Raw genomic sequence first — 186,706 nt, forward strand, 5'->3', positions numbered from 1 at the left:
AGAGGCCTCCCGGTCCGCCCGAAAGGGGCATCGGCGGTCCGGGAGGCGGTCCAGTGCTGCGACCGGCAGGTTCCCCGGCCGCAGCACTAGGCTTCGAGCATGGACGACACCCAGGAAACGCCGCTGGCCACGGGACCGTTGGGGATGAGTCTGCTGTCCTTCCGGCGCGGTCCGGAGGAGAACCGGCCCGACGACCACCCGCTCGGCTACGCACTGGTCGCGCTGTGGCAGGGCGACCGTGTGCTGCTCGTACTCGAACGGGAGCGGCGCTGCTGGGAGTTGCCCGGAGGCGGAATAGAGCCCGGAGAGACCGCGCGCGAAGCCGCGGTGCGGGAGCTGCAGGAGGAGGCGGGGCAGCATCTGCACGCCTCCGACCTGCACTTCGCCGGGTTCGCCCGTACGCGACTGTTCGGGCGCGGCCAGATGTACGGCGCCGTCTTCACCGCGCGGACCGACGCCCCTGAACCGTTCACCCCCAACGAGGAGATCGCCGCCGTCCACTGGCACCGCCGGAACGAGCCCCTTCCGGACGGCGGCATGCTGCAGACCGTCGACACCTACCTGGCCTTCGACTGCCGGCCCTGACCCCGCGTGCCCCAGCCGCCTGAGCAGCGGTCAGACCGCCGGGGAGGGGGCTGCCTCCTCGCCCGCGTAGACACGCCACAGCTCGGCGTACGCACCGCCGCTCGCGAGGAGTTCCGCGTGCGTGCCGGTCTCCGCGATGCGGCCGTGGTCGAGGACGACGATCCGGTCCGCCCGGGCCGCCGTGGCCAACCGGTGAGCGACGACCAGTGTCGTCCGGCGCCGGGCGAGGCGGTCCGTGGCGCGGTTGACCAACGACTCGGTCGCCAGGTCCAGCGCCGCCGTCGCCTCGTCGAGCAGCAGCACGTCCGGATCCACCAGTTCGGCGCGGGCCAGGGCGATCAGCTGCCGCTGGCCCGCGGAGAGATTCCGGCCGCGCTCGGAGACCGGGTAGAGATAGCCGCCCGGAAGAGAGGCGACCATGTCGTGCGCGCCGACCGCCCGTGCCGCCGCCTCGACCTCGGCGTCCGTGGCGTCCTGACGGCCGTACGCGATCGCGTCCCGGACGGTGCCGGGGAAGAGGTACGGCTCCTGCGGCACCACCCCGAGCCGGTGCCGGTAGCCCGCGAGATCCAGGTCCCGCAGGTCCGTGCCGTCGACGCGCACCGCCCCCCGCGTCGGGTCGTAGAACCGCGCGACCAACTTGACCAGCGTCGACTTGCCCGCGCCGGTCTCGCCCACGAACGCCACCGTGCTGCCCGCCTCCACGGTCAGGTCGATGCCGGAGAGGGCCGGCTCGTCCGGTTCCGCGATCTCGCCCTCCTGAGGGACGTGTGCGGAGTTGTAGTGGAAGTGCACATCCTCGAAGGTGATCTCCCCGCGCAGCTCCCCGACCCGGCGAGGGGACGGCGCAGCCGGAGTCGTGGTCTCCTCCCGCAGCAACTGCTGGATGCGCCCCAGTGCGACCGACGCCTGCTGGTAGCCGTCGAAGACCTGCGACATCTGCTGCACGGGCGCGAAGAACAGCTCGATGTAGAGCAGATAGGCCACCAGGGCTCCCGCTGTCAGGGTGCCGTCGTCGACCCGCCCCGAGCCGACGACCAGCACCGCCGCCGTGGCCAGCCCGGCCAGCAGCTGCACGAACGGGAAGTAGACCGAGATCAGCCACTGCCCGCGGACCCGCGCCCGACGGTAGGCGCCGCTGCGCTCCGCGAAGCGCTCTGCGCCACCCGCCTCTCGCCGGAACGCCTGCACCATCCGCAGCCCGGCGACGCTCTCCTGCAGGTCGGCGTTGACCGCACTCACCCGTTCCCGGGCCAGTTCGTACGCCTTCACGCTCTGCCGCCGGAAGACGAACGTCCCCACGATCAGCACCGGGAGAACCGCGAACACGACCAGGGCGAGCTGGAGGTCGATCACCAGCAGGGCGACGAGGATGCCGAAGAAGGTGAGCATCGACACGAGCGCGGTGACCAGGCCCGTCTGCAGGAAGGTCGACAGAGCGTCGACGTCCGTGGTCATCCGGGTCATGAGCGAACCGGCCAGGTGGCGTTCGTAGTAGTCCAGGCCGAGGCGCTGGAGCTGGGCGAAGATCTTCACCCGCAGCGTGTAGAGCACGCGCTCGCCGGTGCGCCCCGTGAGCCGCATCGCCCCGAACTGGGCGGCCCACTGCCCCAGGACCACAACGAGCCCCAGGGCGGAGGCGAGCCACACCGCGTCCAGGGCCGCGCGCGACACGCCGTCGTCGATCCCTTGCCGGATGAGCACCGGCAGCAGCAGCGCCGCGACCGCGTCCACGGCGACGAGGCCGAAAGCGACCGCCAGCGGCTTCCCGAAGCCGCGCAGCAGCCGCCGCAGCCCGTAGTCCTCCTCCGGCTGCTCCGCGTGCCGCTCGTCGACGGCCGGGACGTCGTCGGCGGGTGGCAGCGCCTCGACGCGGGCGAGCAGTTCGGGACTGCCTGGCATCGCGGCCAGTTCGGCCGCGAACGCACCGGGCCGCCCTGTCTGCGCGTGGGCGGCGGCGGGGCGGGCCCCGTCGGAGTCGCCCGCCGCAACCGCTCCGCCGTCCGGCCGGACCCACAGTTCCGGGGTCACGCCGTCCACCACGCGGTGCCCGTCGTGCCCGGCCAGGCCGGCCGGGTCCCGCTGCACGTCGCCGAGTTCGTCGGGATCGGTGAGCAGCCTGCGGTAGAGGGAGCACCGGCCGGTGAGTTCGTCGTGGGTGCCGACGTCGACCAGGCTCCCGCCGTCGAGAACGGCGATGCGGTCGGCCAGCGCGAGCGTGGAGAGCCGGTGGGCGATGAGCAGCGTGGTCCGGCCCGCCATCACGCCGCGCAGCGCCTCGTGGATCTCCTGCTCGACACGGGCGTCCACGGCCGAGGTCGCGTCGTCGAGCACCAGCAGCCGGGGATCGGTGAGGATGGCACGGGCGAGCGCGACACGCTGCCGCTGGCCTCCGGAGAGCGTGAGGCCCTGCTCGCCGACGACCGTGTCGTAGCCGTCGGGCATCGCGGAGATGAAGCCGTCGGCCTGCGCGGCCCGCGCGGCGGCGCGCACCTGCTCGTCGGTGGCGTCCGGGGCGCCGTAGGCGATGTTGTCCCGCAGCGAGTCGGAGAACAGGAAGCTGTTCTCCGGCACCAGGCCGATCGCCGCCCGCAGCGAGCCGACGGTGAGGTCGCGCACATCGTGGCCGCCGACTCTGACGGCACCGCCGGTGACGTCGTAGTAGCGGGGAAGCAGCAGGGAGACGGTGGACTTGCCGGAACCGCTGGTGCCGACCACAGCGACGGTCTCACCGGGCTCGATGCGCAGGTTCAGGCCGTCCAGGACCGGGGGGCCTTCGCCGTACCCGAAGGAGACGTCGTCGAACTCGACCGAGGCGTCCGCGTCCGCGGGGAGCTCGTGGGCGTCGGGGCGCTCGGTCATGGCGGGCTCGGTGTCGATCAGATCGAAGACGCGTTCCGCTCCGGCCCGGGCCTGCTGGCCCACCATCAGCACCATGGCGAGCATGCGGACGGGGCCCACGAGCTGGGCGAGGTAGGTGGAGAAGGCGACGAAGGTGCCGAGGGTGATCCTTCCCTCGGTGGCCAGCCAGCCGCCCAGGGCCAGCATGGCCACCTGCCCCAGCGAAGGCACGGCCTGGAGGGCGGGCGTGTAGCGGGCGTTGAGCTTCACGGTGCGCAGCCGGGCGGCGAAGAGGCTCCGGCTGACGGCACGGAGTTTGCCGGTCTCCTGCTGCTCCTGTCCGAAGCCCTTCACCACGCGGACACCGGCGACGGCGCCGTCGACCACGGAGGCGACCGCGCCGGCCTGCTGCTGCGCGTACCAGGTGGAGGGGAACAACCGGATCCGGCTGCGGTTCGCGATGAACCAGAGCAGGGGCGCCACCGCGAGCGAGACGAGGGTGAGCAGCGGCGACAGCACGAGCATCACGACCAGCGCGACGACGAACAGCAGCACGTTGCCGATCATCATCGGGAGCATGAACAGCAGGCTCTGGACGAGCTGCAGGTCGCTGGTGCCGCGGCCGACGACCTGGCCGGTGCTCAGTTCGTCCTGGCGGTGGCCGTCGAGGCGGACGACGGCGTCGTACATGTCGGTGCGCAGGTCGTGCTGGACGTCCAGCGCGAGGCGGCCGCCCTGGAAGCGGCGCACGTAGGTGAGACCGTAGACGGCGACCGCGGTGGCGACGAGGAGCCCGATCCACAGCCCGAGACCGCCGGAGTCACCGATCACGACATCGTCGACGATCACCTTGACGAGCAGCGGCACGAGCGCCATCAGGCCCATTCCGGCCAGCGACGAGCCGAGCGCCAGGAGCACGGTGCGCCGGTAGCGCCAGCAGTACGCGGCCAGCCGGCGCGACCAGCCGGCACCGCCCTGCTGCTGCCGTGTGCCGTCCCCGGTTTCCTTCTCCCCCACGTTCACGCTCCCACCTGGTCCTCGTACCGTCCGTGACCGCGTCGGGGCGTCCTCGGCGATCACTGCCGGAAGAGTGCAACGTCCCGGAGGTGGGATTTCATCCCTGCTGCTCGGCGGGGCGGGGTTGGCAGGGGGCGGGAACGGCGACCGGACCCCGGAGGAGCCGCATACCTCTCCGGGGTCGCGCCGGCTGCGAGCAGCCGTCCCGGTGGCCTTCGTCGAGCACGGCACCCCCCACAGGGCCGGACTCTTCGCCCGTCGGACGGCGCCCCCGTCCCACGGGGCAGCACCAGGGATTCTGTCGCAAATCTTCACGACGTGCACGGGTGTCGCACAGAACCGGTAGCGGTACGTAGGAGGACGCCCCTGGGAACGTGACACCTACGGAAGGTTTCCTCCTCCTCCCGGCACTGCTCCGGCCTGGGGGTTTGCGCGTATCGGGCCGGGCGGACCCGGCACTGCGGCGGGGCACGACGCCGCAGGCGGCCACCTTTTCACGCCGCGAAGATGGCCGAGAATCGCCGTTTCCGCCGCCGTTCTGCCCGGTACGGCCGGCTCGGCCGGAGTCCGGGGACGTCAGGCACCCCCGGTGCGGGAGGCCGCGATCTGCCGGGCCATGAGCGTGGTCAGTTCGTACGCCGTGTGGGACGCGGCGACCGACGTCATCTCGGCATGGTCGTAGGCGGGCGCCACCTCGACGAGGTCGGCGGAGACGAGACGGCAGTCCGCGAGGCCGCGCAGGATCTCCAGCAGCTCCCGCGAGGTCAGACCGCCGGCCTCGGGCGTACCGGTGCCGGGAGCATGGGCGGGGTCGAGCACGTCGATGTCCACGGAGACGTAGAGGGGCCGGTCCCCGATCCGCTCGCGCAGCTGCTGGGCCACCTCGTCGACCCCGCGCCGCATGACGTCGGCCGAGGTGACGATCCCGAAGCCCATCTTCTCGTCGTCGGTGAGGTCCTTCCGGCCGTACAGCGGCCCCCGGGTCCCGACGTGGCTGAGCGCCGAGGTGTCGAGGATGCCCTCCTCCACCGCGCGGCGGAACGGGGTGCCGTGGGTGTAGGCGGCCCCGAAGTAGGTGTCCCAGGTGTCCAGGTGCGCGTCGAAGTGCAGCAGCGCGACCGGACCGTGCTTGCGTGCCGCCGCGCGGAGGAGGGGCAGCGCGATGGTGTGGTCGCCGCCCAGGGTCATCATCCGCGCGCCCGAGTCGAGGATCTCGTCCGCCGCGGCCTGCACCGTCTCGACCGCCTCGCCGATGTCGAAGGGGTTGGCCGCGATGTCGCCTGCGTCCGCCACCTGCGCCAGCGCGAACGGCGAGGCGTCCTGTGCCGGGTTGTACGGCCGGAGCAGGCGGGAGGCCTCGCGGACGGCGTTGCCGCCGAACCGGGCGCCGGGCCGGTAGGAGACGCCGGTGTCGAAGGGCACTCCGACGACCGCGACATCCGTGCGTCCGCCCACCTCGTCCAGGCGGGGAAGCCGTGCGAAGGTCGCCGGCCCGGCGTACCGCGGGACGCGGGAGGAGTCGACGGGACCGCGGGGCCGGTCGTTGTGCTGCTCGGAGGAGGTGCTCATGCCTGTGAGGGTAGGCAGCGCCCCGCGGTCGGCCACATGGACGGATGTGAGGGTCCCGGGCAGCGGTTTTGGACACTCCGTCCATCGACCGGCGGCACGGGGGACAATGGCGCCATGTCTTCGCCCTGGCCGCTGCCGGCCCCCACCAGCCACGCCGGACTCGTCGAACACCTGGTGCACACCCGGATCGCCGGCAATGTGGCGACCCCGCGGGAGAACAACCTCGCCCACTACCGCGAACTGGCCAACGGCAACCGCCACTACTGGCTGGGGCTGGAGTTCGGCGACCGCTGGACGGACGAGCAGGACGTGCTCGCGGTGATGGCCGAGCGGGTGGGAGTCAGCGACGATCCGGACCACCGGCAGGGCCAGGACACCATCGACCCGGAACTCACCGTCGCGGCGCTGGACCGGGCCGCCGCCGAGTTGCGGAAGGCGGCAGCGGGCCGGCTGCGCGTCCTCTTCGCCACCGGCCACCCCGGTGGCCTGCTGGACGTCCACGGGGCCGTGGCGGCGGCGCTGCACGCGGCGGGCTGCGAGATCGTCCGGGTCCCGACGGGTGTGTACGCCGACGAGGGCGTGGTCGTGCAGTTCTCCGGGGTCGCGGTGCACGAGCGGGGAGCGAGCCTGTGGCACACGCACTCGCCGGAGCCGATGCGGCAGGTACTCGACGCGCTGGAACGCGTCGGCGAGCCGATACCCGACCTGGTGGTCGCGGACCACGGATGGGCCGGATGCGCGGCCCAGCGGGGGATCGACACCGTGGGCTTCGCGGACTGCAACGACCCGGCGCTCTTCGTCGGCGAGGCGGAGGACACCCTGGCCGTGGCGGTGCCGCTGGACGACCATGTGGCCGACCCGCGCTTCTACGAGCCGATGACGGCCCGTCTGCTCGCCACGGCGGGTCTGGCCCGGGCCTGACCGCTGCGGGGCGCGACGCCCCTCAGCGGGGCACGCGGACGACGCCCTCCTGGATGACGGACACGGCGAGGCGGCCGTCCCGGGTGAAGATCCTTCCCTTGCCGAGCCCGCGGCCGCCCTGGGCGGTGGGCGACTCCTGGTCGTAGAGGAGCCACTCGTCGGCGCGGAACGGGCGGTGGAACCACATGGCGTGGTCGAGGCTGGCACCCACCACGTCGCCGACCGCCCAGCCGCCGCGTCCGTGGGCGAGCAGCACCGAGTCCAGCAAGGTCATGTCGGAGACGTAGGTCGCCAGGCAGATGTGCAGCGTGGGGTCGTCCAGTGTGCCGTGGAGCTTGCCGTTGGTGCGGAACCACACCTGCGACCGGGCTTCGCGCGGTTCGCCGGCGCTGGCGAACGGCGGCGCCTCGACGTAGCGCAGGTCCACGGCGGCCCGGGCCGCGAGCAACCGCCTCGGGGTGTCCGGGTCGCGGAACAGATGGGCGTAGCGCGGCATCAGATCCTCGGCCGGAGGCAGCGTCTCCGGGTCGGGCGCGGCCGGCATCGGCTCCTGGTGCTCCATTCCTTCCTCGTGGGCCTGACAGGAGGCGGACAGGTGGAAGATGGGCTGGCCGTGCTGGACGGCCACCACGCGCCGCGTGGTGAACGAGCGGCCGTCGCGGATGCGGTCCACGGTGTACACGATGGGCGCCCCGGGGTCGCCGGGGCGCAGGAAGTAGGCGTGCAGCGAGTGGGGCAGCCGGCCTTCCGGGACCGTGCGGCAGGCGGCCACCAGCGCCTGCGCGGCAACCTGCCCGCCGAACACGCGGGGGATCAGGGAGGGGCGGCTGGTGCCGCGGAAGATGTCCTGCTCGACGCGCTCGAGGTCGAGCAGGTCGAGCAGGTCGGCGAGTTCCGCCTCGGGGTCGTTCACGTGCTTCACATTCCCATGGACTTGGCGATGATCGAGCGCATGACCTCGCTCGTTCCGCCGTAGATGCGGGTGACCCGGGTGTCCGCGTAGAGCCGGGAGATGGGGTATTCGGTCATGTACCCGTAGCCGCCGTGCAGCTGGAGGCACTTGTCGATGACGCGGGCGGCGGTCTCGGTGGTGAAGAGTTTCGCGGAGGCGGCGTCCGCCGCGGTCAGCTCGTGGGCGTCGTGCGCCTCCAGCGCGCGGTCGACGACCGCCTGCATGGCGTCGACGTCGGCCTTGCAGTCGGCGAGCACGAACTTGGTGTTCTGGAAGGAGGCGACCTCTTTGCCGAAGACCGTGCGCTCCTTGACGTACTCGCGGGCGAAGCGGACGGCCGCGGCCGCCTGCGCGTAGGCGCCGACGGCGATGCCGAGGCGCTCCTGGGGCAGGTTGTGGGTGAGGTAGCCGAAGGCCTCGCCCTCCTCGCCCAGCAGGTCCTCGACGGGCACGCGGACATCGGTGAAGGAGAGTTCGGCCGTGTCGGAGGACTTCAGGCCGAGCTTGTCGAGCGTGCGCCCCACCGCGTACCCCTCGGAGGCGGCGTCCACGACCAGGATGGAGATGCCGCCGCGGCGGTTGGCGGGGTCCGGCGGCGAGGTGCGGCAGCAGACCAGGACCCGGTCGGCCTGGACGCCGCCGGTGATGAAGGTCTTGGCGCCGTTGAGTATGTAGTGGGTGCCGTCCTCGGAGAGCGTGGCGGTGGTGCGCATGCCCGCCAGGTCGGACCCGGTACCGGGCTCGGTCATGGCGATGGCCGTCATCATCCCGCCGGAGACGAAGGGCGGCAGCCAGCGCTGCTTCTGCTCCTCGGTGCCGTAGGCGAGCAGGTAGGGCAGGCAGAGTGCGGTGTGCACGCTGGACCCGCCGAAGCTGACTCCGGCGCGGGCGCACTCCTCGCTGATCACCGCGTTGAACTTGAAGCTGGTCTCGCCGGCGCCGCCGTATTCCTCGGGCACCTCGATGCCGAAGACACCCAGCTCGCCGAGCTTCTTGTAGAAGTCGCGCGGGACGTACCCCTGCTCGGCCCACTCCGGGTAGAACGGGACGACCTCGGCCTCGATGAAGGCGCGGATGGTCTGCCGGAACGCTTCGTGGTCCTCGCCGAAAACCGTACGCCGCACGGAGCACCTCCCAGTGTCTAAGCGCTTGCTCAGATCAAGTTACCGGTCGGTCACCAGGACTGTCCAGGGGCACTCTCCCGCGGCGCCGCGGCCAGCGCCCCGCGGGCCAGGCGGTGCAGCAGGGCAGCCGTGGTGTCCCGGTCCGGCAGGGAGGACGGACCGGAGAGGTGGGGCGTGGAGTTGAGCAGCCCGAAGACCGTGTGCACCGAGACCCGTGCCTCCAGCCGTGTCAGCCCGGGGTAGACCGCCCGCACCGCGTCCACCCACAGCTCCACGTACTGCCGCTGGAGCTTGCGGACCTGCTTGCGGTCGTCCTCCCGCAGCCGGTCCAGCTCACGGTCGTGGAGCGTGATGAGGGCGCGGTCGTCGAGCGCGAAGTCGATGTGGCCCGCGATCAGCGCGTCCAGCGCGGCGTCCGGGGAGAGCCCGTCCGCGGCGGACTCCGCCACCCGAGCCGCGCCGCCGTCGTGCAGCCGCCGGCTGATGCCGACCAGGAGTTCGGCGAGCATGGCGTCCTTCCCGGCGAAGTGCCGGTAGAGACCGGGCCCGCTGATGCCGACGGCGGCACCTATCTCGTCGACCCCCACCCCGTGGAAGCCGCGCTCGGCGAAGAGGCGTGCCGCCTCCCGCAGGATCTGCTCGCGCCGGGTGGGCGGGGCGGCCCCCCGGTCGGCGGTCGTGCCTTCCGCGCTGGTGGTCATGCGGTCCATTCTAGACAGTCGCGTTAATGGGCGTTAACCTGAGCCGCAAGGGTTAACGCCCATTAACGCGTGCGAGGAGCAAGGGGGCTCAGCGGCATGGAGCAGGCAACGGCGCTGGTCAGCGGCGTCGACCCGACATCCGAGAACTGCCGGGCGAACGAGGCCGCACACCGCGAGCTGGCGGCGCAGCTGCGGGAGAAGCTCGCCACGGCCCGGCTCGGCGGCGGCGAGAAGGCCCGCGCGCGGCACACCGCCCGCGGCAAGCTGCTGCCCCGGGAGCGGGTGGACGCGCTGCTCGACCCCGGATCCCCGTTCCTGGAGATCGCGCCGCTGGCCGCCGACGGCATGTACGGCGGCGCGGCGCCCGCGGCAGGAGTCATCGCCGGTATCGGCCGGGTGTCCGGGCGCGAGGCCGTGATCGTGGCGAACGACGCCACCGTCAAGGGCGGCACCTACTACCCGATGACCGTCAAGAAGCATCTCCGGGCGCAGGAGATCGCCCTGGAGAACCACCTGCCCTGCATCTACCTGGTCGACTCCGGCGGAGCCTTCCTGCCCATGCAGGACGAGGTGTTCCCGGACCGCGAGCACTTCGGCAGGATCTTCTACAACCAGGCGAGGATGTCCGGAGCCGGTATCCCGCAGATCGCCGCGGTGCTCGGTTCCTGCACCGCCGGGGGCGCCTACGTGCCCGCGATGAGCGACGAGGCGGTGATCGTCCGCAACCAGGGCACGATCTTCCTCGGCGGTCCGCCGCTGGTGAAGGCGGCGACCGGAGCGGTCGTCACGGCCGAGGAGCTGGGCGGCGGCGAGGTCCACTCCCGCACCTCCGGCGTCACCGACCACCTCGCGGAGGACGACCCGCACGCACTGCGCATCGTGCGGAACATCGTCGGCACGCTGCCCGCGCGCGCGAGCCTGCCCTGGACCGTCACCGCTCCCCAGGAGCCGGCGGTCGACCCGGCCGGGCTCTACTCGGCCGTGCCCGTCGACTCGCGCACCCCGTACGACGTGCGCGAGGTCATCGCCCGCGTGGTCGACGGCTCGCGCTTCCAGGAGTTCAAGGCGGAGTACGGCACCACGCTGGTGACAGGCTTCGCCCACATCCACGGCCACCCCGTCGGCATCGTCGCCAACAACGGCATCCTGTTCGCCGAGTCCGCCCAGAAGGGCGCCCACTTCATCGAACTCTGCGACCAGCGCGGCATCCCGCTGCTGTTCCTGCAGAACATCTCCGGCTTCATGGTCGGCAAGGACTACGAGGCGGGCGGCATCGCCAAGCACGGTGCCAAGATGGTCACGGCGGTGGCGTGCACCCGCGTGCCCAAGCTCACCGTCGTCGTCGGCGGCTCCTACGGGGCGGGCAACTACTCCATGTGCGGCCGCGCGTACGGCCCCCGCTTCCTGTGGATGTGGCCCAACGCGAAGATCTCCGTGATGGGCGGCGAGCAGGCCGCTTCGGTGCTGGCCACGGTCAAGCGGGACCAGATCGAGGCCCGCGGCGAGGAGTGGAGCGAGGAGGAGGAAGAGGCCTTCCGCGGACCGGTCCGCGCCCAGTACGAGGAGCAGGGCAACGCCTACTACGCCACCGCACGGCTGTGGGACGACGGCGTGATCGACCCGCTGGAGACCCGCCAGGTGCTCGGGCTCGCACTCACCGCCTGCGCCAACGGACCACTGCCCGAGAGGGATCCGCACGCGCCCGCCTTCGGCGTGTTCCGGATGTGAGGGGAAGAACGACGATGACGATGTTCGACACGGTACTGGTGGCCAACCGCGGCGAGATCGCGGTGCGGGTCATCCGCACCCTGCGCGCGGAGGGCGTGCGCTCGGTCGCCGTCCACAGCGACGCCGACGCCGACGCCCGGCACGTGCGGGAGGCCGACACCGCCGTACGCATCGGCCCGGCGGCCGCCTCCGAGAGCTATCTGTCGGTGGAACGGCTGCTGGACGCCGCACGCCGGACCGGGGCCCAGGCCGTCCACCCGGGATACGGGTTCCTCGCGGAGAACGCCGCGTTCGCCGCTGCCTGCACCGAGGCGGGGCTGGTGTTCATCGGGCCGCCCGCCACAGCCATCGAGCTGATGGGCGACAAGATCCGCGCGAAGGAGACCGTCCGGGCGGCCGGAGTACCGGTGGTGCCCGGCTCGTCCGGATCGGGCCTGACGGACGAGGAACTGGCGACCGCCGCCCGGAGGATCGGCATGCCCGTCCTCCTCAAGCCCTCGGCCGGCGGCGGCGGCAAGGGTATGCGGCTGGTGCGCGAGGAGTCCCGCCTCGCCGACGAGATCGCCTCCGCGCGCCGTGAGGCGCGGGGCTCCTTCGGCGACGACACCCTGCTCGTGGAGCGGTGGATCGACCGGCCGCGCCACATCGAGATCCAGGTCCTGGCCGACTCCCACGGGAACGTCGTGCACCTCGGCGAGCGCGAGTGCTCGCTCCAGCGGCGCCATCAGAAGATCATCGAGGAGGCCCCCAGCCCCCTGCTCGACGAGGCGACCCGCGCCGCCATGGGCGAGGCAGCGGTCGACGCGGCCCGGTCCTGCGGCTACCGCGGCGCCGGCACGGTCGAGTTCATCGTCCCCGGCGGCCCGGCGCCCGAGGACGGCCCGCGGGACTACTTCTTCATGGAGATGAACACCCGCCTCCAGGTGGAGCACCCGGTCACCGAACTGGTCACCGGCCTCGACCTGGTGGCGTGGCAGCTGCGGGTCGCCGCGGGCGAGGCCCTGCCGTTCGGCCAGGCGGAGGTCTCCCTGAACGGCCACGCCGTCGAGGCCCGGGTCTGCGCCGAAACCGCACGCGTCTCCGGGAACCGGGTCGACTTCCTCCCCTCGGCCGGCACCGTACGCCTGCTCGAGGAGCCCGAGGGCCAGGGAGTGCGCACGGACTCCGGGCTCGGCGAGGGCACCGAAGTGGGCACCTCCTACGACCCGATGCTCTCCAAGGTGATCGCCCACGGCCCTGACCGCGCCTCCGCACTCCGTACGCTGCGGGCCGCGCTCGGCAGGACGGCCGTACTCGGCGTGGACACCAACATCGGCTTCCTCCGGGCCCTGCTCGCCCATCCGGAGGTCGTCTCCGGCGACCTCGACACCGGCCTCGTCGACCGTGACGCGGCCGGTCTGGTGGCGACCGGCGTGCCCGACGAGGTCCACGCCGCCGCAGCCCTGCTGCGCCAGGCGGCGCTCGAACCGGACGCCACGCCCACCGGGTGGGTGGACCCGTTCTCCGTGCCCTCCGGGTTCCGCACCGGCGCGGACCCGGCCTGGACGGCGCACCCGCTGCGCGTCCCCGGGCACGAGCCGGTCACGGTGCATGTGCGCGGCCGCGCCCACGACGCACAGGTCCGCATCGGCGACGCGGATCCGGTGCGGGCGCGCCTGCTGCACGGCACGGCCGCGAACACCGCCGTCCTGGAGTGGGCGGGCATCACCCTGCACTTCGTGCACACCGCCGGCCCGGAAGGGCGCTGGCTGGGCCGGGAGGGGCAGGCGTGGCACGTCACGGACCACGACCCGGTCGAGGCAGCGCTGCGCGGCGGAGCCGGCGCGCACGGCGCGGACGCGCTCACCGCTCCCATGCCGGGCACGGTCACGGTCGTGAAGGCGCAGCTCGGCGAGGAGGTCGTCGCCGGGCAGAGCCTGCTGGTCGTCGAGGCGATGAAGATGGAACACGTCATCGCCTCCCCGTACGACGGCGTGGTCACCGAACTGGACGTCTCCGCGGGCACGGCGGTCGCGATGGACCAGGTCCTCGCCGTTGTGGAGCCCAAGGAGGCCGGGAGTCCCGAGGAGGGTGCCGCATGAACGCACCGACCGCCCCGGGCGGCAGCACCGGGCCTCTGCCCATGACCGTGCCCGCGGAAGGCCTTCCCGGCCGGGTACGCATCCACGAGGTCGGGCCCCGTGACGGCCTGCAGAACGAGCAGGCGACGGTACCGGTCGAGGTGAAGGCGGAGTTCATCCTGCGGCTGGTCGAGGCCGGACTGGACACGGTGGAGGCCACCAGCTTCGTGCACCCGCGCTGGGTACCGCAGCTCGCCGACGCCGAGGAACTGTATCCGCGCCTCTCCGGTCTGGGGGCCCGGGCACGGCTGCCCGTCCTGGTGCCCAACTCCCGCGGACTGGAGCGCGCGCTGGCGCTGGACGCCCACGAGGTGGCGGTGTTCGCCAGCGCCACGGAGTCCTTCGCCAAGGCCAACCTCAACCGCACGGTCGACGAGGCCCTCACGATGTTCGAGCCGGTCGTCTCCCGGGCCCGGGAGGCCGGCGCCAAGGTCCGCGGCTACCTGTCGATGTGCTTCGGCGACCCCTGGGAGGGCGCCGTGCCGGTCGAGCAGGTGGTGCGGGTCTGCCGCCGCCTGGTGGACATGGGCTGCGGCGAACTCAGCCTCGGCGACACCATCGGGGTCGCGACCCCGGGCCATGTCGCGGCGCTGCTCACCGCGCTCGCGGCGGAGGGGATCGGCGCCGACCGCGTCGCCGTCCACTTCCACGACACCTACGGCCAGGCACTGGCCAACACCTTCGCCGCGCTGCAGCACGGCGTGACCACGGTGGACGCCTCCGCCGGCGGCCTCGGCGGCTGCCCGTACGCGAAGAGCGCCACCGGCAACCTCGCCACCGAAGACCTCGTGTGGATGTTGCACGGCCTCGGCATCGAGACCGGGGTCGATCTCGGCCGACTCACCGCCACCAGCGGCTGGATGGCCGAACAGCTGGGTCGCCCCAGCCCCTCCCGTACCGTCCGAGCGCTCTCCCACAAGGATCCGTCATGACACTCGATCACCGTCTCGCACCGGAGCACGAGGAACTGCGCCGCACCGTCGAGGAGTTCGCGCACGACGTGGTGGCTCCCAAGATCGGCGAGTTCTACGAGAACCACGAGTTCCCCTACGACATCGTCCGCCAGATGGGAGAGATGGGCCTGTTCGGCCTGCCGTTCCCGGAGGAGTACGGCGGGATGGGCGGCGACTACCTCACCCTCGGCATCGCCCTGGAGGAGCTGGCCCGCGTCGACTCCTCGGTGGCGATCACCCTGGAGGCAGGCGTCTCGCTCGGCGCGATGCCGATCCACCGCTTCGGTACCGAGGAGCAGAAGCGGACCTGGCTGCCGAAGCTCTGCTCCGGCGAGACGCTCGGCGCGTTCGGGCTGACCGAACCGGAGTGCGGCTCCGACGCCGGCGGCACCCGGACCACGGCGGTCCGCGACGAGAAGACCGGCGAGTGGGTCATCAACGGCTCGAAGTGCTTCATCACCAACTCCGGCACCGACATCACCGGTCTGGTCACCGTCACGGCCGTGACGGGGCGCAAGGAGGACGGCTCGCCGCTGATCTCCAGCATCCTCGTCCCCTCCGGCACGCCGGGGTTCACCGTGGCCGCGCCCTACTCGAAGGTCGGCTGGAACGCCTCGGACACCCGCGAACTGTCGTTCAGCGACGTGCGGGTGCCGGGCGAGAACCTGGTGGGCGAGGAGGGCCGGGGCTACGCCCAGTTCCTGCGGATCCTCGACGAGGGCCGCATCGCCATCGCGGCGCTGGCCACCGGCCTGGCACAGGGCTGCGTGGACGAGTCCGTGGCCTACGCGAAGACCCGGAAGGCGTTCGGCAAGCCGATCGGGAGCAACCAGGCCATCCAGTTCAAGCTGGCGGACATGGAGATGCGGGCCTACACCGCCCGTCTTGCCTGGCGCGACGCCGCCTCCCGCATGCTGGCCGGGGAACGCTTCAAGAAGGAGGCCGCCCTGGCGAAGCTCTACTCCTCGGAGATCGCGGTCACCAACGCCCGGGAAGCCACCCAGATCCACGGCGGGTACGGCTTCATGAACGAGTACCCGGTGGCCCGCATGTGGCGCGACGCGAAGATCCTGGAGATCGGCGAGGGCACCAGCGAGGTGCAGCGCATGCTGATCGCCCGCGAGCTCGGCTTCTGACGGCTTCCGCACCTCTGCGACGGGGCGTCCCGGCCCTCCGGTCCGGGACGCCCCGTCCGTCGTCCGAGCGGTTGATCGACGGCGACACTCCCTCCCATCCGCCATTCCGGGCACTTCCTGCCCGATTCCGGGCAGAAAATTTGCGGAACCGGGTTCTGCGCCGCACCATCGTCGAATGCTGGAGCGCCGGAACCCGGTCCACGAGGACCTCGTCGACCACCTGGCCCGCACCACCGCGCTGCCGCGCGGCGAGGCGGCCCGGGTGGTCCTCGACGTGCTGGCGTACTTCGACGAGACCACCGAGGAGTTCGTGCGCCGCCGCCACCGGGAGCTGAAGGCCCGCGGCCTCCGCAACGACGCCGTCTTCGCACGGATCGCGGACGAACTGCCCCACCGGGCCGTCGCACCGCCCACGCTCTCGCACCGGCAACTGCGGCGGATCGTCTACGGCTGAGCAGCACCCGGCCCGGGCCGCCCCGGCCCGTGGGACCACACCCGAAGGACTGGCGAAGGAGAGGCACCGTGTGCGGAATCGTGGGATACATCGGTAAGCGGGACGTCGCCCCGCTGCTGCTGGAAGGCCTGCAGCGCCTGGAGTACCGCGGCTACGACTCCGCGGGCATCGCCGTCCAGTCGCGCAGTTCCGGCCTCCGGGCGGCCAAGGCCCAGGGGCGGGTGCGCGACCTGGAGTCCCGCCTCCCCAAGCGCTTCTCCGGCACCGCCGGCATCGCCCACACCCGCTGGGCCACCCACGGTGCGCCGAACGACGCCAACGCCCACCCGCACCTGGACGCCGGCGGAAGGGTCGCCGTCGTCCACAACGGCATCATCGACAACGCCGCCGAACTGCGGGCCAAACTCGCCGCCGACGGCGTGGAACTGGCCTCCGAGACCGACACCGAGGTCCTCGCCCACCTGGTGGCGCAGGCGCAGTCCGACACCCTGGAGGGGAAGGTCAGAGAGGCGCTGCGCCGCGTGGAGGGCACCTACGGGATCGCGGTGCTGCACGCCGACTTCCCGGACCGCATCGTGGTCGCCCGCAACGGGTCCCCGGTCGTCCTGGGGGTCGGCGAACGCGAGATGTTCGTCGCCTCCGACGTGGCCGCCCTGGTGTCCCACACGCGCCAGGTCGTCACGCTGAACGACGGCGAGATGGCGACGGTCAAGGCCGACGACTACCGCACCTGCACCACCGAGGGCTCCCGCACCTCGACCTCGCCCGAGACCGTCGAATGGGCCGCCGAGTCCTACGACATGGGCGACCACGAAACCTACATGCGCAAGGAGATCGCCGAGCAGGCCGACGCGGTGGACCGGGTGCTGCGCGGCCGGATCGACGACCGCTTCGCCACCGTCCACCTCGGCGGCCTGAACCTGGACGCCCGGGAGGCGCGCGGAGTGCGCCGCGTGAAGGTCCTCGGCTGCGGTTCCGCCTACCACGCAGGCATGATCGGCGCACAGCTCGTCGAAGAGCTGGCCCGCATCCCGGCCGACGCGGAACCCGCCAGCGAGTTCCGGTACCGCAACGCCGTGGTCGACCCGGACACCCTCTACATCGCCGTCAGTCAGTCCGGGGAGACCTACGACACCCTGGCAGCGGTGCAGGAGCTGAAACGCAAGGGGGCACGCGTACTCGGCGTCGTCAACGTCGTCGGCTCCGCGATCGCCCGGGAGACGGACGGGGGCGTGTACGTGCACGCCGGCCCGGAGGTCTGCGTGGTGTCCACGAAGTGCTTCACCAACACCGCCGTGGCCTTCGCCCTGCTCGCACTGCACCTGGGCCGGATCCGGGACCTCTCCGTCGCCGACGGCAAGCGCCTCATCGCGGGGCTGCGCAGGCTCCCCCACCAGATCCAGCAGATCCTGGACGGCGAGGAGCGGATCGCGGAACTCGCGACCGAGTACGCCCGGGCCCGCAGCATGATGTTCGTCGGCCGGGTGCGCGGCTACCCCGTCGCCCGCGAGGCCTCGCTGAAGCTCAAGGAAGTGTCGTACATCCACGCGGAGGCATATCCGGCGTCCGAGCTGAAGCACGGGCCGCTGGCCCTCATCGAGCCCGCGGTGCCGACCGTGGCCGTGGTTCCCGACGACGATCTGCTGGAGAAGAACCGGGCCACCCTCGAGGAGGTCAAGGCCCGCAGCGGCCCGATCCTGGCCGTCTCCCACCAGCAGCAGGAAAAGGCGGACCACACGATTCTGGTGCCGAGGAACGAACCCGAGCTCGACCCGATCCTGCTGGGAATCCCGCTGCAACTGCTCGCCTACCACACGGCTCTGTGCCTGGAGCGGGACATCGACAAGCCCCGCAACCTCGCCAAGTCGGTCACCGTCGAGTAGGCCCGACGGGGCGGCGACGTGGGGCGGGGCAGGCTTCCGCGTGGGCCACCAACCGCGCGGAAACCCGCCCCGCGATCGCCGGCGTCGCCCAATACGCCGGCGGGATGCCGCCACTGCCGGGGACCGTCACCCCCGGGCGGCGGCTCGCTGCTCTGTGTATGCCCCGCACAAAAGCACAATCCACCTCCGAAGCCGGACGGATTCCGCGAGAGGGGACGAGTGGGGCTCCGTCAGACCCTGCCGGACGGGGCGCCGTTCAGGGAATGACCACGACGGGACGCTGCGCCCGCCGGGCGAGCCGCCCGGAGACCGATCCGAAGAGACGCCCCGCGAGCCCGTGCGTCGAGCCCACCACGATGGCGTCGGCTTCGTACTCCCGCCCGACCTCCTCCAGTTCGTGGCAGATGTCGCCGCCCCGCTCCACGAGCACCCAGGGCACCTGGGTGAGGTGGTCGGCGCAGGCGAGTTCGAAGCCCAGGACCTCGGTGCGGTGGTCGGGGACGTCTACGAAGACGGGTGGCTCGCAACCGGCCCACACCGCGGAGGGCAACCGGTTGGCCACGTGCACGATCACGAGGCCGGAACCGGAGCGGTGCGCCATGCCGATCGCGTAGGCCAGGGCACGTTCGCTGGAGGTCGAACCGTCGAAGCCGACCACGACGCCGTGCCGGAACGCCGGGTCGCAGGGGTGGCGCCGGGGCTCCTCCATGTCGGAGACCGCGGGCACCGTGTCGGGCGCCACCTGGGAATCGGCGACCCGTCTGCGGTCCGCGGGATCGGGGATCTCGTGTCCAGCCATGGATGTCTCGGCGTGTGAGCCCTCTGCGGAGGGAACGGTCTGTCGGACGGTGCTCGGTTGCAACAGCGGGGCCGGGGCCGGGACTACGACCGGGACCGTCTGTCCCTACCCCTACCCCAAGAGTACGACCGCACTCCCCCCGCACCCAGCGCCTGCGAGGGCGGGTCGCGGGCGACGCGCGTGACCCCGGAGCATGCACCAACCGGACACTTCGCGCAACGTGCCGCTGCGCCCCTTACACCCTGGTTACCTGCACGTATGCGCCCCCGTGCGCCCCCTCACTTTTCAGCCAACTTGATCCACACTGTGGGAGAAGGCTTTCCGTCCCCTCCCGCAGCCCCTCCCACCAGGGCAGAAAGGGGTTCGACCGGGGTGTGGGAGCGGCAGCGGACGGGCAGTGAGGTTATGCGTACTACCCAACGGGCCCGGTCAGTGGAACGCTTCGTGGCCGCAGGCTTCACGCCACGTGGCCAAGTCGATATGGCGTCACCTGCTGAACTTGGCTCGCCGAACTCGTGCGAGACAGTAGATTCGATCTTGGCTATCGCCGCGGGGGAGATAAGTGAAGGATCTTGAAGACGCGCGACGATGAGGGGGGCTTACAGTCCGATGAGCGTTCCCACCAGCCAGGAGGAGTCCCGGGAGGGTCAGACGACGGCCACCCGCAGGCCGGCGACCCGCCGTCGGCGCGAGGTCGTCGCCGTGCTGCTGTTCAGCGGCGGACCCATATTCGAGAGCTCCATCCCGCTCTCGGTGTTCGGGATCGACCGGCAGGACGCCGGCGTCCCGCGCTACCGCCTCCTTGCCTGCGCGGGTGAGGACGGCCCGCTCCGCACCACCGGCGGCCTCCAGTTGGCCGCACCGCACGGCCTCGAGGCGCTGTCCCGCGCCGGCACCGTGGTCGTCCCCGCCTGGCGCTCCATCACGCAACCGCCGCCCGCACCGGCCCTGCAGGCGCTCCGCCAGGCCCACGAGGAAGGTGCCCGGGTGCTGGGGCTGTGCACCGGCGCCTTCGTCCTCGCCGCGGCGGGGCTGCTGGACGGACGTCCGGCGACGACGCACTGGATGTACGCCCCGACGCTCGCCAAGCGCTACCCGGCCGTGCATGTCGACCCGCGCGAACTGTTCGTCGACGACGGCGACATCCTGACCTCCGCCGGCACCGCTGCCGGCATCGACCTCTGCCTCCACGTGGTGCGTTCGGACCACGGAACGGATGCCGCCGGAGCCCTCGCCCGGAGGCTCGTGGTGCCCCCGCGGAGAGCATCGGCGACGGACGGGGGCCACCCCCGGCACCTGGACAGGTCATTACCGGAGGAGATCGGCGCCGACCCGCTGGCCGAGGTCGTCGCCTGGGCGCTGGAGCACCTCCACGAGCAGTTCGACGTGGAGGCCCTCGCCGCGCGCGCCTACATGAGCCGACGCACCTTCGACCGGCGCTTCCGCACCCTCACCGGGAGTGCGCCGCTGCAGTGGCTGATCACCCAGCGTGTACTCCAGGCACAACGCCTGCTCGAGACCACCGACTACTCCGTGGACGAAGTGGCGGCGCGCTGCGGCTTCCGGTCGCCCGTCGCACTGCGGGGTCACTTCCGGCGCCAGCTGGGCGCCTCGCCGGCGTCCTACCGCGCCGCCTACCGCGCTCGGCGCCCGGAGGCGGGCTCCGCCGCACAGGGACTGCACCTCCCGGCGCAGGACGGCAGCAGCACCGTCACGGACGGTCGCCGGGCGCATCGCACCGAGCCCCGCGACGAGAGCGCGGCGGCGGGCACCGCCGGCGGCCCGGAACCCGGGAAGCCGCAGTCGGACGCCTGGTCGCACCGGCTGCCCAGGCAGCGCGGCGGGGACCGTGGACAGGCGACGTAGGGTGAGCGCATGAATGATCGCATGGTGTGGATCGACTGCGAGATGACCGGCCTCTCGCTGACGGACGACGCGCTGGTGGAGGTGGCCGCTCTGGTCACGGACTCCGAGCTGAACGTCCTCGGCGAGGGCGTGGACGTCGTCATCCGCCCCCCGGCCGAGGCGCTGGAGAACATGCCGGAGGTCGTGCGGGAGATGCACACCGCCTCGGGGCTGCTCGAGGAGCTCGACGCCGGAACGACGCTCGCCGAGGCGGAGAAGCTGGTACTCGACTACATCCGTGCGCACGTCCCGGATGTCCGGCGCGCGCCGCTGTGCGGCAACTCGGTGGGCACCGACCGCGGCTTCCTCGCCAGGGACATGCCCACGCTGGAGGGGTATCTCCACTACCGGATCGTCGACGTCTCCTCGGTGAAGGAGCTGGCCCGCCGCTGGTACCCCCGCGCCTACTTCAACAGCCCCGAGAAGAGCGGCAACCACCGCGCCCTCGCGGACATCCGGGAGTCCATCGCCGAGCTGCGCTACTACCGCGAGGCGGTCTTCGTGCCGCAGCCCGGACCCGACTCCGAGACGGCCAAGGACATCGCCTCCCGGCACGTCGTCGGCGGCGCCTCGGCGGAGGCCCCCGGGAAGCCCTCGGAGGGCTCCGGAACAGAAACCGTGCACGAGCACCCCTGAAAACCCTGTACACTCTTTCTCGGCCGGTACGGGAAACGCGCCGGTTGTGGTGGATGTAGCTCAGTTGGTAGAGCACCTGGTTGTGGTCCAGGAAGTCGCGGGTTCAAGTCCCGTCATTCACCCTGAACGATGAAGGGCTGATCTGCTTCCGCAGGTCAGCCCTTCATCGCGTTCCGACGGTGGACATGCCGCTCCCCATCCGTCCTCGCCGCCCCCGCCCGCATCCCCCCGGACTGCGACGGGGGCAATCTGGTCAGGTTCTTGACAAGAACGGCGAACCGCGACTACCAAGAGTCACGCCATGCTCACCGAGAAGCGAGGAGTTCCCGTGCGTCGCCTCCTGCTCCTGCTCGTCTCCTGCCTGGGACTGACCGTGCCTGCCGCGGTCGCCGCACCCACGGCCCTGGCCGCCCCGCCGACAGAGGCAGCGGCCGCACCGGACTCCGGCAATGCCCTGACCGACGTCTGCGACCCCGGGTGGGTCTGCGTCTACGAAGGCGACGTCTGGGACGGGGGCACCAACCACCCGCTCGTGTACAGCTGGTACTCCTACGGCATCTACAACGTGCACGGCCTGGTCGGCGAGTACACGGTCTTCAACTGCCAGACGGACGGCGCAGGCGTTCGGGGGTACACGGGGTGGGACGGCACGGGAAGCGTGGCCTGGAACCTTGACATCAACAACTGCTCGGCCGGCTACTGGAGAAACCTCACCTCGACCTACTCCGTTCAGCTGTACCCCTGACTCCCACCGCGGAGGTGAACAGGCAGTCGCCGCAGGGGCCGTCCACGGCCTCTGCGCTTCCCCGACCGGCACGGTCGGTGTCGGACCGTGCCACAGGGGTACGCCCGGAGACAGCGCCCCTCCTCCGGCGCAACCAGGTGGCGCGGGGCAGGAGGAACGCCGACACTGAGCGGAGCGACAGTCGAGGACGGACCGGCGATGCACACCATCGAGGAGACGGTCGACGTCGGGGTCCCCCTGCGTACGGCCTACAACCAGTGGACGCAGTTCACGAGCTTTCCGCGCTTCATGCCGTCGGTGCGCGGCGTGGAGCAGGTGACGCCCACCCTCACCCGCTGGCACGTGGGGCTGGGCCCACTGCGCACCGAGTTCCTGGCGGAGATCGTGGAGCAGCGACCGGACTCCTTCCTCACCTGGCGCAGCCCCCAGCGGTTCCCCCGCCACGAGGGTGAGGTGTCCTTCCGCGCCACGGCGGCGGACCGCACCGAGGTGACCGTGCGGCTGCGGATCGACCGCGGGCAGGGCCCCGGGGCGCGGCGCGCGGCCGCGCTGACGGGCCGCGTCGTGCGGCGTGAACTCGGTCACTTCCGCGACTTCGTCGAGGGGCTGGGCGAAGAGGTGGGAGGCTGGCGGGGAACCGTTCACCACGGACATGTGCAGCCGACCGGCCGGGAGCCCTCCGGGACCCACGTTCCCCACTGGCCCGTCGGCTGACGCACCCGCACACCACGGACGGAGGCGGCCCGATGGCCAGGACACCGGAAGAAGAGCAGGACGAGGGACCGACGGTGTCCCCGCCCCAGGACTGGGCGGCGGGTGCGCCCGCCGTGGCGCACGCGATGGACTACTCGCTGCGGCAGACGTCGGTGCCCCGGGTGGGCAGGACGCTGCTGACGATGAACCAGGTGGGCGGCATCGACTGTCCGGGCTGTGCTTGGCCGGACCCTCCGGCGGGGAAGCGGCACCGCAACGAGTACTGCGAGAACGGCGCCAAGCACATCAACGACGAGGCGACGACGCGCCGGATCGGGGCGGACTTCTTCCGCGAGCACTCCGTGTCGGAACTGGGCAGGCGTTCCGACCGGTGGCTGAATCAGCAGGGGCGGCTCACCGAACCCGTGGTCAAGCGGCCGGACTCGGACCACTACGAGCCCATCAGCTGGCACGACGCCCTCGGGCTGGTCGCCGCGGAGCTGAGGTCCCTGGACTCGCCCGACGAAGCGGTCTTCTACACCTCGGGCCGCGTCAGCAACGAGGCGGCGTTCGTCCTGCAGCTCTTCGCCAGGGCCTTCGGCACCAACAACCTGCCCGACTGCAGCAACATGTGCCACGAGTCGAGCGGGGCCGCGCTGCACGAGACCCTGGGCACGGGGAAGGGCACCGTCAGCCTGCACGACATCCACCACGCGGACCTGATCTTCCTGGTGGGGCAGAACCCGGGCACCAACCACCCCCGCCAGCTGTCGGCGCTGGAGGAGGCGAAACGCAACGGCGCCCGTATCGTGGCGGTCAACCCACTGCCGGAAGCCGGGCTGCTGCGGTTCAAGAACCCGCAGAAGGCGCGCGGCCTCGTCGGGCGGGGCACCGGCATCGCCGACCGGTTCCTCCACATCCGCGGCGGCGGCGACCTCGCCCTGTTCCAGGGGCTGAACCGGCTGCTGCTGGAGGCGGAGGACGCGCGGCCGGGCACCGTCCTGGACCGCACCTTCATCGACTCGCGGACCAGTGGCTTCGAGGAGTTCGCGCAGCACGCGCGCACCATCGGCTGGGACGACATCCTCACCGCGACCGGGCTGACGCGCGACGAGATCGAGCAGGTCCGGGACGAAGTCCTGGGCAGCAAGCGCGTCATCGTCTGCTGGGCCATGGGCATCACGCAGCACAAGCACGCCGTCCCCACCATCAGGGAGATCGTGAACTTCCTGATGCTGCGCGGGAACCTCGGCAGGCCGGGCACCGGCGCCTGCCCGGTGAGGGGCCACAGCAACGTGCAGGGCGACCGCACGATGGGCATCTGGGAGAAGATGCCGGACTCCTTCCTGGACGCACTGCAGGAGGAGTTCGGCTTCGATCCGCCCCGGGCGCACGGCGTGGACTCGGTGGGCGCGATCCGCGCCATGCGCGAGGGCCGCATCAGGACCTTCCTCGGTGTCGCGGGCAACTTCGTCCGGGCCGCTCCGGACAGTGCGGCCACCGAGGACGCGCTCCGCGGGTGCCGCCTCACCGCGCACGTCTCGACCAAGCTCAACCGCTCCCACACGGTGTGCGGACGGACCGCGCTCATCCTCCCGACACTGGGCCGCACCGAGCGCGACGTGCAGGCGGGCGGCGAGCAGTGCGTGACCGTGGAGGACTCCATGAGCGAGGTGCACGCCTCGTGGGGGCGTCTGGAACCGGCCTCTCCGGTGCTGCTGAGCGAGGTCGCCATCCTGTGCCGCCTCGCCGCCCGCACTCTCGACGGCGGAAAGGGCATTCCCTGGAAGGAGTTCGAGGCCGACTACGGCGCGATCCGGGACCGCATCTCCCGAATCGTCCCCGGGCTGCACGACTTCAACCGGCGGGTGGCGCGCCCGGAGGGCATCCGGCTGCCGAATCCGGTCAACGAGGGCGTCTTCCCCACGTCCGTCGGCGCGGCCCGTTTCACCCGCAACGACTGGGAGATGCCGGAAACACCCGAAGGTCACCTGCTGCTGCAGACGCTGCGCTCCCACGACCAGTGGAACACCATCCCCTACTCGGACAACGACCGCTACCGGGGCATCCACGGCAGCCGCCACGTGGTGCTGGTCAACCCGGCGGACCTGGCGGATCTCGGCCTCGCGGAAGGCGACCGCGTGGATCTGGTGAGCGTCTGGGCGGGCGGTGAGGAGCGCCGGGCGGCGGGCTTCGTCGCGGTGCCGTATCCGACGGTGCGCGGCTGCGCCGCCGCGTACTACCCGGAGACCAACGTCCTGGTGCCGCTGGACAGCGTCTCCGGGACCAGCAACCAGCCGACGTCGAAGGCGATCGTGGTGCGGCTGGAACCGGCCGGCGAGCGGGCGGAGGCCGTCACCGGCTCCTCGGACTGACGTTCCCGGTGGAGGGGCGCCGGGCGCGGCTCCGCGTCGCCCCTCCACCGCGACAGTTCCGTGCGGGCGCGACGAAGGACCGCACCCGGGGGTCCGACATCCGACGGGTGCGTTCCCGGAATCCCGATACTGGCCCCATGTTGCACCTCAGAGTGATTTGCCCGGCGGACGAGAGTGCGTCCGTGGTCGGGTTCCTCGGCACGGAGCCGGGAGTCGCGCACGTCGTGGTCGCGGAGGGCGTGAGCAGGCAGCCCGTCGGAGACGTCGTCGAGGCCGTGGTCGCCCGCAAGGCGGCCGAGGACGTGGTGCGGCGGCTGGCGGAGCAGGGCGTGAGCCGGAGGGGCCAGATCAGTCTGCAGTCCGTCGACGTGCTGCTCTCCGAGTCCGCCGCGGCCGCCGAGCGGAACGCACCGGGTGAGGACGCCGACGCGGTCATCTGGGAGGAACTGGTCGCCACCACCGGCGAGGAGAGCCGGATCAATCCGGTGTACCTGGGGTTTCTGACCATCGCCTGCCTCCTCGCCGCGGCGGGGGTCATCACCGATTCGGCGATCACACTGGTGGGGGCGATGGTGGTGAGTCCCGACTTCGGGCCGCTGGCCGCCCTGGCGGTGGCCGCCGTCGGCAGGCGGCACGAACTGGCGGCCCGTGCCGCGCTGGCGCTCTGCGTCGGCTACCCCGTGGCGATGCTGGTCACCGCGGCGCTCACGCTGGTCGCCCATCTCGGCGGACTGTTCGAGGCCGGGGATCTGGCGAACCTGCACGAGGCCTCGTTCGTCTACGAGGTGGGCCCGTTCTCCGTGATCGTCGCGCTGCTCGCCGGGGTCGCGGGCATGATCGCCCTCACCTCGGCGAAGCCGAGCACGCTGGTCGGTGTCTTCATCTCCGTGACGACGGTGCCGGCCGCGGGCTTCGCCGTCCTGGCCGCGGTGGCGGGCGACTGGGGACGCTGCGGCGAGGCCGCGCTCCAGCTCCTCATCAACCTCAGCGGCGTCTCCGTGGCCGCGACCCTGACCCTGCTGGTCCGGCGCAAGCACGTCGGCCCCGGGCCGGCTCCGGGGCGCGGGGCCCCGGAGCCGGCCCGATGACCTGCGGGTCCGGAGGCCGCGGTCCGCGGAGGGTCACGGGAAGCGGACGCCGCGCTGCGCGAGGTAGGCGACGGGGTTGATGTCGGAGCCGTAGCCGCGCTCCGCCCGCACCTCGAAGTGGAGGTGGGGGCCGGTGCTCCGGCCGGTGTTGCCGGAAGCACCGAGGACCGTGCCGGCCCGGACCCGCTCACCCCGGTGCACGTCGATCCTGGACAGGTGGGCGAACAGCGTGTAGTTGCCGTCGTCCATGCGGACGGTCACCGCTTTGCCGTAGTCGCCGGAACGGCCCGCGCGGACGACCGTTCCGGTGCCGACGGAACGGACCGGGGTGCCGACGGGGACGGCGAGGTCGATGCCGGTGTGGTGCCCGGCGGCCCAGTCGCCGCGGATGCCGTACCGGGCGGATATCGGCACCCTGCGGACCGGCCGGGTCCAGGACCCGGGCGACCCGTTGCTCCAGTCGCGATACACGTCGGGCAGGGTTGGCAGGGCTGCGTACCAGGAGCCGGGGGCTGCCGAGTACCAGTCGGTCTCCGTGAGGTCGTCCTGGGCGTCGGCGGGGAGCGCGGCGGCCGGAGAAGCGGCTCCCCAGGAACCACCGACGAGCAGCGCGGCCGTCAGCGAGCCGCAGACCGCACGGCGGAGTACTGCTTTCGGGCGTGGTTGTGCTGCATCCATGGGTGCGAGCAAAGACGAGCCGCCCTCGGGCCGCACGCAGGAGGTGTCCACCGGAGTGACGCCGCGCCCTGCCGAGTTGGTCCCGTCGCAGGTGAAGTCCGGTCCGGGGCCATGGCTTCGCAGCGGGTCATTCCCGACCTTCCTCCTGCCGTCCGCGCGTACGCAGGGCGGGGACGTACCGGGCGGTCTCAGGTCGCGAAGGCGTCCGCGGGCGGGCGCGGCGACGGCACCGCAGTCGCGTCGGTCACCGGCCGCGCCTGAGCCGCGAACCCGGCCAGCGCGACGCCGTGTTCGACGCGTCCGGGGTGCGGGTCGCACGCGGTCAGCCGCGTGAGGTCCTCGACGGGGAGTTCCGCGTCGGAGGCGACCAGCACCGCGTTCCCGAACCGCCGTCCCCGCAGCACGGCGGGGTCGGCGAGCACACAGGCCTCGGCGAACACGCTCCGCGCCGTGGCAACCTGACTGCGCAGATGGGTCGGCGGGCCGGCGGCGCCGGTCGGGGAACCGTCGGCGAGGTTCGCCGCCCACAGGCCTCCGGGCCGCATCACCCGCCGTGCGTCCGCGAGGAACTCGGCGCTCGTGAGATGAGCCGGAACGCGTGCGTGACGGAAGACGTCGAGCGTCACGACGTCCGCCCAGTCGTCCGGCATCCGGCCGAGCACCTCGCGCGCGTCGCCGGCGCGCACCCGGATGCGGGCACCGCTCGGCAGCGGCAGCTCCCGCCGCACGAAAGCGGTCAGGGCGACGTCGAGTTCGACCACCTGCTGGGTGGAGCGGGGCCGCCGGGCGGCCACGTACCGGGCGAGGGTCAACGCGCCGCCGCCGAGGTGCATTACCCGCAGCGGCTGCCCCGGCGGAGCGGCGAGGTCGAGGACGTGCCCGATGCGGCGCTGGTACTCGAAGTCCAGGTGGGACGGATCGTCCAGGTCGACGTGGGACTGCGGTGCTCCGTCCAGGGTGAGCGTCCAGCCGTGCGGCCGGTCCGGGTCGGGCACCAGTTCGGCCGTGCCACCGCCCACCTGCTCGGTCGGCCGGTCGCGCACCTGTCGCGTCCGCCGCTCGGCGCCGCCGCGTCTCTTCCTCGCCACACTCCGAGTATCGCGTCCGGCTCGGGGCCGCCGTACGGCGGCCCGGCCGCGGCATGGTGCGCCGGCGCGTCAGCGGCAGCGGTCGGCGGCCTCGATCGTCCGGGCGGCCTGCCCCAGCGCGGCACGCAGGCGCGCCGGCTCGGTGGTACGGGGAGCCTCGCCCTCCGGCGGGAACAGCCAGCCGGTGCCGGTGACAGGCGGTTCGTCCGTGGCGCGCGGATCGCGGCGGCAGGTCTGCGTACAGGCGCTCCCGGGGAGGTCCCAGGCGGCGGCGGTACCCGGTGGGACGAGGAACCCCAGGGTGTGGCCCGGTGCGTCGTGCAGGACCTGGCCGACTCCTTCCCGCAACCGCAGGATGTCGACGGCTTCCAGGCCCTGGCGGGAGGGCACCGTGACGAGGTCGCACGGCTCCTCGGCACGGCGGGCCCGCGCCGCGCCGACGAGCTGCCCGCTCGTGCTGACACCCGGATTCCGCACCTCGACCTCCCGATGACCCGTCGTCGTGTCCGGACCAACGCGCGCGGGCGTCAACGGGCTACGGCGCGGAACCCTCCGAAGAATGGCAGTTCATGGCAGATCGCGGAGAGCATTTCCGGTTTGTCACGGAACACGGGGTAACCGCGGAGTGACTGCCGGTACCGTCCCGTCATGGCGTCGTCACCGTTCGCGGCCGCGGGCTCCGTACGCAGGCCCAACTCCGCCTTCCGGGAACTGCGCGGCCCCCTCTCCCCCGGCGAGTTCGCGGCAGCCGTGCGCAGGTCGGCACGGGAGATCGGTGAGCACGTGTCCTGCGACGCCCGGTACGTCGGCCGCGTGGAAGCGGGCGAGATCCGCTGCCCCAACTACGCCTACGAGCGGGTGTTCCTCCACATGTTCCCGGGGCGCACGCTCACCGACCTGGGCTTCCAGCCGCGGGAGTCGGTACGGGGACGTGCCGCGCCGCGCGGAGGCCCGTCGTCCGTGGTCGTCCTGCCGCGGGCGCCGGGTGACGGGGACGCCGACGCAGGACGACCGCGGGCCGGCCGCGGCAGCCGCCCGCACCCCGCGGCACGGGCGGAGCCGTTCCGGCCGGCCGCGACCGACGAGAGCGACGAGGAGACCGATGTGCTGCGTCGCGCGTTCATGACCGGCGGGCCCGCCGCACTGGCCGTGGGCCTGGCGGGCGACCTCCCGGGCGCCGGGGCCGGGCACCGGCCCGGCACGCCGGAGGCCGCAGCCGTGGAGGACGCGGTCCGCCGCATCCGCCTGCTGGACGACCGCCACGGCGCCGACCGCCTCTATCCCCGCGCCGCGGAGGCATTGCGCACCGCGTACACCTTCCTCGACGCCGGAGCGGAGCGGCGGGCCGTGACCGACCGGCTGACCGCGGGCGCGGGCGAGCTGGCGCTGTCGGTGGGGTGGCTCGCGCACGACTCGGGGCGGACGGCGGACGCCCGTTCGCACTACGCGGAGGCGCTGGCCACGGCCAGGGTGTCCGGCGACGCCGCCCTCGAGGCCCACGCCTTCTGCAACATGGCGTTCCTCGCCCGGGACGCGGCGCGGCCCCGGGAGGCGGTGCGTGCCGCACAGGCCGGGCTCCGGGCGGCGCGGGGGCTCGGCTCGCCGCGGCTCCTCTCCCTGCTGATGCTGCGGGAGGCGGGAGGCTGGGCGGGCCTGGGAGACCGCTCGGCGTGCGAGGAGGCGCTCGCCCGGGCGCACACGCTGTTCGAGCGGGGCTGCGGAGACGCGGACCCGCCCTGGATGACCTTCTTCGGCGAGGCCGAGCCGGCGGGGCTGGAGTCGCAGTGCTGGTCGACGCTGGGCGTCTGGCGGAGGGCCGCGGACTGCGCGCGCCGGGCGGTCGCCCTGCAGGAACCGCACTTCCTGCGCAACCGCGCGTTGTTCACCGCGGAACTCGCCGGGGACCTGGCGGCGGACGGCCGCCCGGAGGAGGCCGCTGCGGCCGCTTCCCACGCCCTGTGCCTGCTCGGGCACCCGGTCCGCTCGGCCCGCATCCGCGGCATGCTGGCGACCGCGGCGCGACGTCTGGAGCCCCACCGCCGCGAGGCGCACGTGGCGGAGGTGCTGAGCAGGCTGCCGCGTCCCGCGTGACCCGGCGGTCTCAGCCGAGGTGGCCGGTGTCGTTCCAGCGCACCAGCGCGGGAGCTCCGTAGGCCCATCCGAGCACCGAGAGTCCGACGGGGCCGAGCACGAGGCGTCCGCCGTGGCCGACCGGCTCGCCGAGCCAACGCGCCCCCACGGCGCGGAGCAGGTGGCCGTGCGCGAAGACGAGGACGTCGCGGTCCGAGGCACGCACCCGGTCGACGACTTCGTCGGCACGCCGGGCCAGCGCCGCCAACGACTCGCCGTCGACGACGCCGTCGCGCCAGATCTGCCAGTCCTCCCCAGCGGTGCGCCGGATATCGGGCGTGGTGAGCCCCTCGTAGGCGCCGTAGTCCCACTCCCGGAGGGCGTCCCACTCCCGGGCGCGCTCGCCGAACCCGGCGAGTCCGCAGGTCTCGCGGGCGCGGGCCAGAGGGCTTGTCAGCACCTCCACGCCCGGCAGGCCGTACCACGGGGCACGGTGCAGGCGTTCTCCGAGCAGCCCGGCCGTCCGGCGCCCCTCCTCCAGCAGCGGAATGTCGGTGCGGCCGGTGTGCCGGCCGCTGCGGGACCACTCGGTCTCGCCGTGTCGTACCAGCAGCATCCGCGGGTGTGCCATCGTCGCTCCGCCTCTCCCCGTGGGGTCCTCCCCATCATGGGTCAGTGCGCGTTCCTCCGCCCGCGGTGTCGGTGCGGGATGTCAGACTGCCGCGGGTAGGAAGCAACGCGAGACGACGCCCGGGGCGAGCGCCGATGACGACCACTCCCGGCACCTCCGCCGTGCCGGAACAGCAGAACGCGCAGCGGCCCGCCGCTGCACCGCACAGCACGCTGCGGCGGCGGCTCGCCGAGTTGCGGGGCGGTCCGGGGGTGCCGCCCCGTCCGCTGGACGCGCGGGCACTCGCCGCGCTCGCGTCGAACCCCGGGTGCCGGCGGCGGGCCCTGCTCGACGGTGCCGGGGTGGACAAGAACGCACTGGCCTCGGCCCTGGGCGCGCCGACCGCGTTCGGGCAGTCGCAGTTCGCCTTCGTCCGGGGGAACGCGTTCGAGGCGCGGGTGAAGGCGGACGGCGGCGCGGAACTCGTCCGGCTGCTGTGCGGACGCAGTGGCGACGCCGCTCCCGAGTCCTCCGACGAGGTCGCGGTGCCCGACCTGGCGGCGGACGGTCCGGCGGGGCGGGCGGCCCGTACCGGACTCGCGCTGGAGGAGGCATCGGCCGCCGGGCGTTGGACGGTGCTGGACCACCCGATGCTGACCCTCGATGTCGCGGGCTCCGCCGTGTACCTGGAACCGGATGCCGTCGCCGTGCACCCCGACGGCGGTCTGACGGTCGTCGAGATCAAGTCCTTCCCGATCCTGGACGGTTCGGCGGATCCGGCGAAGGTGGGCGCCGCCGCCCGGCAGGCGGCCGTCTACGCGCTCGCGCTGGAGCGCGCGGCCGGCGTCCGGCGTGGCCATGGCGCACCGCCCGCCCCGGAGGACTCCTCCGGGGTGCGGCCGGAGGCACTCCTGGTGTGCCCGAAGGACTTCTCCAACCTCCCGGCGGCCGCGCTGGTCGACGTGCGGCGGCAGGTGGCAAGCACGCGCCGTCAACTCACCCGGCTCGCACGTCTGGACGAGATCGCCGGGGCCGTGCCGGAGGGCACGACCTTCGCTCTCTCGCTGCCCGCGGACGCGCTGCGGGACGCCGTGGCCTCGGTGCCGGCCTCCTACGCCCCCGAGTGCCTCGCCGGCTGCGAACTGGCGTTCCACTGCCGGTCCGCTGCCCGCGAGCAGGGGGCGGTGACGGCGCTGGGCCGGGGCGCACGGGCCGAACTCGGCAGCCTGGCCACCGTGGAGTCCGTGCTCGCCGCCGCCGGGGGTCCGCAGGGGAACGGCCGGGGCGGCGGGGCTCCCGACGAGCCCGCGGCCGTCGCGCTGCGCCGGGCGGCCCGGCTGCGTGCCGAGGCCGCGGACGAGGAGGCCGGAACGTGTCGCTGATCGAGGTGCTCGCCCGGGCGGAGGCCGTCGCGGCGGGCAGAGCACAGCCGGCAGCGACCGTGCGCCACCGGCATCTATCCGAACGTCCCCTGATTCTGGTGCCGTTGACGACAGCGGGCGAGGCCGGTGCTCCCCTGGGGGCTCTGGTCGGCACGGAGCGGGACAGCCCGACGCTGCTCACGGTGCCGCAGCCGCGCGACCGGGATCTGCGGTTCGCGTTCCTGGCCGAACTGGCGCGCGTCGTGCTGCCGCACCTGGAGTCCGCGCAGGACGCGGTTGAGCGGGAGGAGCGCGGCGGCGAGGAGATCGAACTGTGCACCGACGCTCCGCAGTTGATCCTGCCGAACGGGCCGGGAGTGGAGTTCGTCCGCCTGCTGGGCCGGTCGACACGCTTCCGCCGGACCGCCGAGCAGGACCCCGAGACCCCGTTCCCGGCGCCGGCGCAGGTTCCGCTGCTCGGCCGCTGGCTGACGCACTACGGCGAGCGGGCGCGGGTGCCCGGTTCCTGCCTGCTCGTGGCCATGACCGAGCTGCTCGCCCGGCACTGGACCACCGGCCAGAGCGCCGTGGAGGACCGGCACCTGGGTGCACTGCTGGCCTGGATCGAGGCCGCGCAGCATCGCGGGAGCGACGGCGCGCGGGAAGCACTGCGCGCCGAGACGGACCGGGACGCCGACGGGCTGCTGCGGACCCCGCCCGCCGGACCCGCCACCGACCCGGCGTTCGACAACACCCTGCTCGCCCCGGCCGTGGAGCGCTACGACGCCGGGGTCCCCGGCGCCGAACGGGAGATCGCCGGTCTGATCCGCTCCCAGCTGCTGCCGACCTGGCAGGCGGTGTGGCGGGGCCTCGACCTGCTGCGCGGACTGCCCGAGGCGGCGGGCGTGCCGGACCGGTGGCGCCGCGACCGGTTCTCCTACACCCACCACCGCGACCGGGTCCGGGCGGGAGAACCGCCGCAGCCGCGGCGGGACGACGCGGTGACGGCGGCGAACAAACTGGCGTCGCGGGAACAGGCCCAGGCCCGGCTGGACGCGCAGGAGGCCCTGGACGATCCGCTGGTGATGGCGGCGAGGAGGCTCGCGGGCGAGGCCTTCGCGTCGGTGGTCGTCGAGGTGCGGCCGGCGTACACCGAGGGGCCGAGGCCCCGGCCCCGCCCGCTGGTGACGGTGCGCACCGAGGACGATCCGCACCTGGCCGAGGGCGGCACCGTGCACCGGGCGACGCCCGGGGGCGGGCCGAAACAGACCGCGGAACTCGCCGACGTGCCGAGCGACGGCCTGTTCACGCTGCGGCTGACCGGCGGGATGGGCCGTGGGAAGGAGCCCGCTCCCGGTTCGGTGCCGCAGGTGGGCGAGCAGGTGCTGTGGACGCTGTTCGAGCACGCACCGCGCGGCGGCCCCGCACTGCCGGAGCCGGAGGACACACCGTGGACCCACGGCGGCCCCCCGGACGGCACGGTCCTCCCGGCGCCGCACCCGCCTTCCCGTGAGGCATCCGGTGGGTCCGGCTCCACCACCCGCGTCACCGCCGATCCGCCCGACCCCGAGACCCCGGAGGACTTCCTGTGAGCAGCGGCGCGGCGCAGAACACCCGTCTCGCACGCGTGGCGCCCGGGGAGGCCGCAGCACGCGCCACGGCGGCGATCCTGCGGGACACGCTCCACGGTGAGGGGCCGGGAGTGGTCGTGGACTCCCCGCCGGGAGCCGGCAAGTCGACCCTGGTGGTCCGTGCGGCCCGCGAGCTGGCGGCGGCGGGCAGACGCCTGATGATTGTGGCGCAGACGAATGCGCAGGTCGACGACCTGGTGGACCGGATCGCACGGGAGGATCCGCAACTTCCCGTCGGGCGGCTGCACAGCAGCGACCCCGAACCCTACGACCGGATCCTCGACGCGCATCCGTCGGTGCGTCCCTCCTCCCGCATCGCGGATCTCGCCGAGGTGGAGATCGTGGTCTCGACCGCGGCCAAGTGGGCGTGGGTGAGGACCGACACCCCGTGGGAGCACGCCATCGTCGACGAGGCGTACCAGATGCGTTCGGACGCCCTGCTGGCCGTGGCCGGATTGTTCGAACGGGCCCTCTTCGTGGGGGACCCGGGCCAGCTGGATCCGTTCAGCCAGGTGGGCGCGGAGCAGTGGGCCGGACTCTCCTACGACCCTTCCGCCAGCACCGTGGCCACGCTGCTCGCGCACAACCCGGATCTGCCGCAGCACCGGCTGCCGGTGTCGTGGCGGCTCCCGGCCTCGGCGGCGCCGCTGGTCTCCTCGGCGTTCTACCCGTTCACGCCCTTCACCAGCGGGACGTCGGAGGCCGACCGCTCACTGGCCTTCGCCGTGCGGGGGAACGGCTCCGCCGCGGACCGGGTGATCGACGAGGCGGCCGCCTCGGGCTGGGGGCTGCTGGAGCTGCCCGCGCGGCACACGCCGCGGACCGATCCGGAGGCGGTGGAGGCCGTCGCAGAGGTGGTGGAACGGCTGCTGGCCCGGCGCGGGGCGAGCACCAGCGAACGTACGGACGGTGCGGCGGCAGCACTCGGGCCCGACCGGATCGCGGTGGGCACCGCTCACCGCGACCAGGCGGCGGCCGTCCGCTCGGCGCTGGTCGCGCGCGGCGGTTCCGCCTCCGCGCCGGAGGTGGTCGTCGACACCGCCAACCGGCTGCAGGGCCGGGAGTTCGACGTGACGGTGGTGCTGCATCCGCTGTCCGGACGTCCGGACGCCACAGCCTTCCACATGGAGACGGGACGGCTGTGCGTGCTCGCCTCCCGCCACCGCCACGCGTGCATCGTGGTGTGCCGGGCGGGCGTGCCGGAGCTCCTCGACGAGCACCCCGTCACCGAACCGGTGCAGCTGGGGGTGCCCGTCAGGTTCCCCGACGGGTGGGAGGCGCACCAGGCGGTCCTGGCGCGTCTCTCGGACCATCGCGTGCGCGCCTGACGTCGCGCGGGGGCCGGGCGCGCGCCCTCCGTCCGCTCCGGCCGCTGCCCGCAGCACGGTGTCCCGGCGGGTTGGGCGGGGAAGTCCGATTCCCGGGCGGGCGCGCGCAGGAGGGACAATGGCAGGTGGCAGTCGAGTTGGAGGTGTCCCATGTCCGAGCCGCACGCGGCCGGCGAGCCGGGAGGCGGTCCCCGCTTCCGCCGCCCCGCTCCGCTGCTCTTCGAGCCCGCGGAGGCCGCCGGGGACGAGGAGCGGTTCTTCGACCTGGAATCCATGGAGGATCCGCGGGAACTGCTCGACCGGGCGACGGAACTCACTCTGGCGTTCCGCTCCGCCGCGGACCGGGCGATGGAGTTCCAGGCGATGGCGGCCGCGCAGCTGGCCGACCCTCGACGGTTCGACCGCCTGCCCGCCGCGGCCGTGGCGGAACGCGGGGGCTGGACCGAGGACTACGCCCACAAGATGATCGAGTTCGGCCGCGAACTGCTGGCCGAGAAGTCCTCCGACTGAGGCCCGCGGGCGCGAGCGGCGGTGCTCCGGCGTACTCCACCGCGCCGCGCTCCTCGCACGCAGCGGGCGTGCGGAATGTACCCGATTCCCCATTCCCACGTGCCGGTTTCCCGTAATTCACCGATTCGCTCCGGTGGCATCGATAGATGTGGGGACATGAGCAACCCCGCTGAACCGGCCCTGTCGTCGGCTGCCCGTCTCACTGCCGCGGGAGCCGAGTGGCTCGCGTCCGCCAGTCGTTTCCCGCGGAGCGTGCACGCCCTGTGGGAGCACCGCCCCGCCTCGCCCCGCCTCCTGCCCTGCGGCACCGCCTTCGACGTGGTCAGCGTGGCGCAGGTCGAGGGCCGGCGGCTGTTGGGAAGGCTGTGGGAGGACGGCCCCGGCAGCGGACCGGTCGCCGTGCACCGGGGGCGCCTGCTGCTGTTCTGCGCTCCGGGCACCGCCGACCGGCTGCCGGCGCTCCTCGACTGGGAGGAGTGGGGCGGCCGGGAACGGCGGAGGCCGGCCGAGCGGGAGCACCTGCTCTGCCACGGCGCGGGCGACACGGTGACCGTCCCGCCCGTGTGTCCGACCACCGAGGTGCCCGACTCCTGCCGCTGGCTGGTGGCACCGGACGTCCGCCACCCCTGGCTGCCCGGTCCCGAGGTGCTGCTGTGGGCGTACCTGCACCGGGCGCGCCCGGGTCCGCGCCGGAGCCGCAGGTCGCGGGGCCGGGAGTGCCCGGCAACCGATTTTCACTCCGCCGGATCGTGATGCTAAGGTCTACGACGTCAGCAGGCGCCGCTAGCTCAGTTGGTTAGAGCAGCTGACTCTTAATCAGCGGGTCCGGGGTTCGAGTCCCTGGCGGCGCACAGACGATCGAGGGCCTCTCCGTTCCGGCGGAGGGGCCCTCGGTGTGTTCCTGGCTCTCCGCGGGCCGGCGCCGCTCGACCGGACCGCCCGCGCCACCGGTCAGCCGTGCGCGTCCGGGCCCCGCGTGATCCGCACGGACCAGCCCCCGTCGGGCGCACTCCGGGAGCCCACGCGTATCCGCACGCCGCCACCGTCCGGCAGCGCCATCTCCTCGCCCATGCCGAGCGGCGCATCCGCCAGCGGCGGGTAGACCGAGCTCCGTCGGCAGGCCCCGGTCCGCGGGTGGCCGTCGACCACCTCGACGGGCCCCTCCGCCGACTCCGCGTCCGAGCGCACCCGGTAGACCAGGACACCGCTCCTGCAGACACCCGTGTCGTTGCCGACGGGGGCCCGCGCCTCGACGGCGAGCGCCTCGTGGAGCCCGGTACGCACCACCAGGAGCCGGGTGTCGGACCGGCTGTCGACAGCTCCGGGCGCGGCGTCGAGCGGTGCGCCCAGCGCCCGCAGCGTGTACGTGCTGGTTCCCGCGGCCCCGCGCACGCAGGCGACGTGCCGGTCGTCGAGCCAGCCGAGCCGCCACTTGTGCCAGGCGAACGGGTCCGGGCCGAGGCCGAACTGGGAACCCATCACGTCCCAGTCGCCGACATAGGTGTCCCAGTCGGCGCGGCCTTCCACCGGACGGTGGTAGAGGTCGGGCAGGTCGAAGAGGTGGCCGGTCTCGTGCGCCAGGACGTAGCGGTCGGGCGGATGGCGCTCGAAAACGGTGACCACGCGGTCCATCTCGCGGCCGTCGTACTCCACCGGCTCCTCGAAGTTGACCACCTTCGTGGCGTCGGAGTTCACACCGGGGGCCTCGGGGTCGGCGACCAGATACACGATGTCGTACGCGGAGAAGTCCACCTGCCGGTCCGCGGCCGCCAGGGCGTCCTGCAGGTAGGCGCCGCGCTGCGCGGGGTCCCAGTCACGGCGTATGCCGTACGACCCGGACCGCTCGGGCATGGGTGTCCAGGACAGGTGCGGGTGGACCTGGAGCCGGAACCGGCCGTACGAGGCACGGTCGAAGAAGTCCGAGGTGGTCGGGAAGTGGTCCCGCAGCAGCACGCCGGGCGGGACCATCGGCTTCCAGTCGGGGAAGGAGAGGAAGAGCATCAGCGCATCGAGCCGCCGGTACGGCCGGGGGTAGGAGTCGTCCCAGGAGTCGAGGCCCTCGGAGTGGTGGACGTCGGTGCGCTCCAGCATGCATGCGCCGGGGTCGGCGCCCGCCGTGGCCGGTCCGGCGACGAGGGCCGTCCCGACGATCGCCGTCAACGAGGTGCACACGGAGGCCGCGCGGCGCAGCACCGGTCGCCGCCCCCTCCCGCCGTACGCCTTCGCTGTCGCCACTCGCCGACCTCCTGGACCAGCCATTTCGGTCCCGTCCAGGATGTCCGGGTTCGCCGGTCGCGTCGCCCAGCGTTAGCCCGATCGAGTTATCTCCGTGTCGGTCACCCGGAGTGACACTCCGACGCGGCCGGGTGGTGCGGGAGCCGTGACCCGCGTGGCGGCGTGCACGCGGCCGCCGGGGCGCCGGACAGCGGCGGGGCGGAGGCCGCACCACGCGGGGCCGTCACTGGCTCGGCCGACCGAACAGCCTCTATGATCGGCACATTTCCAGCGGACCGGACTCCAGGTGGGCTACGGCGGTCACCCGACCGGTTCCGCACGCGACGAGCCCGCTGGGGAGCGATCGGTGAACGGACCCATCGGCGGACCGGGCGAGGACCCGGGCGACGCCTCGACCACCCCACCGCACCGCCTCACGCACGGTGACCGCCGTTCCACCCGGGACAGCGACTTCCGCGCCGCCTTCAACGCGGCACAGTTCGCCATGGCCGTCGTGGACCGCGAGGGGCGCATCCGCTCGGCCAACCGGGCGATGGGGGCGCTGCTGGGGACCGACCCCGACCGCCTGGAGGCCGCCCCGATCGCCGACCTGACCGGCATCGGCTCCGACGCGCGCACCCGAACCGCCTACCGCGAGGCCCTGTGCGGGCGCACCGACCGGATGTCGTGCACCCGCAGACTCAAGCGCGCCGACGGGCATGCCCTGTGGGCGGAGATCACGGTGACCCCGACCACGCGGGGCGGGGACGGTGGCAACGGCGAGGCCCTGCTGTCCGTGGTGGACATCAGCGAGCGCCGCGCCCTGCAGAAGCGGCTGCGCCATCTGCAGATGCACGACCCGGTGACGCGCCTGCCCAACCGCACCCTCTTCTTCGAACGGCTCTCGGCAGCCATCGGCGAGAGCGCCGGCGGCCGGGTCGGGCTGTGCTACCTGGACCTCGACGGGTTCAAAGCGGTCAACGACACCCTGGGGCACCGTGTCGGCGACCGGCTCCTGGAGGCGGTCGCGCGGCGCCTCGCCGCCTGCACCGAGGAGGAGGGCCACCTCGTCGCCCGCCTGGGAGGCGACGAGTTCGCGGTGCTGGTGGACGACTCCACGGGAACCTCGCAGCTGACCGGGCTGGCGCAGGCGCTGCAGCGGGCGCTGCAGCAGCCCTTCGACCTGGCCGGCCAGCGCATCGCGGTGTCCGCCAGCATCGGAGTGGTGGAGCGGGAGGCCGCCGGCACCACCGCGACGGGGCTGATGCAGGCGGCGGACACGACCCTGTACTGGGCGAAGGCCGACGGCAAGGCGCGGTGGACGCTGTTCGACCCGGAGCGCAACGCGCACCGCGTGACGCGTCAGGCGCTGTCCAGCACGCTGCGGCCGGCGCTGGAGCGCGGGGAGTTCGCGCTGGAGTACCAGCCGATCGTGGGCCTCGACGACGACGCGCTGCACGGTGCCGAGGCACTCGTCCGCTGGCGGCACCCGCAGTTCGGCACGCTCGGGCCGGACCGGTTCATCGGTCTCGCGGAGGAGAACGGCGCGATCGTGCCGCTGGGACGCTGGGTGCTGGCCGAGTCCTGCCGGCAGGCCAGGAGGTGGCTGGACGAGAGGCCGGGGACCCCGGTCTTCGTCAGCGTCAACGTGGCGGTGCGGCAGGTCTGGGACTCCGACCTGGTCTCCGACGTGGAACAGATTCTCGCCGAGACCGGGCTGCCGCCCGACCTGCTGCAACTCGAACTGACCGAATCGGCGGTCATGGGGTCCGCCGGACGTCCGCTGCAGGCCCTCCAGGCGCTGAGCGAGATGGGGGTCCGCATCGCCATCGACGACTTCGGCACCGGCTACTCGAACCTCGCCTACCTCAGCCGTCTCCCGGTGCGGGCGCTCAAGCTCGACGGCACGTTCGTGCGGGGCTTCCGCACGGCACGCCACGAGAACCCGGCGGACGAGACGATCGTCACCGCGCTGGTGCGGCTCGCGCACCAGCTGGGGCTGACCGTGACGGCCGAGTGCGTCGAGGGGCAGGAGCAGGCGGAACGGCTCCGGGGCATCGGCTGCGACACCGGCCAGGGCTGGTACTACGCCCGGCCGATGCCGCCCGGGGCGCTGGCCGCGTGGTCGGGGCGGGACGACACCGCGTCCGGCTCCGCCGGGGCCTGAGCCGGCCGCGTACCGCTGTCCGGCAGTCCGTAGGCGTCGGCGATCAGTGCGATGCTGTCGAGCCGGGCCGCGGGAGTGTGCACGTTGGCAGTGATCATCAACTCGTCGGCACCGGTGCGCGCTGCCAGCGCGTCGAGTCCCTCGCGCACCGCGTCCGGCGTGCCGTGCACGACGTTGCCCAGCCAGCGGTCGACGTACTCCCGCTCCACCGCGGTGAACGGGTGCTCCGCCGCCTCCTCCGGTGTCGGCACCAGACCGGGCCGTCCGGTGCGCAGCCGCAGCATGGCCAGTGCACCGGTGCACACCTGCCGCAGTGCCTCCTGCTCGTCGTCCGCCGCGAGTGCGGCCACGCCGATCAGGGCGTACGGTTCCGCGAGCGCCGCGGACGGACGGAAACTCTGCCGGTAGAGGTCCAGGGCGGGCAGCGTGTTGGCGGCGGAGAAGTGGTGGGCGAAGGCGAACGGCAGGCCCAGCTCTCCGGCGAGGCGGGCGCTGAACCCCGAGGAGCCGAGCAGCCAGATCGGGGGGCGCCCGCCGCCGCCTCCCTGCACCGGGCCGGGAACGGCGTGCACGCGGCGGTGGTAGCGGTGGCCGGAGGGGAAGTCGTCGTCGAGGAAACGGGTCAGTTCCGACAGCTGCTGCGGGAAGGCGTCCGCGTCCGCGTGGGGATCGCCGCCGCCACGGCGCAGCGCCGAGGCGGTCAGACCGTCGGTGCCGGGGGCCCGCCCCAGGCCGAGGTCGATGCGGCCCGGGGCGAGCGCCTCCAGCGTCCCGAACTGCTCGGCGACGGCCAGCGGCGCGTGGTTGGGGAGCATCACGCCACCGGAACCGAGGCGGATGCGGCCGGTGCGGGCGGCGAGGTGAGCGAGGATCACGGCCGGGGCCGCGCTGGCGATCCCGGGCATGGAGTGGTGCTCGGCCACCCAGTGCCGGGTGAAGCCGCGCCGTTCCGCCAGGCGTGCGAGGTCCACCGAGGTGCGCAGCGCGTCGGTGGCAGTGTGCCCGGTACCGACGGTGGCGAGGTCGAGCACCGACAGGGGGACGGGCGCCGTGCCCTGCCTCCGGCCCGGGGTCTCCTGCGTGTGCGCCGCGTCGGTCACGTGGACCCGCCTTCCGTTCGTGCTGTCGGACTGCCGAAGGAGCCAACAGCACGCGGGCCCACGTGATTCCCGCCGGTCAGGCCGCCGTGAACAGGCGGCCCAGCGGGGGGCAGACGACGGTGCGGTCGACCAGCCGCAGCCCCTCCCACACGGTGACCTGGTTCGCCGTGAGCACCGGCTTCCCGAGCGCGGCCTCCAGGTCGGGCAGCCACGCCGCGCTGTGGAGGGCGGTGTCGGGAAGCAGCACGGCCTCCGCGTCGGGATGGTCGCCGCTGCGGGCGAGGGCCAGCACCTCGTCCCGGCCCCAGGTGCCGACCTCGGCGGCCGTGATGATGCCGCTGCCGCGCATGGCGACCACCTCGGCGCCCGCCGCCTTCAGGAAAGCGGCGAACAGCTCGGCCACGTCCGCCGGATAGGTCGCCGCGACCGCGACCCGGCGGGCATCCAGCTCCTGCACGGCGTGCGCGAAGGCGAAGGAGGTGCTCGACGCGGGCAGCCCGGCCGTCGCGGACAGTTCCCGCACCTGCTGCTGCGCGCCCTCGCGACCGAACACGAAACTGGCGCTGGTGCAGGACCACACCACCGCCTCCGCGCCGTGCCCCGCGACCTCCTCGACCCGGTCGGCGAGCCGCCGCGCCGAGCCCATCTCCAGGAGCGCGTCCACCCGGTGCGCGTCCTCGCCGATGTCGGTGTGCACCAGGGGAAGGCGCACGTCGGCGCCTGCCTCGCGCAGCAGGTTCTCGAGCCTCGGGTAGTCGTCCTCGGCCGAGTGACCGGGGTAGAGGAACCCCACCACGTTCGCCATCCACGCCTCCTTCGACGGGTCGTCGGGGCCCGGTCCCTCCGGGCCGCCGTGCGCGTCACCCGTGTGCCGTCGGCACACGGTTGTGCCGGGCCCGGAGGGCCCGGCACCGTTCTCCGCACGCGCGGGTCACGCGGGCGGCTGCGGCCCTCTCCCCCACTCGTCGCACCAGGGGGTGCTGCGCGGTTCGAGCGGGTCCGCCGCGGGGTCGGGCACCTCGGCACCGGCGGCGGCGAGCGCCGCCTCGGGGGGTGCCGGATCCACCGCCTCCCGGACCGGCTGCGGGATCGCCCCACCCGGTGCTTCGACGGCCTCGCCCGGGCCCGCCGGCGCCGTACCGTTTCCGGGTTCGGTCTCCGCCTCCTCCGCCGTCGGCGCGGGAGCCGGCGGGCAGGGAGGCGGCACGGCCGCCGGTCCCCGCCGCGCGAGCGGGTTCAGCAGCGCCTGGCCGGTGCCGACGGCCTCCTCGCCGATCCTGCGCAGCGCCGACCACACGGTGACCTGGTTCGCCGAGACCACCGGCATCCCCAGCTCCGCCTCGAGTTGCGGAATCACGTCGTAGGTCGGGAGGTTGGTGCAGCTGATGAAGAGGACGTCGGGAGCCTCGTCCCCGACCGCCTCGCGGGCCATGCGCACCACGTCGCAGTAGGGCACCCGCCAGATCTCGCGGGTGAGTCCGAGGTAGCTGCGGCCCGTGACGGCGATGCCCGCCTCTCCCAGGTAGTCCTCCAGCGAGTCGGTCACCGACTTGGTGTACGGGGTCACCACCGCGACCCGGGCGGCGTCCAGTTCGAGGAGCGCCTCGAGCAGCGCTCCCGACGTGGTGAGTGCGGGCGCCTCGCCCGCGGTCTCCATCGCCGCGCTCATGGCGCGTTCACCGGCATTGCCTCCGACGAAGCTGCCCGAGGTGCAGGCGTAGGCGAGGACCTCCGGACGCACCGCCGCCAGGGCGTTGACCGCTTCGCGCAGGGTTTCGTGCTCGCTCACGAGCCGTGCGAGGTCCAGGCTGACCTCGACCGGGACGAAGGGGGTCCGGGTCAGGTGGAGCGAGACCTCGTCGGGTACCCAGCGCCACAACTCCCGGTCGAGCGCGAAGTCGAACGGCGCCACGATTCCGACACCGCGCTGCGGCCGCGGTCCACCGAGGAAGGAGACATCCATGTTCACAAGCCCCAAACAGACGAAGGGGTGGCAGACCTGCCGTGCGGATTGCAGGGAGGATTGCCGGAGAATAAGAGAAAGACCGGCCAGGCCGGGACGCCGGGACAGATGCCTTCATTGACGAAGGTAGAGCGCTCTCCCTACCGTGGTCAATCCTCCCGAGGGCGCCGCATTGCGGCTCTTCCCGTGTCATGCTCCACGCACTGTCCGCGTTTCCCGCCGCTCTCCCACGGAAGAGGTTTCCCACCACATGCCCGAACCGTGTGTGCTCGTTCTCGACGCCGAACCGCTGCCGGACCTCTCGAGGATCGGCGACCGGGCCCGCGTGGTCCACGCGGACGAGAAGACCCTGGCAGAACGGCTGCCCGAGGCCGATGTGCTGCTCGTGTGGGACTTCCTCTCGGACGCCGTGAGAGAGGCCTGGCCGGGCGACGGGCCGCGCCCCGGCTGGGTGCACACACCGTCCGCCGGAGTCGACCGGCTCCTCCCGGAGCTGTCCGGTTCCGACACGGTCATCACGAATGCAAGAGGTGTGTTCGACCAGCCGATCGCCGAATATGTGACGGGACTCGTGCTGGCTTTGGCCAAAGATTTTCACGGCAGCTGGGAATTGCAACGGACGCGCACCTGGCGGCACCGTGAGACGTTCCGCGTCGGCGGAAGCCGCGCCGTGGTCGTGGGATCCGGTCCGATCGGCCGGAAAATCGGCCGCACTCTCATGGCACTCGGTGTCACCGTCGACCTCGTCGGCCGCACTGAACGGGAAGGCGATCCGGATTTCGGCCGGGTGCACGCGACGGACCACATGCCCACCCTTCTGGCCGGGGCCGACTGGGTGGTGTGCGTCGCTCCGCTGACCGACGCGTCACGCGGGATGTTCGACGCCCGGGCGTTCGCCCGCATGAAACCGGGTGCGCACTTCGTGAACGTGGGGCGCGGCCAGCACGTCGTGGAGGAGGACCTGCTGGAGGCGCTGCGCGCGGGCCGGATCGCGGGTGCCGCACTGGACGTCTTCCACAGCGAACCGCTGCCGGCCGACAGCCCGCTGTGGGACGCACCGGGCCTGCTGGTCTCGCCCCACATGAGCGGCGACACGCTCGGCTGGCGCGACGACCTCGCCGTGCAGTTCCTGGACAACTTCGACCGCTGGCACGCCGGCGAACCACTGCACAACGTCGTGGACAAGGGCCTCGGCTATGTCCCGGCGAACTGACCGGTCCGGCACTCCCGCCCCTCAGGAGGACGCGTTGTCCGATCTCACCGAACTGTCCGCGAGCCGGCTCGTCGCGGGCTATGCCGCGGGCGACTTCTCGCCCGTCGACGTGGCACGGGCCACGCTGGAACGCGCCGAGGCCGCGCAGCCACGGCTGAACGCGTTCGTCCGCCTGCTCGCCGACAGCGCGCTGGAGGAGGCGCGGGCCAGCGAGGAACGCTGGCAGCGCGGCGCGCCGGCCGGGCTGGTCGACGGCGTGCCGGTGACGGTGAAGGACATCCTGCTGCAGCGCGGGGTGCCGACGTACAAGGGCTCCTGGTCGGTCGACGAGCACGCGCGCCCCTGGGACGAGGACGCCCCGTCGGTGGCCCGGCTGCGGGAGAACGGTGCGGTGTTCCTGGCGCGCACGACGACGCCGGAGTTCGGCTGGAAGGGTGTCACGGACAGCCCCCGCCACGGGGCGACCGGAAATCCGTACGACCCGGAGCGGACGGCCGGCGGGTCGAGCGGGGGCAGCGCCGCGGCAGTGGCCTGCGGTGCCGGCCCGCTGAGCCTGGGAACCGACGCCGGCGGCTCGGTGCGCATCCCCGCCTCCTTCACCGGCACCTTCGCCCTCAAGCCGACCTACGGCCGGGTGCCGATGTATCCGGCGAGTGCGTTCGGGACGCTCGCCCACGTCGGCCCCATGACGCGCGACGCCCGGGACGCGGCCCTGCTGATGGATGTGATCAGCGCTCCGGACGCCCGGGACTGGTCCCAGCTGGCCCCACCCACCTCGACGTTCCGGGATGCGCTCGGGGGCGGTGTCGCCGGCCTGCGGATCGCGTACTCGCCGGATCTGGGCGGCCGGGTCGAGGTCGCCCCGGACGTCGCCGCGGCGGTGCGACGGGGCGTGGAGCTGCTGGCGGAGCTGGGGGCCCGGGTGGAGGAGACCGACCCGGGCTTCGCCGACCCCGTCGACTCCTTCCACGTGCTGTGGTTCTCCGGGGCGGCCCGGACCACGCAGTTCTTCACGGAGACCGAACGGGAGCGGATGGACCCGGGGCTGCGGGAGATCAGTGAGCAGGGGGCCCGCATGAGCGCCCTGGAGTACCTCGCGGCGGTCGACGAGCGGATGGCGCTGGGCCGTCGCATGGGCCGCTTCCACGAGGACTACGACCTGCTGGTGACGCCGACCATGCCGATCACGGCGTTCGGCAACGGCCTCGAGGTGCCGGCGGGGTCGGCCGAGCCCCGCTGGACCAGCTGGACCCCGTTCACCTACCCGTTCAACCTCACCCAGCAGGCGGCCTGTTCACTACCCTGCGGGGTGGACCGCGACGGCATGCCGGTGGGTCTGCAGATCGTGGGTCCCCGGCACGGGGACGCCCTGGTCCTCCGGGCGGCGCACGCGCTGTACGAGGCGGGAGTGGACTCCGAGGTGCCGTCGCCCGCGGAGTGAGGCGACGGGGCGCCGCATGCGGGCTGCCCCGCGCGCGGCGCCCCGTGCGGTCAGGCCCGCCGGAAGCTGAGGGTCTCCCCGAGCGCGCCGCCGCGCCAGAGGTCCTGGCAGGCGTCGGCCATGCGGTCGAGTCCGTCCACGACCGCTCCCCACACGATGCCGGGCACCCATCCGGCGTCGCCATTGATGAGCAGGTTGTTCCGCTCGTAGAACAGCGCCAGGTCGACCACGGTCTTGCGCCCCTGGTGGTCGGCCTCGGACTCGTAGCCGTAGGACGTGGTCGCCAGCTGTGTCTCGGTGAACGTGAAATAGCAGAGGTCGCCGGGGATGGGCGTGATCGTGGGGTTCTCCAGCGGCGGCTCCTGCGGGGCGAAGGTGGGGAGCAGCGCGTAGATCTCGTTGCGCGCGTATTTGGCGTGGTAGACGTCCCCGCCGAGCGGCAGGGCGTCCCACACGGCGCTGCAGGTGATCGGCGCCCGGTCGTCGAGGAGCTTGGCGGTGCAGCTCACCCCCCGCTTGTCCAGGGACACCTCGATGAAGCGGTCCGGCATCACGCCTCCCGTCGCGGTTGGGCCGGAGGGTCGCGGCGGAACGGGAATCCGAACGCCCTCCGGGAAGCTCGTACTGGTGTCAATACTGGCGCGCCGGTCAACCCCGCAACGGACGGATCAAGGGCTGGAAACGATCTGCATGGTTCGCGCGAGCCTGGGTAGCCGCGCGCCCATGGCTCCACCATTCAGGGCGAGAACGCCATTCGAAGGAAAAGGTATCGGTCGCCGCTCACTGCTTGCAGGAGCGGCGGCGTTCGGCGCGTTCGGCGCGGCCGGGTGCAGCGTCGCGCCGCCACAGGGACAGGTCGAGGGGGGCGACCTGCTCAAGCGCCTGCAGGACAGAGGCGTGGTCCGCCTCGGTATCGCGAACGAGAAACCGTACGCATACGTCAACGAGGACGGCACCGCGGTCGGCGAGGCACCCGCGATCGCCAAGTACATCTTCGAGAAACTCGGTGTACCGGAGACGAAGGCCATCCCGGTCGATTTCAGTGCGCTGATCCCGGGACTGAAGGCGCAGCAGTTCGACACGGTCGCCGCGGGGATGTACATCAACCCGGACCGCTGCGAGCAGGTGCTCTTCGCGGACCCGGAGTACATCATGCTCGACTCCTTCATCGTGCCGAAGGGCAATCCGAAGGGGATCAAGAGCTACAAGGACATCGTGGACCAGGGCCTCAAGCTGGCCACCGGCGAGGCCTACGCGGAGATCGACTACGCGCTGGGCAACGGTGTCAAGGACAGTCAGCTGCTGATCCTGCCCGACCCGGTGGCAGGCCTGAACGCGGTCGAGACCGGCCGCGTCGCCGCGTTCGCCGGTACCAACATCACGGTGACCAACGCGGTGAAGCGGTCCGACAAGGCCGAGACGACCGAGCCGTTCCAGCCCTACGTCGACGACGATCCGCAGTACGGCGCCGGTGGCTTCGCGTTCGAGCTCTCGGAGAAGAACCTCCGCGACGCGTTCAACAGGGAGCTGTTGAAGCTCAAGCAGAATGATTTCGCGGGCCTGCTGAAGCTGGTGAAGCCCTACGGGTTCGGCAGGGCCGAGATGACCGATCTGACCGCGAAGGAGCTGTGCTCCTGATGATGACCTCAGGCATGTTCACCTCCTGGTTCCTGCCGGGAATCTGGATCACGATTCAGGTGCTGGTCTTCAGCGCCGTACTGGCCGCAGCGGTCTCGTTCGTCGTCGGCATCCTGCGCACCTCGGACATCTGGATCGTCCGGTTCCTCTCGGGCACCTACTTCGAGATCTTCCGCGGCACCTCCGCGCTGGTCATGATGTTCTGGATGGTCTTCGCGCTGCCGATCCTGCTGGGATTGCAGTTCGTCCCGATGTACGCGGGTGTGCTGGCGCTCGGGCTGACCTACGGGGCGTACGGCTCGGAGATCGTGCGGGGCGCTCTCGCGGCGGTGGCACCGGCTCAGCGCGAGGCGGGGATCGCACTGAGCTTCACGAGGCTGCAGCGGCTCCGCCGGGTCGAGATCCCGCAGGCGTGGCCGGAGATGGTCCCGCCGTTCAACAACCTGCTGATCGAGCTGCTCAAGGGCACGGCGCTGGTCTCCACGATCACGGTCGCCGACATGCTCTTCGCGGCGAACCTGGTGCGCGCCGTCCAGCTGGACAGCGCACCGATCTACACGCTGATCCTGGTCCTGTACTTCCTGATCGCCTTCGTGCTGACGCGCGGCATGCGCGCCGTCGAGCGGAAGGCTCGGGCGGGCATCGGTCAGACGCCCGAGAAGAAGAGCGGCATGCTCGGCCGGCGGCTGAACCCCGCCGGGACGAGTTCGGAAGCCCCTAGCCACGGCGCAGGAGGTGCGGCATGAACGACGCATGGGACTGGAGTGTCGTCCAGGACTTCATGCCCCGCTTCTGGGACGGCGTGATCGTCACCTTCCAGGCGCTGGGCGTGGGCACGCTGATCGCGTTCACCCTCGGTCTGGTGTGGGCGATCGCGCAGCGCTCGGACAAGGTGTGGATCAGCTGGCCCGTCACGGCGGTCACGGAGTTCATCCGCAACACGCCGCTGCTGGTGCAGCTGTTCTTCCTGTTCTACGTGGTTCCTGAGTGGGGCCCCGCCATGTCGCCGTTCGTCACCGGCGCCATCGGCCTGGGTCTGCACTATTCGACGTACACCGCGGAGGTCTACCGCGCCGGCATCAACGGCGTGCCGGTCGGCCAGTGGGAGGCGGCCACGGCACTGAGTCTGCCCAAGGTCCGCACCTGGACGGCCGTGATCCTGCCGCAGGCCATCCGCCGGGTGGTGCCCGCGCTGGGCAACTACGTCGTCTCGATGCTGAAGGACTCGCCGCAGATCGCCGTGATCGGCGCGTTCGAGATGTTCGGCGAGGCATCGTCGTTCAGCAACGAGACCTTCACCACGGAGGCCATCACCGTCGTCGGCGTCGCGTTCATCGTCATCGCGTACCCGGCCTCTCTTCTTCTTCGAGCACTGGAGCGTCGCCTTGTCCGCTGACAGCACCCCTTCCAACGACACCACCAACCCGACCGTGGACGGCAGCGAGCTCATCCGGTTCGACGGCGTGACGAAGCGCTTCGGCAGCAACGTCGTGCTGGACAACCTCGACTTCACCGTCAACTCCGGCAAGCACGTCACCCTGATCGGGCCCTCCGGATCGGGCAAGACCACGATCCTGCGGCTGCTGATGACGCTGCTCAAGCCGGACGACGGCACGATCAAGGTCGCGGGTGACTACCTCACCCACGAGCGCAAGGGCGACGCCCTGGTGCCCGCGGGCGAGAAGCACATCCGCGAGGTGCGCAAGAAGATCGGCATGGTCTTCCAGCAGTTCAACCTGTTCCCCAACATGAAGGTGCTGCGGAACATCACCGAGGCGCCGGTGCACGTGCTCGGCCTGGGCAAGGACGAGGCGGAGCAGCGGGCGCGCGAGCTGCTCGAGCTGGTCGGTCTGACCGAGCACATCGACAAGTACCCGACGCAGCTCTCCGGCGGTCAGCAGCAGCGTGTGGCCATTGCCCGCGCCCTCGCGATGCGGCCGCAGGTGCTGCTGCTGGACGAGGTCACCTCCGCGCTGGACCCGGAGCTGGTGGCCGGTGTACTGGACGTGCTGCGGGACATCGCGCACACCACGGACATCACCATGCTCGTCGTCACCCACGAGATGAACTTCGCGCGGGACATCTCCGACGACGTCCTGATGTTCGACTCCGGCCGCGTGATCGAGTCCGGCGCCCCGGAGAAGATCTTCAGCGATCCGGAGCACGAGCGGACGCGTGAGTTCCTGAGCGCGGTGCTCTGACACGACCGGAACGTCACGCTCCACGGCGCAACGGCCGCGGCACTCCGGCCCCCGAGGGGGCCAGGGCGCCGCGGCCGTTGCGGGCTTCACCGATCGGTCACATTCCGCTTCCGCGCCGAAGGCATATGCCGAACGCAGCAACACCCGCCACGAGTAAGGGTGTTGGCAGCTATCGTGGAAGTCATGTCTCTCACCCCCCGCTCCGGTCAGGCAGCGGATGGTCACAACCTTCCAGGGGGTTCAGCGTGACACTCCGGCCCGAACCGACCGCACGCCTGGAATCGGTCCAACTGGCTCTGCGCGTGCTGGAGACCGTCGCTCAGCACCGGGGCGGCGTCGACGCCCCGCAACTCGCCCGGGAGACAGGACTGCCGCCGGCGAATCTCGACCACCTGCTGGCCATGCTGCGCCGGGAGGGCTACCTGGAGCAGGTCGGCGACGACGCCTACGTCGTGGGCGAGTCGCTCGTGCTGCTCAGCTCCGGCGGCGACCGGGAACGGGCCCTGGACGAGCGCATCGACGGCACGCTCTCCGAACTGCGCGACACCCTCGGCGCCGCGGTCTACCTGAGCCGCTACGCCGACGGCGAGGTGGAGATCGTGCGGTACGCGGACAGCGCCGAGGCCCCGGCCGCCACCGAGTGGGTCGACTTCCGCTCCGCGGGCCACGCCACCGCCATCGGCAAGTGCCTTCTGGGGCAGCTGGACCACGACCGGCGCCGCGACCACCTCTCCCGGCACCGCACCGCCCGGCTCACCTCCCGGACCATCACCGACGAGCAGTTCCTCCTCAACACGCTCGCCCGGCAGCCCGCGACGGTTCCGGTGCTCGACCTGCAGGAGTACGCGGTGGGGACGGTCTGCGCGGCGGTCCCGGTCACCGCGGGCACCTCGGTGGCCTGCCTGGCCCTCTCCCTCCCGGTCGACCAGACGCATCGTCTGCGCGCCGCCGCCGAGGCACTCAACGAACGCGCGGCACCCGTGATGCTCTCCCTGGCCCTCTGACTCTCCGCGAAACGGGACCGACCACCCGAAGCGGGCACGCGGTGCTGGTCGAGAGCACCCCCGGGGACCGGGTAGTATGTATCGCGTCGACGCGCGCCGTTAGCTCAGTTGGTTAGAGCAGCTGACTCTTAATCAGCGGGTCCGGGGTTCGAGTCCCTGACGGCGCACGGACAGTGAAGGCCCCCGCTCCGGCGGGGGCCTTCACTCATCCCCGAACCGTTCGCGGTCCGCGACCCCGGGAACGCCTCCGCCGCACCGGCCCCGTACCTCTCAGCCCGGACCCCACACCTCCATCGGCACCAGGCCCACCGCACTGCCGCCCGGACCGATCAGCCGGCCCATGAGCTTGGTCTGCCGCAGCGCGATGGCCCGGTCGACCAGCGTCAGCTGCGGAAGGGCCTCGGCCAGCTGCGCCTCCAATCGCTGCACGTCGGCGATGGAGCGGAGCCAGACCGTGAAGATCAGATTCTGCGGGCCGGTGACCGCCGTGCAGAGCCGCACCTCCGCCATCGAGAGCAGGCCGCGTGCCGTGACGTCCACCCGGTCCGCCGGCACCTGCGCCCACAGCGTCGCGGACACCGGCCACTCGGTGAGCTCCCGGGCCACCTCGCAGCGGAGCACGAGGTCCCGTGCGGCAATCATCCCGTTCAGGCGGCGGCGCACCGTCGCCGCGCCCACCCCGGAGATCCGGGCGAGCTCCGTCGCCGAGCGGCGGCCGTCCGCCGCGACGGCCGTGACCAGGGCACGTGTGGCGGCGTCGGGATACGGCGTGCTCCTGCGGCCCGTGGCCGCGGTGGCCGGCGCCGCGGTCCGCAGCCGGCGCTGCTGCGTCTCGCTCAGGGACCGCAGCCGCCACCGGCTGCCGTCGCCGAACACCTGGGTGGTCAGCTGGGCCCGCGAGGAGACCACACCGGGAAGCCGCGAGATGCGGTCCAGGATCAGCTGCGACATCCCCGTGAGCCCGGGGGCGAAGACGGTCACCAGGAGATCCCGGCCACCGGCCATGTGCTCGACCGTGACGATCTGGGGTTCCTGCGCGAGGGCCTCGGCGACGGCCTCGACCTGATCGGCCCTGCAGTCGACCTCCACCAGTGCCACTTCCAGGTTCCGGCGCAGCGACAGCCCCGGATAGGCGGTGATCCACGCCCTCCCGGAGGCGTGCAGCCGCTCCCAGCGGCGCGCGACGGTCACCGGATCGACGCCGAGCACCTGCCCGAGCAGGTTCCACGAGGCCCGCGGCGCGATCTGGAGTGCGTGGATCAGCGCCTCGTCCTGCGGGCCCAGCGGAGCCGGCGGTTCGCCGCCGAACGGGAGGACGGCATCGTGATCCTTCATCTGCGGCTCACTTCTGTGAGATTCCTGCGATCCGGAGCATAAACCTTCCCGCAACCGTCGACACCCCCCACCTTTTCCTGCAACCGCATTCCTGCAACCGAACGCGCCCCGTCCCGAGGTCCCGTCCGCGGTACCGGCGCGCGTACCCGCGACCACGAAGGGACGCACCATGGCCCCAACCGACTCGGTGTCCGTGCAGAAACCTGCCGGCACCACCGCGGAGGCGGCGAAACCGCAGGGCAACGGACGGCGCGAACTGCTGGCAGCGACGGTCGGCGGCGTCGTCGAGTCCTTCGACTGGACGATCTACGCCGTCCTCGCCCCGTACTTCGCCGCGCACATGTTCCCCGGTGACGACCCGCTCGCCAAGCTGCTGGGCGCCTATCTGGGCTTCGCGGTCGGGTTCGTGGTCCGTCCGTTCGGTTCCTACATCGTCGGCAGAATCAGCGACCGGCGGGGCCGCCGGTTCGGCCTGATGCTCTCGATGGGGCTGATCTCGGGGGCCTCGTTCCTGGTGGCGGCGCTTCCCACCACGGAGCAGATCGGTGTGGCCGCCCCGATCCTGCTGGTCGCACTGCGCCTGGTCCAGGGCCTGTCGATGGGCGGCGAGAACCCGAGCGCGGCGGCGTATGTCACCGAGACGGCTCCCAAGCGCCTGCGCTTCCTCTACAGCGGGATCAGCTACAGCGGCATCATCGTCGGCAACATCCTCTGCTTCGGCGTGCTCACCGCCATGCTGACCGTGCTCGGCGAGGACGGGGTCACCGACGGCGGCTGGCGCATCGGCTTCGTCATCGCGGGTCTCCTGGGCCTGCTCTCCCTCTGGGTGCGGCGTATGGCGCAGGAATCCGGCGAGTTCACCGCGGACTCCGGCAAGACCGCGGAGCCCGCCGCCGCCGCGGCGGAGCGGCGCCGGCTGTTCCGCTCCTCCTCGCGCAACATGGTCGCGGTGTTCCTCACCACCCTGGGCATCACGGTCAGCTACTACTTCGGGACCACCTACCTGCCGCAGTACGCGGAGCGCCTGGGCCTGATCTCGGGCGCGGACGGCACCGCGTCCATGCTGGCTCCGCTGACCCTGCTGATCGTGGCGATGGCCACGTCCGGACTCATCGCCGACCGCGTGGGGTCCGCCCGGACGGCCCGTGCCGGCCTCGCGCTGCTGGCGCTGTGCACCGTCCCGATCTTCGAGGCGATGGGGGCGGGCCTCCTTCCCGTGTGGCTGGCCACCATGCTGCACCTGCTCTGCCTGGCCGCGCCGCTCGCGCTCTTCAACGTCTTCTTCGCGCGGCTCTTCCCGGTCATGATCCGGGTGGTCGCCATGGGTCTGCCGTTCACGGTTGCCGTGGGCCTCTTCGGGGGCACCTTCCCGATGGTGGCCGAAGCGCTGGCCGGTGCCGGGCACATCGGTCTCGTGCCGTGGCTCGCCGCCGCCGCCTCCGCCATCTCGTTCGGGGCGACGTTCCTCGTGCGCGAACCGCGGTCCTGACCCCGCACCCTGCCGAAGGAGGCATTCCCTCAGATGAATCTGCTCGAGGACGCCCGGGCCCTCCAGGACGACCTGGTCCGGCTGCGGCGCACGCTGCACCGCCGCCCGGAGACCGGTCTCGACCTGCCCCGCACCCAGGAGACCGTGCTCTCCGAGATCGACGGTCTGGGGCTGGAGGTGACCACGGGCGAGCGGCTCAGTTCCGTCACGGCGGTGCTGCGCGGGGCCGCGCCCGGGCCGACGGTGCTGCTGCGCGGGGACATGGACGCCCTGCCGGTCACCGAACGCACCGGGCTGGACTTCGCCGCCGAGACGGGCACCATGCACGCCTGCGGACACGATCTCCACACCGCGATGCTCACCGGTGCGGCCCGCCTGCTGGCGCAGCACCGCGACCGCCTCGCCGGTGACGTGGTCTTCATGTTCCAGCCCGGCGAGGAGGGCTACGACGGCGCGCGCCTGATGGTCGAGGAGGGGGTGTTGGACGCATCGGGACGACGCGCCGAGGCGGCCTACGCCCTCCACGTGCTCTCCGCGGGGCACACGACCGGACGGTTCGCGACCCGGAGCGGTCCCGCCATGGCCGCGTCGAACGTGCTGACGGTGACGGTCCGGGGCGCGGGCGGGCACGGCTCGATGCCGCACCGGGCCAAGGATCCGATCCCCGCAGCCTGCGAGATGGTCACCGCGCTGCAGACCTGGATCAGCCGCTCCTTCGACGTGTTCGACCCGGTCGTCCTGACCGTGGGCACGTTCCACGCGGGCACCAAGCAGAACGTGATCCCGGACAGCGCCACCTTCGAGGCGACCGTCCGGTCCTTCTCCCCGGCCGCGCAGGCGCGGGTGAAGGACGGCACGGTGGAGGTGTGCCGGGGCATCGCCGCGGCACACGGCCTCCAGGTGGACGCGGAGTTCACCGAGACCTACCCCGTCACCGTGAACGACGTCGAGGAGGCGGACTTCGTCTCCCGTACCGTCGCGGAACTGCACGGGGAGGAGCGGTTCCAGCCGATGGCGCAGCCGCTGGCCGGTGCGGAGGACTTCTCGCGGGTGCTCGACGAGATTCCCGGGGCGATGACCATGCTCGGCTCGCCGCCTCCGGGTGCCGATCCGGAGACCTCACCGAACAACCACTCGCCGCTGGCCGTCTTCGACGACTCGGTGATGGCCGACGGTGCGGCGCTGTACGCGCGTCTCGCCCTGGACCGCACCGCGGCCGGAGCCTGACCACCGGTCGCGAGGGGGGAGGGCGGTGACTGTTCCGCCGCCCCTCCCCCCTCGCGCGCGGCGCCCGGTCCCGTCTGCGACGCGGCGGAACAGGACCGGTCGGATCGGTTCGGCACAGTGTGGGCCAGGACATACCGGAATACTCCACACGCGTGATAGTCGGTGGATTGTCGTACCGAAAGACCATCCGAAAGAGGTGCCCATGAGCACCCACGACCCCGCCGACCTCCACACCGTCGCCTTCGACCTGACCACGGACGAGGCCCGTCGGCGCGCCGCCGTGCTGGCGGCACTCGGCGACACCTGGGATCCGGTGGAGGTGCTGCGCAGTGAGCAGCAGGCCCACGACCTCCTCTACAGCGGTCTCGACGAGGAGCAGCAGCGCACCCTCGACATGCTGGTGGCAGCCGGTGTGCTGCCACCCCGGGAGAGTGGCCGTGCTGCCGATTGACCCGCAGGCGGACCGGGCCCGACGCGCCTGGGTGGACTGCCCGCGGTGCCGGGACAACCGCGACTGCGACACCTGTGCGGGGAGCGGCACCTGCACGGCCCACTGGCGCTACCTGCTGGCGCACAGCGGCCGCGTCCTGCACCTCCAGTGCCCCACCTGCACCCACCTCTGGGACCACGACAGCGGCTTCGGCAAGCGCTGAGAAATCCGCCTGCGCCGGGGCGGGTTGCGATAGCGTGACGCGCGACGTCATCCCACCCGCCGAGGAGGTGAGCCCGATCACTGCCGCAGCAGTCCGCAGGGCGCTGCCTCCCTGCCGCCGTCCGGGCGATCGCCGCCGCGGATGACACCGGGGAGAGCCTTCGCGTCCGACGCGTCCCGAAGGGCTCCCTCCCATGCCGACCCCGGCCTCATCCCTCTCCTTCACCTCCGTGACCGCCCGTCTCCGCACCGCCGGCTGCGTCTTCGCCGAGGAGGAGGCGCGGCTGCTGCTGAACGCGGCGCCTGATCCCGCCTCGCTGGAGCGGATGCTCCTCGACCGTGCCGACGGCCTGCCGCTGGAGCAGGTCCTCGGCCGGGCCGAGTTCCACGGCCTGAGCATCGCCGTCGCCCCCGGAGTGTTCGTGCCCCGGCGGCGTTCCGAGTTCCTCGTCGACGTGGCCCTCGCCCTCACCCCGCCGGGAGCGACGGTGGTGGACCTGTGCTGCGGCACGGGCGCGCTGGGGGCCGCGCTGGCCGCTGCCGCGGACGGCCCGGTCGACCTGCACGCGGCCGATCTCGCCCCGGCCGCCGTGGCGTGCGCCCGCCGCAACACCGCCGCGTTCGGCGGCCGGGTCCACGAGGGCGACCTCTGCGCCGCGCTCCCCTCCGCGCTCCGAGGACGCGTGGACCTGCTGCTGGCCAACGTGCCCTACGTGCCCACCGGCGAGATCGCTCTGCTCCCCGCCGAGGCTCGGCTGCACGAAGCACGCCTCGCCCTGGACGGCGGCACCGACGGGCTGGACGTACTGCGACGGGTCGCGGCCGAGGCGGGCTCCTGGCTGGCCCCGGGCGGATCGCTGCTCTTCGAGACCGGCGAGCACCAGGCGGCGGAGGCGAGCGCCCTCGTCACGGCGGCCGGACTCGCCGGACGGGTCGACACGTCCGCCTCGCACGGGGCGACGGTGGTCGTCGGCACGGCCGGAAAACCACTGGTGACCGGCGGGATGTCCGGACAGGATGGGTGACCGGCGACGATCGGAGCGAGAGATGTCATGGACGTGGTGACCACCGGGGCCCTGCTGGGCATCTCGGCCGTCGCACTCGGGCTGGTCCTCACCCCCGGGCCCAACATGATCTACCTGGTGTCCCGTTCCGTCATGCAGGGGCGCCGGGCCGGCCTGGTCTCGCTGCTGGGGGTCGCCACCGGCTTCCTGTTCTGGCTCGGCGCGGCCGTGGCGGGCATCACCACCCTGCTCACCCTCGTGCCCGGCGCCTACCTCGGGGTGAAACTCGCCGGAGCGGCGTACCTGGCCTACCTGGCGTGGAAGACCTTGCGCCCGGGAGGGGCGTCGGTGTTCGACCCGGAGCCGATGCCGGTGGACCGGCCGCGCAGGCTGTTCACGATGGGGCTGGTGACGAACCTGCTCAACCCGAAGATCGCCGTGCTGTACCTGTCGGTGCTGCCGCAGTTCGTCGACCCGGACCGCGGGTCGATCGCCGCACAGAGCCTCGTGCTGGGGCTCGCCCAGATCTGCATCGCGGTGACGGTGAACGCACTGATCGCGACGACCGCCGGTTCCCTCTCCGCCTTCCTGCGGCGCCGCCCGCACCGGCTGCGGGTGCAGCGGCGGATCATGAGCACGGTGCTCGCCGGTGTCTCCGTCCACGTCGCGGCGAGCTGACGCCCCTGGCGCCGCCCGCACCGGAGCAGGTCCCGGAGCGGTGAGCAGGCGTCGCGCTCCCGGGTGAACAGCACGTTCCGGCGTGCATACCGGCGGCCGCAGCGGACACACGCCGAACGGCACTGTCCGTCAGCACACGCAGAGGGAGACCATGTCGTCCGCACACCACGATGTCGTCGAGCTGATCCTTGAGGACCACCGCCGGATGGAGGAGCTGTTCCGGACCATGCGGAACGCCGAGGCCGACCGTGCCGGGGCGCTCGCGGAGTTCGCTGCGCTCCTCGTCGCGCACGGCGAGGCGGAGGAGGAAAAGGTCTATCCCGATCTCGCCCGGCGGCCCTCCGTCGACGACGAGGACGTGGAGCACGGCGTGCACGAGCACCAGGAGGGCAACGAGGCGCTGCTGGCCCTGCTGGAGGTGTCCGACGTCTCCTCCCCGGAGTGGGACGAGAAGCTCGAGGACCTCGTCGCCGCGGTGACCCACCACCTGGACGAGGAGGAGCGCACGCTCCTCAACGACGCGCGCGAGCACGTTCCGGACGCTCGGCGCGCCCAGTTGGCCGACGCCTTCCTGGCGGCGCGGAACACGCACCTGTCTGCCGGTTGCGGCACGACGGCGCACCTCCGGGAGATCATCGCCCGCGGCCGGCGGTGACCCCGCCGCCGGGACTCAGAGCAGGAACAGGCGCGCGGCGTTCTCCCAGCACACCCGGCGCAACCAGGCGTCGCCCAGGTCCAGGGTCTCCAGGGCCCGCAGCGCCTCGCCGTACCGATAGGGGATGTTGGGGAAGTCCGAGCCGAAGAGCACGCGGTCGCCGGCCGCAGCGAGACGCGGCCCCAGGGCGCGGGGGAAGGGTGCCTGCTCCTCACCGAACCGGGTGAAGGCCATGGTGGTGTCGAGGTGCACCCGCGGGTAGCGCTCCGCCAGGTCGAGGAAGGCGCCGTAGTCGGGCATGCCCATGTGGGCGACGACCAGCGGCAGCCGCGGGTGCCGGACGAGGAGCTCCGCGACGGCGCCCGGCCCCGTGTGCGGTCCGGGCGCCGGGGCGTGGCCGCAGTGGGTCACCACCGGAATCCCGGCGTCCGACAGGAGCCCCCACACCGGGTCGAGCAGCGGGTCACGGGGGTCGTACGCGCCCACCTGCACGTGGGCCTTGAACACCCGGGCGCCGGCGTCGACCGCCTCCGCCGCGTAGCGGGGCGCATCCGGCTCGGGGAAGAACGTCGCGGTCTGCAGGCAGTCGGGCGTGCGGGCGGCGAAGCCGGCGGCCCAGGAGTTCAGCCAGGCGGCCATGCCGGGCTTGTGCGGGTAGACGAGCGAGGTGAAGCGCCGTACGCCGAACCCGCGGAGCGTGGCGAGGCGTTCCTCCTCGCCGGTGCGGTAGGCGATGGGCCAGCGGCGGCCGGTGAGAGGTCCCGCGCGGTCGAAGTACGCCCACACCTTCGCCATGACGCGGTCCGGCATGAAGTGCGTGTGCACGTCGACGATTCCCGGCAGGCCGAGGGCCTGCCAGAAGGCGGGGACGCGTGCGTCGTCGTCGGTGTCCGTCACGCAGCCATGGTGGCGCAGGCGTCCCCGCACCCGGCCGGGCGCCTGGTGCGCGGCGGGGCGCCGGGCAGGCCGCAGCGACACGGCGTGCCCGGCAGCAGCCCCCGGGCCGCCCGATTCACTATCGTATGGACACCGCATGACCGAAATATGATGGTTGACACTCTTTCGAGGATGCCTGGATGCCGTACCGCCCGAGCCGCCGCACCCGCCGCCTGACGGTCGGAGCGACCGTCGCACTCATCCTGGCGGGGCTCAACGGACCGGTGCTGTACGACTTCGCCGCGAAGACGTACCACGAGTACCGCATCGACCGGCCCGGGTACCTCGCGGAGAACGGGCGCTGGCACGTCGTGGACATCCCGGAGCGGTACCGGATCAACACGATCCACGCGGCGCTCCTGCACACCGGCAAGGTGCTGCTCGTCGCCGGTTCGGGCAACGATGCGGCGATGTTCGACGCCCGCACCTTCCGCACCGTGCTCTGGGACCCGGCCGACAACACCTTCACCAACATCCCCACGCCCGCCGACCTGTTCTGCGCCGGCCACACCCAACTGCCCGACGGAAACCTGCTCGTCGCCGGCGGCACCCAGCGCTACGAGACGCTCGAGGGGGACGTCGAGAAGGCAGGCGGCCTCATGATCGTCTACAACGAGAACCCGGACCGCGCGAAGACCCTGGACCAGGGCACGCTGTTCACCGGGCGGCGCAACGGCAAGACCTTCGAGGCGCAGAGCAACCTCCTCGTCCCGCGGGCGAAGAAGACGGTGGACCCCGACACCGGCGAGGTGGACGTCAACCCCGGCAGTGCCCGGGTGTACGTCGAGGCGCGCGCCGAGGGGCGGGCGCATGCCACCGGCACACAGGACCAGTACCGCATCCACGGGCTGCGGGGGAAGGAGCGGCAGAACGTCTACGGCATCGCGCAGAAACTCTCCTTCGACAAGAAGGACTTCCAAGGGATCAAGGACGCCTACGAGTTCGACCCCGTGGCCGAGCGCTACATCACCGTCGACCCGATGGGCGAGGCACGCTGGTACCCGACGCTGACGACGCTCGAGGACGGCAGCGTGCTGTCCGTCTCCGGCCTCGACGAGATCGGCCAGGTGGTCCCCGGCAAGAACGAGGTGTACGACCCGCGGACGCAGTCCTGGGAGTACCTGCCGAAGACGCGGTTCTTCCCCACCTACCCCGCGCTGTTCCTCGCCCGGGACGGCAAGATCTTCTACACCGGCTCCACCGCCGGCTACGGTCCGGCCGACGTGGGCCGCACCCCCGGCCTGTGGGATCCGGAGAGCAACCGCTTCACCGAGGTGCCCGGCCTGCGGGACCCGGACCTGCTGGAGACCTCCATGTCCGTCCTGCTGCCGCCCGCCCAGAACCAGGAGTACATGGTGCTCGGCGGCGGCGGGGTCGGCGAGAGCCCCCGCTCCACCGACCGCACCGCACTGGTCGACCTCGACGCGGACAGCCCCCGTTTCACCCGGGGACCCGATCTCTACGCCCCGGTCCGCTACCCCACGAGTGTCGTGCTGCCCGACGACACGGTGCTCACCACGAACGGCTCCGGCCGCTACCGCGGCAAGTCCGACAGCAACGTGCTCCGGGCGGCCGTGTTCCACCCGGACACCGGACGCTTCGAGCAGGTCGCCGCACCGCTGGTCGGCCGCAACTACCACTCCGGAGGCCTGCTGCTGCCGGACGGGCGGGTGATGACCTTCGGCTCCGACTCCCTCTTCTCCGACGCCGACAACACCCGGCCGGGCGAGTTCGAGCAGCGCATCGAGATCTACGAACCTCCCTACCTGCACCGGGGCGGCACCCGGCCGGTGCTGCACGACACCCGCCGGGGCCGCGAGACGGCGGCCCCGGGCGACTCGCTCACCTACCCCACCCCCGACGCCCGCAGCATCGCCCGGATGCGGCTCATCCGGCCCGGCGCCTTCACGCACGTCACCAACGTCGAACAGCGCTCCGTCGCGCTGGAGTTCACCCGGCGGAAGAGCGGCGTGCGGGTCACACTGCCCGAGGAGCCCTGGCTGGTGCCGCCCGGCTGGTACATGCTGACGGCGGTCGACGACCGCGGCGTGCCGTCCGAAGCGGTCTGGCTGAAGGTCGCGGTGTCACCGTCCGCCCAGTCGCCCCGGACCGTCGCCGAAGGCCCCGACGCCGACCAGGCGTTCTGAGACGACTGCCTCCGCGGCGGGGCGCCCCTGCCGGCGAACGGGCCGGCCGGAGCGGGCGCCCGGCAGAGCTTCGGCCCCACCGTTCGAAGCGTCGACGGCTCACGGCCGGGCGTTGCGCGCCAGCGCCAGGGCGTAGCTCGGGTACCACTCCCCCGCCTCGGGGGCCCCGCCGCACGGACCATCGGACTCCCCCGGCCGCTTCACCCACAGGTAGGCGTCCACGCCGTGCTCGCCGGTCCGCACGGTCGGCGGGTCGCCGAGCGCCCGGCCCGGCGGATTGCACCAGGCCGCCTCTCCACGGCCACGGCCCGGCCCGTTGCCGTTCCGGCTGGTGTCGACGACGAAGTGAGCACCGTCCAGCATCGCCGAGAGCCGCTTCCCGTAGGCGAGGTTCGCCGCCGTCGTCCGGAAGTTCGACACGTTCAGCGCGAATCCGTCGGCGGCGTCGATTCCCGCGCGCCGCAGCGGCTCCACCAACGCCCCGGGGTCCTCGATCCAGCCGGGGTTCCCGGCGTCCAGGTACACCTCGGTGTCCGCGAGGCCCGCCAGACGCCGCACCGCCTCGTGCAGCAGGGCGTACCGCTCGGCGTGGAACTCCCGCGGAGTGCAGCCCTCCTGCAGCAGGTGCGGCAGCGCGTCCGGCTCCACGACCACGGTCGCGGGCCGCGGCCCGATGCCGGCCACCACCTCGTCCAGCCACGCACGGTAGGCGGCGGCGTCCGGTGCGCCCCCGCCCGAGTACTGGCCGCAGTCCCGGTGCGGAAGGTTGTACAGCACCAGCACCGCACGCTTGCCCGCCCGGTCTGCGGCCGCGGTGTAGCGGCGCGCCTGCCGTCCGGGCCGTTCCGCGCCCAGCCACTCCGCGACCGGGCGCTCGGCGATCAGCCGGAGCAGCTCCGCCTTGGCGTCCTCCCCCTCCTCCCGGTACGCCGCGACCTGCCGCTCCGCGCTGCCCGACGGGTTGTCCCAGAACGGGGAGTTCCCGAACCGTGCGGCGTCGTCCGGCGCGCCGTCCCCGGACGTCCCCTGCGAGGACGTCAGGCAGCCGGCGAGCAGCGCCGCCGCCGCAAGGGCGGCCGCCGCCCGGACCGTGAGGAGCGGGACGTGCCTAGGCGGACGCATGGGTGCCGGTGAGGTAGGCGGTGACGACGACGTTCGACGAGTAGGCACGGGTACCGCGGTCGTAGGTGCCGCCGCAGGTGAGGAGCTTCAGCTCGGCACGGCCGTCCTCGCGCTGCCCGTAGGCGCGTGCGGCGTCGAACCCGTCGCCGGGAACGACCTCGGTCGACTCGACGGTGAACTCCATGACCCTGCCGTCCGCGCCGGTGACCTGTACCCGGGTGCCGCGGACCACGGTGCTCAGCGGGTAGAAGACGGCGCGGCGGGTGTCGGTGTCGACGTGCCCGACCAGCAGCGCGGCACCGGCACCTCCCGGCCGGGGGCCGCGCCGGTACCAGCCGACCTCGCCCGCCCGGGCGTAGGACGGTGCCGCGACACCACCACGCGCGTCCAGACCGGTGCGCCGCACTTGTGCCCGGATGCCGAGTTCCGGGATGCGCAGGCGCACCGGCCGCGCCACGTCCTCGAGGGGCTCGTGCGCGGCAGGCAGCGGGACGGCGCTGCCGACGCCCTGCGCCGCGGCGGACGGGTCACCGGCCGCGGAGCCCTCCGCACCCGCCGTTGCCCGCCCCCAGATCCACAGCCCCACGATCAGCAGGGCCCAGAGCAAGCCGGTCACGACGCGGCCCCGTGCCGCGGACCGTCCGCCGTGCGGCACCTGCGGGTCCGCCCCACCTCCGGCTGCCACCCCGGTCACCCGCCCGCGCGGGCACGGGACCTCCGGCGGACGCCCCAGACGACGGCGCCGGCGGCCGCCGCGCCCCCGGCCATCGCGAGGCCGACGCGCTGGGCGGCGGCCGTGCCGTCGGCGTCGCCTCCCGCCGTGCCACCGCCGCCCGCGCGCACCGGGGCCACCGGGGACGCGTGCGGCGGCCGGGGCTCGTCACGGCCGTCGTGCCCCGGGTATCCGCCGTCGTGACCGTCGGGGTCCCGGTGGTCCTCCCGCCCGGCGTCCCACCGGTCGGCGCCGTCGTCCGGCCGCCCGCGCGGCTCCCGCACCCCCTCGCCGGGAACCACCCTGAAGGAACTCTGGTGCCCGGCCCGGGCGTCCACCCCGCACGCCACCGTCACCCCGTACGTACCCGGCTCGGCGTCGACGCTGATGCGCGCCGAGCCGTGGAACGAACCGTCGGCACCGCGCTCCAGCCGGACGTCGGCCTCGAACGCCACGGACGTCGCCAGCGCCCTGCGGTCGACCTCGCACACCTCGACGCGCACCCGGACGACCGTGCCCGGCTCCGCCCGGCGCGGCGACACCTCGACCAGGTCGACCGCAGGGTCCGGGCCGCGCACCGTCGCCGGACTGTCCGCCGCGGCCGCCACCGCCTGCGGCGCGGCACACGCGACGGCCGCGGTGGCGGCCGTCACCGAAACGACCCGTCCGACCGCGCGGAGCGCACGTCGACGGGCAGGAGCAGACTGTGCAGGGGCCATGGGTACCTCCGGGTCGCTGCCTCGAAGATCACCCGGCCCGCCGGTCCCCGCATCCCGGGACGGCGCAGCACTGCGCCGCGCGGGTGGCGGGCGCCCCCGCCCCGGTGAGGCGGGCAGGGACGGCAGGAACGCCCCGCCGGGAGGAGGTCAGACGCGCTCGACGAGGTCCGCGATGGAATCCACCACCGACGACGGGCGGTAGGGGAAGGTGTCGACCTCACCGGGCTGCGTCACACCGGTGAGGACGAGGAACGTCTCCAGACCCGCCTCCATGCCGGCGCGGACGTCGGTGTCCATCCGGTCCCCGATCATGGCGGTGGTCTCGGAGTGGGCGCCGATCGCGTTCAGGCCCGCCCGCATCATCAGCGGGTTCGGCTTGCCGACGAAGTACGGTTCCCGGCCGGTCGCCTTCGTGATCAGCGCCGCCACCGCGCCCGTCGCCGGCAGGGCGCCCTCCACGGACGGCCCGATCTCGTCGGGGTTGGTCGCGATGAAGCGGGCACCGGAGTCGATCAGCCGGATGGCCTTCGTCAGCGCCTCGAAGCTGTACGTCCGCGTCTCCCCCAGCACCACGTAGTCCGGCTCGTGGTCGGTGAGGACGTAGCCGATGTCGTGGAGCGCCGTCGTCAACCCGGCCTCCCCGATCACGTACGCGGTGCCGCCGGGACGCTGGTCGTCGAGGAACTGCGCGGTGGCCAGCGCCGACGTCCAGATGTTCCCGATGGGCACGTCGAGCCCGATCCGTGACAGCCGGGCGTGCAGATCCCTCGGCGTGTACATCGAGTTGTTCGTCAGCACCAGGAAGGGGCGCTCCGACTCCTTCAGACGCTTGATGAACGCGTCGGCGCCGGGCACCGGCACTCCCTCGTGCATCAGCACACCGTCCATGTCGGTGAGCCAGGACGCGATCGGCTGACGCTCTGCCACGGGGCGCTCCCTGCGAGGTGGGTCGGTGCGGTGACTTTCACCCTACCGGCGGCCCGGGCCGCCGCAGCCCGGCCGAGGACCGGCTACGGGAACCGCCTTGCGAGACTGGCCGGATGAACGCATCACCCCGGACACCGGACCTGCGGGTCGGCCTCGTCGGCTACGGCGTCGCCGGCGCCGCCTTCCACGCGCCGCTGATCACCACCACCGACGGCATGGTCCTGGACACCGTCGTCACCGCCGACCCCGGCCGCCGCGCCCGCGTCACCCGCGACCACGGCGCCCGGGTGCGGACGGTCGCCACGGCGGAGGAGCTCCTCGCACGGGCCGACGCCCTGGACCTGGTGGTGATCGCCTCGCCCAACCGGACGCACGTGCCGCTGGCGGAACAGGCGCTCACCGCGGGACTGGCGGTGGTCGTCGACAAGCCGCTCGCCGCCACCGCAGCCGAGGCCGAGCACCTCGCGGACCTCGCCGAGCAGCGCGGACTGCTGCTCTCCCCGTTCCAGAACCGGCGCTGGGACAGCGACTTCCTCACCCTCCGCTCACTGATCGCCGACGGGCGGCTCGGCACCGTGCGGCGCTTCGAGTCCCGCTTCGAACGCTGGCGGCCGCGCCCGAAGGGCGGCTGGCGCGAGTCCGGGGACCCGGCGGAGATCGGCGGACTCCTCTACGACCTCGGCAGCCACCTCGTCGACCAGGCACTGGCCCTGTTCGGCCCCGTCCGCACGGTCTACGCCGAGGCCGACGTGCGGCGGCCGGGCGCCGAGGCCGACGACGACACCTTCGTCGCCCTCACCCACACCGGCGGCGTGCGCTCCCACCTGTGGATGAGCGCCACCGCCGCCCAGCTCGGGCCGCGTTTCCGCGTCCTCGGCAGCACCGCCGCCTACGTCACCCACGGTCTCGACCCGCAGGAGGCGGATCTGCGCGCGGGCCGGACGCCCCGCACCACACAGCCCTGGGGCGTGGAACCGGAAGAGGCCTGGGGCACCCTCGGCGACCTGGAGACGGCCCGGCCCGTACCGAGCCTGCCGGGCGACTACCCCGCCTACTACCGGCAGATCGGGCAGGCCCTGCGCACCTCGGGCGCGCCACCCGTCACCGCGCGGGAAGCCGCCGAGGCACTCCGCGTCCTGGAGGCCGCCCGGGCGTCCGCCGCGTCCGGCACCACCGTCCAGCTCCCCGGAGCGGCCTGACGGGCGCGCCCGCCGTCACACGCCGAACGCGTGGACGACCGTGTGGAGGGCCAGCCCGGCGAGCGCACCGACCACTGTGCCGTTGATCCGGATGAACTGCAGGTCACGGCCGATGTGCGCCTCGATCTTGCGCGAGGTGTGCTCGGCGTCCCAGGCCGCGACCGTCTCCGTGATGAGCGAGGTGATCTCCGCCCGGTACGTGGTCACCACATGCGTCGCCGCGCCCTCCACCCACGCGTCGACCTTGCCGCGCAGCCCGTCGTCCTCCGACATCCGGCGGCCCAGCGACAGCAGCGAGGCCCGCGCCCGCACGCGCAGTTCGCTGCGCTCGTCCTCCGCCGCGGAGACCAGCATGGCCCGGACGGACGCCCACGCCGAGGCGATGAGCTCCTGCACCTCGTCCCGGCCGAGAACATCCCGCTTGAGTCCCTCCACACGTTCCCTCGCCCGGGAATCGTGCTGCAGGTCGCCCGCGAAATCGGTGAGGAACCGATCGATCGCACCGCGGGCCGGATGCTCCGGCGCGTCCCGCATCTCCGTGAGGAACCGCAGCAGCTCCCGGTAGACACGCTCCCCGACCTTGCGGTCCACGAACCGCGGCGTCCAGCCCGGCGCCCCGCCGCTGACCGCCTCCCGCACCGCATCGCCGTGCTCCTCCAGCCACCAGCAGGCGTGCGCACACACCAGGTCGACGACCCGCCGGTGCCCGCCGTCGGCGACGATCCCCTCCAGCATCCGCCCCAGGCCCGGCGCGACCTCCTGCACCTCGGCCCGGCGCGTGATCGCCTCCCCCACCACCGCCTGCACGTCGGCGTCGCGCAGCACGGTGAGCGCCCCGCGCAGCGCCGTCGCCGACTCCGCCGTCACCCGGTCCGCGTGCTCCGGCTCCGCGAGCCAACGCCCCAGCCGGGCAGCGATCCCCACCGCGCGCAGCCGTACCCGCACCACTTCCTCGGCGAGAAAATTCTCCCCCACGAAATCGCCCAGCGTCCGCCCCAGCTGGTCCTTCTTCGTCGGAATGATCGCCGTGTGCGGAATGGGCAACCCCAGGGGCCGCCGGAACAACGCGGTGACGGCGAACCAGTCGGCGAGCGCACCGACCATCCCCGCCTCCGCCGCGGCCGCGACGTACCCCGCCCACTCCCCGGCGCCCGAGGCCCCCGCCCAGCGGGCCGACCCGAACACCACGGCCATCACAGCAAGAGCGCCCGTCGCGATCGCCTTCATGCGGCGCACACCGCGCTGCCGCTCCTCGTCCGCCGCCGTGAACACGCCCATCCCCCGCGGAGCGGCGCCCCTCGCAGCGCCCCCCGCGGCGGAGGTCTCACCCGTTGTCGACTGGTTCATGGCCTCCACCCGTCCGGGCCACGACGTGCGGCCCGCCCGCCATTGTCCCCTCCGGCCCCCACGGCCGGAGGGCACGCCCACCGGGCCCACCTCCCCCTCGCACGTCCGTTCGGACGGGCCCGACCTGCCGTGGGAGCATGGAGATCCCCCGAACGGCGGACCCGCACCGACAGCCCCGAGGAGAGGCACCGCGCATGACCCCAGGCCCGGCCCGCGCGCTGCCCGCAGCCCTCGCCGCACTGCTGCTCCTGGTCACCGGCCTCCTCACCGGCTGCGACACGGCCGGGGAAGCCGGCGGCGGCACCGCGGCCGCACCCGGAGCCGGCGCGGCGCAGCCGACCGCCCCCGGTCGGTGGACCACCACCTGGGCCGCCGCCCCCGCCTCCGCCGAACCCGGCTCCCGCGGAACCTTCACCGACACCTCGGTGCGCAACGCCGTCCACACCTCCGTCGGAGGCAGCCGAGTCCGCATCCACCTCTCCAACCTCTTCGGCGACACACCCCTGACCATCAGCCACACCACCGTCGCCCTCGCCGCGGGCCCCGGCAGCCCCGCCACGCGACCCGGCACGACCCGGACCCTCACCTTCGACGGCGAACAGGCCGTGACCGTCCCGCCCGGCGAGCAGGCCGTCAGCGACGGCACGGCACTCCGCGTACCCGCCGCCGCGAACCTCCTGGTCACCACCCACACCGCCGAGGCGCCCGGCCCCGCCACACACCACCCCCACGCCCGGCAGACCAACTGGACCGGACCCGGCAACCTCACCCGCAACGTCACAGGAACCGCCTTCGCCCGACAGAGCCCGTCCTGGCACTGGCTGACCGCCGTCGACGTACACACCACCCGCGCCGACGGGACAGTCGCCGTCCTCGGCGACTCCCTCACCGACGGCCTCACCGCCACCCCCGACACCCACCACCGCTGGACCGACGTCCTCGCCCGGCGCCTCCTCACCGAACCGGGCGCGCCCCGCCTCGGCGTGGCCAACGCGGGCATCAGCGGCAACCGCATCCTCACCGACGGCGCAGACCACCACCCGCCCAACGGCCCCTCGGCGCTCCACCGCCTGCGACGCGACGCCCTCTCCCGGGCCGGCGTCGGCGTCCTCGTCGTCCAACTCGGCCTCAACGACATCCTCAAGGAACCGCCACAGCGCGACCCCGACCGCATCCTGGCCGGGCTCCGCGCACTCACCCGCCGGGCCCACACCCACGGCGTGCACGTCGTCGGCACCACCCTCACCCCCTGCGGCGGCCACCGCGGCCACCGGCCGGGGCAGGAGACCGTACGGCAGGCCGTCAACGCCCGCATACGCGCCGGCAGCGTCTTCGACGCCGTCGCCGACTTCGACGCCGCACTGCGCGACCCCTCCCACCCCGCGCGCCTCCGGCCCGACCTCGACTCCGGCGACCACCTGCACCCGAACGACGACGGATACCGCGCCATGGCCCACGCGCTGCCGCTCTCCACCCTGCGCACCGGATCCCCGCCCGCACCGCACCGGGACGCGGCCGCCCGCGCCGCACCCTGACACCCGCCGCGTCACCACGCCCCACGCCGCCCGCCGTGTCACCGCCCGCCGTACATCGCCGCGATGACCTCCTCGATGTCCGGCTCCCGCACCGACAGGTCCACCAGCGGATAGTCCTCGGCGATCCGCGCCACGACCGGCGCCGCGCTCGCCGACGCCGGAAACGCCAGCCACTGCCGCGGCCCCTGCGTCCGCACCGTCCGCGCGCCCGGCACCCCGCAGATCGGGGGCAGCTCCTCGGCCAGGTCCACCACGAGGGTCCGCTCGCTCTCCCCCACCTGCAGCAGCTGCGCCAACGCACCGTCGTACACCAGCCGGCCGTGATCGATCACCATCACGCGCTCGCAGAGCTGCTCGATGTCGGTGAGATCGTGCGTCGTCAACAGCACCGTCGTCCCCCGCTCCGCGTTCAGCTCCCGCAGGAAACGCCGCACCTGCGCCTTGCTCACCACGTCCAGGCCGATCGTCGGCTCGTCCAGATACAGCACCTGCGGATCGTGCAGCAGCGCCGCCGCAACGTCGCCCCGCATCCGCTGCCCCAACGACAGCTGCCGCACCGGCACGTCCAGCAGCGGGCCCAGACCCAGCAGCTCCACACACCGCTCCAGGTTGCTGCGGTACCGCTCCGGCGGAATCCGGTACAGACGCCGGATCAGCGCGTACGAATCCCGCAGCGGCAGATCCCACCACAGCGTCGTCCGCTGCCCGAACACCACACCGATGCGCCGGGCCAGCCGGGCACGCTGCCGCGACGGATCGACGCCCACCACCTCGAGACGGCCGCCGCTCGGCGTGAGGATGCCCGTCAGCATCTTGACCGTCGTCGACTTGCCCGCACCGTTCGGACCGATGAACCCGACCATCTCCCCGTACGGCACACGGAACGACAGCCCGTCCACCGCCCGCACCTCGCTCACCTCCCGGCGCAGCCGGCGCCCCCTGCGCCGCCGCACCCGGAAGACCTTCTCGAGCTCCTCCACCTCGATGCACGCGTCCACACCGCTCACCCCTCCGTCAGCTCCCCGTGCTCACGTAGCTCCGCACGCCAGCCCGCCACACCAGGGACGCCACCGCGCAGCACACGACCGCCACCGCGGGAGAAGCGAAATCCACCCAGTGCGGGAGGCCCATCGGATCCTCCCGCCCCAGCACGTACAGCGCCGGCAGCCAGTTCACGAACGCCAGCGGCACCACGAACGTGACGCCGCGGACGAGTTCCCTGCCGAACACCGTCGGCGGGTACTGCAGCATCGTCGTGCCCCCGTAGGTGAACGAGTTCTGCACCTCGGCGGCGTCCCGCACCCAGAACTGGAACGCCCCGCCGGCAACGAACACCGCACCGAAGATCGCCGCACCGCTCACCACCGCCACCGGCACGGTCAGCACCCGCCCCATCGTCCAGTCGACGTCCAGCCGCAGCAGAGCCCACCCCAGAAACACCCCCGCCTGAAGCCCCCGCGCCACGCGGTGCAGCGCGAACCGGTCGGCCGCGACCTGGGCGAGCACCGGCACGGGCCGCACCAGAAGCACGTCCATCGTGCCGTCCCGCACCCGCCTGCCCAGCCCGTCGAACGACCCCAGCAGCAGGTGCGCCAGACCGAAGGAGACGCCCGACGTGCCGTACAGGAACGCCACCTCCGGCAGCGAGAACCCGCCGAGCTCGTCGATGTGGGCGAACATGATCGCGATCGCCACGAAGTCCAGCGCCGTCATGGCCACACCCCCCACCACCATGGCCACGAACGACACCCGGTAGGTCAGCGCGGACCGCACCCACATGGCCACGATGACGCCGTAGGCCCGCACGCTCGGCAGCAGTCCCTCAGCCACCGTGGACGACCACCTTCCGCGTCGCGAGGGCCTGCAGGGCCCGCCCCGCCAGCAGCAGCACGGCCGCCCAGACGGCCTGGAAACCGAAAGCACCCACCACGCCCGGCACCCCCCGGTACCGCCCCAGCAGCACGTCGGCGGGCACCTGCAGCATCGCCGCCCACGGAAGCACCCGAACCACCTCCCCGAACGCGCCGGGGAACACGTGCAGCGGAATCAGCATCCCGGAGAAGAAGACGGCGAGCAGCGTGCCGAGCGTGTCGAGCCCGTGACCGTCCAGCAGCCAGAAGGCGCCCAGCGCCAGCAGATACCGGAACGCGAAACCGACCACCACCGCCCACCAGACCGACACCAGGAAGCACACCCAGACCAGCGGCGACCCCGGCAGCGCGAGATCGAACACCAGCGCCCCGACCAGCATCGGGACGATGCCGCGCCCCACCAGCTGGAACGCCGCCCGCCCGAGGTCCGCGGCCAGCCACCAGGCCTGCAGATCCACCGGCCGGTAGAGATCGACCACGATGTCGCCGCTGCGGATGCGCGCCTGGACCTCCTCCGCGGCCCCGCCGCCGAACAGCGCCACCGCGGCCAGCAGAGCCTGACCCGTCCACACGAAGGTCAACGCCTGCGACCGCACATATCCCCCCAGATGCGGGCGGGCATCCCACAGCGCGAGGAACGTGAAGGACAGAATGAAACCGAACACGGTGTTGGTGAAGACGCCCGCCAACGTCGCGACCCGATACGTGGCGAAGCGGCGGAACGTACCGGTGAGAACCGCGAAGAACAGGGCGAGCCGATGCATCCTTCCGGCCCCCTCCGCCGTCTCACACAGAAACCCCACCGACCGGCGACAACCCCGCCCGGCACAAGCCGAGCAGCCTATCCGCACCCACGAACGGGCTCAACGGGATTACCGCACCGCCGCGCCGGGGCACACGCCACGCCACGACCGCGGAACCGCCGAGCGTCCGGGCACGCCACACGGGATGCGACAGTGGGGTCCGGACCGACATGCGCGATCACTCGAACGAGGACGGGGAGCACCCCAGGACCATGACTCACGAGCCGTACGGCCCCGCGGAGGGGCCCGAGGACCGGACACCGCCGGAACCGGACACCCCCGGCGGCACGGCTGACGACGCCGGGGAACGCCGCCCCGGCAGGCGGCGCCGGTTCGTCCCCTCCTGGCGCGGCGTACTCGGCTCGGTGCTGCTGGTACTGCTCGTCCTGATCGGCGGCATGGTCGCCGGATACCTGCTCGTCGACGTGCCGGAGCCCAACCGGCACGCCGTCTCCCAGTCGAACGTCTACCTCTACTCCGACGGCAGCCGCATCGCCGTCGACGGCGACTTCAACCGGGAGAACGTGCCGCTCTCCCAGGTGGCCCGACCCGCCCAGCACGCCATGCTCGCCGCCGAGGACCGCAACTTCTACAACGAGCCCGCCGTCAACCTCCCCGCCATGGCCCGCGCCGCCTGGAACATGCTCACCGGCGGCGAACGACAGTCGGGCTCGACGATCACCCAGCAGTACGTGAAGAACTACTACCTCTCGCAGGAGCAGACCGTCACCCGCAAGGTGAAGGAGTTCTTCATCGCCATCAAGATCGACAACGAGGTCAGCAAGGACAAGATCCTCCAGGGCTACCTCAACACCAGCTACTTCGGACGCAACGCCTACGGCATCCAGTCGGCCGCCCAGGCCTACTACGGCAAGGACGCCACCGACCTCACCCCCACCGAGAGCGCCTACCTCGCCGCCCTCGTCAACGCACCCAGCGCCTACGACACCCGCGCACACCCGGAGAACCGGGAACGCGCCGTCGCGCGCTGGAACTACGTCCTGGACGGCATGGAGGAACAGGGCTGGCTCACCCGCGCCCGGCGGAACGCGGCCACCTTCCCCGAACCCGACCCCTTCCAGCCCTCCGCCAGCCTCTCCGGACAACGCGGCTACCTCGTCAACGCCGTGAACGACTACCTCGTCGACGCGGACATCCTCACCGAAGGACGCCTGAAATCCGGCGGCTTCACCATCCGCACCACCATCGACCGAAAGAAGCAGCAGGCCCTCGTCGACGCCGTCGACGCACAGCTGATGTCGAAACTGAGCAAGGACCGCACGGTCGACTCCTACGTACGCGCCGGCGGCACCTCCCTCGACCCGCAGACCGGCGAGGTCGTGGCCATGTACGGCGGCCGCAACTACGTCGAGCAGTTCATCAGCACCGCGACGCGCCACGACTACCAGGTGGGCTCCATCTTCAAACCGTTCGTCCTCACCTCCGCACTCCAGAACGACGCCACCACGCAGGACGGCACCCCCATCACCGCGGAAACCGTCTACGACGGGACGAGCGGACGCCCCGTCGTCGTCGACGGACGGACCACCGACTACGCCCCCGCCAACGAGGACCACGTCTCCTACGGCCGGGTCAGCGTCGGCGAAGCCATGGACAAGTCGATCAACGCCGTCTTCGCACAGATGGGCGTGGACGTCGGCGTCCGTGACGTGAAACGGACCGCGCTCTCCCTCGGGCTCCCCGAGAAGACCTCCGACATCCCCGAGGACGCCTCGATCTCGCTCGGCACCGCCAGCGCCTCCACCCTCGACATGGCCGAGGCCTACGGCACCCTCGCCAATCACGGCATGCACCGCGACCACACCCTGGTGCAGAAGATCATGCGAGGCGGGGAGACCGTCCCGCTGCCGGAACCCACCGACCGCCGCGCCGTTTCCCGGGAGGCCGCCGACACCACCACCGGCGTGCTCCGGAACGTCGTCGAGGCCGGCACCGGCACCGCCGCCCGCTCCGCCGGACGCCCGGCCGCCGGCAAGACCGGCACCGCCGAGGAGGACCGGGCCGCCTGGTTCGCCGGCTACACCCCGGAACTGGCAACAGTGATCACCGTCCTCGGCCAGGACCCCGAGACCGGAACGCAGGAATCGCTCTACGACGCCGCCGGTCTGCCCCGCGTCAACGGCGGCGGCCCACCCGCCCGCATCTGGGGCGCCTACACCGCCGCAGCGCTGAAGGGCGAACCCGTCCGCGACTTCGACCTCGACACCCGGGGCCCGACAACACCCACCAGCGCACCCCCCACCGAGAACCCCGACACCGACGCACCGCCGCAGACCGAGAACCCCACCGACGCACCGCCCACCGGAACCCCCACCTCGCCCGGCGCCCCCAGCACACCGGCCCCCACACCGACCGAGACCCAGCAGCCCTCCACACCCCCCGACCCCGACACCGGCGGTGGATGGAACGGCGGCAACACCACGGGCGGGGACACCACCGACGGGGGCACCACCACGGGAGGCGACCCCACCGGCTCGACCGGCGACACCGACGGACAGCCCAGCGGCACACCAGCCCCCAGCGACGGAGGCTGACCACGGCGCACGCCCCGGCGTCCTGCGGGACCTGCGGGATCGAAGGCCCTACAGGTACAGCCCCGTCGAATCCTCCGAACCCCGCAGCCGCTCCGCGGCCACCGCGTGCAGATCACGCTCCCGCATCAGCACGTACGCCACACCCCGCACCTCGACCTCGGCACGATCCTCCGGGTCGAACAGCACCCGGTCACCGGGCTCCACCGTGCGGACGTTCTGCCCGACCGCCACGACCTCCGCCCAGTCCAGCCGCCGGCCCACCGCGGCCGTCGCCGGGATCACGATGCCACCGGACGAACGACGCTCGCCTTCGACGGTGCCGGTGCGCACCAGCACACGATCGTGCAGCATCCGGATGGGAAGCTTGTCGGGGTGCTGCGGGGATGCGGGACTCTCGGCGCTCACGCCCCCGACCGTATCCCAGTCGCTCAGCGCCGCCGGCGCCGCACCGCCAGCGCGACCACGCCCCCGACGACCACCGCGGCCGCCAGCGCCACCGGAACCACCCGCTCCGGACGCAGCGCACCGTCCTCGTCCACCATCGACGCCCGGACGCCCGACACCTTCCGATCGACCGTCGCCGCGACCTTCGCCCGCGCGTCCCCCATGATCGTCTTCGGGTGCACCCGCACGGCGATCTCGTCGAGCGCGACGGCCAGCTCCTGCCGCCGGCGCTTGATGTCCGCCTCGATGTCCGCGGGGGTCCTGCCATCCGACACCGCGTCGCCTCCGTCGCTCGTCCCGTACTGGTTCCGGCACTGGTTGCCCGACAGTCTGTCAGCTGCGCCCCCGTCCCGCCCCGCGGCACCCCGTGCGCTCCCGGCGATTAGGCTCTCATCCGGCAGACCCGGCACCCGCCGGCACCGTCACCACCGGCCCGAGGAGCACAGATGAGCGAGCGACTGCAGCCCGGCGACCCCGCCCCCGCCTTCACCCTGCCCGACGCGGACGGCAACGAGGTGTCGCTGGCCGACCGCACAGGGCGCAAGGTCATCGTCTACTTCTACCCCGCGGCCCTCACCCCCGGGTGCACCAAGCAGGCGTGCGACTTCACCGACAACCTGGACCTGCTGGCCGGCGCCGGCTACGACGTCATCGGAGTCTCCCCCGACAAGCCGGAGAAGCTGGCGAAGTTCGCCGAGAAGGAGAACCTCCGGGTCACGCTCGTCGGCGACCCCTCCAAGGAGACGCTCGAGGCCTACGGCGCCTTCGGCGAGAAGAAGCTCTACGGCAAGACGGTCACGGGCGTCATCCGCTCCACGGTCGTGGTGGACGAGGACGGCAAGGTCGAGCGCGCCCTGTACAACGTCAAGGCCACCGGGCACGTCGCGAAGCTGATCAGGGACCTCGGGGTCTGAAACTGCAGCCGCCGTCGTACCCTTGCGTGACCCGGACGCCGTCGACTCGTTCTCCCGTACGAATCCGCCTCCACCCGACGAGGCGGAACGAGGGGAGCACGATGGCCGTCGTCTACACGGACGAGCGACTCGCGGAGGTGGTCGCGGAGTCGACGACGCTACGCGAAGTGGCCGTGAAGCTGGGGGCTCGTCCGGCTCCCGGAACACTGTCGCATCTGCGGCGCCGCATCTTCCGGGCCGGCATCGATGTCCGCCATTTCCCCGGACTGAACCGCAGGTCTGTCGCGTTGCAGTTCAGCAGGCAGCAACTTGTCGCAGCGGCGGAGCGATCGACCAGCGTGCGCGGAGCCGCCAGGTACCTGGGCGTCCCGGACGACGGCCGGTCCCGTGCGGCACTGCGGCGCCTGCTGACGGAACAGGGCGTGGACGTCTCCCACTTTTCACACCGGAGAGCGGACCTCTGCAACACCGCGGTGGCCCGAGCCGTACCGCATTCGAACAGCTACGCCGAGGTGCTGCGCCGGCTGGGCCTGCCCGCGGACGACGTGGGACGCCGCAGGCTTCAGCGCCGAGTCAGCGTACTGGGACTCGACACCACCCATTTCACACGCCGGTCACGCCCCGTTCCACGACCCGGACCGCGCAGGGATCCCACCACCGTTCTCCGTCGGCTGGCTCCGGACGCACCGCGCGTGAACCGTGAACGCCTGAAAGGGGCACTCGACGCGCTGGGGGTCGCCTACCGCTGCGCAGGTTGCGGCAACGAGGGCGAATGGCGCGGCAGGTCTGTCACCCTCCACATCGACCACATCGACGGGGACTGGAGGAACAACGGCCGGGAGAACCTGCGGTACCTCTGCCCCAACTGCCACGCGATCACGGACACATGGTGTCGCAAGGGACCAAGACACGAGTGAACCGCCCCTGTGCCGCTCAGACTGCCGGGATTCTTCCACCGGGGCGACCGCTACCATGGCAGCGCGCGGCCGTGGTGGAACTGGCAGACATGCCGGGTTTAGGTCCCGGTGGGAGCAATCCCGTGAGGGTTCGAGTCCCTCCGGCCGCACCGTGCGGGGCGGGAGTCAGTGCGTCGACCGGGCCCACCACCCCGCTCAGCGCAGGGCGTCCAGGACGTGGGGCGCCAGGGCGCGGAAGGCACGGCCGCGGTGGCTGATGGCGTTCTTCTCCTCGGGGGTGAGTTCCGCGCAGGTTCGGGTCTCGCCCTCGGGTTGGAGGATCGGGTCGTAGCCGAAGCCGCCCGTTCCGGCGGGCGTGTGGCGAAGGGTGCCGGACAGGCGTCCTTCCACGACGTGTTCGGTGCCGTCGGGCAGGGCCAGGGCCGCGGCGCAGGCGAAGTGCGCGCTGCGGTGCGCCTCGTCGATGTCGGTGAGCTGGGCGAGCAGCAGTGCGAGGTTGGCCCGGTCGTCTCCGTGGTGCCCGGACCAGCGTGCGGAGAAGATGCCGGGGGCGCCGCCGAGGACGTCCACGCAGAGACCGGAGTCGTCCGCGACGGCGGGCAGGCCGGTGGCCGCGGTGAGGGTGCGGGCCTTGAGCAGGGCGTTCTCCGCGAAGGTGACGCCGGTCTCCTTCACGTCGGGTACGCCCGGGTAGGCGTCCGCTCCGACGAGTTCGAGGCCGGTTCCGAGGCCGGACTCGGCGAGGATCGTGCGGAGTTCGGTGACCTTGTGGGCGTTGCGGGTGGCGAGGATCAGCCGCTGTTCACTGCTCATGCTGCGGATTATGCCTTCCCGGTGTGCCGGTCCCGGGGCGGTGCGTGTCAGCCGGGCGAGCAGACGTCGGTGAGGGTGCCGGCGGCGTCCTTGATGGCGCCCATGTCGGGCGTGCGGCCTTCGTCGACGGCGGTTCGGGCGTTGCCGACGGCCTTGTCGAGGTCGTCGACGGCGCCGCCGACGTCGGGGTCGCTGGTGGACTTGTCGATCTCGTCGAGGTTCCGGTCGATGCGGTCGAGGGCTTCCTTGGCCTGGGCGGGGTTCTCGCCGGCCGAGTTCACCGCGTTCTGCAGGTCCTGGACGCTGTCGGAGACGGTGACGGCGGTGTTCGCGCAGTCGAGGGCGGTGTCGAGGGCGCTGCAGCCGGCGGTGAGGCCTGCGGTGAGTGCCACGGCGACGGCGGCGGTGGCTGCGGTGGGGGTGCGGCGCACTGTGTTCCCTCCTGGAGGCGTGGGTGGGCCGTGCGGGTGCTCCGCACGGCCCGTACCCTGGCAGACGCGTAAAGCGCTCGCAAAGTTCCGTCCGGTCTGCGGCAGTCGGTGGACGGTCGCCGGGTGGACGGAGGGTCCCGGGCCGGTGGTCAGTCCGCTGCGAGGGCCTGCCGCTGGGCTCCGTCGAGCTGGGCGCAGCCGGCGACCGCCAGGTCGAGGAGGTTGTCGAGTTCGGTGCGGGCGAAGGGTACGCCCTCGGCGGTTCCCTGGACTTCGACGAAGCGGCCGTCGCCGGTGCAGACCACGTTCATGTCGGTCTCGGCGCGGACGTCCTCCTCGTAGCAGAGGTCGAGCATGGGGGTGCCGTCGATGATGCCGACGCTGACGGCGGAGACGGCGCCGGTGAGGGGCTGGGACTTGGTGCGGATGATCTTTTTCTCGCGGGCCCAGGTGATGGCGTCGGCGAGGGCGACGTAGGCGCCGGTGATGGCGGCGGTGCGGGTGCCGCCGTCGGCCTGGAGGACGTCGCAGTCGAGGACGACGGTGTTTTCGCCGAGTGCGGCGAAGTCGACGACGGCCCGCAGTGAGCGGCCGATGAGGCGGGAGATCTCGTGGGTGCGTCCGCCGATGCGTCCGCGGACGGCTTCGCGGTCGCCGCGGGTGTTGGTGGAGCGGGGGAGCATGGAGTACTCGGAGGTGACCCAGCCTTCGCCGCTTCCCTTGCGCCAGCGGGGTACGCCTTCGGTGAGGCTTGCGGTGCACAGCACCCGGGTGTCGCCGAAGGAGACGAGGACGGAGCCTTCGGCGTGCTTGCTCCAGCCTCGTTCGAGGGTGACGGGGCGGAGCTGGTCGGGTGTCCTCCCGTCGATGCGGTGGACGTCGGTGTCAGACATGGGGGCGAGCCTAGTCGCCGTACGGGGGTGGGGTGTCGCGGTGGTGTGTCCGCCCCCGGGCGGGTGGGGGTCAGATCTCGTGGAGGGCGCCGGGGCGGGCGAGTTCGACGGGGCCGTGAAAGGCCTGTTTGGCGTCGCGGAGGTTGGTCCGGGCGTCGGTCCAGGGCGGGATGTGGGTGAGGAGGAGGCGTCGGGCCTTGGCGCGTTCGGCGCATTCGCCGGCCTGGCGGCCGGTGAGGTGGAGGTCCGGGATGTCTTCCTTGCCGTGGGTGAAGGAGGCTTCGCAGAGGAAGAGGTCGGCTCCTGCGGCGAGGGCGTCGATCTCGTTGCAGGGGCCGGTGTCGCCGGAGTAGGTGAGGGTGCGTCCGGTGTCACGGTGGGTGAGGCGGAACCCGTAGGCTTCGACGGGGTGGCGGACGCGTTCGGCGCGGACGGTGAACGGGCCGATGTCGTGGGTGCCGCCGGGGTGCAGGGTGCGGAAGTCGAAGGCTTCGTGCATGGCGGCGGGGCTGGTGTCGCCGTAGGCGGCGGTGAGGCGTTGCGCGGTGCCGGCGGGGCCGTAGACGGGGAGTGCGGGGCAGCGGCCGCCGTCGTGGCGGTAGTAGCGGGCGACGAAGTAGCCGCACATGTCGATGCAGTGGTCGGCGTGGAGGTGGCTGAGGGCGATGGCGTCGAGGTCGTAGAGCCCGCAGTGGCGTTGGAGTTCGCCGAGTGCGCCGTTGCCGAGGTCGAGGAGCAGCCGGAAGCCGTCGGCTTCGAGGAGGTAGCTCGAACAGGGCGATTCCGCGGAGGGGAACGACCCGGAGCAGCCGACGACTGTGAGCTTCATGGAGCGGGAACCTCCGTGGCGGCCGGTCGGGGTTCCCCGAGCCGTGGCGGCCGCCGCGGCGTCGGGGTGGCGGTTTTTCGAGCGTAAGGCGCATCGGGCGCCGTGACTGCTCGGAGCGGCCGTGTGTGGGCGGAATCACCAGGGCGGGGTACGGTCGCCGGTGCGTGGTGTCGTCGGAGGGAGCGGTGATGGACGCGGTGTGGTTGCTGGCGCCGGGTGTGGTGGTGCTGGCGCTGGTGGTGGCGGTGGTGGACGGGGTGGGCCGGTTGCGTCGGCGGCGGCGTTCGGGGCGCGGGGGTGGTCGGGGGGCGGCATGAGTGGGGCCGGGCTGCTCGTGGGGAGCGTGCCCGGCCCGGTGTGCGGTGGTGGCCTGTGTGCGCTGGTGTGCGGGGATCAGGCCCAGAGCTGGCCCTGGAGGGTTTCGACGGCGTCGTCGGTGGTGGGGGCGGTGTAGACGCCGGTGGAGAGGTATTTCCAGCCGCCGTCGGCGACGAGGAAGACGATGTCGGCGCTTTTCCCGGCGCGTACGGCTTTGCGTGCGAGGCCGAGTGCGGCGTGGAGGACGGCGCCGGTGGAGATGCCGGCGAAGATCCCTTCCTGTCGGAGGAGCTCGCGGGTGCGGGACACGGCGTCCTCGGAGCCGACGGAGAAGCGGGTGGTGAGCACGCTTTCGTCGTACAGTTCGGGTACGAAGCCCTCGTCGAGGTTGCGGAGGCCGTAGACGAGGTCGTCGTAGCGGGGTTCGGCGGCGACGATCTCGACGTCGGGGCGCTGTTCGCGCAGGTAGCGGCCGACTCCCATGAGGGTGCCGGTGGTGCCGAGGCCGGCGACGAAGTGGGTGACGGAGGGCAGGTCGGCGAGGATCTCGGGGCCTGTGCCGGTGTAGTGGGCGGCGGCGTTGTCGGGGTTTCCGTACTGGTAGAGCATGACCCAGTCCGGGTGTTCCGCGGCGATCTCCTTGGCGACGCGGACGGCGGTGTTGGAGCCGCCGGCGGCCGGGGAGGAGATGATCTCGGCGCCCCACATGGCGAGGAGCTGGCGTCGTTCCTCGCTGGTGTTCTCGGGCATGACGCAGACGATGCGGTAGCCCTTGAGCGTGGCGGCCATCGCGAGGGAGATGCCGGTGTTGCCGGAGGTGGGTTCGAGGATGGTGCAGCCGGGGGTGAGGCGTCCGTCCTTCTCCGCCTGCTCGATCATGTGGAGGGCGGGGCGGTCCTTGACGGAGCCGGTGGGGTTGCGGTCCTCGAGTTTGGCCCAGAGCCGCACGTCGGGGGAGGGGGAGAGCCGCGGCAGCCGTACGAGCGGGGTGTTGCCGACGGCTGCCAGCGGGGAGTCGTAGCGCATCAGAGGGCGCCGCCGGCGACGGCGGGGAGGATCGTGACGCTGTCGCCGTCGGTGAGTTCGGTGTCGATGCCGTCGAGGAACCGGACGTCCTCGTCGTTGAGGTAGACGTTGACGAAGCGGCGGAGTGCGCCCGCGTCGACGACGCGTTCCCGGATTCCGCTGTGGCGGGTTTCGAGGTCGGCGAAGAGTTCGCCGAGGGTGGCGCCGTCTCCGGTGACCTTCTTCTCGCCGTCGGTGTGGGTGCGCAGGATGGTCGGGATGCGGACCTCGATGGCCATGGGTGTGCTCCTGGTGGGAGTAGGCAGGTTGGATGACGTTCGTGACGTGCGGTGCGTGGCTGTGCTGCCGTGGGGGACCGTGCGCGCGCCCGTGGGCGCGGCGGCGTCGGTGCCGTGGCTCAGTGCGAACAGATGGCGCTGGCGAGGCGGCACAGGTCGACGTGCAGCCGCGCGACGAGCGGCGGTGCGTCGGCCGCTTTCGCTGGGGGGCTCACGTCGTGGACAACCATGGCGGCATCGTATCGATTCCCGGCCGGATACCCGAGGGGGCATATCATCATGCGGACTCCCGCGTCTCGCATTCTGGGAAGCTGCTGGTGAAGGGGCCGGATCAGTCTGTGTAGGTCTCCACGACCTCGACGTTCTCCTCGGTCACCTCTCCGCCGACGATGCGGAAGGAGCGGAAGGAGTAGGGACCCTCGTCGTTGCCGCATTCGGCGGTGGAGACGAGGACGTAGTGGGCTGCGGGTTCGTTGGCGTAGGAGATGTCGGTGCGCGAGGGGTAGGCCTCGGTGGCGGTGTGCGAGTGGTAGATCACGACGGGCTCCTCGTCGCGGTCGTCCATCTCGCGGTAGAGCTTGAGCAGGTCGGTGGAGTCGAACTCGTAGAACGTGGGCGAGCGGGCGGCGTTCAGCATGGGGACGAACCGCTCGGGGCGGCCGGAGCCCTCCGGGCCGGCGATGACGCCGCAGGCCTCGTCGGGGTGGTCGGCTCGGGCGTGGGCGAGGATCCGGTCGCGGAGTTCCCGGGTGATGGTCAGCATGGGCAGCAGGATATGCATCGGCCCGGCAGGTCCCCGCGGGGGTGCCTGCCGGGCCGATGGGCGTGACGGGCCGGGCGGGTCGGCTCAGACCGCGCCGGAGGCGGAGACGCCGCTCTTCTCGGCCGCGGCCTCGGAGGCCTCGATCTGCTCCTCGGTCTCGCCCGCGTCGCGGCGGCGGACGAAGTCGAGGACCTTCCGCAGCTCCCGCTTGACGACGGGGGCCAGCAGGTAGAGGCCGATGATGTTGAACACGGCCGCCAGGAACAGGAAGGAGTCGGCCATCGTGACCAGGGAGCCCAGGGTCATCAGGGCACCGGAGATCACGATGAGGCAGAAGCAGATCTTGTAGAGCGTCTCGCTGGTCCTGCTGCGGCCGAAGAGGTAGGTCCACGCCTTCATGCCGTAGTAGCTCCACGTGATGATCGTGGAGATCGCGAACAGCAGCACCGCGACGGTGAGCAGGTACGGGAACCAGGGCAGCACCGTCTCGAAGGCGTCCGAGGTGAGCGCGACGCCGGACTCCGGGGCGGCACCGCCGGCGGCCTTGTCGCGGGCGTCCAGGAAGCTCTGCGGGGAGGCGATGACGATGGTCAGGGCCGTCATGGTGCAGATGAAGACGGTGTCCAGGAAGGGCTCGATCATCGCGACGAGGCCCTCGGTGGCGGGGCGCTTGGTCTTGACCGCGGAGTGGGCGGTCGGGGCGGAACCGATGCCGGCCTCGTTGGAGAAGGCCGCACGGCGGAAGCCCTGGATGATCGCACCGACGACACCGCCGACGACACCCTCGGGACTGAAGGCCCCCTGGAAGATCGCGCCGATGGCGGCGGGGACCTCGCCGGCGTTGGCGCCGACCACGATCAGGCAGGCGAGCACGTACATGATCGCCATGGAGGGGACGAGCTTGCTGGTGACGGCTCCGATGGAGCGCATGCCGCCGAGGAGGACGAGTGCGACGACCGCGGCGATCAGGATGCCGAAGACGAGGGCGCCCTCGGAGCTGCTGAAGACGCTGTCACCCTTGCCCGTGACGGACTGGAGCTGCTCGAGGCTCTGGTTGACCTGGAAGAGGTTGCCGCCGAAGAAGGTGAAGAACAGCAGGGAGATCGCGGAGCCGACGGCCAGCACCCTGCCGAAGCCGGCCATGCCGCGTTCCGCGAGGCCCTTGCGGAGGTAGTGCATCGGCCCGCCGGAGACGGTGCCGTCCGCGTGGATCTCGCGGTACTTCACGCCGAGGGTGCACTCGACGAACTTGGTCGCCATGCCGAGGAGACCGCAGACGATCATCCAGAAGATCGCGCCGGGGCCACCGATGGTGATCGCGATGGCGACACCGGCGATGTTGCCGAGACCCACGGTGCCGGAGACGGCGGAGGTGAGCGCCTGGAAGTGGGTGACCTCGCCGGGGGCGTCCTTCTGGTCGTACTTGCCGCGCACGAGTTTGAGGGCGACGTTCAGGTGCCGCAGCTGGGCGAACCCGAAGTACGTGGTGAAGACAAGACCGGCGACGACGAGCCAGCCGACGATCCAGGGGAAGTCGTAGCCGAAGAGGTGCACCTCGTAGAAGACGGCATTGGCCATCTTTTCGGCTACGGGCTCGGTGAATTCGCTGATCGCTTCGTCGACGGACTCGATGAACGAGGAGTCGGGAGTGGCCATGGAGTGTTCCTCTGGCGTGACGGCGGCGTTTGGCTAACCGGGCAGCGTTCTCGCGGAGTTCACCGGAGACAGGCGAAGCCCTCGCGCTGGGTTGGGAGAGTTCCTATCACGCAGAGCAACCCTGGAAGGGTGATGCATCTCACTTTTGCAAGTTCCGTGTAAAGACGGCGCCTTCACATACGGACAAAACGGGACAGTGATTCGCATACGCGTGTATCCGGCACGATTATCGAGCACGGCATGCTACGCACGGTGAAAACAGCGGCCCTCGGACGGATTCCGGGCCGGTTCAGTCGAGGAGTGTCCCGACCAGGGTCTCCTGGAGGGCGCCGAGCCAGAGGTAGGCCATGACCATCGGCTTTCGCGGATCGGAGTCCGGCAGGGTGTAGAGGCCTCCGCCGTCCTCCTCGTCGGTCACCTCGAGGCGCGTGCCGATGGCGAGGCGGAGGTCGTTCAGCGTCCCCAGCCAGACCCGCGACTCCTCGGCACCGAGCCGCAGCACCGCACCGCCCTCCCCGTGGGGGTCGAGCGCGTCGAGGGAGCGCACCACCTTCAGCGCGTCCTCCCGCTTGCGGGCCCGGAGGTCGGTTTCGGTGTACCGGCGGAACTCAGCCGAGGCGTCACGGAGTTCGGTGGCCTCCTGCGCGCTCGCGGGCTCGGCGGAGGGGCCCCCGTACGCGTCGGGGAAGAGCCGGGCGAGCACCGGGTCCTTCGGAGGGGCGCTCGGGCCCTCCGCGAACAGGGCGGCGAGCGGATCGGACGAGGCGTCAGGTTCGTCGCCGGGGCCGAGCAGTTCCATGAACTGCACAGCGAGGCTGCGGAGGATCGAGACCTCGACCTCGTCGAGCGCCACGGCGGCACCGCCGTCGCCGGTAGGGGTGAACTCTGCTGCCATCAGCGGTCCTGAGTTAGGGTCGCCCACAGGCCGTACCCGTGCATCGCCTGCACGTCGCGCTCCATCTCCTCGCGGCTGCCCGTCGAGACCACGGCACGGCCCTTGCGGTGGACGTCCAGCATGAGCTTCTTCGCCTTGTCCTTCGGGTATCCGAAGTAGCTCTGGAAGACGTAGGTGACGTAGCTCATGAGGTTGACCGGGTCGTTGTGCACGAGCGTCGCCCAGGGCACGTCCGGCTCGGGAACCTCGACGGGTTCCTCGCGCGACTCCGGGCGTTCGATCTCCGTGGGGGCGATACTCACGTGTCCCATGCTGCCACCGACCGGGGCCCGCGGCGCAATCACCTCCCCGACGACAGGAGCGACATCTCACGGAACCTCATATCGTCACTCTGACGAGATGTGAGGTAGCATCGTCGTATGGACACAGGGGATCTGGGGCTGCCGGTGTCGGTGCCCTCGACGGCGCTCTTCACCGACCAGTACGAGTTCACCATGGTGCAGGCCGCGCTCCGCAGCGGCACCGCGGGCCGTCGCTCGGTCTTCGAGGTCTTCACCCGCAGACTGCCCGAGGGCCGCCGCTACGGCGTCGTGGCGGGCACCGGCCGGGTGCTGGACGCGATCGAGAACTTCCGCTTCGAGGAGGGCGTGCTCGACTTCCTCCGCACGCACGGCATCGTCGACGAGCCGACGCTCGACTGGCTCGCCGACTACCGCTTCCGCGGCGACGTTCACGGCTACCCCGAGGGGGAGGTCTACTTCCCTGGCTCGCCGATCATGCGGATCGAGGGCACCTTCGCGGAGTGCGTCCTGCTGGAGACGGTGATCCTCTCCATCCTCAACCACGACTCGGCGGTGGCGGCGGCGGCCTCCCGCATGGCCGTGGCCGCCGCGGGACGCGACCTGGTCGAGATGGGTGCACGCCGCACGCACGAACTGGCCGCCGTCGCCGCGTCCCGCGCCGCCTACCTGGGAGGCTTCTCGTCCACCTCCGACCTGGCGGCCGGGTTCCGGTACGGCATCCCCACGGTGGGTACCAGCGCCCACGCCTTCACCCTGCTCCACGACACCGAGCGGGACGCCTTCACCGCCCAGGTGAAGTCCCTCGGCGCCGGCACCACTCTGCTCGTGGACACCTACGACGTCGCCGAGGCGGTCCGGGCAGCGGTGGAGGTCGCCGGCCCGGACCTCGGAGCCGTGCGCATCGACTCCGGTGACCTGCTGCTGGTGGCACACCGCGTGCGGCAGCAGCTGGACGAGCTGGGCGCCACCGGCACCCGCATCGTGGTCACCAGCGACCTGGACGAGTACGCGATCGCCTCGCTGGCCGCGGCGCCGGTGGACGCGTACGGCGTCGGTACCCGCCTGGTGACGGGCAGCGGTCACCCGACCTGCTCCATGGTCTACAAGCTGGTCTCCCGCAGCGACAGCGACCGCCCCGATGCGCCGCTGCGCCCTGTCGCCAAGCGCTCCCTCGGCGGAAAGACGTCCGTCGGCGGCAGGAAGTGGACCGTGCGGGCACGGGACGCGGAGGGTGTGGCCGAGGCGGAGCGCATCGGCACCGGCGAGGTGCCGCCCGGGCTGGCCGACTCGGTGCTCCAGGTACCCCTGGTGCTGGGCGGCGAGACGGTCGGCCGCGAGCCGCTCGACGCGGCGCGGGAGCGGCACCGGCGGGCGCTGGCCTCGCTGCCGCTGTCGGCCACCCAGCTGTCCCGCGGGGAGCCCGTGCTCCCCACCGAATACGTCTGAGCCATCCCGAGCCACAAGGAGTGTTCCATGCAGCGGGCACTGATCGTCGTGGACGTGCAGAACGACTTCTGCGAGGGCGGCAGCCTCGGGGTCGCGGGCGGGGAGGACGTCGCCGCCGCGATCACCGAACTGGTCGGCGCCGCCTCCGCCGGGTATCGCCACGTCGTGGCCACCCGGGACCGGCACATCGATCCGGGCGACCACTTCTCCGACGACCCGGACTTCGCCCACTCCTGGCCGCAGCACTGCGTCGCGGGCACGGAGGGGGCTGCCTTCCATCCCCACTTCGCCCCCGTCGTCCGCGCGGGAGGAGTGGAGGCGGTCTTCGACAAGGGAGCCCGGACAGCGGCGTACAGCGGATTCGAGGCCGAGGACGAGGAGGGCACCTCGCTGGCCGACTGGCTGCGGCGGCACCGGGTCACGCAGGTCGACATCGTCGGCATCGCCACCGACCACTGCGTCCGCGCGACGGCACTGGACGCGCGGCGCGAGGGGTTCCGCACCCGGGTACTGCTGGACCTGACGGCCGGTGTCGCACCGGACTCGACGGAACGGGCGTTGCGGGAGATGCGGGACGCGGGCGTCGAACTGGCCGGCTCGCCCGTCGTGCGCCCCTGAGGGCGTGCGGCGCGGCGCCCGGTCCCGGGCGGCGCTCAGGCGGCCCGCAGCAGCGCCGCGATCGGCTGCCAGGAATCCGTGTCGTCACCCGGCCGCGCCCGCCAGACGAGCCCGTCCGGGTGGTGGAGCACCGCCGTCACCTCGTCGGGTGTGGGCGGCTCCGCGTTCCCCCGCAGGTAGACGGCCCGCAGGCCGAGGTTCCTGAGCCTGGTCAGGGCTCTGGAGCGGTTTCCGGCGTGCACGAGGACGCGGACCCGTTCGGCCGCTTCGCCTCCCGGGCGCCAGGTGGCGCCGCGCACCGTGTGCGGAGCGTCGGCGTGCGCGGACCAGCGACGCGGTGGGCGATCCAGTTCCTCCACGGGAGTGGGCCGCCCGCGCCACGGCCAGGCTCCCGGGTCCGCGGGGGCCGCGGTGGGCCGCGCGGCGCCGGAGGGCGTGTCCGGGCCCGTGCGGGGCCTTCTCGCCCGCTGCCCGGGGCGCGCCGTCGGGGCGGGCAGTGACAGGGCGACGATGACGCTGCCGTCGGGCAGCCGTACGAATCCTCCTCCGGCCATGGTCTTCGGTCTCCCCCGTAGTGGTCGTCGGGTCGGGTGGTCTCCGATAGGCATCTATAACGCGGATCGGCCGCTGCCCGCCAGGGGGCAGCGACCGATCATGTTTTGACCTGCAACTATGCAAATCAGCGCGTGGAGGGACCCACCCGGACCGTGAGCGTCTTGCCGTCGAACGGCTGGTTGACGATCTTGATGCGGGTGTTGGTGTCGCTCACCTTCACACCGGCCTGCGGGTTCGACTCGTCGTAGTAGTCACCCTTGTGGTCGTCGAAGACCGGCTTGCCCCACTTCGGCCACACGTAGGCGGCTTCGCCGTCCTTGTGCAGCTCCATACCCGCCGAGGGGTACCAGCTGAAGGGCGAGTCGTAGGACTGGATGCGCCCGCGCATCGCGGTGCCGTCGCTCCAGTGCTCCGCCTTGGCGTGCGCGTCGACGGGCAGGACGAGGCCCTCACCGGGGTGCTGGCCCACGTTGTTGTCCTTCTGGGAGGTGTCCCAGAGCCAGACCAGCATGCCCCGCTGGTACGGGAAGTGCTCCACGTAGTCCGGCTTGTCCGTCGCCCAGCCGAAGTTGTACGGGCCGGTCTCCAGCGACTTGTCGTAGGAGACGTAGCCCCGGTTCTCGACGACGTAGAACTGCGGGTACTCCTTGGTGAAGGACTCGCCGATCCGCGAGAAGCCGTCCGCGGTCCAGCCGTGCTCCGCGTCCTCGGCGTCGTCCTGGAACACCACACTGCCGTCGGCGGTGATGCTCAGGGCGTCGGCGGCGAAGCCGGTGAGGGCGACACCGCCGTCCGTCTGATAGCGGAAGCGAAGCTGGAACTCCTGGCCCGCGTAGGCGTCGAGCGGGTAGGCCAGGTCCCGGTAGGAACCGGACTGGCCGTGCAGCGCGGGGCGGTCGCCGCCGTCGCGCGGGATCTGCTCGCCGTCGACCGTGCCGTCCAGCGGAGTCCAGTGGGCGCCGCCGTCCGTCGACACCTCGGTGTAGAGGTAGTCGTAGTTGGCCTCGATGTCGTACCAGCCCTTGAGGTTCAGCGTGGCGCTGGACTTCCCGGTCAGGTCGACGGTGCGGGTGAGCGTGTTGCTCAGGTCGTCACCACTGCCGCTCCACCACTGGGTCGCGCCCTCGGCGGGTGTGGTGATGGTGGTGGTCTTCTCCTTGTCCGGCAGCTCCACCACCAGGGCCTGCGGGTCCTTGGTGTTGTAGTTGTGGACCCCCAGCGTGTGGCGGGACTTCGTGGCCGCCTCGGCGGTCTCGTAGTCCAGCCAGCCCAGCTGGAACTTGCCCCAGGCGCTGAGGTCGCCGGCGCCGTTGCCGATGGAGTCCTTGCCGTCACCGAGCCAGGAACCGGACGACATCAGGGACCAGAAGCCGGTGGAGTTCTCGCCGGTGCCGGAGGTGTCGTACAGGTCCGGCAGGCCGAGGTCGTGACCGTACTCGTGGGTGTAGACGCCCAGTCCGCCGTTCTCGGGCTGGACGGTGTAGTCGCCGACCCAGATGCCGGTGTCACCGATCTCGACGCCGCCGGCCTGGTTGTAGGCCGGTCCGGTCGAGCCGACGTCGTGACCGTAGGCGTACCAGCGGTGGGCCCAGATGGCGTTCTCACCCTGAGCGCCGCCGCCCGCGGACTCGTCCTCGCCGGCGTGGACCCACTGGAAGTGGTCGATGTAGCCGTCGCCCTCGTTGAAGTTGCCGTCGCCGTCGTAGTCGTAGCGGTCCCACTGGTCGAACTCGGAGACCATGTCGGCGATCTCGGCGTCGGACTTGCCGGCGGCCTTCTGCTCGTCGACCCACGCGGCGACACCGTGCTTCATGGCGTCCCACACGGTGGAGCAGGTGGTCGCGCCGCAGAAGTTCGAGCCGTAGCGGGCCTCGTTGTAGGGAACCGTCACCCAGTCGGAGACGTAGCCCTCGACCGAGTAGCGGCCCGAGGACTGCTTCTCGTAGTAGCCGCGGAGCGAGTCGGAGCCCTCGCCGAAGTAACGGTTCTGGTAGTGGGCGCGGTCGAAGTCCTCCTTCCACAGGGTGGTGTTGTTCTCCGACCGGTCCGGCTCGGCGATCCGGTTGTGCTGCGGGCCGGGGTTGCCGCCGTACTCAGGGTCGACCTGGTCGCCGAACTCGACGAGCACGGTGAAAATCTTGTCGGTCTTCTCCCGGGCGAGTTCGACGTACTTGCCCCGGTCGAGCTTCATGACCTTGGAGCCGTTGCGCCGGAAGGTACGGGCCTTCCCCTTGTTGCCTTCGCCGGCAGCGAGCTTCTCGAGGGCGGCCGTCTTCTCCTGACGCTGCTCCGCGCTGAACGGGCCGTCGAGGTTGTGGGCGTTCTGCCGCTCGTGGGCCTTCGAGTGCTGCTCGGGCTGGGCGTCGGACTGCGGGTCCGGCTGGGCCTGCGCCACGGTGGCAGGCACCATCACGGCCGCGCCGAGCGCGGCAGCCGCGGTGACCAGGGCAGCCGACCTGGATCTCATGGATCTCCGTCTGCTGTTCACTTGCTTGTGTCCTCCCCTGCAAGCGCGCTGACTTGTCAGCGGTATTCGACCGGAGTATCGCCGAAAAAGACAGCCCTTGATTCGCTCGCGACCGGGCAGTAGGTTGGTCTGCCCGTCTTTGGCATGAACGAAACAGGGAATTCCTGTGCTCCCGTGCGCCCCTCGTGCCCCGCGACTCCGTCACGATCGGGCTTACCGGGCACCGCGTCGGGCATCCCGCCCGTAGAGCCGTATCCGGACCCCCGATTCCCGGCAGCCCGGACGGACTTCCCGGCGCGACTTCCCCCGAGGACGGAACACACCATGCCCCGCCCCACCCCCGCACAGTTGGCGTACGGCACTCTCACCGTCGTTCCGACGGCACTGGCCCTGCTCGTGCTCTGGCCGACCCGTTCGGCGCCCGGCCTTGCGTCGATCGCCGTCGTCGCCCTGGCGTTCGGACTCGTGGCCGCCGTGAAAGCGGCCCCGTACCCGCCGGGTTCCTCCACGCACCGCACGACCTCCCATGTCCACGCACCGGCCGCCCGGTACGACCGGACGTCGGGGGCGAACCGGAAGGCGGCGCTCCACGGCCCGACCCCCTCCGCCCGCCAGTAGAACGCAGCATCGCCACCGCCGCGCTCCGGCCGGGGCAGGCGGGTGACGGGGCGACAGGTCCGGCCGAACCGCGGCGGCGCCGTCAGGAGGACCGTGCGGTACGCCACTCGGGCGCGAGCACGGACCAGACCTCCATGTCGAGCCGCACACCGCGGTGGAGGTAGTGCGCGCGCAGCACGCCCTCCCGCGTCATCCCCAGCCTCCGGGCCACCTCGATGCTGGGCGTGTTGCCCGCCGCGACCCACCAGTCGACCCGGTGGATGCCGCGCTCCACGATCGCCCAGTCGATGAGGACGCGAGCGGCGCGCGTGGCCAGGCCGCGGCCCGCGGCCGAGGGCTCGAGCCAGCAGCCCGCCTCGGCCGTGCCCTGCTCGACGTCCATCTTCGGCAGGAGCACCCCGCCGACGAGCTCGCCGCGGTCCCAGATCCCGTGCATGCACCCGGTGTCGGCGGCGGCCTTCTCCGCGTACCTGCGCAGGTGGGCCCGACTGGACTCCGGACCGGTGACGAGGTCCGGGAGTCCGACGAACTGCCCGATGAACTCGCGGCCCCGGTCGATGTGGGCGAGGAACCGGTCGGCCTGCCAGGGCTCGAGGGGGCGCAGTTCGGCGCCGTCGTCGCCCAGGGACATCGCGTACATGGTTCGCCCTTCGCCGTCGGTGCCGGACCGTCCGGCCCTCGGGATCCTGCCACGCCCCGGCGGACTGCGGGAAACGCGTCAGTCGGCGCGGACCACGACCGTTCGGGCCCCCTTGTCGTGCAGGCACTGCTGGAAGGGCTTGTCCCAGGTGCAGAACAGGACGTTGACGAGCCAGAACAGAAAGCCGATGCAGGGGATCAGGGTGGGGATGTGGTAGATCGCCGCCCGGACCCAGGCCGGCGAACCGCTGGGCACCGCTCCGTCACGGAGAATCGCCACCCGGATCCGCATCAGCCTCTTGCCCACGGTCTGACCCGAGTTGGAGAGCATCAGCCCCTCGTACACGAAGTAGACCAGGGTGAAGACCCCGCCGAGCCAGTACTGGGCGCTCGAGTCGTCGGCGGTGCCGTCGTACCCGTAGCCGAACCCGGTGACCAGGCCGGCGATCAGGTACACGGGAATGCCGACGATCAGGGCATCGATGATGCGGGCGAGCAGCCGCTTGCCCCGTGACCCGAGCGGTGGCATCCCCGCCAGCGGATCGGAGGCGGCGCTCCCGCCGTAGGGATCGCCGTAGGGGCTCCCGTACGGCCCGCCGTACGCCGGACCTCCCGGCGGCGGGGGCGGCGGGCCGTCGCCGGACGGCGGTCCTGCGTGCGGAGGTGTGCCGGACGGCGGTTCACCCGGCTGGGGCTTCTTGCGGAACGGGTCGTCGTCCCCGGGCTGGTCCGTGCTCATGGCACGAGTGGACCCCGCGCCGGCCGACTCCGCATCCGCTGCGTGGCCGCACGGGCGAACCCGCGCCACGGGCGGACCGGTGTGCCGCCCCGGAGAAGGGGCTGTCCGCGGCGGCCGCTACCGGTCCCCGGCCACGAACGTGCGGGCGGTCTTGTCGTGCCAGCACTGGCGCCAGGGCCGGTCGAAGAGGCACCACAGCGCGTCGAGGATCCCGAGCACGAGGAGGTTGAGCACGCTGTGCGTGAGCCAGCGGCGCAGTGCCTGCCCGAACCCCGGCACGTCCTGCCGCTCGACGTCGAGCACCGTGACGCCGAGCAGCTTCTTGCCCGGAGTGCGGCCCCACTTGGCGGTGGGGAGGACCTCGTAGAGCAGGCCGAAGAGGAGGAAGGCGCCGAGGACGGCGGCGAGGTAGACGCCGGTCGTGCCGTCGACGAGCCAGATCTGACGGGTCACCCCCGCCTGCCGGGTGGCTTCGATCTCCTGCTGGATGTGCGCGGTCCACTTCCCGACGAAGGGATAGGCGACCGCGCCGGTCACGACCGCGGTGAGAAGGCCGTCGACGGTCCGCGCGACGAGCCGCTTCCCGAGGGAGGCGGGCCGGGCCTCCCGGGCCGCGTCGGCGAACGGTGACGACACGGGGGGACGCCACGGTGCCGCGCTGTCGGTTCCGCCCTGCCCGCCGCCCGGGAACGGAGTGGGGGTGTTGGGGGGAGCCTGCGCCGGGCCGGGCTGGTGGGGAGCCTGTGCCGGGCCGGGCTGGTGGGGAGCCTGTGCCGGGCCGGGCTGGTGGGGAGCCTGTGCCGGGCCGGGCTGGTGCGGGACGTGCTGCTGCTGGGCCCAGGACGGTCGGTGGCCGGTCTCCGGCATCCCCGGGCCGCCGTCCGGCAGCGGGCCGCCGTGCCCCTGTCCGGCGTACGGGTCGTGCGGCGGCTGCGCGTAGCCCGTCGCGTGGTGGCCGTACGAGGGTGCCTGCTGCGGGGAGGGGGGCGGGACCGCGGCGTCCTGCTGGGCGAGGACATCCGAGCGGCGGAGGCCGACGGTGTAGTCCGGCTGCGGGCCCGCCTGCTGCTCCGGGAAGCCGGCCGGGTTCCGGTCGCCGTCCGCCGCGTCGGGGCGCTGCATCCGCATGGCGACGGTGTGGTCCGGTCCGGGGTTCTGCCCGGGGAACCCGGGGGTGCCGTCCTCGGGGTCGGGGAGGGGCGTCCGCATGGCCATGGTGTGGTCGGGCGGCGGCGCCTGGCCGCCCGGAGCCGCGTCGTTGCCGGCGGCGGGCTCCCAACCCGACCGGGGGTCGGTGGCCGGCGCGGGGTCCGGCGCGGCGGGCGGGGTGGGGGCCTCCTGCCGGGAGGCGCCCCACGCCATGCCCTGGTCCTGCCCGGCCCGGTGAGGAGCGCCCCAGGACAGGTCCGGGGCCTGGTCGGCGCCGGGCTGCCACGAAGGCGCGCCGCCGGGCAGGCGCCGGGGGTCGCCCCAGTCGGTCGGCGTTCCGGAGTCGGAGGCCGTGAGTTCGCCGCGACGGGGAACGTCGGGCAGCGACTTCGGGGCGGACTCCACCCGGCCGAGGTCGATCTCGTCCGGCTCGTCCTCCTCGTCGTCCGGTTCCGGGGAAGGGGCCTCGCCCGTGTGGCCGGCGCCGGTGGCTTCGGCGGGCGGGGCGGGCGGCGGTTCGCCGGGGCCCGGGGCGGGACGACTGGTGCCCGGAGTCCAGGCGGAGCCGTTCCAGTAGCGGATGTACCCGGGGATGGAGGGATCCGGGTAGTAGCCCGGTACCGGGCTTCCGTTGGGGGATCCTGCGGAAGGGGCACTCATCTGTCCGGCGTCCCGTATCTCTTCGACCGATGTGGCGGTAACGGCTTGGGGTCACGCGTCGCGCCCGTGCGCGAGGACGTCGGCGCGGAGTCCACATCTACCAGAACCCGGTGCCGGTGTGCCCCGGCCCTGCATCCGAGCGGCGGCTTCCGGCGGAAGTTCCTGGCGAAAGTCTTCCCGAGTCGCGTAACGATCTGCGTTCCGCACCCTCTCACCTGTGCGGGGCCCTGGTGGCCCGCGACGGAGGAACTGCCGGAACCGAGGGGAAGAGGGCCCGGGTGCAGAGCGACATGAAGATCGAACACGACATCGACGTGCAGTTGGTGCTGGCGCCGGACCACAGTGTGACCGTGCCGGCGCGGCTCGGCTATCGGACGTCCGATCCGTACGCCGCGCATGTGGCGTTCCACACGGGCTCCGAGAGCCCGGTGCACTGGACGTTCGCGCGGGACCTCCTGGTGGACGGGGTGTTCCGGCCGTGCGGCCGGGGGGACGTCCGGGTGTGGACGAGGCAGGTGGCGGGCCGGGAGACGATGTGCCTGGCGCTGTCCTCTCCCGACGGCGACGCGCTGCTGGAGGTGCCGATGGGGGCGGTCGCGTCGTGGCTGGAGCGCACCCTGCGTGCGGTGCCGCTCGGTGGTGAGGCGGAGTTGCTGGAGCTGGACGAGGGCCTGGACGCGCTGCTGTCGGCGGAGCGGGACTCCTGACGCCGGGCTGCGGGCCGTCAGTCGTCGGCGGTGGGCGGAGCGGTGCTGCTGCCGAACGCCGCCTGCCGCACGAGGGGGACGATGCGCGACGGCACCGGGTTCTCCATGACGATCGCGGTGGAGGCCCTGACGATGCCGTCGATCCCGACGACGCGGTCGATGACGCGCTGGAGGTCCGCGTTCGACTTGGCGACGAGGCGGCACAGCATGTCCCCGTGCCCGGTGGTGGTGTGCAGTTCCAGCACCTCGGGGACGGTCGCCAGGTGGGCCCGCACGTCGGCACCCTGTCCCTGGCGGATCTCCAGGGTGGCGAAGGCCGTCACGGGGTAGCCGAGCGCGGCGGGGTCGACGTCCGGTCCGAAGCCGCGGATCACCCCGGAGCTCTGCAGCCTGTCCAGCCGGGCCTGCACGGTGCCGCGGGCGACGCCGAGCCGCCGCGATGCCTCGAGCACCCCGATGCGGGGTTCGTCCGCGAGCAGTTGCAGCAGCCGCCCGTCGAGCGGGTCGATCGCCATGGAACCTCCACTCCTGAACATCCTGTACAGATGAGCCGCACTTGCGGGCTTCTCACTGTACAGATTGTTCAGTAATAGGCAGAACTATTGCGCACCTTGTGAATCGGCGAGACGCTTCGGCCATGACTGAGACCACGCATGCAACCCCGAGCACCGCCCGGCAGGCCGACCCCTTCCCGGTGAACGGAATGGACGCGGTCGTCTTCGCCGTCGGCAACGCCAAGCAGGCGGCGCACTACTACTCCTCGGCCTTCGGCATGAAGCTGGTTGCCTATGCGGGGCCGGAGAACGGCAACCGCGAGACGGCTTCCTACGTCCTGGAGTCCGGCGGCGCACGTTTCGTCATGACCTCGGTCATCAAGCCCGTCACCGACCACGGGCGCTTCCTCGCCGAGCACGTGGCCGAGCACGGCGACGGCGTCATCGACCTGGCGATCGAGGTGCCCGACGCGCGCGCCGCCTACCGCTACGCCACCGAGCACGGCGCCACCGGGCTGGAGGAGCCGCACGAGGTGGCGGACGAGTCGGGCACCGTCGTGCTGGCCTCGATCCGCACCTACGGCAGAACGCGGCACACCCTCGTCGAGCGCTCCGCCTACAAGGGCGCCTACCTGCCCGGCTACGTCGAGGCCGAGCCGATCGTCGCACCGCCGGAGAAGCGCACCTTCCAGGCAATCGACCACTGTGTCGGCAACGTCGAACTCGGCCGCATGAACGAGTGGGTCGAGTTCTACAACAAGGTCATGGGCTTCACGAACATGAAGGAGTTCGTGGGCGACGACATCGCCACCGAGTACTCGGCGCTCATGTCGAAGGTGGTCGCCGACGGCACCAAGAAGGTGAAGTTCCCGATCAACGAGCCGGCGGTCGCGAAGAAGAAGTCGCAGATCGACGAGTACCTGGAGTTCTACGGCGGCCCGGGCGTGCAGCACATCGCGCTGGCCACGAACGACATCGTCTCGACCGTCCGGACGATGCGTGCGGCCGGAGTCCAGTTCCTCAACGTGCCGGACTCCTACTACGACACGCTGGGCGAGTGGGTCGGCGACACCCGCGTGCCGCTCGACGAGCTGCGCGAGCTGAAGATCCTCGCGGACCGCGACGAGGACGGCTACCTGCTGCAGATCTTCACCAAGCCGGTCCAGGACCGGCCGACGGTCTTCTTCGAGATGATCGAGCGCCACGGCTCCATGGGCTTCGGCAAGGGCAACTTCAAGGCCCTGTTCGAGGCGATCGAGCGGGAGCAGGACAAGCGCGGCAACCTCTGACCGCTCCGCGCACCGGCGGACGGCCGGCACACGTGCGGCGGCGCCCGGGGGAGCCGCCGACGCGGGGGAGAGCAGGGCCCGGAACGGTCACCGTTCCGGGCCCTGCTCGTGGCGGTGCCCTCATTGCCGCCGGGTTCACCGGGTGCGACAGTGCCGGTATGAGTGCCCTTCACGAGCAGCTCCGGGACGGACTTCCCCCGGAAGCAGTGGTCACCGACCCGGACGTCACGCGCACCTACGCACACGACATGGCGAGCTTCTGCGACGCCGGATCCCCGGCGGTCGTGGTGCTGCCCCGCACCGTGGAGCAGGTGCAGCACGTGATGCGCACGGCCACCGCGTTGCGCGTCCCTGTGGTGCCGCAGGGAGCACGCACGGGGCTGTCCGGCGCGGCGAACGCGTCCGAGGGCTGCATCGTGCTGTCGCTGACGCGGATGGACCGCATCCTCCGGATCGACCCGGTCGAGCGCATCGCGGTCGTGGAACCGGGCGTCGTCAACGCCGTGCTGTCGCGCGCCGTGGGAGAGCACGGCCTCTACTATCCCCCGGATCCCTCGAGTTGGGAGCAGTGCACGATCGGCGGGAACATCGGCACGGGCTCCGGGGGGCTGTGCTGCGTCAAGTACGGCGTGACGGCCGAGTACGTGCTGGGCCTCGAAGTCGTCCTGCCCGACGGGCGCCTGATGACGACGGGTCGACGCACCGCCAAGGGTGTCGCGGGCTACGACCTCACGCGTCTCTTCGTCGGTTCCGAGGGCAGCCTGGGCGTCGTCGTCCGGGCGGTGCTGGCGCTGCGTCCGGAACCGCCGCAGCAGTTGGTCCTGGCCGCGGAGTTCCCGTCGATGACGGCGGCCGGTGACGCGGTGTGCCGGATCATGGAGCGGGGTCACGCCCCCTCCCTGCTGGAGATCATGGACCGCACCACGCTCCGCGCGGTCAACGCGATGGCGCACATGGGGCTTCCGGAGTCGACGGAGGCACTGCTGCTGGCCGGGTTCGACACCCCTGACCCGTCCCGCGACCTGGCCGCCGTGGGCGAACTGTGCTCGTCGGCCGGAGCGACGGAGGTGGTGCCGGCCGACACGGCGGCCGAGTCTGATCTGCTCCTGCAGGCCCGTCGGCTCGCGCTCGTGGCGCTCGAGAAGATCACCGGCACCACGCTGATCGACGATGTGTGCGTGCCGCGCGGCCAGTTGGCCGCCCTGCTCGACGGGGCACAGGAGATCGGGGACCGCTACGGCCTCACGGTGGGTTCGTGTGCGCACGCGGGCGACGGCAACACGCATCCGATCGTGTGCTTCGACCCCCGTGACGAGGAACAGGCCCGTCGCGCCAAGGAGTCCTTCGACGAGATCATGGACCTGGGGCTGAAGCTCGGCGGCACCATCACCGGTGAACACGGCGTCGGCGTCCTGAAGAAGGAATGGCTGGCACGGGAAATCGGCCCGGTGGGCCTGGAGATGCAGCGGGGCATCAAGGACGTCTTCGATCCGCTGGGGATTCTCAACCCGGGCAAGCTGTTCTAGCCCTACGTGCCGCGATAGGTGCCGAAGGTCCACAGGTTGCCCTCCGGATCACGCACCGTGCACACGTACGACGCGGCGCCCGACCCGAACCGGGTCTCGTGCGGTGGTTCGAGGACCTCGCCGCCGGCGTCGACCACGCGCCGGTGCACCGCGTCCACGTCGTCGCTCACCACGTAGACCGCGCCGGTTCCGGCCCGCATCCCGCCGTGCACGCTGTCGGTGTGCCGGGTCGAACCGAACACCAGCGCACCACCGCCGGGCCGGCGCAGCTCTGCGTGTGCGATGCCGCCGTGCTCGTCCGGCGCGACGACCGCCTCCTCGAAACCCAGCACGTCGACCAGAAAGCGCAGTGCGGCCCTCGTGTCGTCGTAGTGCAGGACCGGCCATACGGAGGACGGGGCAGCAGGCGACATGCCGATCATCGTAGGCGGCCCGGACCCGTCGCGCCCGGGAGCAGGTCGCCGACCGCCCGGGGCCCGCAGCAGCCCGGGCCGTCCTGCGGGGGAAGGAAGTGCGGCCGTGCCTCTCTCCTTCCGTGGAGGGGGACGGATTCGGCCTCCGGGCGGAGGCTCCGGCGGCGCGGCACTTCTATTCTGCGTGCATGACAACGCCCTCTTCCTCCGCGCCCGCCGCCGGGCCCCGGGCCGTCGCCCCACCCGGCCGGGGCGTGCTCACCGTCGCCACGCTGACGGTGGCCTGCTGCGTCGGGTTCGCGCTGGCCAACGTCGACCTGATGACCACCGGATTCCTGGCGAGCAGCGGCTACACCCGTCTCGCCGACGCCTACCCCACGGGCTTCGCCGTGATGAACGTGGGGGTTCTGCTGCTGAAGCTGCTCGGCGCGGCCGTCGCGCTGCTGTCGGTCGTGCGCGCTCCGCGGTGGCCGGGGCCGGCACTGGTGGGGGTGAGCGTCTGGGCCGCCTTCGCGACCCTCGGCGTCTACAGCCTGGGAAGCACGGCCCAGGGCCTCGGGATGGCCGCGGGCCTCGCCGACGACGACGGGCTGGGCGTGCGGTCCGTGGCGTACCTTCTCTTCTTCCTCGTGTTCGCGGGCGGCTTCGGAGTGCTGGCCGTGTCGTACCACCGGCGGGCCGGTCTGGGGGCACGCCACGTGGCACTCGGCGCGCTGGGGGGACCACTGGTCCTGGGGCTCGTCACGGTTGCCATCGCGGTGCTGACCGCGGTCGGGCTGGTGCCTTCGGGCTGAGGCCGACGGGCGCTGCCGCTCAGGCAGGGCACGCGGGAACGGAGCCGCCCTCGGAGAGGGCCTCCAGGGCGCTGAGCGCGCCGTCGAGGTCCGTCACCGGCACGAGGCGGAGGCCGTCCGGCAGGTCGGTGCGGGCGTCGGCGCACTCGGCCCGCGGCACGAGGAACACCGTGGCCCCGTCCCGGGCCGCCGCCCGGGTCTTGAGCGGCACCCCACCGACCGGACCGACGTTCCCCGCGGCGTCGATGGTGCCGGTGCCGGCGATGGTGCGGCCCCCGGTGAGGGCGCGCGGATCGTCCTCGAGTTCGGCGATCACCCCGAGCGTGAACAGCAGGCCCGCGCTGGGACCTCCCACGTCCTCCAGCCGCAGGTCGACGTCCACGTCGCCGCGCGGGACGCCCAACTCCCGCAGCGCCGCGGTGACCGCCGCCGTCTGCGACTTCCTCATCTGCGCCGTGCCGTGCTCCCTGATCTCGCGCGGCGTGTCCCCGACCGGGTACACGGAATCCCGGGGCATCACGGCACGGTCGGTCGCGAACCAGCCGCGCAGCACGTCCCCGAGGTGGATCGAGGCGTCGGGCCCGGTTGCGGCGATCGTGGTCATCAGCAGTTCGCCCTCGGGGCGGCTGGTTTCCGCGCCGCTCACCGTGATGACCTTCTCGCCCCGGTACCTTCCCAGCACGTCGGCGGTCAGCCCGGGTTGCGCGACGGAGAAGGGCAGCGGCGCGGCGGCCGCGACGGCCACGAGCGCCGCGACGGCGAGGCCGCACAGGGCGAGGACGCGGGAGCGGCTGCCTCCCGCGAGCAGTGACCCCCGGAGGGCGGACGGGACGGAGCGGAGCGAGGGCATGGGGGTGAATCTAGTTCACGCCGCCGCCCGCCCGTCGGCCGGCTGCCAGGCGCGGCGGCGCGGGCTACCGCAACGCGTCGGCCACGTCCTGTGCGGCACGCACCACCCGCTCCCCCACGTGCACCGGCACCGACTCGGAGAGCATGACGACGCCGACACTGCCCTCGATGCCCGTGACGCCGAGCATCGGTGCCGCCGCGCCGCTGGCGCCCGCCTCGAGCTCCCCGTGGGTGAGAACGTGGCCCGAGCCCAGTTCGCTGTCGGGGCCACGGCCCAGCAGGATGGCTCGCCCTGCCGCACCCCGGTCGAGGGGGTGACGGAATCCGGCGCGGTACGCCACGTGGTAGTCCGTCCAGCTCGGCTCGACAACGGCGACGGCAAGCGCGTCCGCCCCGTCGACGAGGGTCAGGTGGGCGGTGGCTCCGACGTCCTCGGCGAGCGAGCGGAGCGCGGGCAGCGCGGCCTCCCGCACCAGCGGGTGCACCTGCCGGCCGAGCCGCAGCACCCCGAGGCCGACCCGGGCGCGCCCGCCGAGGTCGCGGCGCACGAGTGCGTGCTGTTCGAGGGTGGCCAGCAGCCGGTACACGACGGTCCGGTTCACGCCCAGCTTGTTGGACAGTTCCGTGACGGTGAGGCCGTGGTCGGTGTCGGCGAGGAGTTTCAGCACCCTCAGCCCTCGGTCGAGCGTCTGCGAGGTCTCCGCGGTCACGACGCAACCCCCTTCTCTCTCCGGCACGACAGCCGGCTGCGGGGTGCAAGAGTGCCGTTGGTCGGCCGGCAGCCTCACTCGTCCACGCAGAGAGCCGCCGGCCGCGTGGACTCTGGTCGGTACACATCCCGGCTGCGCTCCGAGGCGGAGCTGCCACGGGGCGTGTGCGTAGCGGAAACTTAGCCATGGATACCCGCTCACCGGAAGGGTTCGTCCAGAATCCGGGCAGAGTCGGTCCGGTTTGCAGGTATTTGCCCGGGGGATGTGCCGGAGATGGCGAGGTGTCCGGACGACGGCTTTCTGCCAGAGCGGCGGAGCCGGACCGCACCGCGCGGGGTCACCGCATGCGGGTGGCCCACTCACGGACCTTGGCGATCCTCTGGTGCAGCTGGCTCGCCGTGGCCTCCGCCGCGGGCGGCCCGCCGCAGGCGCGGCGCAGCTCGGTGTGGACGACGCCGTGCGGCCTGCCGCTCTGGTGGGAGTAGGCGCCGACGAGGGAGTTGAGCTCCCGGCGCAGCTCCATCATCTCCTTGTGGGTGAGGACGGGGCGCCGGTCGGCGGGCACCTCCAACAAGTCCGCCTCCTGGTCGGGGCGTTTCCTGCTGTGGGAGATCTGCCGCGACTGCCGCTTCTGCAGCAGCATCTGGACCTGTTCCGGTTCGAGCAGGCCGGGGATGCCCAGGTAGTCCTGCTCCTCCTCGCTGCCCGGGTGGGCCTGCATGCCGAACTCGGCGCCGTCGTACATCACCCGGTCGAAGACCGCGTCGGACTCCAGCGCCTCGAAAGGCAGTTGGTCGCCGTCGCCGGTGTCCTCGTCCTGCTGCCGCTCGGCCTCCTCCAGGAGGTCGGCCTCCTCGGCGTACGGGTCCTCGGACTCGCCGTCCTTCTTCGGCTTGTCCAGGACGTGGTCGCGTTCGACCTCCATCTCGTGCGCGAACGTCATCAGCGTCGGCACGGTCGGCAGGAAGACGGAAGCGGTCTCGCCCCGGCGCCGGGAACGGACGAAGCGGCCCACCGCCTGGGCGAAGAACAGGGGGGTCGAGACGGTGGTCGCGTAGACGCCGACCGCCAGGCGCGGCACGTCGACCCCCTCGGAGACCATGCGCACGGCGACCATCCAGCGGTCCGTCCCGCCGCGGAAGTCCTCGATGCGCTGCGAGGCTCCGACATCGTCGGAGAGCACCACGGTCACCGCGCGGCCGGTGATCCCGCGGAGCAGTTTCGCGTACGCCCGTGCGGAGTCCTGGTCGCTGGCGATGACAAGACCGCCCGCGTCGGGGATGGCCTTGCGCACTTCGCTCAACCGGTGGTCCGCCGCCCGCAGCACCGACGGCATCCATTCGCCGCGCGGGTCGAGTGCGGTGCGCCAGGCCTGCGAGACGGCGTCCTTGGTCATCGGCTCGCCGAGCCGTGCGGCGACCTCGTCGCCCGCCTTCGTCCGCCAGCGCATGTTGCCGCTGTAGGAGAGGAAGATGACCGGCCTGACGACGCCGTCCCCGAGGGCGTCGCCGTAGCCGTAGGTGTAGTCGGCCGTGGAGCGCCGAATCCCGTCGGCGCCCTCGGTGTAGGTGACGAACGGGATGGGGTTGGTGTCCGAGCGGAACGGGGTGCCGGTGAGGGCGAGGCGGCGGGTGGCGGGCTCGAACGCCTCCATGCAGGCCTCACCCCAGGAACGGCTGTCCCCGGCGTGGTGGATCTCGTCGAGGATCACCAGGGTCTTGCGCTGCTCGACGCGGTTGCGGTGCAGCATGGGCCGCACGCCGACGCCCGCGTACGTCAGGGCGATGCCGTGGTACTCCTTGCCCAACGGGCCCGAGCTGTACTCGGGGTCGAGCTTGATGCCGATGCGGGCGGCCGCCTCCGCCCACTGCTTCTTCAGGTGCTCGGTGGGAGCGACGACGGTGACCTGCTGGACGACATGATGGTGCAGCAGCCAGGAGGCCAGCGTCAGGGCGAACGTCGTCTTGCCGGCGCCCGGCGTGGCGACGGCGAGGAAGTCCCGGGGCTGCGCCTGGAGATAGGCGTCCATGGCGCCCTGCTGCCAGGCACGGAGCTTGTTGGCCGTGCCCCAGGGAGCGCGGCCGGGGAAGGCCGGGGAGAGATGGCTGCTGGAAGTGGTAGTCACGGTCCTCGTCGTCTGCGTTCGCGGTACGGGCGACCGCGCCAGGGTACCGGCGCGGTCGCCGGAGTCGGGTGCGGACCTCGACGCGTCCCTCCGGGGTGGGACGCGCGTCACACGGCGTCCGCGTCCGCGGGCGGCGGCTACGCCGTGGTGAGCAGCACGCCGCCGTACGAGGCTCCGGCCACGACCACCCAGGCTCCCAGACCGAGTACGGCCGCTCGTGCACCGGTCCGGGCCAGGGAGGGCAGGTGCACCGCGCTGCCCAGCCCGAACAGCGCAGCGGCGAGGAGGAGTTCCTTCGCGGTGTCGGCGCCCTGCAGGACGGCGTCGGGCACCGCGCCGGTGGTGCGGACCAGGACCATCGCGAGGAAGCCGAGCACGAACAGCGGCACCAGCGGGGGGCGGGCACCGTCGTCCGACTCGGCCGCGTCGGGAGAGGCGGGCCGGGCGCCGGTGCGCTGCCGCAGTCGGCGTGCGGTGCTCACGGCGACGGCGGCGACGAGCGGGGCGAGCAGTGCCACCCGCAGCAGCTTCACCAGCACGGCCTCGCCGAGCGCCGCAGGTCCCGCGGTCTGTGCCGTGGCCACCACCTGCCCCACGTCGTGCACCCCTGCCCCGACCCATCGGCCGAACTGGACGGTGTCCAGACCCAACGGCCCCTGGAGCAGGGGGAGCACGCCGATCGCGAGGGTGCCGCAGAGGGTCACCAGGGTCACCGAGGCGGCCACGTCCCGTTCGTCGCTCCGGCGCACCTGGCTGACGGCGCCCACCGCCGAGGCGCCGCAGATGGCGTAGCCGGTGGCGATGAGGAGCGGCTGGTCCCCGGGCAGTCCGAGCCGGCGTCCCAACCACAGCGTTCCGCCGAAGGTGGCCGCGACGACGGCCGCCACCATGAGGGCGCTGGACCAGCCGAGCCCGAGCACGTCGTCCAGCCCGAGGCGGAGGCCGAGCAGCACGATGCCGAGGCGCATGAGGCGTTTGCCGGCGAGTACCAGTCCGGGGCGGGCGGCTCCGGCCACGAGGTCGCGCACCCGCGGCAGGTGGGCCGCGGCGACGCCGAGGACGAGTGCGGTCGTCAGCGCGGGTACGGCGGGGAGGAGGGTGTGCACGCCCTCGGCGAGCAGTACGCCGCCGGCGGCGAGCGCGAGCCCCGGCAGCGGGCCGCGGCGCCCTCGCCGTCGCGCGGCCGGGGCGGCAGACGCGGCCGGGGCGGCGCGGTCCGTGAGGGGGGAGGCCGCGGCGCGCGGACCCGGTCCGGGCATCAGCGGTCGGTCGGGAGGTCGTAGACGCGGCGGACGCTGGTGCCCAGGCGGGACAGGTCGGCGCCGTACACGTGGAGCGATATCGCGGTGCGGTCGCAGCCGTTGCGGACCGCGTGGATGTCACCGGGCGGCGCGAATCCGCACACCGCTCCCTGCGGGTTGACCACGTCCTCCGTGGCGACGAGCCGTGCGGGTTCGCCGTGCTCCCCGGCCGGCACGAGCCGGTAGCGGCGTTCGTGCTCCTCTCCCTGGTGGACGCCGGTCACGCACCACGCGACGTGGTCGTGCACGGCGGTGCGCTGCCCGGGGAGCCAGACGAGCGCGACGACGGAGAAGCTGCCGTCGGGCTCGGCGTGCAGGAGGTGCTGGCGGTAGTGCGCCGGGTCCCCCTCGCACTGCTGCGGGGTGAGGAGGTCGGACGCCCCGAGGTGGGGGGCGATCTTCTCTCCGACGAGGTACGCCGTGACGTCGGGGGGAAGTCCCCGGTCCACGGCCTCGCGCACGTCCGCCACGAGCGCGGTCGTGCGTGCCGTCGTCCGGGCGAGCGGGCCGGTCTCCGTGGAAGTCGCCATGGGACCAGCATGGCCGGAGGCTTTCCATCAGGTCCAATGATGAGATGTTGGGATTTCCCAAGGAGCGCTTATCGGGGGCGCCCGGTTCGCCCGCGTGTGTCAGCAGCCGACCCGGCGCCCGGCGACGGTCCGCAGTTCGTCGAGCACCATCGCCGTGGCCGGAATACGCAGGTGCTCGCGCAGCACGTAGGCCGAGACCTGCCGCCGCGACGCCGGGTCCAGCGGGCGGCCCGAGACCTTGCCGTGCATCAGGAACGACAGCACGAGACCGGGCATCATCGCGATGCCCAGCCCCTCGGCGACCAGCGACTGGACGACCAGGATGTCGTCGGTGGTGAAGACCACGTCCGGCGCGAAGCCGAGTTCGGCGCACTCGTGGAGGAAGTTGGTGCGGCAGCGGAGGCAGCCGGCGATCCACCGCTCCTCCGCCAGGTCCGCGAGCCTCACGGCCCGCCGCTGCGCCATGGGATGCCGGGACGGCATCACGACGGTGAGCTGGTCCTCCAGGAGCGGTACCTCGACCAGTTCCTCGGGCACCTGTTCGCGCAGGCCGGGGTAGGTGAACGCGAGGCTGATGTCGCACTCGCCGCGCACGACCCGCTCCAGCGATTCGGGCGGCTCGCTCTCCTGGAGTTCCACGCGCACGCCCGGATGGTCGGCGGCGAGGCGCGCGAGGGTCTCGGGGACGAGGGTCGCCCCCGCGCTCGGGAAGGAGCACACCCGCACCCGGCCGGCGTGCAGCCGTGTCAGGGCGGTCATCTGCTCCTGCGCGAGGGACATGTCCGCCAGGATGACCTCGGCGTGGCGGGAGAGCGCCTCGCCCGCCTCGGTGAGGCGCATGCGCCGTCCGGCGCGGACGAACAACGGGGTGCCCACGGATCGTTCGAGCGTCTTCATCTGCTGCGTGACCGCGGGTTGCGTGTACCCGAGGGCACGGGCCGCCGCGGAGTACGATCCGGCCCGCACGACCTCGTCGAAGGTCCTGAGCAGCCGCGAGTCGAACATGCTCCACACATAAGCAGATTTTGGGTTCCGAGGACAGCCGGGCCTCCGTCGCGGGACCGGTACCGGACGTGGACGTGGGCCTGCCGGGCAGCACGAGGCGCACGGTGCGCGCGGACCGTGCGGCACGGCGTCGTCAGGACGCCTCGCGCAACCGCCCCGCGACGACGACCCCCAGCGCCGCCGCGAGCGCCGCGAGGACATGGACGGCGACAAAGCCGGCAGCGGCGGGCGCGGCCCCCTCGGACACCCCGGACACAGACGCGTGGGCGACCGGAGCGCCGCCGCCCGCGGCGGCGAACACGGCACCCGCGGCGGCGAGCAGCACGATGCTCCACAGCCCGTCGGAGGTCTGCAGGGCGGCCGAGTTCCCGCCCGCGTGCTCCGGAGCGGACAGCCGCAGCAGCAGCACGCTGAGCGAGGAGAGCACCAGACCCATGCCGAAGCAGCCGGCGGCCATCACCACGACCAGCGTCCAGACCGGCACCGCCTCGACCAGCGCCACCGGCGGGTAGGCGACGGCCAACGCGATCAGCACCGTGCCGAGCCTCACCAGCCCGTGCCGGTACGGTTCCATACGGCTGCGGGACTGGAGGAACGACCCCAGGGCCCAGGTGGCACCACCCGCCGCGAGCACCAGACCGGCACGTGTCACCGTCAGGCCGCGCTGCGTCACCAGCATCAACGGCAGGAAGCTCTCCGCGGTGACGAACGCCCCGGCGGCGATCCCGCGGAGCAGCACCACGGCGGGCAGGCCGCGGGCCGCGCGGTGGATGCCCCGGGGCAGCAGCCGCAGTGCGGCGGGAAACAGCAGCGCCGCACCGGCGGCAGCCGGCAGCAGGGCGACGGCACGCAGGTCCTGGCCCGCGTACTGCAGGAGAGCGGCCCCGGCCGCGACGCACAGCGCCAGGCGCACCCGGCGCAGATCGGGCGGGGCATCGGTCGCCGCGCCCGGCGGCGCCCCCGCGGCCCGCCGACGCAGCGGCGGCAGCATCGCGGCCAACGGCAGTACGACGAGGAGCGGAAGTCCGAGGAACACCCAGCGCCAGCCGAACCGCTCGGTGACGGTGCCGGACACCAGGGGACCGACGATCGCGGGCACCACCCAGGACGCCGCGAACGCCGCCATCACCGCCGGGCGCAGGTGCTCCGGGTACACGCGGCCCACCGCGACGTACAGCGCCACGATGACGAGTCCGCCGCCGATCCCCTGCACGGCCCGGCCGAGCACCAGCACGAGCATGGTCGGGGCGGTGCCGGCGGTGAGCAGCCCCAACGCGAAGGCCGCGATGCCTGCGGCCAGCGCAGGCAGCGGTCCCCGCCGGTCGCACCACAGGCCCGAGACCGTGATACCGAACAGGCTGGTGGTGAAGAACGCCGAGAAGGCGAAGGCGTAGAGCGCCACACCGTGCAGTTCGGCGGCCGCCGCGGGCATCGCGGTCCCCACGGCAGTCGCCTCGAAGGCGATGAGCAGGACGACCGAGACGATGCCCGCGGTGAGCGCACGGTAGGAGGGGCCGAGCACGGACTCCCGCCGCGGCGGTGCGCCGCCGGGTGAGCCCGCCGGCTCCCCGGTTTCCGGCGCGGTCACCGTGCGCCACGCACGTCCCGCTGCGCCCATGCCGCTCCCCCTCCTCGGCGGGTCCGTGCCCGCGGTCCGGTGTGCGCGGCCACCGTACGGCGGCGGAGGACGCCGGCGGACCCGCCGCCGGGAGGAGACGGGACCCGTCCGCAGGTCCTACGCCTCCGCGCACGGCCGGGTCGCGGGCGTCAGTAGTCCTGCGAGGAATCCGTCCCGTCGAAGGCGCCGCCGCGCACCCGGCGGAGGTGGACCTGGCGGGTCAGCCGGATCGCGGGCCGCATCAGGAACTGGAGGCTGCCGAGCAGGAAGCACCAGGTGCCGGTCACCGCCCAGGAGTCGTAGAAGAACATCACGCTGCCCGCGACGAACCAGAGCGCGATTATGGCGTCGTTGAGGATGCTGGCGGCCTCGTAGCGGCGACGGATGACCAGTTCGTCGTGTCCGATGCGGATGGTCAGCGGATCCGGCCGGTGGTGGTCGCTCATGCCCGCCACGGTAGGGCGGGCCCGCCCCGCGGCGGGGTCAGGGGTCCCGGCGCCACTCCTCCACCACCCGTTCGACGTCGTACTGGGCGAAACTCACCGAGGGGCCCGGGAGACCGTCGAGCACCGCCCGGCGGAGCTTCTCGTTCAGGGCCGCGATCCTCCGCCGCACCTCCTCCTCGCTGCCGGAGCGCAGCGCGGCGGCGTAGTCGTCGTCGGCCTCCTTGCGGAGGGCGAGGGTCGGCGGCAGATACGAGACGCCCTCGCGGCGCATCTTCTCCTTGACCCACCACATCTCGTCGTACGGTGCCGTCTCGCCCCGGAGGGGCTTGCCGGCGCCGGGCAGGCCCTCGAACGCGCCGCGCTCGGTGGCCTCACGGATCTGACGATCGACCCACGACTCGAAGGGCAGTCCGGGTGGCTTGCGTTCGGTCACGGCGGCTGCTCCCGTCCCCTCGACAGGCGTACTCTTTACCCGATCTTGACACAACGGGCGGCTGCGGGACAGCGGTTTCCGGCCGGAGAGTCGGGGCACCCGCCGCGGAGGTGATTCGCGGGGCGGTCACGGCGCTGTGCGTTGCGCACGCGCCGCGCCGTGCGCTGTCCTGCCGGTGACGATCACGCCAGGGGGCCCGGCAGGCCGCGGGGTCCGGTACGAGGACGAGGGAGTGAGTGGTCATGGCCGCGTGCGAGGTCTGCGGGAACGACTACGCCATGGCGTTCGAGGTGCGTGCCGCCGGTGAGGTGCACGTCTTCGACTGCTTCGAGTGCGCCGCCCACAAGATGGCGCCGGTGTGCGAACACTGCGAGTGCCGCATCCTGGGGCACGGTCTGCAGGCGGACGGGCACTTCTACTGCTGTGCGCACTGCGCGCGGATGCAGGGGCACGCGGAACTCGTCGACCACTCCTGAAGCGACGGGCGGGCGACCGCCGGCGGCGTGGACGGCGAGGTGCGGTCACCCGCCGGTCGCGTCGGCCAGCACCTCGGCCTGGAACCGGCTCATCTCCATGCGCTGCTCCTCGGGAGGCAGCGTGAGGGGGTACTCCTTGCCGTACCCGCCGTACGTCATGGTCGTCTGCACCCCGTCGCGCCGGACGTCCCACTTCATCAGGCGCGGCGCGTCCGCGGCGAGGTGGTACACGTCCACGCTGCCGCCCTTCTCGACGGTCACGGCGCGCGAGGTGGAGCCGTCGATCACGGTGTCGCGCCGCGGGGCCCGCTCCACGGTCGTGGGGACCGTGAAGTACCCGTCGCAGCTGTCCGCCTCGACGGTGACGTAGCGGTCCGCGAAGTCGTCCGGCACGGTGATCGGCTGCTCCGGGCGGCTCAGCGTCTCGGCGAGCAGCGGGGCGCTGATGTAGGTGCGGCCGTCCCGGCAGTACACGTCGGTCTCGGTGCCGTCGTCGGCCCGCACCGTCATGTGGAACCCCTGGGCGGGATCCCAGGTGATCTCCTGCTGGGCGCCGCCGAACGCGCTGTTCGTGCCGGAGGCGGTGAAGCTGGTGCGGGACATGGCGCGATTGGTCCTCTCCACCAGTGCCACGGTCTGCTGCGACGGACCGCTCTGCCGGGTCTCCCGCGGTGCGGGCCGCTCGCCGGAGCCCCCGCCGCAGGCGGCGAGTGCGGTGGTCAGCAGGACCAGGGCGGATGCGGCCCGCATCCCGTCGGCGGCGCGGGTACGCCGCTGGTCGCGCTCGTGCATGCCCTGACTCCGTCCTCGCGGCCACGGTGGATGCGGGCCACCGTAACCGGCGGGGGCGGGGGCGGGGCTGCCGGGGTTGCGGGCCCGGCCGTCAGGTCTCCCGGGCGGGGAGGACGTTCTGGTTGGCGTGGAAGAGGTTGTACGGGTCGTAGCCGCGCTTGACCCGGGCCAGACGCTCGTAGTGGCCGCGGTAGGTGCTGCGGACCCGGTCGGCATCCTCGTCCGCGCCGACGAAGTTCACGTACGCGCCGCCCATCGAGTAGGGGTGCATCTCGCTCCAGTAGTCGGTGCACCACCGTTTGATCGTCGCGGCGTTCGCGGGGTCCGCGTCGATGCCGCCGAAGACGGCGGACCAGACGGCGTCGCGGTAGCTCCAGGCGGTCTCGTCCGCGCCGACGCGGGAGGCCGCACCGTCGACCGGGTACATGTGCATGGTGCACAGGTCGGTGGGAATGCCCTCGCCGTACCTGCGGTGGACCTCGGCGGCGGCGTCGGGGATGTCGTCGAAGAAGTCGCCCCGCCAGTACCACTGGAGTCCGGGCGGGATGAGGGCGTCGAAGTGGCTCTGCAGCGCCGCGTAGGGCATCGGGGCCGCGAAGTGGAAGGCGGGCGGGCCCGCCTCGTTCACCACGGAGAAGGTCTCCTCCAGGCGGTCGGCGTCGCCGGTCCAGCATCCGACCATCGCGCACATCTTCCGCCCGTGGAGTTCCTCGGGGAAGGGCGGCCCGGGCGGCACCACCAGTTCGGCGAAGAAGCCGTACACGTCCTCCGGGGCCTGCGGGAGGAACTCCCGGTACCAGGAGACGACGTCGGGAGTGCGGTCCACGGGCCACAGGGTGATCGCGACTCCGACCGTGTCGACCGGGTGCAGGCGGAAAGTGAAGGCGGTCACCACGCCGAAGTTGCCGCCGCCCCCGCGCAGGGCCCAGAAGAGGTCGGGGTGCTCGGTCGCGCTCGCGGTGACGAAGCTCCCGTCGGCCAGGACCACGTCCGCGGAGAGCAGGTTGTCGACGGTCAGGCCGTACTTCCGGGTCAGGTAGCCGTGGCCGCCCCCCAGGGTGAGTCCGCCGACTCCGGTGGTCGAGACGATGCCCGCGGGCACGGCGAGTCCGAAGGAGGCGGTGGCGTGGTCGAGGTCGCCGATCAGGCTCCCGCCGCCGACGTACGCCGTGCGCTGTTCCGGGTCCACCCGCACCCAGCGCATCGGTGACAGGTCGAGAGTGACTCCGCCGTCCACCAGGCAGAGGCCGGGACCGCTGTGACCGCCGCCCATCACCGCGAGTTCCAGTCCGTTGTCGCGGACGCGGTCGACCGCCGCCATGACGTCGCCGGCGTCGGCGCAGCGCACCAGCGCCGCCGGGTGCCGGTCGATCATGGCGTTGTAGATGGTGCGCGCCTCGTCGTACGTCGGGTCGTGCGGGGTGATGACCGGTCCGCGCAGCGCGTTGCGGAGGGATTCCACCGCGGGTGCGTCGAGGGTGGTGCTCATGATCGCTCCTTGCGGAACGGGGGCGTCGTCCGCCCGGTTCCGTCCGCGAGGTGCGCGTCCGGCGCCCGCTGGGTGAGCGCCGTGCCGTGTCGAGCCGGGTGAGGGGTCTCGGGCTCGGGCGGCGTCCATGACGTGTCGTGGATGCCTGGCCGCCGGCGGCGTGGTGGCCGGGTGGTGCTCGCCTCCCTTGCGGCAGCCGCCTCGGATCGTCACCGGCCCTGCCCCCGGCCCGGCCCCGCCGTTACCGCTGTGCGTCCGCGCGACCGACCGCCGTGAAGGCCGGTACTTCCAGCGTCACGCCGTGCCGCGGGTCGCGCAACACCGCCGGTGGCAGCCCGTGGTCAGCCGGCGGCGTCGGCGACGGCGGCCTGCGGGCGGATGGGCAGACGGTTCACCGGACGGCCGGTGGCGGCACGTACGGCGGAGGCGACCGCGGCGGGTGCGGCGACGACGGGCACCGCGGAGGCGGCCTTGGCGCCGAAGGGAGCGACGACGTCGCGCTCCTCGACCAGTTCGACGATCCGCACGTCGGGTGCGTCCAGCGAGGTGGGGAGTGCGTACGCGGTGAGGTCCGGGTGCCGCACCACGCCCTTCGCCACCCGGAGGTGCTCGGTGAGCGCCGCGCCGATCCCCTGGGTGACGCCGGCCTCGATGCGGGCCCGCAGTTGCTGCGGGTTGAGGACCCGGCCGACGTCCTGGGCGATGGCCGCCTCCACCACCCGGATCGAGCCGAGTTCGATGTCGACGTCGACGACGGCGCGCACCGCGGCGAAGGCGAGACCGACGAAGGCGTCGCCCTGTCCCGAGGCGTCGAGCGGTTCGGTGGGGTGGGGGCGGCACTGGGCCGTGGCCCACAGCTCCTTGCCCTCGAGCTCCTCGGCGACCGTGGTCGACAGCACCCCGTCGTAGGAGGTGATCCTGCCGTCGGAGACCGTCAGCAGTTCGGTGGACATGCCGAACTTCGCGGCCAGCGGCTGGAGCAGCTGGGCGCGCACCATCTTCGCGGCACGCTCGACGGCGCCGCCGGAGACCCAGGTGTGCCTGCTCCGCGCACCGGCGCCGGCCGGGGGCTGGTCGGTGTCGACGGAGGCCACGTGCACCTCGTCGATGCCGAGGGTCTCCTGCACGATCTGGCGGGCCAGGGTGGCGAACCCCTGACCGGTCTCGACGGCGGCGCAGAGCACGGTCGCGACCGTGCCCTCGACCTTCACCGTGGCGGTCGACACCTCGTCGGTGCCCTCGGCGCCCAGCATGTGCACCATGCCGACGCCGTAGCCGATGCCGCGGCGGACGGCGCCGGGCTCGCCCGCGCCCTCCGGGCCGCCGGGCAGCAGCCACTCGGACTCCGGGCTGTCCTTGGGCAGTTCGGGCAGCGGCGCGTCACGGACGGCGGTGAGGAGTTCGGCCACCGGCGCGGGGCAGGTGACGGTCTGCCCGGTGGGCAGCAGGTCGCCGGTGGCCAGCGCGTTGCGGAGCCGGAGCTCCGCGGGATCCATGCCCAGCTGTGCGGCGAGCTTGTCCATCTGCCCCTCGTACGCGGCGCACACCTGCATGGCGCCCTCGCCACGGAGGTGGCCGGACGGCGGGTTGTTCGTGCGCACGGCCCAGCCGTCGACGACGGCGTGCGGGACCGCGTACGGGCCGGCGGCGAACGCGACCGCTGCGGCGAGCGCCTCGGACGAGCCGTCGGCGTACGCACCGGCGTCCATCAGGATCTGCGCCTCGACCTTGCGGAGCTTCCCGTCGGCGTCGGCATGGTGCCGGTAGCGCAGCATCGTCGGATGCCGGTGCGCATGGGTGAGGAAGGATTCCTCCCGCGTCGCGGCGATCTTGACGGGGCAGCCGGTGCGCATGGCGAGCAGCCCGAGCGGGACCTGCAGGCCGGTGTCCTCGCGGTCGCCGAGCGCGCCGGGAACGCCGGTGACGACCAGTTTGACCTGCTCGCGGGGAAGGCCGAAGCAGGCGGCGACCTGCTCGCGGTCGGTGTGCGGGTCGGTCGAGGCGGTGTAGATCTCGACACCGCCGTCCGGGCGTGGCACGGCCAGCCCCGCCTCGGCGCCGATGGGTGCCGGGTCCTGGCGGCCGATGCGGTACAGCCCCTCCACGACGACCTCGCCGGTGGCCTCCGGATCGCCGTGGCGCAGCGGGATGTGCCGGACGAGGTTGCCGTGCGGGTGGATCGGCTCGGCCTCGAAGGCCTTCTCGGGGTCGGTGACCGGAGTCAGTACCTCGTACTCCACGGCGATCGCCGCGGCGGCGAGGCGTGCCGTGTCGGGGTGGTCGGCGGCGACGGCGGCGATCGCCTCGCCGTGGTGGCGGATCAGGTCGTGGGCGAAGACCGGCCGGTCGGCGGTGCGGCGCCCGTAGGACGTGTCACCGGGAAGATCGGCGTGGGTGACGACGGCCCTGACTCCCGGGAGCGCCTCGGCAGGCGCCGTGTCGATGCCCAGGATGCGTGCGTGCGGGTGCGGTGAGCGGAGGACGGCCGCCCAGAGCAGGCCCTCCGCCCAGAGGTCGGCGGCGAACGGAAAGCTCCCCTCCGTCTTGGCGGAAGCGTCGACCGACTCCAGCGACGCGCCGAGACCGCGGGTGGCGGCCCGTGCGGCGGACGGGTCGAGTGGGGTTCCGTGGGCGGGAGTTCCCGTGACCGCGCCGGGGTTCTCGGCCGTGCTGGTCATGCCGTTGCCTTTCGGGTGCGCGCGGACGCCGGTCGGGTTGCCGGGGCCGACGTCACCGGTCCGTCTCCTCTCCAGCCGCCCGCGCTTCCTCCGCGGCCCGAGCGGCCTGGGCCGCCTCGCGCTCGGCGACGACCGTGTCGACCGCTTCCAGCACACCGCGGTAGCCGGAACAGCGGCAGAGGTTCCCGGAGATGGCCTGCCGGGTCTCGAGCCCGGTCGGTGCGTGGTTCCCCTCGAGCAGTTCGTGCACGGCCATCGCCATGCCCGGCACGCAGAAGCCGCACTGGGCGGCGCCGCACCGGGCGAGGGCGCGCTGGACGTCCGAGGGGGTGCCGTCGGCGGCGAGCCCCTCGACGGTGCGGACCTCACTGCCGGCGGCGGTCGCTGCGGGCACCAGGCAGGCGGCGACGAGACGGCCGTCCACCTGCACGGAGCAGGCGCCGCATTCGCCCTGGGAGCAGCCGTCCTTGGCGCCGGCGAGGCCGAGGCGCTCGCGGAGGACGTACAGCAGCGACTCCCCGATCCACGCCTCGGAGACCGGCCGCTCGACGCCGTTGACCCGCAGCACGTAGGAGACGTGCGGATGGTCGCTGTACTCCGCGGCCCCGGCGGCGGGATCCGGTTGTTCGTCCCCGTGGGCGGGGACGGTCGCGTACTCGCCGGAATCGTCCGGCCCGGCGCCGGCGGCCGTCCGGTCCCAGGCCTGCGGGTCGGGAGCGGAGGCGTCCTCCGGCGAGCCGGCGGGCACGGACGGTTCGTGGTGGACGGGCGGCTGTCCGAACGCCTCGGGCAGCGGATCTCCCGGGCCGGGCGCGGGCGGCGGTGCTGCGGCGCCGGGGGCGGGCCAGGCGGTGTCGGGGACCTGGGGTTCTCCCGCTTCCACGGCGTCCGGCCCGGCGGTGGGCGGGGATTCCCCGCTGTCCGGAGGGGCCGCGGTGTCGTGCTGCGCGGGCTCGGACGGTCCGGCGGTGGATGCGCGTCCGGGTGTGGAGGGGACGAAGGGAATGCGGCTGGGCGGTGATCCCTCCGCGGGGCGGCTCGGGGCCGTGTGCTCCGCGGCCGGTGCTTCGGGCGCGTCCGGGGGGCCGTCGGTGCCTTCGGAGGGCGTCCCGGCCTCGGGGATCGCGCTGTCGGCGGTCGGCTCTTCCGGGGAGGCCGCGTCCGGCGGCGGCGCGCCGGGTCCGGGGGCGTGGGCGGCGCCGTTGTCGGGCTCCGGGACGCCGCGCACCGGTTCCCCGGGCACGGGGTCCGGCACGGCGGAGCGCGGGCCGGGAATGTCGACCTCCGGGGTGGCCGGCGGGTGTTCGGGGTCCCGCAGGTGCGGCCGGTTCCCGTGGTCGGGTTGCGCGGGCACCTCGGCGGAACCGGCCTCGGGCCAGTGCGCCGGTTCGGGGGCCGGGGCGCCGGTGAAAGGGATCCGGCGCCGCGCCATCGAGTCGGCGAGCCGGACCTCCGGATCGGCGGCCGCGTGGCCCGCGGCATGGTCGGCACCGGGTTCCGGGCCGTGGTCGGTGCCGTGCTCCGCCCCGTCGTGGGTGTCCGCCGGTGTCGTCGCGTCCCTGCCGGCTGCGCCGCCGGCGCCGAGCGGCCGGCGCTGCGTGCGTGCCTCGTGCGATCCCGCCAGGGCGGCCGCGGCACCCTGGCCCATGGCGGCGGCGCCCCCGTGGGTGTGGGTGGCGTCGGGGAAGGGACGGTCGGGCTCGGCGCCGGCGGTCGGGGCACCGTCGGCGGGAGCGTCCGCGTCCGGTCCGTCGGGGAGTGCCGCCTCCGGGGCTGCCCCGGTGAACGGCATGGTCCACTGCCCGGTCGCCGCCGGATCCGTGGCCGCCGCGGGAGTCATCGGGGCTTCGCCGTATCCGGCGCCGTAGGAGGGGTACGCCTCCCCGCCCGGCTGCGGGACGCCGCGGCGGTCCTCGAAGTCCGACAGGGACGGCGGCGTGTAGCCGCCCTGGCCGGTGCCGGGGGCGGCCAGTGGGTCGGCGCCGGCGGGCAGACCGGTGCCGGGGCCGGGGAGTTGGACGAAGGCCGTGGCGTCGGAGTCGTACTCTCCGCCCCAGTTGCCCGGTGCCGGGTGGTGTCCGCCGTCCTGCCAGGCGTCGTGTCCGGCGTCGTAGCCGGGTCCGGCGTCGTAGCCGGGTGCGGCGTCGTAGCCGGGTGCGGGGGCGGCCCCCGGGTATCCGGGCTGCTGGGCATGGCCCGGGTCCGTGTACAGGGAGGCCTGTCCGGGGTCGGTGTAGTCGGGCTGCGCGTACCCGGGGTCGGGGTAACCGGACTCGACGTACCCGGGGCCGACGTACCCGGACTCCGCGTACCCGGACTCCGCGTACCCGGGGTCGACGTACCCGGACTCCGCGTACCCGGGGCCGGGGTAGCCGTGGTCGGCGTCGCCCCGATCTCCCTCCGGCGCCCCGTGACCGGGATGCATGCCTCCGGCCTCCTGCTGCTCGTGCGGCTGTGGGGTCATCCGAGTGCCCTCCCGAGACCTCGCCGGGCCAGCGCCGCCACGGTGCGCCGCAGGTGCAGGGCGGCCGCCGGAAGCGCGGGTGGCTCCCCGCCGTCCTCCTGCGGCTCCGGGTCGGGGATGCAGGCCATCGCGACGTACTCCCCGAAGGCCGTGAGAGCCTCCGGGGCGAGGGTCCCGCGGTCGCCGTCCCAGTCGATGAGCGAGGCGACCCAGCGTTCGGCCTCCAGCGGCCGCAGGGGCATGGGCGCCACCGCGCCGATCGCGCAGCGCACTCCGCGGTGCGCGGGGTCGAGCACAACGGCGGCCGAGGCCAGGGCCCGGGCCGGCCCGGTGCGCCCCGTCGCCTTGAGGAAGGTCTGGGGGGCATGCAGCAGCGGTACCCGGACGAACCCGACCACCTCGCCGGGGCGGAGCATCTCCATGCCCGCGAGCAGGTGGCTGACGGGAATCTCACGCCGCGTCGTCCCCTCCCCCGTTTCTCCCGGGCCGGCCACGACGACCGTCGCCTCGAGCGCCGCGAGCACCGGGAGCGTGTCGCCCGTGGGGGCGGCGCTGACGATGTTGCCGCCGAGGGTGCCGACGTTGCGGATCTGAGGAGGTCCGGCGGCACGTGCGCTCGCGGCGAGAGCGGGGATCAGTGCGGCGAAGTCGGGCCGTCCCATCCGTGCGAGGGTGAGTCCGGAGCCCAGCAGGGCCTGTCCGTCCAGGTACTCCCAACCCCGGATCTCGCGGATGCGGCCGAGGGACACGAGGGCGGCGGGGCGGAGCCGACCGTCGTTGACGTCCGCCATCAGATCGGTGCCGCCCGCGACGGGTACCGCGGCGGGCAGGGCGGTGAGCGCGGCGACCGCTTCGTCGAGCGTGGCCGGCAGGGTGACCGGCGCGCCCGTCTGCGCGGCGGGCTGCGCCGCCGGTGGTGCATGCGGTGCGTGCGTGCTCAATCCAGCTGCCCCTTCCCCGGTCGTCCCGGCTGCCCAGCCGTACGGTACGTGCTCACAGCCCGGACGTGGCAACTCTGGCACATCTCACTCGACTGCAGTCGCGAGGGTCCGGTCGAGCGGGCCGGCATCCGGCCCCGCCGTACGTCGCCGAACGGGGTCCCTGCGAGGCGTGCGGCGGGCACGTGCGAGGTGTGCGGCCCCACGCTCGCACCGCCAGGGGGCGCGCGGGCACCGCTCGGACGCTCCTCACACGATCGGGGGGCGAAATTCGGTCAGGCGTCCGAAGAGCAGCGTTCCCACGCGGAGCGCGGCACGCCCCGCACTCCACCGGCGGGTGAGGAAGTGCGGGGCGTGCGTCCGAGCCCGGGCGGTCGACGGCGGCGCTCCGGCGCCGCGGGGGTCAGGCCGAGCCGCCGCCCTTGCCGTCGCCGCCCTTGCCGTCCTTGCCGTCCTTGCCCCCACCGGCGCTCATGGTCTCGTAGATCTCCTTGCACATGGGGCAGACGGGGTACTTCTTCGGGTCGCGCCCGGGGACCCAGACCTTGCCGCAGAGCGCGACGACGGGCGTGCCGTCGAGCGCGCTGGCCATGATCTTGTCCTTCTGGACGTAGTGGGCGTAGCGCTCGTGGTCGCCGTCGCCGTGCGAAGTCTGCGGGGTCGGCTCGACGAGGGTGCCGGTACCCGTCCCGCGCTCGGGCTCTGGAATGCTCATGTGCACCAAGCCTAATTCAGCGAGGCATCGTCCGGGTACGTCGCCACCATGGCCAGTTCGCTGCGCTGACGCCGCAGAACGGACCGCCACAGACGCTCCGGATCGGGCGAGGAGACGTCTCCCGGCTCGGACTCCACGACGTACCAGGCGCCTTCGGCGAGCTCGTCCTCCAACTGCCCGGCCCCCCATCCGGCGTACCCGGCGAAGATGCGCAGCGACCCCAGCTCGGCGGCGAGGAGTTCCGGCGGCGCCTCGAGGTCCACCAGGCCGATCGCCCCGTGGACGCGACGCCACCCCAACGGGCCCTCGGCTCCGTCGCCCGCAGGCCCGCCGCCCGAGGGAACGACGGCGACGCCGAGCGCGGCGTCGAGCGACACCGGTCCGCCCTGGAAAACGACGCCGGGGTCTCCCGCCAGGGCCGCCCAGGCGTCCAGGATGTCCCCGACACCGACAGGGGTCGGCCGGTTCAGGACCACCCCCAGCGACCCCTCCTCGTCGTGGTCGAGGAGAAGCACCACCGCACGGTCGAAGTTCGGATCGGACAGCACCGGGGAGGCGACCAGCAACCGCCCGGTGAGCGAGGACACCTCGGTCATGCCCCCATGATTCCACCGCGGGGGCCGTCCCGGATACCGGCGGGACGGACCGCCTGCGGCGCTCACCGTGCGGCGCCCGGCCCGCGACGCTGCGTCGCGCGCGGCCCCCGCACAGGCCCGGAACCCGACGCCCCGGCGGGCGGACCCCGGCACGGGCGTACGGAACGTCAGGCTGCGGCCATTACTCTGGGGGCCTGTCCCCCGTACACCCCCTTCGAAACGCGGAGCTCCATGTCCGGCACCGAAGATGTCCTCCTCGTCCACGGCGGTACTCCGCTGGAGGGCGAGATCCGTGTACGAGGCGCGAAGAACCTCGTCCCCAAGGCCATGGTCGCCGCGCTGCTCGGCAGCGGCCCGAGCAGGCTGCGCAACGTACCCGACATCCGTGACGTACGCGTGGTCCGGGGGCTGCTGCAGCTGCACGGGGTGACCGTGCGCACCGGCGACGAGCCGGGCGAGCTGGTGATGGACCCCTCGCACGTGGAGAGCGCGGACGTGGGCGACATCGACGCGCACGCGGGCTCGTCGCGCATCCCGATCCTGTTCTGCGGCCCGCTGCTGCACCGGCTGGGGCACGCGTTCATCCCGGGACTGGGAGGCTGCGACATCGGCGGACGGCCGGTGAACTTCCACTTCGACGTGCTGCGCGAGTTCGGCGCCACCATCGAGAAGCGGGCCGACGGCCAGATCCTGGAGGCACCGCAGCGGCTCCGCGGCTGCAAGATCCGCCTGCCCTACCCCTCGGTGGGCTCGACCGAGCAGGTGCTGCTCACCGCCGTACTGGCGGAGGGCGTCACGGAGCTGTCCAACGCGGCCGTGGAGCCGGAGATCGAGGACCTCATCTGCGTCCTGCAGAAGATGGGCGCCATCATCTCCGTCGACACCGACCGGACGATCCGCATCACGGGCGTCGACCGGCTCGACGGGTACACCCACCGCGCCGTACCGGACCGGCTGGAGGCCGCGTCCTGGGCGAGTGCGGCCCTGGCAACCCGGGGCAGCGTCTTCGTGCACGGTGCCCGGCAGCGCGAGATGATGACCTTCCTCAACACCTTCCGGAAGGTCGGCGGCGCCTTCGACATCGGGGACGACGGCATCCGCTTCTGGCACCCGGGCGGCCCGCTCAACGCCATCGCGCTGGAGACGGACGTCCACCCCGGATTCCAGACGGACTGGCAGCAGCCGCTGGTCGTGGCCCTCACGCAGGCCTCCGGGCTCTCGATCGTGCACGAGACGGTGTACGAGTCGCGGCTGGGATTCACCGACGCGCTGAACCAGATGGGTGCGCACATCCAGCTCTACCGGGAGTGCCTGGGCGGTACGCCCTGCCGTTTCGGGCAGCGGAACTTCCTGCACTCGGCCGTCGTCTCCGGCCCGACGAAGCTGGAGGGCGCCGACCTGGTGATCCCGGACCTGCGGGGCGGGTTCTCGTACCTGATCGCGGCACTCGCGGCTCAGGGCACGTCCCGGGTGCACGGCATCGACCTGATCAACCGCGGTTACGAGAACTTCATGGAGAAGCTCGCCGAGCTCGGCGCCAACGTCGAGCGCCCCTAGCGGCGCCGGCCGCCGGGTCCCGGAACACGCACAGGGGTGGTCACCCGTTCGGGTGACCACCCCTGTGGTCATGGGCGGGCCGAGGCCGTCAGCTGCCCTTGGCGGCTTCCTTGAGCTTGGAACCCGCCGAGACCTTCACGCTGTAGCCGGCCGGGATCTGGATCGGCTCGCCGGTCTGCGGGTTGCGGGCCTGGCGAGCGGCACGGTGGGTGCGCTCGAAGGTGAGGAAGCCGGGAATCGTGACCTTCTCGTCGCCCTTGGAGACGACCTCACCGGTCACCTCGGCGAGAGCGGCCAGCACGGCGTCGGCGTCCTTGCGGGTCACCTCGGCGCGGTCGGCCAGAGCGGCCACCAGCTCACTGCGGTTCATAGTTCGTTTACTCCCGTGTTCTTCTTGCCGATGAGGCGTGAGTCGAAGCCGATGCTGCCAGGGCCATCGGACAGTCCCCGGACCCGGGTCCGGAGTTCCAGACCCTCGCGCCCGAAGACGCATCCTGCCCCCACCTGCGGCGGGAACGCCAATCCGGCACCCTCCGGCGCCCTTCCGGTCCCTGCAACACTAAGGGCCGATCGGGTGCCGCCCACCCGCGACGCGCCGTACTACGGGGCTCCGCGGGCCCCTGATGAGAGGCGGATCACTCCGCCGCCGGTGCGGCCGCCGCCTCCGTCGCGGGCATCGTGGCGGACTCCCCCGCCGCCCGGACGGCTTCCCGCACGGCGTCGGCGACGGCTCCGGAGACCTTCTCGTTGAAGACGCTGGGGATGACGTAGTTGGCGTTGAGCTCGTCCTCGAGCACGACGTCCGCGAGGGCGCGGGCCGCCGCCAGCATCATCTCGGTGTTGACCGTACGCGACTGGGCGTCCAGCAGCCCGCGGAAGACGCCCGGGAAGACCAGCACGTTGTTGATCTGGTTGGGGAAGTCGGAGCGGCCGGTCGCGACCACGGCTGCGGTGCGGCGGGCTTCGGCGGGGTCGATCTCCGGGTCCGGGTTGGCCAGGGCGAAGACGATGGCGTCGTCCGCCATCGTCGCCACGTCCTCGCCGCCGAGCACGTTCGGCGCCGAGACGCCGATGAAGACGTCCGAACCCGCCACCGCGTCCTTGAGGGTGCCCGTGACGCCCTCCGGGTTGGTGTTGTCGGCGATCCAGCCCAGCGCCGACTCGGGCGAGGCGTCGACCAGATCCTCGCGCCCCGCGTGCACCACTCCGTGGATGTCGGCGACCACGGCATGCTTGACGCCGGCCGCGAGCAGCAGCTTGAGGATCGCCGTACCGGCGGCACCGGCGCCGGACATGACGACCCGTACCTCCTCGATGCGCTTCCCGACCACGCGCAGCGCGTTGTGCAGCGAGGCCAGGACGACGATCGCGGTACCGTGCTGGTCGTCGTGGAAGACCGGGATGTCGACCGCGTCCCGCAGCCGCGCCTCGATCTCGAAGCAGCGAGGAGCGGAGATGTCCTCGAGGTTGATGCCGGCGAACCCGGGTGCGATGGCCTTGACGATCTCGACGATCGCGTCGGCGTCCTGGGTGTCGAGGCAGATCGGCCAGGCGTCGATGCCCGCGAAGCGCTTGAAGAGGGCCGCCTTGCCCTCCATGACGGGAAGTGCGGCCTTGGGGCCGATGTTGCCGAGGCCCAGGACCGCCGAACCGTCCGTGACCACGGCGACGGAGTTGCGCTTGATGGTCAGGCGGCGGGCGTCCTCGGGGTTCTCCGCGATCTGGGTGCAGACCCGTGCGACCCCCGGGGTGTAGACCATCGAGAGGTCGTCGCGGTTGCGGATGGGGTGTTTGGACGACATCTCGATCTTGCCGCCCAAGTGCATCAGGAAGGTACGATCGGAGACCTTGCCGAGCGTGACGCCCTCGATGCCGCGGAGCTGCTGGACGATGGCGTCCGCGTGCGCGGTGGAGCTCGCGGCGATGGTGACGTCGATCCGCAGACGCTCGTGCCCCGAGGCGGTGACGTCCAGGCCGGTGACCGAACCGCCCGAGGACTCGACGGCCGTGGTGAGCTGACTGACCGCGGACCCGCCCGCGGGAACCTCCAGACGGACCGTCATCGAATACGAGACGCTGGGCGCCGTTGCCATGGCCGATTTCCTCTGCTTTCCCTGGGTCACCGTGCGCCGGCCCGGCCGGTCGGACCGGCATCCTCGGCGCGTCACCAGATCGTCCCACCTACCCGTTGGTACCGGGAAACCTGATCACTGGGACGGAATTCTTTTTCCATCATACGAGAGGCGAGCCCCACAGGGAGCGACATGACGCCCTCCTCGGTCCCAATCAGCTGAAAACCTCTCGAATCGTTCTAGGATCCGGAACGCACATGCTCATGCACGTACAGGAGACCGAGAACATGGCTCAGGGCACCGTCAAGTGGTTCAACGCCGAGAAGGGGTACGGCTTCATCGCCCAGGAGAGCGGCGGCCCGGACGTCTTCGTCCACTACAGCTCGATCGACGGCGAGGGATACCGGAGCCTGGAGGACGCCCAGCGGGTGGAGTTCGAGATCGCGCAGGGAAGAAAGGGCCCGCAGGCGGAACAGGTGCGCGTCGTCGGCTGACCGATCGCGCCGCCCGGGAACCCTCGGGCGGCGAAGAACTGGTGGCGTCGACCCGCCAGCTCGCCTCGCGGCAAGTGGTCGCTCGAAGCGACGATGGTTGGGCCCGGGGGCATGGTCGGGCCGACGCCACCCTCAGGCTAACAAACCGCCCCCGACAGGCGATTCATTCGCGCGGGTCGGAATCAGTCGCGGAGCAGATCGGGCACCCCGCCGGCATCGGGCCGGTCCCGCCCCGTGGAGACGACGGTGAGCCGCTGCGTGGCACGCGTCAGTGCGACGTACAGCACCCGCAGGCCCGCACTCGCGGCACCCGGGCCGCCGTCGGCAAACTCCTCCGGCGAGACGCCCTCGGCGATCTCGGCCGGGGACACGACCACCGTCGCGTCGTACTCCAGCCCCTTCGCCTCCAGACTGCCCAGCGCCACCGCGCGTCCGCCCAGGCCGCGCAGCCACTCCCGCGCCCGGTCGCGGCGGCCCATGGCCACCACCACGCCCACGGTGCCCTCGACCTCCCGGAGCAGCCGCTCCGTCTCGGCCCGCACGGCGGACGCCAGCAGCGCGTCGCCGCCCCGTCCGTCGGGGCCGCCCCGTCCGTCGGGGCCGTCAGGGCCGTCAGGGCCGCCGCACTCCACCGCCACGAACCGGGGCCCGACGCCGGTGCGCCGTACCGCCTCCGGCGGGACTCCACCCGGCGCGACCAGCGCGAGCACATGACCGGCGAGCTCGGCGATCTCGGCTGGATTGCGGTAGTTGACGGTCAGTTCGAACCGCCGGGCGGACCGGTCACCCAGGGCCCGTGCCCGGGCCGCCGCCGCCTCGTCGGTGTCCGGCCAGGAGCTCTGAGCCGGGTCGCCGACCACCGTCCACGTCGCATGCCGGCCGCGGCGTCCGAGCATCCGCCACTGCATGGGCGTCACGTCCTGCGCCTCGTCGACGATGACATGGGCGTAGTCGCGGCGCTCCTCCGCAGCCCTGTCCGCACGGTCGCGGCGCGGGGCGTCCCGGTCGGCGGCAGTGGTCAACTCCTCCAGCCCGGTGAGTTGTTCGAGGGGATCGATCTCGCGGACCCGGGGTGCCGCCGGCGGGCCGAGCAGTTGGTGCAGCTCGTCCAGCAGGGCGACGTCGTGCACCGTCAACGGGCCGGTCCCGTCCGGATCCAGCCGCTCCAGGGAACCCGCCAGCCGGCGCACCTCCTGCTTGCCGAGCACGCGGCGCGACCAGCGGCCCAGCCGCACGGCGTCGGCCAGCGAGGCCAGCACGCGACGGGGTGTCAACTCCGGCCACCACGCGTCGAGGAAGGCAGTGAACTCCGGCTCGTCGGACAGGTCCTCGTCGAACCCCTGACGCGCCTCGGCCGCGAGGTCGCGGTCGTGGGCGTACCGCCGGGCCGCGCCCGACCTCTCCCACAGGGCGTCGAGCAGCAACCGGCGGGCACGCGGCCGCATGAGATTGACCGGTGCGGTACCGCCGAGCACCTGCCGGCGCACGGCACGCAGCGCGTCCCCGTCCAGTTCGAGGCGCGTGCCGAACGCCACCACCCGCAGCCGCTGGGGCACGTCGCCGAGGTCGAGGGCTCCGCGTGCCGCCGTGCGCAGCACCTTCGCCATCCGGGCCGACCCCTTGATCCGCGCCACCGCGGGTTCGTCGTGCTCCCGCACCGACGCCTCCACCCCGTCCACGAGCGAACCCAGTGCCCGGACGGCGACCTGCCCCTCCTCGCCCAGCGAGGGCAGCACGCCCTCGGTGTAGGAGACGAGCAGCGGGGTCGGGCTGACGACCAGGATGCCGCCCGCGTAACGCCTGCGGTCCCGGTAGAGCAGGTACGCGGCCCGGTGCAGGGCGACCGCGGTCTTCCCGGTGCCGGGCCCTCCCGCGACCTCGGTGACGGAGGCGGCGGGAGCACGGATCACCTCGTCCTGCTCGGCCTGGATGGAGGCGACGATGTCCTGCATGGCGTGGCCGCGGGCACGCCCCAGAGCGGCCATGAGCGCTCCGTCGCCGACCGCGGGCAGCTCCGCTCCGTCGATCACGGCCCGGAGCCCGGGACGCAGCAGGTCGTCCTCCACTCCGAGCACCCGCCGCCCCTTGCTGCGGATCACCCGGCGCCGCACCACACGCCCGGGGTCGACCGGTGTCGCACGGTAGAACGGGGCCGCCGCCGGCGCCCGCCAGTCGATCACCAGCGGCGTGTAGTCGGCGTCCAGGACGCCCAGGCGACCGATGTGCAGGGTCTCGCCGATGTCGGCGGTGCCGTCCGGACGCACCGCGTCGTCGGCGGGCTCCACGGACGTGTGGGCACCGTCCGGCCCCCGCTCGCCGTCCTTCCCCTCCAGCAGATCGATGCGGCCGAACAGAAAATCCTCGAACTCGCTGTTCAGCCGGTTCAGGTGGACGCCCGCACGGAAGACCTGGGCGTCGCGTTCCGCGAGCGAACCTGGCGTACCGACCTGCGAGCGCTTGGCGGCGTCGTCCATGAGGAACTCCGCCTCGTGGATCTTCTCCTCCAGCCGGCGGTACACGGTGTCCAGGTGCGCCTGCTCGGCGCGCGTCTCGCGCTCACGCACGCCGTCCGCCTCCGGGGAGTGGGCGGAGTCCCGAGCGGCCGTGTTCTGCGCTCCCATTCGGCCGGCCTCACTTTCCTTTCACGGGGCAGCCGTCCACCGTACGCGACCGCAGGCGCACACGCGCGCCGCGCGCCGCGCCCCGGCGCACCGTACGGGTCAGAGCCGGATGGCGGCGAGTTTCTCGCCCCGCAGCGTGCGCACCTCGAAGTGGTCGATCCGCTCGGGGCGGAGGGCCGCTCCGCCTTCGACGTACAGCGGCTCGTCGTACGCCGTGCCGCGGATGCCGTACCCGTACCCCGGCACGGACCAGCTGGTCACCGTCTGCCGTGAACCGTTGTCACCGACGGCGACGAGCGCGCAGGCCCGGGGCCCGGTGAGATTGCCGATGCGCAGCGCCACGCGAGTCCCCCAGGGGCGCTCCCTGAGCGACACGGCCGCCCGGACGCCGGTGACCGGGTCACCGCCCCGGTGCTTCTCGCCCTGGCGGAAGGCCGCGCGGGCGGTCGCGGCGGGAGCGGGGTCGGCCGCCTCCCCGATCCGTGACTCCACCGTCACCACGACCGCGGCGAGCACGGCCGCCAGTGCCGCGGCAAGAAGCACTCCGCGGCGGCGGCGCTCCCTGCGGCGGGCCCGGGAGACCCGCGCCAGCAGCCGGTCGAGCGGCGGCGCCGGCGGGCCGTCGAAAGGCAGGCCGCCGTCCTCCGCGGCCTCCCGCAGCACGGTGCGGAGCTCCAGGTCGGCCTCGAGCTCGGCGGCGCAGCGCGGACAGTCGGCGAGGTGCTCCTCGAAACGGGCGGCCTCGGTGTCCGTGAGCAGGCCCAGCGCGTAGGCACCGACATCGGTGTGCGGGTCGGGCACGGCGCCGTCGCTCATGAGGTCACCCCCCGCTCCTCCAGTGCGAGCCGCAGCGCCCGCAACGCGTAGAACACCCTGGAGCGGACCGTGCCGGGCGGCACCCCCAGCGCCTCGGCGGCCTCCGTCGCGCTGCGTCCCCGCAGGTAGGTCTCCGTCAGCGCCTGCCGGTGGGCGGGGGTGAGGTCCGCCATGGCCTCGGAGACCAGCATGGCACGCAGGGCCCGGTCGATCTCGTCGACGGCCGGCACGGACTCCAGGGGCGCGGCGTCGACCTCCTGCGGCCGCGCCTGCCGGCTGCGGTGCGCGTCGATGACGATGCGGCGGGCGACCGTGATCAGCCACGGACGGACGGCGTGCGCGGCGTCGTCGAGCCTGTCGGCGTTGCGCCAGGCGCGGAGCAGGGTCTCCTGCACGACGTCCTCGGCGCGGTACCGGTCGCCGCCGACGAGGCGGAGCACGAAGGCGTACAGCGGGGCCGCGTGCGCCTCGTAGAGCGCCCGCATGAGCGTGTCGTCGTCCTGCGCCGCGCCGTCCCTCACGCAGGCATGGTCCCTCACGGTCGGCCTCCGGTCGATCACCGCGTCGTGCGGTCTGCCGGGAGGTACGGGGGCCGTCCGCACGGCGTTCACCGTCCGGGGCGTCCGGTCGCCTCGTGGGGGAGTTTCTCGCACAGCAACTGCACCAGGGGCCCCAGCCGGAAACGTTCGGGGCTGTGCGTGGGCACCCCGGCGGTCTCCAGCGGGCCCGCCGTCACCGGCCCGACGCAGGCCACCAACGGGCGCGGGCCGCGCAGCGTCTCCAGCAGCGCGGAGCGCAGGCCCCGCTGCTCCGCGCGTTCCAGCAGCGAGAGCGCGGCCGGGGCGCTGGTGAAGGTGAGGGCGTCGAGGCTCCCGGCGAGCAGCTCGTCGGTCAGCCCGTCGACGGGGCCGGGATCCTCTGGAGGCAGCCACCGGTACACCGGGACGCCCACCACCTCCGCCCCGGCCTCACGCAGCGCGGCGAGGAAGGCGGTGAGCGGATCGCCGTGCAGCTGCACCGCGATGCGGCGGCCCCGCACTCCTTCGGCGAGCAGGCGCTCCTGCACCTCGGCCACGGATTCGGAGTCGGGGGACCACACGTCCCGCAGCCCCGCGGCGCGGATCGCGCCGCGTGCCTTGGGGCCGCGGGCGACGATCCGGGCGCCGGCGAGGCGTTCCTGCAGCGTGTCGCCGAGTCCTCGTTGCGCGGCCGTTCCGAGCCACCCGCGGAAGCCGACGGCCGTGGTCGCCACGACGATGTCGGGAGGGGCGGCCACCAGCGCCTCGGTGGCGCGCAGCAGTTCGGTGTCGTCGGCGAGGGGCACGATGCGCAGGGCCGGGGCGTGGCGCACGGCCGCGCCGCGCCGTTCCAGGAGCGCACCGAACTCCGCCGCCCGCCGGGCGGCCGTCACTCCCACGGTGAAGCCGTGCAACGGCCTGGTCTCGTCCATGCGTTCCCTCGCCGGTGTGCGTCGTCCGTGGTCCAGTGTGCCGTCTCAGCGGGTCGGCACCGGCGGACGGGGGCGCACCGCGCGGTCAGCACGCAGTCGGCGAGTCGCACACATGCCGAGAAGCCCCTGACCCGGCAGCAGAGCTGCAGGTCAGGGGCTTCTCGCACAGGGTGATGGTGGAGATGGCGGGAATCGAACCCGCGTCCAACGGAGCAGAAGAAGGGCTTCTCCGAGCGCAGTCCGCTGCGATTTTCTCGGCCCCGGAGATCTCGCGGACAAGTCTCCGACGGGCCCAGTCACTGTGAAATGTCCCGGCAGGTCCCGTGACCGGACCTACGCGGTGAGTTCCCTGGCTGATGCCGGACACCGGGTCGGGAACACCCCCGGGCCGACACTTCGCAAATCGCTACTTAGGCAGCGAGGGCGAAGGAATCGCGCTTGGAATTGGCGATTATTTTTTTGCGGCACATGGTTGACGAGATCATTGCCGCGTTCCTCGGCTCGCTTCCCCTGCTTCGACTTCCGCTGTCGAAACCGATCATCCCCATGTTGAGTTGAGAAACTCCGCACCCGATGCGCGTCGGCGCCCGGGCACGGCTTCATCCTACGGGATCCGCACCGCACGGTGCCACCGCGTTACCGGCGGCCCACCCGCACGGCGCATCGCTGCACCCGGGTCAACACCGACGGTGCCGCGCGCATTCCCGCGGCCGGGCCTCAGCTGCGCTGCCGGCGCCGAACCGCGGAGATCACCCGCTCCGCCTCCCGGCGGTCCTGCTTCTCCCGCAGTGTCTGGCGCTTGTCGTACTCCTTCTTGCCCTTGGCCAGCGCCAGCTCGACCTTGGCCCTGCCCTGGGAGAAGTACAGCTGCAGGGGCACCAGGGTGTGCCCGGTCTCCTGGGTCTTGCCGATCAGCCGGTCGATCTCGTAGCGGTGCATCAGCAGCTTGCGCTTCCGCTTCGCGCTGTGGTTGGTCCAGGTGCCCTGGGCGTACTCGGGGATGTGCACGTTGTGCAGCCAGACCTCGCCGTCGTCCACCTGGCCGAAGCCGTCGACCAACGATGCCCTGCCCTGCCGGAGCGACTTCACCTCTGTGCCGGTCAGCACGATCCCGCACTCGTAGGTGTCCAGGATGAGGTAGTCGTGCCGGGCCTTCTTGTTCTGGGCGATCAACCGCCTGTCGGACGTGACCTTCTTGTTCTTCTTGTTGTCCCGCTGGGTCTTCATCTTCGCCATAGCCAGGCCATTCTTCTCTACGCCCCGGCCGCGAGGCCACTCAATACGGTGCGCGCCCGTTCCGCGGCCCGCTTCTCCGGACGCACCTCCAGGTCGGGCGCCAGTCCGGTGCCCTGCACCTCGCGGCCCCTGGGCGTGGTGTAGTGGCCGACGGTCAGCTCCGCGACCGAACCGTCGGACAGGTGGTGCGGCATCTGCACCGAGCCCTTGCCGAAGGTGGGCGTTCCGACGACCACGGCGCGCCCGCGGTCCTGGAGAGCGCCGGTCAGCAGTTCCGCGGCACTCATCGTGCCGCCGTCCACCAGAACCACCAGAGGTGCCTCGGTGTTCCCGCCCCGCTCGGCGTAGAGCGTGCGCCGTTCGCCGTCGAGGTCGTACGCGGCGACGAGCCCCCCGTCGAGGAAGGCGGAGGCGGTCTCGGTGGACTCGGCGACCAGCCCGCCCGGGTTGCCGCGGAGGTCGAGCAGGAAGCCCGCCCCCGCGGGCGCGTCGGCGACGGCCTGCCGGACGCGGGCTCCGACGCCTTCCGTGAAGCAGTCGATCGCGATGCGGACCGTGCCCCGATCGACCCGGTCGACCGTGACGGGCTGCGCGCGGAGCCGGGCACGCCGGACCGTCTCGGTCCACCGGTGGCCGTCCCGGCTCAGCGAGAGCCGCACCGCGGTCCCGGGCTCCCCTGCACGGTTGGGATCGTCCTCGGGCGCGCCCCGCAGTCGTGCGACGAGTTCCGTCATGGCCTCGGCGGCCACCGGCCGGCCGTCGACGGCGTGCAGCCGGTCGCCCTCGCGCACCCCGGCCCGCTCGGCCGGGCCGCCGGGCCGGACGTCGAAGACGCGTACCGCGCGTCGGCCGTGCGGGCCGTCCTCCGGTCTTACCGAGAGGCCGACGCCGACGTACGCACCGCCGAGCCGGCGCGCGAACTCCTCGTACTCCGGGGCGCTGTAGGCCGCCGACCAGCGGTCACCGCTGCGGCTGACGAGTTCCTCCGCAGCGATCTTGGACTCGGCGGCGGCAACCGCCTCCGGGTCCGCAGGGCCCTGTCCGGAGACCTTGGAGTCGCCGAACTCCTGCCGTGGCGCGGGCACCGCGCCCTCCGCCGTCACTCCGCCCCACGAGTTGGTGGCCGCACCGGTCGCCAAGGCGCTCGCGAAGACCAGTGTCAGGGCCGCCCCGCGCCGTACCCGGCGCGGACATGCGTTCCTCCACTTGCCCGACATGCTGCGGAGTCTAGGGCAGTTGTCCCGAGAAGAACCTGAGTTGTCATCAGGGTCACCCCGCGGCGTGTGTCACACCTTGAGGTACTTGCGCAATGCGAAGAAAGCTGCAAAGGAGGGCATCAGCGCGCCGACGGCCAGTATCAGCGGCAGCACCTTCGCCACCGCGCTCCAGCCCACGAAGTTGATCAGCACGATCTCCTGCTGGAGCCAGTTGTCGATCAGGAAGAACTTCCCGCCGATCAGCATCACGCAGGCGAAGCCGGCTCCGATGAGGCCGGCGATGGCCGCCTCCAGGATGAACGGCATCTGGATGTAGAAGCTCGACGCGCCGACCAGGCGCATGATCCCGGTCTCGCGCCGTCGGCTGAAGGCCGAGACCCGCACCGTGTTGACGATCAGCAGCAGGGCCACGACGAGCATCATCGCCATCACGCAGAGTGCCGCGATCTTCATGCCGTTGAGCAGGCCGAAGAGGTTCTCCAGCAGGTTCTTCTGGTCCTGCACCTCCTGGACACCCTGCCTGCCGGAGAACGCGGTGTTGATGACGTTGAACTTGGTCGGGTCCTCCAGCTTGACGCGGAAGGACTCCTGCATCTGCTCCGCGGTGAGGGAGTCCGCCAGTGGCGAGTCGCCGAACTGGTCCTGGTAGTGCTCGAAGGCCTGGTCGGCGGACTCGTAGTACACCTTGTCGACCACGCCGAGGTCGTTGAGGTCGGCCTTGAGGTCCTTCTTCTGCTGCTCGGTGACGGCGCCCTTGGAGCAGTTGGGGTCCGAGTCGGCATCGTTCTCGTTGCAGAGATAGATCGACACCTGGACCTTGTCGTACCAGTAGCCCTTCATCTGGTTCACCTGCTCCGTGGCGAGCAGCGAGCCTCCCAGCAGGGCCAGGGACAGGGCGACCGAGACGATCACGGCGAACGTCATGGTGAGGTTGCGGCGGAGACCGACATTGATCTCCGACAGTACGAACTGGGCGCGCATGGCGTCCTTCCTGCTTCCGTGGGGGCGGGCCGAACGGGCGGGCGGGTCAGTGCTGGTAGCCGTAGACCCCGCGCGACTGGTCGCGCACCAGAAGGCCCCGCTCCAACTCGATCACGCGCTTGCGCATCTGGTCGACGATCTGCTGATCGTGGGTCGCCATCACCACGGTGGTGCCTGTGCGGTTGATCCGGTCGAGCAGCTTCATGATGCCGACGGAGGTGTGGGGGTCGAGGTTGCCGGTCGGTTCGTCGGCGATCAGCAGCATCGGGCGATTGACGAAGGCCCGGGCGATGGCAACGCGCTGCTGCTCACCGCCGGAGAGTTCGGAGGGCATGCGATCCCCCTTGCCGCCCAGGCCGACCAGTTCGAGCACCTCCGGCACGGTCTTGCGGATCTGCCCGCGCGACTTGCCGATCACCTCCAGTGCGAAGGCGACGTTCTCCCCCACCGTCTTGTTGGGAAGCAGCCGGAAGTCCTGGAAGACGGTCCCGAGCTGGCGGCGCATCTGCGGCACCTTCCAGTTGGACAGCCGGGACAGGTCCTTCCCGAGGACGTGGACCTGACCATGACTGGCACGCTCCTCGCGCAGCAGCAACCGCAGGAAGGTCGACTTGCCGGAGCCGGAGGAACCCACCAGGAAGACGAACTCGCCCCGTTCGACCTCCAGCGAGACGTCGCGGAGCGCGGGCCGGTTCTGCTTCGGGTAGGACTTGGAGACGTTGTCGAATCGGATCACGGTTTTCGCACCACGTAGACCTGGGTAGGTGGAGGGGAAGCCCCATGCGGGCTCCCCCCAGGTTTGTGGCGACACTACGCGACCCGCTGCGCACTGCGCAGGGGCCCGTGTCCACGGGTGGGCTTCTTCACCGGGCGTATCCCCACATTGCAGACAGCTCGCCTGCAGGATTTCTGCACAGGTCGGCAACACCTGGCACAGTGGAGAGAGGAAGGTCCCCCGGGGAACGTGGACCCCGGATGCCGCGTTGGCGGACTGAGGAGGTGGCTCGCATGACGTGCGACCGACTGGTGTGCGCCAACTGCGCGGGCCCCGTCAGCGAGGGCCGGTGTGCGGTGTGCCGGGCGCACCGGGAACGGATGCACCAGGAGAAGGGTCCTTTCACGGCTCTGAGCCCCGCCCTCCTCGGCCTGCTTCTCGCGCTCGCTGCCCTGGTGGCCGTTCTGGCCCAGCGGACCGTGGTCGCGTGATGTTGCGCCCGTAGACCGGTCCGGGCGGACCGACGTGCGCGGGCCCGCGGACGACGACGCACGAGGGGCCGGGAACGCTTTCGCGTTCCCGGCCCCTTCGCGTGCGGAACGTCACCGGACGTCACGCACCGCTATGCCGTGGCGCTCAGGCGACACCGCCGCGGTTCAGCATGCGCGGCATCATGCGGAACCCGACACCACCGGCGATCATGGTCGCGGCGCCGACCAGGAGCAGAGCGGTCTCGCTCGAACCGGTGTCGGCCAGCTCTTCCTGCGGCTGCTGCTGTCCGGCCGGCATGGAGTCGCCGGTGGAACCGCCGGTGGAACCGCCGTCGGAGCTGCCGCCGACCGTGGCCGGCTCCTCGCCGCCGGAGCTGCCGCCGACCGTGGCCGGCTCCTCGCCGCCGCCGGAGTCGCCGCCGGTCGACCCACCGTTGCTGCCGGTACCGTTGCTGCCGGTCGACCCGCCATTGCTGGAGTCGCCGGTCGTGCTCGAGTCACCCGTGGTGCTCGAGTCGCCGGTCGTGCTCGAGTCACCCGTGGTGCTCGAGTCACCCGTGGCGCTCGAGTCGCCGGTCGTGCTCGAGTCGCCGGTCGTGCTGGAGTCACCCGTGGTGCTCGAGTCGCCCGTGGTGCTGGTGTCACCGGACGAGTTGCCGCCCGAGATGGACACGGAGCCACCGATCGAGGTGTCGCCGCCGTCGGTCGTGTCGCCACCACCGTCGGTGTCACCGCTTGCGCTGCTGGTGGTGGTCTCCTCACCGCTCTTGCCGCCACCGAGAAGGTTGACCTGGATACCGAGCCCCAGGTCGAGTGCGGACGCCGCACCGCTCGCGGTCAGCGACAGGCCGGCGGCGAACACCGAAGCGGCCGCCACCCGCGCGACGCGCACACGCGTCTTGGACTTGCTCATCTGCCAACTACCCCCAGTAGATGCCTCGTCGAAAAGGGGGCGAATGGTGAAGGGCTGTTATCAAGCCGGGCGTCACGTCGCTTGCGCTCTCTGCTCGTTCCCGCCCGGGCGCGCCCGATCACACGCCCGCCGAGTGAACAGCTTTCCCAGTTTTCACATTATCGTCAAGCGAATGTCGGCCCTCCCCGGGTGAAGAGAGTGTGAGGCTCCCATCACCCGGGTATAACGGCCTTTCTCAGTGCGCCCGGCGCACGTCGACATCCGCCGCCTTCACGTAGGCGACGCGCTGCCCCAACTGGATCTGGTAGTAGGTCTCCTCGCCTCGGACGACCTGGTGGTCGGCCGGGTCGAAGGTGGTGGAGTAGTAGTACTCCCCCTTGGTCCGCAGGCCCAGCACGTACTCCTGACCCGCCTTCAGCTCGTACGGGTTCGGGACGACACTCTGCACGGGGACGCCCTCGGGGTAGGCCGAGGCCTCCGGGTAGGCGCGGCCGTAGACGGGCACGGAGTCCCGGCCCTCCTTCGGCGTGACCACCGGGCCGCGGGCCGGGACGGCGGTGGGCCGGTCGGCCGGGTTGTGGAACCAGGCCTTCTGCCCCAGGTACCAGATCGCGGTCCACTCGCCCTGCCGGCCGGCCACGGCGTAGCGCTGACCGGTGGAGGCCCGGGCACCGGTGTCGTTGACGTCCGTGGTGGACGGCCCACCGTCCGGACGCAGACCGATGTCACGCACCAGCGGGGCATCCGCCTCCGGCGCGGTGTGCAGCCGCACCGCGCCGGAACCGTGCGGCGCGCACGGGTCGCCGGAGTCGTCGCAGCCCGTGTAGAGCGGCTGGTGCTCGGCGTACTCGGGAAGAATCGTGACGGCGTGCGGCCCGCCCCGCGACGGCTCGGCGTGGAACGGCGCCCCCAGCAGGCGGAAGTAGTGCGCCCAGTCCCAGTACGGCCCCGGATCGGTGTGCATACCCGGAATCAACGACGGCACCACACCGGGGACGTTGTCGTGGCCCAGAATGTGCTGCCGGTCCAGCGGAATGTCGTACTTCCCCGCCAGGTACCGCACCAGCCGCGCCGAGGACCGGTACATCGCCTCGGTGTACCAGGCGTCCGGATCCGCCAGGAAGCCCTCGTGCTCCAGCCCCACCGACTTGGCGTTGACGAACCAGTTCCCCGCGTGCCACCCCACGTCCTTCGTCCGCAGGTGCTGCGCCACGTGCCCGTCCGAGGACCGCAGCGAGTAGTGCCACGACACGTACTCCGGGTCCTGCACCAGATCCAGGGTGGTCTCGTAGGTGGCCTCGGTGTCGTGGACGACGATGTAGTCGATGTCCTGCGAATCCGGCCGGTTGCCGAGATCGTGGTTCCCGTAGTCCGTCGAGCCGTCCTCGTCGGTCCACTGCTCGTACGGGGCCGGGATCCATTCGCACGCGATGCCGGCCGGGCACTCCAGGTTCCTGTTGTGCCCGCCGGCCCGCAGCTCCAGCGTCCCGAGCTGGGAGACCTTCGGCTCCAGCCCCTTGTGGGCCGGCAGCCGGACCCGCTGCCCGGCGTCGTTGGTGCGGGCCGCGCCCTCACGGATGACGTCGAAGACGTCGTCGGCGAAGACCTCCGCCGTCTTCCGGTCCTCCGCGCCCGCGTACTCGGCGACGGCGCCGTACCAGTCGGCCGGCTCGTCGCTCAGCGGCCTCCCCGAGGTGCGCTGCGCATCGGCCAGCAGAGCCGCTCCGCCCGCGATGTTCGCCGCCGGGTCACCGCGCAGCCGCTCGGCCGGAATACCCGTCAGCCGCGCCGCCTCCGGGAGCGTCCGCAGCCGTGCGGGCACCACCCGCTTCCCGTCGGAGGCCTTCTCTGCCACGGCGCCCAACGCCGCCTCGTCCAGGGGCCGCGCCGCGTCGCCTCGCGGGTCCTCCGCACCGTGGTGGTGCTCGCCGGACCGGGCGAGCGCCCCCCGCAGGTCGGTCAGGTGCATGGGCCCGTAGCCGCCCGACACACTGGCCGCGCCCGCGTGACCGTCCCAGCGCGACTGCAGGTACGACACACCGAGCAGTACGCTCTGCGGCACGTCGTACTGCTGCGCGGCCTGCCGGAACGCGTCCTGGAGCGTACGGGGTCGGGTCTCGTCGGGCGATGCCGGTCCTGCGGCGACGAGCGGCGTGAGCAACGCCGCCACGGTCACACCTGTCAACGCGCGGGCGGAACGGCGGCGTCTGCCGCCTCGTCCGGGAATGGTCCCTGCCACGTGCAGCCTCCTCGAGGGGTTCCGAGCGAACCGCACCAGGCGAACCCAGCCGGGAGGCGGAGGTCAACAGTCCTGCAGTGCAGGTATGGCGCACGTCGGAGCGCCGCGGAGGTTTTCCCCGCGACACGTCCGGGGCCTGCCCGGCACCACTGGTCCAGACCGGAGACGCTGTTCCGGCCTCAGGAATCGTTACCGTGCGGAGACCTCCGGCGGCTCAGGCGGCCGTCTGCTCCTGCTGCTTGCGCCAGCGGATCCCGGCGTCGAGGAAACCGTCGATGTCGCCGTCCAGCACGGCCTGCGGATTGCCGACCTCGTGCTCGGTACGCAGGTCCTTGACCATCTGGTACGGGTGCAGCACGTACGACCGCATCTGGTTGCCCCAGGAGTTGCCGCCGTCGCCCTTGAGGGCGTCCATCTTGGCCTGCTCCTCCTCCCGGCGGTGGGCGAGCAGTCGGGCCTGCATGACGCGCATGGCGGCGGCGCGGTTCTGGATCTGCGACTTCTCGTTCTGGCAGGAGACGACGATCCCCGTCGGGATGTGCGTCATCCGCACCGCGGAGTCCGTGGTGTTGACGGACTGGCCACCGGGGCCGGAGGAACGGAACACGTCGATGCGCAGCTCGTTCTCCGGGATGTCGATGTGGTCGGTCTGCTCCACGACGGGCAGGACCTCCACGCCGGAGAAGGACGTCTGACGGCGCCCCTGGTTGTCGAACGGCGAGATGCGCACCATGCGGTGCGTGCCCTGCTCGACGGAGAGCGTGCCGTAGGCGTAGGGAGCCTTGACGGTGAAGGTGGCGGACTTGATGCCCGCCTCCTCCGCGTAGGAGATGTCGAAGACCTCCGTCGGGTAGCCGCGGCGCTCGGCCCAGCGCAGGTACATGCGCATGAGCTGCTCCGCGAAGTCGGCGGCGTCGACGCCGCCGGCCTCGGCGCGGATGCTCACGACGGCCTCGCGGGGGTCGTACTCGCCGGAGAGCAGCGTGCGGACCTCGAGCTCGTCGACGGCCTTCCGGAGGCCGGCGAGCTCCTGTTCGGCCTCGGCGCGGGCGTCGGCGTCGCCCTCGTCCTCGGCGAGCTCGAAGAGCACCCCGACGTCGTCGATACGCGACCGCAGGTCCTCGGCCCGGCGCAGCTGTCCCTGCAGATAGGACAGCTTGCTGGTGACCTGCTGGGCGTTGTCCACGTCGTCCCACAGGTCGGGTGCCGCTGCCTGCTCCTCGAGGGCGGCGATGTCGGACCTCATCCTGTCCAGGTCGAGGACCGCCTCGATCGACTCCATGGTGGAGGAGAGGGACTTCAGCTCTTCGGATACATCGACGACTGCCACGCCACCAGCCTAACGGCTGGCGCAGCCGGTACCGCCAAGCCGGGGGCATCAGCGCCCGGCGGCCCCTCCGGCGGCGCCCTCCGCGGAGCCGCCGGGGCCTCTCAGGGGCGTTGCACCGAGGGCGTGTCGGTGGGCGCCGCCTCGTCGCCGCCCGTGGCGAGCCACCCGCCCAGACCCACCGCTGCCGCGAGGGCCACCCCGGCGGCGACGGTCAGACGCCGTCGTCGCGGCGCCCGGTTGCGCGCCGAACCGGCTCGTCGTGCGCCCGGCACCCGGGGGGTCCGGGCCGTGCCGTGCGCCCCGCCGGCCAGTTCGTCCGCCCCCGGCACCCGCATCGAGGTGTGGGTGTCCCGGTTGGCGTCCGGGCTCTCGGTGGTACGCACCAGCGGCACCGCGGCCCGGCCGGCGGAGGGCAGCGGCGCCGCCCCGGCGGGAGGGGCGTCGGCGGGTTCGTCCAGGCCCTCGGCCGGGTGTTCGTCGATGGCGAGCGGCGGCAGGCCGCGCAGCAGCGGCTGGATCTCCCGGAGGCGCTGCGCCAGCTCGGGGGCGCGCAGGCGCGAGGCGGGGGCCTTGGCGAGGCATTGCAGGAGGACCTGCCACAGCTCCTCGGGGATGCCGGGCAGCGGGGCGACCGTCTCGGTGACGTGGCGGCGCAGCACGGCGCCCGGATGTCCGCCTCCGAAGGGGGTGAACCCGGCGAGCAGCTCGTAGAGGACGGTCGCGAGGGCGTAGACGTCGACGAACGCGCGGGGTGGGAGGCCCTCCACCAGTTCGGGGGCCAGGTAGTCCGGGGTGCCGATGACGCCGCGGGCCGCGCGGTCCTGCCCGGCCTGGGAGCCGCCCGAAGCTCCCCGGGAGGGGGCCGCCCTCCGCCGCCCCGGGGAGTCGATGAGTTTGGCCACGCCGAAGTCGGTGAGCAGCGCGGGAGGTGCACCGCCGGGGCCGGTGGGGCCGTGCGCGTCGAGCAGCACGTTCTCCGGCTTGACGTCCCGGTGCACGATGCCCGCCGCGTGCGCGGCGGCCAGTGCCTCGGCGACGTCCGTCACGAGGGAGACCGCGTAGGCGGGGGCGAGTCTCCGCTCGCGCTCGAGCCGGGTCCGCAGGTCCGTGCCGCGCACGAGGTCCATGACGAGCGCGAGGTCCGTACCGTCCACGACGAGGTCGCGGACGCCGACCACGTGGGGGTGGTCGAGGGAAAGGAGCGCCGTGCGTTCCGCCACGAACCGGTCGACCAGGTCCTGGTCGCAGGCCAGGTCGTCGCGGAGCAGTTTGACGGCCACGGGGCCGTCCGGGCCGTCCGCGAGCCAGACGGTGCCCGCGCTGCCGCGTCCGAGGATCTGCCGAGCGGTGTAGCGACTGCCGATCTTCCGTGCCACGTTCCGTCCCTCGCTGGAGCCGAGTGGGGGTGGGTCGAGTGACGAGGCCCTCGGTCGCGGGAGAGAGGGGCCTCACGGCGACAAAGTACGCGCCGCGGGCCCCTCGGGGTGAGGGATCACGGGTGACATGTCACGAATGCGAGGGTTTTGCCCTTACGAAGTCGACAAATCTCCCTCATGGTGTCGCCGGAGGGCACGGGTCGCGGCCCGGACCGGCTCAGGAACCGCCGGGCCCGTTCGGCGTGTCGGTGCTGCTGAAGAAGTCGCCGACTCCCCGGAAGAAGTCCTTCGTCGCGTCCCACCACTCCTGGCCCTGGGCCCACCACTCGGGCAGCGGCGTGAGGTTCCAGATCAGGACGCCGATGACGACCAGGACGAGGATCGAGAACAGGCACCCCTTCAGGCATCCCAGCCCGGGGATGTGCATCGGGTTGGCACTGCGCCGCCGCGGCTCCGGCGGCGCGGGGCGCGGCGCCGGGCGCCGCGGCTCGTAGCGGCGCGGCTCGGGCTGCGCCGGACGACGGGCCGGCGCGGCGGACCCCTGCGGGGCGCCCCCGTACTGCCGCCGCTGCCCCGGGTGCGGCGCGGCGGCCTGGTGCGAGGGCGGTGGCGCCGCGCGGCGCTGCGGACGCCGCCGCAGCGGGTCGAGGTTCGGATCGAGCGGCTGCACCTGCGTCTGCTCGTTGCGGTCGCGTGCGGCCCGCAACTGGCTCTCCCAGGGGTGTGGCCCCTCCGGCTGCCCTGGGCCGTCCGGGCCGGAGGACATGACGCGCGTCGCGTCGGACTCCCCCGGGCCGCCGTTCCCCCCGGGGCCCTGGCCCGGATAGCCGTAGCCGCCCTGGCCCCCCGCGGAGGGCATCACGCTGGTGGCGGCGTTCGGGTCGTAGCCGCCCGCTCCCTGTCCTGCCGGCGGGCCGTAGCCGTCGGGCGCGGCACTGCCGTGCGGCATGAACTGCGTGGCCGCCGAGTCGCCCGCCAGCGTCCCGTCCGGCGCCGCCGCGGGCCGGGGATCCGGGGCGAGCAGCGCGGCGACCCCCATCGCGGCGCCCGCCATCTCGGGCGTGGCCTGCGCCCCGACACCGGCAGCGACGGTGCGCAGGCCGTGCGCCAGCGCCTCGGCGCCGGGGCGCTCGGCGGGATTCTTGCGCAGGCAGTGCTCGATCACGGTCCACAGCGGGTCGGGCAGTCCGTGCGGCCGCTGCGGAGCATCCGAGAGGTGCCGCTGGAGCACCTGCAGGGTGCTTTCCCCGCTGAACGGCGGACGGCCGCTCACCAGCTCGTAGAGCAGGATGCCCGCACCGTAGACGTCCACGGCGGAGGTCTGCTCGCGCCCCTCCGCCGACTCGGGGGCGACGTAGGCGGGCGTGCCGACGAACTCCTGGGTCCGGGTCACGCCGGGCGAGTCCGCGAGACGTGCGATACCGAAGTCGGTGAGCATCGCCTGCATGCCCTCCGCACTGTCGGCGAGCAGGACGTTGGCCGGCTTGAGGTCGCGGTGCACCACGCCGTCGGCGTGGCTGGCGGCGAGGGCATCGGCGATCTGTGCGGTGAGCAGGGCCGCCCCCACCGGGCTGAACGGCCCGTTCTCCCGCAGGTAGCGGTGCAGGTCGGGACCCTGCACCAGGTCCATCACCAGGGCGAGCAGGTCACCCTCGACCACCAGGTCGCGGGTCCGGACGATGTTGCGGTGGGTCAGGCGCAGCAGCGCGGAGCGCTCCCGCAGGAAGCGCATGACCACGTCCGGGTCGTGGGCCAGTTCCTCGCGGAGGACCTTGATCGCCACGGTCTCGCCGGGGTGCCCCGCGACCGCCTCCTCGCCCGCCCCGGTTCCCGGACGGTCGGGGCCGCTGCCCTGGGGAGCCGTCACACGGCCCCGCCACACGGTGCCGGTGGCTCCGCGCCCGAGCTGCTCCTCGAGGAGATACTTGCTGCCTACCGGCCGCACGTCATGCGCTCCTAGGGTCTCGCACTGCTGTCCCGCCCAACTGTACGGCCGTCGCGCGCGGCGGCGGCAGGGCCGAGGTGATCGTACGCGGGCCCCCGACCTCGGAGGGACCGCTTCCCGGGAGGACGAGTGGGGTCGGTGCCCGGTTCCCGCGCGGCCCTCGGACCGGGAGCGTCCGCGCTGCTCCGCCTGCATGTCGAAGCGGTCGGTTCCGGTCGTGCGGGAGTCCTTCGCGATCACTGGCGGGTCAGGGAGAAACCCGTCCCGGAGACCTTGCGCACGACAGGTGCCAATCAAGATCATGAAGCGGTGCGGTCACGGCTCGCCGTCCGCCGGGGATGCGAAGATGCCCCGGGCGTCCTGGGGCGCGGGCCGTGCGGTGGGAACGGGAGAGTACCGATGCAGATCCGTCTGACTGTCCTCGCGGCGCGCGGCGGACGGACCACCGGTGCACCGCGTGACGTTCTGGTGGGCGCGCCGGCCGGGACCGTGCTGTCGGCGATCTCCGACGGTCTCGCCGCCGCGGTCGCCGGTACGGCCGGCGGCGGGAGCGGCACCGGGGAGCGGGAACGCGGCACCGAGCAGGTGTCGGTGTACGCCGGGACGGAGCGGCTCGACCCGCACCGGCAACTGGTCGGGTCCCCTCCGCTGATCGACGGGGCCGAGATCACGCTGTACGGCCCCTCGCCCACGGCACCGGCCGACCCGTACGGCCCCGCGCGGGCACGGCTGCACGTGATCGCCGGTCCCGACGCGGGCGGCGTCCACCTGCTGCACGGCGGCCGGGTGAGCCTCGGACGCTCCGCCGACGCCGACGTACCGCTCGACGACCCGGACGTGTCGCGGCTGCACTGCGCCGTCACGGTGACCGATACGGGCGAGACGGCGGTGACGGACCTGGACTCCACCAACGGCACGACGATCGACCTCACCACCGTTCCCGGCCGACGCCCCGTCGCGCTGCAGCCCGGAGCGATCGTCCGGCTGGGCGAGTCCGCCGTGCGCGTGGAGCGGGCGGACGGCGCGGCCCGCCCTCCCGCACTGGCCACGGTCCCCGACGAGGAGGGGTTCCTGCGGCTGGCTCCGCCCCCGCCGGCCGCAGCGCGGGAAGGTGCGGACTGCCCCACCGGCGGCGAAGGCCCCCCTGCCGACGCTCCCTCCCCGGAACCGGGCGCACCGGCACCGCCGGCCGGGCCCGGCCGGCACACCGTGCGCGGTTCCGGACCGATGCACGCGGCGGCGGCGAGCGGAGCGGCCCGGCAGGAGCCCGACCACGCGCGCGGGCTCGGCGGCTGGGCACGAAGACTGACCTCCCGTCGGGCCGACCCGCTGCAAGGCACTGGAGGCACGGACGACGGCACGCGGGGCACCCCGGCCGGCGCGGGGCGCCACAGCGCCGCCGACGACGTGCGCCACCCGGACCCGGCCACCGTGCTGCTCACCGCCCTGGGCCCGGGACCGCGGCTCTGGGAGCGCGGACCGGAGCATCCTCGGGCCCTGACCGTCCGGTTCGGTCTGGCCCACCGCAGCGACGGCCCGGGCGAGCCGGTCACGCTCGACCTCCGGGAGTGCGGATCCCTCGGGCTGGCCGGCCCGAGGGCACGGCTGGCGGCGCTGGCCCGCTCCGTCACGGCCCAGCTCACCGCGCTCCACGGGCCCAGCATGCTCGAGGTGGCCCTGATCGCCGCCGACGGATCGCGCCCTCCTCAGGAGCGGACCGCGGAGTGGGGCTGGCTCGGGCGGCTGCCCCACGTCCGCCCCGCACACGGTCAGGACTGCCGCCTGCTCCTCGCCTACGACCGCGAGCAGGCCGCGGCCCGCGCCGCGGAGCTGATCCGGCGGCTGGAGGAGGCTGTCCCGGACGCCTCCGGGACGTACACCGGGCTCCGAACGCTGCTCGTGGTCGACGGTGACCCGGGCCCGGGTCCGGTGCGGGACGCCGTCGCCCGGCTGGCCGCCACGGGCGGCGCCGCGGGCGTCCACGTGCTGTGCCTGGCGGAGACGCCTCCCGCCACGCCGGCTTCGCCGTTCGACGCCACGGTCGGGACGGCCCGTGCGGTCTGCCCGCCGTTCGGCTCCTGCGGCGCGACGGCACTGCTCAGCGGGGAGGTGGCGACAGCGGTGCGGATAGCACGTCCGCACCGTCACCACACCGACAGTCCGGTCGCGACGCTGGACGGCGTGTCCGCCGCCTGGGCGGAGCGCTTCTCCCGCGCGCTCGCTCCACTGCGGGAGGCCGGGGCCGCGCCCGGAACCGCACAGGTCGCGCCGCGGGCGGCCGTTCCCCTTCCCGCCGCGTCCCGGTTGCTCGACGAGCTGGGGCTCTCCCGCGCGACACCGTCGGCGCTCGCCTCCCGCTGGGCCTCCGCGGGCACGCATCCGGGGCGGGCGCCGCTGGTGCTCGGCACCGGGCCGCGGGGGCCGGTGGAGATCGCACTCACTCCCGAGCACGGCCACCTGCTGGTCACCGGCGGCGCGCGCGCCGGGAAGACCGAACTCCTCCGCACGGTCGCCGCCTCGCTCGCCGCCGGAACCTCCCCCGACCGCCTGGTGCTCCGCCTCGTCGACGGCGACGGCACGGCGTTCGCCGGACAGGCCGCGTCCGGAGGACTCGCCGGATGTGAGGACCTGCGGCATGTGGAGAGCCGTCTGATCGCCTCGGACCCCGGCCGCATGCGGGATTTCGCCCAGGCACTCACCTCCGAACTGAAACGCCGGACCGAACTGCGGAACCGGCCGCGCCGCTCGTCCCCGGCGTCCCCGTCGCAGTCCGGGGAGGCAGCCCGGGTGGTGTCCCCGCGACGCCCCGCGGACGGCGGGAGCCCCGGGTCCGACGCGCCACCGCCACGCCTGCCGCGCATGGTGGTGGTGGTCGACGATCTCGACGCCCTGGTGGACCCTGCTCTGGGCTCCCCCGGCCGACCGGCCGCGCCGTCGGTGGTGCGCGCCCTGGAGGGCGTCGCCCGCGACGGGGCCCGGCTGGGTGTGCACCTGGTGGCGGCGTCCGGCCACGCCGACCGCACCGCGGGCACCGACCTCGCCCGCCTGGCGGCGTACCACGTCCGCCTGGCGGGGCACGCGGGCGAGGACGCGGTGCCAGGCCGCGGCACGCTCCACCTGCCCGACGGCACCGCGACCCCGTTGCAGGCGGGTCGCGTGACCGGACGGATTCCGCGCACCGCCACGCTGCGTCCGACCGTCGTACCGCTGGACTGGACCCGCGCCGGGGACCCGCCCACGCGCCGCCAGGTCCGCGAACTGGGGAACGGTCCCACCGATCTCGCCCTGCTCGCCAGCGCCGTCGACCGGGCGGCGCGGGCCGCCCGGGGTGCCGGGGCGGAACGGCGTACCGCGGAGGCGGCGGACGGGTCCCGTCTCTCCACGACCTGAGTCGGGTGCCGCTGCCGCCGGGGCGGCAAGCCCGGCCCGGGGCCCGGACGACGGGTGGGCCGGAGGTCAGAGCGTCGCGCTGAGCGAGTCCGCGAGGCGGCGGCGGGTGATGCGCGCGGCCGGGAGGATCGAGGCGGCCACGGCGCCGAGGACGGCGGCCGCTCCCAGGGCGGCGAGGGTGCAGAACGACGGCGGCTCGGCGATGCCCGCGCCGATGCCGCTGAGCTCTCCCTGCAGGTCGATGAGCCAGTCGCTGAGCAGCACGCCCAGGGTGGTGCCCAGTACCGCCGCCGCGGTCGCGGTGAAACCGGCGGAGGCCACGATCACCCCGCTGATCTGGCGGGGTGTGAGTCCGATGGCGCGCAGCGCGAGCAGGTCGCGGGTCCGGTCGCGGACGAAGGAGCCGACGGAGGTGAGCAGTTCGGTCAGTCCGATGAGGGCCAGCACGGCCACCATTCCCGCGATCCCCCACAGCGCGGGCGCCAGGCCGTCCGCGGGGTTGGGGACCTCCCAGATCTCCAGGCCCCCGGACACGTGCCCGGCCAGCCGCGCACTCACCTCCCTGGGGTCCGCGCCCGGCTCCAGGAGCAGCAGGGAGAACTCCGGCCGCAGCCGCGGGTTGCCTTCGCGGAGCGTGTCCAGGGAGGTGGAGACGACCTTCCCGCCGTCCTCCGGCTCGAGGCTGCGGCCGACGATGTGCAGGATCTGCGGCTGCCCTTCGGCGGTCATCCGGACCCAGTCCCCGACCTCGATCTGCAGCAGGTCCAGCAGTCCCTGGCCGGCTACCGCCTCGTCGGGTCCGTCCGGGTAGTGGCCCTCGGCGAGGGTGAAGGGGTAGGGGTGGGACTTCGTCCCGAGCCCCCGCAGGGTGATGGTGCCGGTCTGCCCGGGGACCAGGGCGGCCACTTCCGCCCCGGGGTGGACGGCGGCGACCTCCGGGTGGCGGGCGAGGAGCTCCCGGCTCCGGTCCGGGCCGAGTTCGCCGCCCTGGGCCGACCGTGCGGTGAGCGCGCCCGGAAGTCCGACGGTGCCGGGGTTGTCGCGGAACTGGTCGATGGTCGTCCACACACTGAGGGCGACGGTGATGAGGACGACGGGGACGGTGAGGCGGACCACGGCGGTGACGGCCCTGGCCCGGCGGGGGAAGGCGCCGCGCCAGCCCAGGAGCACGGTGGAGGAGAGGCTGCCGCAGAACGGGCGGCCCAGGAAGCGCCGGGTGAGCGGGGTGACGGGTGCGGCGGACGGGAGTGCGGCGCGTGAGGCCGGGACGGGCGGCACGCGTCCGGCGCGCCAGGCGGCGAGTCCGCTGGCTGCTCCGATAACGATCACGGCCCCCGCGGGGATGCCGAGGAGCAGCGTGAGGTGGCCGGGGAGTTGGCGCCACACGGCCATGGCCTCGCCGACCCGGCCCGGGATGTGCTGACCGAGTGCCAGGGTCAGCCCGGTTCCGCAGGCCACTGCGAGGAGGGCCATGACCAGGTGCTGGGCGAGGAAGACGCGGACGACCTGTCCGGGGGTGAAGCCGATCGCCTTCAGCACGGAGATGTCCCGCAGTTGCCCGCGGATCCGGGTGCTGATGGCCCCGGAGGCGACGAGGGCGCCGGCGAGCAGGGCGCCCACGCCGAAGACGCCGAAGACCAGGCCCAGCAGTCGGTAGCCGTCCTCGGCGTCGGCGCGTGCCTCCTGCCATTTGACGACCTGGGTCACCTGGCCCGCGCCGAGCATGGTCACGGCGCGCTGGACCACGAAGTCGATGTCGCGGGGCTGTTCCAGCCGCAGCCCGATCGCTCTCCCCGTGCCGGACGCGGCGGCGGACGCGGCGGCCGGGGGCAGGACCCAGGCGATGCCGGGCTGTTCGCCGGGCCGGTAGTGGCGTTCGGCGGTCTCGGCGATGCCGAGGACCCGGAGTGTGCCGCCGGCACCCCCGTCGGCGCCGGCGCCGTCCTCGCCGGGTGCGGAGCTCTCGTCGGGCAGCTCCACCGTGTCACCGGGTTCCGCCCACAGCGCCTCGGCGAGCGAGCGTTCCAGCACGACGCCGTGGGGCCGGGCCGCGTCCAGCCAGGTGCCCTCGACGAGTTGGGGCCGTGCGATCGCCGGTTCCCGTACCTCGGCGGACCGGAGCTCGACCGCGGCCCGCACTCCCCGGTACTCGGCGGTGGTGCGGGCGGTGTCGAACGGGCCGGAGGCGGCGGCGACTCCGTCCAGCGCGGCGAGTGCGCCGGCGGAGGCGTCGCCGGTGGTGTGCACCCACACGTGCGCGCCGCGGGTCTGGGTGAAGACGCGCTCCCAGGGGTTGGTGGCGTAGCTGAACATCGCGGCGGCCAGCAGCAGCGAGGCGATGACACCTGCCGTGGTGAGCACCGTGACCACTGTCTGGCCGCGGTGGGCGCGCAGGTCCGCGTGCGCCCAGCGCAGCGTGGCGCGGATCGTCATGGGCCCAGTTCCAGTACGCCGGTGACGCCGCCCGCGGCTCGGGCGGGGCGGCGTGCGCTGTCGTCCGCGAGGTCCGCGTCGTCGACGATCCTGCCGTCGAAGAAGCTGAGGACGCGGTCCGCGGCGCTGGCCATCCGCGCGTCGTGGGTGACCATCACGATGGTCTGGCCGCGCTGATGGAAACGGCTCAGCAGGCGGAGCACCTCCCGGGTGCCCCTGCTGTCCAGGCTTCCCGCCGGCTCGTCGGCGAGCAGCACGGTGGGGTGGTTGACCAGGGCGCGGGCGAGGGCGACGCGCTGCTGTTCGCCGCCGGAGAGTTCCGCGGGCATGGCGCGTTCCTTGCCGTCCATGCCCAGTTCCGCCAGCAGGGCCCGGCCTTCCGCGCGGGCGTCCCGCGGCGGGGTCCCGGCGAGCAGTGCGGGGAGTTCGACGTTGTCCGCGACCGTGAGGTTCGTGACGAGGTTGAAGAACTGGAAGACGATCCCGATGCCGCTGCGGCGGGTGACGGCCCACTGGGACTCGCTGAGGCCGTCCATGCAGCGGCCGTCGATGTGGAGGCTGCCGCCGTCCGGCCGCTGCAGGCCGCCGAGGAGGTGCAGCAGCGTGGACTTGCCGGCTCCGGAGGGTCCGGTGACGGCCACGAACTCGCCGCGCCGTACGCGGAGATCGACTCCCCGCACCGCGTGGACGGGAGCCCCCTCGCCGTGGTGGGTCTTGGTCAGTTTTTCGGCGCGCAGCAGCGTCTCCGCCCGCGCCTCGGCCTCGGCAGGGTCCCCGTCTCCGGTCATTCCAGCTCCTCCTGGCAGCGTTCCAGCCAGTCGAGGTCGGCCTGCAGGTGCAGCATGGCTCCCTCGACGAGCAGCCGGGCGATCCGGTTCTCCGACTCTCCCGCAGCCGACAGCTTCGACAGGTCGCGCATGGTGTTGAGGTACTGGCGCCGCTGTTTGTTGATCAAGGTGATCTCGTCGGCCAGACCGGAGTGTGCCGCCAGAGCGATCTTCATGAAGAATTCGTCCCGGACCCGCGGTTCCCCCGTCGTCTCCTCGAACCAGCCGAGCACGGCCTCCCGCCCGGCATCGGTCAGTCGGTAGATGCGCTTGTTGGGGCGGTGGGTCTGTGCGACGTCCTCGCCCGCGATGAGCCCCGACTTCTCCAGACGTCCGAGAGTGACGTAGATCTGACCGACGTTGGGCTGAGGGTACGCGCTGCCCAGGAGCTTCTCAAGGTCGCCCTTGAGTTCGTAGCCGTGCGCCGGGCCACGGGCGAGAAGGGCGAGGAGCGGCAGACGCAAGCGCGCAACCCTCCTCCGGGTCGGTCTCGGAACGCGGTCCCATCCCCCTTGTGGTATGGGCCGTACACCCTAGTATCCCTTATGCCTAACGGGTATATATGAGGACGGATTCCCGGGCAAGGACGCGACGAAGGTCACTGCGAGGAGGCACCGATGCGGTGGACACGGACCGCCGGCAGATGCCTCCTCGTGCTGACCGTGCTGTTCGCCGGTCATGCGGCCACGGTGCCGCCCGGCGCCCGGCCCGCGGCACGCGGCCCGCTGACACTGGCGACGGCCGGCGATCTCACCCGCTACCTGGGGCCGTTGCTGTCCGACTGGAACCGCAGCCATCCCCGCCAGCGGGTGGAACTGGTGGAACTGCCCGACTCGGCGGACGAGAGCCGTTCCCAGATGATCACCGATCTGCGCGACGGCGGGTCGCGGTTCGACGTTCTCAATATCGATGTCGCCTGGACGTCCGAATTTGCGGCCGCGGGCTGGATATCGCCCCTGGACCGCTCGCACTTCCCGCTGGACGCTTTCCTCCCTCCTGTCGTGGAGACGGCCACCTTCGACGGCCGTCTCTACGCCGTTCCGTACGTGACCAACGCCGGCCTGCTCTACTACCGCAAGGACATCCTGGCCCGTGAGGGGGTGTCGCCCCCCAGGACCTGGGGCGAACTTGCCCGCCAGGCACGGGAGATCGCGCCCGAGTACGGACTCGAGGGGTACGCGGGGCAGTTCCTTCCGTACGAGGGACTGACCGCGAACGTCACCGAGGCGGTCCGCTCGGCGGGCGGGTCGCTGATCGGGGGCGAGGGCGCCGAGGTGACCGTCGACGGGGCCGCCCGGGAGGGGTTGGAGTTCCTCGCGTCGGGCGTGCGGGAGGGCTGGATACCCCGGGAGGCGCTGAGCTACAAGGAGGAGGAGTCCCGGATGGCCTTCCAGGACGGCCGGCTGCTCTTCCTGCGCAACTGGCCCTACGTGTACCCGCTGGCGAACGGCACCGGCTCGCGGGTGGCCGGGGAGGTCGGGGCCGTGCGCCTGCCCGGACCCCACGGACCGGGCACCAGTGTGCTGGGCGGCTCCAACCTTGCGGTCAGCAGGAACGCGGAGCACCCGGAAACGGCTGCCGACCTGATCGCCTACCTCACCAGCGAACGGGTGCAGCGGCGGGTGCTGACCGAGGGTGCCCTGCCCCCGGTCCGCGCCGACCTCTACACGGACCCGGAACTGGTGGAACAGCACCCCTACCTCCCCACCCTCGAGGAGAGCATCCTCACCGCAGAACCTCGGCCGAAGAGCCCTCACTACGACCAGGTGAGCCTCGCGGTGCAGGCGGTGGCGCACGACGTGCTGGCACTGCGGCAGCAGGCCGGTCCGGCGGCCGCACGGCTACGCAGGGAGCTGACGGAGATCTCCGAACGGGACTGATCCGCGGGCCCGTCAGATGCCGGCGGCCCGCGCAACCCCTCATCGAAAACACTGGGCCGAAAGGCCGTCAGGGCTGCTGGGGAGCACGCCGCACCGGCCAATCTCCATGCGGTCGTGCATGTTCGTTGACACCGCCTGTGCCGCCTTACTTAACATGCATGCAATCAGCGGCCTTTCACGGTCGTGCAGGCACACCCACGAGAGTCAGGTACAGGTCAGCGAACGATGTTGACAGCCCCGGCCGTGACCGGCCTTCCGCCCCGCACCACCCGCACCACCGACCAGTGGTGGCGGGATGCCGTCATCTACCAGGTGTACGTCCGCAGCTTCCTGGACAGCACCGGGGACGGCATCGGTGATCTGGCCGGTGTGCGGGCCGGTCTGCCCTACCTCAAGAAGCTGGGCGTGGACGGGATATGGCTCAGCCCGTTCTACCCCTCGCCGCAGCACGACCACGGCTACGACGTCGCCGACTACTGCGACGTCGACCCGGTCTACGGCGACCTGGCGGAGTTCGACAGGCTGGTCGCCGACGCCCGCCGCCTGGGCATGCGCCTGCTGCTGGACATCGTGCCGAACCACTGCTCCAGCGAGCACGCGTGGTTCCGCCAGGCCCTCGCCGACGGCCCCGGCTCCGCGGCACGCGACCGATTCCATTTCGCGGACGGCCGCGGAGAGAACGGCGAGGAGCCGCCCAACAACTGGCACGCCATGTTCGGCGGCCCCGCCTGGTCGCGGGTGACCGAGCCGGACGGCACTCCCGGCCAGTGGTACCTGCACCTCTTCACGCCCGAACAGCCGGATCTGAACTGGCGGAACCCCGCGACGGCCGCGGCCTTCGACGACGTCCTGCGGTTCTGGCTCGACCGCGGCATCGACGGCTTCCGGATCGACGTCGCCGCAGGCCTGTTCAAGCACCCGGCGCTGCCCGACTCCGACGACCCGCGCGCCGACGAACGCTCCCGCGACTCGGTGAACCCCCTCGCCTGGAACCAGGCGGAGGTCCACGACGTGTGGCGCCGCTGGCGCGCCGTCTGCGAGGAGTACACCGCGGAGGACGGCCACGACCGGCTGCTCGTCGGTGAGGTCTCCGTGCCCACCGCGCGGGAGCACGCCCACTACATCCGGCCGGACGAACTGCACCAGGCCTTCTTCTTCGACCTGTTGAGCGCTCCCTGGGACGCCGATGCCTTCGAGAAGACCATCGGCGACGCCATGCGGGACATCGCGGGCACCGGCTCCACCACCACCTGGGTGCTGAACAACCACGACCAGGTCCGCTCGGTCACCCGCTACGCGGAGCCCTCCGGCGACGGGAAGTGCCTCGGGTCCGACCGGGCCCGTGCGGCCGCGCTGCTGATGCTCGCGCTGCCCGGAAGCGCCTACGTGTACCAGGGTGAGGAACTCGGGCTGCCCGAGGTCGACCTGCCCGACGAGCTGCTCACCGATCCCATCTTCCGGCGGACCGGCGACCGGAGCCGGGTCCGCGACGGCTGCCGGGTGCCGCTGCCGTGGTCCGGACACGCCTCACCGTTCGGCTTCACCTCCGGCTGCGAGAGCGCGCCGTCCCCCTGGCTGCCGCAGCCCGAATGGTTCGCCGACCACGCCACCGACCGCGCGCTGGCCGACCCCCGGTCGTTCTGGCACCTCTACCGCGAAGCACTGCAGCTGAGGCGGAACCTGCCGCAGCTCGGCACCGGCGAGATGCGCTGGCTCGAGTCGCCGCCGGGCGTCCTCACCTTCGCGCGCGGCAACGGCCTGGTCTGCGCCGTCAACTTCGGCACCGCGCCGGCTCCGGCTCCGGTGACCGGAAGGCCGCTGCTCGCCAGCGGCCCGTGCCCGGGCGACGAACTGCCCGGATCCACCGCGGCCTGGTGGATGAGCGACCGCATCACCGCATGACCCACCCATGTCACCCGAATCCCTGAGGGGAAGGAACACGCATGACAACCGGTAGAGCACGCAGGCGGAACGCGGCGCGTGCGACAGCCGCAGCCACCGCAGCCCTCGCTCTGTCCCTGACCGCGGCGTGCGGCGGCGGCGGGGACCAGGACAACAGCGAGGGCAACGGGGGCGGCGGCATCCAGGCCGAGACGACCGTCGACCTGCCCGACCTGGACGGTGAGACCGTCCAGGTGGCCGCCGTCTGGACCGGCCCCGAGCAGGAGAACTTCCGTACGGCGCTGGACGAGTTCGAGAAGCGCACCGGTGCCACGGTCGAGTTCGTGCCGACCGGTGACAACGTGGCGACCTTCATCGGTTCGAAGATCGAGGGCGGCGCCCCGCCGGACGTCGCGATGCTGCCGCAGGTCGGCGTCCTGAAGCAGTTCGCCGAGAAGGGCTGGGTCGAGCCCGTCGGCTCTGCCGCCCAGGAGCAGCTCGAGGCGAACTACTCCGCCGGCTGGCAGGACCTCGGCAAGGTCGACGGCAAGCAGTACGGCGTGTACTTCAAGGCCGCCAACAAGTCGCTGGTCTGGTACAACAACACCGCCTTCGAGACGGCCGGCGCGAGCGAGCCGGAGAGCTGGAAGGACTTCCTCTCGACGTCCCAGCTGGTCGCCGACTCCGGCGTCGAGCCGGTGTCCGTCGGCGGAGCCGACGGCTGGACGCTCACCGACTGGTTCGAGAACGTCTACCTCTCGCAGGCCGGACCCGAGATGTACGACAAGCTGGCCGCCCACGAGATCAAGTGGACCGACCCGTCGGTCAAGAAGGCACTCACCACGCTCGGCGAACTCTTCGGCAACGACCAGCTGCTCGCGGGCGGCAACGAGGGCGCGCTGCAGACGGCGTTCCCCGAGTCCGTCACCAAGACGTTCTCCGACCTCGAGGCCCCCGAGGCCGCGATGGTGTACGAGGGCGACTTCGTGAGCGTGACCGTCTCCAGCGACACCGAGGCGAAGATCGGGAGCGACGCGAAGGTCTTCCCGTTCCCCGCCGTGGGTGACGGCCGGGCCCCGGTGGTCACCGCCGGCGACGCCGCCGTGGCGCTGAAGGACTCCAAGGCCGCGCAGGCCATGATGACCTTCCTCGCCTCGAAGGACGCGGCGGGCATCATGGCCCAGCAGGGCGGTTTCCTCTCCCCCAACAAGGGCCTGGACACCAAGGCCTACCCGGACGACGTCCAGCGTGAGATCGCGGAGGCGCTCATCGGCGCCGGCGACGACTTCCGCTTCGACATGTCCGACCAGGCGCCGGCGGCCTTCGGCGGCACCAAGGGCGAGGGCGAATGGAAGGCGCTCCAGGACTTCCTGAAGAACCCCGACGACGTCGACGGTGCCGCGCAGGCGCTGGAGAAGTCCGCCGCCAAGGCCTTCGGAAACTGACGGGCGGGAGACAACCTCACCATGTCGCAAGCATCCGCGGGCGGCTCCGGGGGACCTGTCGTCAAGGACCCCGACAGCCGTGGCACTCCTGAACCTGACCAGTCCAGCAGTCCTGGCGACACCTCCGCCCGTACGGGTGCGGGCGGGCGCGCATCGGCTCTGCGCGCCCGCCCCTGGGTGGCAGCGGGTTTCCTGCTGCCCGCCCTGCTGCTGCTCGGGGCACTCGTGGTCTACCCGATCGGCTACTCGCTCTGGCGCAGCTTCTTCGACGCCGCGGGGGACTCCTTCGTCGGACTGGCGAACTACGTCGCGATCTTCTCCGATCCCGACAACCTGACGTCGGTGCAGAACACCCTGATATGGGTGGTCGTGGCACCGTCCCTCGCCACCGTGCTCGGCCTGATCTTCGCGGTCCTCACCGACCGCGTGCGGTTCGGCACGGCGTTCAAGCTCATCATCTTCATGCCGATGGCGATCTCCATGCTCGCCGCCGGCATCATCTTCCGCCTCGTGTACGAACAGGACCCGGACCGCGGCGTGGCCAACGCCATGTGGGTCGGTGTGCACGACACCTTCAACGAGGCGTCGGCCTGGCCCGGCGCCCGGCCGCGCCCCGACACCGGACTGGACGGCACGAAGGCCGGAGGCTTCGTCACCGACGCCCCGGCGACCGCCTCCGGTCCCGCGGACCTGCCACTCGTCGGCGTGCCGCCGCAGGACGTCGCCGGTGCCGCCGACGCCGGTGGGGCCGAGCCCTCCGGGGGCGGTGTGGCAGGCACCGTCTGGCTGGACTTCTCGCCGGGAGGCGGCGGCGAGACCGGCCGCATCGACCCCGGCGAGAAGGGACTTGCCGGCATCCGCGTCGAAGCGGTGAAGGACGGGGCCGTGGTGGCCTCCGCGACCACGGGCGAGGACGGCACCTACAGCCTGCCGCCCGAGGCCCGCGGAGCGAACCTGCGCCTGCCCGCAGCGAACTTCGCCGAGCCCTACAACGGGATCGACTGGCTCGGCCCGACGCTGGTCACGCCCGCCATCATCGGCTCCTACATATGGATGTGGGCCGGCTTCGCGATGGTGCTGATCGCCGCGGGACTGGCGAGCGTGCCCCGCGAGATCATGGAGGCGGCCCGGGTGGACGGCGCGAGCGAGTGGCAGGTCTTCCGGAAGGTGACGGTACCGCTGCTCGCTCCCGTGCTCGGCGTCGTCTTCGTCACGCTCATGATCAACGTGATGAAGATCTTCGACCTCGTCTACATCATCGCGCCCAGTGCGGTGCAGTCGGACGCGAGCGTCCTCGCGCTCCAGCTGTATCTGGTGTCCTTCGGCGGCGGCGCCGACCAGGGCCTCGGCAGCGCCTTCGCGGTACTCCTGCTGTTGCTCGTCGTCCCGGTGATGATCATCAACATCCGCCGCCTGCGGAGGGAGAACCGCCGATGAGCTCCCCGACCACCACCACGACAGGTACCGCGTCGCCCGGACCGACCGGACCCTCCGGCCCGTCCGGGGACGCCGCGGCACCCGCGGCCCCCAGGTCCGGTCTCGCCTCGCGGCTCACCTCGCTGACCGGTGGCGCCTTCGTCCGTTTCGCGCTGGTCGTCATCGCCCTGGTGTGGCTGATGCCGACCGCGGGCCTGCTGGGCTCGTCCTTCCGGGAACCGAGCGACATCGCCGACTCGGGCTGGTGGACACTGTTCACCGATCCGAGCGGCCTGACCGGGGCCAACTACGAGGCGCTGTTCGCCAACGACGCCATCACCGGCTCCCTCGGGGTGACGATCGCCATCACCATCCCCTCGACGGTCCTGGTCATCGTCATCGGCTCACTCGCCGGATACGCCTTCGCCTGGATGGACTTCCCCGGCCGCGACTGGTGGTTCCTGCTGGTCGTCGGGCTGCTGGTGGTGCCGATCCAGGTGGCGCTGATCCCCGTCGCCAAGCTGTTCAACACGCTGGGGATCTTCGAGACGATCCCGGGCGTGGTGCTCTTCCACACCGCGTTCGGGCTGCCCTTCGCGGTGTTCCTGCTGCGCAACTTCTTCGCGGAGATCCCGAAGGAGCTGCTGGAGGCGGCGCGTCTGGACGGCGCCGGGGAGATCCGGCTGTTCGTACGCGTCATCATGCCGCTGGGCGGGCCCGCCATCGCCTCGCTGGGCATCTTCCAGTTCCTGTGGGTGTGGAACGACATGCTGGTGGCCCTGATCTTCGCGGACTCCGGTTCGCCACCGATCACCATCGCGCTCCAGCAGCAGGTCCGCCAGTTCGGCAACAACATCGACGTCCTGGCTCCCGGAGCCTTCGTGTCGATGGTCATTCCGCTGGCGGTCTTCTTCGCCTTCCAGCGCCAGTTCGTCTCCGGAGTGATGGCGGGCTCGGTGAAGTAGGCGAAGCACCCCGGGGGCCCGCACGCGCCGAACGCTCGGGCCCCCTCACCGACACGGGGGAAGGGCAGGACTGGGGAGAGTAACCTGCCGACCCCCGTGCAGTTGGGCCGGACATGGACGATTCGCCCGTCGTGTCCGAGCCCGACACCACCCGCGCCACCGGCGCCCGGCACCGGACCCTCCTCCGGTGGCGGACGCACGGCGCGGAGACGGCCGCGGTCGCCCTGGGCACCGCGGCCGTCGGCGTGCAGGCGTTCCGACTGGGGCCGTGGCTCACGGACGACGCCGGCGTCGCGCTGGCACAGGCGGGTGAGCCCGCGTTCTCGGACGGCGCGGTGGGCGGAACCGTCTCCGGCACCCCGGTACCGGCCGCCTCGACGGCCTGGCTGCACCTGCTGACAGTGGGACACGAACTGGGGCTGGACACCCCCGGCGCGTGGTACCCCGGCGCGCCCGCCCTGCTGTGCTTCGCGGCCGCCCTGCTGGCGGCCACCCGCGCGGTGCGCGCCGTGCACGGCCGGAGCGCCTGGCCCTTCGCCCTCGGGGCCGGCGCGGTCTGCGCCTCCTGCCCGCCCGCGCTGGCGTGGCTCTTCTCCGGGACCGGCGGCGCCCTCTCCCTGCTGGCGGTCACCGCGGTACTGCTCGCCACGACGGAACCGGCCCCCGCGGGACGCCCGCCCTCCCCCTGGACCGCCGCCGCGGCAGGGACGCTCGCCGGCCTCGCCGGGCTGGCGCTGCCCGCGTCCCCGGCCGCTCCCGTCCTCGGGGCCGTGGGCCCCGTCGCCCTGCTGTGCCGAGCCGGCCGCCGCGACGCCCGTGAGGCGCTGCGCAGTGCCGCGGCCCACGCCGCCGCGTGGGCGGCGACCTGCGGTGCCGTATGGCCCCCGGCGGCGCTGCCGGCGGTGGGGCTGCCCGGCGAGGCGTTCCCGCCGACGCACTGGGCGGCCGCCGCAGCCGGTGCGGTGCTGCTCGGCGCCACCGGCGCGCCGCGGTTCAAGACTCCCGTGCGCCTCGCGGCCGCCGCGGCCGGGACAGGGCTGCTGCTGCCCGGCATCGCCCTGCTCCCCCGCGTGGCGCTCCTCGCCGCCGGCGTCCTCCTCGTCCTTCTCGTCCTCCTCGCGCCCACGACCCTCCGGGTGCCGGCCGGGCACGGCACCGTGCGGCGTCTGCCGCGAGGCGTGGTCGTGGCCTCCCTGGCGCTGGGCGCCTGCCTCACGGAGGCGGCGACCGGCTCGCCCGCTCATGACGCCCGCACGGACACGCTGTGCTTCACCGAGGCCCGGTACGGCCGCATGTTCGCCGCGTACGCCGGCCGGCTCGGGCTGGAGCACAGTACCGTCGCCCTCGCCTCCTCCGGCGGAACCGCCGTGTTCGGCGCGCAGCAGGTCCTCGACCTGCACGGCCGGTCCGACGCCCGCGTCGCCGCCGCACGGGCCGCGGACGACACCGCGGCGCTGCGCCGCTACCTTTTCGTGCGCGCCCGCCCGGAGTTCGTGCACGTCGACCCCTCGGAGGCGGCAGCCACCGGACTGACCGCCGAGCGACTCGCCGATCACGGCTACCGCCCACTGCTCCGGCAGGGCCCGGGCGGCGACTACGTCCACCGCAGCGCCGTCACCGTTCCGGAACGCCTCCCGCACCTGCGGGCATGGGCACGGGCGACGGCAGCACGCCTCTCGGACTCACCCGTAGGGAGCGTGCAGGGTGACCATCGACGCGCCGGAGCGGTTGAGCACTCGATCGGCATCCGCCCCGAGGAGAGAACGTGCACATCGAGAACGCACGGCTGAGCGTCGTCGTGCCGCTGGGCGGGACCGCCCCCCAGGTCCGGGAGTGTCTGGAGTCCCTGGCCGCCCAGCAGGTCGAGACCCTGGAGGCCGTCCTGGTGGACGACGGGACGACGTCCGAAGCGGTCCTCGCCGCGGCGGAGGAGGCCACGGCCGGCGACGCGCGGTTCCGGACGGTGCGGGTCTCCCCCGCACCCACCACGGTGCCCGGGCGGCTGGGCGCGGCCCGCAACGCCGGGCTGCGGCACACCGACCCCGCCGGCCGCTACGTGGCCTTCCTGGATGCCGAGGACAGCGTGCCGCCGGCGGGGTACCGCCGTCTGCTGGAGAGCCTCGAGGAGACCGGCTCGGACCTGGCCACCGGCAACGCCGTGCGCCTCGGCAACGACGGCCCCGGCCGGACACCGCTCCTGGGAAAGCCCCTCGACCGCGACCGCCCCGCCACGCACATCACCCGGCACCGCGGACTCACCCGCGACCGGCTCGCCGGCACCAAGGTGTTCCGCCGCGCCTTCCTCGAACGCCACGCGCTGCGCTGGGAGGAGGAAGCGGGCGGGACGGACGTGCGGTTCGTGCTGCCCGCCCACTTCCTCGCCGAAGCGGTGGACGTCGTGGCCGGCACGGTGCTCCACCGCCGGAACGCCGACGACGGACTTGGACGCAGCGGTGCCGGAACGAGACGGCAGCGGGGCCCGGAGGCCCTCGCGGCCATGTGCGAGCGGGTCGCCGCCCTCGACGCGGTGAGCCGCTTCCTTGCCGTGCACGGCGCGTCCCGGGGCCGTACCGGCCGCCGCCGGAACCCGGACAAGCGGCACTTCGACACCGCTGTGATCACCACCGATCTGGCACCTCTCGTGGCGGCGCTGCCCGAGGCGGACGACCGCTTCCGGGCCGAGTTCGCCCGGCTCGCCGGGGCGTTCGCCTCCCGGATCGACCCCGCCGTGCTCACAGCGCTGCCGATGTCGACCCGTGCCGTGTGGTACCTGCTCCGCCAGGGACGGCTCGACGACGTGCTCAGCGTGCTCGCGTTCGACCTGGAGAACCCGCAGGTCCTCCCCGTGGTGCGGCGGGGCGGCCGCCGCACGGTGGGCTACCCGCGGCCGGACGGCATGCGCATCGAACTGCCGCGGCGCCTCGGTCGCGTCCGCTCCGGCGAACAGGTGCTGGAGGCACGTCTGGGCACGGCGCGGTGGCAGCCGGACGACACCCTGCTGCTGCGGGGGTACGCCTACATCCCGTCCGCCCCGGCCGAACGCCCGGAACGCTCCCGGAAGTTCGGCTGGTTGCGTCGGGGAGACGGGAGCGGGCGACGGATCCCGCTCCGGGTGCGCACCGTCCCCGCACCGGAGGCGACCCGCGCCTCCCAGCAGCGCACCTGCTCCTACGACGCCTCCGGGTTCGAGGTCGTGGTCGATCCGCGGCGCCTCGCCCGCGCTCTCGACGGCGGGCGGCGCAGCGTCGCCTGGACGGTGTGCCTCGGCACGGTCACGGGCGGCCTGGTCCGCAGCGGGGGCGTCCTGCCCGGCGCCGAGGGTTCCGGAGCCCAACCCCCCGTGCACGAACTCCCCGGCGACCGCCGGGCTCTGGTGACGTTCGGCAGCGGCAGACTGCGGATCCTGGTGGAGGAGACTCTCGCCCGGCTCGCGGACCGGCGGGTCGTGGACGGGATCCTCGAACTGACCGTGGACGTACGGAATCCGCACCGGGCCAGGACGCTGCGCGTCACCCACCTGGGGGCCGGTCCCGAGCAGGAGCACCCCGTCGTCCCTGCCGAGGAGACCGGCGGGACCGAACGGTGGGTCCGCTGCACGACCCGCATTCCTCTCGCCTCCCTGCCGGGCTCCCCCGGGCAGGCCGGGACCGGCCCGGTGCCGCGGGGCAGCGAACGGTGGCGGCTGACGCTGGTGCTGGAGGACGGCACCACCTGCCGCATCGTCGTGCCGTCCGGCACGGAGCCGCTCGCGAGCCCCTTGCCGGACGTCGAGGGTCCGGTGGGCCTCGCGCGGGAGGTGTACGCGGGACCGGAGCCGCACGGCCACCTCGGCCTGACGGGCCGTGCCGTGCCGCCGGTGGCCGACGCGCTGCGCTGGGACGCGGCGGGGGCACTCGTCCTGGAGGGCACCCTCCCCCGTGCCGTGACCGGCGCGCCGGAGCTGGTGTGGCAGCACAGCGGCCACCGGCAGGAGGTGACCGCGGCCGTCGTCAGAACCGGTGAGCGGTTCACCAGCCGGTTGTGGCCGGCCGACGCTGCGCCGGGCGGTCTGCCGCTGCGTCAGGGCAACTGGTACCCGTTCCTCCGGGATTCCGGCGCCGACACCCGGGAGCACGACGTACCGCTGCGGCTGTCCCCGGCCCTCCTGGAGACCCTTCCGCAGGACCACCCGGTCACCGGCCCCTCCGCACGCACCTTCACCGCCGAGCGCCGCTACCACGACCGGCTGTTCGTGAGGTCCGGCTCGGACCTCCCGCCCCAGGACCGGGGCGCGTACAGCCAGCATCGGCTGAGCAGCGTGCACTATCCGGCCGCCCGTGCGCTGCCGCTCCGGGACGCCGTGCTCTACGAGAGCTTCGACGGGCGCCAGTACTCGGACTCCCCGCGCGCCGTCCACGAGGAACTGCTGCGGCGGGGTACGGACGTCGAGCACCTGTGGGCGGTGCGCGACGGGCAGGCGCACGTGCCGCCGGGCGCCGAGCCCGTGGTGATGGGAAGCGCCCGCTGGCACGAGGCGCTCGCCCGGAGCCGCTGGCTGGTGGGCAACACGCACTTCCCGCGATGGCTGGCACGCCGGGAGGGCCAGACGGTGGTGCAGACCTGGCACGGCACCCCGCTCAAGCGGATCGGGCTCGACCTCGCCGACACCGCGTTCTCCAGCCGGAGCTACCTCTCCGGGCTGCCCGCCCGCGCCGCGGAGTGGAGTGTCCTGGTCTCCCCCAACCGCTTCAGCACCCCGATCCTCCGCCGCGCCTTCGGCTACGAGGGTGAGGTCCTGGAGTGCGGATACCCGCGGAACGACGTGCTGTACGCCACCGACCGCGAGAAGCGTGCCGAGGAGGTGCGGCGCTCGCTGGGTGTCCCCGAGGGGAGACGCGTCGTCCTGTACGCCCCGACCTGGCGCGACGACGACCGCTACGACCGGTCGAACTGCCGGTTCGACCTGCGACTGGACCTCGCGGCGGCCCGCGCGGCCCTCGGTGACGACCACGTGCTGCTGGTGCGCAAGCATTACCTGGTGGCCGACAGCGTGCCGGGCACCGGGGACGGCTTCGTGCGCGACGTGTCCGCACACCCCGACGTGGCGGAGCTCCTGCTGATCGCGGACGTGCTGGTCACCGACTACTCGTCCCTGATGTTCGACTTCGCGCACACCGGGCGCCCGATGCTCTTCCACACCTACGACCTGGAGCACTACCGGGACGAGCTGCGCGGCTTCTACTTCGACTTCGAGCAGCGGGCGCCGGGGCCGCTGCTGTCCTCCTCGCAGGAGCTGATCGCGGCGCTGCGGGACGTCGACGCGGTCGCGGTCGCGCACCACGAGATGTACGCGGAGTTCCGGCGTTCCTTCTGCGACCTGGACGACGGCACCGCGGCGGCCCGCGTCGCGGACCGGATGCTCGGAGGGCCGGGCGCGGGAGGCTGAGGTGCAGCCTCCCGCGCCCGGCCCTCCGGGCTACGGACGGACGACTCTCAGACGCCGGCCGCCGTGGGACGGTCCGAGGAGGAGGCCACCTCGTCGTGGTGGGCCGAACGGGGCGGGCGCCGGTCCGCCACGGGCACGACGGCCGGCAGCGCGTCCACCTCCTCGCCGAGGAACACGCGGCGGACGACCCGCTCGGCGGCCAGTCCGTCGTCGAACGGGCAGAACCGCTCACGGAAGGCGGCACGCAGCGCCGCCGCGGCCTCGCCCCGCCACTCGCCGGAGGTGAAGACCGAGATCAGCTCGTCCTCGTTCCTGGCCACGGCGCCGGGGGTCTCGCCCGGCTTGCCGGAGAGCAGGTCGAAGTACACGCCGCGGGCGGCCCGGTAGGCCTCCCAGTCCGGCGCGTAGGTGATGATCGGCCGGTCCAGGTTGGCGTAGTCGAACATGATCGACGAGTAGTCCGTGATCAGCGCGTCGGACGCCATGCTGAGCTCCTCCACGCTGTCGTGGGCGGACACGTCCAGCAGCAGACCCCGCTGCTGGAGCTCGTCCAGGCGAGGGTCCTGGCCGTAGAAGTAGTGCGTCCGCACCAGGAGGACGAACCGGTCGCCCAGCTCCTTGACCATGCGTGCCAGGTCGAGTTCCGGCACGAAGCCCTTGCGGTAGTCGCGCATGGTGGGCGCGTAGAGCAGGGCGATCCGGTCGCGCGGGATGCCCAGCTTCTCGCGGAGGGCGAGGACGTCCTCGTCGGTGGCGGTCGAGTACACGTCGTTGCGCGGGTAGCCCGCCTCGAGGTGCTCGTACGGGCAGGGGTAGACCCGGTCCCACATCTCGGTGGAGTGCGGGTTCGACGACACGCTGTAGTCCCAGCGGGCGGCGCGCTGCAGCAGCCGCCGGAAGCTCATGTTGGCCGCGGCCGCCGGGAACGGCTGCTGGTCCAGACCCATGCGCTTGAGCGGCGTGCCGTGGTGGGTCTGGAGATGGACCTGGCCCTCGCGCTTCACGACGAAGTCCGGGAAGTTGACGTTGTTGACCAGGTACTTCGCCCGGGCCATGACCTTCCAGTAGCGCACGCTGCGCGGAATCACGTAGTCGGTGCCCTTCGGCACCTCCGGCACGGACTCGCGGCGCACCACCCACACGCTGCGCAGGTGCGGGGCGAGCTCCTTCGCCGAGGCCTCGATGGCGGCCGGGTTGCACCGCACGCCGCGGTCCCAGTACGAGCTGTACACCGCGAGGTTCTCGTCGATCGGCAGCCTGCGCTGCAGGCGGTAGAACCCGCGGTAGACGGCGGTGCCGACCCGCTTCTTCCACCGTTGCTTGGACTGCAGGGCGCGACGGCGGACGTTCTTCGCCGTCTGCAGCGAGGCGAACAGCAGGTACGAACCGGTGCCGATCATCCGCGTGCCCAGACCGGCGCGGCCGGCCGGCGGCTCGAAGCCCTCGGGACGGTAGGTGCGGTAGAACTTCGCCGCCTTGCGGAAGTACTGCGGCCGGTCGGAGGGACGCACCCGGTCGGGGCGGCCCAGGCAGAACACGAAGTGGTTGATCATGCGCTCGAACAGGTGCGGGCGCAGGTGGTTCAGGTGCGGCCGTTCGTCGAGGAAGGCGAACAGCGACGCGTACTGCGGAAAGATGTCGAAATGCTTCTTGCCCGGAGAACGGGTGATCGCGCCCTGGTACCGCTGCCGGTAGTCGACGCAGGCGCGGCCGAGGCAGCCGATGCGCTCGGCAGTGATCATGGCCTCGTAGGCGAACGGCGCGTCCTCGTAGAGGCCGGGCAGGAAGGTGAGTCCGTTCTCCAGGTAGAAGTCCCGGCGGAACGCCTTGTTCCAGGCCACCGCGAAGAGGTTCAGGAGCTCCGGGTCCTCGGTGACGCTCGCCGTACGCGTGCCCGCCGCGGTCAGCTGCTCGCCGAACATGCTGGGGCGGACGACGTTCCACCAGTAGGAACGGACGTGGTCGAAGACCAGCACGTCCGGGTCCTCGCAGGCGTCGAGCTGCCGGGCGATCGCCTCCAGCGCGCCCTCGATGTACGTGTCGTCACTGTCGAGAAACAGGATGTAGTCGCCCGTAGCCTTCTCGACGCCCGCGTTTCTGGCACGCCCGAGCCCGACGTTCTCCGCCAGGTGGAGGACGGTCACTCGGCTGTCACGCTCGGCGTACTCGTCGAGGATGCGACCGCTGCCGTCGGGGGAGCAGTCGTCCACCGCGATCACCTCGAGGTCGGTGAAGGACTGGCGGAGGATCGAGTCCAGGCATTCGCGGATGTAGCCCTGGACCTTGAACACGGGCACGACGATGGTGAGACGAGGCATGATCTCCGAATTTCCCATCGGATTCGATCGAACAGTGGAACGATAGCGGACGAGCGGGTTACGGGTAGATCGTCGCACAGCGGCATTGCCGTGACGCTGCCCGCATACCTTCCGGACCCGTACCGTCCCACAACGACCACACCATCCGCACGGCGGCTGACCGTCTCCCCACGATCGGGGACGCACGGGCGGGTGTCGCCCGAAAGGACGACACCCGCTCCGGAATCACCGATTGCTGCGCAGCAACGTACGCATCGTCCGCATGGCCACCGAGAGATTGGCCAGGTCGAACGACTCCGAGGCGTGGATCTCCTCCAACGTGGCGCGGGCACGGTGCAGGATGGCGGAGTTCTTCTCCTCCCACGAGGCGAAGCGTTGCGCGGCGGTCACCGAACCGTCCGCGGCCGCCAGCACGTCGGCGGTCAGCAGCTGGTGAGCAGCGTACAGATCCTCCCGGATCGCTGCTCGTGCCATCGACTGCCAGCGATCCGCGCGGGGCAGCTCACCCACACGCTCCTGGAGCTGCGTGATGTCCAGCCGGTCGGCGAGGTCGTAGTAGACCTCGGCGACGTCCAGCAGCTCGGTCCCGGTCCGCTCGGCGACCGCCACCACGTCGAGCGCGGGGAAGGCAGCGGAGAATCCGGCCACCTTCATCGCCAGTTCGGCGGGGACACCCTCCTCGACGAGCTCGTCGTGCACCTTCCCGTGCCACTCCAGGTCGTCGCCCTTGAGCAGCTTGGGCAGCTCCGCCCAGACCGTCGCCACACGGTCGCCGAACAGGTCGATCGTCTCGGTCAGTTGCAGCGGCTGCGGACGGTTGTTCAGCAGCCAGCGGGTGCCCCGCTCCACCAGTCGGCGGGAGTGCAGCCGGATCCGGGTCTGGACGGCGGCCGGCACCACGTTGTCCAGGGACTCCACCTCGTCCCAGATCTCGGCCAGGCCGAAGATCGCGCGGGCCGCGGTGTGCGCCCGGACGATCTCCTCCGTGGAGGCTCCGCTCTCCTCCTTCATGCGGTGGACGAGCGTCGAGCCACCGGTGTTGATCGTGTCGTTGACCAGCAGCGTCGTGACGATCTCGCGGCGCAGCGCGTGGCCCTCGATCTCGGGTGCGAAGCGCTCGCACAGGGCCTGCGGGAAGTAGGCCATCGCGAGCCGCTGCAGGTACGGATCGTCGGCCAGGTCGCCGGTGGCCAGGTCCTCGGTCACCACGATCTTGGTGTAGGCGAGCATCACGGCGAGCTCCGGCTGTGTCAGCCCCTGGCCGTTGGCGAGGCGTTCCCGGATCTGCTTCTCGCCGGGCAGGAACTCCAGCTGGCGGTCGAGCTTGCCCTCCCTGACCAGGCGGCGCATGTGCCGCTGGTGGGCGTGGAGCAGGCTCGGGGCCTGTGCGAGGGAGTTGGCCAGTGCGGCGTTCTGCGCGTAGTTGTTGCGCAGCACCAGGGCACCGACCTCGGCCTCCATCTCGGCCAGCAGGGCGTTGCGCTGCTTCACGGTCAGATCGCCGGCACCGACCACCGAGTTCAGCAGGATCTTGATGTTGACCTCGTGGTCCGAGGTGTCGACTCCGGCGCTGTTGTCGATCGCGTCGGTGTTGATCCGGCCGCCCTGGGCTGCGAACTCGATGCGGCCCAGCTGGGTCAGGCCGAGGTTGCCGCCCTCACCGACCACCCGGACCCGCAGGTCCTGGCCGTCGACGCGGATGGCGTCGTTCGCCTTGTCGCCGACGTCGGCGTCCGACTCGGTGGAGGCTTTGACGTAGGTGCCGATCCCGCCGTTCCAGAGCAGGTCCACGGGAGCGCTGAGGATGGCCCGCATCAGGTCGGCGGGGGTCATCTTGCTCACACCCGACTCGATGCCCAGGGCCTTGCGCACCTGCGGCGTGATCGGGATGGACTTGGCACTGCGCGGGTGGACGCCGCCGCCCGCGGAGATGAGGCTGCGGTCGTAGTCCTCCCACGAGGAGCGCGGGAGTTCGAACATGCGCCGCCGCTCGGCGTACGAGGTCGCGGCGTCCGGCTCCGGGTCCAGGAAGATGTGCCGGTGGTCGAAGGCGGCGACCAGGCGGATGTGCTCGGAGAGCAGCATGCCGTTGCCGAACACGTCGCCGGACATGTCGCCGACACCGACGGCGGTGAAGTCCTGGGTCTGGGTGTCGTGGCCCAGCTCGCGGAAGTGCCGCTTCACCGACTCCCAGGCGCCCTTGGCGGTGATGCCCATGCCCTTGTGGTCGTAGCCCGCCGATCCGCCGGACGCGAAGGCGTCGCCGAGCCAGAAACCGTAGGCGACGGCCACTTCGTTGGCGATGTCGGAGAACTTCGCGGTGCCCTTGTCGGCGGCGACCACCAGGTAGGTGTCGGGTTCGTCGTGCCGGACCACGTCCCGGGGGTGCTCGACCTCGCCGGCGACCAGGTTGTCGGTGATGTCGAGCAGGCCGGAGATGAAGGTCCGGTAGCAGGCGATCCCCTCGGCCTGCCAGGCGTCGCGGTCCTTCGCCGGGTCCGGCAGCTGCTTGCCGACGAATCCGCCCTTGGCGCCCACCGGCACGATCACGGTGTTCTTGACCTCCTGCGCCTTCACCAGGCCCAGGATCTCGGTGCGGAAGTCCTCCCGGCGGTCCGACCACCGCAGACCTCCGCGGGCGACCTTGCCGAAGCGCAGGTGCACGCCCTCCACACGCGGCGAGTACACCCAGATCTCGTAGGCGGGGCGGGGCGCGGGCAGCTCCGGGATCTGCTGCGGGTCGAGCTTCATCGACACGTAGGCGTGCGGCTCGCCCCGGGAGTCCCGCTGGAAGTAGTTGGTGCGCAGCGTCGCGTCGATGACGGTGAGGAAGGAGCGCAGGATGCGGTCCTCGTCGAGGCTGGCGACCTCGTCGAGTGCGGCGTCCAGCTCCTCGTGCATGGCGTCGATCAGCTCGAGCCCGGCACGGGTGCGCTCCGGCGACAGGCGCGCCTCGAAGAGGTTCACCAGCAGGCGCGTGGTGTGCACGTTGTTCCGGAGGGTGTCCTCCATGTAGTCCTGGCTGAACATGGCGCCGGCCTGCCGCAGGTACTTGGCGTACGACCGGAGCACCATGGCCTGGCGCCAGGTCAGGCCGGCGGTGATGACGAGCGTGTTGAAGCCGTCGTTCTCCGCGCGGCCGGTCCACACGGCCGCGAAGGCCTCCTGGAAGCGCTCACGGGCGTCGTCGCCGAAGACCGTGCCCTGGGCGGACGGCATCCGCAGCCCGAAGTCGTAGATCCACGCCCGGCTGCTGTCGGAGCCGCGCAGTTCGTACGGGCGTTCGTCGACCACTTCGACGCCGAGTGCCTGCAGCACGGGCAGCACGGCGGACAGCGACACCGGCTCGCCGGTGCGGTAGATCTTGAAGCGGCGCTCGCCCGGTACGGCACCCACCGGCTCGTACAGGCTGAGGGCGAAGTCGGGGGCCTCTTCCTCCGTTCGTCCCGTTCCCCCCGCGTCCCGCGGCTCCCCCGATCCGCGTACCTCGCCGTACCCACCGCGCAGCTTGTGGATGTACTGCAGGTCGGCAACGGCGGCACGCGGCGGGAAGTCCGCCTTGTAGCCCTCGGGGAAGGCGTTGGCGTAGCGGTGGGCGAGCTTGGCGCCCTCCTCCTCGCCGCACTCGGCGGTCAGCGCCTCGGTGAAGCCGTCCGCCCAGGAACGGGCCGCCTCCGCGAGGCGGCTCTCGATGCGGTCGACCTCCTCGTCCGCCATCTCCGTGAGGGCACTTCCGGGCTTCACCCGGATGACGAAGTGCAGGCGGGAGAGGATGGACTCGGTGTTCCAGGCGGTGAAGTCGACGCTGTTGCCGCCCAGTTCCTCCTTGAGGATGTCGATGAGCCGCAGCCGCACCGCGGTGGTGTACCGGTCGCGCGGCAGATAGACCAGCGCGGAGTAGTAGCGTCCGTACTCCTCCTGCCGCAGGTAGAGCCGGAGGCGGCGGCGCTCCTGCAGGTACAGCACCGAGGTGACGATGCTGCGCAGTTCGTCCACCGGGGTCTGGAACAGCTCGTCCCGCGGGTAGGTCTCCAGGATCTGGAGGAGGTCACGGCCGTCGTGGCTGTCCGGGGTGAAGCCCGCGGAGGACAGCACCTCGAAGACCTTGCGCTTGATCACCGGTACCCGGCGCACGGACTCGGTGTAGGCGGCCGAGGAGAACAGGCCGAGGAAGCGCCGCTCACCGACGACGTTGCCGTCGGCGTCGAACTTCTTCACCCCGACGTAGTCGAGGTAGGAACGGCGGTGCACCGTGGCGCGGCTGTTCGCCTTGGTCAGGATCAGCAGGTTGTGCTCGCGGGCCTTGGCGCGCGCGTCGGCGGGGAGGCGGTTGAAGGACGGCGAGAGCGGGCGCCCCTCGTCGTCGACCTGCTGGGGGTCGGAGCGGAGGATGCCCAGACCGGTGCCGGGCCTGGCGGCCAGGAGCAGTTCGCCGTCCCCCTCGTGGTCGCCCTCCAGCTCGTACTCGCGGTATCCGAGGAAGGTGAAGTGGTCGTCCGCGAGCCAGCGCAGCAGCTCGCGTGCCTCCTCGACCTCGCCCTCCCGCAGGTCCGATGCAGCGGGTTCGTCCACCAGGCCGTCGGCGAGGGCCAGCGCGGTCTCCCGCATCTTCCGCCAGTCCTCGACCGCCTCGCGGACGTCGGACAGTACGCCGCGCAGCCGCTCCCGGATCTGCTGGAGGTCCTCGCGGTCGGTCTCGCGGTCGATCTCGACGTGGATCCACGACTCGGTGACCGCGTCCTGCGGCAGGTCCTCCGGGTCGTGGGTGGCCGCCGCCGGGGAGTGCGGGTCGCGGCCCGCGTCGAGCACCTCCAGCAGGGTGCCGGCGACATCGCGCCGGACGATCATCTGCGGGTGGACGACGACGTGGATGCCGCGCCCCTCGCGGGAGAGCTCGTTGGTGACGGAGTCGACGAGGAAGGGCATGTCGTCGGTGACGACCTCGACGACCGTGTGCGTGCAGGCCCAGCCGTTCTCGTCGACGGCGGGGGTGTACACCCGGACGTTGGCGGTGCCCTGCGGGCGGTCCTGGGCCAGCCCGTGGTGGGCGAGGGCCGCGCCGAGGATGTCGATGGGGTCCCGGTCGGTGAGGTCCTCCGGGGCGGTGTGCAGGTAGTAGCGCTGGAGATACGCGGCGAGGGCCTCGTCACGCAGGCCCTTCGTCTTCCGGCCCCCGAGCGGGCTCTGCTCGGCTACTCGAACAGCCTCGGCGAGCCGATCGGCCTTGGCTTCGTCCAGCTTGGTCTGCATGTCCTCTGACTCCTGTCGCGCGCCGTTGCGTGACGTCGGTGTGGTGAACGCGGGACGTCGCGCGCAGCGCGGGATGTCCACTGAAGTGCCGTGCGACCGGCGTCCCGCAGGGTGCGACGATCAGCGGCGCCCGCGGTGCGACCGCACCGCGGGGACGGGGCGAGGGCTGCAGCGCCCTCGGCGGGTATTGCGCTGATCACGCGCCCCACGCTACCGCTTCCACCCCGACGACCGTTTGGGACGGTGTACAAAAAACCGGGCGGGAACCCTGCCGGTATGGACGAAACCGCAGGCCTTGCTGCGGCGTCGGGCGGGGGTCAGAGGTGGCGCTCCCCCGCGGCGATGCGGTCGGCCGCCTCCACGGCCTCCGCCAGGGTGTCCACCACCGGGACGCCGGCCTCCGCGAGACTCGTCCGGCTGTGCGATCCGCCGGTGTACAGCACCGCTCGCGCTCCGACGTGCGCCGCGGCGAGGGCGTCGTCGACGGCGTCGCCGATCACCACCGTGCGGTCGGAGTCGACCCCGTCCAGTGCCGCCAGGTGGCGCGCCATCTGGCCCGCCTTGCCGCCGTTGTTGTCGCCGGTGGATCCGTCCACGCGGAGGAAGTGGCGATCGATGCCGTGGGTGCGGACGAGCGGCAGGAGTCTGTCGTGGGGCGCGAGCGAGCACAGCGATTGGGTGTGGCCCGCGGCATCGCGGGCGGCGAGCAGTTCCTCCGCCCCCTCGGTCAGGCCCAGGTCGTCGGCGCGCGCCCAGTAGTGGTGGTGGAACAGCGCGTCCATGGTCTCCCACTCCTCGTCTGTGGGGAGCCGCCCGATCAGCCGCTCGTAGAACCGCGGCACCGGGACGCAGTAGAGCTCCCGGTAGCGCTCCAGGGTGAGGGCGGGCAGGCCGGTCTCGGCGAACGCCGCGTTGGTGGCGTCCAGCACGGCGTGGATGTCGTGGAGCAGCGTGCCGTTCCAGTCCCAGACGATGTGGGTGGGACCTGCCTGATCGGGGGAAGCCATGTCGAGCACGGTACGCCCCGGGTGTGACAGCGGGCCACGGAGCGGGGCGGCGGCCGGCCCCCGCGACGTCAGTCCAGCAGGGAGTCGATCTCCTGGGTGGCGAACCACAGCAGTTCGTGGTCCTCGGCGCCGTCGACCACGAAGCGGGCGTCCTCGTCGCCCATGTCCGCCGCCCCCAGCGCGTCGGCGGCCGCCGTGACGTCCGCGCGGGCCTCGGCGGCGTCGACGTGGACCGCGGCGGCCTTGGAGAGCGGCACCGGGCCCTGGACCCGCACCTCTCCGAGTGCGGCCCGGTCCAGGCTGCGGTCCGGGTCCGCGGAGGCACTGCGGTCGGGGACGTCGACCGCCACCACGACGCGTACGCGGGGCGCGTCCGGGTCGCCCGCCAGCAGGCGCAGCGAGGCCTGCGCGGCCCGGTTGAGCGCGGCGTACTCCAGCTCCTCCAGGTCGTCGGAGACGTACCACTCGCGCAGGCCGGGCGTCACGGCGTAGGCGTCGACCGGTCCGGCGGCCAGTTCGCCGGAGCGACGCGCCGCCGCCAGGGCGGGCAGGGTCAGGGGGAGATAGACACGCATGGCTGCCGCTTTCGTGTGTCGCCGTACGAACTGCCCCGTCAGCATACGGTCCGGGGTTCACCCGCGCCCTCGCCTACCGGAGCGCGCGGACCCACCACACTTCCCTCGGATAGGTGAATCGGAGAGTGCGGAACCGTCAGCTCACCGTGCGTTGCCCTTCGTCACCGAACGCAGCTAGAACCGGAGTCACGCGAAGCTACTCACTGGTAGAGCCCGTCCGCGGGACGGGCCCGAACGGATCGGGGGAAGGTCCATGACCAGCACGCACGCCCTTGGTACAGCCGTCCCGGAACCTGCCGTCCCGCGGCGCCCGACGCGCCGCAGCGGAGCCCGCAACGGTCCCCCTTCCCGCCGCGACCCCCGGGGTCCCGGCGTCCGCGCCACATCGGGAACGGCCCGCCGGCCGTCCGCGCACCGCTGGTTCGCCGAACAACTCGTCCTGGTCCTCAGCGGCCGTCGTCCCGTGCACGCCCTGCTCGGACATCTGCGGGGCGTCGCCTACGACCAGGTGTGCGCGCTGGCCGCGACGGCACCCCTGGTGCCGCGCGGAGCGGACCGCAGGACCGCGGTGGTGGCGAGCGTCCACGGCAGACGTGTGGGCGGCGAGGTGGTCGAGGCCTGCGCCCGGATCGCGACGGGCGGGCGCAGCCGGGCCCTGGCGTTCCGGCTGGAGGCGGGTGAGGACCGCCGGTGGCGGTGCTCCGCCGTCGAACTGGCCTGACGCGCGCGCCCCGCCGGGGCACGGAACGGGTCCGCGCCCCGGCGGGGCGCGGACCCGGAGAACACGACCGGCGGCCGGTCACTTCTTGCGGCGGCGACCGCCCTTCTGCGCCTTCCGGCGCTCGGCGCGCGTCAGGCCGTCGGCGCTGGACCGCGCGGGCCCCTCGTGACCCGTGTCCATCTCGCCCTCCACGACGCCGCCCTCGGCCGTCGGGGCCGAGAAGTGCAGCCGGTCCGGGCGCTGCGGGCCGTCCAGCCCCTTCGCCCTGATCTCGGGGGCGGCGCCCGCGGGCACGGCCTCCTTCTGCCGGGGCTCCTCGGCCTCCTTGCGCTCGGAGACCGGGACCTCCTCGACCTGCCGCTCGACCTGGACCTCCAGGTTGAACAGGTAGCCGACGGACTCCTCCTTGATGCCGTCCATCATGGCCTGGAACATGTCGTAGCCCTCCCTCTGGTACTCGACCAGCGGGTCCTTCTGGGCCATGGCACGCAGGCCGATGCCCTCCTGGAGGTAGTCCATCTCGTAGAGGTGCTCGCGCCACTTGCGGTCGAGGACGGACAGCACGACCCGGCGCTCCAGCTCGCGCATGATCTCGGAGCCGAGCTCCTCCTCGCGCTTGTCGTACTGCTCGTGGATGTCGTCCTTGACCGACTCGGCGAGGAAGTCGGAGGTGATGCCCGCCAGATCGCCGGCGGCCTCCTCCAGCTCCTCGATGGTGACCTGGACGGGGTAGAGCTGCTTGAAAGCCCCCCACAGCCGGTCGAGGTCCCAGTCCTCGGCGAAGCCCTCGGAGGTCTCCGCCTCGACGTAGGCCTCGATGGTGTCGTCCATGAAGTGCCGCACCTGCTCGTGCAGGTCCTCGCCCTCCAGGACGCGGCGGCGCTCGCCGTAGATGACCTCGCGCTGCCGGTTGAGCACCTCGTCGTACTTGAGGACGTTCTTCCGGATCTCGAAGTTCTGCTGCTCCACCTGCGACTGGGCGGAGGCGATGGCGCGGGTGACCATCTTGTTCTCGATCGGGACGTCGTCCGGCACGTTGGCCATCGCCATGACGCGTTCGACCATCTGCGCCTTGAACAGACGCATCAGGTCGTCGCCGAGCGACAGGTAGAAGCGGGACTCGCCCGGGTCGCCCTGCCGGCCGGAACGACCGCGCAACTGGTTGTCGATGCGCCGCGACTCGTGCCGCTCGGTGCCCAGCACGTACAGGCCGCCGAGTTCCTTGACCTCTTCGAACTCGGCCTCGACGGCCTTCTCGGCACGTTCCAGCGCGGCCGGCAGGGCAGCCGACCACTCCTCGGCGTGCTCGACCGGGTCCAGCCCCTTGGCGCGGAGCTCGCGCTCGGCGATGTCGTCCGGGTTGCCGCCCAGCTTGATGTCGGTACCGCGCCCGGCCATGTTGGTGGCGACGGTGACGGCTCCCTTGCGGCCGGCCTGCGCGACGATCACGGCCTCGCGGTCGTGCTGCTTGGCGTTGAGGACCTCGTGCCGGACTCCGCGCTTGTTGAGCTGCTTGGAGAGGTACTCCGACTTCTCGACCGAGGTGGTGCCCACCAGGACCGGCTGGCCCTTCTCGTACTTCTCGGCGATGTCGTCCACCACGGCGTCGAACTTGGCGACCTCGGTGCGGTAGATCAGGTCGGCCTGGTCGACGCGGGCCAGCGGGCGGTGGGTCGGGATGGGGACCACACCGAGCTTGTAGATCTGGTGGAACTCCGCCGCCTCCGTCATGGCGGTACCCGTCATGCCGGAGAGCGTGTTGTAGAGGCGGAAGAAGTTCTGGAGCGTGATGGTGGCGAGAGTCTGGTTCTCGTCCTTGATCTCGACCTGCTCCTTGGCCTCGATCGCCTGGTGCATGCCCTCGTTGTAGCGGCGGCCCGCGAGGATACGGCCGGTGTGCTCGTCGACGATCATGACTTCGCCGTCCATGACGACGTAGTCCTTGTCGTTCTTGTAGAGCTCCTTGGCCTTGATCGCGTTGTTGAGGTACCCGACCAGCGGAGTGTTGACCGACTCGTAGAGGTTGTCGATGCCCAGCCAGTCCTCGACCTTGGCCACGCCGGACTCGTGGATGCCGACCGTGCGCTTCTTCTCGTCGACCTCGTAGTCACCGGTCTCCGGCACGCCGAGGCGCGGATCGCCCGCCTCGCCCTTCTCCAGGCGCTTCACCAGCTTGGCGAAGTCGCTGTACCACTTCGTCGCCTGGTCGGCCGGCCCGGAGATGATCAGCGGGGTCCGGGCCTCGTCGACGAGGATGGAGTCCACCTCGTCGACGATCGCGAAGTTGTGGCCGCGCTGCACCAGTTCGTCCTGCGACCAGGCCATGTTGTCGCGCAGGTAGTCGAAGCCGAACTCGTTGTTGGTGCCGTAGGTGATGTCGCAGGCGTACTGCTCACGACGCTGGGCCGGCGTCATGTTCGCCAGGATGCAGCCGACGCTGAGACCGAGGAACTGATGGACCCGGCCCATCCACTCGGAGTCGCGCTCGGCCAGGTAGTCGTTGACGGTGATGATGTGCACGCCGTCGCCGGAGAGGGCGTTGAGGTACGCGGGGAGCGTACCGACGAGGGTCTTGCCCTCACCGGTCTTCATCTCCGCCACGTACCCCAGGTGCAGGGCGGCGCCGCCCATGACCTGGACGTCGTAGTGGCGCTGGCCGAGGACCCGCTTGGCCGCCTCACGGACGGTCGCGAAGGCCTCGGGCATCAGGTCGTCGAGGCTCTCGCCGCCGGCGTACCGCTCCTGGTACTCCTCGGTGAGGGCCCGGAGCTCGGCATCGGAGAGATCGACGAAGTCCTCTTCGATGGAATTCACCTGCCGCGCGATGCGGTCCAGCTTGCGCAGGATCTTTCCTTCACCTGCGCGCATGAGCTTGCCGAAGACGGACACGTAGGGTGACTCCTTGCCGGTCGGGCCTGGCACGGTCTGGTGCGCGGGCACGGCGAGGTGGTCCCCCACCGCACCGGCCATCGTAGGACAGGGGCGCAGGCCCCTGTACCCCCAACGTGCCGTACGGCTCGAAGGTGCCCCGCCGCAACCCTCCGGGCGACTGCCATGATGACGCGATGGAGACCGTCAGACTCGCCACGGAGCGCCTGGAGCTCCGTCCCTTCAGGTCCGCCGACGTCGACGACGTGGCCGCTGCCTGCCAGGATCCCGAGATCGCTCGCTGGATACCGATCCCCGTGCCCTACGGACGCGAGGACGCCCTCGAGTTCGTCGAGCGGATCAGCCCGGGCGGCTGGCGCGAGGACACCATGTACAACTTCGGTGTCTTCACGCGTGACACCCGCTCGCTGGTGGGATCCATGGGGCTGGTGCGGCTGGCGGAGCTGCGGGCGCCGACGCACCAGGCGGAGATCGGCTTCTGGACCGCGAAGCCGCAGCGCCGCAAGGGATACACCGAGGAGGCGGCCCGCGCGGTGATCCGCTGGGCGTTCGAGGATCTCGGGGTGGAGCGCCTGGAATGGGTCGCGACCGCGGGGAACACAGCCTCCCGCGCGGTGGCCGAGAAGCTGGGCTTCGTGATGGAGGGCCTGCAGCGGGCGAAGATCGTGCACCGGGGGGTGCGGCGGGACGCCTGGCACGGCGCTCTGCTGCCGACCGACTGGGACCGCAGCCTGCACACGCCCTACCTGCCCGCCCGCTGAGCGGGAAGCGGCGTTCGGGGGACGACTGTCCGTGCCGGGTCCTAGGGTGTGGCGCATGACTGCCCCGCTCCCCGCTCCCGAGTTCTCGCTGTCCGCCGACGAGGCACGCCGGCTGGCGCTCCGCGCCCAGGGACTGCTGGGTGCACCCGACCGTCGCGGCGGAGTCCGCGGCGTCCTCGGCCGCCTCGGCGCGGTGCAGCTCGACACGATCTCGGTACTGGCCCGCTCCCACGAGCTGGTGCCCTACGCGCGGCTGGGCGCGGTGGGCAGGGAGCGCGTGGAGGACGCGTACTGGAGGAACGGGCAGTCCTTCGAGTACTGGTCGCACGCCGCCTGCATCCTGCCGATCGAGGAATGGCCGTACTTCGCCTTCCGCAGGCGTGCGCGGCGTGCCAAGGGGCACCGCTGGCACCTGCTGGAGGACCGCGACGCAGCCTGCGCGGTGGTGCGCGACCGCCTGAAGCGGGACGGCCCCCTGACCACCACCGAGCTCGGGGGCGGCCGCCGCGGCGGCGAGTGGTTCGACTGGTCCGAGACGAAGATCGCCGTGGAGTGGATGCTCGACACCGGCGAGGTGGTCTGCACCGAGCGGCGGGGCTGGAAGCGTGTCTACGACCTCTCCGAGCGGGCCGTGCCGGATGTGCTGCTGCACGACGACCTCGACGACCACGCGTGCATGCGCCGCCTGGTCGCGCAGGCGGGCAGCGCCATGGGCGTCGCCACCCTCGCCGACCTCGCCGACTACCACCGGTTGAAGAACGACCAGGTGGCGTCCGTGCTGCCGGAGACGGGCCTGGTGCCGGTGAATGTCGAGGGCTGGCGCGGGTCGGCCTGGGCGGCGCCCGAGGCGCTGGAGTCGCCCGCTCGCGGCCGCCATCGGACGACGCTGCTCTCCCCGTTCGACTCGCTGATCTGGGACCGGCCCCGCACGCTGCGGATGTTCGACTTCACGCACCGGCTGGAGGCCTACGTGCCCCGGGAGAAGCGGGTGCACGGCTACTTCGCCATGCCGCTGCTGGCGGGCGGGCGGCTGGAGGGCCGTGTCGACCCGGCGCGCGAGGGGACGACGCTGGTGGCCCGTCAGGTCTCGCTGCGGCGTGCCGCTGCGGTGCGGCCGATGGCGCGGGCGTTGTGGGAGGCGGCCCGGTGGGTGGGCTGCGACGCCGTGCGCGTCGAGCGGTGTGCCCCGGCCGACCTGCGGGAACCGCTGGAAGCGGCGGTGCGGGAGCCGGCCTGAGGCCCGGCCCGCGGGCGGCGGTCAGCCGACTTCGAGGATCTTCTCCCGCATCGCGTAGACCACGGCCTCCATGCGGGAGTGCAACTGGAGCTTCTCCAGGATGTTCCGCACGTGGTTCTTCACCGTGTTCTCGCTGATGAAGAGGTCCTTGGCGATGTCGCGGTTGTTCTTGCCCGTCGCGACGAGCTTGAGCACCTCCAGCTCGCGGTCCGTCAGCCTGGGGGCCGGGACCAGCTTGCTCTCGTCGGTGCGCTGGATCATCGACTTGAACTCGCTGAGGAGCTTCGCCGCCATCGAGGGGCTGATCTGCGACTGCCCGCCCGCGACCGCCCTGATCGCGGTGGACACCTCGTCGGTCGAGATCTCCTTCAGCAGATAGCCGGTGGCGCCCGCCTTGATCGCGTCGTAGAGGTCGGCCTCCTCGTCGCTGATCGTCAGCATGATGATCTTCGCGCTGGGAGCGACCTCCTTCAGCGCCGTGCACGCCTCGATACCGCTGCGTTTGGGCATCCGTACGTCCATCAGCACGATGTCGGGCAGGAGGTCGGCGGCCACCTCCACCGCTTCCGCCCCGTCGCCCGCCTCACCGACGACGTCGATGTCCTCCTCCTGCGCGAGGACGATCTCCAATCCGCGCCGGAACAGCGCGTGGTCGTCCACGACGAGGACCCGGATCGGCTCCTGGCCGGACGCCTCCGCCACGGGCGGGACGGTGTCCCGGCCCGGTGCCCGAGCGCCGGACACGGGCGTCACGTGCCCGAAGCTGTCCGCCATCGATTCCTCCCCCAACAGGCTCGGCCGTCCCAACGCGAGGCTCGAACACGCCGGTTGACGCTGGACATCTTCCCATGCCGCGCGCTCCGCGTCCGCCCCGCATTGCGCCATGCGTCACGCCCTCGGGGCCGGGCCGCGTCGCGGCCCGGCCCCGAGGGCGTGACAGGTCGGTCAGACCCCGAGGGCGCCGCCCGCCCCGTGCGGCGGCTCCTCGACGAAGGGATCCGGCTCCAGGTGGATCACTCCGTAGTCGTAGCCGCGCCGCCGGTAGACGACGCTGGGCTGCTTGGTCTCGGAGTCGACGAAGAGGTAGAAGTCGTGCCCCACGAGTTCCATCTCGTAGAGCGCCTGGTCGAGGGTCATGGGCGCTGCGGCGTGGGTCTTCTCGCGCACCACCAGGGGGCCTTCCCCCTGCACCTCGAGCGGCCCCACCCGGGTGGTCGCCGGGGCGCCGTCGTCCTGCGGGGTGCGGGAGGACGCCGCCGCGTCCATTTCTCCGTTGAGTTCCGCTGCCAGGTGTGCGGTGGCGGCGGCCACGCTCATGGGAGCGCGGTGACCGCCCCGGTGCACCCGGCGCTTGTCGTGCTGCTTGCGCAACCGGGCTTCCAGCTTGCCGGAGGCCAGGTCGAGCGCCGCGTAGGGATCCGAGGCCGAAGCCTCGGCGCGAATGACCGGGCCGCGGGTGCGGAGGGTGATCTCCACCCTGTCGGAACGGCTGGCCTGCCGGGGGTTGTGCTCCTTGGAGACCTCGACGTCCAGGTTGATCACCTTGCCGTCGAGCTTCTGCACCTTCTCCAGCTTCTCGGCCACGTGCTTGCGGAACCGGTCCGGCACCTCTGTCTTCCGGCCCTTGACGACGATGTCCACGCAGAACTCCGTTCCCGGACACTCCGCCCCGGAAGGCGAAGACGCGTCCGTTGTGCTCTGACGCCGGAGGCTCACGGCCCTGCCGGTCACGCTCCGGCACGAGGTCGGGTTTCGACTTCACCTCCTCCTCCCCCGATGGGAAGATCGTCACCCCTCTCCGAACGTACCTCCGGTGGAGGAACCTCGGCACCCCCTACTGACACGTACCTCCCATCGGGTGAACTCCCCCGGTACGGGGGAGAACGGGCCGCGCTCCCGCGCCGTTCCGGCAACGGGCGGCGACGACGGCGGCGGACGGCTCCGCACCGCCGCACTCCCGCAGCGCCCGGGCCGCCTCCGCCAACGAGGCGCCCGTGGTGATCAGGTCGTCCACCAGCACCACCGGCGGCGGGGCGGCGCTTTCCGGAGCGAGCGACGCGCCGCACGCCGGTACGGCCTCCAGCGCGCCGTGCAGGTTCGCCGCACGCTCCGGGGCCGACAGTCCGGCCTGGTCTGCGACGGGGCGGGCCCGGCGGAGCGCGGGAAGTACACGGGCTGGGGTCCCGGAGCGGCGCAGCGCCGCTGCGGCGCCGAGCGCCATCCGCCGCACCGGGTCGTGGCCGCGTGCGGCGACCGCACGCCGCGCCGACGGGACCGGCACCAGCACCCAGGGCACCGCGGGCCCGCTCCTCACAGGGAGCGCGGCAGCTGCCCGTACCGCCCGCGCCAGAACGACGCCCAGCGGCTGCGCCAGCGGCAGAGCTCCCCGCTCCTTGTGCGCCAGCAGCAGTGCCCGGACCTCGTCGGCGTAGCCGAGGCAGGCGTGGACGGAGGGCAGCCCGGCGGGGGCCGCGGCGGGGCGGACCCGGCGGGCCACGGCGCGGGCGAGGAAGTCGCGGCAGGGCCCGCACACCCGTCGGCGGGCCGCCGCGGCGCCGCACCCGGCGCAGCAACCCGGCATCACCAGGTCCGTCAACTCCTGCCACAGAGCCCGCATGCAGTCCAGTCTCCCAGCGGTGCCCCGGCGCCACCAGTCCTGTGGACAGCCCGTCCCGGCTGTCCACAGGACGGGTGGGGCCGTCCGTCATCCGGGGTAGACCGGCGCGTGGGCGTCCTCGGCGACGGTCTCCCAGTCGGTCTCGTTCGCGGGAAGCCGGACGAGGCCGAACCGGGAGCGTGCCAGCAGCGGCTTCCCCTCGAGCTCGGAGGCGGCGACACTCCGGACGTCGTTGATGCCGGGCAGCGGCGGCTGGTGCGCGGTGGAGCCGTCGGTGCCGACGTACTGGAGCTGTTGCACGCCGCGGGACTCCTTGCCGACCACGACGAGCTCGCTGTGCCCCGCCCAGGACATCGCGACCACGTCCTCCAACTGCGGCGCCACCGGCTGCAGCGCGGCGACGCTGGTCGACGGGTGCTCGAAGGTGCCGTGGCGTTCCACGCGTCCGAGCTTGAGCGAACTGCTGCCGTCCGGGTTCTTCACACGCAGCGCGATACGCACGCCGTCCGTGGCGATCCGCAGCGATTCGATGCGCTCCTTCCGGCCGAGGCCGGGAACGGAGACCTCCTCCGGTTCGCCCCGTCCGCCGCGCAGCCGCAGCAGGCGGGGCTCCCGCGGGTCGCGGTCGGCCACCCACAGGTCACCGAGCCCGTCCCAGCTGGGGGCGCTGAGCCGGTCCCGTTCACGGACGGCTCCGCTGGTGAGTACCGGGACCGGGAGGCGGTCGCCCCGCACGACCGGGGCGACGTAGAGGCCCGTTCCGTCGAAGGAGACCGCCGCCGCCTGGCGCTGGTTGAGGCTGACACCCACCGAGCGGAATTTGGTCACGCCGGAGCCCAGCGGCCCCGCCACCGGATTCGGCACGCGGGTGCCCGCCTCGATGGAGGCGACCCTGCCGTCCTGGTCGATCAGGTAGGGCTGGGTGACGCCCGAGCCCAGCCGGCCCGGTGCGTACAGCTTGGCCTCGTCCCCGCCCAGGGAACAGGCCTGCCGCCCGCGGGGGCCCTGCAGTTCGACGTTCGTGAGAGCCGCGGACGCCTGCGACTGCACGCTGTGGAAGACCTGCGCGGCCATGCGTTCGCAGCGTTCCTCGCCGACCCCGGTCACGGCACGGTTCAGGCGCACCCGTACCTTGCCGGAGTCGCTGAAGCCGACGCTGCCGCCGTGGGCGAGTCGGATGCCCTCCGGGAAGGCGGTGCTGACCACCGGGTCCAGCCAGTCGGTGGGCCCCTGCAGCAGCGCCCTGACCGTCTCGGCGATGGGCGCGATGCGCGACCGCACGTACACCGGGTGGGCGACCAGCACGTCCCGGCCGCGGGACACCGCGCGTGCGTCGGGGCCGAGGCGGGCGAAGAAGAAGATGTCGACCGACCGGTAGATCCGCTCGAAGTCGGACTCGCCGAGGACCAGCCCGTCCGACAGCCGGTCGATGCGCCACCCCTCGCCCTTCACCTCGCGCAGGTGGAACCGGTCGGTGAAGGGGCTGCGTTCCGACGCGTAGGCGTGCCGGCTGTCGAGCCGGGCGGTCCGCTCTCCCGAGACCTGGACGCTGTAGTCGTCCCCGTCGGCCCGTGCCGGTCCGGTGGTGGGTCCGCCCTCGACCACCGTGGTGCCGGCGAACGGGTCCCACTCCTCGGCCGCCTCCTCGGTGAGGTACTCCTCGGCGGTCGCGAAGTCCGGCTCGTCGCTGGTCGTCGCCTCGAGGAACCCGCGCACGATGTCCTGCGGATCCTCGCCCTTCTGCGGGCTCACCCCGTAGACACGCACCCGCGACTCGTGCTCCGCCCGCTGGGAGGACCGGACCTTGGTGACCTCGCCCTCCGACGGCATGGAGGCGCACCCGGATGCCAGGAACGCCAGGGGCAGCAGCACCGCGAGGGTGCGGCGGATGCGGTCGGTTCTCGTCACGTGTCTCCTCCGCCCTGCCGGCGGGAGGCCGGTGCCGGCCGGCCGGCTTCGCTGCGACGCCGCGAATCGGCGGGCTCCAGCGGTATGGGGGAGCCGCGCAGCGTGTCGCCGGCGGCACGCGGCAGGGTGAGTCGGAACTGCGAGCCGCCGCCGGGCTCGCCCCAGGCCTGCAGCCAGCCGCCGTGGAGGCGCGCGTCCTCCAGGGCGATGGCCAGTCCGAGACCGGTGCCGCCCGTGGTGCGTGCCCGCGCGGGGTCGGCGCGCCAGAACCGGTTGAACACTCGATTGACCTCGCCGGCCTTCAGACCGATGCCGTAGTCCCGGACCGCGACGGCCGCCGCGTTCCCGGAGCTCGCGAGCCGGACCACCACGTCCCTGCCCTCACCGTGCTCGATCGCGTTGTCGATCAGGTTGCGCAGCACCCGCTCCACACGACGCCCGTCCGCCTCGACCGTGACGGGCTGCTCGTCCCCGACGATCCGGACGACGGTGCCGGTCCGGTCGGCGAGCGGCGCGCACCCTTCCACCACGCGCCGCACGACGTCGCGGAGGTCGGTCGGCCCGGCCTCCAGGGCGGCCGCGCCCGCGTCGAAGCGGGAGATCTCCAGCAGTTCGCCGAGCAGCGACTCGAAGCGGTCGAGCTGGCCGATGAGCAGTTCGGCGGACCGTGCCGTGACCGGGTCGAAGTCCTCCCTGGCCGCGTGGATCACGTCCGCGGCCATCCGCACGGTCGTCAGAGGGGTGCGCAGTTCGTGGGATACGTCGGAGACGAACCGGCGCTGCATGCGCGACAGCTCCTCCAGCTGATGGATCTTCAGGTGGAGGTTCTGCGCCATCTTGTTGAAGGACTCGCCCAGGCGTGCGATGTCGTCCTCGCCCGAGACCTTCATCCGTTCCTGCAGCCGCCCGGCGGCGAGCCGTTCGGCGATTCCGGCGGCCATCCGCACGGGAGTGACGACCTGCCGGACCACCAGCCAGGCGATCGCGCCGAGCAGCACCACCACGAAGACGCCCGCGGTGATCAGTGTGCCCTTGACCAGACTGAGCGTGTCCTCCTCCTGGCTGAAGGGGAAGACGTAGTAGAGCTGGTACGGGTTGCCGTTGGCGTCACTCACGCGCTTGCCGATGATCAGCGCGGGTTCGGTGCCGCCTCCCGGCCGGTGCAGCGTGGCGTACCGCTGGTGGGTGCCGTCGCGCCGGTCGAGGGTGCGCCGCAGGTCCTTCGGGACGGTGCCCTCCGGCAGTACGTCGCCCGAGGCGCGTGTGCCGCGCAGCCGCGTCCCGTCCTCCCCGAGGAACGGCAGGTTGTCGGTGTCGGAGCTGAGGACCACGACCGAGTAGACGCCCTGACCGCCGCTCGCAAGCTGTTCGACGAGGTTGTTCAGCCAGGTGCCGGCGGACTGCACGCTGCCGCCGGCCGGGGCGTCCAGGTCCCCCTCGGCGAAACCGCGGCTGCCCGCGTTGTCGGCCGCCCGCTGCGCGAAGGCGAACCCGCCGGCGGCCTGGCTCTGCGCCGACCGCTCCTTGGCCTCCAGCAGGCCGTTGCGCACCTGGCCGGTGACGACGATGCCCAGCAGGAGGACGACGCACAGCGACATCAGCAGCGTCGCGGCGACGACGCGCAACTGGAGGTTCCGCCGCCAGAGCCGCATGGCGGGCAGCAGTGGCCGCCTCGCCCAGCGCACCGCCATGCGGAACACCGGATGCGACCGCGTGCCGGCGGCACCCTCGGGCAGCAGCCCCTCGGAGAGGAGTGCGCTGCGCGCGCGGCGCAGCCGCCCTCTCCACTTCTTCACGCGCATCCCGGTCACCGGCGGGGCGTCAGCCCGGTCCCGCCTTGTACCCGACGCCGCGCACGGTGACGACGATCTCGGGCCGTTCGGGGTCCTTCTCGACCTTGGACCGCAGCCGCTGCACGTGAACGTTCACCAGACGCGTGTCGGCGGCGTGCCGGTAGCCCCAGACCTGTTCCAAAAGCACCTCGCGCGTGAAGACCTGCCAGGGCTTGCGTGCGAGCGCCACCAGCAGGTCGAACTCCAGCGGAGTGAGGGCGATCGACTGCCCGTCGCGCTTCACGGAGTGGCCCGCCACGTCGATGACCAGGTCGCCGATGGCCAGCTGCTCCGGCGCCGGCTCCTCGGACCGCCGCAGCCTGGCGCGTATCCGGGCCACCAGCTCCTTGGGCTTGAACGGTTTCACGATGTAGTCGTCGGCACCGGACTCCAGACCGACGACCACGTCGACGGTGTCGCTCTTGGCGGTCAGCATGACCACCGGTACCCCCGACTCGGCGCGGATCAGGCGGCACACCTCGATGCCGTCCCGTCCGGGGAGCATCAGGTCGAGCAGCACCAGGTCAGGTTTGGTCTCGCGGAAGGCGGCGAGCGCCTTGTCGCCGTCCGACACGAACGACGGTTCAAAGCCTTCGCCGCGGAGCACGATGCCGAGCATCTCTGCCAGTGCGGTGTCGTCGTCGACGACGAGGACGCGTCCCTTCATGAGTTCATCATCCCATCACGCACTCGTGACGTTCCGGTCGGTGGCGTGGAGCACAGGTCGGCAACCGTATCCGCACCGACCGGATGCGCGGCGCCACGTTCCGTGACGAGCGCAGTGACCAGCTGGGCGGGCGTCACGTCGAACGCGGGGTTGTAGGCCTCCGCCCCGACCGGTGCGTCGCGCGTCACCTCGTGCCCGGGGCGCTGCTCGATCTCGATGGCCGAGCCGTCGGGCGTCGCGGGGTCGATGGTGCTCACCGGAGCCACGACGACGAACGGCACCCCGTGGTGCCGCGCGAGCACGGCCAGCGGGAAGCTCCCCACCTTGTTCGCGACCGAGCCGTCGGCGGCGATGCGGTCCGCGCCGATCAGCACCGCGTCGACGGCGCCCGCCGCGAACAGCGATCCCGCGGCACCGTCGACGAGCACCCGGTACGGCATTCCGTCCCGCTCCGCCTCGTACGCCGTGAGACGGGCGCCCTGGAGCAGCGGCCGCGTCTCGTCCACCCAGAGACGCTCCAGCCCGCCGTCGCGGTGGACGCGTCGGGCCACGCCGAACGCCGTCCCGCCTCCGCCGGACACCAGGACCCCCGTGTTGCAGTGCGTCAGCAGCCGCAGCGCCCGCCGCCCGGGCAGCAGGGTCCGCAACGTCTCCTGCCCGCACTCCGCCATGCGGGCGCTCGCCTCGGCGTCCTCCCGGTGGAGCGCCCGCGCCTCCGCCAGCGCCGCCCACGCGGCCTCCTGCTCGTCGGCGCCCTCCGCCCGTGCACGCCGATGGGCCTCCTCCGCCCGCCGGACCCCCCGGGCCAGGTTGACGGCCGTGGGCCGGGCCTCGGCGAGCGCACGGGCGGCACCCGTCACGTCGTCACCGCCCGCCGCCGCCAGCGCCACACCGTAGGCCCCCGCGATCCCGAGCAGCGGCGCACCGCGCACCACGAGCGACCGCACCGCCTCGACGAGCGCCGGCACGTCGGCACACACCCGCTCCACCTCCTCGGCGGGCAGGCGGGTCTGGTCCAGCAGCACCACGGCGGGGCCCTCGGGAGGATCGGCCCAGCGCAGGACCGGCAGCATTCGCACGTCCGTCATCCGCACAGTCTGCAACGCCCCACCGACTTCCAGAAGCCGAGCGCTCCGCTCGATCCCCTGCCTCCGGTGTCACGGAACGTGGCACGATGGCAGCCGACAGGCGAAGGAGTGGCTGAGATGAACGACTCTCCGGGTTGGGCCTCGCCCGGGTCCGCCCCGTCCGATCCGGAAGGTGATCGCGACGGGAACCCGTCCGCCGACCCGGCCGGGGGGGCTCCGGAACACCACGACAGGTGGGCGGACCGGCAGCCGCCGCCCGCCGCGGGACAGGACTGGGGGACAAGCGCCCCTCCGCCGCCCGGGCCGCCCGGCCCCGGGCAGCCGACGGGCTGGGGCGCGGCGAAGGGCTGGAGCAGGCCCGCGGCTGCGAAGCCCGGAGTGATACCGCTCCGCCCGCTCGGCATCGGCGAGATCTTCGACGGCGCCGTGTCCACCGCGCGCACCCACTGGCGCACCGCCCTGGGCGTGGCCCTCGGCGTCGCGGTGCTGGTGCAGCCCGTCCGCACACTGGCCGACGGCGTCTCGCTCCGTGCGTTCGACGACCTGACCGCGATGCAGAACGACCCGCAGCCCGACACCGGCGCGCTGCTCGACGTGATGACGGCCACCATGGGCAGCGCCGGAGCGGCCATGCTCGTCACCCTCGTCGGCACCGTGGTCGCCACCGCCATGCTCACCGTCGTCGTCAGCAGGGCGGTGCTGGGGCGCCCGGTGTCGCTCCCGGACACCTGGCGCGAGGCCCGGCCCCGGCTGCTGGGCATGCTCGGGCTGACGCTCCTCATGCTGCTCGTCGTGCTCTTCTCCGTCGCCGTCGGCACGCTGCCGGGCCTTCTCGTCGCGGCCGCGGGCTCCGCCGCCGAAGGCAGCCTGCTCGCCGTGCTCGGCGGCCTCGGCGGGGTGGTGCTCGGCATCTGGCTGTGGGTGCTGTTCTGCCTGGCCCCGCCCGCCCTGATGCTGGAGAAGCAGGGCGTGGTCACCGCGCTGCGCCGCTCCGCGAAACTGGTGCGGGGCACCTGGTGGCGCATCTTCGGCATCCAGGTCCTGGCCCTGCTGCTCGTGCAGGCGGTGGGCTCCCTCGTGCAGATGCCGTTCTCGCTGATCGGCATCGCGGCCCAGGGGAACGATCTCGGCGACCTGTTCAACGGCTCGCTGGAGGTGTCCTGGCCGTACCTGATCGCCCTCGGGGTCGGCGCGGTCCTCGCCATGACCGTGACGCTTCCGCTCAACGCGGGGATCACCGCACTCCTCTACGTCGACCAGCGCATCCGCCGCGAGGCCCTCGACCTGGAGATCGCCCGCGCCGCCGGCATCGACCACGACAGCGCACCGCCGCCCACCCCGGCCGGGAGCTGAACGGATGGCGGCAGGCGCGACCGCGGCAGCGGTGCGCGGCGACGACGTACCGGTGACGATCCTGCGCGATCCGGCCCGGCACGCCGCGGAGCGGGAACTGTCCGACCCGATCTACCGGCAGAACGAACCGGGCCTCTTCCGGCGGGCCGTCGACTGGTTCTTCGGGAAACTGGGCGACCTCCTCGGCTCCGCCGCCGACGCGACTCCCGGAGGAGTCGTGGGACTCGTCGTGGTGGGCGTCGCTCTGGTCCTGCTCGCGACCGCCCTGTGGGCGCGCCTGGGCCGACCCGGCAGGCAGTCCGGCCCGGCCGCGCCCGCCCTGTTCGACTCGCACGTCCGCAGCGCAGCCGAGCACCGTGCCGCCGCGGCGGACCACGCGGCGGCCCAACGCTGGAACGAGGCCGTGCAGGAAACCGTCCGCGGCCTGGTCCGCTCCCTGGAGGAACGGGCACTCCTCGAACCCCGCCCCGGCCGCACCGCCGACGAGGCCGCCGACGAAGCGGGAGCGGCGCTGCCCGCCCACGCCGCCGCGCTGCGCAGCGCGGCGACCAGTTTCGACGAGGTCACCTACGCCGACCGCACCGCCGACGAAGCGGCCTACGCCCGGCTGCGGTCGCTCGACGAAGCGGTGCGCCGCACCGTGCCCCGTTCGGCCGGCCCGGAGGGCGGTCGATGACCGCCACCACATCCGTGTCCCCCACCGCGCGGCACGTCTGGTCCCGGCTGCGCGGCCTCCTGATCGCCGCTGCGCTGCTGGCGGTCACGGGCGTGGTGCTGGCCGCGCTGCGCTCCGGAGAGCACCACGGGGCGCTCGACCCCCGCTCCCCCGACACGCACGGGAGCCGGGCCGTCGCGGAACTCCTCGACGAACGGGGCGTGACCACCACCGTGGTCGGCAGCAGCACCGCGGCCGCCGACCGGGCCGGCCCCGGCACGACCCTCGTCGTCACGCGGCCCGAGCTTCTCGGTTCCGGGCAGCTCGAGGCGCTGCGGTCCGCGGCGGAGGCCGGCAGCCGTGTCGTGGTCGTCGGCGCCGGGCCGGGCGCGGCCTCCCGCGTCGCCCCCGGGGTCTCCGCGGCGGAGGAGACCGCGGGGGCACGCGCGACACCGCCCCGATGCACGCTGCCCGCCGCCGAACGTGCCGGGGACGCCGACCTCGGAGGATTCCGGTACCGCCCGGGCGACGCGGCACGCGGCTGCTACCCCCGGTCCGGCCTGCCCACCCTGGTGGTCGCTCCGGCCGCTTCGGGACCGGGCGACACCGTCCTCCTCGGAACCCCGCACCCGCTCCGCAACGACCGCCTCGACCAACGGGGCAACGCGGCACTGGTCCTGCAACTCCTCGGCTCCCGCCCCGACATCGCCTGGTACCTGCCCTCCGTGGCCGACTCCTCGGCGGCCGAGGACCGCCCCCGCGAATTCTTCGACCTCGTCCCGGACGGCTGGTTCTGGGCCCTGCTGCAACTCGCCGTCGCCGCCGGGCTCGCCGTGGCCTGGCGCGCCCGGCGACTGGGCCCGCTCGTCGCCGAGGACCTCCCCGTCACGGTCCGCGCCGCCGAGACCACCGAGGGCCGGGCCCGCCTCTACCGGCAGGCCGGAGCACGCGACCGCGCGGCCGCGGCACTGCGGGCCGCGACGCGGCGCCGACTCGCTCCGCGCGTCGGTGTGGACGCGGGCCGCTCCGACACCGCCGAGGCACTGCTGCCCGCGCTCACCGACCGCACCGACGGCGAACAGGATCCGCGGGCCCTGCTGTTCGGCCCGCCACCCGCGGACGACTCGGCCCTCGTCCGCCTCGCCGCCGATCTGGACGCCCTGGAAAGCCGCCTCACCCGGGCCGCTCCCGCAGCACCCCGCCCCACGCCGCATGAGACGACGACAGACAAGGACGGCAGTTCGTGAGTTCCGCTTCCGCCAACACCGCCCGCAACGCCCTGGAATCCCTGCGCACCGAGATCTCCAAGGCCGTCGTGGGGCAGGACGCCGCCGTCACCGGTCTCGTCATCGCCCTGCTGTGCCGGGGCCACGTGCTCCTCGAAGGAGTGCCCGGCGTCGCCAAGACCCTGCTCGTCAGGTCCCTCGCGGCCGCCCTCGAACTCGGCTCCAAGCGTGTACAGTTCACGCCCGATCTGATGCCGAGCGACGTCACCGGCTCCCTGGTGTACGACGCCCGGACGGCGGAGTTCTCCTTCCAGCCGGGGCCCGTCTTCACGCACCTGCTGCTGGCCGACGAGATCAACCGGACACCGCCGAAGACGCAGGCGTCTCTCCTCGAGGCCATGGAGGAACGCCAGGTCACCGTCGACGGCACGGCACGCCCGCTACCCGACCCGTTCCTGGTCGCCGCGACGCAGAACCCCGTCGAGTACGAGGGCACCTACCCCCTGCCGGAGGCGCAGCTCGACCGCTTCCTGCTCAAGCTGAACATCCCGCTGCCCGGCAGGGACGACGAGGTCGGCGTTCTGGAGCGGCACGCCGGGGGCTTCGACCCCCGCGACCTCGACGCCGCCGGGCTGCGTCCCGTCGCCGGCCCGGAGGTCCTGCAGGACGCCCGGCGCGCGGTGGCCGCGACCTCCGTCTCCCGCGAGGTCACCGGCTACGTCGTCGACCTCTGCCGGGCGACCCGGGAGTCCCCGTCCCTGGCACTGGGCGTTTCGCCCCGGGGCGCGACGGCGCTGCTCGCCACGGCACGAGCGTGGGCATGGCTCACGGGCCGGGACTACGTGATTCCGGACGACGTGAAGGCTCTCGCCCTTCCCGCCCTCCGGCACCGTGTCCGGCTGCGGCCCGAGGCGGAGATGGAAGGGGTGACGCCGGACAGCGTGATCCGGTCGGTGCTGGCCCACGTCACCGTCCCGCGCTGAGGAGAGCGAAGATGGCCCTCACCGGACGCACCGCCCTGGTGGCGGCCCTGGGCGCGCTTCTCGTCGGCCTGCTGCTGCCGGGCTGGGCCGGGCTGCTGGCCGTGGAGCTGCCACTGCTGCTCGCTGTCGCCGTCGACCTGCTGCGTGCCGCTCCCGTCCGCACACTCCGCTTCGCACGGAGCGGGGACACCTCGGTGCGGCTCGGCGAACGGGCTTCGGTGCGGCTGGTCGTGACGAACCCGTCACGGCGGCCGCTGCGCGGTGTGCTGCGGGATGCGTGGCCGCCGAGCTGCACGCCGCTGGAGAACGGGCGCCGAGTGGCGGTGCGGCACGTGCTGGACGTGCCCGCCGGCGAGCGGGCCCGGCTGGTCACCGCGTTCCCGGCCACACGGCGCGGCGATCAGCACGCGGACCGGATCACCGTTCGCTCGCTGGGGCCGCTGGGGCTGGCCGCACGTCAGGGAAGCCACCGCGTGCCGTGGACGGTGCGCGTCCTTCCGCGCTTCGACAGCCGGAAACACCTCCCGGCGAAGCTGGCGCGGCTGCGCGAACTCGACGGTCGGACCACCGTGCTGACCCGCGGGGAGGGAACGGAGTTCGACAGCCTCCGCGAGTACGTTCCCGGGGACGACACCCGGTCCATCGACTGGCGGGCGACGGCGCGGCAGGCGAACGTGGCCGTCCGCACCTGGCGACCGGAACGCGACCGGCACGTGCTGGTGGTTCTCGACACCGGGCGCACGGCGGCAGGACGCGTCGGCGACGCGCCGCGGCTCGACACCTCGATGGACGCCGCGCTGCTCCTGACAGCGGTGGCCTCGCGTGCCGGTGACCGCACGGACCTGCTGGCGTACGACCGTCGCATCCGCACGACCGTGCGCGGCCGCACCGCGCGGGACGTGTTGCCGTCCTTCGTCGAGGCCATGGCGGGCCTGGAGGCGGAACTGACGGAGTCGGACGCCCGGGGGATGGTCGCCGCCGCCCAGCGCCTCGCGCGGCGCCGGTCACTGGTCGTGCTGCTGACGGGTCTCGATGCCTCACCCGTCGAGGAGGGGTTGCTGCCGGTGCTGCCGCAACTCTGCCGGCGCCACACGGTGCTGGTGGCCTCGGTTGCCGATCCCCGCATCGAGGACATGGCGCGTTCGCGGGGTTCGGTCGACGCGGTGTACGCAGCGGCGGCGGCAGCCCGCACCCAGGAGGAGCGTCACGCCACCGCGGCGCGACTACGGCGCCAGGGCGTCATGGTCGTGGACGCCACGCCGGAAGATCTCGCACCGCAGCTCACCGACGCCTACCTGTCGCTGAAGAGGGCGGGACGGTTGTGAGCAGCAGCCCGGCCGGCCGGAATGCTGCCCCGGGAGGTCCGGGGTCCGGGAGTGCGGGCCCGGGGC

The 186,706-nt window shown here is 72.5% G+C and carries 158 protein-coding genes, 4 tRNA genes, 1 other RNA gene and 2 pseudogenes; 73 read left to right on the forward strand and 92 right to left on the reverse strand.

Annotated features, from left to right (window positions below; all coding sequences use genetic code 11):
* The first annotated feature begins 99 nt into the window (after positions 1 to 99).
* A complete protein-coding gene (locus ACL06G_RS04780; protein ID WP_412785600.1) occupies positions 100 to 585 on the forward strand; it encodes an NUDIX hydrolase in 486 nt (161 codons plus the stop codon).
* 30 nt (positions 586 to 615) lie between these two features.
* Here ACL06G_RS04780 and ACL06G_RS04785 read toward each other — a convergent pair whose 3' ends face one another.
* Both ACL06G_RS04785 and speB read right to left on the reverse strand, forming a co-directional pair.
* Complete coding sequence (locus ACL06G_RS04785) at positions 616 to 4,443, reverse strand: ABC transporter ATP-binding protein (RefSeq protein ID WP_412785599.1); 3,828 nt, start codon at positions 4,441 to 4,443, stop codon at positions 616 to 618.
* Between the two features lie 576 nt (positions 4,444 to 5,019).
* Positions 5,020 to 6,012: an agmatinase gene (speB, locus tag ACL06G_RS04790; RefSeq protein WP_412835467.1), complete on the reverse strand. Its 993-nt coding sequence runs from the start codon at positions 6,010 to 6,012 to the stop codon at positions 5,020 to 5,022.
* A gap of 114 nt (positions 6,013 to 6,126) precedes the next feature.
* On the opposite strand from speB, the gene ACL06G_RS04795 reads away from it, so the two are divergent.
* Positions 6,127 to 6,933, forward strand: a complete 807-nt coding sequence (locus ACL06G_RS04795) for a phosphatase (protein WP_412785597.1) — start codon at positions 6,127 to 6,129, stop codon at positions 6,931 to 6,933.
* Positions 6,934 to 6,955: 22 nt separating this feature from the next.
* On the opposite strand, the gene ACL06G_RS04800 is transcribed toward ACL06G_RS04795, so the two are convergent.
* From ACL06G_RS04800 to ACL06G_RS04810, 3 genes are read right to left on the reverse strand one after another with little or no spacing between them, the layout of a single operon-like run.
* Positions 6,956 to 7,846, reverse strand: coding sequence for an acyl-CoA thioesterase (locus ACL06G_RS04800; protein ID WP_412785596.1), 891 nt, complete (start codon positions 7,844 to 7,846; stop codon positions 6,956 to 6,958).
* 5 nt (positions 7,847 to 7,851) lie between these two features.
* Positions 7,852 to 9,009, reverse strand: a complete 1,158-nt coding sequence (locus ACL06G_RS04805; protein ID WP_412785595.1) for an acyl-CoA dehydrogenase family protein — start codon at positions 9,007 to 9,009, stop codon at positions 7,852 to 7,854.
* A 50-nt stretch (positions 9,010 to 9,059) separates the two neighbouring features.
* Complete coding sequence (locus tag ACL06G_RS04810) at positions 9,060 to 9,710, reverse strand: SACE_7040 family transcriptional regulator (RefSeq protein WP_412835468.1); 651 nt, start codon at positions 9,708 to 9,710, stop codon at positions 9,060 to 9,062.
* 96 nt (positions 9,711 to 9,806) lie between these two features.
* Between ACL06G_RS04810 and ACL06G_RS04815 the strand changes: the two genes are divergently transcribed.
* The 6 genes from ACL06G_RS04815 (at position 9,807) to glmS (ending at position 17,984) form a co-directional block, all read left to right on the forward strand.
* Complete coding sequence (locus ACL06G_RS04815; protein WP_412785593.1) at positions 9,807 to 11,438, forward strand: carboxyl transferase domain-containing protein; 1,632 nt, start codon at positions 9,807 to 9,809, stop codon at positions 11,436 to 11,438.
* Positions 11,439 to 11,458: 20 nt separating this feature from the next.
* Positions 11,459 to 13,519 (forward strand): acetyl/propionyl/methylcrotonyl-CoA carboxylase subunit alpha, encoded by a 2,061-nt coding sequence (locus ACL06G_RS04820; protein ID WP_412785646.1) that lies wholly within the window; start codon positions 11,459 to 11,461, stop codon positions 13,517 to 13,519.
* The gene (locus ACL06G_RS04825; RefSeq protein ID WP_412835469.1) at positions 13,516 to 14,490 is read left to right on the forward strand and encodes a hydroxymethylglutaryl-CoA lyase; all 975 of its coding nucleotides are present in this window, start codon (positions 13,516 to 13,518) and stop codon (positions 14,488 to 14,490) included. The genes ACL06G_RS04820 and ACL06G_RS04825 overlap by 4 nt, the downstream gene beginning before the upstream one ends.
* A complete protein-coding gene (locus tag ACL06G_RS04830; RefSeq protein WP_412835470.1) occupies positions 14,487 to 15,647 on the forward strand; it encodes an acyl-CoA dehydrogenase family protein in 1,161 nt (386 codons plus the stop codon). Before ACL06G_RS04825 ends, ACL06G_RS04830 begins: the two co-directional genes overlap by 4 nt.
* 175 nt (positions 15,648 to 15,822) lie before the next feature.
* Positions 15,823 to 16,101 carry a hypothetical protein gene (locus ACL06G_RS04835; RefSeq protein WP_412785590.1) on the forward strand — a complete coding sequence of 93 codons (279 nt, stop codon included), beginning with the start codon at positions 15,823 to 15,825 and terminating at the stop codon, positions 16,099 to 16,101.
* 68 nt (positions 16,102 to 16,169) lie between these two features.
* A complete protein-coding gene (gene glmS, locus ACL06G_RS04840) occupies positions 16,170 to 17,984 on the forward strand; it encodes a glutamine--fructose-6-phosphate transaminase (isomerizing) (RefSeq protein WP_412785589.1) in 1,815 nt (604 codons plus the stop codon).
* Between the two features lie 256 nt (positions 17,985 to 18,240).
* On the opposite strand, the gene ACL06G_RS04845 is transcribed toward glmS, so the two are convergent.
* Positions 18,241 to 18,783, reverse strand: coding sequence for a universal stress protein (locus ACL06G_RS04845; RefSeq protein WP_412785588.1), 543 nt, complete (start codon positions 18,781 to 18,783; stop codon positions 18,241 to 18,243).
* A 609-nt stretch (positions 18,784 to 19,392) separates the two neighbouring features.
* Between ACL06G_RS04845 and ACL06G_RS04850 the strand changes: the two genes are divergently transcribed.
* From ACL06G_RS04850 to ACL06G_RS04880, 7 genes are all read left to right on the forward strand, one after another.
* A complete protein-coding gene (locus ACL06G_RS04850) occupies positions 19,393 to 20,649 on the forward strand; it encodes a helix-turn-helix domain-containing protein (RefSeq protein WP_412785587.1) in 1,257 nt (418 codons plus the stop codon).
* 9 nt (positions 20,650 to 20,658) lie between these two features.
* A complete protein-coding gene (gene orn, locus ACL06G_RS04855; protein WP_412785586.1) occupies positions 20,659 to 21,324 on the forward strand; it encodes an oligoribonuclease in 666 nt (221 codons plus the stop codon).
* 49 nt (positions 21,325 to 21,373) lie between these two features.
* A tRNA-His gene (locus ACL06G_RS04860) sits at positions 21,374 to 21,446 on the forward strand.
* A gap of 206 nt (positions 21,447 to 21,652) precedes the next feature.
* Positions 21,653 to 22,069, forward strand: a complete 417-nt coding sequence (locus ACL06G_RS04865; RefSeq protein WP_412785585.1) for a hypothetical protein — start codon at positions 21,653 to 21,655, stop codon at positions 22,067 to 22,069.
* A 198-nt stretch (positions 22,070 to 22,267) separates the two neighbouring features.
* Entirely contained in the window at positions 22,268 to 22,783 is a 516-nt protein-coding gene (locus ACL06G_RS04870; protein WP_412785584.1) for an SRPBCC family protein, read from the forward strand.
* A gap of 32 nt (positions 22,784 to 22,815) precedes the next feature.
* Positions 22,816 to 25,137, forward strand: a complete 2,322-nt coding sequence (locus ACL06G_RS04875) for an FdhF/YdeP family oxidoreductase (protein WP_412785583.1) — start codon at positions 22,816 to 22,818, stop codon at positions 25,135 to 25,137.
* 137 nt (positions 25,138 to 25,274) lie between these two features.
* Positions 25,275 to 26,225 carry a DUF389 domain-containing protein gene (locus tag ACL06G_RS04880; protein WP_412835471.1) on the forward strand — a complete coding sequence of 317 codons (951 nt, stop codon included), beginning with the start codon at positions 25,275 to 25,277 and terminating at the stop codon, positions 26,223 to 26,225.
* A 33-nt stretch (positions 26,226 to 26,258) separates the two neighbouring features.
* On the opposite strand, the gene ACL06G_RS04885 is transcribed toward ACL06G_RS04880, so the two are convergent.
* The 3 genes from ACL06G_RS04885 to ACL06G_RS04895 form a co-directional block, all read right to left on the reverse strand.
* Positions 26,259 to 26,903, reverse strand: a complete 645-nt coding sequence (locus ACL06G_RS04885) for a M23 family metallopeptidase (protein WP_412835472.1) — start codon at positions 26,901 to 26,903, stop codon at positions 26,259 to 26,261.
* Positions 26,904 to 27,091: 188 nt separating this feature from the next.
* Complete coding sequence (locus ACL06G_RS04890) at positions 27,092 to 27,991, reverse strand: spermidine synthase (RefSeq protein ID WP_412835473.1); 900 nt, start codon at positions 27,989 to 27,991, stop codon at positions 27,092 to 27,094.
* A 69-nt stretch (positions 27,992 to 28,060) separates the two neighbouring features.
* Entirely contained in the window at positions 28,061 to 28,468 is a 408-nt protein-coding gene (locus tag ACL06G_RS04895; protein WP_412785579.1) for a hypothetical protein, read from the reverse strand.
* Between the two features lie 171 nt (positions 28,469 to 28,639).
* On the opposite strand from ACL06G_RS04895, the gene ACL06G_RS04900 reads away from it, so the two are divergent.
* The gene (locus ACL06G_RS04900; RefSeq protein WP_412835474.1) at positions 28,640 to 30,082 is read left to right on the forward strand and encodes an NsdA family TPR-like regulatory protein; all 1,443 of its coding nucleotides are present in this window, start codon (positions 28,640 to 28,642) and stop codon (positions 30,080 to 30,082) included.
* 10 nt (positions 30,083 to 30,092) lie between these two features.
* Here ACL06G_RS04900 and ACL06G_RS04905 read toward each other — a convergent pair whose 3' ends face one another.
* Positions 30,093 to 30,692, reverse strand: coding sequence for a histidine phosphatase family protein (locus ACL06G_RS04905; RefSeq protein WP_412835475.1), 600 nt, complete (start codon positions 30,690 to 30,692; stop codon positions 30,093 to 30,095).
* Positions 30,693 to 30,826: 134 nt separating this feature from the next.
* On the opposite strand from ACL06G_RS04905, the gene ACL06G_RS04910 reads away from it, so the two are divergent.
* From ACL06G_RS04910 to ACL06G_RS04935, 6 genes and pseudogenes are all read left to right on the forward strand, one after another.
* A complete protein-coding gene (locus ACL06G_RS04910) occupies positions 30,827 to 32,053 on the forward strand; it encodes a hypothetical protein (RefSeq protein WP_412835476.1) in 1,227 nt (408 codons plus the stop codon).
* Positions 32,044 to 33,624 carry a hypothetical protein gene (locus ACL06G_RS04915; RefSeq protein ID WP_412785575.1) on the forward strand — a complete coding sequence of 527 codons (1,581 nt, stop codon included), beginning with the start codon at positions 32,044 to 32,046 and terminating at the stop codon, positions 33,622 to 33,624. Before ACL06G_RS04910 ends, ACL06G_RS04915 begins: the two co-directional genes overlap by 10 nt.
* The gene (locus tag ACL06G_RS04920) at positions 33,621 to 34,991 is read left to right on the forward strand and encodes an AAA domain-containing protein (protein WP_412835477.1); all 1,371 of its coding nucleotides are present in this window, start codon (positions 33,621 to 33,623) and stop codon (positions 34,989 to 34,991) included. Before ACL06G_RS04915 ends, ACL06G_RS04920 begins: the two co-directional genes overlap by 4 nt.
* Before the next feature lie 150 nt (positions 34,992 to 35,141).
* Positions 35,142 to 35,501, forward strand: coding sequence for a DUF8844 domain-containing protein (locus tag ACL06G_RS04925; RefSeq protein WP_412785573.1), 360 nt, complete (start codon positions 35,142 to 35,144; stop codon positions 35,499 to 35,501).
* Positions 35,502 to 35,657: 156 nt separating this feature from the next.
* Positions 35,658 to 36,288, forward strand: a pseudogene (locus tag ACL06G_RS04930) (bifunctional DNA primase/polymerase).
* Positions 36,279 to 36,352, forward strand: a tRNA-Lys gene (locus ACL06G_RS04935). Before ACL06G_RS04930 ends, ACL06G_RS04935 begins: the two are co-directional and overlap by 10 nt.
* A 100-nt stretch (positions 36,353 to 36,452) precedes the next feature.
* Here the strand turns inward: ACL06G_RS04935 and ACL06G_RS04940 are convergent.
* The gene (locus tag ACL06G_RS04940; protein ID WP_412785572.1) at positions 36,453 to 37,736 is read right to left on the reverse strand and encodes a M6 family metalloprotease domain-containing protein; all 1,284 of its coding nucleotides are present in this window, start codon (positions 37,734 to 37,736) and stop codon (positions 36,453 to 36,455) included.
* Positions 37,737 to 38,082: 346 nt separating this feature from the next.
* On the opposite strand from ACL06G_RS04940, the gene ACL06G_RS04945 reads away from it, so the two are divergent.
* Entirely contained in the window at positions 38,083 to 39,882 is a 1,800-nt protein-coding gene (locus tag ACL06G_RS04945) for a putative bifunctional diguanylate cyclase/phosphodiesterase (RefSeq protein ID WP_412835478.1), read from the forward strand.
* Here the strand turns inward: ACL06G_RS04945 and ACL06G_RS04950 are convergent.
* The 3 genes from ACL06G_RS04950 to ACL06G_RS04960 all read right to left on the reverse strand — a co-directional run bounded on the left by ACL06G_RS04950 (position 39,801) and on the right by ACL06G_RS04960 (position 42,945).
* Positions 39,801 to 40,982, reverse strand: a complete 1,182-nt coding sequence (locus ACL06G_RS04950; RefSeq protein WP_412835479.1) for an LLM class flavin-dependent oxidoreductase — start codon at positions 40,980 to 40,982, stop codon at positions 39,801 to 39,803. The two genes, ACL06G_RS04945 and ACL06G_RS04950, sit on opposite strands and share 82 nt — an antisense overlap.
* A 76-nt stretch (positions 40,983 to 41,058) precedes the next feature.
* Positions 41,059 to 41,787: a maleate cis-trans isomerase family protein gene (locus ACL06G_RS04955; RefSeq protein ID WP_412785569.1), complete on the reverse strand. Its 729-nt coding sequence runs from the start codon at positions 41,785 to 41,787 to the stop codon at positions 41,059 to 41,061.
* A 126-nt stretch (positions 41,788 to 41,913) separates the two neighbouring features.
* Positions 41,914 to 42,945 (reverse strand): maleate cis-trans isomerase family protein, encoded by a 1,032-nt coding sequence (locus tag ACL06G_RS04960; RefSeq protein ID WP_412785568.1) that lies wholly within the window; start codon positions 42,943 to 42,945, stop codon positions 41,914 to 41,916.
* 250 nt (positions 42,946 to 43,195) lie between these two features.
* Between ACL06G_RS04960 and ACL06G_RS04965 the strand changes: the two genes are divergently transcribed.
* Positions 43,196 to 44,158, forward strand: a complete 963-nt coding sequence (locus tag ACL06G_RS04965; protein ID WP_412785567.1) for a D-2-hydroxyacid dehydrogenase — start codon at positions 43,196 to 43,198, stop codon at positions 44,156 to 44,158.
* Positions 44,159 to 44,192: 34 nt separating this feature from the next.
* A complete protein-coding gene (locus tag ACL06G_RS04970; protein ID WP_412785566.1) occupies positions 44,193 to 45,599 on the forward strand; it encodes an amidase in 1,407 nt (468 codons plus the stop codon).
* Positions 45,600 to 45,649: 50 nt separating this feature from the next.
* Here the strand turns inward: ACL06G_RS04970 and ACL06G_RS04975 are convergent, their stop codons facing one another.
* Positions 45,650 to 46,150, reverse strand: a complete 501-nt coding sequence (locus tag ACL06G_RS04975) for a DUF3830 family protein (RefSeq protein WP_412785565.1) — start codon at positions 46,148 to 46,150, stop codon at positions 45,650 to 45,652.
* A 172-nt stretch (positions 46,151 to 46,322) separates the two neighbouring features.
* On the opposite strand from ACL06G_RS04975, the gene ehuB reads away from it, so the two are divergent.
* The 6 genes from ehuB to ACL06G_RS05005 all read left to right on the forward strand — a co-directional run bounded on the left by ehuB (position 46,323) and on the right by ACL06G_RS05005 (position 50,609).
* Positions 46,323 to 47,237, forward strand: coding sequence for an ectoine/hydroxyectoine ABC transporter substrate-binding protein EhuB (gene ehuB / locus ACL06G_RS04980; RefSeq protein WP_412785564.1), 915 nt, complete (start codon positions 46,323 to 46,325; stop codon positions 47,235 to 47,237).
* Positions 47,237 to 47,983 (forward strand): ectoine/hydroxyectoine ABC transporter permease subunit EhuC, encoded by a 747-nt coding sequence (gene ehuC / locus ACL06G_RS04985; RefSeq protein ID WP_412785563.1) that lies wholly within the window; start codon positions 47,237 to 47,239, stop codon positions 47,981 to 47,983. The genes ehuB and ehuC overlap by 1 nt, the downstream gene beginning before the upstream one ends.
* Positions 47,980 to 48,633: an ectoine/hydroxyectoine ABC transporter permease subunit EhuD gene (ehuD, locus tag ACL06G_RS04990; RefSeq protein ID WP_412785562.1), complete on the forward strand. Its 654-nt coding sequence runs from the start codon at positions 47,980 to 47,982 to the stop codon at positions 48,631 to 48,633. Before ehuC ends, ehuD begins: the two co-directional genes overlap by 4 nt.
* Entirely contained in the window at positions 48,623 to 49,438 is an 816-nt protein-coding gene (gene ehuA, locus ACL06G_RS04995; RefSeq protein ID WP_412785561.1) for an ectoine/hydroxyectoine ABC transporter ATP-binding protein EhuA, read from the forward strand. Before ehuD ends, ehuA begins: the two co-directional genes overlap by 11 nt.
* A 245-nt stretch (positions 49,439 to 49,683) precedes the next feature.
* Positions 49,684 to 50,442: an IclR family transcriptional regulator gene (locus ACL06G_RS05000; RefSeq protein WP_412785560.1), complete on the forward strand. Its 759-nt coding sequence runs from the start codon at positions 49,684 to 49,686 to the stop codon at positions 50,440 to 50,442.
* 93 nt (positions 50,443 to 50,535) lie between these two features.
* Positions 50,536 to 50,609, forward strand: a tRNA-Lys gene (locus tag ACL06G_RS05005).
* A gap of 103 nt (positions 50,610 to 50,712) precedes the next feature.
* Here ACL06G_RS05005 and ACL06G_RS05010 read toward each other — a convergent pair.
* Positions 50,713 to 51,777 carry an Lrp/AsnC family transcriptional regulator gene (locus ACL06G_RS05010; protein WP_412785559.1) on the reverse strand — a complete coding sequence of 355 codons (1,065 nt, stop codon included), beginning with the start codon at positions 51,775 to 51,777 and terminating at the stop codon, positions 50,713 to 50,715.
* A 169-nt stretch (positions 51,778 to 51,946) separates the two neighbouring features.
* Between ACL06G_RS05010 and ACL06G_RS05015 the strand changes: the two genes are divergently transcribed.
* From ACL06G_RS05015 to ACL06G_RS05045, 7 genes are all read left to right on the forward strand, one after another.
* Complete coding sequence (locus tag ACL06G_RS05015) at positions 51,947 to 53,266, forward strand: MFS transporter (RefSeq protein ID WP_412785558.1); 1,320 nt, start codon at positions 51,947 to 51,949, stop codon at positions 53,264 to 53,266.
* Between the two features lie 33 nt (positions 53,267 to 53,299).
* The gene (locus tag ACL06G_RS05020; protein ID WP_412785557.1) at positions 53,300 to 54,493 is read left to right on the forward strand and encodes a M20 metallopeptidase family protein; all 1,194 of its coding nucleotides are present in this window, start codon (positions 53,300 to 53,302) and stop codon (positions 54,491 to 54,493) included.
* Positions 54,494 to 54,695: 202 nt separating this feature from the next.
* The gene (locus ACL06G_RS05025; RefSeq protein WP_412785556.1) at positions 54,696 to 54,944 is read left to right on the forward strand and encodes a DUF6400 family protein; all 249 of its coding nucleotides are present in this window, start codon (positions 54,696 to 54,698) and stop codon (positions 54,942 to 54,944) included.
* On the forward strand, positions 54,931 to 55,146 hold the full coding sequence (locus ACL06G_RS05030; protein ID WP_412835480.1) for a hypothetical protein: 216 nt from the start codon (positions 54,931 to 54,933) through the stop codon (positions 55,144 to 55,146). The genes ACL06G_RS05025 and ACL06G_RS05030 overlap by 14 nt, the downstream gene beginning before the upstream one ends.
* Positions 55,147 to 55,339: 193 nt before the next feature.
* Positions 55,340 to 56,170: a putative protein N(5)-glutamine methyltransferase gene (locus tag ACL06G_RS05035; protein ID WP_412785554.1), complete on the forward strand. Its 831-nt coding sequence runs from the start codon at positions 55,340 to 55,342 to the stop codon at positions 56,168 to 56,170.
* Between the two features lie 33 nt (positions 56,171 to 56,203).
* Complete coding sequence (locus ACL06G_RS05040; protein WP_412785553.1) at positions 56,204 to 56,827, forward strand: LysE family translocator; 624 nt, start codon at positions 56,204 to 56,206, stop codon at positions 56,825 to 56,827.
* A 151-nt stretch (positions 56,828 to 56,978) separates the two neighbouring features.
* Positions 56,979 to 57,482, forward strand: a complete 504-nt coding sequence (locus tag ACL06G_RS05045) for a hemerythrin domain-containing protein (protein ID WP_412785552.1) — start codon at positions 56,979 to 56,981, stop codon at positions 57,480 to 57,482.
* 15 nt (positions 57,483 to 57,497) lie between these two features.
* Here ACL06G_RS05045 and ACL06G_RS05050 read toward each other — a convergent pair whose 3' ends face one another.
* Entirely contained in the window at positions 57,498 to 58,379 is an 882-nt protein-coding gene (locus ACL06G_RS05050; protein ID WP_412785551.1) for an amidohydrolase family protein, read from the reverse strand.
* A 179-nt stretch (positions 58,380 to 58,558) separates the two neighbouring features.
* Between ACL06G_RS05050 and glxA the strand changes: the two genes are divergently transcribed.
* Positions 58,559 to 60,565: a radical copper oxidase GlxA gene (gene glxA / locus ACL06G_RS05055; protein ID WP_412835481.1), complete on the forward strand. Its 2,007-nt coding sequence runs from the start codon at positions 58,559 to 58,561 to the stop codon at positions 60,563 to 60,565.
* A 99-nt stretch (positions 60,566 to 60,664) separates the two neighbouring features.
* Here glxA and ACL06G_RS05060 read toward each other — a convergent pair whose 3' ends face one another.
* From ACL06G_RS05060 to ACL06G_RS05075, 4 genes are all read right to left on the reverse strand, one after another.
* Positions 60,665 to 61,687 (reverse strand): glycoside hydrolase family 6 protein, encoded by a 1,023-nt coding sequence (locus tag ACL06G_RS05060; RefSeq protein ID WP_412785549.1) that lies wholly within the window; start codon positions 61,685 to 61,687, stop codon positions 60,665 to 60,667.
* Entirely contained in the window at positions 61,674 to 62,303 is a 630-nt protein-coding gene (locus tag ACL06G_RS05065; protein WP_412835482.1) for a class F sortase, read from the reverse strand. The genes ACL06G_RS05060 and ACL06G_RS05065 overlap by 14 nt, the downstream gene beginning before the upstream one ends.
* A gap of 74 nt (positions 62,304 to 62,377) precedes the next feature.
* Positions 62,378 to 63,052 (reverse strand): hypothetical protein, encoded by a 675-nt coding sequence (locus ACL06G_RS05070; RefSeq protein WP_412785547.1) that lies wholly within the window; start codon positions 63,050 to 63,052, stop codon positions 62,378 to 62,380.
* Between the two features lie 213 nt (positions 63,053 to 63,265).
* Entirely contained in the window at positions 63,266 to 64,045 is a 780-nt protein-coding gene (locus tag ACL06G_RS05075; RefSeq protein ID WP_412785546.1) for an HAD-IIA family hydrolase, read from the reverse strand.
* 113 nt (positions 64,046 to 64,158) lie between these two features.
* Here ACL06G_RS05075 and ACL06G_RS05080 point away from each other — a divergent pair, with 113 nt between their 5' ends.
* Entirely contained in the window at positions 64,159 to 65,244 is a 1,086-nt protein-coding gene (locus ACL06G_RS05080) for a Gfo/Idh/MocA family oxidoreductase (RefSeq protein ID WP_412785545.1), read from the forward strand.
* A 15-nt stretch (positions 65,245 to 65,259) separates the two neighbouring features.
* Here the strand turns inward: ACL06G_RS05080 and ACL06G_RS05085 are convergent, their stop codons facing one another.
* Positions 65,260 to 66,591 (reverse strand): DUF445 domain-containing protein, encoded by a 1,332-nt coding sequence (locus ACL06G_RS05085; RefSeq protein WP_412835483.1) that lies wholly within the window; start codon positions 66,589 to 66,591, stop codon positions 65,260 to 65,262.
* A gap of 194 nt (positions 66,592 to 66,785) precedes the next feature.
* Here ACL06G_RS05085 and ACL06G_RS05090 point away from each other — a divergent pair, with 194 nt between their 5' ends.
* Positions 66,786 to 68,126 (forward strand): SGNH/GDSL hydrolase family protein, encoded by a 1,341-nt coding sequence (locus ACL06G_RS05090; RefSeq protein ID WP_412785543.1) that lies wholly within the window; start codon positions 66,786 to 66,788, stop codon positions 68,124 to 68,126.
* A 38-nt stretch (positions 68,127 to 68,164) separates the two neighbouring features.
* Here the strand turns inward: ACL06G_RS05090 and ACL06G_RS05095 are convergent, their stop codons facing one another.
* From ACL06G_RS05095 to ACL06G_RS05105, 3 genes are read right to left on the reverse strand one after another with little or no spacing between them, the layout of a single operon-like run.
* On the reverse strand, positions 68,165 to 69,133 hold the full coding sequence (locus ACL06G_RS05095; RefSeq protein ID WP_412785542.1) for an ABC transporter ATP-binding protein: 969 nt from the start codon (positions 69,131 to 69,133) through the stop codon (positions 68,165 to 68,167).
* A 7-nt stretch (positions 69,134 to 69,140) separates the two neighbouring features.
* Entirely contained in the window at positions 69,141 to 69,905 is a 765-nt protein-coding gene (locus tag ACL06G_RS05100) for an ABC transporter permease (RefSeq protein WP_412785645.1), read from the reverse strand.
* 43 nt (positions 69,906 to 69,948) lie between these two features.
* Positions 69,949 to 70,761: an ABC transporter permease gene (locus tag ACL06G_RS05105; protein ID WP_412785541.1), complete on the reverse strand. Its 813-nt coding sequence runs from the start codon at positions 70,759 to 70,761 to the stop codon at positions 69,949 to 69,951.
* A gap of 251 nt (positions 70,762 to 71,012) precedes the next feature.
* Between ACL06G_RS05105 and ACL06G_RS05110 the strand changes: the two genes are divergently transcribed.
* Complete coding sequence (locus tag ACL06G_RS05110) at positions 71,013 to 73,355, forward strand: transglycosylase domain-containing protein (RefSeq protein ID WP_412785540.1); 2,343 nt, start codon at positions 71,013 to 71,015, stop codon at positions 73,353 to 73,355.
* A 48-nt stretch (positions 73,356 to 73,403) separates the two neighbouring features.
* Here the strand turns inward: ACL06G_RS05110 and ACL06G_RS05115 are convergent, their stop codons facing one another.
* Both ACL06G_RS05115 and ACL06G_RS05120 read right to left on the reverse strand, forming a co-directional pair.
* The gene (locus ACL06G_RS05115; protein ID WP_412785539.1) at positions 73,404 to 73,760 is read right to left on the reverse strand and encodes a GroES family chaperonin; all 357 of its coding nucleotides are present in this window, start codon (positions 73,758 to 73,760) and stop codon (positions 73,404 to 73,406) included.
* Positions 73,761 to 73,783: 23 nt separating this feature from the next.
* Positions 73,784 to 74,074, reverse strand: coding sequence for a DUF3618 domain-containing protein (locus ACL06G_RS05120; RefSeq protein ID WP_412785538.1), 291 nt, complete (start codon positions 74,072 to 74,074; stop codon positions 73,784 to 73,786).
* Positions 74,075 to 74,245: 171 nt separating this feature from the next.
* On the opposite strand from ACL06G_RS05120, the gene bcp reads away from it, so the two are divergent.
* From bcp to ACL06G_RS05135, 3 genes are all read left to right on the forward strand, one after another.
* Positions 74,246 to 74,713 (forward strand): thioredoxin-dependent thiol peroxidase, encoded by a 468-nt coding sequence (bcp, locus tag ACL06G_RS05125; protein WP_412785537.1) that lies wholly within the window; start codon positions 74,246 to 74,248, stop codon positions 74,711 to 74,713.
* 101 nt (positions 74,714 to 74,814) lie between these two features.
* Complete coding sequence (locus ACL06G_RS05130; RefSeq protein ID WP_412835484.1) at positions 74,815 to 75,630, forward strand: HNH endonuclease; 816 nt, start codon at positions 74,815 to 74,817, stop codon at positions 75,628 to 75,630.
* Positions 75,631 to 75,695: 65 nt separating this feature from the next.
* A tRNA-Leu gene (locus tag ACL06G_RS05135) sits at positions 75,696 to 75,779 on the forward strand.
* A gap of 46 nt (positions 75,780 to 75,825) precedes the next feature.
* On the opposite strand, the gene rdgB is transcribed toward ACL06G_RS05135, so the two are convergent.
* The 4 genes from rdgB to ACL06G_RS05155 all read right to left on the reverse strand — a co-directional run bounded on the left by rdgB (position 75,826) and on the right by ACL06G_RS05155 (position 78,596).
* The gene (gene rdgB / locus ACL06G_RS05140; protein ID WP_412785535.1) at positions 75,826 to 76,443 is read right to left on the reverse strand and encodes an RdgB/HAM1 family non-canonical purine NTP pyrophosphatase; all 618 of its coding nucleotides are present in this window, start codon (positions 76,441 to 76,443) and stop codon (positions 75,826 to 75,828) included.
* A gap of 47 nt (positions 76,444 to 76,490) precedes the next feature.
* Positions 76,491 to 76,874 (reverse strand): hypothetical protein, encoded by a 384-nt coding sequence (locus ACL06G_RS05145; RefSeq protein WP_412785534.1) that lies wholly within the window; start codon positions 76,872 to 76,874, stop codon positions 76,491 to 76,493.
* A gap of 149 nt (positions 76,875 to 77,023) precedes the next feature.
* A complete protein-coding gene (gene rph / locus ACL06G_RS05150) occupies positions 77,024 to 77,767 on the reverse strand; it encodes a ribonuclease PH (protein WP_412785533.1) in 744 nt (247 codons plus the stop codon).
* A gap of 70 nt (positions 77,768 to 77,837) precedes the next feature.
* Complete coding sequence (locus ACL06G_RS05155; RefSeq protein WP_412785532.1) at positions 77,838 to 78,596, reverse strand: MBL fold metallo-hydrolase; 759 nt, start codon at positions 78,594 to 78,596, stop codon at positions 77,838 to 77,840.
* A gap of 164 nt (positions 78,597 to 78,760) precedes the next feature.
* Here ACL06G_RS05155 and ACL06G_RS05160 point away from each other — a divergent pair, with 164 nt between their 5' ends.
* Positions 78,761 to 78,913, forward strand: a complete 153-nt coding sequence (locus ACL06G_RS05160; protein WP_412785531.1) for a hypothetical protein — start codon at positions 78,761 to 78,763, stop codon at positions 78,911 to 78,913.
* 76 nt (positions 78,914 to 78,989) lie between these two features.
* On the opposite strand, the gene ACL06G_RS05165 is transcribed toward ACL06G_RS05160, so the two are convergent.
* The 7 genes from ACL06G_RS05165 to clpS form a co-directional block, all read right to left on the reverse strand.
* Positions 78,990 to 79,940: a PLP-dependent cysteine synthase family protein gene (locus tag ACL06G_RS05165; RefSeq protein ID WP_412785530.1), complete on the reverse strand. Its 951-nt coding sequence runs from the start codon at positions 79,938 to 79,940 to the stop codon at positions 78,990 to 78,992.
* Positions 79,940 to 80,218: a MoaD/ThiS family protein gene (locus ACL06G_RS05170; RefSeq protein WP_412785529.1), complete on the reverse strand. Its 279-nt coding sequence runs from the start codon at positions 80,216 to 80,218 to the stop codon at positions 79,940 to 79,942. Before ACL06G_RS05170 ends, ACL06G_RS05165 begins: the two co-directional genes overlap by 1 nt.
* A gap of 119 nt (positions 80,219 to 80,337) precedes the next feature.
* Entirely contained in the window at positions 80,338 to 80,448 is a 111-nt protein-coding gene (locus ACL06G_RS05175; protein ID WP_412785528.1) for a putative leader peptide, read from the reverse strand.
* Positions 80,449 to 80,549: 101 nt separating this feature from the next.
* Positions 80,550 to 80,981 carry a M67 family metallopeptidase gene (locus tag ACL06G_RS05180; RefSeq protein ID WP_412785527.1) on the reverse strand — a complete coding sequence of 144 codons (432 nt, stop codon included), beginning with the start codon at positions 80,979 to 80,981 and terminating at the stop codon, positions 80,550 to 80,552.
* A gap of 84 nt (positions 80,982 to 81,065) precedes the next feature.
* The gene (locus ACL06G_RS05185) at positions 81,066 to 82,637 is read right to left on the reverse strand and encodes an alanine/glycine:cation symporter family protein (RefSeq protein ID WP_412785526.1); all 1,572 of its coding nucleotides are present in this window, start codon (positions 82,635 to 82,637) and stop codon (positions 81,066 to 81,068) included.
* Positions 82,638 to 82,926: 289 nt separating this feature from the next.
* A complete protein-coding gene (locus ACL06G_RS05190; RefSeq protein WP_412835485.1) occupies positions 82,927 to 83,532 on the reverse strand; it encodes a DUF2017 domain-containing protein in 606 nt (201 codons plus the stop codon).
* Positions 83,532 to 83,843, reverse strand: coding sequence for an ATP-dependent Clp protease adapter ClpS (gene clpS / locus ACL06G_RS05195; protein WP_412785524.1), 312 nt, complete (start codon positions 83,841 to 83,843; stop codon positions 83,532 to 83,534). The genes ACL06G_RS05190 and clpS overlap by 1 nt, the downstream gene beginning before the upstream one ends.
* Before the next feature lie 108 nt (positions 83,844 to 83,951).
* On the opposite strand from clpS, the gene ACL06G_RS05200 reads away from it, so the two are divergent.
* Both ACL06G_RS05200 and ACL06G_RS05205 read left to right on the forward strand, forming a co-directional pair.
* The gene (locus tag ACL06G_RS05200; RefSeq protein ID WP_412785523.1) at positions 83,952 to 85,280 is read left to right on the forward strand and encodes a nicotinate phosphoribosyltransferase; all 1,329 of its coding nucleotides are present in this window, start codon (positions 83,952 to 83,954) and stop codon (positions 85,278 to 85,280) included.
* A gap of 27 nt (positions 85,281 to 85,307) precedes the next feature.
* Complete coding sequence (locus tag ACL06G_RS05205) at positions 85,308 to 85,898, forward strand: nicotinamidase (RefSeq protein WP_412785522.1); 591 nt, start codon at positions 85,308 to 85,310, stop codon at positions 85,896 to 85,898.
* A 35-nt stretch (positions 85,899 to 85,933) separates the two neighbouring features.
* On the opposite strand, the gene ACL06G_RS05210 is transcribed toward ACL06G_RS05205, so the two are convergent.
* Positions 85,934 to 86,197: a hypothetical protein gene (locus tag ACL06G_RS05210; RefSeq protein ID WP_412785644.1), complete on the reverse strand. Its 264-nt coding sequence runs from the start codon at positions 86,195 to 86,197 to the stop codon at positions 85,934 to 85,936.
* A 380-nt stretch (positions 86,198 to 86,577) separates the two neighbouring features.
* The gene (locus ACL06G_RS05215) at positions 86,578 to 88,941 is read right to left on the reverse strand and encodes an immune inhibitor A domain-containing protein (protein ID WP_412835486.1); all 2,364 of its coding nucleotides are present in this window, start codon (positions 88,939 to 88,941) and stop codon (positions 86,578 to 86,580) included.
* Positions 88,942 to 89,244: 303 nt separating this feature from the next.
* Here ACL06G_RS05215 and ACL06G_RS05220 point away from each other — a divergent pair, with 303 nt between their 5' ends.
* Positions 89,245 to 89,538, forward strand: coding sequence for a hypothetical protein (locus ACL06G_RS05220; RefSeq protein ID WP_412785520.1), 294 nt, complete (start codon positions 89,245 to 89,247; stop codon positions 89,536 to 89,538).
* A gap of 82 nt (positions 89,539 to 89,620) precedes the next feature.
* On the opposite strand, the gene ACL06G_RS05225 is transcribed toward ACL06G_RS05220, so the two are convergent.
* The 3 genes from ACL06G_RS05225 to ACL06G_RS05235 all read right to left on the reverse strand — a co-directional run bounded on the left by ACL06G_RS05225 (position 89,621) and on the right by ACL06G_RS05235 (position 92,725).
* Positions 89,621 to 90,178, reverse strand: coding sequence for a GNAT family N-acetyltransferase (locus ACL06G_RS05225; RefSeq protein ID WP_412835487.1), 558 nt, complete (start codon positions 90,176 to 90,178; stop codon positions 89,621 to 89,623).
* A gap of 78 nt (positions 90,179 to 90,256) precedes the next feature.
* Positions 90,257 to 90,916, reverse strand: coding sequence for an RDD family protein (locus ACL06G_RS05230; protein ID WP_412835488.1), 660 nt, complete (start codon positions 90,914 to 90,916; stop codon positions 90,257 to 90,259).
* A gap of 117 nt (positions 90,917 to 91,033) precedes the next feature.
* On the reverse strand, positions 91,034 to 92,725 hold the full coding sequence (locus tag ACL06G_RS05235) for an RDD family protein (RefSeq protein WP_412835489.1): 1,692 nt from the start codon (positions 92,723 to 92,725) through the stop codon (positions 91,034 to 91,036).
* A gap of 290 nt (positions 92,726 to 93,015) precedes the next feature.
* Between ACL06G_RS05235 and ACL06G_RS05240 the strand changes: the two genes are divergently transcribed.
* Positions 93,016 to 93,432 carry an SsgA family sporulation/cell division regulator gene (locus tag ACL06G_RS05240; protein WP_412785516.1) on the forward strand — a complete coding sequence of 139 codons (417 nt, stop codon included), beginning with the start codon at positions 93,016 to 93,018 and terminating at the stop codon, positions 93,430 to 93,432.
* 17 nt (positions 93,433 to 93,449) lie between these two features.
* Here the strand turns inward: ACL06G_RS05240 and ACL06G_RS05245 are convergent, their stop codons facing one another.
* Positions 93,450 to 93,947, reverse strand: coding sequence for an Lrp/AsnC family transcriptional regulator (locus tag ACL06G_RS05245; protein ID WP_412785515.1), 498 nt, complete (start codon positions 93,945 to 93,947; stop codon positions 93,450 to 93,452).
* A gap of 122 nt (positions 93,948 to 94,069) precedes the next feature.
* Here ACL06G_RS05245 and hppD point away from each other — a divergent pair, with 122 nt between their 5' ends.
* On the forward strand, positions 94,070 to 95,215 hold the full coding sequence (hppD, locus tag ACL06G_RS05250) for a 4-hydroxyphenylpyruvate dioxygenase (protein ID WP_412785514.1): 1,146 nt from the start codon (positions 94,070 to 94,072) through the stop codon (positions 95,213 to 95,215).
* A 158-nt stretch (positions 95,216 to 95,373) separates the two neighbouring features.
* Positions 95,374 to 96,741, forward strand: a complete 1,368-nt coding sequence (locus tag ACL06G_RS05255) for an FAD-binding oxidoreductase (RefSeq protein WP_412785513.1) — start codon at positions 95,374 to 95,376, stop codon at positions 96,739 to 96,741.
* A gap of 2 nt (positions 96,742 to 96,743) precedes the next feature.
* Here ACL06G_RS05255 and ACL06G_RS05260 read toward each other — a convergent pair whose 3' ends face one another.
* The gene (locus ACL06G_RS05260; RefSeq protein ID WP_412785512.1) at positions 96,744 to 97,154 is read right to left on the reverse strand and encodes a VOC family protein; all 411 of its coding nucleotides are present in this window, start codon (positions 97,152 to 97,154) and stop codon (positions 96,744 to 96,746) included.
* Between the two features lie 188 nt (positions 97,155 to 97,342).
* On the opposite strand from ACL06G_RS05260, the gene ACL06G_RS05265 reads away from it, so the two are divergent.
* Positions 97,343 to 97,948, forward strand: a complete 606-nt coding sequence (locus ACL06G_RS05265) for a hypothetical protein (RefSeq protein ID WP_412835490.1) — start codon at positions 97,343 to 97,345, stop codon at positions 97,946 to 97,948.
* Positions 97,949 to 97,967: 19 nt separating this feature from the next.
* Here the strand turns inward: ACL06G_RS05265 and ACL06G_RS05270 are convergent, their stop codons facing one another.
* From ACL06G_RS05270 to ACL06G_RS05310, 9 genes are all read right to left on the reverse strand, one after another.
* Complete coding sequence (locus ACL06G_RS05270) at positions 97,968 to 98,756, reverse strand: S16 family serine protease (RefSeq protein WP_412785643.1); 789 nt, start codon at positions 98,754 to 98,756, stop codon at positions 97,968 to 97,970.
* A 106-nt stretch (positions 98,757 to 98,862) separates the two neighbouring features.
* Positions 98,863 to 99,507, reverse strand: a complete 645-nt coding sequence (locus ACL06G_RS05275) for an IclR family transcriptional regulator (RefSeq protein WP_412785510.1) — start codon at positions 99,505 to 99,507, stop codon at positions 98,863 to 98,865.
* Positions 99,508 to 99,844: 337 nt separating this feature from the next.
* Entirely contained in the window at positions 99,845 to 101,632 is a 1,788-nt protein-coding gene (locus ACL06G_RS05280; RefSeq protein ID WP_412785509.1) for a DEAD/DEAH box helicase, read from the reverse strand.
* 137 nt (positions 101,633 to 101,769) lie between these two features.
* Entirely contained in the window at positions 101,770 to 102,891 is a 1,122-nt protein-coding gene (locus ACL06G_RS05285) for a YeiH family protein (RefSeq protein ID WP_412785508.1), read from the reverse strand.
* On the reverse strand, positions 102,891 to 103,463 hold the full coding sequence (locus ACL06G_RS05290; RefSeq protein ID WP_412785507.1) for a cysteine dioxygenase family protein: 573 nt from the start codon (positions 103,461 to 103,463) through the stop codon (positions 102,891 to 102,893). The genes ACL06G_RS05285 and ACL06G_RS05290 overlap by 1 nt, the downstream gene beginning before the upstream one ends.
* Positions 103,464 to 103,562: 99 nt before the next feature.
* Positions 103,563 to 104,468 (reverse strand): LysR family transcriptional regulator, encoded by a 906-nt coding sequence (locus tag ACL06G_RS05295; protein WP_412785506.1) that lies wholly within the window; start codon positions 104,466 to 104,468, stop codon positions 103,563 to 103,565.
* A gap of 133 nt (positions 104,469 to 104,601) precedes the next feature.
* On the reverse strand, positions 104,602 to 106,086 hold the full coding sequence (locus ACL06G_RS05300) for an MFS transporter (RefSeq protein ID WP_412785505.1): 1,485 nt from the start codon (positions 106,084 to 106,086) through the stop codon (positions 104,602 to 104,604).
* Positions 106,087 to 106,235: 149 nt separating this feature from the next.
* Complete coding sequence (locus ACL06G_RS05305) at positions 106,236 to 106,532, reverse strand: YrhK family protein (protein ID WP_412785504.1); 297 nt, start codon at positions 106,530 to 106,532, stop codon at positions 106,236 to 106,238.
* 37 nt (positions 106,533 to 106,569) lie between these two features.
* The gene (locus ACL06G_RS05310) at positions 106,570 to 106,965 is read right to left on the reverse strand and encodes a DnaJ family domain-containing protein (RefSeq protein WP_412835491.1); all 396 of its coding nucleotides are present in this window, start codon (positions 106,963 to 106,965) and stop codon (positions 106,570 to 106,572) included.
* A gap of 242 nt (positions 106,966 to 107,207) precedes the next feature.
* On the opposite strand from ACL06G_RS05310, the gene ACL06G_RS05315 reads away from it, so the two are divergent.
* A complete protein-coding gene (locus ACL06G_RS05315; protein ID WP_412785502.1) occupies positions 107,208 to 107,441 on the forward strand; it encodes a metallothionein in 234 nt (77 codons plus the stop codon).
* 45 nt (positions 107,442 to 107,486) lie between these two features.
* Here the strand turns inward: ACL06G_RS05315 and ACL06G_RS05320 are convergent, their stop codons facing one another.
* The 7 genes from ACL06G_RS05320 to ACL06G_RS05350 all read right to left on the reverse strand — a co-directional run bounded on the left by ACL06G_RS05320 (position 107,487) and on the right by ACL06G_RS05350 (position 117,113).
* Positions 107,487 to 108,233, reverse strand: a complete 747-nt coding sequence (locus ACL06G_RS05320; RefSeq protein ID WP_412785501.1) for a hypothetical protein — start codon at positions 108,231 to 108,233, stop codon at positions 107,487 to 107,489.
* A 91-nt stretch (positions 108,234 to 108,324) separates the two neighbouring features.
* Positions 108,325 to 109,722: an FAD-binding oxidoreductase gene (locus ACL06G_RS05325; RefSeq protein WP_412835492.1), complete on the reverse strand. Its 1,398-nt coding sequence runs from the start codon at positions 109,720 to 109,722 to the stop codon at positions 108,325 to 108,327.
* 341 nt (positions 109,723 to 110,063) lie between these two features.
* Positions 110,064 to 112,400 (reverse strand): xanthine dehydrogenase family protein molybdopterin-binding subunit, encoded by a 2,337-nt coding sequence (locus tag ACL06G_RS05330; protein WP_412785499.1) that lies wholly within the window; start codon positions 112,398 to 112,400, stop codon positions 110,064 to 110,066.
* A gap of 52 nt (positions 112,401 to 112,452) precedes the next feature.
* Complete coding sequence (locus tag ACL06G_RS05335; protein ID WP_412835493.1) at positions 112,453 to 114,864, reverse strand: 2Fe-2S iron-sulfur cluster-binding protein; 2,412 nt, start codon at positions 114,862 to 114,864, stop codon at positions 112,453 to 112,455.
* Positions 114,861 to 115,805 (reverse strand): FAD binding domain-containing protein, encoded by a 945-nt coding sequence (locus ACL06G_RS05340; protein WP_412835494.1) that lies wholly within the window; start codon positions 115,803 to 115,805, stop codon positions 114,861 to 114,863. Before ACL06G_RS05340 ends, ACL06G_RS05335 begins: the two co-directional genes overlap by 4 nt.
* A 400-nt stretch (positions 115,806 to 116,205) precedes the next feature.
* Complete coding sequence (locus ACL06G_RS05345) at positions 116,206 to 116,517, reverse strand: DUF3039 domain-containing protein (RefSeq protein ID WP_412785496.1); 312 nt, start codon at positions 116,515 to 116,517, stop codon at positions 116,206 to 116,208.
* Positions 116,518 to 116,528: 11 nt separating this feature from the next.
* Complete coding sequence (locus ACL06G_RS05350; protein WP_412785495.1) at positions 116,529 to 117,113, reverse strand: YqgE/AlgH family protein; 585 nt, start codon at positions 117,111 to 117,113, stop codon at positions 116,529 to 116,531.
* A gap of 231 nt (positions 117,114 to 117,344) precedes the next feature.
* Here ACL06G_RS05350 and murA point away from each other — a divergent pair, with 231 nt between their 5' ends.
* Positions 117,345 to 118,670, forward strand: coding sequence for a UDP-N-acetylglucosamine 1-carboxyvinyltransferase (murA, locus tag ACL06G_RS05355; protein ID WP_412785494.1), 1,326 nt, complete (start codon positions 117,345 to 117,347; stop codon positions 118,668 to 118,670).
* An 88-nt stretch (positions 118,671 to 118,758) separates the two neighbouring features.
* Here the strand turns inward: murA and ACL06G_RS05360 are convergent, their stop codons facing one another.
* Together ACL06G_RS05360 and ACL06G_RS05365 are read right to left on the reverse strand one after the other, a co-directional pair.
* Entirely contained in the window at positions 118,759 to 119,040 is a 282-nt protein-coding gene (locus tag ACL06G_RS05360) for an HU family DNA-binding protein (RefSeq protein ID WP_412785493.1), read from the reverse strand.
* A gap of 265 nt (positions 119,041 to 119,305) precedes the next feature.
* On the reverse strand, positions 119,306 to 120,763 hold the full coding sequence (locus ACL06G_RS05365) for an NAD-dependent malic enzyme (protein WP_412785492.1): 1,458 nt from the start codon (positions 120,761 to 120,763) through the stop codon (positions 119,306 to 119,308).
* Between the two features lie 266 nt (positions 120,764 to 121,029).
* On the opposite strand from ACL06G_RS05365, the gene ACL06G_RS05370 reads away from it, so the two are divergent.
* The gene (locus ACL06G_RS05370; protein WP_412785642.1) at positions 121,030 to 121,236 is read left to right on the forward strand and encodes a cold-shock protein; all 207 of its coding nucleotides are present in this window, start codon (positions 121,030 to 121,032) and stop codon (positions 121,234 to 121,236) included.
* 182 nt (positions 121,237 to 121,418) lie between these two features.
* Here the strand turns inward: ACL06G_RS05370 and ACL06G_RS05375 are convergent, their stop codons facing one another.
* The 9 genes and pseudogenes from ACL06G_RS05375 to ftsE form a co-directional block, all read right to left on the reverse strand.
* Complete coding sequence (locus ACL06G_RS05375) at positions 121,419 to 123,857, reverse strand: HelD family protein (protein WP_412835495.1); 2,439 nt, start codon at positions 123,855 to 123,857, stop codon at positions 121,419 to 121,421.
* Between the two features lie 99 nt (positions 123,858 to 123,956).
* Positions 123,957 to 124,673 carry an anti-sigma factor family protein gene (locus ACL06G_RS05380; protein ID WP_412785490.1) on the reverse strand — a complete coding sequence of 239 codons (717 nt, stop codon included), beginning with the start codon at positions 124,671 to 124,673 and terminating at the stop codon, positions 123,957 to 123,959.
* The gene (locus tag ACL06G_RS05385) at positions 124,670 to 125,212 is read right to left on the reverse strand and encodes a sigma-70 family RNA polymerase sigma factor (RefSeq protein WP_412835496.1); all 543 of its coding nucleotides are present in this window, start codon (positions 125,210 to 125,212) and stop codon (positions 124,670 to 124,672) included. The genes ACL06G_RS05380 and ACL06G_RS05385 overlap by 4 nt, the downstream gene beginning before the upstream one ends.
* A gap of 77 nt (positions 125,213 to 125,289) precedes the next feature.
* A pseudogene (locus tag ACL06G_RS05390) lies at positions 125,290 to 126,123 on the reverse strand (uroporphyrinogen-III synthase); the annotation flags it as partial.
* Positions 126,124 to 126,297: 174 nt separating this feature from the next.
* Positions 126,298 to 126,669, reverse strand: a transfer-messenger RNA (tmRNA) gene (ssrA, locus tag ACL06G_RS05395).
* 171 nt (positions 126,670 to 126,840) lie between these two features.
* Entirely contained in the window at positions 126,841 to 127,359 is a 519-nt protein-coding gene (gene smpB, locus ACL06G_RS05400) for an SsrA-binding protein SmpB (protein ID WP_412835497.1), read from the reverse strand.
* Between the two features lie 17 nt (positions 127,360 to 127,376).
* Complete coding sequence (locus ACL06G_RS05405; RefSeq protein WP_412835498.1) at positions 127,377 to 128,576, reverse strand: S41 family peptidase; 1,200 nt, start codon at positions 128,574 to 128,576, stop codon at positions 127,377 to 127,379.
* Between the two features lie 69 nt (positions 128,577 to 128,645).
* Entirely contained in the window at positions 128,646 to 129,557 is a 912-nt protein-coding gene (gene ftsX, locus ACL06G_RS05410; protein WP_412785486.1) for a permease-like cell division protein FtsX, read from the reverse strand.
* Positions 129,558 to 129,603: 46 nt separating this feature from the next.
* Entirely contained in the window at positions 129,604 to 130,293 is a 690-nt protein-coding gene (gene ftsE / locus ACL06G_RS05415; protein WP_412785485.1) for a cell division ATP-binding protein FtsE, read from the reverse strand.
* A 272-nt stretch (positions 130,294 to 130,565) separates the two neighbouring features.
* On the opposite strand from ftsE, the gene ACL06G_RS05420 reads away from it, so the two are divergent.
* A complete protein-coding gene (locus ACL06G_RS05420; protein WP_412785484.1) occupies positions 130,566 to 130,763 on the forward strand; it encodes a hypothetical protein in 198 nt (65 codons plus the stop codon).
* 145 nt (positions 130,764 to 130,908) lie between these two features.
* On the opposite strand, the gene ACL06G_RS05425 is transcribed toward ACL06G_RS05420, so the two are convergent.
* The 5 genes from ACL06G_RS05425 to ACL06G_RS05445 form a co-directional block, all read right to left on the reverse strand.
* The gene (locus tag ACL06G_RS05425) at positions 130,909 to 131,676 is read right to left on the reverse strand and encodes a hypothetical protein (protein WP_412835499.1); all 768 of its coding nucleotides are present in this window, start codon (positions 131,674 to 131,676) and stop codon (positions 130,909 to 130,911) included.
* A 235-nt stretch (positions 131,677 to 131,911) separates the two neighbouring features.
* On the reverse strand, positions 131,912 to 133,915 hold the full coding sequence (locus ACL06G_RS05430) for an N-acetylmuramoyl-L-alanine amidase (RefSeq protein WP_412835500.1): 2,004 nt from the start codon (positions 133,913 to 133,915) through the stop codon (positions 131,912 to 131,914).
* A gap of 214 nt (positions 133,916 to 134,129) precedes the next feature.
* Complete coding sequence (gene prfB / locus ACL06G_RS05435) at positions 134,130 to 135,245, reverse strand: peptide chain release factor 2 (RefSeq protein WP_412835501.1); 1,116 nt, start codon at positions 135,243 to 135,245, stop codon at positions 134,130 to 134,132.
* A gap of 101 nt (positions 135,246 to 135,346) precedes the next feature.
* Complete coding sequence (locus tag ACL06G_RS05440; protein ID WP_412835502.1) at positions 135,347 to 136,621, reverse strand: serine/threonine-protein kinase; 1,275 nt, start codon at positions 136,619 to 136,621, stop codon at positions 135,347 to 135,349.
* 217 nt (positions 136,622 to 136,838) lie between these two features.
* Entirely contained in the window at positions 136,839 to 138,566 is a 1,728-nt protein-coding gene (locus tag ACL06G_RS05445; protein WP_412787795.1) for a serine/threonine-protein kinase, read from the reverse strand.
* A 399-nt stretch (positions 138,567 to 138,965) separates the two neighbouring features.
* Here ACL06G_RS05445 and ACL06G_RS05450 point away from each other — a divergent pair, with 399 nt between their 5' ends.
* Entirely contained in the window at positions 138,966 to 141,956 is a 2,991-nt protein-coding gene (locus ACL06G_RS05450; protein ID WP_412835503.1) for an FHA domain-containing protein, read from the forward strand.
* Positions 141,957 to 142,022: 66 nt separating this feature from the next.
* Here the strand turns inward: ACL06G_RS05450 and ACL06G_RS05455 are convergent, their stop codons facing one another.
* From ACL06G_RS05455 to ACL06G_RS05465, 3 genes are read right to left on the reverse strand one after another with little or no spacing between them, the layout of a single operon-like run.
* Positions 142,023 to 144,383: an ABC transporter permease gene (locus ACL06G_RS05455; protein ID WP_412835509.1), complete on the reverse strand. Its 2,361-nt coding sequence runs from the start codon at positions 144,381 to 144,383 to the stop codon at positions 142,023 to 142,025.
* 2 nt (positions 144,384 to 144,385) lie between these two features.
* Entirely contained in the window at positions 144,386 to 145,177 is a 792-nt protein-coding gene (locus ACL06G_RS05460) for an ABC transporter ATP-binding protein (RefSeq protein ID WP_412787797.1), read from the reverse strand.
* A complete protein-coding gene (locus ACL06G_RS05465) occupies positions 145,174 to 145,680 on the reverse strand; it encodes a PadR family transcriptional regulator (protein WP_412787798.1) in 507 nt (168 codons plus the stop codon). Before ACL06G_RS05465 ends, ACL06G_RS05460 begins: the two co-directional genes overlap by 4 nt.
* Positions 145,681 to 145,833: 153 nt before the next feature.
* Between ACL06G_RS05465 and ACL06G_RS05470 the strand changes: the two genes are divergently transcribed.
* The 7 genes from ACL06G_RS05470 (at position 145,834) to ACL06G_RS05500 (ending at position 158,228) form a co-directional block, all read left to right on the forward strand.
* Positions 145,834 to 147,096: an ABC transporter substrate-binding protein gene (locus ACL06G_RS05470; RefSeq protein WP_412787799.1), complete on the forward strand. Its 1,263-nt coding sequence runs from the start codon at positions 145,834 to 145,836 to the stop codon at positions 147,094 to 147,096.
* 225 nt (positions 147,097 to 147,321) lie between these two features.
* Complete coding sequence (locus ACL06G_RS05475; RefSeq protein WP_412787800.1) at positions 147,322 to 148,998, forward strand: glycoside hydrolase family 13 protein; 1,677 nt, start codon at positions 147,322 to 147,324, stop codon at positions 148,996 to 148,998.
* Positions 148,999 to 149,039: 41 nt separating this feature from the next.
* A complete protein-coding gene (locus ACL06G_RS05480; RefSeq protein ID WP_412787801.1) occupies positions 149,040 to 150,422 on the forward strand; it encodes an ABC transporter substrate-binding protein in 1,383 nt (460 codons plus the stop codon).
* Between the two features lie 21 nt (positions 150,423 to 150,443).
* Entirely contained in the window at positions 150,444 to 151,859 is a 1,416-nt protein-coding gene (locus ACL06G_RS05485) for a carbohydrate ABC transporter permease (protein WP_412787802.1), read from the forward strand.
* Complete coding sequence (locus ACL06G_RS05490; protein WP_412787803.1) at positions 151,856 to 152,803, forward strand: carbohydrate ABC transporter permease; 948 nt, start codon at positions 151,856 to 151,858, stop codon at positions 152,801 to 152,803. The genes ACL06G_RS05485 and ACL06G_RS05490 overlap by 4 nt, the downstream gene beginning before the upstream one ends.
* A 113-nt stretch (positions 152,804 to 152,916) precedes the next feature.
* Positions 152,917 to 154,593 (forward strand): hypothetical protein, encoded by a 1,677-nt coding sequence (locus tag ACL06G_RS05495; protein ID WP_412835504.1) that lies wholly within the window; start codon positions 152,917 to 152,919, stop codon positions 154,591 to 154,593.
* Positions 154,569 to 158,228: a CDP-glycerol glycerophosphotransferase family protein gene (locus ACL06G_RS05500; protein ID WP_412835505.1), complete on the forward strand. Its 3,660-nt coding sequence runs from the start codon at positions 154,569 to 154,571 to the stop codon at positions 158,226 to 158,228. Before ACL06G_RS05495 ends, ACL06G_RS05500 begins: the two co-directional genes overlap by 25 nt.
* 47 nt (positions 158,229 to 158,275) lie before the next feature.
* Here the strand turns inward: ACL06G_RS05500 and ACL06G_RS05505 are convergent, their stop codons facing one another.
* The 4 genes from ACL06G_RS05505 to ACL06G_RS05520 form a co-directional block, all read right to left on the reverse strand.
* A complete protein-coding gene (locus ACL06G_RS05505) occupies positions 158,276 to 160,546 on the reverse strand; it encodes a bifunctional glycosyltransferase/CDP-glycerol:glycerophosphate glycerophosphotransferase (protein WP_412787806.1) in 2,271 nt (756 codons plus the stop codon).
* Between the two features lie 225 nt (positions 160,547 to 160,771).
* Positions 160,772 to 165,796, reverse strand: a complete 5,025-nt coding sequence (locus tag ACL06G_RS05510) for an NAD-glutamate dehydrogenase (protein ID WP_412787807.1) — start codon at positions 165,794 to 165,796, stop codon at positions 160,772 to 160,774.
* A gap of 317 nt (positions 165,797 to 166,113) precedes the next feature.
* A complete protein-coding gene (locus ACL06G_RS05515) occupies positions 166,114 to 166,803 on the reverse strand; it encodes an HAD family hydrolase (protein WP_412787808.1) in 690 nt (229 codons plus the stop codon).
* A gap of 68 nt (positions 166,804 to 166,871) precedes the next feature.
* A complete protein-coding gene (locus ACL06G_RS05520) occupies positions 166,872 to 167,378 on the reverse strand; it encodes a DUF6912 family protein (protein WP_412787809.1) in 507 nt (168 codons plus the stop codon).
* A gap of 253 nt (positions 167,379 to 167,631) precedes the next feature.
* On the opposite strand from ACL06G_RS05520, the gene ACL06G_RS05525 reads away from it, so the two are divergent.
* Positions 167,632 to 168,099: an Rv3235 family protein gene (locus ACL06G_RS05525; protein WP_412787810.1), complete on the forward strand. Its 468-nt coding sequence runs from the start codon at positions 167,632 to 167,634 to the stop codon at positions 168,097 to 168,099.
* Between the two features lie 78 nt (positions 168,100 to 168,177).
* On the opposite strand, the gene secA is transcribed toward ACL06G_RS05525, so the two are convergent.
* A complete protein-coding gene (gene secA, locus ACL06G_RS05530) occupies positions 168,178 to 170,988 on the reverse strand; it encodes a preprotein translocase subunit SecA (RefSeq protein ID WP_412787811.1) in 2,811 nt (936 codons plus the stop codon).
* Positions 170,989 to 171,164: 176 nt separating this feature from the next.
* On the opposite strand from secA, the gene ACL06G_RS05535 reads away from it, so the two are divergent.
* Both ACL06G_RS05535 and ACL06G_RS05540 read left to right on the forward strand, forming a co-directional pair.
* A complete protein-coding gene (locus ACL06G_RS05535; RefSeq protein ID WP_412787812.1) occupies positions 171,165 to 171,749 on the forward strand; it encodes a GNAT family N-acetyltransferase in 585 nt (194 codons plus the stop codon).
* 55 nt (positions 171,750 to 171,804) lie between these two features.
* Complete coding sequence (locus ACL06G_RS05540) at positions 171,805 to 172,986, forward strand: winged helix-turn-helix domain-containing protein (RefSeq protein WP_412787813.1); 1,182 nt, start codon at positions 171,805 to 171,807, stop codon at positions 172,984 to 172,986.
* Positions 172,987 to 173,007: 21 nt separating this feature from the next.
* Here the strand turns inward: ACL06G_RS05540 and ACL06G_RS05545 are convergent, their stop codons facing one another.
* From ACL06G_RS05545 to mtnA, 7 genes are all read right to left on the reverse strand, one after another.
* On the reverse strand, positions 173,008 to 173,760 hold the full coding sequence (locus ACL06G_RS05545; RefSeq protein ID WP_412787814.1) for a response regulator: 753 nt from the start codon (positions 173,758 to 173,760) through the stop codon (positions 173,008 to 173,010).
* Positions 173,761 to 173,931: 171 nt separating this feature from the next.
* Positions 173,932 to 174,627, reverse strand: coding sequence for a ribosome hibernation-promoting factor, HPF/YfiA family (gene hpf, locus ACL06G_RS05550; protein WP_412787815.1), 696 nt, complete (start codon positions 174,625 to 174,627; stop codon positions 173,932 to 173,934).
* 193 nt (positions 174,628 to 174,820) lie between these two features.
* Positions 174,821 to 175,603 carry a ComF family protein gene (locus ACL06G_RS05555; RefSeq protein WP_412787816.1) on the reverse strand — a complete coding sequence of 261 codons (783 nt, stop codon included), beginning with the start codon at positions 175,601 to 175,603 and terminating at the stop codon, positions 174,821 to 174,823.
* Between the two features lie 87 nt (positions 175,604 to 175,690).
* Complete coding sequence (locus ACL06G_RS05560) at positions 175,691 to 177,511, reverse strand: LpqB family beta-propeller domain-containing protein (RefSeq protein ID WP_412787817.1); 1,821 nt, start codon at positions 177,509 to 177,511, stop codon at positions 175,691 to 175,693.
* Positions 177,508 to 179,313 carry an MtrAB system histidine kinase MtrB gene (gene mtrB, locus ACL06G_RS05565; protein ID WP_412787825.1) on the reverse strand — a complete coding sequence of 602 codons (1,806 nt, stop codon included), beginning with the start codon at positions 179,311 to 179,313 and terminating at the stop codon, positions 177,508 to 177,510. The genes ACL06G_RS05560 and mtrB overlap by 4 nt, the downstream gene beginning before the upstream one ends.
* Before the next feature lie 19 nt (positions 179,314 to 179,332).
* Positions 179,333 to 180,010, reverse strand: coding sequence for a two-component system response regulator MtrA (mtrA, locus tag ACL06G_RS05570; protein WP_237323091.1), 678 nt, complete (start codon positions 180,008 to 180,010; stop codon positions 179,333 to 179,335).
* Complete coding sequence (mtnA, locus tag ACL06G_RS05575) at positions 180,007 to 181,098, reverse strand: S-methyl-5-thioribose-1-phosphate isomerase (protein WP_412835506.1); 1,092 nt, start codon at positions 181,096 to 181,098, stop codon at positions 180,007 to 180,009. Before mtnA ends, mtrA begins: the two co-directional genes overlap by 4 nt.
* A 117-nt stretch (positions 181,099 to 181,215) precedes the next feature.
* Here mtnA and ACL06G_RS05580 point away from each other — a divergent pair, with 117 nt between their 5' ends.
* From ACL06G_RS05580 to ACL06G_RS05600, 5 genes are read left to right on the forward strand one after another with little or no spacing between them, the layout of a single operon-like run.
* Positions 181,216 to 182,451 carry a DUF7847 domain-containing protein gene (locus tag ACL06G_RS05580; RefSeq protein WP_412787819.1) on the forward strand — a complete coding sequence of 412 codons (1,236 nt, stop codon included), beginning with the start codon at positions 181,216 to 181,218 and terminating at the stop codon, positions 182,449 to 182,451.
* Between the two features lie 4 nt (positions 182,452 to 182,455).
* Positions 182,456 to 183,127, forward strand: a complete 672-nt coding sequence (locus tag ACL06G_RS05585; RefSeq protein ID WP_412787820.1) for a DUF4129 domain-containing protein — start codon at positions 182,456 to 182,458, stop codon at positions 183,125 to 183,127.
* On the forward strand, positions 183,124 to 184,353 hold the full coding sequence (locus ACL06G_RS05590) for a DUF4350 domain-containing protein (RefSeq protein ID WP_412835507.1): 1,230 nt from the start codon (positions 183,124 to 183,126) through the stop codon (positions 184,351 to 184,353). The genes ACL06G_RS05585 and ACL06G_RS05590 overlap by 4 nt, the downstream gene beginning before the upstream one ends.
* On the forward strand, positions 184,350 to 185,315 hold the full coding sequence (locus tag ACL06G_RS05595) for an AAA family ATPase (protein WP_412835508.1): 966 nt from the start codon (positions 184,350 to 184,352) through the stop codon (positions 185,313 to 185,315). The genes ACL06G_RS05590 and ACL06G_RS05595 overlap by 4 nt, the downstream gene beginning before the upstream one ends.
* A gap of 11 nt (positions 185,316 to 185,326) precedes the next feature.
* Entirely contained in the window at positions 185,327 to 186,640 is a 1,314-nt protein-coding gene (locus ACL06G_RS05600; protein ID WP_412787823.1) for a DUF58 domain-containing protein, read from the forward strand.
* The last annotated feature ends 66 nt before the right edge of the window (positions 186,641 to 186,706 follow it).

It is taken from the genome of Streptomyces callyspongiae (assembly GCF_047200695.1).
Classification (GTDB): Bacteria; Actinomycetota; Actinomycetes; order Streptomycetales; family Streptomycetaceae; genus Streptomyces.

Bases quoted from the DNA above. Each gene is read 5' to 3' on its own strand.
- ACL06G_RS04780 (WP_412785600.1), top strand. From the start codon at position 100: ATGGACGACACCCAGGAAACGCCGCTGGCCACGGGACCGTTGGGGATG.
- speB (WP_412835467.1), bottom strand. From the start codon at position 6,012: ATGAGCACCTCCTCCGAGCAGCACAACGACCGGCCCCGCGGTCCCGTC.
- ACL06G_RS04795 (WP_412785597.1), top strand. From the start codon at position 6,127: ATGTCTTCGCCCTGGCCGCTGCCGGCCCCCACCAGCCACGCCGGACTC.
- ACL06G_RS04810 (WP_412835468.1), bottom strand. From the start codon at position 9,710: ATGACCACCAGCGCGGAAGGCACGACCGCCGACCGGGGGGCCGCCCCG.
- ACL06G_RS04815 (WP_412785593.1), top strand. From the start codon at position 9,807: ATGGAGCAGGCAACGGCGCTGGTCAGCGGCGTCGACCCGACATCCGAG.
- ACL06G_RS04820 (WP_412785646.1), top strand. From the start codon at position 11,459: ATGTTCGACACGGTACTGGTGGCCAACCGCGGCGAGATCGCGGTGCGG.
- ACL06G_RS04825 (WP_412835469.1), top strand. From the start codon at position 13,516: ATGAACGCACCGACCGCCCCGGGCGGCAGCACCGGGCCTCTGCCCATG.
- ACL06G_RS04830 (WP_412835470.1), top strand. From the start codon at position 14,487: ATGACACTCGATCACCGTCTCGCACCGGAGCACGAGGAACTGCGCCGC.
- ACL06G_RS04835 (WP_412785590.1), top strand. From the start codon at position 15,823: ATGCTGGAGCGCCGGAACCCGGTCCACGAGGACCTCGTCGACCACCTG.
- ACL06G_RS04845 (WP_412785588.1), bottom strand. From the start codon at position 18,783: ATGGCTGGACACGAGATCCCCGATCCCGCGGACCGCAGACGGGTCGCC.
- ACL06G_RS04850 (WP_412785587.1), top strand. From the start codon at position 19,393: ATGAGCGTTCCCACCAGCCAGGAGGAGTCCCGGGAGGGTCAGACGACG.
- orn (WP_412785586.1), top strand. From the start codon at position 20,659: ATGAATGATCGCATGGTGTGGATCGACTGCGAGATGACCGGCCTCTCG.
- ACL06G_RS04870 (WP_412785584.1), top strand. From the start codon at position 22,268: ATGCACACCATCGAGGAGACGGTCGACGTCGGGGTCCCCCTGCGTACG.
- ACL06G_RS04875 (WP_412785583.1), top strand. From the start codon at position 22,816: ATGGCCAGGACACCGGAAGAAGAGCAGGACGAGGGACCGACGGTGTCC.
- ACL06G_RS04880 (WP_412835471.1), top strand. From the start codon at position 25,275: ATGTTGCACCTCAGAGTGATTTGCCCGGCGGACGAGAGTGCGTCCGTG.
- ACL06G_RS04885 (WP_412835472.1), bottom strand. From the start codon at position 26,903: ATGGATGCAGCACAACCACGCCCGAAAGCAGTACTCCGCCGTGCGGTC.
- ACL06G_RS04900 (WP_412835474.1), top strand. From the start codon at position 28,640: ATGGCGTCGTCACCGTTCGCGGCCGCGGGCTCCGTACGCAGGCCCAAC.
- ACL06G_RS04905 (WP_412835475.1), bottom strand. From the start codon at position 30,692: ATGGCACACCCGCGGATGCTGCTGGTACGACACGGCGAGACCGAGTGG.
- ACL06G_RS04910 (WP_412835476.1), top strand. From the start codon at position 30,827: ATGACGACCACTCCCGGCACCTCCGCCGTGCCGGAACAGCAGAACGCG.
- ACL06G_RS04925 (WP_412785573.1), top strand. From the start codon at position 35,142: ATGTCCGAGCCGCACGCGGCCGGCGAGCCGGGAGGCGGTCCCCGCTTC.
- ACL06G_RS04955 (WP_412785569.1), bottom strand. From the start codon at position 41,787: ATGGCGAACGTGGTGGGGTTCCTCTACCCCGGTCACTCGGCCGAGGAC.
- ACL06G_RS04960 (WP_412785568.1), bottom strand. From the start codon at position 42,945: ATGGATGTCTCCTTCCTCGGTGGACCGCGGCCGCAGCGCGGTGTCGGA.
- ACL06G_RS04965 (WP_412785567.1), top strand. From the start codon at position 43,196: ATGCCCGAACCGTGTGTGCTCGTTCTCGACGCCGAACCGCTGCCGGAC.
- ACL06G_RS04975 (WP_412785565.1), bottom strand. From the start codon at position 46,150: ATGCCGGACCGCTTCATCGAGGTGTCCCTGGACAAGCGGGGGGTGAGC.
- ehuB (WP_412785564.1), top strand. From the start codon at position 46,323: ATGGCTCCACCATTCAGGGCGAGAACGCCATTCGAAGGAAAAGGTATC.
- ehuC (WP_412785563.1), top strand. From the start codon at position 47,237: ATGATGACCTCAGGCATGTTCACCTCCTGGTTCCTGCCGGGAATCTGG.
- ehuD (WP_412785562.1), top strand. From the start codon at position 47,980: ATGAACGACGCATGGGACTGGAGTGTCGTCCAGGACTTCATGCCCCGC.
- ACL06G_RS05010 (WP_412785559.1), bottom strand. From the start codon at position 51,777: ATGAAGGATCACGATGCCGTCCTCCCGTTCGGCGGCGAACCGCCGGCT.
- ACL06G_RS05015 (WP_412785558.1), top strand. From the start codon at position 51,947: ATGGCCCCAACCGACTCGGTGTCCGTGCAGAAACCTGCCGGCACCACC.
- ACL06G_RS05020 (WP_412785557.1), top strand. From the start codon at position 53,300: ATGAATCTGCTCGAGGACGCCCGGGCCCTCCAGGACGACCTGGTCCGG.
- ACL06G_RS05025 (WP_412785556.1), top strand. From the start codon at position 54,696: ATGAGCACCCACGACCCCGCCGACCTCCACACCGTCGCCTTCGACCTG.
- ACL06G_RS05035 (WP_412785554.1), top strand. From the start codon at position 55,340: ATGCCGACCCCGGCCTCATCCCTCTCCTTCACCTCCGTGACCGCCCGT.
- ACL06G_RS05045 (WP_412785552.1), top strand. From the start codon at position 56,979: ATGTCGTCCGCACACCACGATGTCGTCGAGCTGATCCTTGAGGACCAC.
- glxA (WP_412835481.1), top strand. From the start codon at position 58,559: ATGCCGTACCGCCCGAGCCGCCGCACCCGCCGCCTGACGGTCGGAGCG.
- ACL06G_RS05060 (WP_412785549.1), bottom strand. From the start codon at position 61,687: ATGCGTCCGCCTAGGCACGTCCCGCTCCTCACGGTCCGGGCGGCGGCC.
- ACL06G_RS05080 (WP_412785545.1), top strand. From the start codon at position 64,159: ATGAACGCATCACCCCGGACACCGGACCTGCGGGTCGGCCTCGTCGGC.
- ACL06G_RS05085 (WP_412835483.1), bottom strand. From the start codon at position 66,591: ATGAACCAGTCGACAACGGGTGAGACCTCCGCCGCGGGGGGCGCTGCG.
- ACL06G_RS05090 (WP_412785543.1), top strand. From the start codon at position 66,786: ATGACCCCAGGCCCGGCCCGCGCGCTGCCCGCAGCCCTCGCCGCACTG.
- ACL06G_RS05100 (WP_412785645.1), bottom strand. From the start codon at position 69,905: ATGTGGGTGCGGTCCGCGCTGACCTACCGGGTGTCGTTCGTGGCCATG.
- ACL06G_RS05105 (WP_412785541.1), bottom strand. From the start codon at position 70,761: ATGCATCGGCTCGCCCTGTTCTTCGCGGTTCTCACCGGTACGTTCCGC.
- ACL06G_RS05110 (WP_412785540.1), top strand. From the start codon at position 71,013: ATGACTCACGAGCCGTACGGCCCCGCGGAGGGGCCCGAGGACCGGACA.
- bcp (WP_412785537.1), top strand. From the start codon at position 74,246: ATGAGCGAGCGACTGCAGCCCGGCGACCCCGCCCCCGCCTTCACCCTG.
- ACL06G_RS05130 (WP_412835484.1), top strand. From the start codon at position 74,815: ATGGCCGTCGTCTACACGGACGAGCGACTCGCGGAGGTGGTCGCGGAG.
- rdgB (WP_412785535.1), bottom strand. From the start codon at position 76,443: ATGAGCAGTGAACAGCGGCTGATCCTCGCCACCCGCAACGCCCACAAG.
- rph (WP_412785533.1), bottom strand. From the start codon at position 77,767: ATGTCTGACACCGACGTCCACCGCATCGACGGGAGGACACCCGACCAG.
- ACL06G_RS05155 (WP_412785532.1), bottom strand. From the start codon at position 78,596: ATGAAGCTCACAGTCGTCGGCTGCTCCGGGTCGTTCCCCTCCGCGGAA.
- ACL06G_RS05165 (WP_412785530.1), bottom strand. From the start codon at position 79,940: ATGCGCTACGACTCCCCGCTGGCAGCCGTCGGCAACACCCCGCTCGTA.
- ACL06G_RS05170 (WP_412785529.1), bottom strand. From the start codon at position 80,218: ATGGCCATCGAGGTCCGCATCCCGACCATCCTGCGCACCCACACCGAC.
- ACL06G_RS05175 (WP_412785528.1), bottom strand. From the start codon at position 80,448: ATGGTTGTCCACGACGTGAGCCCCCCAGCGAAAGCGGCCGACGCACCG.
- ACL06G_RS05180 (WP_412785527.1), bottom strand. From the start codon at position 80,981: ATGCTGACCATCACCCGGGAACTCCGCGACCGGATCCTCGCCCACGCC.
- ACL06G_RS05185 (WP_412785526.1), bottom strand. From the start codon at position 82,637: ATGGCCACTCCCGACTCCTCGTTCATCGAGTCCGTCGACGAAGCGATC.
- ACL06G_RS05190 (WP_412835485.1), bottom strand. From the start codon at position 83,532: ATGGCAGCAGAGTTCACCCCTACCGGCGACGGCGGTGCCGCCGTGGCG.
- clpS (WP_412785524.1), bottom strand. From the start codon at position 83,843: ATGGGACACGTGAGTATCGCCCCCACGGAGATCGAACGCCCGGAGTCG.
- ACL06G_RS05200 (WP_412785523.1), top strand. From the start codon at position 83,952: ATGGACACAGGGGATCTGGGGCTGCCGGTGTCGGTGCCCTCGACGGCG.
- ACL06G_RS05205 (WP_412785522.1), top strand. From the start codon at position 85,308: ATGCAGCGGGCACTGATCGTCGTGGACGTGCAGAACGACTTCTGCGAG.
- ACL06G_RS05220 (WP_412785520.1), top strand. From the start codon at position 89,245: ATGCCCCGCCCCACCCCCGCACAGTTGGCGTACGGCACTCTCACCGTC.
- ACL06G_RS05225 (WP_412835487.1), bottom strand. From the start codon at position 90,178: ATGTACGCGATGTCCCTGGGCGACGACGGCGCCGAACTGCGCCCCCTC.
- ACL06G_RS05230 (WP_412835488.1), bottom strand. From the start codon at position 90,916: ATGAGCACGGACCAGCCCGGGGACGACGACCCGTTCCGCAAGAAGCCC.
- ACL06G_RS05235 (WP_412835489.1), bottom strand. From the start codon at position 92,725: ATGAGTGCCCCTTCCGCAGGATCCCCCAACGGAAGCCCGGTACCGGGC.
- ACL06G_RS05240 (WP_412785516.1), top strand. From the start codon at position 93,016: ATGAAGATCGAACACGACATCGACGTGCAGTTGGTGCTGGCGCCGGAC.
- ACL06G_RS05245 (WP_412785515.1), bottom strand. From the start codon at position 93,947: ATGGCGATCGACCCGCTCGACGGGCGGCTGCTGCAACTGCTCGCGGAC.
- hppD (WP_412785514.1), top strand. From the start codon at position 94,070: ATGACTGAGACCACGCATGCAACCCCGAGCACCGCCCGGCAGGCCGAC.
- ACL06G_RS05255 (WP_412785513.1), top strand. From the start codon at position 95,374: ATGAGTGCCCTTCACGAGCAGCTCCGGGACGGACTTCCCCCGGAAGCA.
- ACL06G_RS05260 (WP_412785512.1), bottom strand. From the start codon at position 97,154: ATGTCGCCTGCTGCCCCGTCCTCCGTATGGCCGGTCCTGCACTACGAC.
- ACL06G_RS05265 (WP_412835490.1), top strand. From the start codon at position 97,343: ATGACAACGCCCTCTTCCTCCGCGCCCGCCGCCGGGCCCCGGGCCGTC.
- ACL06G_RS05285 (WP_412785508.1), bottom strand. From the start codon at position 102,891: ATGCCCGGACCGGGTCCGCGCGCCGCGGCCTCCCCCCTCACGGACCGC.
- ACL06G_RS05290 (WP_412785507.1), bottom strand. From the start codon at position 103,463: ATGGCGACTTCCACGGAGACCGGCCCGCTCGCCCGGACGACGGCACGC.
- ACL06G_RS05295 (WP_412785506.1), bottom strand. From the start codon at position 104,468: ATGTTCGACTCGCGGCTGCTCAGGACCTTCGACGAGGTCGTGCGGGCC.
- ACL06G_RS05300 (WP_412785505.1), bottom strand. From the start codon at position 106,086: ATGGGCGCAGCGGGACGTGCGTGGCGCACGGTGACCGCGCCGGAAACC.
- ACL06G_RS05305 (WP_412785504.1), bottom strand. From the start codon at position 106,532: ATGAGCGACCACCACCGGCCGGATCCGCTGACCATCCGCATCGGACAC.
- ACL06G_RS05315 (WP_412785502.1), top strand. From the start codon at position 107,208: ATGGCCGCGTGCGAGGTCTGCGGGAACGACTACGCCATGGCGTTCGAG.
- ACL06G_RS05320 (WP_412785501.1), bottom strand. From the start codon at position 108,233: ATGCACGAGCGCGACCAGCGGCGTACCCGCGCCGCCGACGGGATGCGG.
- ACL06G_RS05325 (WP_412835492.1), bottom strand. From the start codon at position 109,722: ATGAGCACCACCCTCGACGCACCCGCGGTGGAATCCCTCCGCAACGCG.
- ACL06G_RS05330 (WP_412785499.1), bottom strand. From the start codon at position 112,400: ATGACCAGCACGGCCGAGAACCCCGGCGCGGTCACGGGAACTCCCGCC.
- ACL06G_RS05335 (WP_412835493.1), bottom strand. From the start codon at position 114,864: ATGACCCCACAGCCGCACGAGCAGCAGGAGGCCGGAGGCATGCATCCC.
- ACL06G_RS05345 (WP_412785496.1), bottom strand. From the start codon at position 116,517: ATGAGCATTCCAGAGCCCGAGCGCGGGACGGGTACCGGCACCCTCGTC.
- ACL06G_RS05350 (WP_412785495.1), bottom strand. From the start codon at position 117,113: ATGACCGAGGTGTCCTCGCTCACCGGGCGGTTGCTGGTCGCCTCCCCG.
- murA (WP_412785494.1), top strand. From the start codon at position 117,345: ATGTCCGGCACCGAAGATGTCCTCCTCGTCCACGGCGGTACTCCGCTG.
- ACL06G_RS05360 (WP_412785493.1), bottom strand. From the start codon at position 119,040: ATGAACCGCAGTGAGCTGGTGGCCGCTCTGGCCGACCGCGCCGAGGTG.
- ACL06G_RS05365 (WP_412785492.1), bottom strand. From the start codon at position 120,763: ATGGCAACGGCGCCCAGCGTCTCGTATTCGATGACGGTCCGTCTGGAG.
- ACL06G_RS05370 (WP_412785642.1), top strand. From the start codon at position 121,030: ATGGCTCAGGGCACCGTCAAGTGGTTCAACGCCGAGAAGGGGTACGGC.
- ACL06G_RS05375 (WP_412835495.1), bottom strand. From the start codon at position 123,857: ATGGGAGCGCAGAACACGGCCGCTCGGGACTCCGCCCACTCCCCGGAG.
- ACL06G_RS05380 (WP_412785490.1), bottom strand. From the start codon at position 124,673: ATGAGCGACGGCGCCGTGCCCGACCCGCACACCGATGTCGGTGCCTAC.
- smpB (WP_412835497.1), bottom strand. From the start codon at position 127,359: ATGGCGAAGATGAAGACCCAGCGGGACAACAAGAAGAACAAGAAGGTC.
- ACL06G_RS05405 (WP_412835498.1), bottom strand. From the start codon at position 128,576: ATGTCGGGCAAGTGGAGGAACGCATGTCCGCGCCGGGTACGGCGCGGG.
- ftsX (WP_412785486.1), bottom strand. From the start codon at position 129,557: ATGCGCGCCCAGTTCGTACTGTCGGAGATCAATGTCGGTCTCCGCCGC.
- ACL06G_RS05420 (WP_412785484.1), top strand. From the start codon at position 130,566: ATGACGTGCGACCGACTGGTGTGCGCCAACTGCGCGGGCCCCGTCAGC.
- ACL06G_RS05425 (WP_412835499.1), bottom strand. From the start codon at position 131,676: ATGAGCAAGTCCAAGACGCGTGTGCGCGTCGCGCGGGTGGCGGCCGCT.
- ACL06G_RS05450 (WP_412835503.1), top strand. From the start codon at position 138,966: ATGCAGATCCGTCTGACTGTCCTCGCGGCGCGCGGCGGACGGACCACC.
- ACL06G_RS05460 (WP_412787797.1), bottom strand. From the start codon at position 145,177: ATGACCGGAGACGGGGACCCTGCCGAGGCCGAGGCGCGGGCGGAGACG.
- ACL06G_RS05470 (WP_412787799.1), top strand. From the start codon at position 145,834: ATGCGGTGGACACGGACCGCCGGCAGATGCCTCCTCGTGCTGACCGTG.
- ACL06G_RS05475 (WP_412787800.1), top strand. From the start codon at position 147,322: ATGTTGACAGCCCCGGCCGTGACCGGCCTTCCGCCCCGCACCACCCGC.
- ACL06G_RS05480 (WP_412787801.1), top strand. From the start codon at position 149,040: ATGACAACCGGTAGAGCACGCAGGCGGAACGCGGCGCGTGCGACAGCC.
- ACL06G_RS05485 (WP_412787802.1), top strand. From the start codon at position 150,444: ATGTCGCAAGCATCCGCGGGCGGCTCCGGGGGACCTGTCGTCAAGGAC.
- ACL06G_RS05490 (WP_412787803.1), top strand. From the start codon at position 151,856: ATGAGCTCCCCGACCACCACCACGACAGGTACCGCGTCGCCCGGACCG.
- ACL06G_RS05495 (WP_412835504.1), top strand. From the start codon at position 152,917: ATGGACGATTCGCCCGTCGTGTCCGAGCCCGACACCACCCGCGCCACC.
- ACL06G_RS05505 (WP_412787806.1), bottom strand. From the start codon at position 160,546: ATGCCTCGTCTCACCATCGTCGTGCCCGTGTTCAAGGTCCAGGGCTAC.
- ACL06G_RS05510 (WP_412787807.1), bottom strand. From the start codon at position 165,796: ATGCAGACCAAGCTGGACGAAGCCAAGGCCGATCGGCTCGCCGAGGCT.
- ACL06G_RS05515 (WP_412787808.1), bottom strand. From the start codon at position 166,803: ATGGCTTCCCCCGATCAGGCAGGTCCCACCCACATCGTCTGGGACTGG.
- ACL06G_RS05520 (WP_412787809.1), bottom strand. From the start codon at position 167,378: ATGCGTGTCTATCTCCCCCTGACCCTGCCCGCCCTGGCGGCGGCGCGT.
- ACL06G_RS05525 (WP_412787810.1), top strand. From the start codon at position 167,632: ATGACCAGCACGCACGCCCTTGGTACAGCCGTCCCGGAACCTGCCGTC.
- ACL06G_RS05535 (WP_412787812.1), top strand. From the start codon at position 171,165: ATGGAGACCGTCAGACTCGCCACGGAGCGCCTGGAGCTCCGTCCCTTC.
- ACL06G_RS05540 (WP_412787813.1), top strand. From the start codon at position 171,805: ATGACTGCCCCGCTCCCCGCTCCCGAGTTCTCGCTGTCCGCCGACGAG.
- ACL06G_RS05545 (WP_412787814.1), bottom strand. From the start codon at position 173,760: ATGGCGGACAGCTTCGGGCACGTGACGCCCGTGTCCGGCGCTCGGGCA.
- ACL06G_RS05555 (WP_412787816.1), bottom strand. From the start codon at position 175,603: ATGCGGGCTCTGTGGCAGGAGTTGACGGACCTGGTGATGCCGGGTTGC.
- mtrB (WP_412787825.1), bottom strand. From the start codon at position 179,313: ATGCGCGTGAAGAAGTGGAGAGGGCGGCTGCGCCGCGCGCGCAGCGCA.
- mtrA (WP_237323091.1), bottom strand. From the start codon at position 180,010: ATGAAGGGACGCGTCCTCGTCGTCGACGACGACACCGCACTGGCAGAG.
- mtnA (WP_412835506.1), bottom strand. From the start codon at position 181,098: ATGACGGACGTGCGAATGCTGCCGGTCCTGCGCTGGGCCGATCCTCCC.
- ACL06G_RS05580 (WP_412787819.1), top strand. From the start codon at position 181,216: ATGAACGACTCTCCGGGTTGGGCCTCGCCCGGGTCCGCCCCGTCCGAT.
- ACL06G_RS05585 (WP_412787820.1), top strand. From the start codon at position 182,456: ATGGCGGCAGGCGCGACCGCGGCAGCGGTGCGCGGCGACGACGTACCG.
- ACL06G_RS05590 (WP_412835507.1), top strand. From the start codon at position 183,124: ATGACCGCCACCACATCCGTGTCCCCCACCGCGCGGCACGTCTGGTCC.
- ACL06G_RS05600 (WP_412787823.1), top strand. From the start codon at position 185,327: ATGGCCCTCACCGGACGCACCGCCCTGGTGGCGGCCCTGGGCGCGCTT.